The organism is Streptomyces rishiriensis, from assembly GCF_003112535.1.
Lineage (GTDB): Bacteria > Actinomycetota > Actinomycetes > Streptomycetales > Streptomycetaceae > Streptomyces > Streptomyces rishiriensis.
The window spans coordinates 1-190,889 of record NZ_BEWA01000014.1 but is presented as its reverse complement, the minus strand read 5'-3'; the positions used below and the strand labels follow the sequence as shown (position 1 = coordinate 190,889).

The following is a 190,889-nucleotide window of genomic DNA, read 5'->3' as shown; positions in this document are numbered from 1 at the left end:
TCGGTGGGCTGTGCGAAGCGTGAGAAGTTGTGCACGCACAGCACCAGGTCGTCCTCGTGTTCGCGCAGGAAGGCGAGGACGGCGGGGTTGGAGGAGGGCAGTTCGGTGTAGGTGCCCAGGCCGAAGGCGTGGTTCTGTTTGCGGATCTCGATCATGCGGCGGGTCCAGTGCAGGAGCGAGGAGGGCGACGACATGGACGCCTCGACGTTGGTGACCTGGTAGCCGTAGACGGGGTCCATGATGGTGGGCAGGGAGAGCCGGCCGGGGTCGCAGGAGGAGAAGCCGGCGTTGCGGTCGGGGGTCCACTGCATGGGGGTGCGCACGGCGTCGCGGTCGCCGAGCCAGATGTTGTCGCCCATGCCGATCTCGTCGCCGTAGTAGAGGATCGGCGAGCCGGGCAGGGAGAGCAGCAGGGCGGTGAAGAGCTCGATCTGGTTGCGGTCGTTGTCGAGGAGGGGCGCGAGGCGGCGGCGGATGCCGATGTTGGCGCGCATACGCGGGTCTTTCGCGTATTCGGCGTACATGTAGTCGCGTTCCTCGTCGGTGACCATCTCGAGGGTGAGCTCGTCGTGGTTGCGCAGGAAGATGCCCCATTGGCAGTTCGCGGGGATCGCGGGGGTCTTGGCGAGGATCTCGGAGACGGGGTGGCGCGACTCGCGGCGGACGGCCATGAAGATGCGGGGCATGACGGGGAAGTGGAACGCCATGTGGCACTCGTCGCCGCCGGAGGCGTAGTCGCCGAAGTAGTCGACGACGTCCTCGGGCCACTGGTTGGCCTCCGCCAGGATCACCGTGTCCGGATAGTGCGCGTCGACGTCACGCCGCACCCGCTTCAGGAAGGCGTGTGTGGCCGGGAGGTTCTCGCAGTTGGTGCCCTCGGCCGCGTAGAGGTAGGGCACGGCGTCGAGGCGGAAGCCGTCGATGCCGAGGTCCAGCCAGAAGCGGAGAGCGGCCAGGATCTCCTCCTGGACGGCCGGGTTCTCGTAGTTGAGGTCCGGCTGGTGGGAGAAGAAGCGGTGGAAGAAGTACTGCTTGCGGACCGGGTCGAAGGTCCAGTTGGAGACCTCGGTGTCGACGAAGATGATGCGGGCGTCGCCGTACTGCTTGTCGTCGTCGGCCCACATGTAGTAGTCGCCGTAGGGTCCGTCGGGGTCCTTCCTCGATTCCTGGAACCACGGGTGCTGGTCGCTGGTGTGGTTCATCACGAAGTCGATGATGACGCGCATGCCGCGTTGGTGGGCGGCGTCGACGAACTCGACGAAGTCGGCCAGGTCGCCGAACTCGGGGAGGACGGCCGTGTAGTCGGACACGTCGTATCCGCCGTCGCGCAGGGGCGACTGGAAGAAGGGCGGCAGCCAGAGGCAGTCGACCCCGAGCCATTGCAGGTAGTCGAGTTTGGCGGTGATGCCCTTGAGGTCGCCGACGCCGTCGCCGTTGCTGTCCTGGAAGGAGCGGACGAGGACCTCGTAGAAGACGGCGCGCTTGAACCACTCGGGGTCGCGGTCCTTGGCGGGCGTGTCCTCGAAGGTGTCCGGAACAGGGGAGTTGACGGTCATGGCGCTCTGGAGCCTCCGATCGGCGGTGATGCGGATCACCGGACGTGGAACACGTGGGCGGGCGTCCGGCCGGGCTCCAGGCGCACGTAGTTCGTCCTGCTCCAGGCGTAGGTCTCGCCCGTCAGTTCGTCGCGCACGGACAGGGCTGCACCGTCGTCCAGGCCGAGTTGCGGCATGTCCAACGACACCGTCGCCTCCTGGGTGTGGTGGGGGTCGAGGTTGACGACCACCAGAACCGTGTTCGACCCCGCCCGCTTGCTGTACGCGATGACGGAGGGGTTGTCCGTGCCGTGGAAGCGCAGATTGCGCAGCCGGTGCAGGGCCGGATTGGCCCGCCGGATCTCGTTGAGCTTGGTGATCAGCGGGGCCAGGCTGCGGCCCTCGCGCTCGGCCGCCTCCCAGTCACGGGGCTTGAGCTGGTACTTCTCCGAGTCCAGGTACTCCTCGCCGCCCTCCCGCAAGGGGGTGTTCTCGCACAGCTCGTAGCCGCTGTACAGGCCCCAGGTGGGGGAGAGGGTCGCGGCCAGGACGGCCCGGATCTCGAAGGCGGGCCGGCCGCCGTGCTGCAGATAGGCGTGCAGGATGTCCGGGGTGTTGGCGAAGAGGTTGGGCCGCATGTACGAGGCGGCCTCCCCCGAGAGTTCGGTGAGGTAGTCGGTCAGCTCTTCCTTGGTGGTGCGCCAGGTGAAGTAGGTGTACGACTGCTGGAAGCCGATCTGGGCGAGCGTGTGCATCATCGCGGGGCGGGTGAAGGCCTCGGCCAGGAAGATCACGTCGGGGTCGGTGCGGTTGACGTCCGCGATGACCCGCTCCCAGAACACGACCGGCTTGGTGTGCGGGTTGTCCACGCGGAAGATCCGCACCCCGTAGGACATCCAGTGCCGCAGCACCCGGACGGTCTCGGCGACGAGGCCCTTCATGTCGGCGTCGAAGGCGATCGGGTAGATGTCCTGGTACTTCTTCGGCGGGTTCTCCGCGTAGGCGATCGTCCCGTCGGGCCGGTGGTGGAACCACTCGGAGTGCTTGTGCACCCAGGGGTGGTCGGGGGAGCACTGCAGGGCGAAGTCGAGGGCGATCTCCAGCCCCAGTTCGCGCGCCCGCTCCACGAAGTCGGCGAAGTCCTCCAGCGTGCCCAGATCGGGGTGGACGGCGTCGTGGCCGCCCTCCGGCGAGCCGATCGCCCACGGCACGCCCACATCGTCCGGCCCGGCGTTCAACGTGTTGTTGCGGCCCTTGCGGAACGTCGTGCCGATCGGGTGGATCGGCGGGAGGTAGACGACGTCGAAGCCCATCTTCGCGATGGCCGGCAGCCGGCGCGCGGCGGTGCGGAACGTGCCGTGCGGGCGCTCGGGAGTCCCCTCGGAACGCGGGAAGAACTCGTACCAGGACCCGTACAGGGCCCGCTCCCGCTCCACCAGCAGCGGCAGCGGATCGGAGGCCGTGACCAGCTCGCGCAGCGGCCGCCGGTCGAGCAGCGCGGTCACCTCGGGCGTCAGGGCCGCGGCGTAGCGCTCGGCCACCGGGGCCGAGTCGTCGAGCAGCTTCTTCGCCGCGTCCCGCAGCAGGGTGCGCTCCGGACCGCGCGGGGCCCGGGCGGCCGCCCGTTCGTGGAGCCGGCCCCCCTCCTCCAGCACCAGACCGACGTCGATGCCCGCCGGGATCTTCACGTCCGCCTGCCGGCGCCATGTGGCGATCGGATCGCTCCAGGCCTCCACGGTGTAGGTCCAGCGGCCCATGGCGTCCAGCGTGACGTCGGCGCCCCAGCGGTCCGTGCCGGGGGCGAGCTCGCGCATCGGCGTCCAGGGCCCGCGGTCGCCGTCCGGGTTCTTGAGGACCACGTTGGCGCCGATGGCGTCGTGGCCCTCGCGAAACACCGTCGCGGAGATCCGCACCGTCTCCCCGATCACGGCTTTCGCCGGCCGCCGTCCGCACTCCACGCGCGGTTCGACGTCCCGGACCGGGATACGGCCGATCGCCCTGGTGGACTTCACCTTTGCACCTCCGCTAGCTGAAATTGGCTTTGGCCGCCCGGAGTTGGGCGGCCGACCCGCGCTGGCGCGGGGTGCTACGTCTCCGCGGGCAGGCGCGGAAGCGACGAGGTCACCGAGAGCCGGGCGACGCCGCTCCTGCGGCCGGACCCCCTGCGCTCGCGCAGGCGGCCGTCGGCGGCGGCCCGCAGATACTGCTCGGCGGCGTCCGCCGCCTCCCGTGCGCAGCGCTTGCCCATCAGTACGCACAGGGTGTAGCCGCAGTCCTCGAAGGCGGCCCGTGCCGAGCGGTCGGCGGGATGCGCGAGCATGGCCCGCTCCCAGGCCCGGTAACCGCGCAGGGTTCTGGCGACTTCGGTCTTCGCTGGTTGCAGCATGGCGCTGTTCACCTTTCGGGAGTTCACGAGGTACGCCGCTCGAGACGAGCGGGTCGGCCCTTTCCGCAGAGGTGCGAAAACGTCCAACCTCCCGAGGCCTTCACTTATGGTGCACGGCGCATCACCCAACGTCCTGTTGGATCTTGGTTGTGGTGCCCTCGTGTTGCACGAATGGCGTAGCAGCCCCACTGTGGTTGTGACTCTGAAGCGATTACCGCTCACGCTTCGTGTCGGGGACCCCGGCCCGTCGGGCCGGGGAGGAGTGTGAGCCTCTCGCCGGTGAGGAGCGAACGACGATGAAGACCGCAGTCCCCTGCTACTACCACCTCGACGTGGACGTCAGTGCGGAACGTGTCGGACAGGTCAGGCGCATCCTGGCCGCCCACCTGACGTACTGGGACCTCGACACGCTCGTCGAGCCCGTCTGTCGCGGGGCCGAGATGCTGCTGAAGGCCATCGACGAACACGCGCAGGACAAGCACACCTCGATCGAGATGTGGTGGAACGGCCAGCATCTGATCACCGCGATCGGCGGCGACGACCGCCAGCTGCGCCCCGACCTCGACCTGCGCGCCTGTCTGGAGCGCATCGCCGCCATGAGCGACGGCTGGGGCTGCTGCGCCACCGGCACCGGCAGCAAGGTCATCTGGTTCTCCCAGCGGGCTCGCGCCGGCGAGCGCGTGCCCCGCGTGCCCACCGCGCCGTCCCCCAGCCTGCGGGAGGGGCTTCAGGTGCCCCGCACCCTCATCATGGCCGACGTGGCCGCCCAGGCGGACGAGGAGCGCGTCCTGGAGGCCGCCCGGTGAGCCAGCGCCCCAGCCGCACGCGCCGGAGCGCAGGGGTGCCCGCCTGGAGCGGGCGCCCCTACCCGCTGGGCGCCGACTTCGACGGACAGGGAACCAACTTCGCGCTGTTCAGCGAGGTCGCCGAACGTGTCGAACTCGTCCTCGTGGACGACGACGGCGCCGCCCGGACCGTCCCCCTGACCGAGGTCGACGGCTTCGTCTGGCACGCCTATCTGCCCGGGACCGGCCCCGGGCAGCGCTACGGCTTCCGGGTGCACGGACCGTGGAACCCGTCCTCCGGCGACCGCTGCAATCCCGCGAAACTGCTCCTGGACCCCTACGCGCGGGCCGTCGACGGCCAGATCGACAACCACGCCGCCCTCTTCGAACGGGCCGGCGACCGGCCCGACCCGGCGGACAGCGCCGGCCACACCCTGCTCGGCGTGGTCACCGACCCCGCCTTCGACTGGGGCGACGACGAGCCGCTGCGCCGCCCCTACGCTGACACGGTCGTCTACGAGGCCCATGTGCGGGGCCTGACCCGCACCCACCCCGACGTCCCGCCCGACCTGCGCGGCACCTACGCCGGGCTCGCCCATCCCGCGGTGACCGGGCACCTCACCTCGCTGGGCGTGACGGCGGTCGAGCTGATGCCCGTCCACCAGTACGTCCAGGACGGCGTCCTGACCGACCGGGGCCTGTCCAACTACTGGGGCTACAACACCATCGGCTTCTTCGCCCCGCACAACGGCTATGCCGCCCGGGGCGCCCGCGGTGAACAGGTGAGCGAGTTCAAGGCCATGGTGAAGGCGCTGCACGCGGCCGGCCTCGAAGTGATCCTCGACGTGGTCTACAACCACACCGCCGAGGGCAACGAGAAGGGACCGACCCTCTCCTTCCGCGGCATCGACAACGCCTCCTACTACCGGCTCGTGGACGGCGACTGGGCGCACTACTACGACACCACCGGCACCGGCAACAGCCTGCTGATGCGGCACCCCCACGTCCTGCAGCTGATCATGGACTCGCTGCGGTACTGGGTGACGGAGATGCACGTCGACGGCTTCCGCTTCGACCTCGCGGCCACCCTGGCGCGGCAGTTCCACGAGGTGGACCGGCTGTCCGCGTTCTTCGACCTCATCCAACAGGACCCGGTGATCAGCCGCGTCAAGCTGATCGCGGAGCCCTGGGACGTCGGCGAGGGCGGCTACCAGGTGGGCAACTTCCCGCCGCTGTGGTCGGAGTGGAACGGCCGCTACCGCGACGTCGTGCGCGATTTCTGGCGCGCGGAACCCGGCTCTCTCGGCGAGTTCGCCTCCCGGCTGACCGGCTCCTCCGACCTGTACGCGCACAGCAGGCGCCGCCCGCGCGCCAGCGTCAACTTCGTCACCGCGCACGACGGTTTCACCCTGCGTGACCTTGTATCGTACAACGACAAGCACAACGAGGCCAACGGGGAGGAAAACCAGGACGGCGAGAGCGACAACCGCTCGTGGAACTGCGGGGCCGAGGGCCCCACCGAGCGTCCCGCGGTCCTCGCGCTGCGGGCCCGGCAGCAGCGCAATCTGCTCGCCACCCTCCTTTTGTCGCAGGGCATCCCGATGCTGTCGCACGGCGACGAGCTCGGCCGCACCCAGCTCGGCAACAACAACGCCTACTGCCAGGACAACGAAGTGTCCTGGATCGACTGGCGGTTGACCGACGAGCAGCGCGCTCTGACCGGCTTCTGCCGCCGCCTCGTCGCCCTGCGCGCCGCTCATCCCGTGCTGCGCCGGCGTCGCTTCTTCCGGGGCGAGACCGTGACCCGCGCCGGGCAGCCGCTGCCCGACCTGGTCTGGCTGCGACCGGACGCGGGCGAGATGAAGGCCCGCGACTGGCAGCGCGCCGACGCGCACAGCGTCGGCGTCTTCCTCAACGGCGACGCCATCGCCGAGCCGGATCCCCGTGGCCGGCCCGTCGTCGACGACTCGTTTTTGCTGCTGTTCAACGGTTTCTGGGAGCCGGTCGTCTTCCGGCTGCCCGACGCGCGCCACGGCGAGCGCTGGACCGTGCGCGTCGACACCGTGGACCCTGACGGCGGCCCCGACGAGAGCGAGTACAAGGCGGGCGCGGAGGTGACCTTGGAGGCCCGGAGCCTGCTGGTGCTCTCGCGGCCCCCGCTCGGGCCGCGGTGAGACGGGCGGCCTTCAGCGCTGCCGGTGCGAGGTCACCGTGAACTGGGCGCCGTCCGGATCCCGCAGCACCGCCTCCCGGGCACTCTCCACGAGTACGCTGCCGCCGTGCTTCTCCGCCGCCCGGGCGCACGCGGTCACGTCCGCCACGGCGAAGTGGACCTGCCAGTGGGGCCGGATCGTGGGGTCGGGCGCGGCCTCCAGCGCGCCCGACTCGATCCGGGCCACCACGTCGCCCCTGCTGCGCAGCACGACCTCGCCGGCCTCGTAGTGGACCTCGCAGCCGCCGGGGCGGTCGGTCGCCCAGTCGAGGATCTCGCCGTAGAAGATGGCCGAGTCGAAGGCGTCGCGGGTGTGCAGCCTGACGAACGCGGGCGCCGCCTGCCGCCAGGCCTCCCAGTTGCCGATCAGCTCGCCCTCCCAGATGCCGAAGGTGGCGCCGTCCCGGTCTGCCAGCAGGGCCGCCCGGCCCGGCGGCAGGGAGATGGGTCCCACGGCCACCGTCCCGCCGCGCTCCCGGGCCCGGGACGCCGCCTCGTCCGCGCTGGGCACCGCGAAGTACGGCGTCCAGGCGACCGCCATCTGCCACATCGAGGCGACGGCGGCGATCCCCGCGACCGGCACGCCGTTCACCAGCGCCGTGCGGAAGTGGTCGCCGAGGGTGCCCCGCAGCCACTTCCAGCCCAGCACCGCCTGGTAGAAGTCCTGGGTGGCCTCCAGATCCCGGCTGGTCAGGCTCACCCAGCAGGGAGCGCCGAAGACGGAGTGCGTGGAGACCGTTCCCCGGCCGCCCGGGGCGGATGTCGAATGATGGTTCATGGCACTCGCGTTCCTGGTCTGTCGGCCGACGGGCGGCGGAGAGGGACTGCCACCAGTGTCCGGCCGCACCGGCCCCGGCCGCCTGCCGAGGACCCGGGTGGTTCGATGGAGGGGCGGCACGAGTACCGCGCGGGACCGCAGCCGAAACGGCCCGGAGCGACCGGGCCGTTCGGGTGACCGGGGCCCTGGGAGGGCGCCGGGCGGCGGGTGTCAGCCGATCCCCGCCTCGGCCTCGGCGCCGGGCTCGGCGGTGATCTCCTCCCGCAGCCGGGCGAAGCAGCCGCTCAGCAGCCGGGAGACGTGCATCTGCGAGATGCCCAGCTGCTCGGCGATCCGGCTCTGCGTCATGCCCGCGAAGAACCGCAGATACAGGATCGTCCGCTCGCGCTCCGGCAGGGCCCGCAGACACGGCGTCACGGCCACCCGGTCGATGACGGTGTCGTAGCCGGGGTCGGGATGCCCGAGGGCGTCCTCGAGCGCGTAGCCGTCCGTGCCGGGCAGCTCGGCCTCCAGCGACAGGGCGGTGAAGCACTCCAGCGCCTCCGCGCCGGTGCGCACCTCGTCCTCGGTGAGCTGCGCGTACGCGGCTATCTCGGCGATGGTCGGCGCCCGGCCGGGAGTCGTCTGGGCCAGTTCCTTCGCCGCGTTCCGCACCCGGTTGCGCAGGTCCTGGACCCGGCGCGGCACGTGCAGCGTCCACATGTGGTCGCGGAAGTGCCGCTTGATCTCACCGGTGATCGTCGGCACCGCGTACGCCTCGAAGGCGCGGCCGCGGTCGGGGTCGTAGTGGTCGACGGCCTTCACGAGACCGAGCGCGCCCACCTGGTAGAGGTCCTCGAGCGCCTCGCCGCGCCCGCGGAAGCGGACGGCGATCCGCTCGGCCATGGGCAGCCACAGCCGGACCAGCTCGTCCTTGAGGGCCTGGCGCTCGGGACCGGCGGGCAGCCCGGCCAGTCGCACGAAGGACTCGGTCGTGTCCGGGGCGTCGTCGTGGGAGTGCTGCTTCGTTCGGACGGTGGTACGCATCACGCGCGCCTCCCTCAGGAGGGTTGCCGATGAACGGGGGGACATCGTGGGAAACGCGCACTCGGAAGGATTCGGGGCAACACCCGGGGTCGGCCGATCGGCAGGTCCCACGGACGTGCCTCCTGTCCGAAGCACTTCCCTGCAGATGCCCGCGGAAGGGTGCCTGAAAACAGTTTTACCCGATTTGTCCCTCACCGCTCTTCGTACCGCTCTACGGTCTTCCCCGGGGAAGGCTGCTCGCGGTCGCGGTCGCGGTCGCAGTCGCCGCCGTCGTCGTCGGCTCGGCCTTCTTCTCCTGCCTGGCGATGACCATCGCGGTCATCGCCAGGCATCGCGGGCATCGCGGCGCCGTGGCCGCCGCGCCCGGCGTCGCCGCGGCCTCCTCGCTCCTGGGCCGGCCGGCCCGTTGGCGCGACCGGGGGACGTGATGTGCGGCACGCCCCGCGCAAGCCCTCTCGAGGGCCGCCGGCCGATTGTCCCTGCGCACGGCTTGATCAGCGATCAAAGGGGGTGAATTCCCTGGCCACAGCGCATTCTGCTCATTTGACAGTGCGATCGGCGCACGGATAGGAAGCAGCCGGTAGAAGTCGAGAGGTGGACTGTGCACGAGCCGAACGTGGTCGGGGACTGGCTGGAGTACGACGAGTACGCCGGTCTGCGGGTCCGCGTCCACCGACTGGAACAGAGCGAGCCGCCGCGGGGGCGTGACGACGCCGCGGAGGGGCTGACCTATTTCTGTCTGCGGGTGACCGTGGAGAACCGGGGCGCCCTGCACTCCACGATCCACCTGGAGGACGGCCAGATCGACGTACGGCTCGGACCCGACGGCGAGAGCGCGTTCATCGACTGGCGCAACTCGCAGTTCATCGAGGGCTTTGACGTCTATCCGCTGCGGCGGGCGACGGCCGTGCTGTACGCGGCGGGACCCGAGGCGTCCCTCGGCCAGGTGGACGTCCAGATCCAGCTGCGCGTCGACGACGACTGGGCCGACCGCCGGCTGTGGACGGGCGGCATCGGACTGCACGAGGGCTCCGGCGGCGCCCAGGCCGGCGCCGGACGCGACAGCCTGGCCCGTCAGGTGAGCAACTTCCTGCGCGACCAGGCCGAGGAAGGCACCGCCTGACGGGTGGCAAGGGCGCCGCCCGAAGGCTGCGGGGCCCTTGCGGGGTGTGCGGTGGACGGTCAGTGCGGGATGCCGTCGATGATCTCGCGCGCGCCCTGCCGCAGCAGTGCCACCGCCACCGAGGTGCCGAGGGTCGCCGGATCGAGGCGGCCCGCCCACTCGTGGGCGTTGAGCCGGGTCTTGCCGTCCGGGGTGAACACACAGGCGCGCAGGGACAGTTCGCCGCTGCGGTCCACGCGCGCGAAGCCCGCGATCGGGCTGTTGCAGTGGCCCTGGAGCACATGCAGGAACATGCGTTCCGCCGAGGCCTCCCGGTGAGTGGCCGGATCCCCGAGCCCGCTGACCGCGTCGATGAGGTCGGCGTCGCCCTCGCGGCACTGCAGGGCGAGGATGCCCGCACCGATCGGCGGCATCATCGTCTCCGGCGACAGCACCTCGGTGATCACGTCCCGCCGGTCGATGCGCTCCAGGCCGGACACCGCGAGCAGCAGCGCGTCCGCCTCGCCGGCCGCGAGCTTCTCCAGCCGCCGGTTGGCGTTCCCGCGGAACGGCACGCACTGCAGATGGGGGTGCGTGGCGGCGAGTTGGGCGATGCGACGGACCGAGGAGGTGCCGACGCGCGTCCCGGCCGGAAGTTCGTCCAGGGCGCGGCCGCCCGGGTGGATCAGGGCGTCACGGATGTCGTCGCGCCGCAGGAACGCGGCGAACACCGTGCCGGCGGGCAGCGGCCGGTCGGCGGGGACGTCCTTGACGCAGTGCACCGCGAGATCGGCCTCCCCGGCCAGCAGCGCCGCGTCGACCTCCTTGGTGAACGCGCCCTTGCCCTCGACCTGCGAGAGATCCCCCATCCACTTGTCGCCGGTGGTCTTCACGGGGACGACCTCGGTGCGCACACCGGGATGCAGGGCGGTCAACTCCGTGCGGACCCGCTCCACTTGGGCCAGAGCCATGGGCGAGTCACGGGAGACGATGCGGATGAGTTCCGGAACGGGCATGCGGGACACGATAGACCCCCGCGGCCCGCGGCCCGCACCGCTCACGGGTTTCGGCCCCCGTTCAGCGGCTCACGTATCCACCCGCATGCTGAAGCGCCGTTTGTCCGCTCCGAGGGCGCCGCGCCGGGCGTAGAAGCGGATCGCGCCCTCGTTCCAGACCGGGGTCTGCCACTGCACCTCGGCCAGCCCCAGGCTCCGGGCCCGGTCCGCGACGGCGTCCATCAGCAGGGCGCCCAGCCCCCTGCCACGATGGTCCGGGGCGAGGAAAAGGCAGTCCATATGGAGATACTCACGGCCCTCCCAGGTGGAGAGCGCGGGAGAGCAGGTGGCGTACCCGACGACCTCGCCCTCGGGCAGTTCGGCGACCAGGCACCCGAGGAGCGGTGACGGCACCTCGAAGAGGAGCACGGCCAGGCGCTCGGCGAGGTCGGGCACGGGCGGATCGGCGCGCTCGAACTGCGCGTGCTGCGCGGCCAGTTCCGCGACGCGCGCCAGATCGGACGGTTCGGCGGGCCGCACCCGGGCGGCGCTCACCGGACCTCGCTCCCGGCCGGGTGGGAGACCGGCGCCTTCTCCGTCGTCGGGGGCGGGAGTTCTCGAAGAAGATCCATCCGGTCATCATGCCCCGGAGACGGCCCCGGACGCCGGTTCCGGGGCCGAACCCTGCTGCGGCGCGGTCGCGCCAGGTCCCTCCACACGCCTACGCGTTGGGGTCGAAGGGGATCCCGGAGGGCTTCGCCGACGACAGGTTCCCCGCGAAGGAGGCGTCCTTCAGGCCGAAGTTGGCGCTGCCGAAGTCGTAGCCGCTCAACTTGTCCCGCAGCCCCGGCGGGTAGCCGTTCCAGCCGACCAGAGGCGGGTACTGCCAGGTGTGCTTGGCGTTCTCCGGCGGTTCGTCGTTGGAGTTGGCGATCCGGAAGCAGTGCGTGCGGATGCCGTCCTTGTGGTAGACGGCCTTGGCGTGGGTGCCCTCGAAGCGGACCGTCGACGCGGCGTGCACGGTGAACGAGCCGTGGTTGGACGTGGAGACGTACTGGACCTGGTTGTTCTGCACCCAGACCACGACGTGCTCCCAGTCGTTGCGGTGGCCGCCGATGCCGCTGCCCGCCACCGCCTGGTCCTTCTCGAAGTACAGGCTGTACATGTACGCGCACCAGCCGTTGTTGCACTTGTAGCGCGAGTAACTGTTGGTGTTGTCCAGATCGGAGGCGTCGTGGCAGTCGCCGTTCAGCGCGCCGGTGGGCTTCAGACCGCCGTTGATCGTGCCGTCGGGACCGATGGCGGGCGTGGAGTAGCACCCGTCCGTGTCGTAGTCGAACGCGGGCTGGTACGTCAGCTCCGCAGCCTCGGCGTTCTGCGGAAGCGCCCGGGGAGGGGCGGCGAAGGCGGCCGAGGGGACGGCGACGACCAGCGCGGCGGCGCCGGTGAGACCGGTGAGCCATCTCCTGCGGTGGGCCTTGAACCTGGCTGAGGACACGGGGAGTTCTCCTCGGGATGCGGGCGCAGCCGAACGGCTGTGGGGGGAATGGGAGTTCAGCTTCCACGCTTTTCACTTCCGCGCCAAGAGGCCGCAGGCGTATCGGTGATGAAGGACAGCCCAATAGTCGGCGGCCCGGCGCCGTCTCAGGCGGAAGTGTCCGGAAGGTCGGCCGCCGACTCCTCGGGCGTCAGGTCCGGCCGCAGCCGCAGCCAGGACGGCTGGCGCAACAGCCCCGCCCGGGTTCGGGTGCTGTAGCGCACCTCGCCGACCAGCCGGGGCGTCACCCAGCGCGCGCCCGGCGACCGCGGCACGGCGTCGAAGGGGCACTTCTCGGTCGCGCCGGCCCGCAGCAGCGCGGCGAGTTCGCCCCGTTCGGCCTCGCTCCAGCCGGTGCCCACGCTGCCGACGTAGCGCAGTCCCGTCGTGGCGCGCTGCCCGACGAGGACCGCGCCGGGCAGCCCGGTGAGCCGCCCCTTGCCGGGCAGCCAGCCGCCGACGAGCACGTCCGCGACCCGCATGTTGCGGATCTTGATCCAGGCCCGCGAGCGCACGCCGGGCTCGTACACCGAGTCCAGTCGCTTGCACACCAGCCCCTCCAGCCCGTGCGCGCGGGTCGCCTCCAGGGCTTCCCGGCCGTGCCCCACCAGGGCGCTCGGCGTCGACCAGCACGGCCCCTGGAGCGCCAGCGCCTCCAGCCGGGTCCTGCGCCGGGTGTAGGGCAGGGCGAGCAGAGAGCGCCCGGCGAGGTGCATCACGTCGAACAGGACGAGGTGCACGGGAGCCGCCGCGGCCAGCCGGGCTGCCTTCCCCGGAGCCTGGACCAGGCCCATGCGCGACTGCAGCGACTGGAAGTCGGCCCGGCCCTGTCGGTCCAGGGCGAGCACCTCCCCGTCCAGCACCGCCGGCGTGCCGCCGAGCGCGCCGCCGAGCGGCCGGAGCTCCGGGTAGGCGGCGGTGATGTCCTCGCCCGAGCGGGCGCGCAGGGTGACGGTCCCGTCCCCGGCGAGATACACCACGGCACGCTGCCCGTCCTGCTTGGTCTCGTACGCCCAGCGCGCGTCCTGCCCCACGGGCGGCAGGGAGCCGGGGGTGGCGAGCATGGGCGCGACGAGGGGGAGGGGCATGGGTCAGGTGTCGACACGGGGACGCCTCGCCACGCGCACGGCGCGGTCGTTTCCCCTGAACGGCGGCGACGGGCCGCCGCGCCGCAGCCCCGGTGCCCCGGTGTCCCGGCTCGGACACCGGCCGCAAAGGAGCGGGGTGACCGGCTCCCGCTGCTCGACGGTGTCGGCCGGGCCGAGCGCCGGGTCGCCGTCGAGGAGCGGGTCGGGCAGCCATGCGCCGGCGGTGCGTTCGCGGCGGGCATGTGCGGACCGGAGCCGGTCGAGGCACAGGTTGGTGACGACCTTGGTGAGCCATGCCTGCGGCACCTTGATCCGCTGCCGGTCGGCGGCCTGCCAGTGCAGGAAGGCGTCCTGTACGGCGTCTTCGGCGTCGGTGGCGGAGCCCGACAGCCGGTACGCCGACGAGGTCAGCCGGTTCCGGCCGGCCTCGAACCGGCCGGTGTCGAACGGATCAGTGGCGGTGCTGTCCACGCGGATCACCTCAGGCCACCTCCGGGCGGCTACGCGACGGCCTTCTCGGCGGACGCGTGCGGCGCGGCGGCCAGGCGGCGCTTGCGCCGGGGCAGGCCGAAGGTCGGGTGCGAGGTGGCCCACAGCGACATCCTGAGGATGTCGGCCTTGATCCGCGCGGCCTTCCGGCCGCCCACGTACTTCGGCTTCGGCCGCCCTTCGTCATCGACCGTCTGCAGGATCCCGTCCCGTCGGCCGAGACTGATGTGGTTGCCCAGGTACTCCAGCCTGGTGTTCGCGATCTTGCGGTCGGTCAGGCTGCCCACGATGGCGGCTGTGGCCCGCATGCCGGTGTAGCCGGCCGAAGCGCAGGACATCGGCAGCGGCCGGCCGTTGTCGCCGATGGCGTAGGCGCAGTCGCCGACGGCGTAGACGTTGGGGTGCGAGACCGACCGCATGGTGCGATCGACGACGATCCGGCCGTTCTCGGTGACCTCCAGTCCGCCCGCGGCGGCGACGGGGCCGACCGCGAACCCGGCCGTCCACACGGTGGCGTCGGACGCCAGGGAGGAGCCGTCGGCGCACAGCACCCGCGCCGCTTCGACCTCGGTGTGCTCCACGACGGTGATGCCCAGCCGGTCGCAGGCCTGACGCAGGTGGCCGCGGGCCCCGGCGGAGAGTCGGGCGCCCAGCTCGCCGCGGGCGACCAGCGCCACCGACAGGCGGGGCCGGCCCTCGGCGATCTCGGTGGCGGTCTCGATGCCGCACGGCCCGGGGGGATGGGCAGGGAAGGCGAGGAAACGGGCAGGGAAGGCGGTGGAGCCCGCCCGCTGTCCACGGCCGGCCTTGCGGCTGGTGTCCGGACCGCGGCGTCGGGGCGCGGTGGAGGCGCCCGGTGGGCCCGGCAGGCGGTGCGAGCCTGCCGGGGCCCGGCCGTCGAGCCGATGGCCCGGCGGCATACCGAGCAGTATGGGCTGCTGTCCGCCATCCCGGTACCGGAATGGCGTCCCCCTGGGCCGCGCCGCGGTGGCCCTGCCGCGCCAGGCGGCCGGCACCGAGCCGCCGCGGCCGGGGGAGCCGGCCCGGCACCCGGGTGGGGAGGCATCCCAGGTGACCCGCACGGTGCAGCAGTCGCAGCAGAGGAGATACGTCACCCGCGTCCCGACCCCGAGGGGCCGGTGGCCGGCCCGGGACCCCGCCGGACGGCCTGCTCCTACCCTCCAGTAATCTCGGGCGCCAGGTCATCTGAGGAGGAACCGTTGCCCCGGTCCGAACGCTCACCCCTGCTGCTGGCCGGCCTGCTGGCCGCCTCGGGCGCGGCCCACTTCGCCGTGCCGCGTCCGTTCGACGCGATCGTCCCGCGCGCACTGCCCGGCTCGCCCAGGAACTGGACGTACGTCAGCGGCGTCGCCGAACTGGCGCTCGCCGCGGGAGTGGCTCTGCCCCGGACCCGGAAGGCGGCCGCCCTGGCCACCGCCGCGCTCTTCGTCGGCGTGTTCCCCGCGAACGTCAAGATGGCGTGGGACTGGCGTCACCGCCCGGCCCCGCTCAAGGCCGCCGCCATCGGCCGTCTCCCCCTGCAGGCGCCCCTCGTGCTGTGGGCCCGCAGTGTCGCCGCGGGAGCCGGCGCCGCCCGGACGACGGAGGGACGGGCATGACCAAGGCACTGGAGGTCGGCGACCTCGTGGAGGACTTCGCGCTGCCGGACGAGACGGGCACGGTCCGCACACTGACCGGCCTGCTCGCCGACGGGCCGGTGGTCCTCTTCTTCTACCCCGCCGCCCTCACCCCGGGCTGCACCGCGGAGGCCTGCCACTTCCGCGACCTGGCCGCCGAGTTCGCCGCCGTGGGCGCCCGGCCCGTCGGCGTCAGCGGAGACTCCGTCGACCGTCAGCAGGAGTTCGCCGGCCGGCACACACTCGGCATGCCGCTGCTGTCCGACGAGGACGGCTCGGTGCGGGAGCGCTTCGGTGTGAAGCGCGGCTTCTCCCTGGCCCCCACCAAGCGGGTCACCTACGTCATCGGGCGCGACCGCACCGTCCTGGAGGTCGTGCGCAGCGAGCTGCGCATGAACACCCACGCCGACCGCGCCCTGGACGTGCTGCGCGCCCAGCGTCCCTGAGGGGCGCGGACGGCCGGAGCGGGCCGCGGAGCCCACGGCCGCCGCGCCCCGTGTCCCGACCGGCCCGTCGCGGTTGATGCACCGGGCTCGAGGGACCATTCTGGACGACATGGAGCAAGTCGTCGCTGCTGCCGTCATCGATGCGCACGGCATCGTGACGGGCTGGAGCGAGGGCGCCCGCCTGCTGACCGGCCATCCGGCCGAGGAGGCCGTGGGCCGGACGGCGGCCGACCTGCTCGCCGAGAAGCTGCCGCACGGCGCGGACGGCGAGTGGACCGGCCCCGTCGTCGTGCGTCATCGCGACGGCCGCCCCGTCACGCTCACCGTGTCGGCCTGCCCGGTGCTCGGCCCCGACGGGCGGCGCACCGGGTACACGGTCAGCGCCCAGCGGCCCCCCGTCATCGAGCCGACCCTGGCCGGACGCGCCTTCCAGCAGGCCTCGATGTCGATGTCCGTCTTCGACCCCCAGCAGCACTATCTGCGGCTGAACGAGGTCGCCTGCAAGGTCATGGGCGTCTCGGAGGACGTCCTGCTCGGCCGCCACTTCCCGGACACCGTCGGCGAGGGTGAGGCCCACCAGGGATTCAACTGGCACCTGCGCCAGGTCGCCGAGACCGGCCGCCCGATCCGCTACGAGAGCTTCACCGGCGCCCCCGCCCTCAACCGCGAGCACGCCTGGACCACCGAGATGTGGCCCGTGCGGGATGCCGCCGGCGAGGTCACCGGGGTCGCCCTGGCCGCGTTCGACAGCACCGAGCAGTACCTGGCCCGCCAGCGGCTGACCCTGCTGAACGAGGCCGCGGCCTCCATCGGGACCACCCTCGACGTGGTGCGCACCACCGAGGAGGTCGTCGAGCTCCTCGTCCCGCGGTTCGCCGACTTCCTCAGCGTCGACCTCCTGGACTGGGTGCTGGGCGCCGAGGAGCCGCCACCCGTCCCTTCCGGCGAGGTCGTGCTGCGCCGGGTCGCCCACGGCTCCGCCCACGAGGGCACCCCCGAGGCGGCCGTCCGCCTCGGCGAGGCCGACGTCCATCCGCCGTTCAGCCCGCCGGCCCGAGCCCTGCGGGAGGGGCGTGCCATCCGCATCCAGGCGGGCGAGCCCGACTTCATGAGCTGGCTCGCCGAACGCAACGCGCGCGCTCCCGAGGGCCGTCCCTTCCGCACCGGCGTCCACTCGGTGATCTCGGTGCCTCTCAAGGCCCGCGGCACCACCCTGGGCGTCCTGGTCGGCGTCCGTATCGCCCACTCCGACGACTACGAGGCCGACGACGCCGTCTTCGCCGAGGAACTCGCCAGCCGGGCCGCCGTCTGCATCGACAACGCCCGCCGCTTCGCCCGTGAACGCACCACCGCTCTCGCCCTGCAGAGCAGCCTGCTGCCGCGCGGCCTGTCCGGACAGGCCGCCGTCGAGGTGGCCCACCGCTATCTGCCGAGCGGCTCCACGGCGGGCATCGGGGGCGACTGGTTCGACGTCATCCCGCTGTCCGGCAGCCGGGTCGCCCTCGTCGTCGGCGACGTCGTCGGACACGGCATCCCCTCCTCGGCGACCATGGGGCGCCTGTGCATGGCTGTGCGCACCCTCGCCGACGTGGACCTGCCGCCGGATGAACTGCTCACCCATCTGGACGACCTCGTCACCCACCTGGCGGCCTACGACGAGGGCGGCGAGGACGTCGCCGAACTCGGCGCCACCTGCCTGTACGCCGTCTACGATCCCGTCAGCCGCCGTCTGATCGCCGCCGCCGCGGGCCATCCCGCACCGGCCCTGGTACGGCCCGACGGCACCGTGCAGCTGATCGGCATGACTCCCGGGCCGCCGCTGGGCGTCGGGGGGCTGCCCTTCGAGGCCGTCGAGCTGGAACTGCCCGAGGAGTCGGTCCTCGCCCTCTTCACGGACGGCCTGATCGAGGACCGCGACCGCGACGTCGACCGCGCCGTCGGCGAACTGTGCAACGCCCTCACCGCGCCCGCCGCCACACTCGACGCCCTCTGCGACAGCGTCCTCAAGGCCGTTCTGCCGGAGGCGCCGGGCGACGACGTCGCGCTGCTGCTCGCCCGGACCCGTGCCCTGGGCGCGGACCGGGTCGCCACCTGGGACGTCGACCCCGACCCGGCCCAGGTGGCCGCCACCCGGCAGGCCGTCACCGAGCAACTCGCCGCGTGGGGCATGGAGGAAGCGGCGTTCGTGACCGAACTCGTCGTGAGCGAGCTCGTCACCAACGCCATCCGCTACGGCGCGCCGCCCATCCAGCTGCGCCTGATCCGCGACCGCAGCCTCATCTGCGAGGTCTCCGACGGCAGCTCCACCTCCCCTCATCTGCGCCGGGCCCACGCCTTCGACGAGGGCGGGCGCGGCCTGCTGCTCGTCGCGCAGCTCACCCAGCGCTGGGGGAGCCGGCAGACGGGCCGCGGAAAGACGATCTGGGCGGAGCAGTCGCTCGAGTTCTAGCGATCACCCGAAGGGTCGGCCGGGTTCGGCGCGTCCTCGTCTGCCGATCTGCTGTCGGTCTCCTGTCCGTCGACCGGCTGCCCGCCGGTGCGGGCGGCCGGGAAGACGCACCGGGGGACCGGAGCCCTCGCGGCGCTCAGAACTCCTCGTGCACCTCGGGGTCGCCGCCCAGGCGCCGGTGCACCCGGTGCGTGATCGCCGCCATCTGCGCCGGGCCGAGTGCAAAGCCGAAGACGTCGAGGTTGGCGCGTTGCCGCTGCGGGCTGGAGGACTTCGGGACGGGGACCGCGCCGAGCTGGACGTGCCAGCGCAGCACGATCTGGCCGGGGGTCACGCCCAGCGCCTCCGCGACCGACACGACGGCCGGGTCGTCCAGGATCGCCGAGCCGCGCCCCAGCGGACTCCAGCTCTCCGTGCGGACGCCCTTGGCCTCGTGGAAGGCGCGCAGCTCCTCCTGAGGGAAGAGCGGGTGCAGCTCGATCTGGTTGACGGACGGCAGGACGCCGGTCTCCTTCTCCAGCCGGCCGATGTGGTCGGCGGTGAAGTTGGAGACGCCGATCGACCGGACCAGGCCGTCCTCGCGGAGCTTGATCATGGCCCGCCACGAGTCCACGAACCTGTCGACGCGGGGGAGCGGCCAGTGGATCAGGTAGAGGTCCACGTAGTCGACGCCGAGCCGCCGACGGGACTCCTCGAAGGAGGCGAGGGTCTCCTCGTACCCGTGGTGGCGGCCGGGCAGCTTCGTGGTGAGCACGATCTCCTCGCGGGGAGCGCCGGACCGGGCCACGCCCCGGCCGACCCCGGTCTCGTTGCCGTAGTTGGCCGCCGTGTCGACGAGCCGGAAGCCCAGGCCGAGCGCCCCGGCCACCGCCTCCTCCGCCTCCGCGTCGTCCATCGGCCAGGTGCCCAGGCCCAGGGCGGGGAGCTTCGTGCCGTCGTTCAGAGTGTGCTGCGGGATGTCGATCACGATGGAGCCTTCCCTCGACGGTGTCGTCCTCCCAGCCTCGGCGAGGAGCGGGGGATCGACCAAACGGACACCCGGGCGTGGGAGGGGAAAGGGATCGCGGTGTCGCCAGGCCGCCGATCCGCTGTCACGATCTTCCTGTTGCCGTGACCCACGACCACGACGCGTGGCCGTGACCCACGACCACGCCTGGGAAGAACCGTGAAGACGAGCGGAGAGCGCATGACGACGGACAGCCGACCGGGCGGTCTCGACGACGCGGCGGCCGACGAGGCCGCGCGGGCGGCCGGAGTGCGGGTGCAGCCGGTCGCCGGGCACATCGGCGCGGAGATCGGCGGCGTCGACCTGGCCGCCGGCCTCGACGACGCCCAGGTCGACGCGATCAGGAGGGCGGTACAGCGCTGGAAGGTGGTGTTCTTCCGCGGTCAGCGCCTCGACCACGCCGGACATGTGGCGTTCGCGCGGCGGTTCGGCGAACCCGTCGTCCTGCGCAGCCGCGGCGGCGCCTCGCCGCCGGACTTCCCCGAGATCGAGACGACGGCCGACCGGCTCGAACTGGGCGGGAAGTTCGGCATGGAGCACGAGGAGTGGCTGCGCCGGCGCCGCCACACCCTGCTGCGGGGCTGGCACTGCGACCACGGCGCCCGCATCGACCCGCCGGCCGCGACGATCCTGCGCGCCGAGACCGTGCCGCCCTACGGCGGGGACACGACCTGGTCCAACCTGGCCGCCGCCCATGCCGGACTCTCCGCGCCGGTGAGGGAGTTCGTGTCCGGGCTGCGCGCCGAGCACCGCCTCGGCGTGGGCTACCAGCCCCGCCCCGGGGACGACGCGTACGTCCGCCACCTCCTCGACCGCCAGGTCGCCTCGGTGCATCCGCTGGTGCGCGTCCACCCCGAGACGGGCGAGCGTCTGCTGTACGTCAACGGTTACTACGTCGAGCAGATCACCGATCTCTCGCGGGCGGAGAGCCGGGCGATCCTGGACATGCTGCTCGACGAGGCGACCCGCGCCGAGTACACGGTCCGCTTCCGCTGGGAACCCGGCAGCGTGGCCTTCTGGGACAACCGCGCCACCATCCATCTCGCGCCGAGCGACAACGCGCACCTGGGCTTCCCGCGCACCATGCACCGGGTGATGCTCGCCGGCGAGGTCCCCGTCGGGGTGGACGGCAGGCCGTCCGAGGCGCTGACGGGGACCGAGCCGGGCCGCTGGTGAGGAGCCTCAGGCTCCCGCGCCGGGCCGCCATCCCAGCGCCGGGCCGAGCTTCGTCGCCATGTCGGTGAGGATCTGCACGTAGTCCTCGTGCTCGAAGGAGAACGGCAGGGCGAAGGCCACCTCGTCGATCTCGCGGAACGCGACGTGGGCGTGCAGACGTTCGGCGATCTCGTCCGAGGAGCCCACCAGGTCCGGGGCGAAGAGCAGACGGGCCGGGCCCTGCGGCGAGGCCGTGCGGGGAAGGCGCTCGGCCGCGAACTTCTCGTACCGCGCGCGCTGTTCGGGCGAGGCGGAGTCGGTGGGGACGACCACGAGGCCCTGGGAGACGCGCGCCGAGTCCCCGTCGGGGTGGGCGGCCCGGAAGGCGCGGACGTGGGAGAGCTGGATCTCGGCGAAGTCCCGTGCGCCGTCGGGTCCTTCGGCCTTGACGACGCTGCTGGTGAGGAAGTTCATGCCGTGTTCCCCGGCCCAGCGTGCCGAACTCAGGCTGCCGCCGCCGTACCACATCCGGCGGCCCAGGCCGGGGGAGTGCGGCTGGACCCGGTCGGAGAAGACTTCGAAGCCCTCGGTCCCGCTGAAGTCGGTGGCGGACTCGCCCCGCACGAGGTCCAGCAGCCTGCGCACCCGTTCGTAGCCGAAGTCCTCGGCGCCGGCCGTGTCCGGGTACAGGGCCTCCTTCACCCGGTCGTAGTGCATCGGCGGGCCGACGCTCACGCCCGGATTGAGCCGGCCCGCCGACAGGACGTCGACCGTCGCCAGGTCCTCCGCGAGGCGCAGGGGGTTCTCCCAGCCGAGCGGGATCACGGCGGTGCCGAGCTCGATGCGGCGGGTGCGCTGCGACGCGGCCGCCAGGACGGCGACGGGGGAGGAGATGCCGTACTGCAGGTGCCGGTGGCGCACCCAGGCGCTGTCGAAGCCGAGCCGCTCGCCCAGCTCGATGATCTCCAGCGTGCTCTCGTGGCCCGGTCCCGGGTCGTCCCCGTCGAACAGTCCGATGGTGAGGAAGCCCAGCTTGCGCAGGGGGCGTGAGGTCGGGGACACAGCTCCTCCGTCGTTCTCGGCGTGCACGCGCGTGCGATGGTCCTGGCCGTATGGTCGCAGGCGGGCTCAGACCAGCGGGATGGTGACCTCGTCCTCGACCGGCGGGTTCAGCTCCTGCGCCAGGTTGCCGGTGGCCGCGTGGCAGCGCAGCCGGACCGCCTCGGGTGAGACGTCCAGGCGCAGGAAGCACTTGAAGAACGGCGGGCTGTAGGTGGCCGAGCCGGGCGAGAACAGCTGGGTGTAGATCTTGCGCACGGGCAGCCGGAAGCGGTTGCGGCGCTCGGGCCGGTTGCCCGCGCCCAGCAGGGAGGCGATCAGCCGGATCCGCCGCGTCACGCGCACCTGCGGTCCCGGCGCGCGGGTGGGCGGGATGCCGAGCCGCTCGGCGACGACCGCCTGGGCCTCCTCCTCGCTGAGGGCGAAGAAGCGGCGCAGCCGCAGCCGGCGCCCGTAGAGCCGGCTGTAGAAGGCCAGGGAGTCGCCGCGCAGCGGATAACAGCGGAAGTCGCCTTCCGTGACGCCCGCGACGGACACCCGGGGGATGGTGTGCGTGGCGTGCATGAAGGCGCCCCCGCCGCCCGCGACGACGTACTGCAGGGTCCGGCCGTCCGCGAGGCGCACCGGGTAACGCTGGTAGTTGTGGATGTCGCCGCCTATCGCCGCCACATAGCGGTGTGCGGGCGCGCTGACGATGTCGTCGACGGTGCCGCCGCCCTCGATGGGGCACGGGCGGTGCTCTCCGTCGACGTACAGGGGCGAGCCCGTGATCAGGATCTTCGGGCGGGGCCCCTGGGACACCTCGCGCAGCCATGCGCCCTGTTCGGCGTCCAGGACGCCGAGGAGCCCGGTGTCGATCCCGATGATCCGGACCGGGCCGGCGTCGATCGCCCAGTACGGTCCTGGCTGCACGGCCTGTTGGACGGGGTCGCCGCGCAACGCCCGTGCCTGCGTGAGGCGTCGGCCGTCGCCCGGGCGCGGGCGGTGCCACAGCAGCGAGCGCAGCCAGGCGCGGCTCGGGGGGCGCGGCGCGGGCTCAGGGGGAAGGGGCGGGGCGTCGTCGCAGAAGACCCGCATGAACGCGCCGAGGTCCTCGTACCAGTCGTGGTTGCCCGGTATCGCGTAGATGGGGGCCCGGTAGTCGCGGTACGGACGGAAGAACTTGGTCTCGTAGTCGTCGGCGCTGCCGACGGGGTAGATGACATCGCTGGCCAGGACGGTGAAGGACGTTCCCTGACTGACCCTCAGGAAGCCTGGCACCACCGCGTATTGCGGGTCGTCGCCCTCACCGGTGTCGCCGATCACCATGAAGGAGAACTCGTCCGGGTCGGTGCGCCGGACGATCTTGTCGGCCGGTGCGCCGGCGGCCGCCCGCTGTGCCACCAGGCGGCCCCGGGTGCGTCCCGTGGGATCGCCGAACCAGGAGGCGAGCACTCCGTTGCGGGCGGCCCACAGGAGCCGGGGGTTCAGCCACGAGATCTTCTCGACCCCGCCGGGCATGAGCTGTCGGTACGCGCCACGTTCGGCGTCGCCCCAGCCGGCGCCCGCGGCGGTATCGCGTGAGGAGTCAGACACGGGTGCACCGTAGCAATGATCCACAAGGCGGGCGGGAGTCGGGTGACCGGCGACGGCGTGGTGCGCGGCGGGAGTGCGCCCCGTCGCCGGACAGCGGACGCACAGGCCGTTCACAGCCGGGCCGGGCGGCGAGGCGGCGATGGCGTCCGGAACCGAGGGATAACCCTTGAAGCATCCCGGGCGGGCTGACATGCCACCGACAAGCCTGTCATCCTCCCACCCAACTGCCGCACACCGGCGGCACGGTGCCCCACGTGTTCACGGTCCCGCACCGCTCAGCTCGTCCCGGACAGCACACCCGTCTGCCCGGTCTGTCACCGGCCGATCCCACCGGCCGCAGCAGTAGGAGAACGAGTGAGACCCAACCCCCGCAAGCGGACCGCGGTCGGAGCAGCCCTGCTCTCCACCGCCGCCCTCCTGGCCCTCGGAGTCCAGTCGGTTCCGGCGACCGCGGCGTCCGCAGCCCCCCACCCCACGCCCCTGCGCACCGGCGGCCTGCCCGCCCACCTCACGCCCGCCCAGCACGCGACCCTGATCAGGAGCGCCGAGGCGAAGACGGCGCAGACGGCGCAGACCCTGGGCCTGGGCGCCCAGGAGAAACTGGTCGTCAAGGACGTCGTGAAGGACAACGACGGTACCGTGCACACGCGTTACGAGCGCACCTACGCCGGACTGCCCGTCCTGGGCGGCGACCTCGTCGTGCACACGCCCCCGGCCTCGCTGGCCGCCGGCACGGTGAGCACGACGTTCAACAACAACCGCCGTACCGTCTCGGTCAGGTCCACGACCGCCACGTACAGCAAGGCGGCCGCCGAGACCAAGGCGCTCAAGGCCGCCGAGGCCCTCGACGCCAAGGACCCGGCCGCCAGGAGTGCCCGCAAGGTGATCTGGGCGGGCACGGGCGCCCCGAAGCTCGCCTGGGAGACCGTGGTCAGCGGTCTGCAGGACGACGGCACGCCGAGCAAACTCCACGTCATCACCGACGCCGTCACCGGCGCCGAACTCTCCCGGTACGAGGGCATCGAGACCGGCACCGGCAACACCCAGTACAGCGGCTCGGTCAGCCTGTCCACCACGCTGTCCGGGTCGACCTACCAGCTGTACGACACCACGCGCGGCGGCCACAAGACGTACAGCCTCAACAACGGCACGTCCGGCACCGGCACGCTGATGACGGACGCGGACGACGTGTGGGGCACGGGCTCCGGCTCCAACACCCAGACGGCCGGCGCGGACGCCGCCTACGGCGCCCAGACCACCTGGGACTTCTACAAGAACACCTTCGGCCGCAGCGGCATCAAGAACGACGGCGTCGCCGCCTACTCGCGCGTCCACTACAGCTCGGCGTACGTCAACGCGTTCTGGGACGACAGCTGCTTCTGCATGACGTACGGCGACGGCACCGGCAACACCCACGCGCTGACCTCGCTGGACGTGGCCGGCCACGAGATGAGCCACGGCGTCACCTCCAACACCGCGGGCCTCGACTACACCGGTGAGTCGGGCGGCCTGAACGAGGCCACCTCCGACATCTTCGGCACCGGCGTGGAGTTCTACGCCAACAACTCCTCCGACGTGGGCGACTACCTCATCGGCGAGAAGATCGACATCAACGGCGACGGCAGCCCGCTGCGGTACATGGACAAGCCCAGCAAGGACGGCGGCTCCGCCGACAGCTGGTACTCCGGCGTCGGCAACCTCGACGTGCACTACTCCTCGGGCCCGGCGAACCACATGTTCTACCTGCTCTCCGAGGGCAGCGGCACCAAGACCATCAACGGCGTCACCTACAACAGCACGACCTCCGACGGCGTGGCCGTCGCGGGCATCGGCCGGGCCGCCGCGCTGCAGATCTGGTACAAGGCGCTGACGACGTACATGACGTCCAGCACCAACTACGCGGGCGCTCGCACCGCGGCCCTGAACGCGGCCGCGGCGCTGTACGGCTCCGGCTCCGCCCAGTACGCGGGTGTCGGCAACGCGTTCGCCGGCATCAACGTCGGCGGTCACATCACGGTCCCCTCGACGGGCGTCACGGTCACCAACCCGGGCAGCCAGACCTCGAAGGTCGGCACCGCGGTGAGCCTGCAGGTCTCGGCGAGCAGCACGAACGGCGGCTCGCTCACGTACGCGGCGACGGGACTGCCCGCCGGCCTGTCGATCAACTCCTCCACCGGCCTGATCTCCGGCACGCCGACCACGGCCGGATCCTCCAGCACCACCGTGACGGTGACCGACTCGACCGGCGCGACCGGCACCGCGGCCTTCACCTGGACGGTCAACTCCACCGGCGGCGGCACCTGCACGGCCACACAGCTCCTGGGCAACGCGGGCTTCGAGTCGGGCAGCACCGCCTGGACCGCCTCCAGCGGCGTCATCACCAACTCCGGCAGCCAGGCGGCCCGCACCGGCTCCTACAAGGCGTGGCTCGACGGCTACGGGTCGACCCACACCGACACGCTCTCGCAGTCGGTGACGATCCCGAGCGGCTGCACCAACACCACGTTCACGTTCTACCTGCACGTCGACACGGCCGAGACCACCACCAGCAGCCAGTACGACAAGCTGACGGTCACCGCCGGGTCGACCACACTGGCCACGTACTCCAACCTGAACGCGGCCTCCGGCTACGTGCAGAAGTCCCTCAGCCTCGGGTCCTTCGCGGGCTCCACGGTGACCCTGAAGTTCTCCGGCGTCGAGGACTCCTCTCTGCAGACCAGCTTCGTCGTGGACGACACGGCCGTCACCACCGGCTGATCCGCTCCCTCCGACGACGACGTCCCGCCCACGGGTCCCTCCGTGGGCGGGACGTCGCCTGTCCGCTCAGCTCAGCGGGTCGAGCGTCAGGTACGCCTGACGCGGAGAGCCGTCGTGGACGAGCGACTCCTGGTGGCCCACGTCGTCGAACGCGAACGCGTACGCCTTCCCGTCGGCCATCTGCGCGTGGATCTTGCGCGCGTAGTGGTTGGTCACCGGATCCTGGTAGAAGTCCGTCGTCGTGGTGTCCGGCTGCGCGGGGTTCACCAGCAGCGTGGAGCGGTTGAAGCCCGCGCACAGGGTCCTCGAGATCGGCCCGCGCACGGCGTCGTTCGGGGCGTCCAGCAGCCGGTGACAGCCGAACACGCTGGCCGCGTCCGGCTTCTGGAAGCTGGTGACGACGGCTCCGGAGGCGTTGGTGAAGTTCATGACCCCGCCCGAGACCCGGCCGTAGTACTTCGTGCCCGGCTGGTCGGCGAACGGTGTCACGGTCAGCGTCGTCGTCGCGTACTTCTGCCACACGCGGTTGACGTAGTCGTCCATGACGCCGGCCGGGAGCACCCCGGTCTCCACCCCGTACAGGGGGGAGAGCGCGCGCAGCACGGTGCCGTCGGAGCGGGTCTGGATCAGGTTCGCCCAGCCGCCGGGCTGGCCGCGCAGGGCGTTGAAGAAGCCGGTGTAGCCACCTGGCCTGAGATGCCCGGTGCTGACGGTGACCCCGTCGGAGCGCTGCACCCCGACCGCGTAGGGCGCGGAGAACATGTCGACCTGGGTGCTGTTGAGCCACAGCCCGGCGTCGTCGAGCGTGTACTCCGACCAGTTGAACAGGATCGCGCGGTTGGGGTCGCTCGGGTTCTGCACGGCCGGCTGCACCAGCCCGCCGGTGGTGAGCCGGAAGTCGAGCTTCTGCCCGTACGAGAAGTAGATCCGGCCGGAGAACCTGGGCATCCGGATGGTGGTCGACTGTCCGGCGGCCGGTCCGGTGATCGACGCGTCCGGCGCGGGGGTGGGCGGGTTGCCGCCGGCGGGCCACGCGTGGAAGCCGCCGTTCGCGTCCGCCCAGCCCTGACGGCCCGACGACAGCTGGGTGCCGAGGTTGTACACGTAGACGGGTTCGCCGCGGCCCGAGTTGTTGGTGATCTTCAGTGGGACGGTGTCCGGGACGGCGGCCCGGGCGACCGGCGGGGGTCCCATGGTGAGCAGTGCGCCGACGAGGGCGACCGCTCCCAGCAGTCTGAAGGCGTTCCTGGTGAGCACTCTCCACCTCCGTGCGGGTAGGCCTGTGGGGTTGGTCCGTACCTTCTTGAGAGCGCTCTCAACGTCGCATCGGGTAGTGCCCATGTCAACGACTTCAGCAAAAGACGACGCCCGCGGCCCTTCCGGGCCACGGGCGTTCCGTACGGGCCGCGCGCGGCCCATGATCCGGCGGACGGTTCAGAAGGTCCGCTTCAGCAGGTCCAGCAGCGCGGTCCAGTGCCGCTCCGCGGCCGCCTCGTCGTACGCGGAGGTGTCGGCCTGCGTGTAACCGTGCTCGGCGCCGGCGTAGACCTCGCAGGTGTGCCGTACGCCGGCGGCCGTGAGGGCCTCCTCGAAGCGCGCGATCTGCTCCGGCGGCAGGCCCGGGTCGTTGTCGGCGTGACCGAAGTACACCTCGCACCTGATGTGCTCGGCGGCCAGGTGCGGGCTGTCCGGCGCGTCGGTGACGAGACGGCTGCCGTGGAAACCGGCCGCCGCCGCGACCCGGTCCGGATGGGCGCCGGCGGTGGCCAGGGTGAGCCGGGCGCCCATGCAGTATCCGGTCACCGCGACCGGACCGTCCGCGACCAGAGGGCTCTCCTGTATCCACCGCAGATACGCGTCGGCGTCCCGGACGATCAGCTCGGGGGTGAGCGCCAGCACGTACGGGTACAGCGTCTCGAAGATCTCCGGGCGCGCCGCCGGGTCGATGAACTCGGGCAACTCCATCACGGGGGCGCGTCCGTGACGGTAGAACAGGTTGGGGACGAGCACCGCGTAGCCGGCTTCGGCCAGCCGGTCGGCCATCGCCCGCAGATGCGGCCGCAGTCCGAAGGCGTCCTGGTAGAGCAGCACGCCCGGGCGGGGCGCGCCGTCGGCGGGACGGGCGAGATAGGCGTCGGCGACGCCGTCCCCGGTGGGGATGTCCACTGCTGTTCCCTGTACGGCGGTCATGGGGGGAGCCTCTCTGCGCGGTGCACGGCGACGAGCGGTCGACGGTCCCGGCCGGGCCGGGGCCGGTGACACCGGCTCATCGTTGCACGCACCGATCATCCGGCCGCGAGGGGCCCCGGCGCAGGTCCCGCTGCTTCCCTGCGCAGGTCCCGCTACTCGAACCGCGAGGGGTCGCCCGCCCCGTACCGCACGATCTGCGCCTCGCCCTCGGAGAAGTCGATCACCGTCGTCGGCTCGGTCCCGCATTCCCCGGAGTCGAGCACGCCGTCCACCACGTGGTCGAGCCTGTCCTTGATCTCCCAGCCCTGGGTCATCGGCTCGTCCTCGCCGGGCAGCAACAGAGTGCTGGACAGCAGCGGTTCGCCGAGCTCGGCCAGCAGGGCCTGGGTGACCACGTGGTCCGGGATGCGCACGCCCACCGTCTTCTTCTTCGGGTGCTGGAGCATGCGCGGCACCTCCTTCGTCGCCGGGAGGATGAAGGTGTAACTGCCGGGCGTCGACGCCTTGACCGCGCGGAACACGTCCTTGTCGACCCGGACGAACTGGCCGAGCTGCGCGAAGTCCTGGCAGACCAGCGTGAAGTGGTGCCGGTCGTCGAGCTCGCGGATGGACCGGATGCGGTCGATGCCGTCCTTGCTGCCCAGCCGGCAGCCCAGGGCGTAGCAGGAATCCGTCGGATACGCGATCAGCGCGTCCGCCCGGATGGCGGCCGCGACCTGGGAGATGGTGCGTGGCTGGGGGTTGTCGGGGTGCACGTCGTAGTACTTCGCCATTGACTGAGCTTATGCCGTGCCGAGGGGCGGGACCGCGCGGGCCCGCCCCGCGGACGCCGACAGGCCCGCCCCGCGGACGCCGACGGGCCCGGCGCGGGACCCGAGGGCAGCGCTGTGGCCGCCCCGCGCCTCGGGCCGCCCCCTGGGCCACCCACTGCTCGTGCGCCGCCGTGCGGCCGCCAGCCGACGCGCTCGGCCGGGCGGGGCCGCACGGGGGCCGGGCGGCGGTCCGGCGGTGGCCCGGCGACGGCTGCCGCCCCTGCTCCGTCGTCTGCGGCGGCGAGGCTCCGGCGCGTGGCGGTCGCCTCCGGCAGCCACCTCTCCCAGGTGAGGCGCGAAATCCGGTCACCAGGAGTCATCGGCACCCACCTGGAGTCATCGGCGCGGCCGGGACTCATCCGTGCGCAGGTGAGTCCTGCGGACCCCGAGCGGGCACCGGCACGACGCGCACGCCGATGGCACGACGCGCACGGCGGAGGCGCGGACATGGCGTCGGGGAACCCCGGGGGGCGATCGCCGGAGGAGGAGCGGTCGCGCCCTCGCGTCCGGTCAGCCGCGCAGCCTGACCGGGATCTCCCGCCAGCCGCACGCGATGAACGAGGGAACCTGCTGCAACTCCCCGGCCGCGGTGTCCAGCCGCAGTCCGGGGAACCGCTCGAACAGGGCCGGAAGCGCCGTGAGCGCCTCCATACGGGCCAGGGGCGCCCCGATGCACCGGTGCACGCCGATCCCGAAGGCCAGATGGTCCTCCGCCCCGCGGGCCGCGTCGAACTCCTCGGCGTCCGGCCCGTAATGAGCCGGGTCCGCGTTCGCCGCCGCGTAGGTCGTGATGATGGCGTCGCCGGCCGGGATCGTCACGTCGCCGACCTTCAGATCGCTCACGGCGAAGCGCAGCGGCAGCGTGGCGATCGACGGATACAGCCGCAGCGTCTCGTCCACGACGGCGTCCCAGCCGATCTCGCCCCGGCGCACGGCCGCCAGCTGCTCGGGCCGGCGCAGCAGCGCCACCGCCGCGTTCCCGACGAGGTTCACGGTCGTCTCGAAGCCGGCCCCGATGACCAGCAGCAACGTGTACAGCAGCTCCTCGTCGCTCAGCCGGTCGCCCTCCTCGTCACGCACCCGGATCAGCTCGGTCGTCAGGTCGTCGCCGGGCTGCCCGCTCTTGTGGGCGATGAGCGAGCCCAGCACCGTGCCGATCTGCTCCTGCACGAACGCGGCGTGCTCCGCACTCGGATCGGAGGTGTCCATGATCGCCGCGATGAGCCGACCGGTGGCGGGCCTCAACTCCTCCGGGACGCCGAAGAGTTCGCAGATGATCCGCATCGGCAGCGGGTGGGCGAACGCGGCCTTCAAGTCCACCGCCGACCCGCCGTCGGCGTCCCGGGCGAGGGCGTCGAGCAGTTCGGTGGTGATCGCCTCCACGCGCTCGCGCAGCGCCTCGGTGCGCCGGTGGGTGAAGCTCGGCGCCACCAGCCGGCGCAGCCGCGCGTGGTCGGCGCCGTAGGTGGAGAGCATGTTGATCACGCCGACCCAGCCCAGGATCCAGCCCCAGGAGGGGTGTTCGGCCAGCTCCGGCCAGTGCCGCCAGTGCCGTCGGGGATCCTTGCTGACCTGCGGGTCCAGGATCAGTGCCTTGAGGGTGTCGTACCCGGTGGGCGCCCAGGCCGGAATGCCGCCCGGCAGTTCGACGGGCACGATCGGGCCGAGCGCGCGCAGCCGGGCGCTCTCGGCGTGCACATCGGCGCCGAACGGGTCGAGGGCGATGCGGTCGGTCACGGTCACGGACGGGCTCCTTGCGAGGGGGAGGAGGCGGCGGAGGCGGTGGCGGGGGAGCGGGGGCTGAAACGGACGGGCAGCGCGCTCAGCGAGCGGTGGAACGGGCCCGGCCGCCAGGCCAGCCGTTCGCGGGGCAGCACGGGGTCCAGGTCGGGCAGCCACTGGGTGAGTTGCTCGATCGCCTCGGTGACGAGCAGCAGTGTGTGCTGCTTGGCCGGACAGGCGTGCGCCCCGGCGCCCCACGACAGATGCGAGGCGTCGGCGGGATGCCGGCCGGCGACGTCCTCCCGCTCGGCGAACCGCCCGAGCGCCCCGTACGAGACCACGACCGGCACCGCCTCCCTCAGCCACACCCCGTGGAAGGAGACGGGCCTGCGGACGTAGTAGACGCCGTAGTTCGCCAGCGGAGTCTCGTGGTGCAGCACCTCCACCACCGCGTCCATGACCGGACGGGCGCCGCTGGTGAGCGTGGAGTAGTACGCCGGGTTGCCCAGGATCCTGGACAGGGTGTTCGACAGCAGGTTGGCGGTCGGCTCGTAGCCGGCGCCGAGGGTGAGGAACACCTGCCAGGTGACCTCCTCCCGGGTCAGTCCGGCCGGGTGGTCCAGCAGATGGCTGGGCAGGTCGTCGCCGCGCCGGGCGGCCTTGGCCGCGATGAGCTCCAGCACGTACTGGGCGTACTGCGCCTCGCCCTCGGCGGCCTGCGCCCCGCCCTCCATCATCTTGCCCAGGCCCTCGTTGAGCCGGTCGCCCTGGCTGTCGGGCAGCCCGAACAGGTCGTTGAGCACCAGGGCGATCACCGGCCGCGCGAAGTCCGCTACCAGGTCGGCCTCGCCGCGCGGACCGATGCGGCCGGCCAGCAGCCGTACCGCCCGGTGCACGCGCCCGCGCAGGTCGTGCGGTTCGACCAGGTCGAAGACGTCGATGAGGGTGGTCCGGTAGCGCAGGTGCTCCGCACCGTCGGCGAAGAGGGCGTTGGGCCGCCACCGCATCATCCCCAGCACCGGCGAGTCCGCGGGCACGGTGGCCTCCCAGGCCCGTGGATCGTGCGAGAACGTCTCGGTGTCGTGCAGCACGTCCAGCGCCGCCCGCCGCTCGGTGACCACGTACGCGGGCACCCCGGGCGCCAACTCGGCCCACCCGACGACTCCTTGGGAGCGCAGCGCGGCGTAGTAGCGGTGCGGGTCCGACGCGAAGCCGTCCTCCCACAGCCGTACGGGCGCGGTCCGGGTGAAGGCGCGCCGGTCGGCGGGACAGGCGTTCACCGGGCCTCCGCCGGGAAGCGCCCGACGAGATGGTCGACCAGTGCGAGCAGCGCGTCGACCGAGGAGTTCGTGTCGCGGGCGTCGCAGGTCACCATCGGCGTCCCCGGCTCCAGGTCCAGCGCCCGGCGCAGCCGTTCCTCGCCGTAGTGGCGCGGTGCGTCGGGGAAGGCGTTGAAGGCCACCGCGTACGGCAGTCCGCTCTCCTCGACCAGCCCCAGCACGTCGAACGACGCGTCGAGCCGGCGGCTGTCGACCAGGACGAGGGCCCCCAGCGCGCCGTGCGCGATGTCGTCCCACAGCGCCCGGAAGCGCTCCTGGCCGGGCGTGCCGAACAGGTACAGCACGACGCCGCCGGGCAGGCTGATGCGGCCGAAGTCGATGGCGACGGTCGTCGTGGACTTCTCCCGCACGCCGGCCACGTCGTCCACGCCCGCGGACGCCTCGGACAGGGGTTCCTCGGTGTGCAGCGGCCGGATCTCCGACACCGAGTCGATGAGGGTCGTCTTGCCCACCCCGAACGGCCCCGCGACCAGGATCTTCACCAGGTCGCGGTCGGTGTCGGGCAGGTGGACGGCGCCGGTCGCGCCGGCGCTACGGGCGGAGCTTGAGGGCGCGGAGGCCATCGGCCACTCTTTTCAGCAGGTCGGGGTCGTACCGTTCGGCGGGCGGAATCGGCGCGCGGGCGAGGACCAGGTCCCGGTCGACGAGGTCGGCCGCCAGCACCCGCACGGCGGAGACCGGCAGCCGGAGCAGCGCGGCCGCCTCCACCACGGCGAGCGAGCCGCCCTCCAGACTGTCCAGCAGGGCGAGTTCGGCGGCGGGGAGCCCCGCGGGCGGCGGCTCGCCGCTGCGGGCGAGCACCGAAAGCCGCTCCAGGTGCGGGCGGCTGGGCCGGGTCACGCCGCCGGTCGACAGGTAGGCGGGAACCAGGGGCCGGCCGGCCGGGCGGCCGGTCATGCCGGAGGGTTGTCGTCGGCTCCTCGGGCCGCGGCCGCCATGGCCTTCTCGCCCAGTCGCGCCACCTGCGAGTGCAGCCGGTGGGCCAGCAGGTCCAGCCGCACCTCCGCGTCGCCGTAAGCGGCCACGCAGGTGCCGTGGTCGGTCGGCACGATCAGCACGTACCCGTGGTCGGACTCGATGACGATCTGCCGTACCTCGGCGCGCTCCCGGTCCGCGAACGCGGCCGCCGCCGTACGACAGGCGCCCTGCACGGTGCTGGTGATGGCGGCCACCCGCTCCGCCGAGGGCTGGGACAGGGCGTCGGTGTACCCCGTCACGAGACCGTCCCGGGTCAGCATGACGGCGGCCAGCACGTGCGGCACCTGCAGGATCGGCTCCAGCACCCATGCCGTGTCGCCCGTGTTGCGGCTGGTCATCTGGCCGCGCCCCCTTCGTCGTCGATGTGGTCGATGTGGTCGATGTCGTTGTTCCGGTCGGTGTGGTCGGCTGCGGCGTGCGGGCGGGGGCTGTCGCCGGGGTCCCCGGCGGCGGCGCGCGCCGCGGCGGTGCCGGACTGCAGCGCGCCGAGGGCGGCCGCGGCGTCCTCCGGGCGGCGCGCGGGACTGCGCGCCGGCGCCGCCGCCGGTGCCGGGGCCGCGGTCCTGGTGCGACGCCGGCGCTGCGGCAGTCCGTCGCCCTCGTCGTCCTGCGGTTCCCGGTGCCCGGGCGGCGCCTCCGGAGCGCCGGCCTCCGTCCCGTAGGCGTGGGCGGGGGTGGGGGCGGCGGCCCGGTCGGGGGCCGTCCTGCGCGTCGTGCGCGTCGTGCGCGGTGCGCTCGCGGCCGGTGGCCGGTCGGCCGGGTCGAGGCGGCTGAGGAGATGGCTGTCGACCCGCAGCACCGCGCGCACGCCGCCGTAGGGGGAGGCCGAGGAGAGGTCGACACTCAGGTCGAACTGCCTGGTCAGCCGTCCGATCGCGGCGAGGCCCATGCGCGGCGGGTCGCCGAGGTCGGTGAGCAGGATGGGATCGTCGCCGGCCACCAGCCGCTGGGCGCGCTCCCGTTCGTCGTGCGTCATGCCCAGGCCCGCGTCGTCGACGGTGACGCACACCCCGTGATGGACGTGCTCCAGGCTGACCACGACGTCGGTGTCGGGGGCGGAGTGCCGGAGCGCGTTGTCGAGCAGCTCGGCGACGATGACGGCCACCGGCTCCACGGCGTGCGAGACCAGGGCCGTTCCGGGTTCGAGGTGGTTGTGGACCTGGACCCGCTGATAGCCCGCGAGCCGCGCCTGGCCGCCGGTCACCGCGTCCACCAGGTGCGACTCCTCGCGTGCCAGCCCGACCCAGGCGCCGCACACCACGGCCGCGACCTGCGCGCGGCGCAGCGACTGCTCGTTCTCGTGGTCCAGCCGGAACAGGGTCTGCGCCAGCTCCGGATCGTCGTAACGCTGTTGGAGACCGCGCAGCGCGTCCTGCAGCCGGTACAGGGCGGCCTGGATCTCCCGGACGGCGCCCCGCATGCCGGCCTGCGCCGCGGCGTCGATCCGGGTGCGCTGGGCGGCAGCCTCGGACTGCAGCGCCAGCACCGCGTTCTCCAGGGCGATGCCCAGCGGGGTGCCGGCGGTGAGCGGCTGGAGGGGCCCGGGCACGGCCAGGTGCGGGTGGGCCACCTGGCGCGCGGCGGCCGGCACGCGCTGCGTCGCCAGATGCTCGACCTCGGCCGTGAACGCCCGTGCGGTGCCGTCGAGTCGGGTGCGCAGCGCGGCGATCTCCGCGAGCTGCCGGTTCTGTCGCCGCCGTGAACGCGCCAGCCCGCCGCCGAGGGCGAACGCGGACAGTGTGCCGGCGGCCAGGGCGCCGGCCACGAGGTCCGGTAATTCGATCATGGATTCGGTTCCAGTGGAGGTCGGGCGGCGTCGCGGCGTTCAGGGCAGAGGTGGGTCCGACGGGCTCGGACCGGGCACTCGCAGCACAGTACACACCGTCATCGATCGATCCCGCACGGTCGAGCGAGACTTGGCTCGGAAAGTGCCCGGTATCTGTTCACTTCTGCGCCGACTGTCGGAATTGCCTTACGCCGCAAGCGAATTGGGCGACAGCGCGGACACCCGGTTCAGGAGGTCCGGTCCGTCGCCACCCCCTCTGCGCCGACCGGCACCGGCCACGCCCTGCCCCTCGCGCTCGCGCTCGCGCGACCGCTCTACGGGGGCGAAGGCCGGCGCGCCTGACGGGTCACACCTCGATCGTCGGCGAGAGCACGGCCAGCGTGCCGTTGGCCTGTCTCAACGCCAGTTCCAGCCTTCCGGGCGCGTGCAGGGAGCCCGTCCCGTCCGGCGGCACCAGCCACTCCACGAAGCGGGCGGCCCGGTACGGGGGAGGCACCGCCACCCATGAACCGCGGCTCGCTCGCCGCAGTCCGGCCCCGATCCACCGGCTGGCGGGATCGGGCGGCAGGAAGAAGCCCACCCGGTGCGCGGCGGTGTCGACCAGCGTCGGCCCCGGCGCGGGACAGGGGGCCTGCCACAGCAGGTCCAGAGCGAGCAGTCCCAGCCGGTCCGGTACGCTGAGCACGTCCCAGTAGCGGCCCGCCTCCAGCAGCGCCACCCCGTCGCCCTGGTCCCACTCCCGCTTGCACAGCCGAGGGTCCGTCGCGGCGGCGGAGAGCCACTCCACTCCGCGCATCCACATCGCATCGCTCATGTCGGCTCCGTGTGACGTCCCCGGTGGCCGCATGCCGACCGGGCATATGCATGCTGGTAGATATTTCTACGTGGCGGAAGGGGTGGCGAACCCTGGCGTTTCGGTGTGTTTCGTTCGAGGCCCGCGCCGCTGTTCGGCTCGGCTCACCGCCCGCCCCGGCGCACGACCGCACGGGCTCCCGGCTCCGCACGGAGCTGCCGCGCGCCCGTCCCGGCGGCGGCTGTCCGCGGCAGCCCGAAGGGCCCGGACGGTACGCACGATCGCGACAGCCGGGCCCTTCGTGTGCCTTCGCATGCCATTCCGTGCGCCGCCGCACGCGCCATTCCGTGCGCGGCTGTGCACGGAATTCCGCGCGCCGCCGCACGCGCCGCTCCGTGCGCTGCTGTGCACGCCCCTGCGGGTCCCTGGGCGGGCGTCCCGCCCGCGGGCTTGCGTCAGCTCGGCCCCGCGCTGCGCTGCGGCACCGGCACCGGCGGCTCGGCCTGACGCAGTTCGGCCAGCAACTCGTTCTGGCCCGCCAGGAGTTCGGTGAGGATGCGGCGGGCGGCGCGCAGCAGCTCGGCCACGTCACCGCCTGCCAGCGCGTAGCTGACCGTCGAGCCCTCCCGGATCGAGACGACGATCCCGGAGCGTCTCAACACGGCCAACTGCTGCGACAGGCTGGAGGGTTCGATCTCGATCTCGGTGAGCAGGTCCCGCACGGCGACGGGGCCGCCCTGCAGCAGTTCGAGGACCCGGATGCGCACCGGGTGCCCGAGCATGCGGAAGAACTCGGCCTTGGCCTGGTAGAGGGGAACCTGCATGGTCGATCGCTCGCTCCCTGCCGCGTTCGGTGCTTGATCCTCGCTGGCACGGCGGCCCGCCCCGCCGGCCGTACGCCGCCGCGCGCGAGTGCTTCGTCCCGATCCTGACGGCTGCCGGCTCCGCACACCCGTGTGATGCGCTGATCTGGATGTGTCGAGATGAAGAAATCTTCACATCCAGGGCGTGCGCAGTCCAGGACCGTCAGGTCCCCTACACCTCGAGTTCGGACTCGATCCGCTTCAGCTGGTGGCGGGCCATGGCCAGGTTGGACCGGCCGCGGTCCAGCACCAGGTAGATGAACAGCCCGCTGCCGGTCCGGCCCTTGAGCAGCCGGATCAGGTGGTACTGGGTCGCCAGCGTGATCAGGATGTCCTCGATCTCCCCCTTCAGGCCCAGGTGTTCCATGGTGCGGACCTTGGCGCGGATCACATCGGTGTTGCCGGCCGCGGCGACGTTCAGGTCGAGGTCCTTGCCGCCGCCGAGCGTGCCGAGTGCCATTCCGCTGGTGTAGTCCACGACGGCGACCCCCAGCGCCCCCTCCACCGCGGTCATCGTCTCTTTCATGGAGATCTCCACATTCGCCATGGCGCTGCTCCCGCCGGTTGCGCGGGCCCGGTCTTCCCCGGCCCCGCTGGTTCCCCGACCGTACGGAGCACGTCCCCCGGGAGGGTGACGTGCTCCGGGACTGGCGCAAGGAACTCTGGAACGCGGAGATCTGCGCTCCTTTTTGATCGTGCGGGTGCGAGATCTGAGCAGATCGCCGCTCCGTGGCCTAGCGGACGAGCGTCCAGTCCTGTGAGCCGTCCGTGAGCGCGTTCTCCAAGGTCAGCTGCGCGCCGGCGGACGCGCCGGTCAGGTACAGACTCGTGTTCCTGGCGGCCTGGAGCCGGTAGAACCCGTCGGCGGTCCTGACGAGGTTCCAGCTGCCGGTGGTGCTGTCGTCGACCCACTGGCCGATCTTCTGGCCCGCGGTGGCGTGGCCGGTCCAGACGGCCGCCGCGCGGCCGCCCGACTTGTTCAGCAGGGTCACTCCGCCGTTCGGCTCGGTCGTCACGTGCCAGTACTGGGTGCTCGCGACCGCCGCCGCGCCAAAGTCCTCCAGGACCACGTCGGGCACGTCCGCGTTGCCGAGGTTCGCGTCGTTGGTCCTGTTGCCGGTGCCGATCACCTGGCCGGTCCTGCGGTTCACCAGCCGGTAGTAGGCGCCGCGCGAGTCGCCGAGGTCGACCTCCGCGTAGGCGATCGTGGACGTGTCCTGGTTGTTGAGGATCGCGACGCGCCCGGTCGCGTCGACATACTGCAGGTTGCGGCTGTACCCGGCGCGCGAAGTGGTCTGATACTCCTTCCACACGCCGTCGCCGCGTCCGCTCTCGTCGACCCAGACGTCGCCGCTGCCGGCCGCGTTGTAGACCAGGCGCCCGTCGGGAAGCGCGATGACGACCGGGCTGCCGCCGGTCGCGAGGGGCCGGGAGCCCGCGACGACCGGCAGCGAGGTGACGGCCATGCCCGTGGCGGAGCCGCGGAAGAACGCCAGCGGGTCGTCCGCGAGCAGGTACCGGGTGTCGGCGCCTCCGCCCCAGTACTCGAAGGTGAGCAGCCACCGGCCGTCCGTCGTCCGCACGACGTTCGTCATGCCCGGCCTGCCGCCGCCGATCTCCTTCTTCCCGCCGCCCATGTCCTGGACCGAGCCGGCGACGTCGACGACCGGCGAGCTCCAGTCCCTGCTCTTCCCGTTCCAGGTCCTGTGCACGAGGATCTGGCCGTGCGAGTCCGCGGCGGTGTCGTCGGCGGGGTCCGGGGCCGGCACGCCGGTGACCGGGTCGAAGCCCGTGTAGTCGTGCTCGTCGGAGTAATAGCAGACGAGTTCGTCCTTGTAGACCATCAGGTACGGCTCCCAGAGGGGATCGACCTGCCTGCCGGTGTTGGCGGCGGCGACGTTCCGGCCGATCGCGCCCGCGCTGCCGCCCTGCCAGCCGCCGGTGGCGACGACGTTGACGACCTGCCAGGTCCTGCCGTCGTCGACGCTGGAGTACAGGGCGATGGCCAGATCCCTGCGGTCGCCGTCGTTGTCCGGCGTCCACCCGGGGTCGGCCGCCTTGTGCTCCTTGTAGTAGTAGTCGTCCCCCGACACCACGCTCGCCAGCAGCAGGGTGCCCTTCCTGAGCGCACCGACCTTCTTCGGAAGCACGTAGAGGTACGGGTTGGTCCAGTTGCTCGTGTACTTCGCGTAGCGGGGGTCCTCGGAAAGGTACGCCGGCGCCTTGACCTCCGACAGCGGCTGCCACGACGTGCCGTCGTCGTCGCTCTTGTAGACGGGCAGGGTCTGTCCGTCGGCGCTGCCCGTCGCGGGGACGACCGTGGACTTCTCGAACGACGCGACCAGCCGCCCGCTCGGCAGCTCCGCCGACTTCGGGTAGACGGCGCAGTTGCCCCGGCCCTTCAGACACGGTTCGCTGCCGAGCCGGTAGACGGTTCCGCCCGTCGGGTCGTACGCCTGCGCGCCGGTCATGGGGATCGCCAGCATGGCGGACGCCGCGACGGCGGTTCCCAGCGTGCGGCTCAGTGTTCGGCTGTGCACAGCCCCTCCTCGGGGGACGGCCACGCTGATGTCCGTGGCGGTGGGGGTCAGGCGACGAGGACGCGTACGTCCCAGGGGCCCAGGTCGAGTGCGCCGCCGGCGGGGACGGCGGCGCCGGTCAGCACGTCGGAGAGGTCCACCGGGGCGGCGACGCCCACCGGCTCCCCGTTCCAGTTGTGGACGACGTGCACACGGCGCCCGTCCGGGGCGGTCCCGGTCGTCACGGTGACCGAGGCGGGGAGATTCCGCCAGGAGTGCCGCGCCGCCGGCGCCAGCCACTGCGCCAGCGCGCGGGCGAGGTCGCGCCCGGGCGCGGTGCCCACGTACGTGACCCGGCCCGCGCCGTGGCGACGGGTGGTGACCGCGGGCCAGCGCCCGAAGTGCGGGTGGTCGTACGTGACGAGCACCTCGGCGTCGGTGACGGTCAGGCCGTCGGCCCAGCGGGTGGCCGTCGCGCCCTCCGGCACGTCGAGCGGACTCCCGGACGCCGACCGCACGGGTACCTCGACGGCGAGATTGCTGAACTCGTCGTAGTGCACGCCCGCGACCCCGCTCAGTCGGCCGGGCGCCGCCTCGTGCCGGGCCCGCGCCTCGTGGTCGGCGTAGCCGGTGCGCGGGCCGAGGACGAGATGGCCGCCGGCCTCGGCGTAGGCCGCGAACCAGTCGAGGGCCGAGTCGGCGGCGAGGTACAACGCCGGCACCACGAGCACGGGATGGCGGCGGACGGCTTCCTCCGGTGGGAGCCCCTCCCTTTCCCCGCGCGGATCGTGCAGCTGACGGGCGTGCACGATGCGCACCTGGCGGCCGGCGTCGAACGCGCCCCGGTAGAAGGGGTCGAAGAAGCGGTGGTAGGCGGCCGGGTCGGGTCCGCCTTCCGGCCCGGCCAGCGGCGGGTGCTTCTCCATCAGCCACTTGCTCGGCGTCGAGTACACCATCGTCAGGTCCGCGTCCGGTTCGAGCCCGGCGACCAGCTCCCCCGCCGTCTCGAACTCAGCTCCGAGCAGGGCGAGTTCGCGATAGACGCGACCCGGCCGGCCGGTGTGCGGGAGGACGCCGCCCCAGTAGGTCTCGGCGCCGAAGTGCAGGGTGTTCCAGTGCCAGTACTCGATCATGCGGGCCCCGCGTGCCACGAGCGCCCAGGCCGCCTGTCGCCACTGGCCGTCGTAGGCGGGCCGGTTGTCCCAGGGGAAGCCGATGGAGCCCGCGTTGGTCTCGGTGACCAGGAACGGCTGCTGGCGCGAGGAGAACATCCGGTCGGCGGTCTGGTACAGCGACCACACACCCGTCGTCTGCCACTGCTGCTCATGGCCGTCGGGCGTGGGGTCGGGCAGCAGCAGCGCGTCCTGCATGCCGTAGTACGGGTTGCCGGAGGCGATGTCGAGGCAGTCGGTCAGCTCGTCGTCCTCCACGGCGGGCCGGGTGTAGGAGATACACGTGGTGACGAACTGCTCGGGCCCGGCGTACTCGCGGACGATGTCGGCCTGCCAGCCGATGAACTCCGTGACCTGACGGGCCTGGAACGCACGCCAGGCCACGTCGTACTGCGGCTGCGCGTTGCCGTCCGGCGTCCACAGGTCGGCCCAGGTCGACAGCCGGTGCGACCAGTACACCAGCCCCCATGCGCGGTTGAGGGTCTCGACGTCGCCGTACCGCTCGCGCAAGTGATCCACGAAGCGCTGGAAGACGCCGTGGTTGTGCAGGAGTTCGTTGCCGGGTTCGTTGTCCACCTGGAAGCCGATCACCGCCGGGTGGCCGGCGTACCGGGCGATGATCCTGCGGATGATCCGCTCGGCGTGGAAGCGGAAGGCGGGGTGGGTGAAGTCGACCTCCTGCCGGGCGCCCCAGCCGATGCGCTCACCGGTGCGCCGCTCGCCCGCGATCTCGGGGTACTGACGGGCCAGCCAGGGCGGCACGGCGTACGTCGGCGTCCCGAGGACGACGGAGATGCCCCGCTCGTGCGCCCCGTCGAGGACCGGCTGGAGCCAGTCGAGGTCGAAGCGCCCGTTCTCCGGCTCCCAGGTGGACCACACCGACTCGCCGACCCGGATGACCGTGACCCGCGCGTCGGCCATGAGGTCGAGGTCGGTCCCGAGCCGGTCGTCGGGCTGTTCGGCGCCGTAGGGGGGCCGGTACTCGTGGTAGTACGCGGCGCCGAAGAGGACGCGGGCAGGCAGAGCCGCCATGAGGAAAACCTCCGGAGGAGCGTGGTGGTAGCGGGGGGAACGAGGAGGCGCGAGGGGCGCGGGGTCACTGCTTGACGCCGCCGGCCGCCAGGCCGCTCTGCCAGTACCGCTGGAGCAGCAGGAACGCCACGACGAGGGGCACGATCGAGAGGAGGGAGCCGGTCACGACCAGGGCGAGCATGTCGCTGCTGGCGCCCGCCCCGCCGTTCTGCGCCTGCGCGGCCCAGGAGGACAGGCCGACGGTGACGGGGTACAGATCCGGGTCGTTCAGCATGATCAGCGGCAGGAAGTAGTTGTTCCAGGTCGCCACCAGGGTGAACAGCAGGACCGTCACCAGGCCGGGCGCCAGCAGCCGCAGGGCGATCCGGAAGAAGATCCGGGCCTCGCCGGCCCCGTCGATGCGGGCGGCCTCCAGGACGCTGTCCGGGACGGCGTCCTGCGCGTAGACGCGCATCAGGTAGAGGCCGAAGGGGTTGACCAGGGAGGGCAGGATGACCGCCCAAGGGGTGTTGACCAGGCCCGCCTCGGCGAAGAGGAGATAGGTCGGGATCGCCAGCGCGGTGGTCGGGACCATGACGGCGCCGAGTACCAGGTTGAAGGCGGTCCGGTCGCCGCGGAAGCGGAACTTCGCGAAGCCGTAACCGCCGGCCGCCGCTAGCAGGGCGGCCCCGACCGCGCTGACACCCGCGTACACGACCGTGTTGAGCAGCCAGTGCACGTAGACGCCGTCGTCCTGGGCGAAGGTCTCCCGGACGTTGGTCAGCAGTTGCGGGGCGTGCGAGAACCACAGGCCGAAGCTGTCGAACAGGTCCTGGGTGCTCTTGGTCGAGGCGATGAGCAGCCAGAACAGGGGGAGGAGGAAGTACGCCAAGGCGGCCAGCATGGCGATCGTCAGCGGGGTGCTGCGGCGCCGGGAGGCCGGGCCGCGCCGTGGCGGAGCGGCGGAGGGCGGCTCCGCCGTCGGCACGGCCCTCGTGGCCGTGGGGGTCGTGGCCGTCACGGGGTCCTCCTGCGGTTCGCGGTGAGCAGGACGGCGTAGGAGGCGATCACGATGACGAGGCCGAGGAGGAAGGAGACCGTGGCCGCGTAGTTGACCTGCTGTCCGGTGAAGGCGAGCGTGTAGGCGTAGAGGTTGGCGGTGTAGGAACTGCTGATCACGTCCGGGGCGATGGCCATCAGCAGCTTCGGCTCGTTGAACAGCTGGAAGCTGCCGATCACCGAGAACAGCAGGGTGAGCATCAGCGCCGGTCGCAGGGCCGGCAGTTTGACCGACCAGGCGGTGCGCCAGGCGCCGGCCCCGTCCACCGCGGCCGCCTCGTACAGCTCTCCGGGGACGGTGCGCAGAGCGGCGTACAGGATGATCATGTTGTAGCCGACGAACTCCCAGGTCACGATGTTCGCAAGGCTGCCGAGCATCCAGCCGTCGCCGAGGAAGTCCGGGACGGGCACGCTCAGGTGCCGACTGAGCTGGGCGAAGGGTCCGAAGTCCGGGCCGTACAGATAGCCCCACATGAGCGTCGCGACCACGCTGGGAACGGCGTACGGGACGAAGATGCCGAGCCGGATCACCCGGGCGAGCCGGAGCAGTCCGCTGTCGAGAGCCAGGGCGAACGCCAGAGCCAGCAGCAGCATCACGGGCACCTGGATCACGAAGAACAGCGCGACGCGTCCGATGCCGTGCAGGAACTGCGGATCACTCAGGGCCTGCACGTAGTTGTCGAGCCCGACGAAGGCCGTGCCGCCGATGAGCCGTTCCTGGAACAGGCTGAGATAGGCGGCGTAGCCGAGCGGAGCGAGGAAGAGCAGCAGGAACAGCACCATGAACGGCGCGACGAACAGGGGTCCCGCAGCCCGGCGACGGTGTGTGGCGGCCATGTCAGCTCCCCTTGACGGTGAAGCCCTGGCCCTTGGCGTACGTGGTGAGCCGTGACTGCCAGTCGCCGAGGGCCCCGACCGTGTCGCCCTTGTCGGCGAGGGACTTGCCCACCGTCTCGGTCCAGTCGGTCGCCGCCTGGTCGAGGAACGGGGGCCACTGGAAGGAGGAGTTGACCGTGGAGCTGACGTCGGCGAAGACCTGGTTGACCTTCTGTCCGCCGTAGAACGCGGGGGCGTCCGAGACGAACGAGGCGTCCGTGAGCAGGGCCTTGGTCGCCGGGAAGAAGAACTGTTCGGTGGCGAACATCTTGGCGCCGGCCGGGTCGCTGTTGAGGAACTGCGCGAACAGCGCGGCGGCGACAGGGTTCTTGGTGCCGCGGACGACGGCGGTGGTCGAGCCGCCCCAGTTGCCCGAGCTGGGCCTGGCGGCGTCCCACTGCGGCAGCGGGGCGGCCCGCCACTTGCCCGCGGTGGCCTTGGCGGAGCCGGAGAGGAAGACCGGGCCCCAGGCCGCGGTGATCCAGGTGGCGTACTTGCCCCGGTTGAGGGCCGCGTACCAGGAGTCGGTGAAGTCGGGCTCGACTCCGATGACGCCTTCCTTCGCGAGGCCGCCCCAGTAGGCGCCGAGCTTCTTGGACACGGCGTCGTCGACGCTGATGGCGATGTCGCCCCTGCCGGAGGTGGCATACGGCTTCGCGCCCGCCTGCCAGAGCAAACCGTGCCAGGCGGCGACCTGGTTGGCCGCGAGGTTGGTGAGATAGACGTCCGGGTCGGCCTGGTGCAGCTTGCGCGCCGCCGCGGCGAACTCGTCCCACGTCGTGGGCACGTCGATGCCGTGCGCGTCGAAGATGTCCCGCCGGTACAGCATGCCCATCGGGCCGGTGTCCTGCGGGATCGCCCACACCTCGCCGTCGCCGCCGCTGACCTGGGCCCAAGTCCAGTCCACGAAGGCCGGCTTCAGCGCGGACGCGCCGTAAGGACGCAGATCCAGCAGGCTGTCGGTGATGGTGAAGGTCGGAATGGCCTGGTACTCGATCTGCACCATGTCAGGGGCGCCGCTGCCGGCCTTCAGCGCGGTGCGCAGCTTGGTGTACTGCGGGGTGCCCTGGCCCGCGTTGACGACCTTGACCTTGATCGCCGGGTACCGCTTCTCGAAGAGCGCGACCTCCTTGTCGATGTTCGGGACCCAGGTCCAGAACGTCAGCTCGGTCGGCGTCTTCATCGCCTTGTCGGTGTCGGCCCGGCTGACCGGCTCGGCGGACGCCGGGGAGCCGCCGGAGCCCCCGCCGCAGGCGGTGAGGGCGGCGCCGAGCGACAGCGCGCCCGTCGTGGTGAGGAACAGGCGCCGGCTCATCGAGGAGCGGCCGGACAAGGACGTGAAGGCGTTCTGGGGCATGGTGGACTCCCGCCGAGGCGATGGTCACGGCACGCCTGACGGGCGTGCGGGGGACATGGTGGAGGAAGGCGTGAACGCGAGGACCGGGACTGGACCGCCGATGCGGTCGAGGCGGTGAAGGGGGTTGCGGGGTCGGAGACCCGGCTCAGGGACCGCCGAGGCCGGCGGCGGCCCGGTGCGGCTCCGGCGAGAGGAGGGCGACCAGGGGCGTGGACGGTGCGGCTCTTCGTCCCGGGGGCATGTGCGCGGCCATGAGAGCGGCCGGCCGGTCGTGCTGGTCAGTGCGGTGTCGAGCGGCCTCCGTTCGCGTGCGGCGGAGTGTGCGCGGCGTTGCCGGACCGCGGTGCGGCGGGCCGTCCGCGAGCCGGGGTCGTCCGGTTCGACGGGGGCGCGGTCGAGGCGCGGACGACGAGGTCGACCGGTGGGTCGCTCGCCGGCAAGGGGGTCGCGTCCGGGTTCTCGATGGCGTGCACGAGGCGCTTGAGGCCCTCCTGCGCCACGGCGTCGAACCGCTGCGGCACCGTGGTCAGCGGAGGAGTCACATAGGCGGCGACCGGAACGTCGTCGAAGCCGACGACGCTGACGTCGTGCGGCACCCGACGTCCGGCCTCCGCCAGCGCGCGGATGAGACCGATCGCCATGTCGTCGTTGGCGGCGAACACCGCGGTCACGTCGCCGTCCGCGGCCAGCTCGCGGCCGGCCGCGTAACCGGACGCGGCCGACCAGTCGCCCTCGACGACCGACGGCACGTCCCGGCCGTGGGCGGTCAGCGCCGCCCGCCAGCCGTCCAGCCGGTCCCGGGCGGCGTACCAGGCCTGCGGGCCCGCGAGGTGATGAACCGTCGCATGGCCCAGGCCCAGCAGGTGTTCGGTGGCGACGCGGGCCATGAGGTCGGCTCCGTCGCCCGCCGTCAGCACGGTGGGCGCGGCGACGGGCGACGGGGCGCCGAGGACCAGGACGGGGACGTCGACGCGCAGGGCGACGTCTCCGCCGGCCGCCTGCTCGTCGATCGGTTCGGAGATGACGATGCCGTCCACGCCCTGGTCCAGGAGCGAGTCCACGGCGCCCGCGATGCCCGCGGGATCGCCTTCCACCGTGTTGACCACCCGCAGCGCGTATCCCGTGTCCCGCACGACCCGCTCGACGCCCATGAGCAGGGAGGCGGGACCGTACAGGGCCGTGCCGAGGGTGACCACGCCGATCGAGCGGGTGCGCCCGGAGGCCAGGGCCCGGGCGGCGTTGTTGCGCCGGTAACCGAGCTCTTCGGCGGCTTCGAGGACGCGTCGCCGCACATCGGCGGAGACGTACTGCTCGTCGTTGAAGACCCGCGACACCGTCTTCTGCGAGACGCCGGCCAGACGGGCCACGTCCACGCTGCGCGGCGCGGGGGAGTGCCCGCCCCGCCCTGTTCCTCGCGTCATGGTGTCTCCCGGTAGCCGCGCGTCCCCACGATGGTGCCAGACGTCCGTGCCGGACGTCCGTGTCAGGCCTCCTCCGCATGACTGCGCACGTCGTTCGAATGACTGCGCAGTCATGTCTGCGCTGACATGTCTACGCAGTCATAAGACGGTCGTCAAGAGGTGTGACCGCATCCGTCGCATTCGACGGGCGGGGCGCCGGCCGCTCGCGGGGTCAGCTCTTCGGCAGCCACTTCTCCAGGGCGTCGATGAGACGCTTCAGCGCCGGCGCGTCCGCGGTGCGGTCCGTCGTGACCGTGCGCCCGTGGAACTGGAGCGTGTACCGGAACTTGTCCGCGGCTCCCCCGTCCAGCGAGAACGCGGGGACGTCGGCGAGCGCCGGGTCCGCGAGCAGGGCGCGCAGCCTCGTGAACTGGGCCGTGGTCGTGCGGTGTGCTCCGGAGGCGCCCCGGTCGGTGGTGCGGACGGTGCCGTCGCCCCGCAGGATCACTTCGCGGTTCACCCCCGCGAACCCCCCGCTGATCGTCATCGTCACCAGATTCCGGCCCTGCCCGGTGACGGACGCCGAGGGGCTCGCGCCCGCCGGATCCGAGGCGCTGGGGGAGGCGGCTGCGGGTGAGGACGGGGAGGCCGAGGCGGACGTCGGCGGGGGGTCGGAGACCGTCACGCCGACGGTGGTCTCGTCCGTCGGCTGCGCCGCCTTCCCGTCGTCCCCGGCGGAGCAGCCGGCCAGCGCCAGCGCAACCGCCGCCGCCCACACCATCGCCGAGCCCCGAGTGAGCACCTCGTCCTCCCTGAGTGTCGTGTGCCTCTGAGTACCCGTCACAGGGCGCTGGCATGCCCCCGGTTCCGGGGTCGGAGTCCTGTCGCCCGTGCCGAGGCCGACGCGGCGGCCCGGGCCCGGACCGGGTGACGGCGGCGTCGCTTGCGGCCGGACCGGGGGAGCGGGCAGGGTTGCGTGCCGTGGCCACCTTGCTGATCGTTCATCACACCCCCTCGCCCCACTGCCAGGCCCTTTTCGAAGCGGTCGTCTCGGGCGCGACCGCGCCGGAGATCGAGGGCGTCCGCGTCGAGCGCCGCGCGGCCCTCGCCGCGACCGCCTCCGACGTCCTGGCCGCCGACGCCTGTCTGCTGGGCACCCCGGCCAACCTCGGCTACATGTCCGGCGCGCTCAAGCACTTCTTCGACCAGATCTACTACCCGTGCCTCGACGCCACCCGCGGCCGGCCCTTCGGCTACTACGTGCACGGCGGCAACGACGTCACGGGGGCGGTGCGCTCCATCGAGACCGTCACCACGGGCCTGGGCTGGCGGCGCGCGGCCGAGCCGGTCACCGTCACCGGGGAACCGGGCAGCGGCGACCTGGAGGCCTGCTGGGAACTGGGAGCGACCGTCGCGGCCGGGCTCATGGACTGACCCGATGGGCTCATGGACCGACCCGAGCCGGAGGGCGGGCGCCGGTGGGCGTCGGTGAGCGCCCCGTCCGGGAGGACGGGATCAGTTCCAGAGCGAATACGTCACGACCCGCCCGACGTGCGCCGGCCTGTCCTTCGGGTAGAAGAGCGTGATCCGGCTGTAGTGCTGCACGTGGGGGCGCTTCTTCCAGGGCTGCGGGCGGTCCAGCTTCACCACGACGGCGTACTGGTGGAAGCGGCCGGCCGCGCAGTACGGAACGCAGTCGTTGACGACGTTGACCCCCCGGCCACGCGCCGAGCGCGCACCCCAGCTGTTCCAGTGCAGCGACACGAGACGGCTGTTGCCGTCGCCGCAGGCCAGGATGAAGCGGCTGGGTCGCACCTGGGCGTGTCCGAAGCAGTCGACCAGGACCGGCGGCCGGGTCTGCCGTACCGCGGCCGGGCGCTGCGCGGGCGGCGACGAGGCCGGCGCGGCCGCGGCCGAGCCGACGGTCGCCGTGAGGCCCAGCGCCGCACAGATCGTGACCGCCGTTCGCGTCATCTGTCGCATCTGTCGCATGTCCGCTCCCACCCGTCCGGACAGTGGCGCGCCGTTGTGCCGCGTCCCGCCGGGATCCTCTACCGACGCTACGACCACGAGCGGAAGGCGACCACTCGAACGGACGGGTCGCGGTGCGCGCCGGCGCCCGTGACCGTCGGCCACACCCGCGCCACGCAGGGTCTCCGCGCTGACCCGCCACACGGCCGACCGGCCTCCCCGCGCCGGCGGCCGACACCGGCGGGGGCCCCGCGGCTGAAAACGTGCGCCGAGCAGGCGGAATCCGCAGCAGCTCATGGTCATTTCCAGCCGATGTCTTGGCAGTCCCATGACAAAAGTGGGCACCGAGTGCCACCCTGCTGCGGAAGTTCACCATTCCTTCACACCCGCATCATGCGGCGCACCGGCCAGCCACCCCCCACCTCCTTCCACCCGCCTGTCGTGCAGCGCTCCGGACCGGCCTCATCCCGCCGGTCTGTCCCACCCGGCCCCTCACGGGCCGACCGTCGCACAGAAGGAGAACCCGTTGTCCCGGCGACCCAGCCCCACCCTCCGGCGCAGACGCGCCACCGCCCTCGCGTTGACGGCCATCGGCACCCTGCTGGCCATGGGCGCCCCCACGGGCGCCGCCACCGCGGCCCCCGCGGATTCCGGCCCCTCGCGGATCACCGCCACACCGCGCGCCGGCGCCGCCGCGAAACCCCTGTCGCCCGCCCGCCGCGCCTCGCTGATCAAGGCGGCGCAGACCGCCGCCGGCGCCACGGCCCAGCGGCTCGCCCTCGGCACGCAGGAGAAACTGCTCGTGAAGGACGTCGTCCAGGACGCGGACGGCACTACCCACACCCGCTACGAGCGCACCTATGCCGGACTTCCGGTGCTCGGCGGCGACCTGGTCGTCCACGCCGCCGGGGGCCGGACCACCGTGTCCCGGGCCACCGGCGCCACCCTCGAGGTGCCCTCCCTCACCCCGAAGCTCGCGGCGTCGAGCGCCACCGGCAAGGCGCTGGCCGCCGCCAAGGGCGCCGACGTCACCGGCGCCGCGACCGAGCGCGCGCCGCGTCTGGTCATATGGGCCGCGGCGGGCAAGCCCGTCCTGGCCTGGGAGACCGTCGTCCACGGCGTCCAGGACGACGGCACGCCCAGCGAGCTCCAGGTGGTCACCGACGCGACCACGGGCAAGCCGATCCTCGCCGCCGAGAAGGTCCACACCGGCACCGGCACCGGCCAGTACGTCGGCACGGTTCCCGTCGGCAGCACCCAGTCGGGGTCGACGTACCAGCTCACCGACCCCGACCGCGCCGGTCACAAGACCTACGACCTGAACCAGGGCACCTCGGGCACCGGGACCCTCTTCACGGACGACAACGATGTCTGGGGCAACGGTCTGCCCGCGAACCGCCAGACGGCCGGCGTCGACGTGGCCTTCGGCGCCGCGGCGACCTGGGACTACTACAAGGAGGAGTTCGGCCGCAACGGCATCCGCAACGACGGGGTCGCCGCCTACAGCCGAGCCCACTACGGCAACAACTACGTCAACGCCTTCTGGCAGGACAGCTGCTTCTGCATGACCTACGGCGACGGCTCGGGCAACACGCACCCGCTGACCGCCCTCGACGTCGCGGCCCACGAGATGAGCCACGGAGTCACCGCCGCCACCGCCAACCTGAACTACTCCGGCGAGTCCGGCGGCCTCAACGAGGCGACCTCCGACATCTTCGCCGCCGCCGTCGAGTTCCACGCGCACCTCGCCGCCGACCCCGGCGACTACCTCGTCGGCGAGAAGATCGACATCAACGGCGACGGCACCCCCCTGCGCTACATGGACAAGCCCTCCAGGGACGGCTCCTCGCGCGACAGCTGGAGCTCCTCCCTGGGCGGCCTCGACGTCCACTACTCCTCGGGCCCCGCGAACCACTTCTTCTATCTGCTCTCCGAGGGCAGCGGCGCCAAGACCGTGAACGGCGTCGCCTACGACAGCCCCACCTCCGACGGCCGTCCCGTCACCGGCGTCGGCATCGAGAACGCCGCCGCCATCTGGTACCGGGCGCTGACGACGTACATGACCTCGTCGACCGACTACGCCGGCGCGCGCACCGCGACCCTCCAGGCGACGAGCGACCTGTTCGGGGCGTACAGCCCCACCTACCTCGCCGTCGCCGACGCGTGGGCCGCCATCAACGTCGGCAACCGCATAGCCCTCGGCGTCAACCTCGCCCCGATCGCCGACCAGACCAGCGGCATCGGCCAGGCGGTGAGCCTCCAGGTGGACGCGTACACCACCAACTCCGGGGCGGGCCTGACCTATGAGGCGACCGGACTGCCCGACGGACTGAGCATCAGCCCGAGCGGACTGATCTCCGGAACGCCGACGTCGCTCGGCGACAGCGACGTCTCCGTCAAGGTGACCGACGCCACCGGCGCGTCCGTCACGGACACCTTCGCCTGGCGGATCGCGTACATCTACGCCAACGGCACCCGCGTCGACATCCCGGACAACGGGGCCGCCGTGGAGTCCCCCGTCACCATCACGGGCCGCGACGGCAACGCCTCCGCCACCACCTCCGTCTACGTCAACATCGTCCACACCTACCGCGGTGACCTGACCGTCGACCTCGTCGGTCCGAACGGCACCGTCTACTCCCTGCTCAACCGCAGCGGCGGCTCCGCCGACAACGTCGACCAGACCTTCACCGTCGACGCCTCCGCACAGCCCCTCGACGGGACCTGGAAACTGCGCGTCCAGGACCGCGCGTCGATCGACGTCGGCTACATCCAGCGCTGGCAGCTCACCCCCTGACCGACACGGACCACGCCGCCGCCCGGGTCTTCCGAGGACCCGGGCGGCGGTGCGTGTCGGGGCCTGGCCCGGACACCGGCCGACTCGTGGCCGAGCCGCGTTTGTTAGGCTCCCAGGGCCTCCCGCGGGGGAAGTCCGGTGAGAGTCCGGCGCTGACCCGCAACGGTGTGCGCGACGCCCTGACGGCCCGTCGCGTGAGCCCGATCGCCTGTGGTGGGCATGCGACCCGTTCGACTGCTCGCCGCGGACTGCGAGAGGGGGACCGCGCGGCCGCGGGGCCACACGGACTGTCTCGACGTTCTTCCGGCAGCCCCGGAAGAAGGACCGCCCCCGACCGTGCGCCCACGACCGACGACGAGCCGCAGCCGCGTCCCGCTCACCCCCCTGGCCGCCGCCCTGGCCCTCCTGCTGGGCGCGTCCCTGGTGTGCGGTGTCACGCTCGGCGCGGCCGGCCTCGGACAGGCCGAGGCGCTGCGGCTGCTATGGGCGGGACTGACCGGCGGCACGGTCGCGGCCCCGGACGCCGCCGCGTACACGATCGTCTGGGAGATCAGGCTCCCGCGCGTGGTGCTGGGCGCCGTGGTCGGCGCGGGCCTGGCCTCGGTCGGCGTGGCGGTGCAGGCGATGGTCCGCAACGCGCTCGCCGATCCGTTCGTCCTCGGCATCTCCTCGGGCGCGGCGGTCGGCGCCAACGCCGTCATCCTGCTCGGCGCGTTCGCGGGTCTGGGCGTGTGGGCGCTGTCGGTGTCCGCGTTCGGATCGGCGCTCGCGGCGATGGCCCTGGTGTACGCCGTGGCCCGCTCCCCGCGCGGACTCACGCCGTTGCGACTCGTGCTCACCGGGACGGCGCTCGCCTACGGCTTCGAGGCCGTGACCACCGTGATGGTGTTCGGCGCGGCCCGCGGCGAGGCGGCGCGCTCGGCCATGATGTGGCTGCTCGGCAGCCTCGGCGGGGCGACCTGGGCCCAGGTGCCGATCGCCGCCGTCACGGTCGTCGCCGGATGGGCGTGGCTGCGCCGGCGCGCGGAGGCGCTCAACGCACTCGCCATGGGCGACGAGACGTCCGCCGCGCTCGGCGTCCGGCCCGCGCGGCTGCGGCGGGAGTTGTTCCTCGTCACCGCCGCCGTGACGGGAACGGTCGTGGCGGTCAGCGGGGCCATCGGGTTCGTCGGGCTGATGGTGCCCCATCTGGTGCGGATGACGGTCGGCGCCGACCATCGCCGGGTGCTCGTCCTGGCGCCCGTGGCCGGCGCGGTCCTGCTGGTGTGGGCGGACCTGCTCTCCCGACTCCTGCTCGCACCCGCCGAGTTGCCCGTCGGTGTGATCACCGCCGTGGTCGGCGTGCCGGTCTTCCTGTTGCTGATGCGGCGTGGCGCGCACCCGCTCGCAGGCTCCTGACCATGTCCCGCTCCGGAGGAAACCATGCGTCTTGACCTCGACGGCGTCACGGTCGAGGCGGCCGGCGACCGCCTCGTCGACGACGTCCGACTCACCGTCCCCGACGGCGCGTTCGTGGGACTCGTCGGTCCCAACGGCAGCGGCAAGTCGACACTCCTGCGCTGCGTGTACCGCGCCCTGCGTCCCGACGCGGGCGCGGTGCTCCTCGACGGGGACCACGTGCACACCATGCCGCCCCGGGCCGTGGCCCGGGTGCTGGCGGCCCTGCCGCAGGAGTCGTCCGCCGAGTTCGACTTCACCGTGACCGAGGTGGTGGCCATGGGACGCCTGCCCCATCGTGACCGCACCGCACGCTCCGACCGGGAGATCTGCGCGCGGGCCATGACCGCGACCGGTGTCGCCCACCTCGCCGACCGCGGCTTCCTGTCCCTGTCCGGAGGCGAGAAGCAACGGGTGCTCATCGCCCGCGCACTGGCCCAGCAGCCCAAGGTGCTCGTGCTGGACGAACCCACCAACCACCTCGACATCGCGCACCAGTTGGAAGTCCTCTCGCTGGTGCGCGCGAGCGGTCTCGGCGTGCTCGCCGCCCTGCACGACCTCAACCTCGCCGCCGCCCACTGCGACCTGCTCCATGTGATCGCCGGCGGCCGGATCGTCGCCACCGGCACTCCTCACGACGTGCTGCGGCCCGAGTTGCTCGCCGAGGTGTTCGGCGTCCACGCGCATCCCGTACGGCATCCCGTCACCGGGGCCGTACAGCTCCTCTTCGACCTTCTCCCGACCGCCCTGTGAGGAACCCCGTGCCCGCTCTGCGCCCCTTCGCCGCCGCCGTCGCCCTCGCTCTGACCGTCACCGGCTGCGGCGCCTCGGTCGAGTCGACGGCGACGGACGCCTCCCAGCCCGTCACCCTCACCAACTGCGGCCGGACGGTGACCTACGACAAGGTGCCCGAACGCGTCGTCACCAACGACGTGGGCATCACCGAGCTGATGTTCGCCCTCGGGCTGGAGGACCGCATGGCCGGGTTCGCCATGCCGGACGACAAGGGGGATCTGACCGGCGTCCCCTGGAAGGACGGCTACGACAAGGTGAAGTGGCTGTCGAAGGACCAGCTCACCAAGGAGAACGTCCTCGACGCCCGGGCCGACCTCGTCTTCGCCGGCTGGAACTACGGATTCCGGGAGGACGGCGGTTTCACCCCCGAAGCCCTGGACAAGCTCGGCATTCCCTCGTACATCCTCACCGAGTCCTGCCGCAACGGCCGCACGGACAGCTCACGCGGCATCGTGCCGCCCCTGGACGCCCTGTACACCGATCTCGCCAACCTCGGCGTGCTCTTCGGCGTCGAGCGGCGCGCGGCGAAGCTCATCGCCGACTTCAGGCGGCAGACGGCCGAGGTCAGGGCGAAGATCCCGGCCGGCGCCGAGCGGCCCGGGGTCTTCCTCTACGACAGCGGACAGGACCAGCCCTTCACCTCCGGCCGTTTCGCCGCGCCCGACCAGATCATCAGCGAGGCGGGGGGCGTCAACGTCATGCACGACGTGCGGGACTCCTGGACCACCGTCGGCTGGGAGAGCGTGGTCGCGCGCGACCCGGACGTCATCGTGATCTGCGACTACGGGGACGTGAGCGCTCGGCGGAAGAGGGACTTCCTGCTCGCCTACGCCCCGCTGCGGAACGTGTCGGCGGTGAAGAACCGCCGCGTCTTCGTCCTCGACTACGTCGACCTCGTGGAGAGCCCCCGCAACCCGTCGGCCGTCGCCCGCCTCGGCGCGTATCTGCGAACGGTCGGGCGCTAGCTTCGGGCCGGTCGCGTCCCGCTGTCGGTGGACATCCCCGTAAGTCAGCGGGCATTGAGCGAGTGTCAGGTCCATCATGCCTGATCGGAGGCGGTTTTCGGTAGGACGCAGCGCACGTCCGTTCGACCTTGTGGCAGCTTGTGCCCCGCGTCAGACTCATCGTCATCCACTCTCCGGCCACCGTGTCGGCAACCGTTCTCGGCTGTCGGCGCGCTCGCCGTGCTGTCTCGCCGTGTGACGTGCACCGGCCGGGGGGTGGGCCGCGACGAAGGGGATCGATGGATCAGGACATGGTTGTGCTGGCGAGGGTCAGACTGCTGAGTGCCAACCGGCGGGTGGTGCGCGGCGCCGAGGGGCTGTGGATCTACCGCCTTCTGACACAGGTCGAGCCGGAGGCCTACGGGTCGAAGCTGGCGTACGTCCTGGTGGAGGCGAGCGCGTCGCCCTTGGTCCGGGACATGCCGGAGCGGCGGTTGGCCCTGCTGGACGAGGCCGTGGAAGTGGCGAAGGCCCTCGGCGCATCGAATGTCTACCGGACGAAGGTGCTGGCGAGGGCCCTGGCTGCCCGGCAGCGGGAACGGGAGAGTCGCCCCCCGGAGCCGCTCGCGTCCCAGGAGCGGGAGCCTCGGGCGGCCGTTCGGTAAGGGGGTCCGCCGGCTCGCGCCCGGGCGGGTCGGCGGGACGGACGGCGGGTCTCACGTGCGCCGGGGCGCGGGAACGGCGCCGGCCACGAGCTGCGCCAGGGGCGTCCCGCACGCCCACAGCCGCAGCCGAGGACCGTCGATCAGATACGTGTGGCCCTCTCGTGCCGCCCACACCTCGTCCCGGTGCGTGAACGTGCCCCGGTGCACGACCAGTCGCAGCGGCGGACCGTTGCGCCCCCGTGACCGCGGCCGCGCCCGGCAGGAGCAGGCCTCCTCGTCGGGCAGCGGTTCGGCCACGGGACGGAACGCCACGTCGAGCAGCCGCCCCCGGTCGTCGCGGGCGGCGAGGTGGAGGGCGTCGTGCCGAGCGGGCGACGACACCCGCCAGCCGTCCCGCCGGAGCATCCTGGCGACGGCGAGCACCAGGGCGGGCATGTCCAGCTCCGCCAACTCCTGCGCCGTGTAGTGCCCGGCCCGCAGCCGGGCGGGCCTACGGGAGCGACGGCGCAGGACGGCGCCCACGACCGCGAGCGGCGCCAGGGCCAGCGCACCGGCGGGCCAGCCGAACGCACGGCAGACCAGGGCCAGTCCCGCCAGACCCGCGCCGGAAAGCGCGAGCAGCGCGGCCAGGGCGGGCAGCACCTCGCGCAGCCGGGGGCCGTAGCGGCCCGACGCACGCAGCTCACGCACGGTCCGACGGCGGCGCGCGCACGCCGACTCACCGGCCCGCGCCCGTTCCCGTCCACGTGCCATCAGGGTCGGCCCCCCACCCCCACACACAACGACGTGTACGGGGTGGATACCCGGCTCGCCGGGGGATTGCGCCCGAAAGTCCCTTTTCCGCCACGTCTTGGCCGAAGAGTGTCCAGTCGTCCGCCGCCGTCCAGTCGTCCGCCGTCCGCCGTCCGCCGTCCGCCGTCCCTCCGGCCCCTGGGCGACGGGCCGTTGTCAGTGGTGGGTGACAAACTGCCGGTCATGGACGAGGTTGAGTTCTTGCGGGGCCGGGTCTACGGAGCCGACCACGAGGACGCGGGCCCCCGCCCGGAGCGGGTGTATGCGCATCTGGTGGGCGGCCCGCTGGACGGGCTGCTGCTCGACGTCACGGACCTCTCGCAACGGGAGCTGCGCGAGGTGGCGCTGACCACGGAGATAGGCCGCTACGGGCCGGGCGGCCGCGCCCTGTACGCGCTGCGGGAAAGTGACGGCAGCCGTCTCGACTGGCGGGGCGACGCCCCGGGCGTCCCGTGAGGCGAGCGCCGATGCCGGGATCCCCTCACCGGAACGATGTCTTCCATCGCGCGTGGATGATCAAATGTGCGAATGTCGACAGGATCCACCTCGGCCCCGCTCGCGACCGTCGCACCGACGACCCGTCACGGCTGGCACAAGCTCCTCATCGCGCTCTTCCTGCTCGGGCGCGTGACGCGCGTCCCCGCCGCGGTCGACGCCCCCACGGGAGCCACCCCGTCCGGCTGGTGGCTCGTCGTGTGGGAGGTGCTCGCTCTGGTGGTGGCCGCCTTCGCCGTGAGCGAGTGGGAGATCCTCGCGGCGTCGTCCTGGCGCATGTCCGTGTCGCAGTGGATCTGGCTGGTCCTCTTCCATGTCGGTCTCGTCGGGTTCCTGGGCTCGATCCTGTTCCAGCTGCTCCGGTAGAACTGCTCCGGTAGAGCCGCTCCGCTCCGGCCGCTCCGGCGGGGGCGGGGGTGGCGGGGGTGGCCGGAATGACGGCGGATCATTCGTTCGATCGTACGAACATGGCTTCGGTGGGGTTACTTCCATGCCCTGCGCTTGATAGGAAACTTTCCTGTCAGTCGCACACAGGCACATCCCACCCCCCACTCCTCACCTGGAGCCACCGTGGTGCACGTATCCCGACCGGCCGACGGCCCCGCGCCGGCCTCCCGCCGCCTCTTCCTCGCCCTCGCCGGCGCCGTGGCGGCCGCCCCCCTCCTCGGCGCCCCGCAGGCGGCGGCGGCCCCCGCCGCGAAGGGCCTCGACGACCCGGCGAAGAAGGAGATCGCCATGAAGCTGGTGTCGAGCGCGGAGAACTCCTCGCTCGACTGGAAGGCCCAGTACAAGTACATCGAGGACATCGGCGACGGACGCGGCTACACCGCCGGCATCATCGGCTTCTGCTCCGGCACCGGCGACATGCTCGACCTCGTGGAGCTGTACACCGACCGCAAGCCCGGCAACGTCCTCGCCAAGTACCTGCCCGCCCTGCGAGCGGTCGACGGCAGCGACTCGCACGCGGGCCTCGACCCGAACTACCCGAAGGACTGGCGCAAGGCCGCCCAGGACGGCGCGTTCCAGCAGGCCCAGAACGACGAACGCGACCGGGTCTACTTCGACCCGGCGGTCCGCCAGGGCAAGACCGACGGTCTGCGCGCCCTGGGCCAGTTCGCCTACTACGACGCCATCGTCATGCACGGCGACGGCAGCGACCCCACCAGCTTCCGCAACATCCGCAAGCGTGCTCTCGCCAAGGCGAAGCCGCCGGCGCAGGGCGGCGACGAGACGGCGTACCTGAACGCCTTCCTCGACGCCCGGGTCTGGGCCATGAAGCAGGAGGAGGCGCACAGCGACACCAGCCGCGTCGACACCGCCCAGCGTGTCTTCCTGCGCAAGGGCAACCTCGACCTCGAACCGCCGCTGGACTGGAAGGTGTACGGCGACAGCTACCACCTCGGCTGACGGCGAGCGGCGCCGGAACCACCTCCGTGCCCCGGTCCGGCCGCCGCCCCGGCCGCCGCGCACCCGCTGCGCCGGCCGGCCGGGGCGGCGGATGCGCGGCGGCCGGGGACGACCGCGTGAGTGAGGCCGCTGGGGCGTAGGTGGTGGGTTAGCGGGTAGCCGCGCGGATATGAACGGGGTAGCAACGAAGGCGGTCCGGATGGCACCTGTCCCGCCCGATCAGGGCTTCTCCTCGCCCGAGGGGATCCCGGCCGAGACGACGGTGGCCCTGGACGGCAAGGACGGCTGCATCGCCCGGGCGCGGCAGCTGACGGGCGAGTTCCTCACCCGCGTCCAGCGCCGGGAGGGCCTGACCGTGTCCGCCCGGGCCATGGATCTCTCCCAGCTCGTGGTGAGCGAGCTGGTGACCAACGCCCTCAGATACGCGCCGGGGCCGGTCCTGCTGCAGTTGCGCATCGCCGGGGCCGCCGTGGAGATCGCCGTGTGGGACAGCGACCCGGTGCTGCCCACCCCGCACGCGCCGGACCCGACGCGGGTCGGCCAGCACGGCCTGGAGATCGTCAGAGCCGTGGCCGAGGGCTTCGCCGTGACGCGGGAGCCGATCGGCAAGCGCATCGTCGCCCGCCTGGGCCTGGCCGAGGGACGATGAACGCGACCCGCCGGCCGCCTAACCGGTGAGGGTGGCCTTCGGGCGGACCACGCAGAACTCGTTGCCCTCCGGGTCGGTGAGGACCGTCCACGACTCCTCGCCGCTCTGACCGACGTCGGCCCGGCGGGCGCCGAGCGCGAGAAGGCGCTCGATCTCGCTCTCCCGGTCCTGTGCGCCGCAGGTCAGGTCGAGGTGCAGCCGGTTCTTGACCGCCTTGCGGTCCGTCACCGGCATGAAGCAGATGCCCACGGGCGCGGACTCGTCCGGTCCGATCACGACCTCCCTCTCCCGCTCGGAGAGGATCCGCCAGCCCAGCGCCCCGGCCCAGAAACGGGCCAGTCCGGGCAGATCGTGCGCGTCGATGACGATGTGATGGAGGGAGACCGGCATGCAGCCCAGTGTGCCCCGGCACGACCGGGGCGGCGTCACTCCCGGAGAGGAAAGGCGTCGACGACGCTGAAGCCCGTCCTGCCGAGGACGAGCACCCCGTCGGACAGCGGCGTGCAGCGCACGCCCCCTTTTCCGCGCAAGGCGCGCTGCGCGCCGGGCCCGACGGTGACGTCCATCCAGGCACACGGGCGTGCCGGGCGGTTCACCGCGAAGGCCACCGGGCCCGCCGGACCGTCGAGCACGATCGTCGACCCCACGCAGGAGTCGATGTCGACACCGCGCAGCAGGATGTTGCGGCGGGTGTGGCGCAGACCGACGGCCGGGTCGATGTGCCGTGGCAGGTGCTCCGCGGCCATCAAGGTCACCGAGGCGTCCTTGTGGGCCGGGTGGCCGTAGTACCGGTCGCCGACCAGCCCGAGGCCGCGACGCACCTGCACGGCCTGCGTCGACTCGTCCTGCGGGCCGTCCGCCGGACCGTCCGCCGGGCGCCCCGCGAGCCGGTGCGACGCCGAGACCAGCAGCTCCACGATCTCGACCTCGGTCATGGACGCACTCTAGTCCCGGCGCCGGTTTCACCGGTTGACTCGTGTCAGGGCCGCAGGGCGAGCGTGGAGCAGTTGGACGTGGCGGGCTCGCCGTCGAGCCGGTCGGCCAGCCACGAGATCGCCTCGCCCTGGTCCACGAGCAGCGGCGTGACGTGGTTGATCAGCGACCGGCCCGCACCGGGCAGGATCACCGGCTTGTACGTGACGTCGGCGCCCTTGGCACACCAGGCGACGGCCAGGGCCCGCGCCTGCGCGTGCGGCACCAGGTCGTCGGCGGTGCCGGTGGCCACCCGCACCGGCGAGGCCGGCTCGCGGGTCCCGATGCGCTGGTCGGCCAGGAACGCCTTGAGCGCCGGTTCCGAGGCGACGACGTCGCTGATGGACCGCCCGTCCGTGGTCCAGGCCGTGCTGCGGGCCGAGTTGTAGGCGAGCAGGGCGTCGCCCACGCACATCGTCGACAGGTCCTTGAGGGCGGCCCGGCCGGCCGCGTTGAGGTGGGCTTCGGCGATGGGCTTGAGGGCGGGGTCGGACTCCAGGAAGCCGTTCACCGACCAGCCGAGCGCACCGGCCAGGTCGCTGCCGTCGATGGCCTTGGTGACGGCGACCAGGTCGGCGGGCGGGGCCCCGGCGTAGGTGCCGGCGAGCACGACGTCGGGAGCGTAGGAGGGCTGCAGTTCGGCGGCGGCCGCGGTGGCCCCGCCGCCCTGGCTGTAGCCGAACAGCGCCACCCGGGACCCGGCGGTGAGCGAGGTGCCGTCCAGGGCGCGGGCCGCGCGGACGGCGTCCAGGACGGCATGGGCCTCGTCGACCCGGTTGACGTAGGTGTGCAGCCGGTCCGTCGAGCCGAGGCCCGTGTAGTCGGTGACCACGACGGCGACGCCCCGGGCGAGGAGACGGTAGACGGCCAGGTCCTCGTAACCGACGGCCAGGGTCTGTCCGTTGATCACGAGCGGGTGTTCGAGGCCGAGGGAGGCGGCGCACTGATCGCCCTGCCCCATCGTGCCGGGCGCCACGGCGACCAGCGGTCGCGGCCCTCTGCCCCTCCAGCGGGCCGACGGTTCGATGTAGGCGCCGGTGACCGCCATGGGCCGGCCGGCGGAGTCGGTGGACTTGTACATCAGGCGGGTCGCGGTGCCGGGCAGCGGCCCGTCGACGCCCGGCAGGCTCAACGCGAGGGCCAGCGGTTCGGAGCGCACCAGGGCGCCGTCGGCCGTGGGCAGCGAGGCGGGCGGGTTGTAGAACGTGGGGATGGTGACGCCGCGCGACACCACGGCGTCCGACGTGAGCGACGCGTGGGCGGGTACGGCGGTGACGCCGAGGCAGGCGGCAGCGGTGACGGCTGCGGCCAGCAGGCGGGTGGGGGCGGGCATGGCGGACCTCCGGGAAGGGGAGGGCCGAGCCTTCGTCTGCGGCTCGGGCGGCGGACGGCCCGGTGGGGTGCGGGCCGTGACGACCGAGCGGTACGAGGCCTCGGTCGTCCACCGTTGCCCGTACCGCTCTTAGACGAACTGTCAGGACCGTAGCGAGGGTCGGGTTACCCGGGGTAGCCGTCGACAGGTTACGTTTCGGTAATATGACTGTCCGGTAGCAAGACCGAACCCTTCGCCGCGACGATCACCTTGTCGCTCGGGGTGTTCAACAGCGGACCATTAGCGGCAGTTCCCGCCAAAACAAGACCCCGTGGTTGCCTGTCGCTAGCGTCCCGAGCCATGAACACCGACCGCACGCGCGGCGCGCAACTCGGCGACCCCGCCCCACAGAGCCACCCCTACGTGCCGCCGCCCGGCACCCACCACTCACCGACCCAGACGGTGACCGCGGGCGACAACAGCAAGATCACGCAGAAGAACACCTCGCTGAAGTTCTCGATCCCGGTCGTCGGACCCCTGCTCAGCCTGGCGTACACCCATCCGCTGGCGGCCGGTCTCATGGCCGTCGTGCTCGTCGGGGGAGGGGGCGCGGCGGTGAGCGCGGCCCTGCCCGACTCCTCGCCCGCGCCGTCGACCTCGCTCGTGCGCGGCTTCGTCATGGAACGCTCGGACGGCGGGAAGGGCGCCGTCGGCTACGACTTCACGCACTCGCCGCCCGTGGTCGCCGACTCCGGCACGGACGCCCTCTATGTCCAGAGCGGGTTCCTGATGTCCACCAACGGCAAGCTGGCCTCGTGGAGTTCGTCCGAGGTGCCCACGGCCGAGGGCTGCCGCAAGGCCGTCGCGGAGCACCCGACGCGTGAGGCCGCCGTGTCCGTCACGTACGTGATGTGCTACCTCGACCGCAACGGCGACCCCGGCTACATCTCCGTCACCGGCGCCGACGACAAGTCGGTCACGATCGACACCGCCCACCTGGGCTGATCCGGGCGAAGGGGCCGGCCCCCCTCGCCCGGGCCGACCGGCCCACCGCCCGACGGACACGTCCACGGGTGTGGTTGACTGCCTCCGTGCTGCACGAGTCGGACTTCCGCACCACGGACCTGCCGGTGGGCGCCCGGTTCGAGGCGTGGACGGAGCGCATGGGCCGGACCCACGCCCCTATGCGCCTCGACAGCGACCGCACCGCGGACTACCGGGGCCACCAACGCGTGATCGGGCTGGGCGACGTGACCCTGTGGCCGGCGACCTTCGACCAACTGGTCTTCCGCAGGACGCCGAAGCTCATCCGCCAGTCCGACCCCGAGTCCTACCACCTCTCCCTCCTGCTGAAGGGTGAGGGAGCCGCCGACTGGGGCAGGCAGCGCAGCGCCTACCGGGTCCATGACTTCCACACCAACTCCTCTTCGCGGGCAGGGGAGATATTCACCGGCTCCGACCCCGTCACCATCGTGGGCGTCGAGGTTCCCCGCGCCCTCGTGGCCGTGCCCGCGGGCCGCGCGGACCGTGTCCTGGGCAGCCTCATCTCGGGGCGGGAGGGAATCGGCGCCCTGCTGGCGCAGTTCCTTCTGCAGGTGGTCTCGGACACCACCGTCTACGAGCCCTCCGACGCGCCCCGGCTGGGCACGGTCGTCACGGACCTGGTCACGGCCGCCTTCGCGCACGCCGTCGACGCCGACCTCAGGCTCCCGCCGGAGACGCACAGCCGCACGCTCACCCTCCGCGTCAAGGCGTTCATCCGCCGCCATCTCGACGACCCCGATCTCACCCCCGCCGGTATCGCCGCCGCGCACCACATCTCCCGCAGCTACCTGTACCGCCTGTTCCAGACCGAAGGCCTCACGGTCGCCTCCTACATCCGCGACCAGCGACTGGCCAACGCCCGTCGCGAACTCCTCGATCCCCGCCTGCGCGCCCTGCCGATCCGCGCCGTCGCCGCCCGCTGGGGCTTCCCGCGCGCCGCCGAGTTCACCCGGGCCTTCCGCACCGCCTACGGCCTGCCGCCGAGCGAACTGCGCGAACAGGCACTCGTCGAGACCCACGACGCCGCCTCGCCCCGCGGCACGGTGGACGCTGTGCCAAGCGGTCGTGGACGTTCCGCCAACGACACACCGGGCGTCTCTCCCGCATCCTGGTGATCACCGCGGCATCCGCCCGCGCCGTCTCGCCGTGCCAGGACCACAGGGGAGTCCTGGCACGGCACGGGCAGAGCGTCGCCCCTGTCGCACACCGTCGGCCGGCCCTCGTCGCCCGCCCGGTCGTCCGCGGATTGATCGAGTGGTGACGGTTCGGCGGCGGGCGTACCGTCGAACGGTGGACCCGACCGTGGACGGAACCGTTCACCGACCTCTCCCCAGGGCCCGCCTCCGCGCGGGCGACATGTCATGAGCAGCGTTCCGCAGCCCACCTCAGCACCCCGGACCACCGCCCGACAGGACGGCGGGGGAAAGGCGATGGCGCTGCTGGTGATCGCCTCGTGTCAGCTGATGGTGGTCCTGGACATCACCATCGTGAACATCGCCCTGCCGGACATCCAGCGCTCCCTGGACTTCTCCACCACGAGCCTGGCCTGGGTGGTCAACGCCTACACGCTCACCTTCGGCGGACTGCTGCTGCTCGGCGGCCGAACCGGCGACATCCTGGGCCGGCGGCGGATGTTCGTCTGCGGAGTGCTGCTCTTCGTGCTCGCCTCCCTGCTCGGCGGACTCGCCCAGAACGAAGGCCAACTCCTCGCCGCACGCGCCCTGCAGGGCGTCGGCGGCGCCATCGCGTCCCCTACCGCGCTCTCCCTGGTCAGCACGACATTCCGTGAAGGCCCCGAACGCAACCGCGCCTTCGGGGTGTTCGCGGCCGTCTCGGCAGGCGGCGGCGCGATCGGGCTGCTCGCGGGCGGCATCCTCGTCGAGTATCTGAACTGGCGCTGGGTGCTCTTCGTCAACGTCCCCATCGGGCTGCTCATCGCGCTGGCGACACCGCGCTACATCAAGGAGTCCGAACGCCACCCCGGCCACTTCGACATCGCCGGCGCGCTGACCTCCACCGTGGGCATGGTGCTGCTGGTGTACGGGTTCATCAGAGCGGCCCAGGAGGGGTGGCGGGACCCCTTGACCGTCGCGTCGTTCGCCGCGGCGGTCGTCGTCCTCGCACTGTTCGTCCTGGTGGAGCGGCGTTCCAGGCAACCGATCACGCCGCTGCACATGTTCGCCGACCGCAACCGGGCGGGCACGTACGGCATCATGCTGTGTCTGGCCGCCGCGATCTTCGGCATGTTCTTCTTCCTCACGCTCTTCGTGCAGAACGTGCTCGGCTTCAGTCCGCTCGCCGCCGGGTTCGCCTTCCTGCCGGTCAGCGCGGTGATCGCGGTCGGCGCCGGGCTGGCCTCACGGTTTCTGCCCAGGTTCGGACCCAAGCCCTTCATGGTGGGGGGCGCGGTCCTGGCGGCGGGCGGCCTGTCCTGGCTGACCCTGACGGACGTGGACTCCACCTACGCGGGCAGCGTCCTCGGGCCGATGCTCGTCTTCAGCCTCGGCATGGGCATGGAGTTCGTCTCCCTCACTCTGATGGCGCTCTCCAACGTCTCCTCCCGGGAGACCGGTGCGGCGTCCGGACTCCTCAACGCCACCCAGCAGGTGGGCGGTTCGCTCGGTCTGTCCATCCTGGTCACCATGTACGGCACGGCCAGCCGCAACGAGGCGGACAAGCAGATCCCCGACTTCCTGGCGCAGGCGACCCCCGCCGAGCGTCTGCGCTTCCGGCGCACAGGCCTGCTCCCCGCGCCCTGGTCCGACGAGATCCTCACCGCGGGCGTCACGGCGGCCTTCGTCATGGCGGCCATCTTCACCGTGCTGGCCGCGCTGATCGCGGTCCTGGTGATCCAGGTCCGCCCCTCGGACCTGGAACGCCTCAAGGGCGGCTCGCCCCCCGGCGGCGTCTGACCGCCGGTCCGCGCGCTCACCCGCCGGTCGTCCGCCTGCCCCGCCGGGCCTACTCGCGCCGCCGCAGGGGTTTGCCGCCGGAGTGAGGGGCAACGCGATGTCCATGACTGAACCGAACAGGAAGACGAACGAAGAGTCCGAAGCGAAGCAGGCGACCGCCGCCAAGGCCCGCCGCTCCGCTGCCAAGGCCACCGCCCCGGCCTCCCAGGCCGCGAAGAGCGCCGCCACCAGCACGACCGGCGCCGCCTCCGCCGCCAAGAACGGAGTCGAGCGTTCGGCCGAGGCGACGAGCGGCGCCGTGCAGAGCGCGGCACAGGGCGCCGTGCGGGGCGTCGAGGCGAGCCGCCAGGCGATCGTCGCGACCTCGGGTCAGGTCGCCGCGACCGCCAAGACGGCGTGGACGGTCATCGCCCACCGGAAGCTGGTCGCCGCCGGCGCGGCCGCCGGCCTCTCCGCGCTGACCGCCGCCTCGTACGCCGTGGGTCGCCGTTCCGGCCGTCACCCGCACGGACCGATCACCCGGCTCACCGGCGGCCGGATCTGACCCTGCGGTCGCCTCGGCAGGACGGCCCCCGGCGCACCCGCGTCGGGGGCCGGGCCGTGCCGGGCGCCGTGGCGTGCCGACAGGCGTGCCGCGCCCGCAGCGCTCGCCCCACCGCCGATTCACCGCGAGGCGTCGCGTCCCTCGACCGCTCGTCCAACACGCTTGTGCCAACGGCGTTCTGACGATCTTTCATCCGGTGCGAGGGTGAGGGCGGCACGCGGGCACGCCGTCTTTCGGGCCGGGCGGGCTGCCGAAACGACTGCCGGGCCTGCCCTCGCGTCCACTTTCGCCGCGACGATCCAGACCATCGGCCGACTGTGCCCCCGCCCCCGTCCCGGCACCGTGGAGGCATGGAGGCAACCGATCGGATCACTCGGGCCGGGTTCCTGGCCGCGATGGCGGCGGTGGGCGCCACGGGCGTACTCGGACCGGCGGGGCGGGCACACGCCGAGGGCCGCCGGCGCGGGCTGCGGCACCGCGGCGTCGTCTACACCGTAGGGGAGGGCGAGACCCCGGCCACGGGCTGGAACGCCCACCGGATGCGGGCGGACATCCGCGCCATCCGCCACCGGCTGCACGCCGACACCGTCGACGTCACCGGCGACGGAGTCGAACGCCTGACGGCGACCGCGGCGGAGGCGGCCGAACAGGGCCTGCACGTGTGGCTGCAGCCCACGCTCGGGGACGTCCCGGCGCGCGACATCCTCGAACACCTCGCGGAGACCGGCCGGTTCGCGCAACGGCTGCGCAGACAGGGCGCGAGCGTCGACCTCAGCGTGGGCTGCGAGTTCTGGCTGTTCGTGCCCGGCATCGTGCCGGGGGACACGGTGCTGGAGCGGGTGCGCAACCTGATGAACGGGCACTATGACCCCGTGGTCTTCCAGCGCCGCCTCAAGGAGTTCACGGCCCGCGCGGCCAGGACCGCCCGGTCCGTCTTCGACGGCCGGCTCGGCTACGCCGCCGCGCAGGACGACGAGGTCGACTGGTCGCTCTTCGACATCGTCGGCATCGACTACTACTCCTTCTTCCACCGCCCCGCCGATCACAGGACGGAACTGCGCAGGTACCTGCGCCGGGGCAAGCCCCTCGCCATCACCGAGTTCGGCACCTGCGCCTACCTGGGCGCGCCGGAGACCGCGGGAATGGGCTGGGACGTGGTCGACCACGACAAGGACCCCGAGGAGATCAAGGGCCACCTGGTGCGCAGCGAGCGCACCCAGGCCGACTACATCAGCGCGCTCCTGAACGTCTTCGAGTCGATGGGGCTGTACGCGGCGATGGCCTTCGAGTTCGTCACCCCGGACGCCCCGCACCGCCCCGGCGATCCCCGGCACGACCTCGACCTGGCTTCCTACGCCGTCACCAGGACCATCCAGAAACACCCGGGCCATCCGGAGTCCGGCTGGCACTGGGAACCCAAGCAGGCCTTCCACGCCCTGGCCCGCCACTACGCCGGCCACGCGGCGGACCGGCGCCCCGGGTGACGGGGGCTCGGCGGACGGCGGACGGCCGGAGCGGCCGGACGGGCTGAACAGGACGCCGGGCCGGGGTGGTTGTCCGGCGGACACGGCGGTCGCCACCTTGCCGAAGTGGATCACTTCGCACGCTCGTGGACAGCGTTGCGCACGGCGGTCGGCGAACTCTGCGACGAGGACGGGGAAAGGCCGTCCGGGTGTGCCGGCCGGCTGGTGCGGGACCCGGTGTGCCACCTGGTCATCGACGCCCAGGACGTCCTGATCACGCTGGTCACCCCCGTCGACGCCGAACCGACGGTGGACTGTGTCACCTACTGGAACCTCGTCGAGCCGCCCACCGGGGAGGATCCGCTGGACGCGCTGATCCCCGGCTGGCCGCAGCCTACGGGCAACCCGGCTTGCTCCGCTTCCACTTCGACGACGTCGGCGCCGCCGCCGACCGCGCCGCCGAACTCGCCGACCGGGGCACGCGGGTCGGCACCCGCGACGACGTCCTGACCGCGGGGGACCACCTGTCGGCGTACGTCATGGAAGGGACGCTCCACCACCTCGACCTGATCGCGCACCTGCCCGCCGCGGCGGAACCGCCCGCCGAGACGCTCGCGGCCGCCCGCGCCTCGCTGGAGCGGATCGCCGGGGCGCGGATCCCGGCGTCGTCCTCCGACGCGGACGCCCTGCGCGTCGGGACCGGACGACGCGCTCCGACGGACGCCGAGCAGGCCGCGCTGGGGGAACTCGCCGCGGGAATCCTCTTCCTGCTCGGCTGAGCACGGGTCACGGCGGCGCAGGGGCATGGGGCGGCCCGTTGCGGTTACTCCGATGACATGGCACCGAGAGCGAATTCCCACGACGGCCGCGCCCCTGCTCCGGCGTCCGGCCGGGAGCAGACGGCGGGACCGGACGAGCAGGTGGAACGGCAGGAGCCGGACGAGCCGGCACAGTTGCCGAGGCGGTCCTGGTGGGCCGTCCTGAAGGGCACCGTACGGGAGTTCCAGGACGACGAGCTCACGGACCGCGCCGCGGCACTGACGTACTACGGCGTCCTGTCGCTGTTCCCGGCCCTGCTGGTCCTGGTGTCCCTGCTGGGCGTGGCGGGCAAGTCGGCGACCGACGAGGTCCTGGACAACCTCCGCAAGGTGACGCCGGGGTCCGCCCGGGACGTCATCAGCGACGCCGTGCAGCAGTTGCAGGGCCGGGGCGGCGTCGGCTCCGTGATGGCGGTCGTCGGACTCGTGCTCGCGGTGTGGTCGGCCTCCGGCTACACCGCCGCCTTCATCCGCAGCGCCAACGCGGTGTACGACATTGCGGAGGGACGGCCGGTGTGGAAGGTGCTGCCGATCCGCGTGGGCGTGACGGTGGTGCTGCTGGTGCTCGCGGTCGTCAGCGCGCTGATCGTGGTCTTCACGGGTGGACTGGCCCGTCAGGCGGGCGCCGCGCTCGGCGTCGGGGACACGGCGCTGACCGTGTGGTCGATCGCCAAGTGGCCGGTCCTGGTCGTGCTGGTCACGATCATGATCGGCATCCTGTACTGGGCGGCGCCGAACGTACGCGGCCGGGGGTTCCGGTGGATCACCCCCGGCAGCGTCGTGGCGCTGTTCATCTGGCTGGTCGCGTCGGCCGGTTTCGCGTTCTACGTGGCCAACTTCGCCTCGTACAACAAGACCTACGGCGCGGTCGCCGGCGTGATCGTGTTCCTGGTGTGGCTGTGGATCAGCAACATCGCGATCCTGCTGGGCCTGGAGTTCGACGCCGAGATGGCCCGGCAGCGCGCCGTGGCGGGGGGCCTTCCGGAGGGCGAGGAACCCTACGTCCGGCCACGGGACACCCGCGCGTGGAGCGAGGAGGACAGGCGCCGGGCGGAGGAGACGCCGACCGGCGCGGGCGGCGGCGCTCAGCGCACCGGGAAGCCGAACGAGTAGCCCTGCTGCTTCAGCCACGGAAGGATCTCGCGCAGGGCGGCCACGGTCTCGGACCGGTCGCCGCCCGCGTCGTGGAAGAGGATGGTCGGACCGTTGCCGACCTCGCGCTTGACGGTGGCGACTATGGCGGCGGAGCCCGGCTTCTCGAAATCCTTGGTGTCGACGTTCCAGCCGAGCGGTCGCATCCCGCGGGAGGCGGCGAGATCGCGGCTGTAGGGGGTGAAGGCACCGCCCGGCGCCCGGTAGTACACCGGCCGGACGCCTCCGGAGGCCTCGGTGATCATGCGCTCGGCGTCCAGGATCTGCTGGGACTGGTACGCCTCGGGCTTCTTGTCCATCCCGGTGTCGTGCGACACGGTGTGGTCGCACAGCCGGTGTCCGTCCGCCACCACCGCCTTGACCAGGTCCGGGTGGGCCTCGGCCTGCGTGCCCACCATACAGAACGTCGCCTTCACGCCGTTCTCCCGCAGCACCTTCAGCACCTGAGGCGTCCACGTGGGGTCCGGTCCGTCGTCCACGGTGATGTTGACGCCCCGGGCGCCGTGGTCGGAGGCGTGGGCGATGTCCACCGACACCTTCGCCGCGGCCGAGCCGGGGCTGCCCGGGGACGGGCTCGCCGACACGCCCGCTCCTGCCTGCGCGCCGGAGGCGGGACCGGCCTGCGCGGTCCACACCGAGGTGACGGCCGCCACTGTCGTCACCCCGATCGCCGCCGCGAATACCCGGCCGTACCAACCCCGCCCGCCATGCCGCGCCATGTCTGCCCTGTCCTCGTCGTGTCCGTGTGTCCCGTGCAGTTGTCAGGACGGCGAAAGGACGCGGCGGGATCCGCCTGTTACCGATTGCGGACACTTCCGCGGGAGTTCAGGGACGTACGAGGGGCGTACGGCGACGCGGCGGCGCGGGACGTCGCCCCGACGAGGCCCGATGTCGAGGTGTGAACGCGCCGCCGCGTCCCGGGGGTCGGCCCCTTTCCGGACGTCACCAGGTGTGCGCGACGTCCACCACGAGGTGGTCGGCCTGGCGCAGCACCCTGAAGGGCAGACGTGCGCGCACGCCGAGCCCGAACTGCGTGACGCCCTCGAAGCTTCCGCCGTAGCGGGTGTCCCGGAAGGTGCGGTACCCGGTGAGGTTCACCCCCGGCAGGGGCTGGGCGACCCGTCCCGGGTAGGTGGAGGCGCCGGTGTCGACGTCGTAGGCGGGGGCGTCGACCCGGACCTCCAGGATCGCGCCGCCGCCGACGGGGATGGGGCGGCCCGAGCCGTCCTGGTAGAGCTGGTCGACGTAGCCGACGGAGAAGCCGAGCCGGTCGGCGCTCGCGCCGGGCACGTCGATGACGAACCGGTCGTAGCAGTCGTGGCGGCCGGTGCGCACGTTCGTCACCGGCCTGGTGGTGGAGGCGAGGTACGTCTCGCCCAGGCTGCCCCAGCCGGTGGGGCAGACGACGGCGGCGGTGCGTGCGGCGGCGGTGGGCGCGGCCACGGCGGGAGCCACGGACGCGCCGAGCGTTGCGGTGAGAAGGGCGGTGGTGGCCCAGACGGTTCTGCTGCGCATCATGGTCTCCCCCGAGGGGTGTGCGTGTCGGACATCTACTGAGACAACCGGAACGCCCCGTAGGTTGCACGGCTTTTCGCCTCGGGGGGCCCGAACGTGTCCGTGCCCCCGGCCGCCGACATCGGCCGGGGACACGGACGTCCGGGGGTCAGCGCGCGGTCAGCTTCCAGAGGTGGTCCGCTGTGCCGTTGTCGGTCCACTGCAGGACCTGCGCGCCGGACGAGGTGCTCATGCCGTTGACGCCCAGCAGGAGCCCGCTGTTGTAGTTGGCGATCTTGTAGTAGCCGTCGCGGGCCGGGACGACCTGCCAGAGGTGGTCGGCGGTGTTGTTGTCGCCCCAGATCAGTGCGGCGCCGCCGGCGGCGGTGCTCATCCTGTCGATGCCCAGGAGCAGTCCGCTCTTCTGGTTGACGATCTTGTACAGGCCCGAACCGGCGGCCGTCAGCGTCCAGTTCTGGTCCGTGCCGGTGGTGGAGGCCGACTGGACGACCGCGGTGCCCTGGGCGGTGCCCGCGTTCTGCGTGTCCAGCGCGAGGCCGCTGTTCCTGTTGGTGATCTGGTAGCGGCCGGCCAGGGAGGTGCTCGTGCCGGTCGGGGTGATCACCAGGTGGTAGCCGTCGGAGGCGTTCATGGTGACGGGCACGGTGATCGAGCCGTTGCTCACGGTGTAGTCGGCGTCGGAGACGGTGATCGGGCCGGGGGAGGCGGTGGTGCGGCCGGTGTGCGGGCTGTACTCCAGCTTCACGTGGACGGCGCCGCCGAACGCCGCAAGCGCGGAGAGGCCGTTCACGGTCACGGCGCAGGAGCCGGTGCAGCCGCCGGCGACGACGCTGATCTGGTTGCCGGCGCCGTTCAGGGAGGCGAGACCGTCGATGCCGGTCTGGGCGGGAGGCGTGGTGACGAGCATGTTCCCCGTCATGTCGCCGTACCACTTGTACGTGAACCAGGCGCCGTTGGGGGAGCCGCCGGTGTCGACGAGGGTGTCGCCGAGAGTGCCGTAGTGGTTCCAGAAGGCGAGCTCCGCATCGCGCACCCCGGCCCGCTCGAACTTGGCGGCGTAGCCGATGAGGGCTCCGGAGTCGCCCATCTCGTCAGGGGTGCCGTACTCCTCGATCGCGATCGGGCGCGGGCTGATGCCGAGGCTCGACTCCAGCGAGCGGTATGCGGCGACATGGGCGGCGATGCCGGCACTGCCCTGCAGCTCGTGCCAGGCGATGACGTCGGGGACCGTGCCGCTCGCCTTGGCGGCGGTGAGGAAGGAGCTCATCGAGGACTGGTTCCAGGAGGAGTGGCTGGGTCCCTGGATGGGCGTCCTGCCGTCCTTGGCGCGGACCTCCTTGTAGGTGCGCGCCCAACCGGCGTCGAACGCACCGGCCTTCGCGGTGTCCCAGGTCCAGTCGGGCTCGTTCCACAGCTCGTACGCGCTGACGTTCGCGGTGCCCGAGGACTGCACGGAGGCGACCTGCCTGTCGACGGCGGCCAGCCAGTCGGTCCAGCTCACCCACTTGTAGGGGAAGTTCGGGTACCAGTCCGGCATCCGTACGACGACCTTGGCGCCGGCGCGGGCCGCCTTCGGCGCGACGACCAGGGCGTCCCCGGCCGGCCTGGGCTCGCCGTTGGGCAGCTGGGAACCGCCCGGGGCCATCTGCACGAAGGTGTTCGGCTTGAGGGCGCTGACCCGGCTGTCGGCGGGGGTGGCGTCGTCCGCGAGGCCGTAGAGGCTGCCGGTGGCGACATGGGTGACCGGACGCAGGGTCCGGCCGGCGTCGACCACCAGCGTGGTGGCGGCGGTGGGCGCCGCCTGGGCCGGGGCGGCGGTGGTCAGCGCGGCGGCGGACAGCGCGGCCACGGCGACGGTGACGGTGAGGCGTGCGGGCAGGGGCGCTCTGGTGCGGCTCATGGAGGGAGTTCTCCTCACGGAGGGAGGGAAGGGGGAGGTGGTGTCAGTCCTTGACCGCGCCGGCGGTGACGCCCGCGGCCACGTAACGCTGGGCCAGGACCAGCAGGACCGCTGCGGGGACGGATGCGACGACGGCGGTGGCCATGATCGCGTTCCACTCCTGGTTGTTGTTGCCGATGTACTTGTAGATGCCGAGGGTGATCGGCCTGAGGTCGCCGCCGCCGTCCAGGGTCGTGGCGAAGACGAAGTCGGACCAGGCCCACAGGAACGAGAAGAGCGAGACGGTGACGACGGCGTTGCGGCTGACCGGCAGCACCACCGACCAGAAGGTGCGCAGGGACCCGGCCCCGTCGATGCGCGCGGCGGAGAGGAGTTCGCCGGGGATGCCCGACATGAACGCGGTGAAGATCATGACGCCGAACGGCACGGCGATGGTCGAGTCCGCGATGATCAGTCCCCACCAGGAGTCGAGCAGACCGAGGTCGAGGAAGACGCCGTAGAACCCCATCGCCATCACGATGCCGGGGATCATCTGCGCGACGAGCAGGAACAGACCGAGGGCCCCGCCGCCGGGCGGCCGCAGCTTCGCCAGCGCGTAGCCGGCCGGGGCGGCGAGCACCAGGGTGAGGACGACCGTGCCCAGGCCGATGAGGAGACTGGTGCCCAGATAGGGAAGCTGGTCGTCGAGGACGGCGCGGTAGCCCTCGAAGGTGGGGTGCAGCGGGAACAGGTCGGGCGGGGTCCTGCGCATGTCCTGCTGCGGGGTGAGGGACACGTTCAGCATCCAGTACACCGGGAACAGCATCACCGCGGTCAGGACCAGCCCGATGACGGTGTGACGGCGGGACGATCGGGGGGAGGTCACGCTTCCTGCCTCCTCTGGACACGGATGTACAGCAGTCCGAAGACGAGCGCGATGAGGATGAGGATGTTCCCGACCGCGGCGCCGGGCCCGAACCTGGGCAGCAGGGTGCCGAAGCCCAGTCGGTACGACCAGGTCGCCAGCGTCGAGGAGGCGTCTCCCGGCCCGCCCTTGGACATGATCCAGATCAGGTCGAACACCTTGAGGGTGTAGACCAGCCCGAGGAGCAGCGTGATCGCCGACACCGGCCGCAGCAGCGGGAAGGTGATGCGGCGGAACTGCTGCCAGGCGCCCGCCCCGTCCAGCGCCGCCGCCTCGTAGAGCTCGGCCGGGACGTTCTGCAGCCCGCTGTAGAGGATGACCAGGTTGAAGGGGATGCCGATCCAGATGTTGGCGACGATCACCGAGGTCAGCGCCCAGTCGGGCGAGGTGAGCCAGCCCACCGGGTCCACGCCGACCACGTGCAGGGCGTAGTCGACGACGCCCGACTCGCTGTTGAACATCCACGACCAGGTCGACGCCGACACGATCAGCGGCAGCAGCCAGGGGATCAGGAACAGGGCCCGCAGGGTCGGGGCCAGGCGGAAGTGCCGGTTGAAGAAGACGGCGAGGGCGAGCCCGACGACGTACTGGAAGGCGATCGAGACGAACGTGAACACCAGGGTGTGGCGCAGCGCCGGGCCGAAGGTGGGGTCGTCGAGCACCGTGCGGAAGTTGTCCCAGCCGGTGAAGGGCGCGTCGCCGGAGACGAAGGAGCGGACCGTGTAGTCGCGCAGGCTCAGATCGAGGTTGCGGTACAGCGGATACAGGTAGAAGGCGGCGAGATAGGCGATCAGCGGGGCGACGAAGGCGAGCGCCGTCAGCCGGCTGCGTCGCCGGCGGCGACGTCGCAGCGGCAGGGCGTCGAGGGCGGCCGCCTTCGCCGCCGCCGCCCGCCGTGGGCGGTCGACACGGGCCAGGGTCATGTCGGCCTAGCCCTTCTGCGCGCCGGCCTGGGCCGTGTCGAGAGCGGACTGCGCGCTCTTGCCGCCGGAGAGCGCGGCCTGGACGGCGGTCCACAGCGGCTGAGAGATGGTCGGGTACTTGGTTCCCAGTCCGCCGCTGGTGCGGCCGCGCGCCGCCGCGACGGCGGCCACCCACGGCTTCAGCTTCGGGTTCTGCTTCACCTGCTCGGCCTGGACGGCGGCCACGGGCGCCACGTACGTGAGCGTGGTGTCGCTGGCCAGCAGGTTCGCGTCGCTGGTCAGACAGGCGACGATCTTCTTGGTGACGTCGTAGCGCGCGGTGTCCTTCTGCACGGGCACCGTGACGAACTCGCCCCCTGTCGGCACCGGCGCCGAACCGCCGTTCTGCGCCGGGATGCTGATGACGCCGTAGTCGAAGCCCGCCTTGTCGGCGTTGCCGAGCTGCCAGGTGCCGTTCTCGCCGAAGGCGTAGTCACCGGTGGCGAACTCCTGCCAGCTGGTGGTCTGGGTGTTCTGCAGCACGTCCTTGGGAGCCAGTCCGTCGTCCACCCACTGCTTCCACAGCGACAGCGCGGCCACGCCCTTCGCCGAGTTCAGCTCGGTGAGGTCGCCGCCCGCTCCCCAGAACCAGGGCAGGAACTGGAAACTGCCCTCCTCCGTACCGATCGCGGAGAAGGTGATGCCCTTCTTGCCGGCCGACTTCACCTTCTGCAGGGCCGCGGTGAGCGAGCTCCAGTCCTTGACGGAGGCCGGGTCGACGCCGGCGGCGGACAGGACCTTCTTGTTGTAGTAGAGGCCGAGGGTGTTGGCGCCGATCGGGACGCCGTACGCGGCGCCGTCGACGGCCCCGGCTCCGATGATGTTCTGCTGGATCGACTTGGTGTCGAGACCGAGGTCGCTCGTCTTGTTGAGGATTCCCGCCTCCACGAGTGTGGAGACCACCGGGTTGTCCACCAGCATCACATCGGGCGCGTTGCCCTGCTGAGCGGCCAGCAGCGCCTTGTTGCCGAGATCGGTGGTGTCGTAGGCGGTCCGCTTGAGGGTGACGCCGGTCTCGGTCCCGCACCGGCTGACGCGCTTGCCCCACGCGGAGGCGGCGTCGAACTGCGGGTAGGGGTCCCAGAAGGCGTAGGTCCCGCCGGCGGCGCCGGAGGCGGCCGAGCCCCCTGCGCAGGCGGTGAGCGAGGCGAGCGTGCCGACGGCGGCGAGCGCGGCGAGGAGGGTGCGGCGGGTCGGTATCACGGGGTGACCTCGTTGTCGTAGTGGGGCGTCGTCGTGCGTGGGCGTCGGTAGGTTGTCCTGGGCTTCGGGGAGGCGGCGCGGAGGACGGGTCAGGAGAGGGGCAGCCAGACGCGCATGGCGCCGTCCTCGCGGTTGGCCCAGGCGTAGTAGGGAACGGCGGTCAGCTCGACGGGGTCGCCGTCGTCCGTTCCGGGGGACCCGACGGCGTCCGTGGGGACGTAGGGCCACCAGCCCCGGTCGGGGACGACGCGCCGGCGGCCGGCCGCCACCACCGTGGTGACGCCGCCGAGCAGGTCGGGGCGCTGCTTCACGGCGAGCGGGCGGGTCGGGTCGAGGACGATGTCGTCCAGGCCGCCGCCGGGGTGGTCGACCCCTTCCAGGCAGTACACGAGCGGTCCGCGTTCGATCGCGACACAGCCGCGCACCGCGTCCACCCGGGGGTCGGCGGCGGTCAGCCGGGGTTCCAGCGGCAGCTCCAGGACCACTTCGTCGCCGGGCGACCAGGTCCGCTCCAGACGCAGCCAGCCCTCGGACGCGAGCGCGCCGTACGGCTCTCCCGCGCAGTGGACGCGGAACTCGCGGGACCACTGCGGGATGCGCAGGGAGAGCGTCCAGGGCAGGTCGGCGGGAGTCTCCTCCACGGTGAGGCGGATCGTGGCGTCCCAGGGGTAGTCCGTCTCGGCGCGCACGGCGATGCCCTCGGCCGTGTAGCGGCCGGTGACGTACTGGTGGATCTGCAGGCCGTCCGCGTCGCCGCTGGCCACATAGTGCTCCAGGCTGGCCAGCAGTCGCATGACGTTGGGCGGGCAGCAGGCGCAGCGGAACCAGCGGGTGCGGCGGGCCGACTGGTCGCCCCCGGGGTCGGTGTGGCCGTCGCGGACCTGGAGCGGGTTGACGTACAGCCAGCGCTCGCCGTCCAGGGAGACGCCGGCCAGGAAGCCGTTGTAGAGGGTGCGTTCGATCAGGTCGCCGTAGCGGGCCTCGCCGGTGAGCAGGGCCATGCGCCAGCTCCACTGGACGGAGGCGATGGCGGCGCAGGTCTCGCAGTAGGCGCGCTCGTTGGGCAGTTCGTACGGGTCGCCGAAGTCCTCCTCGTCGTGGTGGGCGCCGAGTCCGCCGGTCAGGTGGGTCTTGGTGGCGGTCATGGCCCGCCACAACCGCTCGCCCGCCGTGCGCAGTTCCTCGTCCCCGGTCTCGACGGCCACGTCGGTGGCGCCGGCCAGCAGGTACAACTGCCGTACGGCGTGGCCTTCCACGTTCGTCGCCTCGCGCAACGGCACGCGGTCCTGGCAGTACGCCTCGCCGCCGAGCGCGCCGTGGCCGAAGCGGTCGACGAAGTAGCCGGCGAGCTCCAGGTAGCGGCGCTCCCCGGTCTCCCGGTACAGCTCGACCAGGGCGGTCTCGACCTCGGGGTGGCCGTCCACGCCGTCGATGGGCCTGCCGCTGCCGGGCGGCCCGAAGACGGAGTCGATGTGATCGGCGAACCGGACGGCGACGTCGAGGAGTTCGGTCCCGCCGGTGGCCCGGTGGTGGGCCACCGCTGCCTGGATGAGATGGCCCGCGCTGTACAGCTCGTGGCCCCAGCGCAGGTCCTGGTAGCGCCGGCCGCCCTTGACCAGCTGGAACCAGGTGTTGAGGTAGCCGTCGGGCTGCTGCGCGGCGGCGACCAGGGCCACGATCCGGGCCACCTGAGCGGCGAGTGCGGCGTCCGGGGCCTGGGCGAGCTGCCAGGCGGCAGCCTCCAGCCACTTGTACACGTCGGTGTCGACGAAGGGATAGGCGCCCTGGAACTCGCCCTCGTCCGCGCCGGCCGCCAGCCGCAGGTTGCGCAGGTTCCCCGCGGACTCCAGCAGCTCCGGTCCCTGGGGGATGGAGACCTGGGCGTTGGTCGCGCGGCGGGCCTGCCAGAAGCCCGAGGTGATGCCGGCCGCCGTGGGGCGCAGCGCGGCACGGGCGTGCGGGCCGAGGCGGACCGGCCCCGGTGCGGGAAGGCTGGAGCGTGTGCGGGGCATGACTCTCCGGGGGTGAGGGCGCAGAGGAGGAGGGGCTCGTCTGAGCCTGACGCGGACCTGTTTGGGAAACCGTTTTCTCGTCGTGAAAGTAGAGGGCAGCCCACCTACCCGGTCAAGAGCTGTGGCAGGGATTTCTTCTTCTCTCCCCTGGGCTGGCGCATCCCGCCGCGGCCTGCCACCATGTCGGGCGTCCGCATCAGTGAGGAAAAGGGTTGCTCGTGACCTCAGCTCCAGGCTCTCCCTCCGACGGCCGGGCCCGGCTGACCGACGTCGCCGCCCTCGCCGGCGTCAGCGTCGGCACGGCGTCGAAAGCACTGAACGGCGGGGGGCGGATGCGTCCCGAGACGCGCCAACGCGTGATGGACGCGGTCGCGGAGCTCGGATTCAGGCCGAACCAGCACGCGCAGAGCCTGCACAGCGGACGCAGCTGGACGGTGGGCCTGATGACGACGGACGGCATCGGCCGCTTCAGCACCCCGGTGCTGCTGGGCGCCGAGGACGCGCTCGGCGCGGGGAAGATCTCCGTCCTGCTGTGCGACACCCGGGGCGACTCCATCCGCGAGCAGCACCATCTGCGCAACCTCATGGACCGCCGGGTGGACGGCATCATCGTCGCCGGACGCCGTACCGACCCGCGGCCGCCGCTCCCGGGCGTGGAGTCCGTCCCCGTCGTCTACGCGCTCTCCCCGTCCACCGATCCGTCCGACACCTCCGTGGTCACCGACGACCGCGGGGGCGTGCGGCTGGCCATCGAGCATCTGGTGTCCACCGGGCGCACCCGCATCGCGCACGTCACCGGCCCCGAACACCATGCCGCCGCCCGCGAACGGGCGCGGTACGCGGTCGAGGAACTGGCGAAGTCCTCGCTGGAGCCGTCCACGGGACGGATCCACTTCGGCGAGTGGAGCGAGGCGTGGGGCCGTCGAGCGGCCGACGCGGTGCTGCGCACGGCCCCCGGCACGGACGCCTTCTTCTGCGGCAACGACCAGATCGCCCGGGGGGTGGCGGACGCGCTGCGCGAGCGCGGGGTGGCGGTGCCCGCGGACGTCGCCGTCGTGGGCTACGACAACTGGGACACCATGGCGCTGGCCAGCCGTCCGCCGCTCACCACCCTCGACACCAACCTCGCCGAGATCGGCCGGATCGCGGCCCTGGAGCTGCTGCGGGCCATCGACGCCGAGCCCCGGCCCGGCGTGCACACCGTGCCGTGCCGGCTGGTCGTCCGGGAGTCCAGCTGAGCGTGGCCGCCGGGGTGCGGTCGCCGGCAGCGGGTCCTCGACCCGACCACCGGTCACACCTCAGAACCGGACGCCATGGGCGCACGCGACTGCCCGGTCTGCGGTGCGCCTGGGATGGGCGGTGTGCCCGGCCTGTGTGGTGCGCACGGGATGGGCGGTGCGCACGGTCTGCGCGGTGTCCACGGCATGGGCGGGACGGACGGACGGGTGGGGGCGGCGGCGGCAGGTGATGACCCGACCGGTCGGTTCCGCCACGGGACGCGGCGGCCCGCACGGCGGTCGCACGCGCCGTGGGGCCCTCGTCCGGAAGGTGCGCCGTGCTCAGCGGTGGCAGGTCGTGACGCCCGGCCGCCAGGGGCAGGCGAGCGCGGCGAAGCCGCCGCCGGCGACCACGTCGACGGTGAGCGTCGCGCCGCCGCGCAGCACCTGCCGGTCCTGGACGAGGCCGTCGGCGCCGTCCCGGACCGTCTCGACCAGCCACTTGCCGGGTCCGAGGGCCAGCGGCACCCCGGCCGTCCGGGCCGCGCCCGCGTACACGCCGCCCAGGAACCACCGGTCCCCGCTGCGGCGGGCGAGCACGGCTTCCTGTCCGGGCCGTCCGGCGAGCAGCCGGGTGTCGTCCCAGGCCGCGGGGACCTGGTCCATGAAGGCGCGGGCGAGCGGCCGTGCGTCGTAGGACTCCGGGGTGCCCGCGAACATCTGCAGGCCCGACTCGTAGGCGACGGTCAGTCCGAGCTCGGCGGCGTCGGAGTCGGGACGCATGCCGACGCGCTGGAAGCCGCCCGGGGTGAAGTCCATGGACCCGATGACGTTGCGGGTGAAGGGCAGGGTCGTGAGATGGGCGGCGGTGTTGGTGCGCTTCTCCTCGCCGCCGACGCCCTCCAGGGTCATCACCTGCGGCCAGGTCCGCTGGATGCCCTTGGGGATCGTCGAGCCGTGGAAGTCGACCATGAGGTGATGGGCGGCGGTCTCGGGGAGAATCGCGTCGTACCACCGGAGCATGGACTGCGCCTCGGAGTTCATGAAGTCGATCTTGACGCCCTTGACGCCCCACCGCTCCAGTGCGGGCAGCCACTGGGCGCGTTCCTCGGGCGTGTCCAGGTCGCGCTGGTGAATCCACACGATGATCCCGACGCCCTTGGCGCGTGCGTACGCGGCGAGTTCCGGCATCCAGCTGTCGGTCTGCCAGTCCGGGTCGGTGACGTCCCACTCGTCCTTCTTGAAGTACCAGCCCGAGTCGACCGCCTCGTAGGGCCAGCCCCGCTCGGCGGCGTAGTCGACGTACGCCTTCTGCGCCGCCAGGCTCCGGCCGGCCGTGCGCCCTCCGGCGAGCCAGGTCCACAGCACGGTGCCGGGCCGGATCCAGGAGCGGTCGGCGACCTTGGAGGCCGGAGCGAGGTCGTCGGTGAAGGTGGACCGGGTGACCGTCGCGAGGTCACCGGCGACCACCGCCCGCCATGCGGTGGCGAGCGGGCCGTCCGCGGCGACCCGTTCGTCGGCGAGCTGGACGCGGTAGGCGCCGCTGCCCTGGGTGTGGGCGAGCCGGGCGCCCGAGTAGCCGCCGGTGAGGTCGGACTCGGCGAGCAGGGCGTAGCCGCCGGGGGTGGCGAAGAGCGCCTGTTCGGAGTAGGTCCCGGTGGGGGCCGTGGCGGCGGTGTACTGCGCGAACTGGCCCTCGTTGTCGACCCGGTAGGTGCTCAGCCAGGCGTCCGCGTCGTCCGGCAGGCGGAACGCGGAGGTCTCGCCGAGCACGTCGCCGTGCCCGGCGGGCAGGACGTAGCGGTAGGCGACGCCGTCGGCGGAGGCGCGGACGACGAGGTCGAGGCGGGCGCCGGCGGCGCCGGCGAACGACAGCCGGGTCTCCCGCATGTGCACCGTGCGGTTCAGGCGTTTGCCGGACTCGGTCCGGTAGTGCTCGTCCACGCTGCGGTCCTGACGGTGTACGAAGCGCAACCCCTGCGAGAGATCGGCCCCTTCGGTGACGATGCCGAGGGGCGACGGCTCCAGGACCGTGCGGCCGTCACGGGACACCGTGAGGTCGAGCGTGCCGGTGGCGTCGTCCAGAGCCACCTGCGCGCGGGGTGCGTGCGGGGCCGAGTCGGGCGCGTAGACGGCCCATGCCCGCTCGTGCAGGGGAGGCTGCCCGGCCTGCGCGGGCACCGTCGTGAGAAGTGCGGTCACCAGCCCTGCGCAGAGCGCGGAGCACGCGGTTCTGATCGGAACAGCCATGAGAACCCTTCCGGTTGTCGGGGGTGCGGGGCATGCGCGCGGGCGGCCGCCGGTTACGGGAGTCCCCAGGCGGCGCCGGGCTCGCCGACGGCGACGGGCGCGATGACGAGGTCGGGGCGGGAGCCGGAGTGGATCAGCACCTCGCGGCTCCGGGGCAGGTCGATCGAGAGCACGCCGTCGCCCAGGTCGTGGGTGCGCGCCGGGCTGCCGTCGTCGAGGAGCACGGTGAGCCGGCCGCTCAGCCCGTGCTTCACCTTGAGCGGTGCGCCCGCCAGGCTCCGGATCCGGACGAACCGGGTTCTGCCCGCCGTGCGCACCGCGCTGACCAGGAACGCGCCCTGGGTGCGGAAGTCGTGCAGGGTGAGGTCGGCCCAGGCGGAGGGGACGGCCGGGAAGACGCGTACGACGCCGCCCCAGCTCTGGCAGAACATGTCGTGCAGCGACTGCGACGCGGACAGCGGCGTCTCGATGACGGGGCCGGCCTCGGTGTAGTGGGTGTTGGCCTGGCAGGGGTAGCGGGTCGCGGGGTCGAAGAACTTCCGCAGATACGACACGGCGGTGTCGCCGTCGCCGGTCATCGCGTAGAGGGAGGCCGCGCCGGTGTAGCTGTAGCCGCGGTGGGCGCCCGTCAGCGCGTGCCAGTGCTCGACGGACCTGGTGATCAGCTCGCGGTTCTCGGGCTGGTCCCAGTTGACCAGGTACAGCGGATACACCATCAGCAGGTGCGAGTAGTGCCGGTGGGACTGGGCGTACGGGGTGTCGGCGCCGATCATGAAGCCGTCGGCGTCGACGGGGTAGGGGGTGAGCCTGGCCAGAACGTCCCGCCAGCGGGGCGCCGACTCGTCGTCCACGCCCAGCAGTTCGGCGGACTCCAGGAGCGTCTGGCATCCCCAGCGGATGAGGGCCAGGTCGTAGTTGGTGTCCTGCGGGGGCACGACCGGGTACTCCGGGGACAGCGTGCTGGGCAGGTGCAGTCTGCCGTCGCTGCCCGGAGCGAGGAAGTGCAGGTAGTAGTTGATCGCCCGGCGCAGCACCGGGTAGACCGTGTCGCGCAGCAGGCCCTCGTCCATGGAGTGGCGGTAGGACAGCCACACGTTGTGCAGCGCCCAGGTGAGGTCGCCGGTCTCGGCGCCGGTGCCCGGCCGGCCCACGTCGCGGGTGGCGAACATGTCCGAGCTGCGGCCCACGCCGGAGCTGTCCGAGCGGTAGGCGGCGGGCACGTTGGCGATCAGCTGTTCCTGGTTCTGCCGCAGCGTGCTGGCCAGCGAGTCGAGCTCCGGGTGGTTGAACCCATGGATGAGCCAGTACTCCAGCTGGACGTTGAGGTTCCACCAGACCGCGGGCCAGGGCGTGGGCTCCAGCCACGGCCCCGTGGTGGCCATGACGGGGCCGCCGGCGCGGCTGGCGGAGGCGACCTTGTAGAGCTGGATCCAGTGGAAGCTCTGCAGTCGCTGGTCGGGGAACGAGACGAAGCTCTTCGGGTAGAGCGCGTGCCACCAGCCGACGTGGCGGCGGCGCAGGGCGTCGTAGGACTTCGCCCGGCGCAGGTTGCGCAGCGAGTCGGTCTCGGCGGCGGTGGTGGAGGGCGCGCTGTGTCCGACGCTGAGCAGCAGCTCCGCGCCGGTGCGGCGGTAGGCGGTGGCGGTCTGGCCGCCGGTGAGCGGCTGCAGCACCTGCTCGACGCCGTCGGCGGCGGTCTTCGCGGTCCAGGGCGGGTTGGGCGTGTAACCGGCGGGCGGCGCCTCCTGGACGCGGCGGGGGCTGACGGCCTCCTCGGGATGGAAGGTCCAGACGACGCGCTCGCCGCCGTCGGCCGTGACCCGGACCGCCAGGACCTCGTCGTGGATGAGCGCGGCGAGGGTGAGCGTGCCGGCGCTGGTGGTGACGGTGCCGGTGAGCTCGGCGTTCCACAGGCTCAGTCGCCAGTCGACGGCGGTGATCGTGCCGACCGGTTCGAGGGTGAGGTGTCCGACGGGCAGCCGGCAGGTGCCCCAGCCGCTGCCGAACTCGGGCCGGTGGTCCTGCACCCGCCCGTGCTGGACGGTGAAGCGGATCCGGTTCGCGCCCGGCTCCTGGTAGACCATGCTGCCGAGCAGCCCGTCCCCGAGGAAGGGGCCCTCGTACCAGCGGGTGGGCAGCCTGCTCCAGAGAAGATCCTGACCGCGCAGAAAGTCTGCCCAGGCGCGGTCGGAGGTCATCGTGTCGCGGAGTTTCCACGGGCGTTTCGCGCTCGTCGTCGACGGGGCCGCCTCGGCGGAACGCGCCGCGGACAGCGGCTGTGGTCCGGCGTGGGCCGTCCCGGGCAGGGCTGCCGCGGCCGCTCCGCCGAGTGCGGTGCCGATCACGGCTCGGCGGCACAGGGGTGGGTTCTCTCCCGACTGCGGATTCATCGTCGTCCTCCAGACAGACATGACGGATCGTCAAGACATCGGGTGTATCGGCGAACCTAGAGATTGTCTGTGTACCTGTCAATGATGTGAGCGGCGAAGGAATCCGAGGGAATCGCGCCGAAAACGACGGTAAGGCGGGCGGATGCGGACGTCGTGCCCACATCGACGCTCCTTGTTCGACTCCTTGACTCCTCCGATGTATTCGGGTTGCCTGCACCCGCAACCCCCACTCGCTCACCGGAAGGACACGCGATGGACAGGAGATCAGCCTTACGCACCGGTGCCGGCCTGCTGGCCGCCGGCGCCGCGCTCACCGTGCCGCCGGCCGTGCGCGCGACGGCCGCCACGACGGCGAAGACCACGGCGGCGAAGGCCATGACGGCTGAGGTCACTGCAGCGAAGGCCGCGACGGCACCCGGTCCCACCGACGGCTGGACGCAGACCTCGTTCTCCGTCGGCTGGCAGAAGCCCTGGAACCTCGACCTGGCGAAGCGGCACAGTTACGCCGACGGCGTCCACCGCATGTGGGTCTACAGCACCGACGAGCCGTTCGAGGAGGGCAGCGCCACGGACCCGCGCACCGAGATGCGCTGGAAGGTCGACTACACGACGGGCGACCACATGTGGGACGCCGACGTCTACCTGCCGTCCGGCGCCGACGGCGCGTCCTTCGTCCAGATCCTGCGGTCCGTCCACCCGCCGGGCACCCCGGCCACCGACATCATGCTCAACGTCTACGACACCGACGGCGGCACCGTGCGCCGCTACGACGGCACCGTGCTCAGGACCGGCGCGTACGACACCTGGTTCAACGTGAAGATCGCCCATCGGGCGAACAGCGGAACCGGGACCGTCGAGGTCTACTTCGACGACACCCGCGTCCTGCGGGTCGCCGACCGGGGGCCCGCCACCCGTTACTTCAAGAACGGCGTCTACCAGCACGGATCCGGCCGCGCCGAGGCCCGCTTCCGCGGTCTGCGCTACTGGACGCGGTGACCGGGGACGAACGGTGACCGGGGACGAACACACGGCGCGGCCGGGGCCGTCGCTCAGACGTTGCGGCGGTACTGGCCTCCCACCTCGAAGAAGGCGTCGGTGATCTGCTGGAGGGAGCAGACCCGGGCGGCGTCCATGAGGACGGCGAAGACGTTGCGGTCGTTGACCGCCGCGTCCTTGAGGGCGGCCAGCGCCTCGTGCGCCTCGTCACGGTGCCCCGCCTGGAAGGCGCGCACGCGCTCCAGCTGCGAGACCTTCTCCTGCTCGGTCGCCCGCGCCAGTTCGATGACGCCGGGCTCGACGTCGCCGGCGTGCGGGTTGCGGAAGGTGTTGACGCCGATGATGGGCAGCGTGCCGTCGTGCTTGCGCTGCTCGTAGAGCATCGACTCGTCCTGGATGCGGCCGCGCTGGTAACCGGTCTCCATCGCGCCGAGCACGCCGCCGCGCTCGCTGATCCGGTCGAACTCCTGCAGGACCGCCTCCTCGACCAGGTCGGTGAGCTCGTCGATGACGAACGACCCCTGCAGGGGGTTCTCGTTCATCGCCAGGCCCCACTCCCGGTTGATGATCAACTGGATGGCCAGGGCCCGGCGCACCGACTCCTCGGTGGGCGTGGTCACCGCCTCGTCGTAGGCGTTGGTGTGCAGGCTGTTGCAGTTGTCGTAGATCGCGATGAGCGCCTGCAGACTGGTGCGGATGTCGTTGAAGTCCATCTCCTGGGCGTGCAGGGAGCGTCCGGAGGTCTGGACGTGGTACTTCAGCTTCTGGCTGCGCTCGTTCGCGCCGTACTTCTCCTTCATGGCGACGGCCCAGATGCGGCGGGCCACCCGGCCGAGCACCGAGTACTCCGGGTCCATGCCGTTGGAGAAGAAGAACGACAGGTTGGGCGCGAAGTCGTCGATGTGCATGCCCCGCGCGAGGTAGGCCTCCACGTAGGTGAAGCCGTTGGCCAGGGTGAAGGCGAGCTGGCTGATGGGGTTCGCGCCGGCCTCGGCGATGTGGTAGCCGGAGATCGACACCGAGTAGAAGTTGCGGACCTTCTGCGCGATGAACCACTCCTGGATGTCGGCCATCATCCGCAGGCTGAACTCGGTGGAGAACAGGCAGGTGTTCTGGCCCTGGTCCTCCTTGAGGATGTCGGCCTGGACGGTGCCGCGCACGCTCGCCAGCGCGCGCGCCCTCAGCTCGCCCGCCTCCTCGGGGGAGGGCTCGCGGCCCTCGGCGGCGCGGAAGGCGTCCATCTGCTGGTCGACGGCGGTGTTCAGGAAGAACGCCAGGACCGTCGGGGCGGGTCCGTTGATCGTCATGGACACGGAGGTGGTGGGCGCGACGAGGTCGAAACCGTCGTACAGCGCCTTCATGTCGTCCAGCGTGGCCACGGACACACCGGAGGTGCCGACCTTGCCGTAGATGTCGGGTCGTTCGTCGGGGTCGCGGCCGTAGAGGGTGACCGAGTCGAACGCGGTGGACAGGCGGGTGGCGGGCTGGCCCTCGGAGAGCAGCTTGAAGCGCCGGTTGGTGCGGAACGGGTCGCCCTCGCCGGCGAACATGCGCGCCGGGTCCTCGCCGTCGCGCTTGAACGGGAACACCCCGGCGGTGAAGGGGAAGCGGCCGGGGAGGTTCTCCCGGCGCCAGAACCGCACCAGCTCCCCGTGGTCGGTGAAGCGGGGGAGCGCGACGCGCGGGATCTTGTTCCCCGACAGGGACTCGCGGGTCAGCTTGGTGCGGATCTCCTTGTCCCGGATCCGCACCACCTGCTCGTCCCCGGAGTAGGAGGCCATGACGGCCGGCCACCCGCGGAGCTGCTCGGCGATCGGGTGCGGGAGGTTCCCGCGGGCCGTCTCCAGGAGTTCCCGCACGTTCGCGGCGTCGGAACCGGCCTCGGCGAGCTCGTCGACGACCGTCTCCAGGCGCTGCACCCGTCGCGCCGCCTCGGTCAGTCGGTCGGTCTCGGCGTGATAGGCGCGGATGCTTTCGGTGATCTCGGCGAGGTAGCGCACGCGGTCCGCGGGGACCACCTGGCGGATTCCGGAGGAATGGCGCACGTCGACCGGCGCCAGCCCGCCCTCGGACAGCGGCAGGCCCTTCTCCGCCAGGGCGGCCTTGAGGTGCTGGTGGAGCGCGGTGACCCCGTCGTCGTTGAAGGTGGCCGCCGAGGTGCCGAACACCGGCATGTCCTCGGGCCGCATGCCGAACGCCTCGCGGTTGCGCACCAGTTGACGGCCCACGTCACGCATCGCGTCCTTGGCGCCGCGCCGTTCGAACTTGTTGATGGCCACGACGTCGGCGAAGTCGAGCATGTCGATCTTCTCCAGCTGCGAGGCGGCGCCGAACTCCGGCGTCATCACGTACAGCGAGGTGTCGACGAACGGCACGATCGCGGCGTCGCCCTGGCCGATGCCCGGCGTCTCCACGATCACCAGGTCGAACCCGGCCGCCTTGACCACGTCGATCACGTCGGACAGGTGCTCCGGCAGTTCGTGGCTGCCGCGGGTGGCCAGGCTGCGGAAGAACACCCGGTTGCCGTCCAGCGAGTTCATCCGGATCCGGTCGCCGAGCAGCGCGCCGCCGCCGCGCCGGCGGGTCGGGTCGACCGCGATCACCGCGATCCGCAGCTTGTCCTGCTGGTCCACCCGGAACCGGCGCACCAGTTCGTCCGTCAGCGACGACTTGCCCGAGCCGCCGGTGCCCGTGATGCCCAGCACCGGGGTGCTCCGCCCCGCCGCCGTGGCCCGCACCTGGTCCACGAACTCCCGCGGCAGCTTGCCGAGTTCCGCGCCGGTGATCGCGCGGGCGACGGCGAACCGGTCGCCGGCGAGCACACCGGCCGCGTCGGCGGGCTTGGCGTCCCACAGGTCGAAGTCGCAGTCCCGGACCACCGAGTTGACCATCCCGGCCAGGCCCATCCGCTGCCCGTCCTCCGGCGAGAAGATCGTCACCCCGCCGGCGCGCAGCCGGGCGATCTCCTCGGGGACGATGACGCCTCCGCCGCCGCCCACCACCCGGACGTGCTCCGCACCCCGCGCGTGCAGCGACTCGACCAGGTACTCGAAGTACTCCACGTGTCCGCCCTGGTACGAGGAGACGGCCACGCCGTGCGCGTCCTCCTCCAGCGCCGCGTCCACGACCTCCTGGACGGAGCGGTTGTGTCCGAGGTGGATCACCTCCGCGCCCTGGGACTGGAAGATCCGCCGCATGATGTTGATCGATGCGTCATGACCGTCGAACAGGGCCGAAGCCGTGACCAGACGGACGGGGTGCACGGGACGGTGCAGATCGCTCATGGGGCCTTCCCAGACAGATCAGGGTGAACGCCTATGGAGAAAATAGTAGGACGTCCTAGTAAATGAGGCGAGTGCTGTGACCAGAAGCACAGGGCGGGCAGCGGGGAGGCGGTGCGGGGAGGGCGCGGCGGGGCGAACGGAGCGACGCGTCCGCAGGGGGCTGCCGGGGGCCGCCGGGGGCTGCCGGGGGCGGTCGAACGCGCCCCCGGCTCCGGTCTCGGCCGGCCGGGGCGGCGGCCCCGCCGGCCGAGGACCGGCCCGGCGCTCGGATCAGAGCTGGCCGGACGCCGAGATGGTGATCTTCGCCGAGGTGTCGCCGCTACGGGAGCCGAGCGCCTCGATCTTCCTGACGAGGGCCATGCTGTCGTCGTCGGCGACCTCGCCGAACACCACGTGCTTGCCGTCGAGCCAGTCGGTCACGACCGTCGTGATGAAGAACTGCGAGCCGTTGGAGTTCGGGCCCGCGTTGGCCATGGACAGCAGGCCGGGACGGTCGTGCTTGAGCTGGAAGTTCTCGTCGGCGAACTTCTCGCCGTAGATGCTCTTGCCGCCGGTGCCGTTGCCCCGGGTGAAGTCGCCGCCCTGGAGCATGAACGCGGGGATGACCCGGTGGAAGGAGGAGCCGGCGTAGCCGTAGCCCTTCTCGCCGGTGGCGAGCGCGCGGAAGTTCTCCGCCGTCCTGGGCACGACGTCCTCGAAGAGGTTGAAGTTGATGCGGCCCGCGGGCTGGTCGTTGATGGTGATGTCGAAGTAAACCTTTATCGTCATACCTCTATCCTGCACGGTCCTGACCGTGCTGGTGCACCGCGGGGTCCGGTGCAGCCGGCCGGCGGCCTCGCAAAGGCCCCGCCTCCACGACGCCGTGCGGACCGGAGGCCGCGCTGATCTGCGAAGACGTCGCGCGCAGGGTCAGTCGACCGGCCAGGTGTGCGCCGGGGCGTTGAGATGCATGTAGTCGATGTACTGCCGCGTCATCCGTCGCAGCGCCTCATGCCGGCCGGCGTGGGCGGCGGCGGTGATGCGATGGAACGTCTCCTTCTGCCAGACGGCCCCGTTGCGGCCGGTGACACAGCGCTGCTCGATGATGCCGAGCAGCGGCTCCCGCCAGGCGGCGTCCATGCCGGAGCGCTCCAGGCCCCGGTGGGCCAGCGGCAGCAGACGCCGCAGGACGAGCTCGGGCACCGGCACCTCGCCCATGCCGGGCCAGTAGAGCCGGGCCTCGATACCGTGCCGGGCCGCCGCGTGCAGGTTGTCCTCGGCGGCCTGGAAGGACATGCGCGACCACACCGGCCGCTCCTCCTCCACGAGGGCACGGGTGATCCCGTAGTAGAACGCGCCGTTGGCGAGGGTGTCGGCGACGGTCGGGCCGGCCGGCAGACAGCGGTTCTCCACTCTGACGTGCGGCCGGTCGTTCGCGACCGCGTACACCGGGCGGTTCCAGCGGTAGATCGTTCCGTTGTGCAGGGTCAGCTCGGCGAGTTCGGGAACGTCCCCCGCGGCCAGCGTCTCGCGCGGATCCTGCTCGTCGCACAGCGGAAGCAGCGCCGGGAAGTAGCGCAGGTTCTCCTCGAAGAGGTCGAAGACGCCGGTGATCCACCGTTCGCCGAACCACACCCGGGGGCGTACGCCCTGCACCTTGATCTCCTGCGGGCGGGTGTCGGTGGCCTGCTCGAAGAGCGGGATCCGGGTCTCGTGCCACAGCTCCCGGCCGAACAGGAACGGTGAGTTCGCCGCCAGCCCCACCTGCACGCCGGCGATCGCCTGCGCCGCGTTCCAGTACGGGGCGAACTCGTCGGGGGAGACCTGGAGATGGAACTGGGTGCTGGTGCACGCGGCCTCGGGGGTGATCGTGTCGGCGTAGGCGCGCAGCCGGTCCACGCCGTCCAGCTCGATGCGCAGGTCCTCGCCCCGCGCGGCGAAGACCTGGTCGTTGAGCAGCCGGTAGCGGGCGTTCTCCGACAGCGCCCCCTCGCCGACGTCCTGCTGCCGCAGCGTGGGCAGGATCCCGACCATGATCAGATGCGCGCCGACCGAGCCGGCGCGTTCCTCGGCGTGATTGAGCGCGGCACGGATCTCGGACTCCCAGGCGTCCGGTCCGCCCTGGGTCAGCCGGCGGGGCGGGACGTTGATCTCCAGATTGAAGCGGCCCAGCTCGGTGGACCAGGCCGGGTCCGCGATCGCCTCCAGGACGTCGTTGTTGCGCATCGCGGGCTCGGCCTCGTCGTCGACGAGGTTCAGCTCGATCTCCAGCCCCACCTGCGGCCGCTCGGACTCGAACCGCGACTCGCGCAGCATCTGCGCGAACACGTCGAGGTTCTCCTGCATCTTGATCCGGTACCGGCGGCGGTCCTCGCGGGTGAAGACCAGCGCCGGGACGTCTCGTCCCATCGGCCCTCCCGGTTCGCCCGGTGGCGGACGGCTCGTGCCTCCAGCGTCGCACCACGGACCGCCCCGCACCACGCGGGACGGACGGTCACGCCCGGGGTCCGCCCGAGGCCGGGAGGGTCCCGTTCGGGGCGTCTCAGCCGGGGCCGGACGGCGGGCCGGTCAGGCGGCGCAGTCTCCGGTCGGCGTCCCGGGCCTCGCGCTCCGCTCGGGTCATGGCGTCCGTGACCGCCCGGCACCGTTCGTCGGCCGTCCGGCGCTCCTGCTCCGTCCGGCGGAGGTCCTCCTCTGACGCGTGCAGGTCCTGCTCCGCCCGGTGCAGCCGCTGCTCGGCGTCGGCCTGCTGCCGAAGCGCCTGATCGTGGTGATCCCGTGCGCGCCGCAGTTCCTGCTCGGCGTCCGCGTGCGCCGCCCGCAGATCGCCGAGCCGACGTCCGGCGGCCTCGGCCGCCCGGCGGGCCTCGTCCTCCTGCTCCTGCCGAAGACGTCGCCGTTCGGCGAGCTCGTCCTTCGCCCGTGACCGCGCTCGCGAGGACTGCGACCGCGACGGCTGCGACGGTTGCGTCGGCTGGGATGACCGGGACGGCCGGGACGATTTCGGGTGCTGCGGCGCAGCCGCCGCTCCGGCCCGTCCACCGGACGTCGCGCCTGCGCCGGAGGGGAAGTCCGCCGGCGGGGTCAGGGCGCTCTCCAGGCGGCCCGCGGCCCACCGGTCCGCCGCGTCCTGGTCGGCGAGGACGGCGCGCAGAGTCGCTTCGACGTCCTGCCGAGTCGCGTCCGAGAGCCGGTGCCCGGCCTCGTCGGCCAGCTCGGCAGCCTGCCGGGACAGCGCGGAGACGATGCTCCGGCGCTGCGCGGACAGCTCCTTGATCCCCTCGGCGTCCAGGTTCCCGTAGGCCTCGCGCAGCGCCCGGCCCAGCTCCAGGAACCGCCGGCTCTCCTGCCGCCGCCTGTGCAGCAGCAGGTTCGCCGCCCACGCCGCGAGCGTGGGGCGGCGGGCTGCATGGATGCGTCGGGCGTCCTGCGGACGTCCGTCGGTCCTGGCCTCGGCGGCCCGTTGCTCACGAAGGGGGACGAAGCCGGACGGCGGCGTGGCGTAGAGCTCGTCGAGGACTTCCTCCACGTCGTGCGTCCGGCCGGGCCGCACTCCCTTGCGCACCATGATCGTCAGCTTCCACCCGCCCGGAGCGACACGCACGTCGGGCGGTCGCCTCGCCCGCGGCGCCGCGGCCGGGCCTCGGAGGGCGCGGGGCGCCGGCGTCGGCCGGAGCGGGCGTTCCCCGTGAGACGGGGCGAGCGGCGGGCACTCGGTACTCGCCGAGCGCACGGGCTGCGGCGGACCCCCGAGGCGGAGGAGCACGATCATGGTGGACACGGACGCGTTCATCGACCGGCTGAACCCCGACATGTGCGTCGTGACGGCCGCCGCGGGAGGCGAGCGGGCGGGCTGTCTCGTGGGGTTCGCCTCGCAGTGCTCGATGCGACCGGTGCGGTTCGTGGTGTGGCTGTCCAAGGTGAACCGGACCTACCAGGTGGCCCGTGAGGCCGAGTTCCTCGCCGTGCATCTGCTGACGACCCGACAGCGGCGGCTGGCCGCCCTGTTCGGCGGGGAGACCGGCGACGAGGTGGACAAGTTCGCCCACACCCGCTGGACGGAGGGGCATGGCGGGGCCGTCGTCCTGCCGGACGCGTGCGCGTGGCTCGTCGGCAGGATCGAGCAGCGGGTCGACGGGGGCGATCACGTCGGCTTCGTCCTGACCCCGGTGCAGGCGGGCGGACAGGAGCCCGACACGGACGGTACGGACGACACGGAGGGCACGGACGAAACGGACGGCACGGGTGAGGCGGACGGCGCGGACCAGGCGGACGGCGCAGCGTTGCTGCGGCTCTCCGACGCCGTCACGATCGAACCGGGCCATCCGGTGGCCTGACCCGGCTGACCGGGCTCGCCGGGCTGACCTGGGGCGACGTTCCTCGGCTCGCGGCCGCCGCTCACCGCATGGACTTCGCCGAGGCCAACCAGCGGGTGTTCTACGCGATGGCCGTCGCCCTGGGCGTCGGTCACCTGTGCGCGGTCCGGCATCCCGGCGGCAGGGGGATCACCGACGAGGCGTCGGAGGAACGGCCCGCCCGCCGCTGGGGGGAGGGGCCGGGTGCGGCGGCCGCAGGGCCGCAGGACGCGGGAGACCGCGGGGCCGGGCCGTCTGCCGGGCCCCGGGCCGTGTGCCGGACCGCCCCGAGTTCGGCCGTGTGCCCGGCCCCGCGCCGGGCCGGGGAAGCGGGAAGGCCGCCCCGGCCCGTGCGTCAGCGGCTGCGCAGGGCGCTGGTGGTGAAGAATCCCGTGGCTGCGGCGCTGACCAGAGCGCAGACGGCCAGGAGGGCGGTACGTCGCATCGAAGGGCCTTTCCGGTGATGACGAGTGGGTCCTGCCCAACGCCGGTCGGCCCCCTCTCGGTTCGCCGGCGGCCCGAAGCCACTCGTACGGACGCGGCCAAGCGGGTGCCGGCCGGCCCCGGGCGGACACTTCGGCGCGCCGGGGGTCGAGCCGCCGGCGCCTGCCGGACACGGCCCCCCCCGTCCGCGCCCACCGCTCGCCCCCGGGCTCACGCCCTCGCCGGCAACGGCCGCCGGAACAGGTAGGCGGCCGCGGTCGAGACGAGGACGGCCATGCACGCGATGAACACCAGCCCGGCGCCCTCCAGGCCGAGCGGGTCCGTCAGCAGACCCACGCCGATGACCGGCACCGAGATGCCCGCGTACGCCACCACGAAGAGCGCCGAGATCACCGCGGCCCGCCGCTCCGGCGGAGACGCCTCGGCCACGGCGGACAGCGCCGCGCGGAACGCCAGCCCCTGACCGGCCCCGCCGACGAGCGCGCTCAAGACCACCAGCGTCAGCGAGTCCCAGTGCAGCGCGCCCGCGAGCAGCGCCAGCCCGGCCAGCAGCGCCGCGCAGCCCAGGGGCAGCGAACGCCCCGCTCCGACCCGGCCGACGGCCGACTGCCCGGCCGTCGAGGCGAAGAACGCCAGCGCGACGACCAGACCGCTGACGGCGTGGTTGCGCACGTCGAGGGACTCGGCGAGGAACGCGGGGCTGACCGAGGTGAACACGCCGAACAGGGCGAACCCCACGAACGAGGCGGTCGCCGCCGGTCCGAACACCGGGCGCACCTGCGCGGGCAGGGCCGGTCGCTGCGGCCGTACGCTGCTCGCCGGTCTGCGGTCGCGCACCGTCTCGGGAAGGCGTGCCACGACGGCAACCGAGCAGGCCACCAGGGCGAGGTGCACGGCGAACGGCAGATACAGCGGCCAGGGGGCGTACTGCGCGAGCAGCCCGGCGAGCAGCGGGCCGCAGCCCAGTCCGCCCATGTTGGCGGCCGTCGCCACGAGGGTGGCCCGGGAGGCCCCGCCCCGGGGGGCCAGGTCCATCACGTAGGCCGTGGCGGCCCCGGTGAACAGTCCGGCCGACAGCCCCGACAGCAGCCGCCCCGCGTACAGCCAGCCCAGCCCGGTGGCGCACAGGAAGCAGACGGCGCTCGCCGCCGCGCAGCCCAGGCCCCACAGCAGCACGGTCCGCCGGCCCACCGTGTCCGAGGCGTTGCCCGCCAGCAGCAGCACGCCGATGACGCCGAAGGCGTACACCGCGTACACGACGGTGACCGTCAGCTCCGAGAAGCCGAACTTGTCCTGGTACAGGCCGTACAGGGGGGTGGGCAAGGTGGTGCCGGCCATGCACACGGCGAACACCGCTCCCCCGAGCAGACAGGGGAGCCATCCTCGGCCGTCGCGGTCCATGCGGGCGACAGTAGCGCCGTGCCCGCCGCGACGCGGGCCCGCACCGACGGCGAGTCGCCGCGCCATGGCCGGCGATCCGTTCAGCGGGCGTGCACCTTGCCGTGCCTGACGACGTAGTGCGCCGGCTCGGAGCAGCCCAGGGACGGGGTGAGCAGCAGGCTCACCGTGATCGGCGCGGGCTCGGTGCCGGCGGTCGAGAACCGGCAGACGGCGCCGCTGCCGGTGAGCGGATACCAGAACCAGCCGTTCACGGCGCCCACGGTCACACGGTCCGACTCCTTCCAGGCGCCGCCGGAGTGCCTGTACACCTGCATCCGCACCGACGCGGCGTAGGCGTCGCCGGTCGAACGCAGGGCGGTGAGGGTGACCTTGTAGTCGGCGCCGAGGGTGGACGAGGCGATCTGGCGGGTCTGCGGAGCCGCGGCCCGCCGTGCGGTCGAGGCTCCGGCGTCGGCTGCGCCGAGGGTGCTCGCCGCCAGGGCGAGGAGTGCCGCGGCCGCCAGGACGCCGCGGGTTCGGATGCGATCGGGACTCATGGGTTCCCCCGTCGGAACGAGTCGGGACGGATGACGTCAATCATCCGCTTTCAGTGACAAAGACACGCGACATGGCGCACCGGTTGCACGGGATCGCACCGGAACGCCGGGATGTGACCGCCTCCATTGCACCGAGGGGCGTCGGGCGGTCAGTCTCTGTCCTCGCACGTTTTTCCGAAGAACTGTTATCCGTCGCTCCCCTGGAGATCCCCGATGCGACGGACAGCATCGTTCGGATTCGACGACAGGGAAGCTGCAATGGGTGAACGGCACACGGTGGAGGCGACGGCGCTGGTGACCGCCGCGCGAGCGGGCGACCAGAACGCCCAGGAGGCGCTCGTCGGCGCATACCTCCCGCTCGTCTACAACATCGTGGGCCGGGCGCTGAACGGCTCGGTGGACGTGGACGACGTCGTCCAGGACACCATGCTGCGCGCCCTGGACTCGCTCGGCGCGCTGCGCGATCCGGAGAGCTTCCGCTCCTGGCTGGTCGCGATCGCCATGAACCAGGTCCGGGCGCACTGGAACCGGCAGCAGCCGGCCCGGGCCGCCGTGGAGGAGGCCGACGAAGTGGCCGATCCGGGCGCCGACTTCGTCGACCTGACCATCGTCCGACTGCAGCTGTCCGGTCAGCGGCAGGAGACCGCGCGCGCCACGCGCTGGCTGGAGCCGGACGACCGGGGGCTGCTGTCCCTGTGGTGGCTGGAGTGCGCCGGTGAACTGACCCGGGCCGAGATCGCCGAGGCGCTCGCCCTGACGCCGCAGCACACGGCGGTCCGCGTCCAGCGGATGAAGGCTCAGCTGGAGGCGGCCCGCGTGGTCGTGCGGGCCGTGGACGCACAGCCTCCGTGCCAGGAACTGCGCGGTGAGCTCGCGGGCTGGGACGGCCGGCCCTCGGCGCTGTGGCGCAAGCGCATAGCCCGGCACGCCCGCGAGTGCGCGCAGTGCTCCGGTCTGTGGAGCGGGCTGGTGCCCGCGGAGGGACTGCTGGCCGGTCTCGCGCTGGTCGCGGCGTCGTCCGCGCTGCTCGCGCGGACGTGCGCCGCCGCCGACGCCGTCGCCCTGGCCGGGTCGGCGTCCTCCCTCCCCGAGGGCGGACCGGACGTCACCGTCCGGTCGGGCTCGCGCCGCTCGGCGGCCGGACGGACCGCCTCCCGTACCGCGACCCGGCGCAGGCGGCGCACCCGGCGACGCGCGGTCGGCGGCGCGGTCGTCGCGGCGTGCGTGGCGGGCGGCGGTTTCCTCTACTTCGGCCTGCGGCCGGAGGGCGGGACGCAGGACAGCACCGCCGTGCGGCCCGTGGACGACGCGCTGGTCTCCGGCCGGCCCACGTCCGACATCGGCGGCGGGACCTCGCCGTCACCGTCCCCTTCCCCGACGGCGTCCGCGTCGACCTCGGCGTCGGCGAGTGCGAGCGCCTCGCCGAGTCCCCGCAAGAGCGTTGCCGCGTCCGCGCCGCCCGCTGCGAAGCCGGCCCGGTCCCGTCCGCCCGTCTCTCCGAAGACGACCGTGCGGTCCGGGTCGTCCGACCGCTCGGCCCAGGTGATCGCCCTCGTCAACCAGGAGCGGACGACGGCCGGCTGCGGGCCCCTCACCGAGGACCCCCTGCTGCGCAAGGCCGCACAGGGACACTCCGACGACATGGCCGCGCGCGGCTTCTTCGACCACACCAACCCCGACGGCGCCGACCCCGGGAAGCGCATCACGGCCGCGGGCTACCGCTGGTCCACGTACGGGGAGAACATCGCGATGGGGCAGCAGACGGCGCAGTCGGTGATGACGTCCTGGATGAACAGCCCCGGCCACCGCGCCAACATCCTCAACTGCGACTTCAAGAACATCGGCGTGGGCATCCACGACGGGCCGGGCGGCCCGTGGTGGACGCAGAACTTCGGGGCCAAGCTGTGACCCCGCCGACCCGCCGATCGCGCTGACGCCGTCAACCACCCCGCCGACCACGCCGACCCCGCCGACCACGCCGGCCGCTCGGACCGCGCGCCGTGAATGAGGGACCGCGGTGCCACGACCGGTGGCGCGCTCGGCCCTGACGGCCAATCACCCGCCAGGCGCCAGACGTGCTCCCGGGTCCGTCAGACGTCCGGCGTTCGCCGGGTCGGCCAGCAGGCGTCGCACGGCGGGCGCGGGCATGCGGACGACCACCGGCTGCGGCGGCGTCACCTCCTGCACGGCCGTCGCGCCCCGCCCCGACACCCGGTCGGGCCTCGTCCGCGCGCAGGCTGATCCAGACCCGCATGGAGTGGTGCGCCGTGCGGCCGCCGCCCCGCGCCCGGGTCAGGGGCGAGCTGGGACCGCTGCCCTCGACGGTGAACAGGACCGTGCCCAGATAGAGCACCTTCTCGCCGCGCACCTCGGCGCCCTGCCGGCTGGACACCGTCTGCTCGGCGACGGTGAACCGCGTCTGACGCGCGCCGACGACCGGCATGACGGTGCCGCGCACGGCAGCCGCGTTGCCGAGGACGCCGAACCCCGCCGCCGGGCCGACGCCGAAGGCCCCGCCACGGCCCTTGCCCGCGGTGTCCGTGACCGAGTGCTGGGTCTGCTGGTGGGTGCGCAACTGCGTCCGGCCGGTGCTCCAGCCCGGGCCCAGGTCGGTGATCGCGGCGCGCATCCGGTAGGTGCCCGTGGTACTGCAGTCCCGGCTGGTCAGATCCTCGCCGACCACCCCGTCGCGCAGCAGCCGGGGCAGGTCCTCCAGCACCGTCGCGGTGGCGGTGGCCTCGTACAGCCGGGCCCGGCCGGGAGCGCCGGGCCAGGTCAGCGACGGGTGCAGCGCCGAGGCGACCGCGTCGAAGAGCCCGCCGCCGCCCTGGTGCGGAGCGGCGGTGTCCGCGACGGCGACCGGGGCCATCGAGTCGGCCAGCGACACCGCCCGTGCGGTCGCCGCCGCCACCGGACGCGGCGGCGCGGACGCCCCGGCGACGACCGGCGTCAGATGCTCCACCGGCACGCGCATGGTGAGGGCGCCGATCCCGCCGAAGCGCTGCGCCGCGCGCCCGCCGTCCTTGCTGACGCGCACGCCGTAGCGCACTCGGCGCGGTACCTCGACGGATCCCTGGTCGCTGCGCAGCACCCGGGGTTCGGCGACCGCGCGCTGGGTGCGGGAGTCCCGGGAGGACTGGAACGGCTGGGCGTTGACGGTGGCCGCCGCTCCGGCCCAGACGGCGGGCGCCACCGGGGCCAGCCCGAACGCGGTGAACGACAAGCCCTTGGAGGCGGAGGACCCCGCGCTGTGGGCCACGGCGGCCGCGGTCTGGTGCTGCACGTCCACCTTGGTGGCCGCGCCCTCCGCGTCGGGGCGCGCGAGGGAGAAGACACGGGCCGGTCGTCGTCGGCGGGGGAGAGGGTCACCGTGACGTCGTAGCGGTCCGTGCCCCGGGCTCCGGTGACCGCGAACGCCCGGCCGTGCCCGTAGAACGACTCGGGCCGCCCGGCGAGTTCCGCGCCGATCCGGGCGACGACGCCGTCGCGGCGGCCCATGCGGGCGGCGAGGGTGTCCGTGACGAACTCGTGGCCGGTGAGACCGTACGCCGTAGACAGCCCGGCCGCCTCCATGTACCGCAGATACGGCGGGAGTTCGATGGCGTCGTCGTCCACCTCGGAGACGGCGTCCAGTGTCGGCGGGGCCCCGCGGCCGGCGGCGGTCCGAGCCGCCCGCCCGGCCGGACCGGGCCCCTTCAGGGCGGCGACGGTGGCCGCGTTGCCCGCCGTCTGCTGCAGCCCCAGCAGAGGATTCGGACCACGGCCGGGTGCGGCCGCCCGGGGCCCGCGGGTCGCCAGGGGGGACCGCTCCCGCGCACTGCCGTGACGGTCGTCGCCCGCCTGCTGTCGCTCTCGCACGCGCGCCAGCGTAGGGACGGCACGACGGATCGACGGGCGGCGCGCGAAGTGTTCAACTTCCGTACGCCCCGGCGTCGTCGCCCCCTCCGTGACGACGCCGGGGCCCGTCAGCGGAAGGTGATGTCGGCCGGCTCGAACACGCAGTTCACGCCGTCCGCCGTCGCGTCGAGCTTCGCGGGCTCGCCGCCGGTGACACCCCGGAACTTCTGGCAGGGCACGATCTTCCGGTCGGGGTCGCCCAGCACGGTGATGCCGCTCAGCCGGGCGGTGTCGCCGAAGTCGGCGTTGATCCCGGCCAGTTCGCCGCCGGGGGCGGTGGCCGTGACGTTCTCCAGCACCACGTCGCGCCGGAACTGCTGCGCGCAGTCGCCGCAGGAGCGGACCAGCTTGCCGAAGTCGGCCACCTGGAAGTTCCGCACGGTCAGCGTGCCGGCGCCGTTGAACTGGAACACCTTGTCCGCGGCCCCGGCCGCGCCACCGCCGGTGACGACGTACCTGGCGTCGGCGGACTTGCCGAGGAAGGTCGCGGCGTCCTCGCCGACGTCCTCCCAGAACACGTTCTCCAAGGTGCAACTGCCCAGACAGTGGACGCCGTCCGCGGCGGGGGAGCCCAGGACGACGTTCTTCAGGACGGCGCCGTCGGCGAGTTCGAACAGCGGGTCCTGGCCCTCCTTCTGACCGTCCCCGGCCAGCGCGCCCGCTCCCGTGAACCGGGTCCGCGCCCCGTCGAACACGCCGGTGACCCGCCGGGTCGCGGTGAGCCGCTCCTCGCCGGCCACCTGCGGCACGGTGAGCATGCGCACCCCTGCCGCCGTCCCGCCGGTCCTGGTCCCGGCCCCGGTCTCGGTCGCGAGAGCGGCCTGCGCCGCGATCGCGAGGCTGAGGACGCCGGCCGCGACCGCCGCGATCAGCGGGGTTCTGTTCTGAGACCTGCGGTGCCCGGAGTGGGGAGAGCGAGCTGTCACGTGTTCACCGCGCCTTTCCGAAAGCAGTCAGGACTGCACAGGACTCCATACGGGCGCGGCGCCGCGGGTGTTCACAGGCGGGGGCGGGGGCGAGGGCGGGGCGGGGAGAGGCGGGGCGGACAGGACAGCGGGACTGGGCAGGGGACTGAGGTAGGGGACTGGGGTAGGGGTGGCCGCGCCTGGCATGCGGCCACCCCCGCCCCTCGGAGCCGGGCGCCCCGGGCCCCGGGGGGTGTCCTCGGGGAGGAGGGCCGGGGCCGTCCCGGACGTGTGCGCCGCCGGGCGTCCGTGGCGTGATGAGGGTGTCTCGCACGGGGCGGGGCGGCGGTTCGCGGTCAGTAGGTGTGCAGGGTGAGTCCGTAACGGCCGAGGATCTCGTTGACCGGCTGGAACCAGGTCTCGCCGCCGGAGGAGCAGTTGCCCCAGCCGCCGGAGGTGACGCCCTGTGCCTGGTCCCCGCTGATGAACGAGCCGCCGGAGTCGCCTCCTTCGGCGCAGACGCTCGTCTTCGTCATCTGGTGCACCGCGCCCTGGCTGTAGTTGACGGTCTCGTTCTTCGCGAGCACCGTCCCGCAGTGCCAGTGGGTGGTCGACCCGGAGCGGCAGACCGAGGAGCCCACGGGCGCCTCGGCGGAACCGCGTACCAGCTGGTCGGGGATCGTCCCCCAGCCGAGGACGACCGGCACCGTCCACCAGCCGCTGCCCACGCTGACCCAGGCGTAGTCGTTGTCGGGGAACGAGGAGCCCTGGAACTCGCCGACGTATGAGCCGTCCCAGCCCCGGACGCCCGCTCCGGCGCCGCCGCAGTGGCCTGCGGTGACGAACCCGCCGTAGACCGAGAAGCCGATGGAGCAGCGGACGTTGCCGGTGTAGTAGGGGTCGCCGCCGACCGTGCCGGCCGCGAAGGTGCGCGGGGTCGCGGCGACCGTCTCGACGGTGACGGGGGCGGTGGCGCGGGCCTGTGCGAGGAAGCGCCGGACATCGTTGTCGTCGCGCCGGTCGCGGACGACCGTGATCACGACGCTGTTCGCCGCCGGGTCGACGTGCCAGCTCGCCACGGAGGCGGGGGCGGAGAGCCGGTCGATGCGTGACTTGGCCGCGTCCAGCGTCCGCGCGCTGTGCTCGACGACGCGGACGACCGCCCCTCCGGAGGCGATCGCCGCGCGTGTGGCCTGGGACGCCCGCGCGGTGACGGCCACCGCCAGGCGGCCGTCCACGGCGTCGAACCACGACCCGGCATACGCGGAGCCCGCCGTGCGGCGCGCTCCCGGTTCGCGCGCGGCGGCGTCCCGCTCGGCCCGCAACCGGGCGTTCGCCTGGCGCTCGGTGAGCCCGAACTGCTGCCGCATGGCCCGCAGGAGGCCCGCGGAGGCGCGAGCGGGGTCTTGGGCGGCAGTACCGGACGCGTGCGAGGTGGAGTCCGCAGCGGCCGGGACCGTGGCCTCACCGCTCGCCGACGCGGGGGAGATGCCCGCGCCGACGAGCCCGCCCAGGGTCAGCAGTGCGGCCAGACAGAGGGGGGCGAGCCTTGTGCGTCTCATGGGAGTTGCCCTTCGTCGTTCCAGGAGTGGGGGTGGAACAGCGGCGGAACAGAGCGGAACAGAGCGGAACGGGGCGGAGCGGGGCAGTGCAGGGCGAAGCAAGGGGTGGCGCGGATGCGTGAGAGCGCTCTCAGAGTGTGTGGCGCGGCAGAGCCTAATCCTTACCGTGTGTCAGGTCTATGCCAATGCGGTGCCGGGTTTCGGGCGCGGTCCGCCGGCTCGTGGCTGCCTGCGCTGCTTCTGCCGCATCCCTCCCGCACCCGCCCCGTACCCTTTCCGGGTGTCGTCCTCCCGCCTGCAACGTGTCGCCGTCCTCGTGCTCGAAGGAGCGAAGCCGCTCGACGTCGGCATCCCCGCGCAGGTGTTCGCCACTCGCGCGAGCATGCCGTACGAGGTGCGGGTGTGCGGCGCGGCGCCGGGCCTGGTGACCGGCGGCGACGGTCTGTCGTACCACGTCGCCCACGGGCTGGAGGCGCTCGCCTGGGCCGACGTCGTCTTCATCCCCGGCTACCGCCACCCCGACCGCGACGACCCTCCGCAGGCGGTCGTCGACGCGCTGCGCGCCGCACACGAGCGGGGCGCGCGGCTGGCCGCCATCTCGACCGGGGCCTTCGCCCTCGCCGCCACGGGTCTGCTCGACGGCCGACGCGCCACGACCCACTGGCACTACACCCGGGCGCTGGCGGCCAGGCACCCGCACGTCCGCGTCGACGAGAACGTCCTGTTCGTCGACGAGGGCACGGTGCTGACCTCGGCCGGCGCCGCCTCCGGCATCGACCTGTGCCTGCACGTCCTGCGCCGCGACCTGGGCGTGGCCGCCTCCAACCACGCCGCCCGGCGGCTGGTCGCGGCCCCCTACCGCAGCGGCGGCCAGGCGCAGTACGTGCCGCGCAGCGTGCCGGAGCCGCTCGGCGAGCGCTTCGCCGCCACCCGCGAGTGGGCCCTGCACCACCTCGGCGAGCCCCTCACCCTGGACACCCTGGCCCGGCACGCGGCCGTCTCGGAGCGGACCTTGTCCCGGCGTTTCGTCGAGGACACCGGATACACGCCGATGCAGTGGGTGATGCGCGCCCGCATCGACCGGGCACGCGAGCTGCTGGAGCGCTCCGAGCGCGGCGTCGAGCAGATCGCGGGCGACGTCGGCCTCGGCACCGGCGCGAACCTGAGGCTGCACTTCCAGCAGATCCTCGGCACCACGCCCAGCGAGTACCGGCGCACCTTCACCCGGGGCGAGTGACCGCGACGGGCGGTTGGCGAGATCCTTGCGAACCATGGCGCTCACGCCCGGGCCATGGGCGGACGCCGCGCGCGAGGCTGGTGGCGAAACGAAGGGACATCACTCATGACTCGCATCGCCATCAACGGATTCGGCCGCATCGGACGCAACGTGCTGCGCGCGCTCCTGGAGCGCGACAGCGACCTGGAGATCGTCGCCGTCAACGACCTGACCGAGCCGACCGCCCTGGCCCGGCTGCTCGCCTTCGACTCGACCTCCGGGCGGTTGGGCCGCCCGGTCGGCGTCGAAGGCGACGTCCTCGTCGTCGACGGCCGCCGGATCAAGGTCCTGGCCGAGCGCGAGCCGGCGCAGCTGCCCTGGGCGGCGCTGGAGGTCGACATCGTGCTGGAGGCGACCGGCCGGTTCACGTCGGCCAAGGCCGCCCGCGCCCACCTCGACGCGGGCGCGCGCAAGGTGCTCGTCAGCGCGCCCTCGGACGGCGCCGACGTCACGCTGGCGTACGGCGTCAACACCGACGCCTACGACCCCGAGCTGCACACGATCGTCTCGAACGCGTCCTGCACCACCAACGCGCTCGCCCCGCTGGCCGCCGTCCTGGACGACCTCGCCGGCATCGAGCACGGCTTCATGACGACCGTGCACGCCTACACGCAGGAGCAGAACCTGCAGGACGGGCCGCACCGCGACCCGCGCCGCGCCCGCGCCGCCGGCGTCAACATCGTGCCGACCACGACCGGCGCCGCCAAGGCGATCGGCCTCGTGCTGCCCGGCCTCGACGGCAAGCTGTCCGGCGACTCGATCCGGGTGCCGGTCCCGGTGGGCTCGATCGTGGAGCTCAACACGACCGTCGCCCGCGACGTGACCCGCGAGGACGTGCTGGCGGCGTACCGCACGGCCGCCGAGGGCCCGCTGTCCGGCGTCCTCGAGTACTCGGAGGACCCGCTGGTGTCGTCCGACATCACCGGCAACCCGGCCTCGTCGATCTTCGACTCGGCGCTCACCCGTGTCGAGGGCCGCCACGTCAAGGTCGTCGCCTGGTACGACAACGAGTGGGGCTTCTCCCACCGGGTGATCGACACACTCGAACTCCTCGCCGCCCGCTGACCCGGGCGTCTCATGAGGGTTGGACGGCTGCCGCGGGGGCGGTCGGCCGGGCCGGCCGGTGGGCGGCGCCGACCCGCAGCTCCGCGGCGAGGGCCTCGAGCCACACCTCCATGTCGCTCAGGAGGGACAGGACGGCCGGCGGGGCCGTGGGCGTGAGGGGCGGTGGCGGCCTGAGCCGGACCCGGACGCCGCCCGGCGGGAAGCCGGCCGCCCGTACGGTGGCCGCCTCCACCTCCGCGGTGACTTCCCGGAGCCAGCGCCGGGCCGGGCCGGGCAGGTCGTGCACCTGGTCCGTCCGGGGCAGCCAGTGGGCGCCGACCAGGACCCGGGAGCCGAAGTTGAGAGCGGCGAGGTAGTCGGGCTCGGTCCCGGACGCGGTCGCCGAAGGCTCGGTGCGGTACTGCGCGTAGGCGCCTTCCGCCATGCGGAGCCGGTGCCGGGTCAGCCGGAGGGCCGGTCCGCCCGCGTCGCTGTCCCGGCCGGGGGCGCCGCGCCCGGTGGCGGCGTCGGCGGTGACCCGTACGAGGGGCGCGGCGGCGCACAGCAGGGCGGCCATGCTGCGCCGCGTCTCGGCGCGGGCGCCGAACGGCCAGGCCAGGACCCCGCACAGCAGCCCGACGGCGCTGCCGGTCAGCACGTCGACGACCCGCATCTCCGCGAGCCGCCAGGTCACGGGCGCGATCTGCGCGAACGCCACCGACACGACCAGGGTGAACAGCCCCTGTGCCCAGGCCGGTCCCTCCAGCGGGCCCACGGTGAAGGCGACCAGCATCATCGGCACGAGCAGACAGGCGTACACCTCGGTGCCGCCGGCCGCCTCTACGAGCAGCAGACCGGCCGCGAGGGCGCCGGCCAGCGTGCCGAGGACGGCCGCGCGGACGGTCGACCAGGTCGCGCCTGCCGTGGTGCGCCCCAGGGTGAGCACGGCCAGCAGCACCCAGAAGCCGTGCGAGAGGTCCAGCGAGCCGGCCACCAGCCGGGCGAAGGAGAGGCCGAGAGCGGTGCGCGTCGCGTTCTGGAAGACGACGGAGCGTCGCGTCAGATTGCCGGAGAGGCGGACGGCGAAGAGACGGACCGTCGAGAGCCGTGCGTACCAGAACTGTTCCCGGGGCAGCCCGTGCACCGGCCGACGGCCGCCGTACGCCAAGGCGACGGCCGTGCGCACGGTCACCGCGGACACGGCGACCGTCAGCACCGTCGACTGCCGGCGCAGCAGCTCGTGCGGACGGCCGGTGCGCCCGGCCGGGGCCGCGTCGCGCGAGACGAGGAACTGGGCGATCATCTCCTCGATCAGCTCGGGCCCGGCCGTGCGGCGCCTGCGGCGCAGCGAACGGGCTGTCTCGCCGCAGGCGGCGGCGACGCCCCGGAGCAGGTCGTACGAGGCGGTGTCCGCGGCGCTGCGCGGCATCTCGCAGAGGGCCGCCAGCTGATCCACGAGACGCCGGGTCGCGGAACCCGCCTGGGCCAGGGCGCGGTCCCTGCGTCCCGCGCCGGTCGGGCGCGCCCCGGCAGGCAGCCGGGAGAACCGCAGCTCCACTCCGGCCTCGCGCAGCCGCCCGCCCGCCCCGGGCTCCGTGCCCCCGGTGCGGGTCAGCGCCGTGGCGGAGCGCGCCGCGAGATCCAGGACGCCGGCGATCCGGCCCCGGTACGAGGGCTCCGGGGGGTCCGGGAACACGGCCAGCTCGCACAGCGCGAGCAGCAGCCCGCCCACGGCGATTCCGGCCAGCCGCTGCGGCAGGGTCTGCGGGGCGAAGGGCGGGAAGCAGGCCAGGATGTAGAACAGCTGCAGTCCGGGCGCGGTCCCGGCCGGGCGCGGGCCGCACACCGCGCCGAAGGTCAGCCCGAACCCGACGAGCAGCATGCCCGCCACGGCCGGCCAGGTTCCCACGGCGAGAGCGGTGCCCAGGGCGGCGAGGGCGGCGGCGGCCGGCAGGGCCCCCAGCACGGTGACGGCGCGCCCGCGTCCGGAGCCCGGCAGCGGCGACAGGACGCCCAGCGCGATGGGTGTGAACAGGGCGTACACCGCGGCCACGGGCTGATCGAGCAGGTACGCGGCCGGGTAGAACCCGGCGGCCGCGGAGACCGTCACCCGTACGGCACGGCGGCCCGCTCCGACGGATGCGGCGAGCGAGGGCCGTGGGGCCATCGGCGTTCCTTCCCGCGCGCCACCCGAGGTCGTCAGCACTCCCAGTGTCGCGCGGCTCCCACGCCCACGCAGGCGGAGCCACTCCCCGCGGGGCGGGAGTCCTCGTCATACGCCGGCCGGTGACGCGAGCCCTGTCCCACGGGGCGTGACCGGCGCGCGTGGGGTGCGCGGGTCGGTCGTCCCAGCCGGCTCGGTCGTCTCAACCGCCCGAGCCGCCCGGGCCGTCGGAGCCGTCTCGGTCGTCTCAGCCGTCGAGGAGGGTCTGGCGTGGGGTGCGCAGGTAGACCTCGCGGTAGAGCGCGGCGAAGCGGCCGGGGTGGAAGAAGCCCCAGCGGGCCGCGACCTCGGTGACCGTCGTCCCGGCGTGCGGGTCGGCGGCCTGCAGCTCCCGGTGGGCGTGGGAGAGCCGCACGAGGCGGAGATGGGCGAGCGGCGTGCTGTCCAGGTGCCGGCGGAAGGCGTACTGGAGCGCGCGGACGGTGACATGCGCCGCCCCCGCGATGTCGGCGACGGTGATCGGCTGGTCGGCGTGGTCGTCGATGTAGGCCAGCGCCCGGCGCAGCGCGTCCGGATGCGCGTCGCGGCGGTCGGCCGGCGTGGGGTCCGTCAGCGCCGTGTTGGGGAACGTGCTCAGCACCGTCGCGGCCAGGTGCTGGGCGGCGGTCGACACCACCAGCGGCTGGTCCGTCATGGCGGGCTCGGTCAGCACGTGGTCGCGGACGTAGGTGATCGCCTGCCGCAGCTGCTCGGCCGCGGCCTGCGAGTGCGGCCGGTGTCCGGTCAGCCGCACCGGGTCGGTCGCGGTGGGGGCCGCGGTGGCGGCCACCTGGTCGAGCAGGGCGGGGTCCAGCATGGTGATGTTGTAGCGGGCGCTGCATACCCGGCCGGCGTAGGACAGGGTCGGGGGTGCGAAGGACACCACGTCCCCGGGGCCGAAGGAGTCCTCGACGCCTTGGTAGACGTGGTCCTGGATGGTGCCCTCGTGGACCACGCAGAGGCAGATCCGGTTCAGCGGGGTGACGGCGTAGCTCATGTCGAAGTCGAGGTCGAGCTCGTCGACGGTGATCGGGCCCAGTCCGCTGCGACTGATCCGCGCTCGGCTCGTCTCGGGGGTGCTGCTGCCGATCCGCATCTTCGCGTAGGCACGGCTGAGGAAGTCCTCGGTCCGGTCCAGGTCGTCGCTGTCGAAGGTCAGCGTGTGCATGCCCCCGGATCTCCTCGTCCTGGATCGGTGTACGGCGATTCACGCTACGTCTGCCCCACATTTCCTCCACGAAGCCCGCGCAGTCCGTAGGCGACCGGATCTTCTTTCGTTGTGCGGCCGGCCGACCCCGGTTCTTTTCGTTTCCGGGATCGCGGCGTGCGACCCGGGCGCGCAGAGTGGAGCAGGACTGCGCCGTGCGCTGCCGCGTACCGGCTTTCCCGGGGGCGTGAGGAGGAGAAGCGACCTCGCATGTCGGACAACCGCATGTCGGACAACGACGAACTCGTACAGAAGGTCGCCGCCCTCGAACAAGAGGTGGAACAGCTGCGCCAGGCGCTGGCCTCGCGTGCCGAGATCGACCAGGCGATGGGCGTGGTGGCGGCGGTGTGCCGGCTGAGCCCGGAGAACAGCTGGGAGGTGCTCAGGCAGGTCTCCCAGCACACCAACATCAAGCTGCGCGAAGTCGCCCAGCACGTCATGCGCTGGGTGGTGAGCGGCCGTCTGCCCGACGAGATCCGCCCCGCGATGCGCGCCGCGGTGCTGCGGACCCGCCACCGGGCCCGTCACGGCGCGCGCGGCCCCGGCGCCGACCTCGACCGTGGCGCCGACCTCGACCGTGGCGCCCTCGACCGTGGCGCCGAGAGCGGTCGCGGCCCGGAATCCGCCGTCCAGCCGCCCGCCCCCCAGGAGGCGTGAGCCCGCGTCCGCGGCGACCCGCCCTGCTGAGGCGCGGTCGTGCGGGGACGGCCCGTCTTTGACATCCTCGACGCCTCGGCCGATACCGTCGTCCGACGGACCGGACCCGGGCCGGGGCGGACAGCGGGCGAGGAGAGCGGGGGAGCAGTGGGCGAAGGAGAGGCCGTCACCGCGGCCGGGACCGCCTTGGTGGTGCGGCGCCGGCCGGCTGCGCCGGCGGGGGCCGCCGTCCTGGTCCTGCACGGCGGCCGCGAACAGGGCCGTGCGCGGTCCCGGCCCTGGCATCCGGCAGCCCTGCGGATGCGTCCCGTCCTGCGTGCGGCTCTCGCCGCGACGGACCGCCGGGACGTGCTGCTCGGCGAGGTCCGCTACCGCTTCCAGGGATGGAACGCGACGGCCGACCCGGTGGTCGACACCGCACGCGCCCTCGACGAGCTGCGCGCGTCGACGGGCGAGCTGCCGGTGATCCTGGTGGGGCACTCCATGGGGGCCCGGGCGGCGCTGCGGGCGGCCGCCGACCCCTCGGTGCACGCGGTGCTGGCCCTGGCGCCGTGGTGTCCGCCCGGCGAGCCCGTCGACCGTCTCGCCGGGACGAACCTCGTCCTCCTGCACGGCGACCGGGACCGGGTGACCGACCCCGGGGAGTCCGCCCGCTACGTGCGCCGGGCCCGGCGGGCGGGCGCGCGAGCCGGCCTCGTCCTCGTGCGCGGCGGCGACCACGCGATGCTGCGCCGCGGCGGCGACTGGCATCGTGCCATCGCTTCGGTCGTCGCCCAACTGCTCGGACCCGAGCCGGGGTTGACCGGGCTCGCCGGTGAAGCCTGTGCGGCGGAGGACCCGTTGCGATGGTGAGCCGGACCGCGCCCGGCCGCGCCGCAAGGCCGTTCGCGGGCCCCTCGGTGTCGGCGCTCACCGCTCCATCGGGGACAATACGATGATGTCGTCGCCCGAGGCTGTCGTGCCGAGCCGTCAGGCGACGTCCCGCAAGCGCCGGTTCGCCCCCTCGGATCGTCGGCCGTGTCCCCTGTCCGTCCTGCCGCGTCGGCCCGCCCGACCGCCCACGAAAGCAGAGCCTCTCCGGTGATTTCCGCCTTCGACGACACCCCCATCTACCACCGTCTCGTCACCGAACGCGGCGACGTGCCCGCCGATGTGCGCGGCGAGGCCGAACGCATCAAGCGCGACCTGGACCGCGTCATGAGCGCGCCGTCCTCCTTCGCCCAGGGCGGGCTGCCCGCGCAGCGGTCGTTCTTCTCCTGAGGCCGAGGCCGCGACCGGGCGCCCCGTGCCGCTCACTCCGCGGCGGCGACGCCCACGCCGACGGCGATGAACAGCCATCCCGTGGTGCGTTCCCAGCGAAGCCGCCAGGCAGGCCGTGACAGCAGCGACCGCAGCCGCGCGGCGACCCGCACGAGCAGCAGCCAGTAGACGACGCCGACGGCGATGTCGAGACCGCCGAGCAGGAAGACCTCCTCGGCGGGCGAGCCGCCGTGCCGGGTGAACTGCGGCAGGACGCTGAGGAAGAACAGCGCCGCCTTGGGGTTGAGGACGTTCGTCATGAACCCCTGGACGAAGCTGTCGCGGCGACTGCCCGGGGCGGCGTCCGCCGGCGCGTCGGCGTCCCGGCCGGGCTCGTGGGCGTCCTCCGCCGCCGCGGCCGACGCGTCGTGGCCGCCGCCCCCGCGCCGGCCGTCGAGGAGCACCCGCACGCCCAGATACGCGAGGTAGGCCGCTCCCGCCAGTCTGACGGCGGTGAAGGCGAGCGCCGACCCCGCGGCGAGCGCCGACAGTCCCAGGGCCGCGGCGCACATGTGCACGCACAGCCCTGTCTGCGCGCCCAGCGCGGCCGCCCGGCCCAGGGTGGCGCGCCGCGCCGCCGCCCTGACGATCACCAGGAAGTCGGGGCCGGGCACGAGGTAGGCGAGCAGCGCCACGCCGAGGAAACCCGTCAGATCGACCGACACCGGCCCACTCCGTCCTGTGCGCCCTCACGGGCCCACTGTCTGTCTGCCGGTTCCGTCCCGGCGCCGAGTCATGTCTGCGGTCCGGTCTCCGTGTCCGGAGCCTCACCGCCCGCTCGGCCCCTCGTCCGGGTGACTCGCCGTGCCGTCGGCTCGTCCGCCCGCGCCGAGCAGCCCGGTGGGCCGGAACGGCTCGGCCGCCTCCAGCCGGGGCAGCTCGCGCCGGGACACGCGCAGGACCAGGGGCGGCAGCGCGGCACGCGTCCCCTGCACCAGGCGCAGCCAGGCGGGCACGTAGACGGCGGTGCGCCGGCGTTCGACGGCCGTGGCGAGCCGCCGCGCGACGAACTCGGGCGGATACACGCGCCGGGCGGGCGCCGGCATATGGGCGCGCAGCTCGCGCAGCACCGCATGACGGTCGGCGTCCCGGATCATGTCCGTGTCGGCCCAGTTCAGGTAGGCGACGCCGACGGCCACGCCGTGCTGGGCGACCTCGGCCCGCAGGGAGTGCGCGAAGGCCTCCACACCGGCCTTCGAGGCGCAGTACGCGCTCATCAGGGGAGCGGCGCCCATCGAGGCCAGGGAGGCGATCTGCAGGTAGTACCCGGCCGTCTCCACCAGGTCCGGCAGGAACGTGCGCGCCGTCAGGGCGCTGCCCACCACGTTGACGTCGATGACCCGCCGCCAGGACGCCATGTCCGCCTCGGCGAAGGGTCCGCCCTCGGCGATGCCCGCGTTGGCGACGACCACGGAGGGCGGCCCCAGCCGCGCCCGCACGGCCGCCGCCGCCCGCTGGAGGGCGTCGGCGTCGGTGACGTCGGCCTCCAGGGCCAGCGCGGGGCCGGGCAGCGACGCGGCCAACTCCCGCAACGCCTCCCCTTCGTGACCGATCAGCGCCGGCCGCGCACCGCGCCGGGCGAACTCCCGCGCCTGCGCCGCCCCCAGTCCTCGGGCGGCTCCCGTGATCACGACGGTGCGGTCTCGCAGGGGACTCTCGTGCACGGGCTGCTCCCTTCCTCGACGGCGGTGAAGCCGTTCAGCCGGTGGACGGCCGCTTCGCACCGGTGCGGTCGCGGCGGGCCAGGACCCGCTGCACGTACGTCCGGCCGGGCGGGACATGGCGGCGCAGCGCCGCGCGCGCCGCGTTCGCCCCCGGCGCCCCGTGCACGCCGCCCCCGGGGTGGGCGCCTGCGGAGGCCAGGAACAGCCCGCGCACGGCCGTCTCCGGGCGCCCGCTGCCGGCCAGCGGGCGGAAGAAGAGCTGCTGGTGGAGGGCGGTCGTACCGCCGTTGATCGCGCCGCCGTGCAGGTTGGCGTCGAGGGCCTGCAGCGTGGGCGGGGCCAGGACGCGCCGGGCCCGGATCAGGGACCGGAAACCGGGGGCGAACCGCTCCACCTGGCGTTCGACGCGGTCGGCCATCAGCTCCCGCTCCTTCGCGTCCCAGACGCCCGTCAGTCCTTCGTCGCCGGCGTCGCCCGTGATCTCCTGCGGGACGTGGGTGTAGGCCCAGGCGGCCTCGGTGCCGGCGGGGGAGCGCACGGGGTCGGTCGTCGTCATCTGGCCGAACAGCGCGAACGGACGGTCCGGGACCTGGTGCATGGCGATCTGGGCGGCGAAGCGGGTGAGCTCGTCGACTCCGTCCGCCAGGTGCACGGTCCCGGCCCGCCGGGCCGCCTCCGCCTGCCAGGGCACGGGCCCGTCAAGCGCCCAGTCGACCTTGAAGGTCGCGAAGTCCCACTGGAACCGCTTCAGGTCGGCCGACACCTGGGCCGGCAGGTGTTCCGGCTCCAGGAGCGATCCGTACAGCGCCGGGACCGACACGTCGGCCAGCACGGCGCGCCGTGCGGCGACCGGGTCGCCGTCCGCGGTGCGCACCCCGACCGCCCGCCCGTCGCGGACCACGATCCGCTCCACCCGCTGCCCGCAGCGCAGCACACCGCCGCGTGAGCGCAGCCGCCGGACCAGGGCGTCCGTCAGGGCGCCGGAGCCGCCGGTGGGCGCGGGAAAGCCGTAGCTCTGTCCGAGCATCGACATCAGCCAGCCGAATCCGCCGCTGCCCGCGGCCTCCGGGGCGAGGTCGGCGTGCAGCGCGTTGCCGGCCAGCAACAGCCGGCCGCCTTCGCCCGCGAACTCCTCCTCGCCCAGCCGGCGCACCGGCAGGACGAGCGTGCGGGCCATGCGCAGTCCGCCCGCGCCGCGCAGCCGGGCCGCGAGCCGGGCCGTGGCCCGCAGCGGCGGGAACGGCGTGAACAGGGCGTCGAGGATGTCCGGGCCCACCCGCTCCCAGACCTCGTGCAGCCGACGCCAGGCGTCCCCGTCACCGGGCTGGAAGGCGTCCAGGGACTCCGCGGTGACGGCGATCCTGCGGTCGAGGAGCGCGCAGCGGCCGTCGGCGAGGGGGTGGGCCAGCACGCTGGGCGCGTGGCTCCAGCGCAGGCCGTGCTCGTGCAGCCGCAGCCCGGCCAGCACCGGGGAGGAGACGGCCAGCGGGTAGAACGAGCTGAACAGGTCGTTGACGAACGCGGGGTCGACCTCCCGGTCGTGCCGCACCGCGCCACCGGGCTCGGGCTGCTCTTCGACGACCTCCACACTCCAGCCGGCGTCCGCCAGGAGGTTCGCCGCGACCAGTCCGTTCGGTCCGGCGCCGATCACCACCGCGTCAGGCATCGCCGCCTCCCCGGTCGTGCGGGAGCGCCGCGTCACCCGGGGACGCTCCGGCCGGTCGATGCCGGACCAGTCGATGCGGAACAGCCACGCGTGCCTCCTGCGCTCGCCGCGGACGAGGTGCGCCGAGTGCCCCTATCGGCAGGTGTTGAACCCTGTCGCGGTGTGCGGGGCGCCCTCCGGGGCAGGAGGGATCCCCGTGGGGAGGTCGCGGGAGGTCGCGTTGTCAGTGCAGTGATGAAGGATGCCCCAGGTGAGATCAACTCCGGCTCAGCCGGGTAGGCGGTCTCATGTCCCCGCCCAGGAAAGGTCACCGACGATGCCGCTCACCGCCGACCAGCTGCAGGTCCTCGACGTACGTTCCGCGCGCCGCCCGATGCGTGCGGAGTGGACGGCGCCCGTCACGCCGGGCCCCGTCGTCGCGGTCGTGGCCGGCGTGCCCCGCCCCCGGGAGGCGCCGGGTCCCACCCGGCGCGCCGCCGCACCGCGCCCCGCCGCCGCACCGCGCCCCGCCGCCGCACCGCGCCCCGCCGTCTCGGCGGGCCGTGCGGGGAGCGACGTGCTGCGCGTCGTCTCCGATCCGCGTACGCCCGTGTTCGTCACCGAGCACGCCAATGGACGCCGGGTGTACGGGTACTGGCGGCCGCTGGACGCCGAGGGCGGGCGCGGGGGCTGCTATGTGGCGCTGCCGGCCGCCGAGTGCGACGAGTTGTACGCGGCCGGCCGGATCACACTCGGCGAGCCGGTCACGGACCCGTCCAAGACGACCTACCGGGTCCTGCCCACGCGCACCCCGGCCGCGTCCGCTCGCCAGGCGTCCGCGCCCGTCGCGCCGACCGGGCTGCGGCGACGCTCGGCGCGAGCGGCCTGATCGGCCCGTTCCGGGGTAGCCGGACGCCCAGAAGCGGTCGTCGCACCGGCGGAACCCCAGCCGTACACCACAGACGGACACCACAGACGGACCGCGCAGACGGACCAGGGGAGGAGAACGATGAGCGTCATCCAGCGCATCAAGGACTTCAGCAGGAGCCCCCAGGGGCGGCGCACGATCGAGCAGGTGCGCCGTACCGCGGCCGACCCGCGCCGTCGTGCCCAGGCACGCGGGCTGCTGGCACGGCTGCGCACCCGACGCTGACCGAGTGACCGACCCTCGCGACAGCACGACCGGCATCACGGCCAACCCGCCCACCGTCCTCCCGACGGTGGGCGGTCGGCTGTGAGCGGTGGGCTGCGGCCGGTCGGCCCAGTGAGCTGTCGTCCGGCTCGGCGAGTCACACCCTGCCTTCGATGTCATGCCAATGCCCGTGACGCCGAAGGCTCTTGAAGGCCGACGTCTCTTCACCGTCGCCCCGCACGGCGGCGCGCTGCAGTGGACCGGCTGCGAGGCCGAGGCGCCGGCCGGCGTCCTCGGCGAAATCGCGGCCGTCGCCGACTGCTCGGCTTGCTCCGGCGAGCACGAGGCAGGCAACCTGTACCTGGGCGGCAAGCTCACCTTCACCGACGTAGTCGTCGACGAACCCGGCGTCTACCAGACCAGGGTCCTACACCAGCGGCGACGCCCGCACGGCCGAGGTGTCCGCCGACGGCGGCGGCGCCACCCGCCCCACGTTCCCCGCCACCGGCGACCGGGGGAACCGTCGCCGACGTCCACGTGCCGGTGACGCTCAAGGCAGGCGCCGACACGATCACCGCCGACAGCGGTGCGGGCCACGCACCGGACATCGACCGGATCGACCTACCGAAGTCCTCCGGACGACACCCGGGGGGCCGGTTCCGCATCCGGGCCCCCGACCTCCGGAGCCGCCATGGACCCCCGCCCGACGGACCCCGCCAGACGCGCCCTCCTCACCTCGGGCCTCCCCGCGGCGGCCCTCACCGGCCCGCACCCCTTCACCGCCTCCGCCCCCGACGACACGGTGGACGCCGACGGTCAGTTCCCCTACGAGGACAACCCGCGTCGGCGGTTGCGCAGCGTCGGCGGCCGGACCACGACCGTGATGTACGCGCAGCAGACCCTGACGGTCGGCCTGCGGCCGGGGCGGGCCGTCACCCTGACGGGCTCCGCCCGATGACGGCCGGGCACGCCCCGCTGCGCGCGATCCAGGCCGTCCTGTTCGCCCTCGCGACGCTCCTGGCCGTACCGGCCGACGCCCGCGCCACGTCGCCCCGGCCGGACGTCGTCACCTGGGGCGCTTCGGCGGGCCGCCTGGGCGAGGGCGTCGCCGACCGCGGCTACCGTCTCGTCGTGCGCACCAGCGCCGGAGGGGCCGGACTGCGGATCCGGTTGACCAACGCCTTCGGCGACCGTCCGGTGACCTTCGACAGCGTCTACGCGGGCATCCGGCAGGAGGGCGCGGCACTCGCGCCCGGCAGCAACCGGCGGCTCGGGTTCGGCGGCGCGGACTCCGTGACGATTCCTGCCGGCCGAACGGCGCTGAGCGACGTCCTGGCGGCCCCGCTGCCCGCCGGCGCCGATCTGGTGGTCAGCCTGCACTCGCCGGACGCGGCCGGACCGGCGACCGGCCACGGCCTGGCCATGCAGACGTCGTACACCACTCAGGGCGACCACACCGCCGAGGAGGGCGCCGCACACTGGAGCCGGACGACCGGCGCGTGGTTCTACCTCGACGCCGTCATGGTCCGCACGAACGCGTCGACGGGGGCGGTGGTCGCGCTCGGCGACTCGATCACGGACGGCTGGCAGTCCACCTCCGGCCTGGACCGCCGCTGGCCCGACTACCTCGCCCGCCGGCTGCGGCGCGCCGGTACCGCGATCCAGGGCGTGGCCGACGAGGGCGTCTCCGGGAACAGGGTCCTGACGGACGCCGCCGGCCAGAGCGCGCTGAACCGCCTCCAGCGGGACGTGCTCTCCCTGCCGGGCGTGCGCACGGTCGTCCTTTTCGAGGGCGTCAACGACATCAAGGCCCACATGGGGGTGACCGCCCAGGAGCTGATCGCCGGGTACCGGGAGATCGTGCGCCGCGTCCACGCGGCGGGCAAGTGCGTCGTCGGCGCGACCGTCGCCCCCTTCAAGGGCTGGCCCGAGTGGGACCCGGCCGCCGAAGCCGTACGCCGGGACGTCAACGCGTTCATCCGCGACGGCGGTGAGTTCGACGCCGTCGCCGACTTCGACCGCACCCTGCGCAGCCCCCACGACCCCGAGCGGATCCTGCCGTTCTTCGACGGCGGCGACCACCTGCATCCCGACGACGAGGGCATGCGGGCGATGGCCGACGCGGTGGACCTCACGGCGCTCGACTGCGCCTGACGGCCGCCCCTCGCGCCGGCGGCCGGGTCAGGAACCGGCCGGCTGCGGGCTGAAGCAGGCCGTGATGGTCTTGCCGTGGGGGCACGGGTGCGCCTCCCAGCTGTCGGCCAGCGCGTCGACGAGGAACATGCCCCGCCCTCCGGTCCGGTCGATGCTGGGGCTCCGGGGAGCGGGCAGCTCGGCCGACGAGTCGTGGACCGCGATGTGCAGACAGCGGCTGTCCCAGGTCATCACGAGCTGTGCGTCGCTGTGCGCGTGTCGGTGGGCGTTGGTCACCAGTTCGGAGACGGTCAGCAGCACGGCGTCGACCGTCTCCGGTGCGGTGGTGGCCCAGCCCAGCGTGTCGAGGTGGTGGCGGGCCCAGTCGCGGGCCGCCTTCACCGTGGACTCCAGGGGCAGAGAGCGGGCCCATCCGACTGCCCGCAACGCTGATCGATCCATGGGTGATCCCTCCGAGTAACCGTCCACCGGCCCTCCGTCTACCCCGGGACGCCGAGGTGACGCCGCGCCCGCGGCGGTCCACCCGCAGACCGGAAGCACACCTCCCGCCCGCCCCCCGGCCGAGGTGTCCGCTCGCCGTCTTCCCGGGCATGGTGGAGAGGGGTGCGGTCACTCCGGATGGGCCACGGCGTCCTTCTGCAGCTTCACCGCCGCCAGCAGGCTCAGCTGCTTCTCCGCCTGGCGCAGCGCCCTCACCGCCGCGACCGAGGAGACGTCGCCCGTGAAACCGACGGCGGCCAGCCGGGAGCGGACCCAGTCGGCGCGCAGCCGGGCCTCGGTGGCCGCCGCGGTGGCCCCGACCAGTGCGACGGCGCGCTCCAGACCCGGGCGCTCCTCGGGGGAGGCCGCGGCCAGCGCGTCGCGCAACGCCGCCTCGACCACGTCCGAGTCCCGGACGACCAGAACGAAGTCGTGCTTCTTGTTGAATCCCGTGATTCCTGTCATGTAGATCATCGTGGCCCCGAGTCCCGTGCCAGCCAAGCGACTTGAGGAGCATCAGAGCCTCCGTCCGGTTCGGGGGCGAGCCGGGCGCGGGGCGGGGTAGGCGGGAGGGAGCAGAGATCGACGAAGGGAACGTCATGACGACCTACGTGATCACCGTGCCCGGCACGTTCACGGCCGGGATCGACGACGAGGCGCGCACGCGGCTGAGTCAGGCCCTGCGCCCCGCCGATCCGCACCACACGCGGATGGGCGACGCGCAGGACCTCGACCCTCTCACCGTGAACGAGGACGACACGTTCACCATCCGGCTCGCCGTCGAGGCGGACAGCGTTCCCCATGCGGAGGAGGACGCCCGCAGGCTCGCGGACTCCGCCCTGCAGGCCGCGGGTCTCGACGACAGCGAGGCGCCGCTGGGGCCGGCGGTGGTCACCGGCATCGACTCGGAGGTGTGAGCCGCTCCCGTGAGCGGCCGGCCGCGAGCCGCGGGCCGCACGTCCCCGGGCCGCGGCCCGGGGTCAGCGGCCGCCCCGCCCGTGCGTCAGGCGCTGCCACACCGCGCCCGCCATCGCCTCCTCGCCCTTGGCGTTGGGGTGGGCGGGGGCGGCGGGCGACGCGGGCTGCAGCGGCTCGATCCACCGGACCTCGGGGGGCGTGCACATGTCGTGGCCGACGGTCGGACCGTAGGTGTCGACGTACTCCGCACGGTTCCAGCGGGCCACCAGACGGAGCATCAGGTTGAGGCGCTTGCCGGTGTCCCTCAGGTAGGGGAAGTCGCCCGCCGCGAACGGCACCGAGGGCGCGCAGCCGCTGCCGTCGTCGGGCAGGAGGTCGGGGTATCCGACCAGGAGGACCCGGGCCCGCGGAGCTCGCTCGTGCACGGCCCGCAGCACCCGTGCGATCTTGGGCGCGGTCTTGGCGATCGTCGCGGTGAGCTCGTCGAACCCCGAGGCGCCGTAGTGGCGCCGGCACGGATCGCCGGCCGGGTCCTGCGCGGCCACCTGCGCACAGGTGGCGATGATGGATCCGAAGCCGATGTCGTTGCCGCCGATCTGGACGGTCACGAGGTCGCTGTCGTGGTTCACCGCGTCCAGCTGGGGCCCGTTGGCCCCCTGCGGCTTCCACATGTTCTCGGTGGTCGCCCCGCCGCAGCTGACGTCCTTGAAGGTGGTGGCGCGCAGCCGCGCGGCCATGAGGGACGGGTAGTTGTGGTCGGACCGGGCGCAACCGACGTCCACCTGGCGGGGGATGAAGGGCCCGGAGGTGTAGGAGTCGCCGAGCGCCGCGTAACGGACCGTGCCGCCCGTTCCGTGGGCCGCTGCCGGCGTCGCGGAGGCGGCCACGAGAGCACAACCCCCCAGCGCCGAAAGAAGGGTGACGCCTCGTCGGCGCCGACCGGCCGGTCTTCCCGTGCCTGTTTCGCGTTGCATCGAGTCTCTTCCCCTCGCAGCCCGTGGCCCGCCGGCGACACCGTCCCGTACGGCGGTCGTGACGGTTCGACTGGGCTTGTATACCGCCCGGTCGGTCGCCGGTGCCAGACTCCGGAGCGAACCTGTTCGCCCCGTGGAATTCGCCCCGTGGAAGGGGAAAGGGAACCGGTATGCCCGAGGGATGGCAGTGGGACAAGCCCCTGTTCGCCGGAAGCGCGCCCTACTACGAGCGCGGCCGGCTTCCGTACGCTCCGGGCTTCACCGAGGCGCCGGCCGCCGCACTCGGTCCGGACGGCCGGGGCCGGCTCCTGGACGTGGGCTGCGGCCCGGGCGTCGTCCTGCTGCCCATGGCGCGCGTGGCCGGGCCGGCCGGCGGCACGGCGCCCGCCGTCGTCCGTGAGGCGTTCTCCCACAAAGACCCGCACGACGTGGACGCCCGTCCGCCCGACCGGAATGCACACCCCCGGGGCGCCCCCGGCCGTAATCCGCTTGACCCGGCCGAGGAGCGACGCTGCACTGTGCGGGGCGCACGCGTCGTGGCGCCCGTGTCCCGGGGAGGCAGCGCCAGCCATGGAGATCCGTTCCACGACCGACCAGGACCTCGGCGTCTTCGTCGACACGCTCCATGCCGCGTTCGGGCGCTTCCCGGAAACCCCGGCCGGCGGCGGCGGGGCGTGGTGGTCGGCATGGGAGATGGACCGCGGGCTGCTCGCCCGCACCGAGGACGGGCGGCCCGTCGGCACCGCCGCCGCGTGTTCCTTCGAGCTCACCCTGCCCGGCGAGACCGTCGCCCCCTGCGCCGGAGTGACCGCCGTCGGCGTCCTGCCCACGCACCGGCGCCGTGGCGTGCTCAGCGCCATGATGCGGCATCAGCTCGCCGAGCTGCGGGCGCGGGGGGAGTTCCTCTCCGTGCTGCTGGCCACCGAGGCCCTGATCTACCGCAGGTTCGGCTACGGGCCGGCGACCTACACCCAGCGGCTGACGGTCCCGCGCCACCGGGGCGCGCTCGCCCTGCCCCGGCACGCGGCGGCCGGCGCGGACACCGGCGCCGTCGAGCTGCTGAGGCGGGCCGAGTGCGGCGAGATCCTGGAAGAGGTCTACGACCGGTACCGGCGCGCCCAGCCCGGCGCGCTGTCCCGGCCGCACCGCTGGTGGGCCGTGGGCGCGGGGCAGCCCCCCGTCTCCGCGGCGCCGCGCTACGTCGCGGTCCACCGTGACGCCGACGGCGTTCCCGACGGGTACGCCTCGTACGCGGTCGGCGAGTCCGCGACCCTCACCGTGGACGAGACCGTCGCCGCCGACGACGCGGTCTTCACGGACCTGGTCCGGTTCGTCCTCGGACACGACCTGGTCGACGAGGTCGTGATCAAGCACTTCCCGCCCGGGCATCCGCTGCGCTGGCAGTTCGCGGACTTCCGCGCCGCGGAGGTGAGCGGCGACACCGACTGGCTCTGGGTGCGGCTGCTGGACGTCCCGCGGGCGCTGACCGCACGCGGCTGGTTCACGGACGGCGAGCTGGTCCTCGACGTCGACGACCCGTTCCTCGACGAGCGCGGCCGCTACCTGCTGACCGTCCGGGACGGCAAGGCCGACTGCGTCCAGACGGACCGGGAACCCGACCTTTCCCTGGACGTGAGCGATCTGGGCTCCGTCTACCTCGGGGGCACCGCCCCGAGCACGCTCGTGCGCGCCGGGCGCGTGCAGGCCCACCGCCCGGACGCGGCCGCCCTCGCCGACGCCCTCTTCCGCTCCGACCGCTCCCCGCACTGCCTGCACTGGTTCTGACGGCGGCGCGCGCCCGTCCGGCGGCAGGCCTGCGCCGACGCCGCGGCGCGGGTCAGGGGAGGCGGGGCAGGACGTCCCGGGCGGAGTGGCTGAGGAGGCGAAGATTCTGCGTGAAGCGTTCGAGGTCCTCGCCGGGCAGCGGTGCGACGAAATACCGTTCGATGTTCCGCAGGTGCACCTGAGCGGCGCGGACGGTCGTCTCCTCGCCCAGCGGGGTGAGCCGCACCAGCTTCGCGCGCCGGTCGTCGGGGGAGTCCGCGCGGGTCACGAGCCCGGCCGCCGACATGCGGTCCACGAGCCGGGTGGCGCCGCCCGTGGTCAGGACCTGCTCCTGGGCGATGGCCCGCATCGAAAGGCCCGGCGCGCCCGCCCGGCCGAGGATCAACAGCACCTCGAACATCAGATGGCTGATCCCGCACTCCTCTTCCAGGGCCCGCCCCAGGATGTACTCCAGCCGGTTGGCCGCCCCCTGCAGACGTCCGAAGGCCAGAATCAGCTCGTGGTCGGCGGCCTCCTTCGCCGTTCCGATCTCCGCCTGCTCGCTCACGGTCTCGCCGCCCCTCTCGCCGTCCCGGGTATCACCGTACCGATCATGCCCGGCTGACGTGGGGGGACGGCGGGGAGGGCCTCGCGGTCGGGCCGGGCGGGTGTGCGGCCTCGGACCGGGCTTCCAGGGCGCGCAGGACGGCCGCCATGTCCTCGCCGCCGTGTCCCAGGGCGACCGTCTCGCCGTACAGGGCGTGGCAGACGTCGAGGAGCGGGGAGGCCAGGCCCGCCCCGCGGGCGGCCTCCGCGATGAGCCGGTTGTTCTTCAGGACGTCCGCGGCGGCCGCCTGCACGCTGAAGTCGCGCTCCAGCAGCTTGGGCCCCTTGACCCGGGAGACGGCGCTGGCCATCTGGCCCGCGTCCAGCACGTCGCGCAGCAGCCGCCGGTCCAGCCCGTGCCGCTCCGCGAAATGGAACGCCTCGGCCAGCCCGGTCACCAGGGTGATCAGGAACAGGTTCACCGAGAACTTCATCAGCAGCGCGCCCGGCACCGAACCGCAGTCGAAGGTATCCCGGCACAGGGGGGCGAGCAGGGGCCGTACGGCCGCCACGGCGTCGTCGTCGCCCGAGAGCATCCCGACCAGTTCACCCCGCTCGGCCGGGACGCGGGACCCGGAGACCGGGGCCTCGACGTAGCGCCCGCCCGCCGCCCGGACGTCCGTCTGCAGACCGGCCGAGTACTCGGCGGACGTGGTGCCCATGTGGACGACGGTGTGCCCGGCGACGCGGGAGGCGAAGGCGGGGGCGCCGCGCCCGAGCACGTCGTCGATCGCCGTCTCGTCCGCCAGCATCAGGATCACGGTCCCGGCCCGGTCGAAGACCTCGGCGGGGCTCGCCGCGACCTCGGCTCCCAGGGCGCGCAGCGGCTCGCACCGGCCGGGGGTGCGGTTCCCCACGACGAGCGGCGTTCCGGCACGGGCGAGGTTGCCGGCCATGGGCTGTCCCATGACCCCGAGTCCGATGAATCCGACGTGCACGAGCACCGTCCTTCCCGTCTCACGCGCTTTTCCGGCCCATGCCGGACGGCCCAGCCGTCGCGGTCGTCGACCGGAACGGACTATGACCGCGGTCATAGTAGTCCACTCTATGACCGCCGTCATAGAGTGGACCGGGTCCGAAGCAGTCCCGCGACGGCCGGTGGAGGTCGACGATGGCGGTGTCCGAGCGGGGACCGCGCGAGCGGATGGTGTTCAGCGCCGCCCAGCTGATCCGGCGCGAGGGGGTCGCCGCCACCGGCATGCGCGAGGTCGCCGCCCACGCGGGCGCGCCGCGCGGATCGCTGCAGCACTACTTTCCCGGCGGCAAGGAACAGCTGGTCAACGAGGCGGTGGGCTGGGCGGGCCGGTACGCGGGCGACCGCGTCGCCCGCTTCCTGGCCGCACTGTCCGAGCCGACGCCGGCCGCGCTGTTCGCCGAGATGGTGCGGCAGTGGACCGACGAGTACGAGGCCGCCGGCTTCGCGGGCGGCTGCCCGGTGGCCGCCGCCACGGTGGACTGCGCGCAGTCCACCGTCTCCACGCGGGAGGCGACGGCCGCCGCCTTCGCCGCCTGGACCGCGCCGGTGGCCCGCGCGCTGACGGACCTGGGGGTGCCCGAGGAGCGGGCCGGCGCGCTGGCCACGCTCATGATCAGCGCTCTGGAGGGGGCGATCCTGATCGCCCGCGCCGAGCGCGACGTCCGCGCCCTGACGACGGTGGCCCACGAACTGGGCCCGCTCCTCGACGCGGCGGTGGTCGAGCGCCCCGGGCAGGCCCGCACCCGGGGGGCCGAGCCCGACCGGCCGGCCTAGAGCGCGGCCACGAACTTCCCCAGCCGGGCGATCCCCTCGCGCAGTTCGTCGGCCGACGCCGCGTACGACAGACGGACGTGCGTCTGCGCGGAGTGCACGCCGAAGTCCCGGCCCGGAGTCAGGGCGACGTGCGCCTCCTGCAGGGCTCGTTCGCAGAACTGCCACGAGGTGAGCCCGGTGCCGCTGACGTCGAAGTAGACGTAGAAGGCGCCGTCGGGCGGGACGGGCACCGGCAGACCGATCCGGGCCAGGCCGTCGAGGACGAGCGCCCGGCGCTGCGCGAACTCGGCGCGGCGGGCCTCGCACACCGCGAGGGACTCCGCCGAGAAGCAGGCCAGAGCGGCCTGCTGGGCGGGCGCGGACGCGCAGAGGAAGTAGTTCTGCGCCAGGCGCTCCATCGCGGGCACGAGCCCCTCGGGGACGACGCACCAGCCCAGCCGCCAGCCCGTCATGCCGAAGTACTTCGAGAAGCTGTTGACGACGACGGCGTCCGGGTCGAACGACAGGGCGCTGCGCGGGGGCCGGCCCCGGGTGTCGTGGTCGGCGAGCTCCAGGTAGATCTCGTCGACGATGCGCCACCCGTCGCGCTCCCGGGCGACGTCGCAGATCGCCGCGAGTTCACCGGCCGGAACCGAGGTGCCCGTGGGGTTGGACGGGGTGGCGACCATGACACCGCGCGTGTCCTCCGTCCAACTCGCCCGCACCGAAGCGGCGTCCAGCTGGAACCGGCTCTCGGCCGTGGCGGGCACCAGGGTGACGCGCGCGCCGAAGCTCTCCGCGATCTGCCGGTTGCAGGGATACGACGGGTCGGCGATGAGCACCTCGTCGCCGGGATCGACCAGCGCGGCGGCGGTCAGCACCAGCGCGGCCGAGGCCCCCGCCGTCACCACGATCCGGGCCGGGTCGACCTCGACCTCGTGCCGCTCCATGTAGAACCGGGCGATCGCCCTGCGCAGCGCGGGCAGCCCGAGGGCCTCGGTGTAGGCCATCGGCCGCCCGTCCATGGCCTCGCGCATCGCGCTCAGAACGGCGGGCGGCGCGCCGAAGTCGGGTTCGCCGAGGCTGAGTTTGACGACATGACGGCCCTGCGCCTCCAGCGCGGCGGCCTGCTTGCCGAACTCCATGGCGTAGAACGGAGCGACGCCCCGGGCACGTCGTGAGATCCGTGGGGTGCTCATGCCGCGGCCTCCGGCTGTGTTCCCTGCTGCGTCAGGTCTCGCACGGCTCTCCTTCGGCTCGGGCCTGTGGCTCAGCCGATTATCGACCGTGGGGCCCAGCCGTCGTCACCGGGCCCGGCTCGTCACCAGCCCCGGGCCGGCCCGCCGTCTCCTTCCGGGCCGTCGCCCTCCGGGGCGGGCGGGATGTTCTGGTTGGCGTGGAAGAAGTTCTCCGGGTCGTAGGCGCGTTTGACCTCCGCCAGCCGGTCGTAGTGTCCGCGATAGGTGGTCCGGACCCGCTCCGGGGTCTCCTGCGCGCCCAGGAAGTTGACGTAGGAACCGCCCATGGAGTGCCCGTGCAGGTCGGCCCAGTAGTCGACGCACCACTGCCGGATCAGGTCGGCGTTGGCCGGGTCGGGGTCGATCCCCGCGATCACGCAGGACCACACGGCGTCCCGGTAGGCCCAGGCCGTGTCGTCACGCCCGACCCGGTGCGCCGCCCCGTCGACCGGGTACATGTGCATCGTCGACAGGTCGGTGGGAAGCCCCTCGCCGTACCGTCCGTGCACCTCGATCGCCCCGTCGGAGACCGCGTCGAAGAAGTCCCCGCGCCAGTACCACTGCAGTCCCGCGGGGAGCAGCGCGTCGAACATGCTCTGGAGCGCCGGGTAGGGCATCGGCGCGGTGAAGTGGAAGGCCGGGGGCGCCGGATCGTTCACCACGCCGAGGACCTCCTCCAGCCGTCCGGCCGCCAGGTCGCCGGTGTAGCACCACACGACGGCGCACATCCTGTGCCCGTGGATCGGCTCCGGGAACGGCGGCCCGGGAGGCACCGCCAGCACCGCGAAGAAGCCGCTGAGTTCCTCGGGCGCGGCGGGCAGGAACTCCCGGTACCAGCGCAGCACCTCCGCGGTGCGGTCGACCGGCCACAGCGTCACCGCGACGCCCACCGCGTCCACGGGGTGCAGCTGGAACGTGAACGACGTGACCACGCCGAAGTTGCCGCCGCCGCCGCGCAGCGCCCAGAAGAGATCGGGGTGCTCCTTCTCGGAGGCGGTGACGAACGTGCCGTCGGCGAGGACGACGTCGGCCGACAGCAGGCTGTCGATGGTCAGTCCGTGCCTGCGGGTCAGATGGCCGTGGCCGCCGCCCAGCGTCAGACCGCCGACCCCGGTGGTCGACATGATGCCGGCCGGCACGGCCAGACCGAACGCGTGTGCGGCATGGTCGAGGTCCCCCAGCTGGCTGCCGCCTCCCACCTGCGCGGTCCTGGTCGCCGGGTCGACGCGCACCCAGCGCATCGGCGACAGGTCCAGCATGATCCCGTCGTCGACCAGGCACAGGCCCGGCCCGCTGTGTCCGCCGCCGCGCACCGCGAGCTCCGTGCCGGTGTCCCGCGCGAAGGACAGCGTGGCCCGCACGTCCCCGGCGTCGACGCACCGGGCCACGGCGGCCGGACGCCGGTCGATCATGGCGTTGTAGACGGCGCGAGCCTCGTCGTACCCCGCGTCCCCGGGTGCGAGGACCGGCCCTCGCAGTGCCTCACGCAGATCTTCCAGCGCCGCTCCGTTGTCGCCGCCCATGTCGAACACCCCTGTGACGATGGTGGTCGCGCACGGACGAACGCGCGATGTCCGGGAGGGTCTCGGCGAGCGGCGCGGGCATCCATGCGCACCTCGGACTGTTGCCGACGGCCGAGGCCGGGGCCTTCGCCGCCAGTTTCAGTGTCCGTCCGGCCTGCGGCACCCGCATGTCGGTGAGCGGTCCGGCGGTGCGGCCGGTCAGGGGGCGTCGGCGGGGTCGAGACACAGCACCGGCACCCGCTGGACGACGTTGTTGGCGAACCCGCCCCGGTTCCAGGGCTGTTCCAGCGGCTGGGTGTTCCCCGCCCCGTCACGGGCGCGGACGCTCAGCACATGCGCACCGGGGGCCGCGGACCACGCGAAGGTCCACCGACGCCAGGCCCAGCGCCGGCCGTGATCCGGTTCGAGTCCGGCCGGGTCCCAGGTCAGCCCGTCGTCCGTGCTGACGTCGACCGACGTCACCGGGGCGCGCCCCGACCAGGCCCGGCCCGCCAGCAGCACCGGTCCCGCCGCCACCACCCGGGTGCGGGACATGAAGTCGGGGAAGCCCGGCGGAATCAGCAGCGCCCGGGGAGCGATCAGGGTGACGGGCTCGCCCGCCTCCTCGGGCGTCTGCCTGATCCGGTACGCGACGGACTGCTGGAAGCCGGTGAAGGGGGAGTCGACCACCTCGACGTCCCGCAGCCACTTGACCTGCGCCATGCCGTACCAGCCGGGCACGACCAGGCGCAGCGGGCTGCCGTGCTGCGGCGGCAGCGGCGCGCCGTTCATCGCGTAGGCCACCAGGATCTCCGGATCGTCGCCCAGGGCCACGTCGAGCGGCAGGGCGCGCCGGTAGTCCTGCTCGACACCGCGCTCCACGCCGTGGTCCGCTCCCGTGAACACGACGTCGACGGCGTCGGGCCCGACCCCGGCGTCGTCGAGGAGCAGACGCAGCGGAACCCCCGTCCAGTCCGCGGTGCCGACCGCCTCGACCAGCCACGGCTGACTCACCGGCCGCGGCGACAGCAGGGCCCTGCCGTTGCCCGCGCACTCCATCGTCGTACGGACCACGACCGCGGGAAGGGCGCGCAGTCGCCCGGGGGAGAAGCGGAGCGTGCGGCGTACCCGGCCGCTCACCGTCAGCCGCCAGGCGTCGTCGCCCGGCACGGCGGGGATGTCGTAGTGCGTCAGCACATAGTGCAGGCCGGGCGGTGTGACGTCGTAGCGCAGGGCCTCCAGCGGCAGAGCGTGATTGCGCGCGGCGAGCGCCAGCTCGTCCGGCCCGAGGCCTTCGCCCGCCGCGGCCAGCCGGGCGGGCCCGCTCACGTCGGCGAGTCGACGCCTCATGCGCCGATTCTCCTCCTCACCGCGACACCCTGCACCGGGCCGGCCGACGGCGGTCCGCGGCGGCCCGCGCCTCAGAGGAGGGTCGCCGCGTGGTCGGGGACGTAGGTCTGCAGATCCCGGGGCGGGCGCTCGTAGCCGGTCGACGCCGGACGCTCCGGGAGTTCCAGCACGGGCGGCGGCACCTCGCGGTACGGCACGGACGACAGCAGATGCGCGATCATGTTCAGCCGCGCCCGGCGCTTGTCGTCGCTCTCGACGACGTGCCAGGGCGCCTCGGAGATGTCGGTGTGCACCATCATCTCGTCCTTGGCCCGGGAGTACGCCTCCCAGTGGGTGATCGACTCCAGGTCCATCGGCGAGAGCTTCCAGCGCCGCAGCGGGTCCTCCAGCCTGCGCCGGAAGCGGTCCTGCTGCTCGGTGTCGCTCACCGAGAACCAGTACTTGCGCAGCAGCACCCCGTCCTCGACCAGCATGCGTTCGAAGATCGGGCACTGACGCAGGAAGCGCTGGTGCTCCTCCTTGGTGCAGAAGCCCATCACGTGCTCGACGCCGGCGCGGTTGTACCAGGACCGGTCGAACAGCACGATCTCCCCGGCCGCCGGCAGGTGCTCGACGTACCGCTGGAAATACCACTGGGTGCGCTCGCGCTCGGTCGGCTTCGGCAGCGCCGCGATCCGTGCCACACGAGGGTTGAGGTGCTCGGCGACGCGCTTGATGGTGCCGCCCTTGCCGGCCGCGTCCCGCCCCTCGAACACGATCACCAACCGGGTGCCCGACGCCCGCACCCACTCCTGCAGCTGCACCAACTCCGTCTGCAACCGCAGCAGTTCCTGCTCGTAGCTCTTGCGCGGCAGAGTCGCCGCCTTCTTGCCGGCCATGCCGCCTCCACCGCCCGATGACCCTTACGCCGCCCACTCGCGGAGTCCGCGCCCCGGTCCGGGCTCGAACACCAGGACGCCACCGTACTGAGCGCCGACGAGCCGCGCACCCCGACGCGCAGCGGGACCGGTCCCCGCCCTTGCGCTCACGTGCGGCGGGTGTGGGTCGGCGGGGTCATGACCCAGCGGATGGCCCGGGTCAGGACCTGCCCGGTGGGGCGCACGGCGAGGCCTTCGACGACCGGCACCCGGGGCAGCCACAGCATGCCGCGGGCCCAGGGCGGAAGCAGGGCGACGGCGTTCGCGGCCAGCCCGCCGTAGAAGGGCCGCACGGCAAGCGGCACAGGGGGCCGGAGCAGCAGGAAACGGGCGGCGGACCGCGCCTCGGGGGTGGCGCGGAGTTCGGGCCGGTAGGCCGTCAGGCGCTCGGCCAGCTCGCGGCGGTCGCGCGGCGGATCGCTCACTCCCAGCGCCTCGGCGACCCTCGCGGTGTCGCCGACATAGGCGTCGTAGCCGGCGGCGTCCAGCGGAGCGGCTCCGAAGCGCTCGTGGGCGCGCAGAAAGCTGTCCGTCTCGGCGGCGTGCACCCAGCCGAGCAGACGGGGATCGGCCGCGTGGTACGGCACGCCCTCGGCCGTCGTCCCGCGGATCCGGTGGTGGATGGCGCGGACGTGGTCGACCGCGCGTTGGGCGTCCTCGGCCGTGCCGTACGTCGTCACGGCCAGGAAGGTGCTGGTGCGCTGGAGCCGCCCCCACGGGTCGCCCCGGAAACCGGAGTGCCCCGCGACCGCCGCCATGGCCAGCGGATGCAGGGACTGCAGCAGCAGCGCGCTCAGGCCGCCGATGAACATCGAGGCGTCGCCGTGGACGACACGGACGGGGCGGTCCGGTCCGAACCAGCGCGGGCCCGGGGTGTCGTGGATGCGGGCGCGGTTCGCCGGCCCGTCGGGCCCGGCGACACGCTGGAACAGGGCCTGTCCCAGCTGGTCACGGACGGTGGTCAGCACGGTCGGCCTCCCCTCTCCTGCTGTCGGGCCTCCGCTGTCCAGTGTCCTCGATGCCCGCCGGGATCCGGCGGCCCGGAGGCGAGTTCAGGAGCCCGGCCGCCGGGAACCTCGCCGCTGGTCGCCGCTGTCGCGGCGGAGCGCCTCGGTGTGGCGGGCGACGTCGTCGACGCGGGCCGCGAGGTCGGGGTGGCCGGACGCGAGATACGTCCGCGCGCCCGTCAGGGGACCGACCAGGGCCGCGGCGTCGTCGTCGGCGAGGGCCGTGCTGAGCTCGCCCAGCGGGGTCCGGGCGGCGGCGGGGAGGTCGGGGAGCGCGGTGATCTGGCCGGCCAGCCGGCGCAGGTCCGCCGCGTTGGCGCGGGCCCAGGCGGTGACGGTGCGGTCGGCGGCACGGCGGTCACGGGTGGCCTGCACCCGTTGTTCGCTGGTGGATCCGGGGTTTCCGGGGCGTACGCGCAGGTAGCGGCGTTCGGCGGCCTGCCGGCTGGAGACGCCGAGCGGCTGGGCGAGGTCCGCCCAGCTGGCCCCCGCCTCCCGCGCCTCCTCGATCAGCCCCGGTTCCCATGCGGCGAGCTGGTCGCGCACCTCGCGCAGCATCAGCAGCGCGGCGAGCGCCTGCTCCGAGCCGGTCCGGGCGGCGTCCCGCGGCTGCGTGCCCGGCTGTTCGCCCTCCGCCGACGTCCGGGCGGTGCTCAGGGCCTCGTGGATCGTGTGGAGCGCCGCGGCCGCCAGGAAGGACGTCGGGGTGAGATCGCGGGCGCGGGCGACGGGCTGATCGTCGGTGGTCATGGGGCCTCCAGCGCACTGTCGTCGTGTCGTCGTCGTGTCGATGACATTCGACTTGTCATCACTTCGATGACATGTTACAACGATGGCAGGTGAACCGCATTGGCAGTTACGTGCCTGACCCGAAACACTGGAGGTGTCTCCCGATGTTGATGCGCACCGACCCGTTCCGTGAGCTCGACCGACTCACCCAGCAGCTCCTGCACACGCCCGGCACCTGGTCGCGGCCGTCGGCGATGCCGATGGACGCCTACCGCGAGGGCGAGGAGTACGTCATCGCCCTCGACCTGCCCGGCGTCTCGCCGGACGCGATCGACGTCGACGTCGAGCGGAACATGCTGACCGTCAAGGCCGAGCGGCGGCCCGTCACCAAGGCGGACGACGTGCAGATGGAGCTCTCCGAGCGGCCCCTGGGCGTCTTCTCCCGGCAGGTCGTGCTCGCCGACACCCTGGACACCGAGCGCATCAAGGCGGACTACGACGCCGGTGTGCTCACCCTGCGCATCCCGATCGCCGAGCGCGCCAAGCCCCGCAAGGTCGCCATCGGCGGCGGCTCCGCGCACAAGGAGATCAGCGGCTGAGCGGATCCCGCAGCAGCGCAGCTCCCACCCTCACCCCTCACCCCTCACCACGAGCGACGTCGGCGGTCGGCGGGCGAGCCCCGGCCGCCGACGCGCGCACCGAGACGAGAAAGGCGACCGCGTCACCGATGTTTTCGCTGCAGGAACGCCCGTCCGCTGTCGGCATGACGTTCGAGCAGATGCTGGAAAGAGTGCGGTACGAGGGCGCGTACCCGACCCGCGCCCGGGCCGAGGAGTCCGTGCACGCCGTACTGGCCGCCCTCGGACGCCAGATCACCGGCGACGAGCGCGTGGAACTCGCGGCGCGCCTGCCGCAGCAGGCCGCCCGCGTCTTCACCGCCGAGATCCCCGCCACGGAGAGCCTCACCGGGTGGGGCTTCGTCAAGGACCTCGCGTCCCGCACCGGCGGCACGGCCGCGACCACCCGCTGGGACGCGGGCACCGTCCTGCGCGTCGTGGCCCAGCTCGCCGGCGAGGAGCTCCTCGGCCGGATCCTCGCCCGGCTCCCCTCCGGATACGCCCTGCTGTTCGGCCGCGCCGAGCTCGTCCAGGCGGCCTGACGCGCGAGGGAGGCGGTGGCACGAGGAGTGATGCGGCGAGGGCGGCGCCTGCTCCCTGACCTTCTGGCCCCTGCCCCCTTGCGATGAACCGGCGGGCGGCCAGGTCACGTCGGGCGACGTCAGCGGGCGGCCTCCCTGCGCTGCCGGAAGCGTTCCGACCGCGCGAAACGGTCCTGCTCCTCGCAGACCCGGGCGAGCCGGGCCAGCATCGCGCGGTGCCGCAGCTGGATCACGGCCTCGGCGCCCGCGTTGTGGAGCCGCCCGCCGGCGCCCTGCAACGGGTGCTCGTCGACGATCACCAGACAGTGTTCGCCCCAGGGGCGCAGCTCGATGGCGATCCGCGCCGTGCCCAGCACGCCCGCGTGCGCCTCCAGCTCCAGTTCGGAGCCCTCCTCGCAGTGCCGGACGACCGTCTCGTTGGTCAGCCGGAGCGGGCCGAGGCGCACCTCGTAGCCGATCGCCGCGCCGACCTGCGGCCACTGTCCCCGCACCGGCTCGGAGGACGACGTCCCCACCACCCAGTCCGCATAGCGACTGCCGTCCGAGAGGACGGTCCACACGGTCCGCGGACTCACCTTGATCAGTCGATGCCGTACCGCCACATCACACCTCCAGGACACCGGGACTCGGGCTCGGTCCACTGCCAAGTTCCCGGCCCGGCGAAGACCAACCGGGACACGGCGGACCGGGACGCGGCGGACCGGTCCCCCCGGGCCGGGGATGGCACCCGGACGACGCGCGGTGGTGCTGGCACCACTCACAGTGGGGAGCTGGCAGGAGTGAGTCGCGGACCCGGGTCCCCTGGCGTCACACCGCATGGGACTTCTGCATCATCGGCGTACGGCGACGGTGACGGCGACGGCCACCCTGGCCGCCGCGCTGGCGCTGGCGGCGGCGGTCGCCCCGGCCTCGGCACGGCCCCGCCCCGCGCCCGTCAGCCTCGGGACCGGCCTTACCGGGCTGCGGCTCGCACACCGCCCTGCATCGGACACCGCGCACGCTGACCGAGGACGACGGCCTCGCCGGGGCAGCCGTCGACGTCACCGATCCGGTCTGCGGCCGCTGGAGCGACGCGACCGGAACGGCCGATCTCGGCACCGGCCGCCCCATGAACGCCCGGGACCGGCTCCGCGCCGGCAGCGTCACCAAGACGTTCACCGCGACGGTCGTCCTCCAGCTGGCCGCCGAGCACCGCGTCGATCTCGACGCGCCCGTGGCCCGCTATCTGCCCGGGCTGATCGCGAGCAACGGCTACGACGGCCGGAGGATCACCGTGCGCCGCCGCGACATGGACGTCGTCCGCGCGGCCCTCGGCGAGCGCCGCATCTCCTACCTCGGCTACTCGTACGGCACGTACCTCGGCGAGGTCTACGCGACGGTGTTCCCCGGCCGCACCGACCGCATGGCCCTCGACGGCGTGATCGCCCCGGCCCGCTACAGCCCCCGGCTCCTCGTCGGCACCGAGGACGCCAACGAGCGGGCGCTGCGCCACTGGGCCGCCTGGGCCGCCGAACGGGACGCCGAGTACGGGCTAGGCGCGACCCGGGAAGCGGTCCTGGCCACCGTCGACCGCGTCCGGCGCACGGCTGCCGAGCAGCCCCTGGTGATCGGCGGCGGTTCGTCGCCGACGTACCGACTCGACGTGCACACCGTGCCGTTCATCGTCTTCAACGGCCTGTCGGACGACACGGACGAGGCGCGACGGTCGTTCGCGTCCGCCGTCCGCACCCTGCACCGGGCCGCTCAGGGGCGGCACGCCGAACCGGACGCCGACTTCGCGAGCGGCCTGGACTTCCTGCTCGACGGCGGCGACGGCGGGTCCGCCTACGGCAGCGTGCAGACCGCGATCCTCTGCGGTGACGTGGCCGCTCCACGCGACCCCGAGGTCTACTGGCGGGACGTCCGGCGCAGCCGTGAAACGGCACCCGCTGATGGGGCCGTTCACCCACGACATCACCCCGTGCGCCTTCTGGGACCGGCCCCGCGAACGCCCCACCGCCGTACGGCGCGACTTCCCCGCGCTGATGGTCAACGCCACGGGCGACCCCCGCACCATCTACGCCGGCGCGAGCGCGATGCACGCTGCCTGGCCCGGATCGCGTCTGGTGACCGTCACCGGTTCCGACCGGCACGGCCTCTACGGCGCGTACGGCGACGACTGCGTCGACAGCACGGTCAACGCCTACCTGCGCACGGGCAGACTGCCGTCCGCGGACGTCACCTGTTCGGGCCCCCGGTCCGGACGGTAATTCCGCCGCGGCGGGGTAAAGGGACGTCGACCGGCCGCCTCCCGCGCGGCCGCTCTCCCCGGAGAAGGAGTGAGCATGACCGACGACGCCTACCTGTTCCTGCTCGACGACGCGACCATGGCGCTCGGCGTCTCTCCGGCCGCGGTCGGCGAGCTCGCGTGCATGGACACTCCCGCCGTGCAGGCGTGGCTCGCCGCTCAGGGAAGCACGGCGACGTCGCCGCACCTGCGCCTTCTGCCGCCGGAGGAGAGGGAGGCCGTCCCGGAGGGAGCGGAACGGCTGCCGGTCCCGCTGAGTGAGGAGGAGTTGTCGCGTGTGCGCGGTCGGACGGCCCCGGCGGCGCTCGCGGACCTGGAGGAGGAGCTCCTCGCCTACCGGGACTGCGCCGACGGCCGGGACGGTCTGATCGGGCGAGCGCTGGCCGCCGGTGTGCCGCCGCACCGCGTCGTGGAACTGACCGGCGTGGATCCCACGACGGTGACGGCGGCCGCCGGGCGATGACCCCGACGCGCATGTGACCCCGAAGCGCCGATGGCATCGACGCGCCCTGACCTCGACTCCCGGTCGGCACCCCCGGCGTCCCGGCGTCCCGGCGCGTCGACCGGAGGGGGCCCGGGTCGCCGGCCGTCACGGCCGGTGAGGGGCATCAGCAGCAGCGGCTCACGGCGGACTGCTCCTCCGAGGCGGATCCGGCCTCGACCACGACCTCGGCCTCGGCCGGACCGGCGCAGCATCCGCCGCCCGGCCGTCCGGCGTCCGTCGGCTCGTCGAACAGACCCGCGCCGCCGCACACGCCTGTCTCCGGGAGGGTGAGCTCGACGCGCTCGGCGGCCTCCCGGTCGCCCGCGATGGCGGCGGCGACGGAGCGGACCTGCTCGTGGCCGGTCATCGCGAGGAACGTCGGGGCACGCCCGTAGGACTTCATGCCGACCAGGTAGACGCCCTGCTCGGGGTGGGAGAGCGGGGCGGCGCCGTGCGGGCGGACGGTGCCGCAGGAGTGCACGTTGGGGTCGATGAGCGGGGCCAGGGCGGCCGGGGCCTGCAGGCGCTCGTCGAGGCCGAGCCGGAGCTCGGAGAGGAAGGAGAGGTCGGGCCGGAACCCGGTGAGGACGACGACCTCGTCCACGGGTCGAGGCGGCGGCCGTCCTGCGCGACCAGGACGAGTCGGTCACCCTCGCGTTCCACGGCCTGCGTACGGAATCCCGTGACCGCGCTCGCGTGTCCGGCCGCGACGGCCGCCTCGGCGCGCAGACCCAGCGCGCCCCGGGAGGGGAGCCGGTCGGCGTCGCCGCCGCCATAGGTGTGCGCGCCGATGCCGCGTCGCAGGACCCACACCGCGTGGGTTCGGGCCTCCTCCTTCGCGAGGTCGGCGAGGAGCGCGAGGGCCGTGAACGCGGAGGCGCCGGAGCCGACCACGGCGGTGCGCCTGCCCGCGTGTCGGGCGCGGACAGCCGGGTCGCCGAGGTCGGGGACGCGGTAGGCGAGACGGCCGGCGGCCGCCCTCTCACCGAGGGCGGGCAGGCCGTCCGCGCCGAGGGGAGCGGGTGCGGACCAGGTGCCGGAGGCGTCGACGACGGCGCGGGCGGTGATCCGCTCCTCGTGTCCGTCCGCGAACCGGACGTGCACGGTGAAGGGCTGCTCGTCGCGACCGAGGTCGACGAGCCGGTCCCGGCCGGCGCGGGCGACGCCGGTCACCGTGGCGCCGTAGCGGACCCGGTCGCCGAGGACGTCGGCGAGGGGCTGGAGGTAGCGCTCGGCCCAGTCGCCGCCGGTCGGGTAGGCGGCGGCGTCGGGACGGACCCAGCCGGTCGGAGCGAGGAGCTTCTCGGCGGCCGGGTCGACGACCTCGCCCCAGGTCGAGAACAGCCGGACGTGCGACCACTCGCGCACGGCGCTGCCGGCTGCCGGTCCGGCCTCCAGGACCAGGGGCTCGAGACCGCGTGCGGCCAGGTGGGCGGCGGCGGCCAGGCCGACGGGCCCCGCGCCGATGACCACGACGGGCCGGTCGTCGCCGGTCGACGCGCTGTCCGGGGTTGCAGTCACGGGATTCCCCTTCGCTTCCTGTTTCGACGTCTGTCGATCTCCTGGCCGCCAGCATGTGCCTTGTATCGATGGCTGTCAATATAGACATTCGTCGAAACCGTGTGCCACCATGCGGGAATGCCGAACACGAAGGTGCTGCCGCTGCTCGATCCGGCCTCCGACGGGAGCGTCGCGCCGTGCTGCCCGCCGCTGACCGAGCGCCCGTTCACGGCGGAGGAGGCGGAGGCGGCCGCGCGGATGTTCAAGGCGCTCGGTGATCCCGTGCGACTGCGGCTGTTCTCGGCGGTGGCCTCCCACGAGGGCGGCGAGGCCTGCGTGTGCGACATCCCCGACGTCGGGGTCTCCCAGCCGACCGTCTCCCATCACCTGAAGAAACTCAGGGAGGCCGGGCTGCTCGCGTCCGAGCGGCGCGGCACCTGGGTGTACTACCGGGTCGAGCCGTCGGTGCCGGCCGCCATGGGCAGGCTGCTGACGAATGCCTCCTCCGTCGTGTGAGCCTCACGGCTGCGCCGGTAGCCTCGGCGACCATGACCGTCGCGCGTTCCCTCGCCTTGTTCGTCGTCGCCGCCCTGTTCGAGATCGGCGGGGCCTGGCTGATGTGGCAGGGCATCCGTGAGCACAAGGGATGGGCGTGGATCGGCGCCGGCGTGATCGCCCTGGGCCTCTACGGCGCCGTCGCCACGCTGCAGTCCGACGACGCCTTCGGACGCGTCCTCGCCGCCTACGGCGGGATCTTCGTGGCGGGGTCGATCGCCTGGGGCGTGATCGCCGACGGGTACCGCCCGGACCGCTGGGACGTGATCGGTGCGCTGATCTGCCTCGCCGGCATGGCTGTCATCATGTACGCGCCCCGCAGTCGCTGACGCCCTGGCGTCCGCTCTCCGGGAGTCGCGGACCTCTGTCGGGCCCCGTACGCCCACCGATGCGAAGGAAGCACCCATGCCCTCCAGCCCGCTCGCCTCCGTGCTGTTCGTCTGCGTCCACAACGCCGGCCGCTCGCAGATGGCCGCCGGGTTCCTCGGCCGGCTCGCGGGCGACCGGGTCGAGGTGCGCTCCGCCGGGTCCCTGCCGGGCGACCGGGTCAACCCCTCCGCCGTCGAGGCCATGAGGGAGGTCGGCGTCGACATCGCCGACGCCCGGCCGAAGATCCTCACCCCCGAGGCCGTCCAGGCGTCCGACTACGTCATCACCATGGGCTGCGGCGACGCCTGTCCCGTCTTCCCCGGCAGGAAGTACCTCGACTGGGCCCTGGAGGACCCGGCGGGCCAGGGCGTCGAGGCCGTCCGCCCCATCCGGGACGCGATCAGGGCCCGCGTCGAGGCGCTGATCGCCGAGATCGACGCCGCCCGAGGCGTGGCCCGGGAGGTGTGACCCGGGCGTCCGGGCCTGGGGCGGGAGCCCGGATCAGGCCCGCGGAACGCCTGAGCCGAGAGACGGGCGGGGCGGCCTCTGACACGCCTCTCGGCCCGGCGCGTCCTAGTTGTTGCGGATGAACGTCCGGGCCAGTTGGTCGCCGAGGCTCACCGCCGCGCTGTGGCTCTCGATGGGGGACGCCTTGGAGTTCTTGAAGAGGATGTAGGTGACGCCGGAGTCGGCGCCGCCGTTCTCCGGGTCGGGATCGATGCCGAGCGCCTTGGCCGTCGCGTACGAGGCCTCGCCGATGATCTTCGTGGGCCCGGTGTCGCCGACGACCGCGTACTCCACCTTGTTCTGGTAGATGACGGCGACGACCCCGCCGCCCTTGATGCCGGCGGACCCGTAGTTCCAGAGAGAGCTGGAACTGGGCACGACGACGTAGGGCAGGGTGTCGGCGCGCAGCGGCTTGCCGTCCGACTGGTGGAACGCCGTGTCGTCCTGGTACCAGGGGTCGGTGTTCTCGTTGCACTTGGACGTCCGCTGCCCGTCGCAGTCGACGTCCATGTCCGCCTTCCAGAAGACCGCGCCGTTCTTGCCGCACACCGGGACGGTGGCCGAGGTCTCGTCGTCGGTCTTGTACTTGCCGCTCGATATCTGCGAGCAGGACGTCACCTTGGCGAGCAGGTCGGCCGCGCTGACCGAGCCCTCCTGCGCCGAGGCGGGACCAGCGGCGTCCCGGCCGGAGCCGACGGCGAGACCGGACGCGTTCGCCGGGAGGGCGGCGCCGGCGAGCAGCGCTGCGCCGACAGCCGCGGTGAGGGTCAGTGTTCGAGAGCGCACGGTGGGAGACCCTTCTGTTAGGAAAGTTTCCTTACGGGGTGCCACACAAAGTGGCCCCACCCCTCCGGCGTCGTCAAGCCCCTTGCGTCAATTGGAGTTTGGCGGGAAATGGATCCGACCTTATCGGTCCGGACCATTGACCCGGTCGGGTTCGGCCGGGACTCTGTTCCACGCCACCAACCCTCTGCATGAACCTGATGCATGGATGTGAACGTTCGGCGCCCGCCCGGGGTACTCCCTGCACTCCGCGCGCCCACAGTCCCGGAAAGCGAGCACGCCTCATGAGCGAGCAGTCCTTAGGAACCCGCCAATCGGAACGGAGCGTTCGGGAAACATCGGAGGACAGAGCCTCAGAAGCCCCGGGGGCGGGACAGGCATGAGATGTCTCCGGGCCCTCCCCGCGATGGGAGCACTCGTCGCCGCGGGGCTGCTGACGGTCTCGGCCGCGGCCCCGCCGACCGTCCGGCACCACCCGCGCCCTCTGTCGGCCTCCCGCGCGGCCGCCGCCACCGACTGGTCCGTGGCCATGGTCGACTCGACCACGGCCCGGTTCACGCCGAGCGCCATCGGCGGCTGGTCGTACCCCGTCGGCCTGTATCTCTACGGCCAGTACCTCACCTACCGGCGCACCCACGAGCCGCGCTACCTGTCGTACATCAAGAGCTATGTCGACCGCTTCGTGCACGACGACGGAACCATCGACCAGAAGTTCAACAGCCTCGACAGCATGCAGGCCGGCCGGCTGCTGGTGATCTTGCACCACGAGACGGGCCAGGACCGCTACCGCAAGGCGGCCCGGAAGATCCGCGACCGGCTGAGCAGTTACCCGCGCACCTCCGACGGCGGCTTCTGGCACGCGGACACCGGCAGCCGCGACCACCAGCTCTGGTCGGACGGCGTCTACATGGTGAACCCCTTCCTGGTCGAGTACGGCAGGGAGTTCGGCGACTCGGCCTACGCGAACGACGAGGCGGCCGGACAACTCGCCGTGTACGGACGTCATCTGCAGCAGCCGAGCGGGCTGTTGCGGCACGCCTTCGACGAGTCGAAGACCGCGGGCTGGGCCGATCCGGCGACCGGGCTCGCCCCCGAGTCCTGGTGCCGGGCGGTCGGCTGGTACGCGATGGCGATCGTCGACGTGCTCGACGCGCTCCCCGCACGGCACGTCCGCCGTCCCGGACTCCTCGGCGTCCTCGGCCGGCTGGCCGCCGCCCTGGAGCGCTACCAGGACCCGGCGAGCGGGCGATGGTTCCAGGTGATCGACAAGGGCGCCCGCAGCGACGACTGGACCGAGACGTCCTGCTCCAGCATGTTCGCCTACGCCCTCTCGCGCGGCGCCCAGCAGGGATACATCGACGCGCACTACCAGTCCGTCGCGCGGCGCGGCTACGAGGGCGTCCTCGCCCGGATCTCGCTGGACGCCGACGGCCGCACCGTCCTCACCGACGTCTCCGTCGGCACCAACGTCGGCGACTACGACTTCTACGTCGCACGCCCCCGCGCCACCAACGACTTCCACGGCCTCGGGGCCTTCCTGATCATGAACGAGCAGCTCAGGACGGTACGGCAGCCCGGGCGCGGATGACCTGGCGGCCGGGTTCCCACGGCTTCCCCCTACGCCCCGATCGCGCATACCCCGCACGCCCCGATCGCGCATCCCCCTGCGCCCCCACCGCTCGTCCCACCCGTGCCCCCGCCGGCCGTCCACCCGCCGGGAGCGCGGCACCCCCCGCAGAACGAGGTGAGTCAGCCATGAGCACATCCCGCAGGACCCTGCTCGGCGCGGCGCTCGGCGGCGCCGCGGCGACCACGGTCGCCGGCCTGCCCGGCACCGCGCACGCCGCGTCCTGGCAGCAGAAATGGGCGCCGTCGGCGAGCCGCGACGGCCTCGGCGCCTTCGAGACCGTCGAGGACGACCGTGCGAACTCCCACCCGTCGGGCGGGCCGCACATCTTCGCCACCGGGAACAACTGGCGCTTCAACATGCACACGGTCGACCGGGACACCTCGACCGACCGCCAGCGCCAGGAGGTCACCGGACTGCGCAACGGCAGCGGCGGCGACTACCTGAAATGGACTTCGGGCCAGACCTGGCGGGTCGCCTACTCGATGTACATCCCCGGCTCGCTGAAGGCGACCACGACCTTCACCCACATCATGCAGATGAAGCAGCCCGGCAACGGCACCTCCCCGATCGTCGTGCAGTCGCTGCGGCGGGTGAACGGCAAGCAGACCATCGAGCTGAAGCTCGCCGTCGACGACATCCTCGTCGGCCGCACCGACCTGGACCCGCTGCACGACAGATGGACCGACGTCGACTTCCAGATCAAGATCGGCAACGGCTCGGCCGGATCGGTCCGCTGGATCCTCAGGAGCGGCGGCTCGACCGTCGTCGACGCGTCGAAGACCGGGGTCGACACCTTCCTCGCCGACCGGGTGCGCCCCAAGTGGGGCATCTACCGATCCCTCGGCGACACCTCGGGCTCCCTGCAGGACACCTACCTCCTGCTCAGCAACCTCCGCGGATACCAACTGACCTGAGGTGCCGTCACCTTGAAATCCCCCACAGCCCCACGCTCCCGAGCGGCGGCGATCGTCCTCTTCGTCGTCGCCGTCCTCCTCGGTCTCAGCCACCCGGCGGCCCCTGCCGCCCCGCAGGACCCGTCCCGAGCCGCCGCCGTCTTCGACGTACGCGACTACGGCGCCAAGGGAGACGGTTCCGCCAACGACACGCTCGCCGTCAACAAGGCGATCACCGCGGCGAGTTCGGCGGCGGGCGGCGGAGTCGTCCATTTCCCGCCCGGCGACTACAAGTCGAAGAACACCATCCACATGAGAAGTCATGTGACGCTCAGTCTCGACAAGGGCGCCACCCTCCAGGCCTCCAGCGCCGACACCTACGACAAGGCCGAGTCCAATCCGTACGACGCCTACCAGGACTACGGGCACAGCCACTTCCGCGACGCGATGATCCACGGGGACGGGCTGACCGACATCGGCTTCGTCGGTCAGGGCGTCATCGACGGCATGGGCAACCTGGTCACCGGCAACCCGAAGTCCGGCGAGGCCGACAAGATCATCTCCCTGACCCGGTGCGACGGGCTCACGATCGGCGACGGCCTCACCCTCCGCCGCGGCGGCCACTTCGCGGCGCTCGTCAACGGCTGCAAGAACGTGACGTCGGATCATCTGACCATCGACACCGCGAGCGACCGCGACGGCTGGAACATCATCTCCACGACGAACGTCACGGTGACGAACGCGAACATCCGGGCCAACGACGACGCTCTGGTCTTCAAGAGCGACTACGCCCTCGGCGCCAAGCTCCCGAACGGCCACGTCCGCGTCAACGACAGTTTCCTGTCCGCCCGTTGCTGCAACGCCCTCATGTTCGGCTCGGAAACCTGCGGCGACTTCTCGGACTACCGGTTCGAGAACATCCGCATCGACGGCGCCGACAAATCGGGCCTCGGCATGGTGTCGATGGACGGCGCGAAGATCTCCGACGTCCACTACCGCGACATCACGATGACGAACGTCCACTCGCCGATCATGCTGAAGATCGGCACCCGAAAGCGGTGCGGCAACGGCCCCGGCGTCGGATCGATCAGCGACATCACGTACGACACCATCACGGCCACCGGCAGCAGCCCGTCCTTCAGCCCGACCCTGTGGGGCGAGACCGGCCACCGCATCAAGGGCGTGACCTTCGACCACGTCGACATCACGGTCCCGGGCGGCAACGGCACCATGTCCACCGGTCTGCCGGGCAACGACCCGAACGACTACAACCCCAAGGCCATCGGGACCCGGCCGGCCTACGGCTGGTACCTCCACAACGCCGACGACATCCGCTTCACCGACAGTTCGGTGAAGTTCGCCGCGGACGACGGCCGCCCGGCGTTCCTCGCGAACGCGGCGGACGGCGTCAGGCTCATCCGGTTCACCGCGCAGAAGGGCGGCGGTTCCCCGTTCGACGTGGGCTTCCAGGACGTGACGGGCGGCTGCCTGACGGACAGCCACACCACGTCCGGCGGCGCCCTGCGGGTCTCGGGAGGCCGGGACTGCGGTACGGCGGTCACGCCGCTGGATCTGGAGAACCCCCGCCAGGACTTCCTCCGCGCCTCGGTGGGCGGCCTGTTCCTGCACTGGGGCCTGCGCACCACGCCCGCCCACACCAGCTGCACCGCCTGGGAGGACGACGTCACCAACGGCGGCTGGAACGCCGACTACTGGGTGAAGGAGGCCCAGAAGCTGCACACCCAGTACCTCGTCCTCGCCTCTTTCCACAGCCGCCTCGGCTACGCCCGTGCCTGGCCGTCGAAGATCCCCGGCTCCTGCTCCACCAAACGGGACTTCCTCGGCGAACTGATCACCGCCGCGAAGGCCAAGGGGCTGAAGGTCATCCTCTACATGACCAACGACCCCCAGTGGCACGACGAGGGCGGCCACGAGTGGCTCGACTCGGCCGCCTACTCCGCCTACAAGGGCAAGAACGTCGACCTGACCGCCAACGACGGCTTCGGACAGTTCAGTTACGACAACTTCCTCGAGGTCATGAACCGCTACCCCGACCTCGGCGGCTTCTGGATCGACAACGACAACGCCTACTGGGAGAACCACGACCTCTACCGGCAGATCTACGAGAAGCGCCCGAACTACACGCTCAGCAACAACAACGAAGACACGCCAATCATGGACATGATCAGCAATGAGCAGAAGACGGGCATGACCCCGGGCTACGACTACCCGCAGGCCGTCTACACCGCCCAACCCCGCCTCACCGAGGCCGACTTCAAGCTGCCCTCCACCGGCCCCTGGTGGTACGGCGGCACCGACCCGTCGGTCGACAAGATGCTCACCCTCGGCCGTCTCGTCACCAACGTCGGCTCGTCCGTCAAGGCGCTGATGGCCGAGACCGCCCAGGTCAACGGCAAGTTCCCGGCCAACCAGGCCGACTTCAACAACTTCGCGAACTCCTATCTCGACCCCATCTGGGAGTCCCTGCACGGCACGGAGGGCGGCGGCTACCTGTACGGCGGGCTCAAGCCGGGCTTCTGGAACGACGGCGCCCACGGCGTGACCACGATCAGCAAGACCGACCCCGACCGCCAGTACATCCACGTCCTGACCCCGCCCAGCACCACCACCCTGCGCGTCCGCGACAACGGCTACCGCGTCGCGTCGGTCACCAACCTCCGTACGGGCGCGGCGGTTTCGTGGTCGCAGTCGGGAGGCGTACTCACCCTCACCGGCCTCGGTGCCTGGGACCCGTACGACACGGTGTTCAAGGTCACCACGGCCGGCCGGCAGGGCATCCTCACCGGCGTCAAGGTGAGCGCGAGCGCCTCGGCGAGCGGTCACCCGGGCTCGGCCGCCGGTGACGGTGACTACCGCACCTACTGGGACAGCGACAAGACCCTCCCGGTGAACCTCACCTTCGACCTCGGCAGTTCGAAGAAGGTCCAGTACCTCGGGCTCAACCAGCGCGAGGACTCCGTCGCGTACGCCCGCTCGGACACCGAGCAGTCGGCGCGGATCAAGGACTACAAGGTGTATCTGAGCGCCGACGGCTCCACCTGGGGCAGCCCGGTGAAGACCGGTCAACTGCCGAGCCGCCGCGGCATCCAGGGCATCGACCTGACCGCGGGCGACGCCCGCTACGTGCGCCTCGAGGTCGGCTCCACCTGGGCCGCCTCCACCGACACGACCCGTTACCAGCGCCTGCGGATCGACGAGGCGTGGATCGGCACCTCGTACGCGACTCCCGCGAAGAGGGGACAGTCATGACAGGTATCACCCGTGTCACCCGTGTCAGATCACTGATCGTGGCCATGGTCGGGCTGCTGATCGCCTCGGCCGTCCCGCTGCTGGCCGCAGCCCGCCCGGCGGCCGCGTCCGACAACGGCCAGTCGGTCCGGCCCGCCATGGGCTGGAGCAGCTGGAGCTTCGCGCGCCGCACCCCGACCGAGGCCAAGATCAAGGCACAGGCCGACGCCCTGGTGTCCACCGGCCTCAAGGACCACGGCTTCGTGTACGTCAACCTCGACGACTTCTGGCAGAAGTGCGACGCGGACGGCTTCGTCGTGGACTCCTACGGCCGCTGGAGCGTGGACACGGCCAAGTTCCCGGGCGGCATCAAGGAACTGGCCGACTACGTCCACTCCAAGGGCCTGAAGTTCGGCTTCTACGTCACGCCCGGCATCGCCCGGAACGCCGTCACCAGGAACACCCCGATCGAGGGCACCTCCTACCACGCGAAGGACATCGCGGACACCTCGAAGCCCGAGAAGAACTACAACTGCAAGAACATGTACTCCATCGACTACGGGAAGCCCGGCGCCCAGGAGTTCGTGAACTCGTGGGCGAAGCAGTTCGCCTCCTGGGGAGTCGACTACCTGAAGATCGACGGCGTGGGCAGCGCGGACGTCCCGGACGTGCAGGCCTGGGACACGGCACTGCGGGCTACCGGACGGCCCGTCAACTACGCCCTGTCCAACAACCTGCCGATCGCGAACGCCGCCACGTGGCGTCGGCTCGCCAACAGCTGGCGCACCCAGGGCGACGTCGAGTGCTACTGCGGACCGGGCGCCAACGGCAGCGGCTATCCGCTGACCGACTGGTCGCACGTGGCGGGGCGCTTCGACTCGGCCGCCTCCTGGCAGCGGTACGCCGGACCGGGAGGCTGGAACGACCTGGACTCGCTGGAGCTCGGCAACGGCGACCAGGTGGGCCTCACCGCCGACCAACGCCGCTCCCACTTCACGTTGTGGGCGATGGCGGCCTCCCCGCTGCTGCTCGGCACCGACCTCACCCACCTCGACGCCGTCGACAGGGCGATGCTGACCAACGACCGGCTGATCGGCGTGAACCAGGACGGCGTGGCCGCCTCTCGCATCGTGAAGAGCGGGGCCGCACAGGTGTGGAGCAAGAGGGAGAGCGACGGACAGTACGTCGTGGCGCTCTTCAACACCGGTACGTCCGGCAGCACTTCGGTCGGTGTGGACTGGTCGCAGGTCGGCTTCACCGGGTCCGGTGACGTCACCGACCTGTGGTCGGGCTCGCACAAAGGCGTGATCGCGGACTCCTACGCCGCGACGCTGCGCCCCGGCGAGACCCGGCTGATCCGGGTGAAGCCGGCCGGCTCCCCGAACGCGCCCGGCTCCCGGCAGACCCGGGCCGCAGCACCCGGCATGGCCGTCGCCCCCTACGAGTACCTCGGCTGGGGCAGCCCGCCCGCCCCGGCCTCGGTGATGGCCGCGACCGGCGTCAGGTGGTTCACCCTCGCGTTCGTCCTCTCCGACGGCGGCTGCAACCCGAAGTGGGACGGCTCGCGCCCGCTGACCGGCGGCGACGACCAGTCGAAGATCAACGCGATCCGGGCGGCCGGCGGTGACGTCATGGTCTCCGTCGGCGGCTGGAGCGGCGCGAAGCTCGGCGAGAAGTGCTCCAGCGCCTCCGCGCTGGCGGGCGCCTACCAGAAGGTGATCAAGGCGTACGGCCTCAAGGCCCTCGACATCGACATCGAGAACACCGAGTGGTCCAGCGCCGCGGTCCGGCAGCGGGTCGTCGACGCGCTGAAGATCGTCAAGGCGAACAACGCCGGACTGAAGACCGTCATCACCTTCGGCGCCACGACCTCCGGTCCGGACTCCACCGGCGTGGACATGATCAAGCGGGCCGCCGACTCCGGTCTGGCGAACGACGTCTGGTGCATCATGCCGTTCGACTTCGGCGGCGGCGCCACGACCATGGGCACGCTCACCACACAGGCCATGGAGGGTCTCAAGGGCAAGGTCAGGTCGGCCTACGGCTACACCGATGCCGCCGCCTACGCCCACATCGGGCTCTCGTCGATGAACGGCAGGACCGACGACAGCGGCGAACGGGTCCGCGTCGCCGACTTCACGACGATGCTCGCCTACGCCCGGCAACACCACATCGGCCGCCTCACCTACTGGTCCGTCAACCGCGACCGGGCCTGCGGCTCCGGGACCGACGGCGACTCCTGCAGCGGCGTCGCGCAACAGCCGTACGACTTCCTGAAGGTCTTCGCCCAGTACACGGGCTGAAGGGAACAACCGTGAAACCCATCAGAGCACTGCCGTGGGGCCTCTCCCTGGTCATGGCGCTCCCGCTGGCCGGACTGGCCTCCTGGCCTGCGCACGCCGCCACCGACTACCAGGCCGAGGACGCCGTCGTCACCCAGGGCGCCGTCGCGACCAACCACACCGGGTACACCGGCACCGGGTTCGTGGACTACACCAACGTCAAGGGCTCCGCCGTGGAGTTCACGGTCGCCGCGGCCGCCGCCGGGACCGCGTCCGTCACCCTGCGCTACGCCAACGGCACGTCCGTCGACCGGCCCATGGACATCTCCGTCGGCGGGACGGTCGTCGCCGCGGGCGTCTCGTTCCCGGCGACGGCCGACTGGGACACCTGGGCGACCAGGACCGTCGACGTGCCGCTGAGCGCGGGCGCCAACAAGATCCGCGCGACCGCCACCACGGCGAACGGCGGACCCAACCTCGACCGCATCGGGGTCGGAGCGGCCGCCGACGGCCAGGCGCCCACCCGGCCGGGACAGCCGAGCTGCTCCGCGATCGGCGAGGACCGGCTCACCCTGTCCTGGGGCGCCTCGACCGACGACGTGGGCGTGACGGCGTACGACCTCTACGAACACGGCAACAAACTGGGCGAGGCCGCGGGCGACGCCACCTCGAAGACGCTGACGGGGCTGAGCCCGAACACCGTCTACGACCTGACCGTCATCGCGCGGGACGCGGCCGGCAACACCTCTCAGGCCAGCCCGGTGGTCGACTGCACGACCGCGCCCAGCTCCGACACGACCGCGCCCACCGCGCCGGGAACGCTCAGCGCCTCGGCCGTCACGGCGGACAGCGCCGGGCTGACGTGGGGCGCGTCGACCGACGACAAGGGCGTCACGGGCTACGACGTGCGCAGCGGCGACACCGTCTACAAGACGGTCACCGGCACGTCGACCAAGCTCACCGGGCTCGCCTGCGACAGCCCGTACACCCTGAACGTGGTGGCGCGGGACGCGGCCGGAAACGTGTCCCCGCCCGGCAACACGGTCACCTTCCGGACGAAGGCGTGCACGGCCGACGGCGGGGTGCCGTCCTCGATCGCCACCGTCTCCAGCGGCTGGACGATCCCGTGGGGCATCCAGTGGATGCCCGACGGACAGAGCGCGCTGGTGACCGAACGGGACGACTTCCGGGTCTGGAAGGCGACCAAGGACGGAGCCAGGACCCTGGTGGGCACGGTGCCGAACGCCGTGACCACCAACGGCGAGGGAGGACTGCTCGGCGTGGCCGTCGACCCCAGGTGGGCCTCCGACCACTACGTGTACTTCATGCACACCGCGGCCGAGGGCAACCGGGTCGTCCGCATGACGTACGACGGCAACTCGCTGACCGGCTACACGGTTCTCCTCCAGGGCATCAAGAAGAACCGCTACCACAACGGCGGACGGCTGGCCTTCGGCCCCGACGGCTACCTCTACGTCTCCACCGGCGAGGCCCAGACCCCCGACCTGGCACAGGACAAGAACTCCCTGAACGGCAAGATCCTGCGCATGACGACGGACGGCAAGGCCGCCCCCGGCAACCCGTTCGGCACCTACGTCTACAGCTACGGCCACCGCAATCCGCAGGGCCTCGCGTTCGACCGCAACGGGCGGCTGTGGGAAGCGGAGTTCGGCAACAGCTCCAAGGACGAGCTGAACCTGATCAAGCCGGGCGCCAACTACGGCTGGCCGACCTGCGAAGGCGCCTGCGACGTCTCCGGCATGACCAACCCCAAGAAGACCTGGAACGTCTCCGAGGCCTCGCCGAGCGGTATCGCCATCGTCCGCAACACCGTCTACATGGCGTCGCTGCGCGGCGAGCGGCTGTGGCGGATCCCGATCAACGGGGACACGGAGAACGTCGGCACGGCGACGGCGTACTACGTCGGCGCCTACGGCCGGCTGCGGACCGTCACCAAGGTGCCGGGAGCCGACCAGCTGTGGCTGTCGACGACCAACTGCGACAACAACGGAGGCGCGGCGGACGGATCGGACAAGATCTTCCGGGTGAGCATCGGCGACTGAGGCCGCCCCGTCGCCCCGTCGACGCGCGTCCCGCGTCCCGCGACCCCTCGGCCCGGCACCGCCTCCGCCTCGCGCGGACGCGGTGCCGGCCCGACGGGATCACAGCCCGTTTACCTTCGCGCTCGCCGACAACTCGTAGACCAGAGTGACCGTGCGCCTGCCCCCGGGAGGGAGGACGAGGTTCCAGCGGGCGATGCCGTCGGCGTCGACCGTGTCGGGGGCGGGGGAGCAGGCGTCCTCCCGCACACGCGTCTGCACCGCCGAGACCTCGGAGACCGGGATCCGCTCGCGCAGCACGACTGTCTGATCGCCGTGTTCGCCGGGGGTGGAGAACCGGGACAGGTGGAGCCGCACCGTGCGGGTGACCAGGGTCCGTTGGGTGATCGCCGAGGTGTCGCGGGTCTCCTCGGTCCGCCGGGTGACCCGGTGGTCGTCGCGGCTGCCGTAGGCCAGCTCCGCGGGGGCGCCCGGCGCGGTGAACTCCAGCGCGCCGCGGCCGCTGAACCCGCTGTGGCGGACCAGGTCGACGGGACCGGCGAGGAGCGCGTGGCCCGACAGGTTGTCGAACCGCACCACCTGGGTGACCAGCGGCGACAGCTCGGGCGCACAGGCGTACTCGATCCCGGCGGTGGTGGTGAAGGCGGACAGCGGCACCCGGTGGGCACGCCCGTCGGCCGGCACGGACACCGGTGCGGGGGCGCTCAGCACCCGGACCTCGCCGCCGTCGTCCACCCCCGGCAGGCCGAGCACCGGAGTGGGCCCGAGGTCGGCGACGTCCTCCTCGCGCAGCTCGACGTCGACCGTGCGCCGCTCCGCCGAGGAGCGGTCCTGAAGGGTCAGCCGGTCCTCGCCCAGCCGGGGCGGCCCGGTCGCCGCCGCCGAGCGCGCCGTCGACAGCGTCAGCCGGACGTCCGACCAGTCCTCGCCGGTGCGCTGCCAGACCGTCGCGTCGGTCTCCAACGTGAGGGAGTCGCCGTCGAGCACGGCCCGGTAGACGGGCCGCCACAGCGCACACGGGGTGAGGTGGCTCAGCCGCAGCCCGGCCGGACCGGCGGCCGTGGCCTCGACGGTCAGTTCGATGTGGCCGATCAGCTCGGCCGGTTCCTCCTCGGCGAGCTCCATGACCCGCCGGATCTCGGCCAGTTCGGCGTTCAGGGCGGCCGACCGGGCGTCCACGGCGCGCAGTCGCTCGTCGTGGGAGGCGCGTTCGGCGTCCACCCGGTCCAGTTCGCGATGCCAGCGGGGCCCTTCGCTCTCCCCGAAGCCGGCGCCTTCGCCGATCTCCCGCAGCAGATCGGCGGCGAGACGGCCGACCACGTCCAGGCGCGTCAGCAGTCGGTCGCGCCGACGGCCCAGGTCCTCCAGCTCGGTTTCGAGTTCCTTCAGCCGGCGTCGCAGGGCGGAGTCGTCGTCGCAGGGCCGCGGCCCGCGCGGCCGCATGCTGCGCACGATCCGCACGTCGAGCACGGTCGCCGCGTGCGGGGCGGTCAGTTCGGCGTGCAGCGTACGGTCGACGGCCAGCGCGCTGACCGGGCCCAGGCGCAGCCGCTGGACCCCCGCCTCCAGGGCGAGCTCGGCGGTGCGTTCGACGTGGGCGCGGTCCTCCAGACAGGTGACGGCGGTGACGGGGAGAGGGATCGGCTCCGGTGCCGTGGACATGGGCTGTGTCAGCTCCTGCGGTTGCCGCCGGCCAGGGCCTTGGCGGACGGGATGCGGATCTCGTAGCCGCCGTCGAGGGCGGTGACGCCGCCGGCGGGCAGGTCCACCCGCCAGACGCGGGCGCCGGGGGCGTGGTGCTCGGCGTCGGCGTCGTCGTGGGGGACCGACCAGTCGGCCCTTTCCTCGATGCGCACGTCGGCGTCGGACGTGACGGGGACCCGCTCGCGGACCTCCACGGTGACCGGTCCGGCCAGGCGGTTGGCCAGCTCCACGTGGACGCGGTGATCGAGCACCGTGGTGGAGTTGCGCAGCCCCGAGGTCGACTCGTGCACCGTGGTGCGGCGGGTGACCCGGATGCCCTCGGCCGGGCCGAGCCCCACCCGGCACACACCGCCCGGCGCGAGCGTGGGCAGCGCGGCGGTCAGCAGGAACTCGTCCCCGACGACGACCTCCACGGGGCCGGCCAGCAGCGCCTGGTCGGTGGAGTGGGAGAGCACCAGCGTGCCGTACACCGTCTGTTCCACGGACGGCACGCACAGGTACTCGGTGCGCAGTCCGACCGGGATCTCGCCGACGGTGACGGTGTGCCAGGCGCCGTCCGAGGGGATGTCGGCGCGGGCGACGGCGTCGAAGCGGTGGTCGAAGGAGCCGGCCGACACGCGGGGCGGCACCGCGTGGCCGGGCAGCGGCAGCGCGGTCACCGCCTCGGCGCGGCGACGGTACTCGGCCGCCACCGGGTCGTGGGGAGCGTCGGGGAACAGCCTGCCGCGGCGGGCCCCCTGGTCGTCGGGGCCGCTCAGGACGAGCGCCGGGTAGTCGAGCTCGGCGCCGCTCGGCTGCGGCGGACCGGCCGCCGGCGCCGCCCTCTTCGGGGCGGCCGAGCCGGGGGCCGCGGGCGCGGGGGGCGGTGGCGCCGCCGCCCGGCCGGAGGGCGCCGAGGCCATGGCGGCGGGGGCCGCCGGCGGCATGCCGCCGGTCCGCTCACGTGCTCCGCCGCCCGGCCCCGGGCGGGAGCGGGGCGGCGCCGCGAGATCGGCCGAGCCGCCGCCGAAGGCCTCCGGGTAGGCGCTGCCGGGCAGCGGCACGGAGGGGGGAGCGCCGTAACCCGTCGGCGCGCCGGCCGCGACCGGCCGGCCCTGGCCCACCGCCATGGAGCCGCCGGGCGCGGCGGCGCGGGCCGGGTCGGTACGGGTGTCTGCCCCGTCGTAGCCGGCGAACAGGTCGGCCAGACCCGTCGGCGGCTCGCGCCAGCCGGACGGCGCGGGGGAGGGCTGACGGCGTCCGATGCGCATCGAGCGAAGTCTGGGCAGATCGGTACGGCGCCGCAGGTCGGCGGTGGCCAGGGCGATGCGCACGCCGGTCCAGTCCTCGCCGGTGCGCTGGGCGACGGAGGCCCGCAGCACCAGGCGGCCGCCGCCGTCGCCCGGACGCCGGCCGAGCCGGTAGGCCGGCGCCCACACGGCGCCCGGCACCGTGTACTCGACCTCCACCTCCACCTCCACCTCGGCTCCTGCCTCCACCTCGGCTCCTGCCTCTGCCTCGGTCCCTGTCCCCGTCTCGGCTTCCGCGGCCGTCGTCGGACCGGAGGAGACGTCGAACGTCAGGACCGCCGAGACCGTCGTCCGCACCTGCGCGGGCGGTGCGTCGGTGGAAGCGCGGTCGAGCCGGTCGGAGGCGAGCAGGAACGCGTGCTCGGCGCGCTCCAGCGCCTCCTCCAGTTCGACGAGACGGGCGTGCAGGCGGGTCAGCCGCTCGTCGACGAACTCGGCGAGCCCCAGCCAGGCGTCCACGGGGGTGCGGCGGTGCGGGTCCTCCCGTCTGCGCGCGGGCGGGACCGGGCGCAGAGCCCCGACCTCCTCGATCAGACCCAGCTGGCGGTCCCGGCGACCCTGCGCCGCCGTCCACTCCTCGCGCAGCCGCTCCACCTCGCGTCGCAACGCGTTCGACCCGGCGTCGTCGAGCGGCTCGGCCTCGACCTCCACGCGCGCCTCGACCACGCGTGCCGCGCGGGCGCCCGTGACCCGGGCCCGAAGGGATCCCGGGTCCAGCGAACGCGGCAGGCCCGTCACCCGGACCCGGCCGTCCGGCGGCACGCTGCCCCGGGCCAGCCGGCGGCAGAGCGCCCCCTGCGCGTACACCACGACCGCGTCGAGTGCCGACCCCCACCGCTGTGCCGTCTCAGCCGTCATGTGCTCCGTCCCCCGTCACGCCGGTTGGAGGTGAAGCCTACTTGCGGGCCGCCGGCCGCGCGGCACGCGCAAGGAAGAAGGAAGTACGCGGTGGCGGCTGACGGCGGAGCGCTCAGCCGGCGCGCAGGCCCCGGTCGGTGAAGGCGATCAGCCACTCGAAGCTCTCGTCGACGTCGGCGCTCCACTGGAAGCCGTTGGCCGACTGCAGCGTGGCGAAGCCGTGGCAGAGGCTGCGGAGCATGCGCAGGGCGTGGTCCACGTCGGACCCGGCGATCTCGTAGCCGCGCAGGACCGCGGTGAACGCGTCCAGCAGCCGCCGGCCCTCGGCGGCCAGCGGATCGTCGGGTCCGGACGGTTCCACGCCGATCGTGGCGGCATACCGGCCGGGGTGCTCCACGACGAAGGCGCGGAAGGCGCGCGCCGCGGCCGCCAGGGCGTCACGGCCCGCGCGCCCTTGGACCGCGACGCCGACGGCGTCGGCGGCCTCGCCCAGGGCCAGGACCGCGATACCGCGGTTGAGGTCTTCCTGGCCGCCCACGTGCTTGTACAGGGACGGGGTGCGCACGCCGACGCGCTCGGCCAGCAGCCCCATCGTCAGCCGGTCGAGGCCCACCTCGTCGGCCAGGGCGGCGCCTGCCGTGACCACGGCGGCCCGGTCCAGGCCGGCCCTAGGCACGAGCGGCGTCCGACCGGAGGAAGGCGAGGACCAGCGAAGCCACCTGGTCGGGCAGCTGGTGGTGGGGGTAGTGCCCCGCGCCCTCGATCATCTCGAGCCTGCCGAGGCCGGACGGCAGCGCGTCGACGATCGCCGAACCCTCGGCGTGCGGGTCGGCCCAGTCGGGGTCGAGCGTGCCCATCACGACCAGGACCGGGCAGCGGACGGCGCCGAGCCGCGCGCCCGCGTCGGTGGGGGCGCTGCGGCCCATCGCCTGCATGGCCTTCATCCGGCCCGGCTCACGCAGCCGGGATTCGATGAGGCCGAGCCGCTCGGCCCAGTCCGCCGGCTTCACACCGGGGTAGGCCATGTCGAGATACGAGCGCCAGAGCGGCACGCTGCCGAACACGCCGGCGCCGAGCAGCCGCAGCAGGCTCTGCCGGAAACGCTTCACCCGAAGGTCGCCGAGACGCAGCGACTGCTTGCGGGTGAAGGGCGCCAACTCGACGACGGCGGTGATCAGGGAGGGGTCCTGCGCCGCGGCGATGGTGGCGGCGCCGCCGGACACGGAGTGGCCGACGAGGACGGCCGGGCCGCCCAGATGGCGGACGACGGCGAGCAGATCACCGGCGATGGCGGTGCGGCTCCAGTCCGGCCAGTCGACGCTCGACTCGCCGCAGCCGCGCAGGTCGACGGCGGCGACCCGGTACCCCGCCGCGAGGAGCGGGGGCACGACGCCCCGGTAGGCGGCGCGGCTGTCGCCCATGCCGTGCGCGAGCACGATCAGGGGCCCGGACCCCGCCACCTCGTAAGCGATGGTGCCGTCGGCTACGGCCAGGTACTCGGTCATGGCATCCCCTGATGTTAGGCTAATTCCGTTAGCCAAAAGCTAATCACATTAGCCACGCTTGTCAACGGCGAAGTTCCCGGCGGGTGTTGGCCGGGCTTCCGCGGGGCGGCGGACGCCTCTCGGCAGGGTGGCGCCCGCGCTCCGGCCGGGTGATCGCCATGGAGAAAATCTGTAGTGGCCGGAGTAGACATGGGCTCGCTGCAGAGCTAGAGTTTTTTGGCGTACTCGGAAAGTCGAAAGAAGAGGACGCGGCCGATACGAACCTGCCGCGTATGCATGACCAGCAGGACTCGGCCCCATGCGGGTCGTGAGCAGTATCCGCGGTATCCAGCAGTGCAACCGATCAACCGAAGGTAAGGAGCGCACGCCATCAGGATCGCCCGGGCGAGGAAGCAGTCCGCCCGGGTACCGCAGGCCCCGGATTGGAAGGTGGTCCCCGGTCACGCATCCGCGATCCCCGCAGCCGCACCCTCCCGGGTGCACCCTGCGGAACAAAATACCGGCGAAGTCGGCCGGCAGATGGTGTTGAAGGCTCGGGGCCCGGGTGCCGGCATGGCACCCGGGCCCCCCGACGCGTCTTTTGGAAGAAGAGGTCTATGCCCCCTCGCAGTACCCCATCCGTCGCCCCCATCGACGACGACGACTATCCCGCCTACACCATGGGCCGGGCCGCCGAGATGCTCGGCACCACCCCCGCCTTCCTGCGAGCCCTCGGCGAACACCGACTGATCACCCCCCTGCGCTCCGAAGGCGGACACCGCCGCTACTCCCGCTACCAACTGCGCGTCGCGGGCCGGGCCCGCGAACTCGTCGACCAGGGCACCCCGATCGAGGCGGCCTGCCGCATCGTCATCCTCGAGGACCAGCTCGAAGAGGCCCAGCGCATCAACGACCAGCTGCGCGCCCAGGACGGCGGACCGCATTCCGCAGTCTCGACGTCCTCCACCTCGCCCTGATCCGCCGGCGGGCGCCGGTCCCGGTGCCCGGCCTCGTCCCACCGTGTGCGCCGCGGCGGCGCGGGTATCCGCTTCGCACACTGCGAGTTTCGGGGACCGGCCCCGAACCCCGACCGGGAGAGGTGCCCATGTCCGCGTCCCTTGTGGAGACCGTCGATGTCGAAGCCCCCGTCAGCGTCGCCTGGGGGCTGTGGAGCGATGTGACACGGTGGCCGTCCTTCCTGAGCCATGTACGTCTGGTGGAGCGGTTGGACGGCCGCCGTTTCGCCTGGCAGCTGCAACTGCCCGGCGCGGACAAGAACTTCGTGGCCGAACTGACCGAGGTCGTCCCACAGGACCGCATCGCCTGGCACACCGTGGAGGGCGTCGAGCACGCGGGCGTGGTCACCTTCCACCGGCTGAGCGACACCGCGAGCCGCGTGACGGTGCAGATCGAATACGACCCGAAGGGGTTCGTCGAGCATCTCGGCGCGCTCACCCATCTCGACTCGGTGCTCGCCAACTACGACCTCGGCGAGTTCCAGAAACTGGCCGAGAAGAGCGCGGCGTCCTGACTCCGGAAAGCGCCGAGCGCTCCGAGGCGGGGCCTCCGGCGGCGGGATTGCCGCACGGGCACCGGCGTCGCCTCGGCCCACACAGGGGGCGCCGGGGCGAGGGCGCCCTGGCGCCCTGAACGACATGGGACCGCGGCGGGCGTGACAGGCGGTCAGGGGCTGTGCCGCGGTCACCGCCCGGCTGTCGGGTTGTTCGCTCCGTACGCGCCGCGGGCTACTCGCTGTGCACCAGCTGGATCAGGTTGCCGCAGGTGTCGTCCAGGATCGCGGTGGTGACCGGGCCCATCTCCAGCGGCTCCTGGGTGAAGCGCACCCCGAGCCCGCGCAGCCGGTCGTACTCCGCCCGCACGTCGTCCACGGCGAAGGAGGTGGCGGGGATGCCGTCCTCGACCAGCGCCGTCTTGTACGGACGTACCGCGGGATGGCCGGAGGGCTCGAGCAGCAGTTCGGTGCCGCCGGGATCCTCCGGCGACACCACGGTCAGCCATCGGTGCTCGCCGAGGGGGACGTCGTGCTTCTTCACGAAGCCCAGCACGTCCGTGTAGAAACGCAGCGCCGCCTCCTGGTCGTCGACGAAGACGCTGGAAAGGTGGATCCTCATGGGGTGCTCTCCCGTGGGTCGGGCCTGAGCCACCGGGTCGCGATGCGCTCAAGGGGTTCGGTGTCCGGATCGTGGAACCTGTAGCGGACCTCGCGCCGGGAGACCGTCAGGCCCGCCCGTCCCAGGACGGCCAGGAGCCGGCGGGCGGGGTCGGCCGACGGCGTGAAGACGTCCTCCGCCGTGGCGCCCATGGTAGGCAAGTGCTCACTCGCCCACCAAGCGGCGCCGCCGTCGGACGGAGCGCGCATGCCCCGACGTCGTCGAGCCCGCGGCATCTCCGTCCCGGACGTGAGGCACGCGTGTCCGAGGGAAGGAGAGTCCGTGACCCAGGAGGAGACAGTGACACGTGACCGAATCGGACTCGCAGAGGTGCTCGCCGCCGCGGAGGACGCCGCGCCGGTAGGCTCCCTCGACGTCGTGGCGCGCAATCTGCGCGACCGGTTCGGCGCGCGTTACGTGTCGTTCCTCTTCCTCGACGTCGTCGGCCGGCGCCTGCTGCGGGTCAGCGACAAGACGGCCGGACGGGACGGGCACCGCACCGGTCAGGTCCCTCTCGCCGGCAGCGGCGTCTACGACGACGTCCTGCGCACCCAGAAGCTGGTGCGGGCGCCGCAGAGCGACCAGGGGCAGCGGGTGCTCGCCCCCGTCACGAACCGCGGCGACGCCATCGGCGTCCTGGAGCTGTTCCTCACCGAGGTCACGGAGGACGTCCTGGAGCAGGTGGAGGAGGTGGCGCACGCGCTGGCGTACATCATCGTCACCGACCGCCGGTTCACCGACCTCTACCACTGGGGCAACCGCACCACCTCGGTGAGCCTGGCCGCCGAGATCCAACGTCAGCTGCTGCCCTCGGCGCCCTCCTGCGAGGCCGCCGAGTTCACCCTCGCCGGGGCCCTGGTCCCGGCCTCCGACATCGCCGGCGACACCTACGACTACTCCCTCGACCAGGAAGCCCTGCACCTCTCCATCACGGACGCCATGGGCCATGACGTCGACGCCTCGCTCATGGCCACCCTCCTGGTGAACGCCTCGCGCGGCGCCCGGCGCGCCGGGGTGGACCTCGCCGAACAGGCCCGCCAGACCCACCAGGCACTCCTCGACCACGGCCGGCGGACCTTCGCCACCGGGCAGTTGCTGCGCATCGCGCTGGACGGCACCGGCGCACAGCTCGTCAACGCCGGCCACCCCTGGCCGCTGCGGATGCGCGACGGCACGGTGGAGGCACTGCGCCTGACCGTGAACCTGCCCTTCGGCGTCGTCGGGCAGGGTCCGTACCTGATGCAGGACGTCGACCTGCGCCCCGGCGACCGACTCCTGCTCTACACCGACGGCATGCAGGAACGCCAGGCGGAAGCGGTCGATCTGGCCGCGCTCCTGCGCGACACGGCGTCCGAGCATCCGCGCGAGGTGGTGCGCACACTGGTCCAGGAGGTCTCCCTGGCCTGCCGCGGCCACGTGAGAGACGACGCCACCGTCCTCTGTCTGGACTGGCACGGCCCCGACCACGGTGGCCCCGTGGTGAACGCCGGAGCCGACGCCTGACCGGCGTTCACGTCCTCCGCGCCGCCGGCTGCGCGCCGCGCCCGGTCTCGACGCCGAGGCCCGCGAGGACGCCGTGTACCTCACCGTCCGCGCGGGGACGGCACTCGACCTCGCGCATCCGGCAGCGGCTCGGCGCGAACCCGCCCGCCTGAGGGCGCTGGCCTGCCGCTGCGGCCTGGAGCCCTGAGCGGTTCGGACCCGCGGTTCCGCTGACGGTGCCCGGCCGGCGTGCGGCAGGCCGCGACGGCCCGCTCTCACCGGCTCTCCCGCGGTCTGCGTCCCCAGGCGGTGAGCATGCCGGCGGACAGCGCGGCGCAGTCGTCGGAGCCCAGGTACCGGACCGCCGCGTCGACGGCTGCGTCGTCGACCAGCCCGGTGGCGAGCATCGCCGCCCTGCTGCGCTCCCAGGTGTCCGCCCAGAAGCGGCTGAGGGGACTGCCCGGCGTCAGCGGCGGCACACGGATCTCGGCGGCGACGGAGACGAGCCCCGCCCCGCGCAGCAGCCGCGGATACGACGGCACCCAGGAGACGTCGGTGCCGATGGTGTCCCGCAGCCCCTGCCACATCGCGCGCATCGCCGTGCTGTACGGCGTGCCGGGCGTCAGGTCGCTCGTCAGGTCGACCGCGTCGCTGAGCATCAACAGGCCGCCGGGCGCGACGAGTTCGGTCAGAGTGCCGAGCACGCGGTCACGCGCCGGCAGATGCATCAGCACGAAACGGGCGTGGACGAGCGAGAACCGGCCCGGCACGGACTGCGGGTCGGTGATGTCGGCCTCCAGCACGTCGAGCCCCGGCGTAGGCCGAGCGTCCAGGAAGCGGGTGTCACGGTCCACGGCGAGCACGCTCGCCACCCCGGCCTCCTCCAGCAGCCGCCGGGAGACCGTGCCGGTGCCGGCCCCCACGTCGAGGCAGTGCCAGCCCGGCCCGACCCCGAGCGCCCGCAGCCGCGCCATGGTGATGTCGTCGTAGGCGAGCGCGCCGAAGTCGACGCGTTCGCCCTCGCCCGCCTGCTCCGGCCGGAAGACGGCCTCGCCGTATCGGCCGTCGCCGACCGCGTCCCCGTGCCGAGCGGCGGTCATGGCGCGGTCCGCGGACCGCCGTCGGTCCTGACCTGCCCGCCGATCCTGACGGGTCCGCGGGACCGGCCGGCGAGGGGCGCCGACGGCGGGTCGTCGAAGCGGGGATCGCCGCAGCGGGGATCGCCGCAGCGGGGGTCGTCGAACGGCGGGGCGCCGAACGGTCTCATGGCGGACCTCTTCACTCGGTGGGGCGGTACCGGGCGGAGCCCCTCCCGGGCCGCCGCCCGGCGATCCTCCACCAGCGGCCGCCCGGACGCCCGAGGCGCGCCGGGTCCGCGCCGATCGGCCCTGCGGCCTTCCGGCCGACGGCACGGCCTCCGGGCGTCCGCCGGCGACCCGCGGGCCGGGCGCAGCCCCGGGGCGGTGGCCTCAGCAGGTGGGGACGTCGGAGAGCCAGGCCGGGCCCTTGAGGTAGATGTTGGTCAGCCAGGAACCGTCCGTCAGCTTCGACCAGGCGTCGTTGGTGTAGCCCTCGGCCGTCACCTCCTGGGCGTGTGCCTGGCACACCACGTTGACGGTGGTCGGCTGCGCGAAGTAGTCGACGACCGCGGCGTTGACGTTGGGCTCGCCGTGGGTGCGCACCCCCGTGCCCCAGGTCTGGTGCGCCGTGCTGCCACCGGTCGGCGGCGGGGTGCTGCTGCCGCCGCAGTCCGGGATGCCGGGCAGCTCGGCCGGCCCCTTGATGTAGATGTTGGTCAGCCACGAGCCGTCATCCAGCTTGGACCAGATGTCGTTCGTGTAGCCCTCGGCGGACACGGTCTCCGCGTGCTCCTGGCACTGCACCGACACCTGCGTCGGCCCGGCGAAGGTGTCCACGACCGAGGAGCGCACGCTCGGCGTGGAGTGGGTGCGCACCCCCGTGCCCCAGGTCTCGAAGGTCGTGCCGCCGTCCGCGGGCGGCGGGGTCGGGGTGCCCGACCCGTTGATCCGGATCGCGCCGGCGTAGTCACCTCCGGTGCGGACCGGCGCGACCCGGATGTGCGTGCCCGACTCGTACGCCTCGACCATCTGCCCGCCGCCCAGATACATGGCCACGTGGTGGACGTGCCCGGTTCCCCAGAACATCAGGTCGCCCGGCAGCAACGGCGCGGTGCCCTGCGCGGCGGAGAAGCGGGCGGAGGCCTGAGAGCTGTGGAACTGGTCGTCGGCCGTGCCGTTGAGCAGGTCCTTGCCGGTCGCCTGGTAGTACGCGTAGCGCATCAGGCCGGAGCAGTCGAAGCCCTTGCGTTCGTTGTCGTGCGCGCTGTCGGGGTCCGAGCCGTCGTAGTAGCCGTAGGTGGCGCCCGGCGTGGCGCCGTGGCCGCCGCCCCAGCTGTACCAGACACCGATCTGGGAACAGGCCGCGGACACGGCGGCCTGGGCGGTGGCCGTCGCGCCCGGCGCGAGGACGCCGCAGGAGGCGTCGGGCGCGGCGTGGGCCGGGGCGGAGAAGAACGCGGAGAGGGCCAGAACCGAGGCGCCCAGGATCGCGCCGCTGGTCCGGCGGCGCGTGCTGGTGATCTTCAAGGAACTCTTCCTTCGTCGACGTGACGTCACCGGCGTCTGCGGTGACGGCGGGGAGAAAGGGCGTGTCGCACCCACCCCCGTGGGATGCGACACGCGGCTGGCGGACGAGTGCGGCTAGCGGACGAGCGCTGCGCGCATCTTGGCGAGGCCGCGCATGCGGTTGCGCTGGACCGTGCCGCGGTGCGTGCCGAGCCGCTCTGCGGCAGTGTCGTGGCTGAGGCCTTCCAGATCCACGAGAATCACCGCGGCGGCCTCCTTCTCGGACAGCACGCGCAGCAGCGCGAGCGCCGTCGCGGACGCCTCGTAGACGCCGAGTCCGCCGTCCCAGCCGGACTCGGGCAGCCGGTCCGTGGTGTGCTCGCGCCGGGAGGGCCGGGTCCAGGAGTCGCGCAGCAGGTTGGCCGCGACGGCGCACAGGTAGGCGTACGGATGCTGCTGCTGGGTCAGGTTCTGGGCTCGGGCTCGCCGGGAGAGCCGCACATACGTCTCCTGGAGCAGGTCGTCGGCGTCGTGCGGATTGCCCGTCAGCGCCAGGAGCCGTCTGCGCAGCCGCGGCATGTCGGCCGTGAAGGAGGCGTCGAACTCTCCCGGACTCATGTGCTCGTGGTCCGCGCACGGTGGCGGCGGACAGGACGCGTTGCTGATCTCCACTTCTTCTCCCCCTCGGTCGGATGTGTCGTGCGCCGTGCCGTGCCGTGCCCGAGGTGGTCAGGCCGTCGGGCGGGGCGGGGCGGCGGGGCCGTAGCGGGCGGCCGGGGCGCGGAGCAGCAGGGCCCAGTACCGGTCGCCGTAGGACCAGTGCCACCATTCGGTCGGGTAGTTGACGAACCCGGACGCCGTCAGAGCCCGTGCCATCAGCGCCCGGTTCGCCCGCGCCTCGGCCGCGATGCCGGGAGCTTCGGTGCGACAGGCGCCCGCGCTCTCCTCCGGGGTCGCGTTGACATCGGTGCCCAGCGGCAGCTCGCGGCCGTCCCGGTCGCACAGCGTCAGGTCGACCGCTCCGCCGCTGACGTGCGGTGCGACCTCCGGAGGGGAGATGTAGGCGCTCGCCAGCTCCCGTATCCGCTCGGGCGCCGCGCCGGGATGCGCCCGTCGCATCGTCGCCGCGTACTGCTCGAAGTAGCGCCGCTGGAGGTCCGGCGGCCGGTACCCCTCCACCACCAGGAACCGGACGCCGGCCGGCAGCATGCGCTGCGCCAGGACGAGCCGCCGCAGCGCGCCCGACCTCAGATGGGCGTAGCTGCCGTCGTCGTCGGCCTGCCGGTGGTCGAGCCGCAGGCCGCCGCCGGCGCGCAGGTCGACGAGCGGCTCACCGCATTCGTCCTGCGCGACGGCGGCGACCCGAGGGTCGGAGAGCGTGATGATGTCGGTCACGAGAGAAGCGTCCCCCGGGCCGCTGCAAATGCTCTGCAGGTTGCCTGCAAGCACTCGACCAGGTCTTTTGCGGCGGCGCCGGACTACTGCGCGTCGACGGCCCGCTCCCGCGCCTCACGGCAGTCCAGCTCCCGGAAGACCGTGATCGCCTCGGACCGGGCCGCCCGCGCGCGGGCCTCGTCGCCGTCCGCCGACCACACCTGCGCCAGGTCCCAGACCGTGCGGGCCCGCCACAGCGGCAGCCGCAGCGCCTCCCAGCCCGCCAGCGACCGCTCCAACGGCTCCCGGGCGCGGTCGGGTTCGGCCGCCGCCAGATGCCGTTCGCCCAGGGTGCGCAGGACCAGCGCCTCGCCGAACCGGTCCTGTCGCTCGTGCGCCACCTCGAGGCACCGGCCCAGCCGGACGGCCGCCTCCTCCAGCCGGCCCTGCCGCACCTCCACCTTGGCCAGCGACTGTTCGGCGTACATGACGCCGAACGTGTCCCGCAGGCCCGTGAAGATCCGCAGCGCGTCGTGCAGCAGCGGCTCGGCCTGTTCCAGCGCGCCCTCCGCCCGGTGACACAGGGCCAGCGACCGCAGCGTGAGCGCCTCGCCGTGCCGGTCGGCCTGTGCGCGGTACAGCTCCAGCGCCCGGGTCAGGGCCTCCCAGGCCTGCGGACCGTTTCCCTGTTCCCGGTGCACGTACCCGATGCCGTACAGCACGCGGGCCCGGGCACCGCGCGCGGCGTCCGGCCCGTACCGGTCGAGCGCCGCGTCGAGCAACCGGAGCGCCTCGGCGTACCGGGCCTGCTCACGCCGGGCCGTGCCCATTCCCGCGAGCGCCACCGCCGCGCCCTGCGACGGACCCCCGTGCTCCTCGAACAAGCGCAGGGCGTCGCTGAACCGGGCGTACGAATCCTCGAACTCGTCCTGCTCGTAACAGAGTTGGCCCAGGCCGTTGAGCAGCCATGCCTCGCCCTCGCCGTCCTCGCTGCGGCGCACCGCCGCGATGGCCGCGGTGTGCGAGCGGGACCAGGCGTCGAACTGGTTGTACAGCGCGGCCGAACTCGCGATCAGCGCCCCGGCCAGGTCCCGGGCCGGCCGGTCCAGCCGGTGGCCGGCGCAGTACTCCACCGCCGCCAACAGCGAGGCCTGTTCGGCGGCGAACCAGGCCGCGGGCCGCTCCAGCAACGACTCCTCGGTGTCCGCGTCGAGGGGGTGCACGGTCGCCGGCTGCGGGAAGTACCGGACCGCGCCGCCCGGGCCGCGCGCCGCCGCCTTCTTGGCGAGCCCCAGCCAGCAGCCCACCAGGCGCAGCACGGCCGCCTCGCGCTGCTCCGCGCTCTCCTCGGACAGACAGCGCTCACGGGCGTGTTCACGGGCCAGGTCGTGGATGCGGTAGCGGTTGCGGCCCGTGTCGTCCACGCCGATGACGTCGATGAAGTGGCAGTCCACCAGCCGCTCCACCGCCTCCTCGGCGTCCTCGGTGTCGATGTCCAGCAGGGGAGCGGCGATCCAGCCCGCGAAGTCGGGCAGGTCGAGCAGGGCGAGCCGGCGCAGCGCCCGGCGCTCCTGCGGGTCGAGGTCGGCATAGCCGAGCTCCAGGCTGGTGCGCAACTCCAGGTCCCCGGCGCGCAGTTCGTTCAGCCGGCGACGTTCGTCGCGCAGCCGTCCGGCGAGCTGCCCCGGCGCCCAGTGCGGGCGGGCGGCCAGCCGGGCTCCGGCGATGCGCACGGCCAGCGGCAGCCGTCCGCACAGCGCGACGATCTCGGCCGCCCGCTCGGGTTGCGCGCCGGTCCGCTCCCGGCCCGCCACGCGCCGCAGGAGTTCCAGCGCCTCCTCCCCGTCCGGCACGGTCAGGTCCAGGTGGGCCGCGCCCTCCAGGGCCACCAGCCTGCGGCGGCTGGTCACGAGCACCGCCGAGCCGGGGCCCGGCGGCAGCAGGGGCCGTACGTGCGCCTCGCCGGCGGCGTTGTCGAGGAGCAGCAGGATCCGCCGGTGCCCGATGTGGGTGCGGTACAGGCCCGTGAGCTCCTCGGCGGATCCGGGCAGCGTCTTGGGGTCGGCGCCCACGGCCCGCAGCAGCCGGGCGAGCGCGTCGGTGGGCTGCAGCGGCGCGGTGTCGGCGGCCCGCAGGTCTATGAACAGCCGTCCGTCGGGGAAGAGTTCGGCGGCGCGGTGACCGACGTGCACGGCCAGCGCGGTCTTGCCGGTACCGGAGCGTCCGGAGATCACGCCGATCGGCGGCGCGGTGCGCTCGGCGTCGTCGACACCGCGCAACAGCGCGTCGGCCCACTGGATCTGCCGCGTGCGACCGACGAAGTCGGCGATGTCGGGCGGGAGATGGGAGGGAGCGGGCGCCGGGCGCGCGGCCTGCCCGGGAGACGGCACGGGAGGACCGACCGCCTGCCGCGCCTTCGCGAGCCCGGCCGGCTGCGGGGCGGGCGACGCGGCGTCCGCGCCCAGCAGAGCGGTGTCGTTGGTCAGTACCGCCTTGTGCAGGGCCCGTAGTTCAGGACCGGCGTCGATGCCCAGTTCCTCGCGCAGTGCCGCACGGCCCTCCTGGTACGTGCGCAGCGCGTCGGAGACCCTGCCGGTGCGGAACAACGCCGTCATCAACTGGCCGCGCGGCCGCTCCCTGAGGGGGTGGGCGGCCACGTGCGCGAGGAGCGGTGCGATCGTCCGGTCCGCGCGTCCGAGCGTCAGCTGCAGTCCGAAGGACTCCTCCTGCGCGACGAGGCGCAGTTCCGCCAGCCGTGCCGCCTCGATCCGGGCGAACGACTGGCCGAGGCCTTCGAGGGCCTCCTGTCCCCGCCAGAGTCCCAGCGCCGAGGCCAGCAGGTCGGCTGCCTCGCCGGGGCGACCGCCCGCGGCCGACGCCCGGCCCGCCGTGAGCAGGTGCTCGAACCGGCGGGCGTCGACCTGGGAGGGGTCGAGTTCGGCGAGATAGCCGGGCGGCCGGGTCCGGATCGCCTCGGCCCCGCCGACACGGGCCAGCGCGCGGCGGACCGCGGAGACATGGGTGGCGACGAGGGCGCCGGCCGTCGCGGGAGCCTGCTCGTCCCAGACGAAGTCCACGAGCCGTTCGGTGGAGAGCACCTGCCCGAGGTGGACGACGAGCGCGGACAGCACGGCCAGCGGCCTGACCCCACCGAGCGGGGCCCGCCGGTTGCCTTCCCACACCTCGACCGGACCGAGTAGACGTACCTCGAGCATGAGTCCCCGATCGCTGTACCGTTCCCGCACCGCGGAGCGCGCCAACGATATCGGCGGGCGTCGTTCGGAGGACGCCGGGCGCCGGGCCGCCTGGCCGGATCCGGCCGGTGCGCCGCAGCGGGCACGCCCTCGCGCGGGCCGGGCGCCGGGGCGGACACGGCGGCCCGTCGGTTCCCGCCCGCGGCGGCACTTGGCCGGATTAGATGCGCGCCGCACGGGTGGCTCGTCCGAGAGACGGTGCGGGCGAGGCGTTCGTATGAGCCCGGCGGCCCGGAAAGACCGTTCGGATCAGCTGACCCGCGTCCGCGCCCGGTCCGTCGGCCTCGCGCCCGCGCGCCGGGCGGACGGTCCCGCGGGGGAGGGCCGTCCGTCCGGCGTCAGCGGCCCTTGCGCACCCGGGCCGCGGCCCGGGCCTCCGCCGCCTTGCGGGCCTCCGCGGCCTTGCGGGACTCCTTGGCGGGGCGGCCGGGACGGGTGCCGAGGCCGCGGAAGGGGGCGTTGCCGCCACCGGTCTTCGTCCCGGCCGGCGGGCGCTTCGCCCCCGTGATGGCCGTCAGCGTCTCCTCGCCGGAGCGCACCTGCGTGGTCGTGGGCCGGATGCCGGCCTCGGACATCATCCGGTTCACGTCGCGCCGCTGGCCGGGGGTGACCAGGGTGACCACGCGCCCGGACTCCCCGGCGCGCGCGGTGCGCCCGCCACGGTGCAGATAGTCCTTGGCGTCGGCCGGCGGGTCGACGTTGACGACGAGGTCGAGCGCCTCGATGTGGATGCCCCGCGCCGCGACGTTCGTGGCCACCAGCACGGTGATCTCGCCCTCCTTGAACCGGGCGAGGGTGTGCGTGCGCTGCGGCTGCGACTTCCCGCTGTGCAGGGCGGCGGCTCGGACGCCGGCCGCGCGCAGGTGGCGGGTGAACTGGTCCACGCCGGCCTTGGTGTCCAGGAACATCAGGACCCTGCCGTCCCGCGCGGCGATCTCGGTGGCGGTGGCGTACTTGTCGGCGGCGTGGACGTTCAGGACGTGGTGGTCCATCGTGGCGACCGAGCCCGCGATCCGGTCGACCGACACGACGACCGGGTCGTGCAGGTGGTCCTGCACCAGCTGGTCGACATTGCGGTCGAGCGTGGCCGAGAACAGCAGCCGCTGCCCGTCGGCGGGGATCTGCTCCAGAAGGTCCGAGACCTGCGGCAGGAACCCCAGGTCGCACATCTGGTCGGCCTCGTCCAGGACCGTGATCCGCACGTGGTTCAGCTGGCAGTCGCGCCGGGAGACCAGGTCCGTCAGCCGCCCCGGGGTGGCGATGACCACCTCGACGCCGGCCCGCAGCTGCGCCTGCTGACGGTTGATGGACAGGCCGCCGACCACCGTCGCCAGCCGCACCTTCAGCGTCTGCGCGTACGGCTCCAGCGCTTCGCCGACCTGCTGTGCGAGTTCCCGGGTGGGCACCAGCACCAGGGCGAGCGGCCGCTTCGCCTCCGCCCGCACGCCCGCCGTCCGCGCGAGCAGCGCCAGACCGAAGGCGAGCGTCTTGCCGGAGCCGGTCCGCGCCCGTCCGAGGACGTCACGCCCGGCCAGCGCGTTGGGGAGGGTGGCAGCCTGGACCGGGAAGGGCTCCGTCACGCCCAGGCCGTTCATCGTCTCCACCAGAGCCGGGGGCAGCCCGAGCGCGTCGAAGGACGCGGCCGGCGGCAAGCCGGGGGACACCGCGTCCGGCGTGGACGGATCGTCGTCCGGAGCCGTCGCCCGGCGGAGCCTGCCGGCCTGCGGGAGCTCGGGTTCCGGCAGCTGCGCGTTCATGGGGGAGCCTTCCTGGTCTGACGCCCGGAACGCGCCGGGGCCCGTACCCCTCGGTACGGGCCCCGGCGGTGTCGAAGCGTGCCCCCAGTTTACCAGCGGCCGGCGCGCGGGCGGCCGGCGAGCAGGCGTCCGGGCGTCCGCGGAGCCGGGAAGCGCCGGTCAGAAGCTGCCGTAGTTGACCTGCCAGGTCGGCAGCCCCATCCGGCGCCACACGGCGACGACGCGGTCGCGGTCGTCGAGGGAGACCCGCACCGCGAAGCGGTGGCGCACATGACGGTCGAAGAGCTCGGCCTTCACCACGTCGTCGCGGCGGCCGTCACCGGCGGCACGCATCCACAGCTCGTCGTAGGGGACGTCGTGCGCACGCAGCCACGCCTCCGTGCGGCCGCGGTGCTCCTCGCCGCGGCCCGAGAGCAGCACGACGACGTCGCCGTCGGCGCTGCGGAAGGAACGCAGCGCGCCGCGCACCGACTCGTTGAGCAGGTCCTCCTCGCAGCGGGTGAAGTCGAAGGGACCCCGGTCGCCCCGCAGGGCGAGCGTGCCGTCGATGTCGCACATGACCGCCGCGGGCAGCGCCGGGTCGGCGAGGTACGGCTCGACGCGGGGCTGGTCGTTCATCCACTCCGCGGTGAGCCGCCAGCCGCCTCGCCTGGCCTTGGCGTGCTTGTCGGCGAGGAGGCGGATGATCTCCTCGCCGACCGCTCTGTCCCGCTCGGCGTCGCGCCGTACGCACTCCTCCACCGGAACGTCGGTGAAGTCGTGCACGACGAAGGTGGCCAGTCCCGCCACCGCGGCCTTGAGCCGCTTCGGCACGTGCGGCGTCATGTGCGTGTTGTCCACCACGACGTCGAAACCGTCGTCGACGGCCGCCCGCACCGCCGCGTCCTGGATCGCCAGCACCGTCTGCTCGTGCGCGTGCGACCGCCCCCGCTCGGGAGCGGGGACGTCGAGCATCGCCCGCAGGTCGTCGAGGTTGACGCGGCGCATCCGGCCCTCGGACTCCGCCTGCATCCTGCGCGCGGCGGTCGTCTTCCCCGAGGCCGGCAGGCCTGTCATGACGTGTACTACGGGCACGGTCAGTTCTCCTCGTCGGTCTGGAACGGGTCGGACGCCTCCGGCCGGACGGAACGGTAGGTCACGAGCTCGGTCGGACGCCCGTCCAGGCGCAGGAACATGGCGGGGCGCAGGGCCGGATCGGGCAGCGCCGCCACGGCGCGGGCGAACGCTCCCCGGTCGCCCGTGAGCGGCTCCAGGGAACGGAACGCGTCGTCGATCGCCCGTTCACGGTCGGCCACCTGCTTCTCGATGCCCGCGACGATGCCGCGCACCCACGCGTCGAACTCGTCGGGCACCCGCTCCAGCAGCGCGTCCAGGGGACGGCCGCCGGACGCCTCGACGTCATCGGGCGAGCAGCCCAGCGCCTGAGCCACCTGCTTGGCGGGCAGACCCGCGAACCGCTGGACGCCGTGACCGCGCCAGACGTCCCGCTCGCTCACGCCGGTGAGGACCTTGTGGAGCCGGACGTACTCGGCGAGCTTCGCCTTGGCCCGGACACCCGAGGCGAAGCGCAGCACGAACCCCTCGGCCTCGGTGCCGGTGGCCGTCCTGCCCCCGGGCAGCCGGTTGGCCTCGGCCAGTGCCAGCAGCTCGGACAGCGGCATGGCGGGCCACACCGTGACGACCGACCCGATGCCACGCCAGTGCGGCGCGGCGTCGGCCAGGGCGACTTCCGTGCCGTCCTTGGCGATCGCGGCCAGCAGCACCAGGTCGCGACGCTCGCCGTAGTCGACGACGATCCGGTTCTGCGGGTAGAGGATCTCGGCGAGGTAGGTCACACCGGGGACGAGAGCGGAGGTGTCCTTGCCGTCGAGCAGCCGCTGCGCCCAGGCGGCCTGGACGCTGATGAACGAGCCCTTGGACGCGACGCGCCACCGGCCGGCGTAGTGGAAGACCACGGCCAGGCTGCCGTCGACCTTGTCGTACACCTCGAACGGCTCGTCGGGCAGGCCGGGCGCGTAGGGCTGACCGGCTTCGTGCTCACCGACGTTGAAGAACTTGGGCAGCGGCAGCGCGACGATCTCCCCGGTGCCGTCGTCGGCCACCAGCCCGCGGCAACGGGTGGTCACCCGGTTCCACACTCTCTCGTACTGGCACGTCCGCGTGTACGTGTAGATCGACAGGGGCAGTTCCGGGTGCGCCTTGCGCGTGACGTGTCCCGCGTCGAGCGCCGCCGCCAGCTCCTGCGGCGGCAGCAGCTCATGAAGAGTCAGGTGGTCCTGGCTCATGGTGTTCCTCCCCTTGCCGGTGCCTGATTGTCACGTGCGGGGAGGGCGGCAGGACACCGAATTATCCGGCGGGCGCCGGGGAGACACAGGCCTCTCGAAGACCCGCAGTGATGCCGCCCGGCAGGAGTTCCCGGCGCCCTTGTCGGCGGCTGCGCCCGTCGTCAGCCCGCCGGCACGGCCTGTGGCGGGGACTCGGGCTCCGTGGCGGGGGCGGCGGGGCGGCGTTCGTTGCGCCAGGACGCCGCCAAGGCGAGCAGCGCCCCTCCCACGGCGTACGCGCCGAGCACCCAGAGCGCGGGTGAGACGGCGTGGCCCGAGAAGTAGACCGTGTTGCGGACCAGGGTCGTCCCGGCCCCCGGCGGAAGGAGCTGGCCGATCGCGCTCCAGAACGACGGGAGCAGCGGCGCCGGGTACACGCCGCCGGAACTCGGGTTGCCGAGCACCACGAAGAGCAGGATCACCAAGCCGGTGCCCAGGAGGCCGAGCAGGGTCTGCAGGGCGAGCGCGGTCGCCGCCGAGGCGAGGACGACCAGGGCGCCGATGCCGCTCAGGGCCCAGAAGTGACCGTCGAGCGCGTCGAACAACGGCCCCACGACGGCCGCTCCGGCGACGCCCGACACGGCCGCGTACAGCGCGAGCACGGCCAGGCGGATCACGGTGCGCCGGCGGTTGGCGGGACGGGAACCGGCCGCCATGCCCATGATCGTCGCGGTCAGGTAGCCGCCGATCACCCAGCCCAGCACCAGATAGAAGGAGGTCATGCCGCGCCCGTCCCCGGCGTTCGGGGGCCGGATGTCGGTGACGGTGATCTGCCGTTTCTGCGCCGCCTCGATCTTCTGCGCGATCTGGGTGGCGGTCTGCGACACCGACGGCCCGCCCGCGGAAGCGACCAGCAGGGTGTCCTTCGCGCCGGTGGCGTCGAAGAGGAAGGCGGCGTCCGCCTTCCTTGTGAGGACCCACTGCCGGGCCGCCGCGGCGTTCGGCGCCGCCGTCGCGTCGACCGGGGCGCCGGCGAGGGCGTCGAGCTGGGCGACGATTTTCGCGGACGCCTGCTGCGGCGCGACGACCGCGACCGGTATCCGGTGCGGTACGGGGGAGTGGAAGGCCCCGACGTAGGACACGACGAAGGCGAGCTGGACGAGCAGGCCCCCGAGTACGAGCCCGAAGGCCCGTAGCGTGACCGCGTCCTTGAACTCGGCGGCGAAACCGGGCGACTTGGCGTCACCCTCGGCTGAAGACACGCCCGAAGACGGGCTGGAAGGTGCGTTCACGGGCGAATGATCGCACAGACCGGTGAATGGGACGCTCCGCTTCGCTCGGCGCCGGCGGGGGCCCATGAGGAGCAAGACGTCGAGGGCGCCGGGGCGGAGGGCCGTTCACGGCGGCGGCTCCCGCCCTGCGAACAGGGGGGAGCCGACCGGATGCCCGAAAGTGTGTGACGTCAGCGCGTCACGCGTGGCGGTGCGAGTGCCGGTTGCCGGTGACGAGGCGGTAGAGGGCGAGGAGGATGAAGGAGCCGACGATCGCGGCGATCCAGGTGGAGAGGTCGAAGAACCCGTCGATGGAGTCGACGCCGAAGATCACCTTGCCGAGCCAGCCGCCGAGGAGACCGCCCGCGATGCCGATGAGCATGGTGATGATGATGCCGCCGGGGTCCTTGCCCGGCATCAAGGCCTTGGCGATGGCGCCGGCGAGCAGGCCGATGATGATCCACGCGATGATGCCCATGATGCGTCTCCGCTTCGTCTTGTAAGAACGGTGTTAGCTCTCGTGTGCACCATCCGCGCCCGTACAAACGTCTCTTTCGTTGAGTCGTTGACCGGACGGCGGAAGATTCCCCGGCCGCGCGGGGCGAACGGCCGTCATCCCGGCGCGTCGGTGGGACCGCGCAGCGCCTGGTACACGGACCAGGCCACGGCCACCAGCGGGACGGCGACCACGGCGCCGATGACCCCGGCCGCGACCGCTCCGCCGACGACGGCCAGCGCGACCACCACCGGGTGCAACCGGACCGCCCAGCTCATCACGAGGGGGTGCAGGAGGTGGCCCTCGATCTGGCCGATGACCACGATCAGGACCACGACCAGCAGGGCGATGAACACCCCCTTGGCCGCGAGGGCTACCACGGCCGCCACCGCCAGCGCGATCGGCGAGCCGATGAGGGGGATGAAGGCGGCCAGGAACTCCAGCAACGCGAGCGGGACGGCGAGCGGCACCCCGAGGACGAACAGGGCGACGCCCACGAGGAGCGCGTTGGTCGCCGCCACCAGCAGGATGCCGCGCGTGTATCCGGTGAAGGTCCGCCAGGCGGCCCGGCCCGCCACCGTGAAGCGCCGCCGTCCCGCGGCGGGGAGCTGATCGCACAGCCACTGCCACTGCCGGTCCCCGGAGTGCGTGAAGAAGACCGAGCAGAAGACGGACAGGGCGAACACGGTCAGCACCTCGACCAGCCGGCTCGCACCGCTGATCGCCGTGCTGAACAGGGCGGAGCGGTGGCTCGAGAGGAGGTCGCCGATCCGGGACTGGAGATCGTCGAACGCGTGCGGCGGGAGCCGGAAGGGAGGCCCTTCGAGCTGACGCTGGATCCGGTCGATGCCCGTCACGAACTCCTTCGCCAGCCCGCTGCGCTGACGTGCCGCGGACTCGCCCACCAGCGTCAGCACGCCCACGACCAGGACGACGCCGCCGACGAGCGCGGCGGCCACCGCGAGCGGACGGGGCATCAGCCGGGCGAGGAGGTCGGCCACGGGGCGCAGCACCGCGGTGATGACCAGGCCCAGGAAGACGGCGACGGCGATCTGGTGGAACTGCCCGAGCACCGAGAAGACGACCCGGACGACGATGCCGACGGCGATGATCCGCCACGCGTACGCGGCCGCCGTCCGCAGCGGCCCCGGCACGCGCGGATCCCCGCCGCTTCGGCGTCCGGGCGGCGAGGCGGGCTGATCCGGGGGTGTGGACACCCCATGCCCGTACCACCGGCCGGCGCTTCGATCGCGGGGGCGACGCGGAGTTCCCCCGAAGGCCGGTACCGGTCGGGTGAAGGCGGGCGGCCGTCCCGTGCGACGGACGAACGCCGGGGACGGCCAGGAGCCGTCCGCGGCGTTCGCCGGCGCCCGGCTCAGCGGGTGAGCAGGTCGAGGAGTTCGCTGCCCCGCTGCGTGCGACGGACCACGACGTGCTGACCCTGCCGACGGCGGTGGATGAGACCGGCGTTCTCGAGCCGGGCGCAGTGGTGGGACAGCGTGCCGGGCGCGTAGCCCAGCGCCGACGACAGGTTTCCCATGTGCGTGGCCGCGCTGGTCGCCCGGAGTATGGCGGCTCTCGCGTCGCCCAGGATGAGCTGCGCGGGATCCTGGCGGGCCGGCCGGGGCTCCGGCGGCCGGCCGGACCAGAGCGCGTCGAGGCCGGGCAGCGGGTAGCCCACCCAGACGGTGTCCGGCCCGTCGAAGGCGAACAGCGAGGCGTCGCTGCCGGAGGCGACGGGCACCAGGAGCAGCCGGCGGCCGAGGAGGGCGAAGTCCTCCGGGTGCTCGTCCGGCAGCTGCAGCACCGTGCCGTCCAGGCGGTAGCGCGGGCTCAGAGCGGACAGCGCCAGTTCGGGACGGCCGTACACCAGCGAGCCGCCCACGCGCTCGGCCTCCCGGCCCAGCGCTCCGCCCGCCGCCGTCCACACCGGTCGCACGGTCTTCCACGCACACCGCATGACCTGGGCATAGGCGTGCAGCCACTGCTTCGGGCGCTCGATCACGTGGCGCCACTGCGGCGGGACGTCGGCGCCGAAGTCGGCCTCCAGATCCGCCAGCAACGTGTCACCCGACAAGTCCTGCAGGTGTTCCAGGTGGTGGGCCGCGTCCTCGTAGGACATGGTGCCCGTCGGCGTCAGGCAGTCCGGGATCGCCGGGTGTTCGGGAGCGAAGAGCGGGCGCAGCGTTGCTTCGGCATGCGCCGGAGCGGCTGCGCGAACGGCCCTGCGCGCCGAGTGCGGGACCGCGTGCCGCCGTTCGCCGAACGTGTCCGCGACGAGCGAGAGCAGACTCGCCCCCGGGTGCGGGACGACATGGACGTGGAGATCGGAAAGAGTTCCCAGCTCCAGTTTTGAATAGGTGGTCATTTCTGTCCCCCGGTTCACGCCACGCGTCCCCGTCGCGCGCGGCTGTTCTCAGCTTACGCCTTGTCATGCGGCTCCCGCCCAAACGCTTTTCGAAGATCATCGAAAAGCTTGATCCGGCATCTCGTCGACCCGCAGAGTCGAGACATGCCGGATGCGGAGATAGCAGAATTCATTCGTCGGGCGGGATACGGGGAGTTCCTGCCGGACACCGTGGTGTCCTTCCCGGGACGCAACCAGAACGTCGCCGGTACGACGACCGGCGGGGCCGACGTGTTCGCCAAGCGGATACGTGGCACGGGCCAGGTCAGAGCGGGTCTGCGCCGGGCGGTGCGCTTCGAGCGGCTGGCCGCCGAGCAGCCTTTGAAGCATCTTCGCTGGCCGGCTCCGCTGGCCGGCGACCCGCATCGCGGTATCCATGTCACACGTTGGCTGAAAAACTGTCATACGGCAGCGGAAGAGGTCGCCGACGGTGCTTTCGGGCCCGAGCCGGCCCGCGAACTGGGATGCGCGCTCGGCGAACTGCATTCGATGTCCGCACCGGCCGAATTGCTGCCCCGGGAGTCATTGCCGCTGCCGAACCACCGCATCCTCTCCGCCCTGTCCGTGAGCCAGTATGTGGAGAGCAGCGCGGGATTGATCGCCTTATGGCGCATCGTCCAGCGGGACTCCGCGATGGCGGAGGCCGTGCGGCGTCTGAGGGAGGACGAGAGCTTCGCGGCGGCTGTCCCGATCCACGCCGATCTGAGGCTGGACCAGGTCCTCGTCGATCGGGGCGAGTTGCTCCTTTGCGACTGGGAGGAGTTCCGCCGCGGCGACGCCGCCCGTGACGTGGGCGCCGTGGTCGGCGAGTTCCTCTTCCGAAGCGTCGTGGGCATCGCCGACGAGGAGTTCCCGCCGGCCGACGGCGACACCGACGGCACACCTGACGCGGCGCGGGCCCACGAGGAGATCATGACCAGGGGAGTCGGGAGACTGGGAGCGGCGCTGCCCACGCTGACCGCGTTCGCCGACGGGTACCGGTCCGTGCGCACCGCCCCCGACCCGGGGCTCGCCGTACGCGCGGTCGCCTTCGCCGGATGGCACCTCTTCGACCGGGTGCTCGCCGCCGCCGCCTTCCGCTCCGACCTCTCACCGGTGCACCGGGCCGCGGCGGGAGTGGGACGCACGGCTCTGGTGACACCGGCCGCCTTCGTCGCCGTCCTCGGTCTGGAGGCGGTGTGACTCCCGGACTGGCCGAGATCGCCGAGGTGACCACGGTCCACGCGGACCGCCTGACGGCGCGTGTCGCGGCGGCCGAGATCCGCGCCGACACCCTGCGCGCACTGCGTGAGCGCCTCGCGGACACCCTCTACCGCACACTGCACCAGGGCGCGGGCGACACGGCGTCCCACCCGCGCGACCTGTCCGACGACGCCTTCGTCGAGGATCTGAAGCAGGCGGTCCCGCACTCCGTGTGCCGGGTTCCGGCCCGGCGGGCGGTCGCCGCCGTGCAGGGCGACGACGAGGTGACCGTCGTCCTGCACGGGGTACGGGTCGCCGTCCCTCGCGCGCTGGTGACCACCGGGTCGCCCGAGGACGCCCCGGCCGGCGCCGACGTCACCGTGGACCTGCCGCCGTGTCGCCCCGCTCTGTCCCCTGGCTTCCTGGCCGTGCTGGGCACGCGGCAACCGCGCGACCACGCCTCGCCGATGCTGCGGGTCTACCTGCACCTCGCCCGCTCCGAGGCGGCGTGCGCCGTCTGGGGGACGGCACTGCGCCTCCTGGAGGATCTCCGGGTCCCCTACCAGGCGAAGGTGCTCGCGCACCCGGCCCGGTATCCGCGCAAGGACGCGATGGTCGTCTACCTGGGCGGCCGCACCGGGACCGCCCTGGCCGCCCTGGCCGACATGGCCGCGAACACCCCGGGCGACGACCTGGCCCACCCCGTCTCCCCGTTCGCCCGCCGGATCGCTCCCGGCGTCGCGATCGCCTGGGAGCCGCACCCGGACACCCGGGCCGTCCGGCGGCTCAGCTTCGGCCAGCACCGCGCCCGCGCCTACGCCGACGGCCTCATCGAGCACTCCCAGCACGGCACACCGCTCGCGCAGGCCGTCGCCCGGGCCCTTCGCGCGGCGGGGGCCGACCCCGCTCGTCCGTACCGCAATCTCGACAGCCCGCCTGTCGCCCCATGACTCTCCGCCCCGCCGACGCCGGTCACGGTCGACGCGGGACGGAGGAACCAGAAGAAAACCCGGATGAACCGATGAAAACAGGAGGAATCATGAAGATCGAGAACCCCGCAGAGGCCCTGGTCGGCGGCTACCGCACCTACACCGACGGCGACCAGGTCGCCCAGGTGGCCGGCGCCGAGGGCCCGGAGGCCACGGCCTCCATCACGACCGCGACGCCGGTCATCACCACCACCACGCTGATCTTCGACTGCTGATTCCGGTCGAAGCGCCGCCCCGGAAGGCCCTGCACAGGGCCTTCCGGGGCCTCACCGAAAGGCCGTGAGGTGGCATCCCCGACAGACGAGCCCGCCGTCGTCTCCTACGGCACACGCGCGTCGACGACCCACGTCGTACGCCGTGGCCCGCATCTCTTCCACTGGCGCCGGACACCGGGCGAGAGCGCGGTCAGGGCAGCCGACCTGCCTCCGCTCCCCGTACTGCGGCTCCTCGGGGAACAGCCCGCCGGGAGCGCCGTCCGCTTCGCCGTGCCCCGCGCGGTGGAGCAGCCGTCGCGGCGCCCGGAGCCGCGTCCGGCGGAGCGGCGCGAACTGGTCTACGAACTTCCCGACAGCGTCAGCATCGGATGGCACCTGCTGGCCGGCGCCGCCGTGCCGCGGCAGTACACCGACGTCGTGCTGCGGGTCGGCGCAGCGGTCCGGACGCTCCATCACAGCCCGGCGCCCACCGCGCCGCACCGGCCCGTCCCGTGGCTCGGCGGCCTGCGCGACTGGCTGTCCGGCCGGCCCGACGCGCTCTCGGAGCGTCTCGTCCGCCGCATCGGCGGCGACCGCTGCGCGCGCCTCGCCCGGTGGGCCGAGGACGCGGCGGCCGTCACGGGCAGCGTCGTGCTGGGCACGCTGTCGCCCGGAGTGATCGTGGTGGACGGCCGCGATCGCACCGCGCACGTCCTGGTCGGCGCGGAGGCGGGGCACGGCGCACCCGAACTCGACCTCGGGGCCTTCGCGGAGGCGCTGTCCACCTCGGTCGACGTCGCCCTGGCGGGCGCGCACCACGGTCCCGACGAGCTCGACTACCCGTCTCTGTGGCAGGCCTTCGTCACGGGGTACGGCCCCGGCCGCCCCGGCGACGCGCCGGTGCGGCGCGCGGCGGTGCTCCGACGGGTCCACCGGCTGCGCTCCATGAGCAGCCACATCGGCGACAACGCCTTCCTCCAGGACCAGGTCGACCGGCTGCCCGAACTCATCGACCACGAGGGCCGGCCCCTCATCCCCGCACAAGGACACGGAGCGACTGCATGGGAACGCTGAACGGCCGGACGGCCATGGTCACCGGTGGCTCCCGCGGCGTCGGAAGGGCCGTGGTCGGGCGGCTGGCCGCCGAGGGCGCGGCGGTGGTGTTCGGGTACCACCGGGACACGGCAGCCGCCGAAGCCTGCGCGGCTCAGGTCCGCGGCGCGGGCGGGACGGCCCATGCCGTCCAGGCCGATCTCGCCGACCTCGGCGAGGTCCGGCGCCTCGTCGACACCGCGGACAGTCTGCTGCAGGGGCTGGACATCGTCGTCAACAACGCCGCCGAGCCCGAGCAGTTCGGCATCGCCGAGGCCACGCACAGCCACTACGACCGGCTCATGGCGGTGAACGCCAGAGCCCCCTTCTTCGTCATGCAGTACGCCCTGGGCGCGCTGCGGGACGGCGGTCGCATCATCAACGTCTCCAGCATCGCGGCCGCCATGGCGGCTCCCGGCGCCGCCGTGTACGCGGGCGGCAAGGCCGCCCTGGAACGGTTCACCACGACCGCCGCGCAGGAATTCGGCCCCCGGGGCATCACCGTCAACGCCGTCGCCCCCGGCACCGTGGACACCGACATGCTCCGCGATCTGCACGACGAACGCTCCCGCCAGGCCCTCGCGGCGGTGACGCCGCTGCGCCGCCTGGGCCGCGGATCCGACGTCGCCGGGGTCGTGGCGTTCCTGGCCGGCCCGGACGCGGCGTTCGTCACCGGGCAGGTCATCCCCGTCAACGGCGGCCTGCGCTGAGCCGAACCCGCCCCCTTGTCACATCCCCGTGCGGGCCCCGTCACAGGCCTTCGCCGAACGCCGTGCGGGCCGCGACCGCGCCCGGCCCGCCGTGGCACCATGCTGCCTCACGCTCCACGTCCAGGGGGGACACATCATGCGCACCCGCGCCACCATCGCCACCGCGGCGCTGCTCCTCGCCGCGCTCACCGCCTGCTCCTCGTCGTCCGCGTCCGACGGCGACGCCGCCCCGGCCGCCAACGACTCGGGCGCCCCGGCGGCCGAACCGACCGTCAGCGTCCCCGCCGCCCACCAGGGCGACGACCTCCAGGCCGCCGTCGCCGTCTACACCGCCGCCTACTTCGCCGGCGACGCGGACACCGCCTACAGCATGCTGTCCGCCCGCTGCGCGAAGAAGGTCGCCAAGGGCTCGTACGCCGACGTCGTCAAGCGGGCCTCGGCCGACTACGGAGACGACCACGCGGTGAGCGACGTGCAGGCGGAGGTGTCCGGCACGACGGGCCGCGCCACCTACAAGGTGACGGGACTGCCGAAGTTCGACCAGCGGTCGCAGCCGTGGACGCTGGAGGGCGACGCCTGGAAGTACGACGCCTGCTGACCCGGTACGACGCCTGCCGGACCGCGGGGTCAGCGGCGTGCGGTCTGCGCGGCGAAGGCGTCGAGCAGGGCGAAGGTCCGCTCCGGCTGTTCGAGATGGGGCAGGTGGCCCGCTTCCGGGACGGTGGCGAAGCGGGCGTCGGCGAACGAGGCCGCGTACTCCTTGCCGTACGCCGGGGTCGCGATGCCGTCGCTCTCGCCCCACACGACGAGGGTCGGGACGGTGACGTCCGCGAGCCGGGGGCGGAGCGTGGGGTCGCTCATGGCGGGGCCGCCGGAGAAGACGCGCAGGGCCGCCATGTTGGCCTGGATGCCGGCGATCCGCTCCGCCGGGAAGGTCGCCGGGTCCACGTAGAAGCGCTCGGAGTCGTGGTAGGCGTGCTCGGCGACGCCCCGCGCGTCGAGACTGAAGAAGTCCCGTACCGGTTCCCCGTCGACCTCGATGCCGACCGCGTTCACCAGGACGAGCCCGCTGATCAGGCCCTCCGTGTCGGCTGCGGCCAACTCGGCCCCGATCCAGCCGCCGAGGGAGGAGCCGACCACCAGGACGTCGGACAGCCGGCGTTCGCGCAGGAGGCGGAGGTAGCCGGCGGCGAGGCCGCCCACGGTCGTGAGGCCGGCGGGCCGGGGAGTGCCGTTCCAGCCCGGATGAGTGGGCAGCAGGGCGTGTGCGGTCGCTGCGAAGTGCTCGGCGATGGGGGCGACGGTGAAGGGACCGCCGCCGCCGTGCAGGACGAGGACGGGGCGGCCGGCGGCGGGGCCGGATTCAGTGAGCGTCAGTTCCGAAGTCATGACCCGACACTAACTAAGGATATTTAGATAAGCAAGTTTAGTCCGAGTGCTAACCTGGTGGACATGGCCGTTGAACCGCAGATCCTCGGAAGGGCCGTGAAGGCCGCCCAGCACCGTCAGCACCGGGCCCTCGACAGCCGTCTCGCGTCGATCGGCAGCACGCTCGCCCAGTGGGACGCCCTCAGGGCGATCGGCCGCACGCCGGGGGCCAGCGCGCGCCAGCTGGCGGCGGCGACGTTCCAGAGCGAGCAGGCGTTCGGCACGCTCGCGGGACGGCTGGTGGCACAGGGACTGGTGGACCGGCGTCCCGGACACGGCCGCCGCATCGAGCACCACCTCACCGCCGAGGGGGAGCGGGTGCTGCACGCGGGCCACGACGTGGCGGACTCGGTGCTCCGGGAGTGCTTCGAGGGCCTGACGGAGCCGGAGCGCCAGACGCTGCTGGGTCTGCTGCGCAAGATCGAGGACTCGCGGCCCGAAGCCCCGGCGGGCTGACCGCGCGCCTGGGCCCGGGATGACGGGCCGGCGCGCCGCGGGGACGCCGTCGACCGGCCAGGACGGGCAGATCAGGTGACGTTGCGGAGATCCGGGGAAGAAGTTGCGGCAGCCGATGGGAGGTTGTCGTGGAGGGTGGAGATCTGGAACTGGGCGAATTGCTGGCCGCCGCGGAGGCGGCCCCGCCCGGTGAGTCCGTCGACGTCGTGGCGCACGATCTGCAGAAGCGGTTCGGCGCCGAACGCGTGTCCTTTCTGTTCGCCGATCTCGTCGGCCGGCGGCTGGTGCGGCTGGCCGCGGCCGGTGACGACGTCGCCGACGATGCCGGGCCGGTCGACCTCAGGGGCAGCGTCTACGAGGAGGTCCTGCGCAGCCAGCGCCAGCACGTCGAGGACGACGGCCAGGGCGGACAGTGCGTCATCACGCCGGTCACCAACCGCGGTGACCGCATCGGCGTGCTGGAGGTGACCCTGCAGTCGGTGCACGACACCGTGCTGCGGCAGGTCCGTGACGCGGCCCACGCGCTGGCGTACATCATCGTCACCGACCGCCGCTTCACCGATCTGTACCACCTGGGCCGCCGCACCACCGAGACGAGCCTGGCCGCGGAGATCCAGCACCAGTTGCTGCCCTCGGCCTCTTGCTGCGAGGCGGAACAGTTCACGCTCGCCGCCGGGCTGATCCCCGCCGACGACATCGGCGGCGACACCTACGACTACACCCTCGACCGCGACACCCTGCACCTGTCCATCACCGACGCCATGGGCCACGACACGAACTCGGCCCTGCTGGCCACCCTGTTGGTCGGCGCGCTGCGGCGAGCCCGCCGCAGCGGCTGTGACGCGCTCAAGCAGGCCCAGCACGCCCACCAGGCCCTGCTGAGCCACAGTCGCGGCCTGGCCACCGGGCAGTTGTTCTGCGTCGATCTGGACACCGGCCTGTGCAACCTGGTCAACGCCGGTCACCCCTGGCCGCTGCGGCTGCGCGACGGCGTCGTCGAGGAGGTCAGACTCGCCGTCAACCTGCCGTTCGGCGTGGCGGCGCCCACCGCCTACCGCGTACAGGAACTGCAACTGCTCCCCGGCGACCGGCTGATCCTGCTCACCGACGGCATGCAGGAGCGCGGCGCCGCGGCCGCCGACCTGGCCTCGATCGTCCACGACACGCGCGCGCTGCATCCGCGCGAAGCCGTCCAGAGTCTGACCGCCGCCGTGATCGAGGCCTGCCACGGCAGCCTCAGGGACGACGCCACGGTCGTGATACTGGACTGGCACGGCAACCGTCGCAGACCCGACGGAACCGGACCGGATCCGAGACGGTGACCGCGAGCGCGCCGCACGGGCGGGCCCGCCGAGGACCGTCACCCGCGCAGGGCCTCCTCGACGGTGGGACGGCAGGGGATGAGCATGTCGATGCCGACCAGATGCAGCACACGCGAGACAGGCGCCCGCGCGCCGGCGATGCGCAGCCACCCCTGAGCGTCGCTCGCCCGCTGGTGGGCGGCGAGCAGGAGGTTGATCCCGCTGGAGTCCATGAAGGTCACCCCGCTGAGATCCGCCACGATCCGGGGCGGCGTCGCGCCGTCCTCGGAGATCAGCGCCCGGCCGAGGACATCCGTGACGTCGTGGTCGATCTCGCCGCGCACCCGCACGACCCGGACGCCGTCCACCACTTCGGGCCGGACGGAGAGCCGTTCCGGCCGGTCCATTTGCTGGTTGTCGGTCACTGTCCCCTCGACTGCGCTTAGGCTGGCCCCCGGAAAACGGGCGTGCGCGGAATTCTGCCCCGATGCCACGGCGGCATGCACCCGGGCGACTGCGCTGAACAACACCCCTGGCATGAACGACGCCGTTGTGGGTACCGGCGCACGTGAACGGGGGAGTGAGGGCGAACGCGTGGAAACCCATGCCGAGGACGACGGCTGCAGCGGTCCGGACGAGTACCTGATGCGGGCCGGCTACGCACTGGGAGCGGACGACGGCTGCATCGCCGACGCCCGCCACCACGCCGTGGCCTTCCTCGACCGCGCCCGCTCCGAGCTTCGCCTCCCGCTGCCGGCACGTGTGAGGGACCTCACGCAGCTGGTGGTCAGCGAGCTCGTCACCAACGCCCGCAAGTACGCCCCCGGACCCGTGCTGATGGAACTGCGCATCACCGCAGGCCGGGTGGACGTCGTCGTATGGGACAGCGACCCCACGGTTCCCGCGGCCCGGGCCGCCAACCCCGGACGCATCGGCCAGCACGGCCTGGAGATCGTCAAGGCCGTCGCCGAGGACCTCTTCGTCGAGCAGGAGGCGGTCGGCAAGCGCATCACGGCACGCATCGCCCTGGCCGAGGCGCCCGGCAGCGGCGCCCCGGCGGCCCGCGCCCTGACGTAGCGCCGCGGCCACTACGTCAGCCGGAGCCGGAGCCGGAGCCGGAGCCTGAGCGCCAGGCGCGGGGCATTCCGCGTCACCCAGGCGCTGCCCAGCCCGACGGCGGCGCCGGCGACGGCATCGGTCGGGTAGTGGGCGCCGCTCTGCACCCGCTCGACGGCGACCAGCGCGGCCGGGATCGCGCACAACGCGCCGGCCAGCGGCAGGGAGGGAGCGACCGCCGCCGTGAAGGCGACGGCGGCGGCGGTGTGCCCGGAAGGGAAGGACGACGACTCGGGCCGGTCCTCCACCTCGTCGTGCGGGATCCACTCCTTGGGCGGCCGGGGCCGGTCGGCGAGCTGCTTGCACAGCCCGTTGGCCGCGAACTGCGCGACGGCGAGCGCCGTCAGTCCCGTGGCGGCGGCCTTCCGCCCCCGCCACCCGCCGCACGTCGCCATCAGCACGGCGGCGCCGCACCACAGCTTCGAGCTCTCCGCGCTCTCCTCCACAGCCGACAGCACCTTGCCGAAACCGGGCGGAATACGGGAGGCCGCCCGCCGCGTCAGCTGCCCGTCCGCTTCCCGCAGGGTTCTCGTCACGCTCATGATCTGCGGGTAACCCTGACGACGCGATGTCACACCGGCGAAAGGGCTCGCGCCCTCCCGTACCGGCTGTCGCCGACCGAAGTGGGAGGAGCGTCCGACCGGTTGCGCGGCCGAGCCTGACGTCTCCGGTGTCCTTGTGTCGACGTCACGTGTCCCCGCATCACGGGTCTGCGGCCTCCTGGGTCGATGAGGCGCTCGCCCCGGCTGGTTGACGGCCCTTCTGGTCGGCGGGCGCGCCGTTCCGCTTCGTCACGATCATCAGGGCCACCAGACCGGACAGCGACGCCGCGTCCTCGCCCGCCCGGTCGTCCGTGTGCGCCGAGGCGACGCGCAGCACGCCCAGCCGCTCGGTGCCGTCCATCAGCGGCAGCCACCACTGCGACCCGTCCGGCGCCGCGGCGATGACCTGCCCGTACTGGTAGGAGCGTCCGGGCACGGTGCCCTCCACGCGCAGCTCCCGCTCGTGGCACGCGCCGGAGAGGCCCTCGCCCGTCACCAGCCGCAGCACCTGCCCCCGCAGATCCCCGAGATAGATCAGAACCTCCGGGAACCCGGCGTCGGCGGCGCGCTCCGCCACCGCGCCGGGCAGCTCCTCCATGGACATCAGATGGCCGGCGGCGATCAGATCGCCGAGCATCCGGCGCCCGCCCGCGTCCCGCCCGTGGTCGGTCACATGCTCACCCCAGCTCGTCGGCGTGGTGCCCTCCGGGTACCCGCCTGCGGACTCCGACCGCAGCACCGGCCCGCGTTTCCTCGGCCCGACCTCAGGAGGCGGCAGACCGTCCCAGCGTGACGGGAACTGAACAGCTCCCGCGTCCGACCCGTAAGGAGGAGGCGGGTTCAAACCACGGGGTACGGGGGCGGCGGTGAGCGTGCGCAGGCGCGGGGAGAGGTCCCCCGCAGGCATGACACCATCTGCCGACATGAGTGCGTCCATGGCGGTGCGGAGCCTGCGCGCGGCCGTGTTCGCCGTTCTCTGCGTGCTGCTCGCTGCGGGCGGCCACGCGCTGGCCACCGGTGTGGCGCCCGCGGCGTGGGTGCAGCTCGTCGGGGCGGTGCCGGTCTTCGCCGGTGCGTGTCTGCTGGGCGGCCGGGAGCGGTCCCTCGTCGGCATCGGCGCGGGGACGCTGGGGTCGCAGGGCGCGCTGCACCTCGCGTTCCACGCCGTCCGGCCGCACTCCGCGATGGTCATGCCCGGTATGCGGATGTCTCCTTCCTCCGTGCACGCCCTCGGCCCGCACGCCCTGAGTGCCCATGCCGTGGGTCCGCACGCGCTGACCCCGCACGCCACCGCCGCCCACGTCGTCGCCGCCCTGGCGCTGACCTGGTGGCTGCGGCGCGGTGAGGCCGCGCTGTGGTCGCTGCTGCGGTGGGCGGTCGCCTTCGTGCCGGGGCTCGCCGCGTGGTGGCGCCTGGTCAGGGGTTTCCGTGGCGGGCCGGGGACGTCCGGTCGGGTGCGTTTCGCGACCGACGGGACGCGCCCGCTGCGCACGGCGAGGCTGCGGCACGCCGTGCACCGACGGGGACCGCCGGCGAGGACGTCGTACGCGATCTGACATCAGACGTCCCCCGTCCCTCGTCCTCAGTACGGAGACCTACTCAGTCATGTCCACGGCTCGCACCACACCCATGCGCCGCACCACCCCCCTGCGCCACTCCACCACCCTGCGCCGTGCCGGCGCCGTCGTCGCCGTCGCCGCCGTCGCGGTGCTCGCCGCGGCCGGCGCCGCCTCCGCGCACGTCACCGTGCACCCGGAGAGCTACGCCAAGGGCGCCACGGACGGCGTGCTGACCTTCCGCGTCCCCAACGAGGACAGCGCGGCCGCCACCACGAAGGTGCAGGTCTTCCTGCCGACCGACCACCCCGTGCTCGGCGTGCTCGTCTCGCCGCGGGACGGCTGGACCGCCAAGGTCACGAACACGAAGCTCAAGACGCCGGTCAAGACGGACGACGGCACCATCACCGACGCCGTCTCCGAGATCACCTGGACCGGCGGGAAGATCGGCGCCGGGCAGTTCGAGGACTTCGACGTGGCCTTCGGTCAGCTGCCCGACAACGTCGACGAACTCGCCTTCAAGACCCTGCAGACGTACTCCGACGGCAAGACCGTCCGCTGGATCGAGGAGGCGGAGTCGGGCGGCGAGGAGCCGGAGAACCCGGCCCCGGTGCTCGAACTCACCGCGAAGGCCGCCAAGGGGACGACGGAGGGCGCGACGGAGGGGACGACGCAGAACGGCGCTGCCGCCCCGGCTGCCTCGGCGGGCACGAAGAGCTCCGGCAGCTCCACGGCCACCGCGTCCGCCGACGACTCGACCGCCCGCGGGCTCGGTGTCGCCGGACTGGTGGTGGGCGTGCTGGGACTGGCGGCCGCGGCCTTCGCCGTCGTCCGCGGCCGCTCCGCCGGATCCCGGCCGGAGTAGTCCGGTCGTCCGCCCTGCCGTCGGACACCTGACGGCAGGGCGGACCGCTCTCCTCCGCACCTCCGCTCCTCCGGAGGCCGGGGCTGCCGGGGCGGCACCGGGTACCCGAGCGCCACCGCCGGGGGAGCCTGTGTCCTGGATCACTCCCCGCGAAGTGAGTGAGGGGAGTGGGTGCCGCGCGTACCCACCCGTGACGGGCGGTGGCCGGATGCGAGGATGAGGCGGTCATGACTGCTGGGCGGGGTGCGCGCACGGTACGGGCCGCGGTGTTCGCGGCCGTCTGTGTGCTGCTCGCCGCCCTGGGGCACGTCCTGATGTCGGGCTCCACCGTGCCGTGGTGGACGATGTCCGCCGGTTTCGCCGCCACGAGCGCCGTCGGCTGGACCCTTGCGGGCCGTGAGCGCGGGCTCCCGACGGTCGTGTCCGTCGTGGTCGCCGCACAGGGGGCGCTTCACTCGGCCTTCTCCTGGAGCGGGTCGCCGGCGCCCGGCACGGGCCTCCCGGCGCAGAGCATGAACGGCATGTCCACGGGCTCGATGCCCATGGACGCGATGCCCATGGACGCGGTGGACCGGGGCCTCATGGGCTCGATGAGTTCCATGGGGTCCGGAGGCTCCATGGGTTCCGGGGGCTCCATGGACATGGGGCAGGCAGCGCACCTCGTGCCTGCCGGGCACCTCGGCCACATGGCCCACGGCGGCGGCATGTCGTCGTCCGGCATGCTCGCCGCCCACACGCTGGCCGCCCTGCTGACCGGTCTGTGGCTGGCGTACGGCGAGCGGGCCGCGTTCCGTCTTCTCCGGGCCGTCGCCGGATGGCTGGCCGCTCCGCTGCGGCTGCCCCTCGCCGCTGTGACCGTGCCGGCGCGCCGGCACGGGCTGCGGCCGACGCGCGAACGCGCCGGCCGGCTCCCCCGGCTGACGCTCACGCACACGATCATCTCTCGGGGCCCTCCGGCCGGGACCGCTGTCATCTGAGACAGCCGGTTTCCCGAAGCCGCTCTTCCGGCGCCGCACAGGTCGGCTCCAAGGCTTCGGGCGCGGGACGTGCACGGCGCACGCCCCTCCCACTCCCGTCCCGGGACCCTCCGCGACGGCGCCTCTCACGCCCGGCGTGCACTTCGGGTCCGGCGTGTCGGGCAGCCGCTCGCGTGCATGCCGCGCCGCGCGGGCTCGGTCCCGGACCATCCGAGAAGGACATCAGGTGATCACTCCTGTCCTCCCCCTGCCGTCCGAGAAGCACGCCCCGGGGTGTGTGACGGCGGACCGGCGCGACGCGACGACGCCGACCGACGATCCGGCGACCGCCTGGGCCCTGGCGGCTCGCACCGGCGACCCCGACGCGGTCGACCGCTTCGTGCGCGCACTGCATCCGGACGTCGTCCGCTACGTCACCTACCTCTCCGCCGACCGCCAGCTGGCCGACGACCTCGCCCAGGACACGTTCCTGCGGGCGCTCGGCAGCCTGCACCGGTTCGAGGGGCGCTCTTCCGCCCGGACCTGGCTGCTGTCCATCGCACGCCGCACGGTCGTCGACAGCCTGCGGTACGCCGCCGTCCGCCCGCGGCCGGCCGACGTGGACGACTGGACGTCCTGGGCGGAGCGTGCCCAGCCCGGTGGTCTGCCCGGATTCGACGACGGCGTGGCGCTGCTCGATCTGCTGGACGCGCTGCCGGCCGAGCGCCGCGAGGCGTTCGTCCTCACCCAGTTGACGGGGCTGCCCTATGAGGAGGCGGCGGAAGCCAGCGGCTGCCCGGTCGGGACGATCCGCTCACGGGTCGCACGGGCCCGCGCGGCCCTCGTCGTGCTGCTCGACGAGGCCGAGGGACTCGGCGCTCCGGGCACCGCCGCCTGAGGAGACGAGCGCCGGCGCCCCTTTGAGCGGGGCCGCCGGCGCTCTTCGCTGCGGTACAGGTCAGCGCCTCTCGAGGAGCGCCTTCTCCGGTGCCGCTCCACGGCGTCGTTCGGGCATCCGCGCCTTCCGGTGGACGGTGGCCTTCACCGCCGTCGCCGTCCCGCTGTGCCTGACGCCGCCCGGACGCCCAGGGCCCCTGACGTCCTCTGCCGACTGAGCGGAGCTGCGACCTGCGGTGACAGCGCCCCGGACGAGCGGTGCCGGGGGTCTGCCGGGGCTGTCGTCGGTGGTCTGCCGGGACTGTCGGTCCGATGTCGGCGACCTGTCGGCGGGCTCTGGAACCTTGCAGGAGATCCCGCCGGCGTCCGTCCGGCGGGCGGGCGACCCGTGAGGAATCACCATGACCACTGACGTCACCATCGTCGGCGCCGGACTCGGAGGGCTGATCCTCGCCCGCGTCCTGCACGTCCACGGCATCGCGGCCACCGTCTACGAGGCGGAGACCTCACCGACGGCCCGTGCGCAGGGCGGGATGCTCGACATCCACGACCACAACGGTCAGCTCGCTCTGCGGGCAGCGGGCCTCACGGACCGCTTCCGCAGCCTCGTCCTGCCCGGCCGCCAGGCCCTGCGCCTCCTCGACCGCGACGGAACCGTCCTGTTCGAGGAGCCCGACGACGGCACCGGCGGACGCCCCGAGGTGCAGCGCGGCGAGTTGCGGCGGATGCTGCTCGACTCCCTCCCGGCGGGCGCCGTCCGGTGGGGCCGCAAGGCGACCGGCGTGCGTTCCCTCGGCGAGGGGCACCACGAGGTGACCTTCGCCGACGGCGCCACCGCCGTGACGAGTCTGCTGGTCGGCGCGGACGGCGCGTGGTCGCGCGTCCGCCCGCTGCTCTCCACCGCCACACCCCGGTACTTCGGCCGGTCGTTCGTGGAGACCTACCTGTTCGACTGCGACACGCGGCACCCTGCCGCCGCGAAGGCCGTCGGCGGGGGATCGATGCTCGCGCTCGCCCCCGGCAAGGGGATCCAGGCCCACCGCGAGAGCGGCGGCACCCTGCACACCTATGTGGCGCTCACCGAACCGCAGGACTGGTTCGCGGCCGTCGACTTCACCGACCCCGCCGCGGCGATCGCACGCATCGCGCAGGAGTTCGACGGCTGGGCGCCGGAGCTCACCGCGCTGATCACCGACAGCGACACCCCGCCCGTCCTGCGGCCCCTCAACGCGCTGCCCGCCGGGCACCGCTGGGACCGGGTGCCCGGGGCGACCCTGCTGGGCGACGCCGCCCACGTCTCGGCCCCCGACGGCGAAGGCGCCAATCTGGCCATGTACGACGGCGCCGAACTCGGCGAGGCCATCGCCGCCCACCCCGACGACGTCGAGGCGGCGCTCACCGCCTACGAGCGGGCCATGTTCCGCCGGAGCGCCGAGACCGCCGCCGACGGCGCCCGCCTGCACGAGCTCATGTTCGGCGCCGACGCACCGCACGGCCTGATCACCGCGTTCACCGGAGACGAACAGACCGCGTGAGCGGGGGGCGTGGGGGGGAGTGCAGGGCGGTGACCTGGGCCGTGCGGGCGGCCCGGCGAACTTCTTGACCATTTCATGAGCCGTTCGGGTGGCGGCGAGGTGCATGGGAAACGGCTGGCGGGCAAGGTGCGAAAGGTGACACGCGTCGGAATCGTTCTGTTGACATTGCTCGTCGCTCTCGTGGCCGTGGCGGCGGCGGTCGGGATCTCGCTCTACTGGCTGTTCGCCGCGGTCCCGCTGCTGCTTCTGGGGCTCCTGGGAGCCTGGGACCTGCTGCAGCGCCGCCACTCGGTGCTGCGCAACTATCCCGTCCTGGGACATGCCCGCTACCTCATGGAGCGGATCCGCCCGGAACTCCAGCAGTACTTCATCGAGCGGAACTACGACGGCCGCCCCTTCGACCGGGATGTGCGCAGCATCGTCTACGAACGGGCGAAGGGCACCGCCGCCGAGGAGCCGTACGGCACCGAACGTGATGTGTACCTGCCGGGCTACGAGTTCCTGGTGCCGTCGATGGCGCCGCGGGAGGTGCCGAAGACGCCGCCGCGCGTGCACATCGGCGGCCCCGACTGCACACGCCCCTACGACATGGCCCTGCTCAACGTGTCGGCCATGAGCTTCGGCTCGCTGTCGGCCAACGCGATCCTCGCGCTCAACGGCGGCGCCGCGGCCGGAGGCTTCGCCCATGACACCGGAGAGGGCGGGCTCTCCGAGTACCACCTGCGTCCCGGGGGCGACATCGTCTGGGAGATCGGCACCGGGTACTTCGGCTGCCGCACCCGGGACGGCGACTTCGACCCGTCGGAGTTCGCCGACAAGGCCGCGCACGACCACGTCAAGTGCGTGTCGCTGAAGCTGTCGCAGGGCGCCAAGCCGGGGATCGGAGGGGTCCTGCCGGGAGCGAAGGTCAACGCCGAGATCGCCCGGGTCCGGGACGTGCCCCAAGGGCAGACGGTCGTCTCGCCGCCCTACCACAAGGTCTTCTCCACCCCGCGCGAACTCGTCCGCTTCATCGCTCACATGCGGGAGCTCGCCGACGGCAAGCCGACCGGGTTCAAGCTGTGCGTCGGGTCGCGCCGGCAGTTCCTCGCCGTGTGCAAGGCCATGCTGGAAGAGGGCGTCACTCCCGACTTCATCATCGTGGACGGCGCCGAGGGCGGCACCGGCGCGGCGCCGCTGGAGTTCGCCGACCACGTCGGCACCCCGCTCACCGAAGGACTCCTCACGGTGCACAACGCCCTGGTCGGAACGGGCCTGCGGGACCTGATCAAGGTCGGCGCGAGCGGGAAGATCGCCACCGGCACCGATCTGGTCAAACGCCTGGTCCAGGGCGCCGACTACGGCAACGCCGCGCGAGCGATGATGTTCGCCGTCGGCTGCATCCAGGCCCAGCGATGCCACACGAACACCTGCCCCACCGGCGTCACGACCCAGGACCCCCGGCGCGCCCGCGCCCTGGACGTCCGCGACAAGACGCCCCGCGTCCACCGCTTCCAGGAAGCGACGGTGGCCAGCGCCCTGCAGATCATGGCGTCCATGGGCGTCACCGATCCGGCCCAGCTGCGTCCGCACATGCTCCGACGACGCATCGACCCCTACACCGAACGCTCCTACGCGGAGCTGTACGAGTGGCTCGAGCCGGGGCAGCTGCTCGCCGAGCCTCCTCTGTCCTGGGCGGCCGACTGGAAGACCGCCGACCCTGACCGATTCACCGTCTGAACTGGAGCACCAAGTGGCCCGTACCGTTGCCCGTGTCATCGTGGACGCACTGAGCGAACTCGGCGTACGCCAGGTCTTCGGCGTCGTGGGAGACGCGCTCAACCCCGTGACCGACGCCATCCGCACCACCGAGGGCCTGGAGTGGGTGAGCTGTCGACACGAGGAGGCGGCCGCGTTCGCCGCGAGCGCCCAGTCGCAGCTCAGCGACACGCTCGGCGTCTGCATGGGCACCGTCGGACCCGGTTCCGTCCACCTGCTCAACGGGCTGTACGACGCGGCGAAGAGCCGTACCCCGGTGCTGGCGATCGCCGGCCAGGTGCCCCTCGCGGAACTGGGCAGCGACTACTTCCAGGAGGTCGACAACGACGCCCTCTTCAGCGACGTGGCCGTCTTCCGCGCCACCATCACCTCCCCCGACCAGCTGCCGCAGATGCTGGAGACGGCGGTGCGCAACGCCCTGGGCCGCAAGGGGGTCGCCGTCCTGACCGTGCCCGGCGACCTGGGGGATCAGGAACTGACCGCCGACCGCCCGGCCCGCTTCTCCCTGAACCCGCCCCTGAGCCGCCCCGACGAGGCCGCCGTGGGCAGGGCCGTGGAACTCCTCGACAGCGCCGAACGGGTCACGCTGCTCGTCGGACAGGGCGCGCGCGGCGCGCGCGCGGACGTGCTCGCGCTGGCCGACCGCCTGGCCGCGCCGATGGTGCTCACCCTGAAGGCCAAGGCGGGCTTCGAGGGCGACGCCAACCCCTTCCAGGTCGGTCAGACGGGCCTGATCGGCAACCCGGCGGCCGCATCGGCGCTCAAGGACGCGGACACCCTTCTGCTGCTCGGCACCGACTTCCCCTACCGGGACTGGTATCCGGAGGGCCGGACGGTCATCCAGGTGGACACGGAGGCCGCGCACATCGGGCGCCGGGTGCCCGTGGAGGTCGGGCTCGTCGGCGACACCGGAGCGACGGTGCGGGACATCCTGGCCCGGCTCGACGCCGCGCCCGCCGGGACCGGGGGCGCGCGCGACCGCTCGCACCTGGAGAAGGCCCGCGAACGCTTCGACAAGTGGCGCGCCGGACAGGCCCGGCTGGCCGACCCGTCGCACGACAAGGGCCTTGTGGGCCGCGTCCGCTCCGCTCTGGACAACCGCGGTCACGACATCCGCCCGGAGGCCCTGGCCGCCCTCGTCGACCGGGTCGCCGACGACGACGCCGTCTTCACCTCCGACACGGGCATGGCCACGGTATGGCTCTCCCGCTTCGTCGAGATGCGCGGTGGACGGCGGCTGATCGGCTCCTACAACCTCGGCTCCATGGCCAACGCCATGCCCCAGGCCCTGGGCGCCCAGTGCCTGGACCGTGAGCGCCAGGTCGTGGCGTTCTGCGGCGACGGCGGGCTCAGCATGCTCCTCGGCGACCTGATGACGCTCAAGACGCACCGCCTCCCCGTCAAGCTCGTCGTCTTCGACAACCGCCGCCTCGGCATGGTGAAGCTGGAGCAGGAACAGGCCGGTCTCCCCGAGTTCGGCACCGTGCTGGACAACCCCGACTTCGCGGCCGTCGCCGAGGCCATGGGCATCAAGGGCATCCGGGTGACCGACGCGGCCCACCTGGAGGACGCCGTGCGCCGGGCCTTCGACACCCCCGGCCCCGTGCTCCTGGACGTCCTCACCAACCCCGACGAGATCGCCGTCCCGGCCAAGCCGACCGTGGAGCAGGGCTGGGGATTCGCCGTCGCCAAGGTGAAGGAAGTCGTGCGCAGCCAGGGAGACGGCAGCGACGACTGAGAGGGCGGGGGAGCGGACCGCGGCCCCGGCACGGCGCGGGAACGCAGGCCGGCATCGCATGCTCCGGAGCCCCTGCTCCAGGCCGCCTGCTCCAGGGCCCCGGAAATCCGTTCGCAAGACGCAGGCATGTACGCCGGAACGCGGGGTAAGCGCGTCCTTGCCGGAGCAGTGACCGGCGAGAACGATGCTGATCGACAGGGAGGGGCACATCATGTTGACGACGACCGCGCCGGCTGCTGGGCGGACCGTGGAGGTTCCGGAGATCGCGGATCCTTCCAAGGTGGCGCCGAAGGACGCGCGGGAGTTGTCGAAGGTGTTCTTCGACCAGCTCACGGTGCTGGAGGAGGGGACGCCCGAATACCAGTACGCCCGCAACACGCTGATCGAGATGAACATGTCCCTGGTCCGCTACGCCGCCGGCCGCTTCCGCAGCCGCGGACCGGAGGAGATGGAGGACATCGTCCAGGTCGGCATGATCGGCCTGATCAAGGCGATCGACCGGTTCGAGCTCACCCGCGAGGTCGAGTTCACCTCCTTCGCCGTGCCGTACATCGTGGGCGAGATCAAGCGGTTCTTCCGCGACACCTCCTGGGCCGTGCACGTGCCGCGCCGGCTGCAGGAAGCGCGCGTCCAGCTGGCCCGCGCCAACGAGGAACTGCGCAGCCGACTGGGCCGGACGCCGACCACCAGGGAACTCTCCGAGCTGATGAGCCTGCCGGAGGAGGAGGTCGTCGACGCGCAGCTGGCCTCCAACGGCTACCGGTCCGCCTCCCTGGACGCGGCGATCAGCGGCAACGAGGACGGCGAGGCCGCGTTGGCGGACTTCATCGGCGACGAGGACGCCGCTCTGGGGCTGGTCGAGGACTTCCACGCCCTCGCGCCGATGATCGCCGAACTCGACGAGCGGGACCGCCAGATCATTCACTGGCGCTTCGTGGAGGAGCTGACCCAGAAGGAGATCGGTGAGCGTCTGGGCGTCTCCCAGATGCACGTCTCCCGCCTGATCACCCGCATGCTGACCCGCCTGCGGGAAGGAATGCTCACCACCCAGTGACGGACCGCGACGCCGCCGCTCCAAGGCGTGGCGACCGCGTATCGCCGGGACGGACTGCCCCCGTCGGCGACGGATCGACCGATCCGTCGCCGACGGGGGCAGTCGTCGTGCTCGGGGTGGGGTGTCAGGGCAACTCCCTTACCCGTCTTGGCCCTTCACCGACTTCTACAGTGATGTAGATTTCAGGTCCGGGCCGCGACGGCCCGGACCTGTCGCATCGACGAAGGAGTTCACCGTGGGAGTTTCCCTGTCCAAGGGCGGCAACGTATCGCTCAACAAGGAGGCGCCCGGCCTGACGGCAGTTCTCGTCGGCCTGGGCTGGGACGTGCGCACCACGACGGGCACCGACTACGACCTCGACGCCTCGGCCCTGCTCCTGGACACGTCCGGCAAGGTCCTGTCCGACCGGCACTTCGTCTTCTACAACAACCTGACCAGCCCCGACGGTTCGGTCGAGCACACCGGCGACAACCTGACCGGTGAGGGCGAGGGCGACGACGAGTCCGTCAAGGTGAACCTCGCGGCCGTGCCCGCCGAGGTCGACCGGATCGTCTTCCCGGTGTCCATCCACGACGCCGAGAGCCGCGGCCAGAGCTTCGGCCAGGTCCGCAACGCCTTCATCCGGGTCGTCAACCAGGCCGGTGGGGCCGAGATCGCCCGCTACGACCTGTCCGAGGACGCCTCGACGGAGACGGCCATGGTGTTCGGCGAGCTCTACCGCAACGGCGGCGAGTGGAAGTTCCGCGCAGTCGGCCAGGGGTACGCCTCCGGACTGGCGGGCATCGCCGCGGACTTCGGCGTCAACGTCTGACCCGACCTCGCTCGCGTCCGGGCCGCGAGCGCCGGGACGGCGACGGCCCGCGGGCCGTCGCCGTGTGTTCGGGGGCGGGGCGGGTCAGCGCTTGGTGTACAGGAGACCGAGTTTGTCCAGCTCGTCGGCGGCGCGGCCGTGGAATCCGGCGAGCTGCCATCCCGAGGGCGCGGTGCGCGTCACGCAGTCGGAGGTGACGGTCCCGCCGGCCAGGCTGCGGCCGAGGCTGGTGGTGAACTTGGCGTAGAAGATCCGGGTCAGGCCGTCCTTCTGGCCTTGGCAGAGCTGCGCGGAGGTGACGTACTCCCCGCTGCCGAGGGTCAGGGTGGACGCGGTCCCGCCGGCGCCGCCGTGGGCGAGGACCTGACCGTTGGCGAGGGTCAGGCCGACGCCGTCGACGCGGGCGCCGCTGCGCAGCGTGAGGCTGACAGGGCGGGCCCCGGCCGGTACGGCGTCGATGTCGTTGTAGTAGTCGCCGTGGGGGCCGCCGAACTGGTCGCTGAGCTGGTAGTCGGGGTTGCGGGTCCAGGTGAAGCCGACGGTGACGGGGTCGTGGTCGGAGAGCATGAGGCCGGTGTCGGTGAGGAACTTGGCGTGCTCGTTGTTGTAGGCGGTGGCGTCGAGGGTGACGAGTCTGCTGCCGCGGTAGAGGACTTTGTCGACGACTTCGCAGGTGTTGGGGACGGTGGGGCCGCTCTGGTCGCAGACGAGGGCGTCGGCGCCCTTGGCGGGCGGGGTGCCGCCGCGGACGAGTTCGACCCAGGCGTCGGTGAGGCCGTTGGCGGCGCCGAACTCGGCGATGGTGTCGCCGCTGCGGGTGTAGCGGGTGTTGGTGTCGCCCATGACGACGACGGCGTTGCCGGCGGAGTGGCTTTTGATGAAGGCGGTGAGCTGGTTGAGGTTGTCGGCGCGGGAGGCGAGGTCGCCGGGGTTGGTGCCGGCGTTGGTGTGCAGGTTGTAGAAGTCGACGTAGACGCCTTCGGCGAGGCGTTCGCGGAGGAAGGTGAAGCCCTTGGGGGTGAGGCAGTCGCCGGAGTCGATCTGGCAGGAGTTCCAGTGGACGCGCTCGAAGTCGTCGGCGTCGTAGGGGAGTTTGGAGAGGGTGTTGAGGCCGCTGCCGATGCCTGCGCCGCCGCTGGTGGGGGTGCGGTAGGGGTGTGCGGTGTCGCCGGCGTAGAGGTAGGAGTGGTAGTTGAAGTCCTCCTCCACGTGCACGATGTCGTACGGGGCGATGCGTTGGCCGATGGCCGTGGTGCTGGTGTCGCGCGGCGTCGAGGCGCTGGA

Annotated in this window: 168 protein-coding genes and 8 pseudogenes; 78 read left to right on the top strand and 98 right to left on the bottom strand. The window is 72.8% G+C overall.

Annotation, left to right across the window (positions count from 1 at the left end; genetic code table 11):
• From treS to Sri02f_RS25500, 3 genes are all read right to left on the bottom strand, one after another.
• The coding region (gene treS / locus Sri02f_RS25510; RefSeq protein ID WP_109003651.1) for a maltose alpha-D-glucosyltransferase at positions 1 to 1,556 on the bottom strand (1,556 nt) is incomplete at its 3' end.
• Between the two features lie 35 nt (positions 1,557 to 1,591).
• A complete protein-coding gene (locus Sri02f_RS25505) occupies positions 1,592 to 3,547 on the bottom strand; it encodes an alpha-1,4-glucan--maltose-1-phosphate maltosyltransferase (RefSeq protein WP_109003630.1) in 1,956 nt (651 codons plus the stop codon).
• Positions 3,548 to 3,621: 74 nt separating this feature from the next.
• Positions 3,622 to 3,921, bottom strand: a complete 300-nt coding sequence (locus Sri02f_RS25500) for a DUF5133 domain-containing protein (RefSeq protein ID WP_109003629.1) — start codon at positions 3,919 to 3,921, stop codon at positions 3,622 to 3,624.
• A 296-nt stretch (positions 3,922 to 4,217) separates the two neighbouring features.
• Between Sri02f_RS25500 and Sri02f_RS25495 the strand changes: the two genes are divergently transcribed.
• A complete protein-coding gene (locus Sri02f_RS25495; protein WP_109003628.1) occupies positions 4,218 to 4,727 on the top strand; it encodes a pep a2 in 510 nt (169 codons plus the stop codon).
• A gap of 35 nt (positions 4,728 to 4,762) precedes the next feature.
• Positions 4,763 to 6,880: a glycogen debranching protein GlgX gene (gene glgX, locus Sri02f_RS25490; protein ID WP_167467615.1), complete on the top strand. Its 2,118-nt coding sequence runs from the start codon at positions 4,763 to 4,765 to the stop codon at positions 6,878 to 6,880.
• A 12-nt stretch (positions 6,881 to 6,892) separates the two neighbouring features.
• On the opposite strand, the gene Sri02f_RS25485 is transcribed toward glgX, so the two are convergent.
• Together Sri02f_RS25485 and Sri02f_RS25480 are read right to left on the bottom strand one after the other, a co-directional pair.
• Positions 6,893 to 7,696 carry a VOC family protein gene (locus Sri02f_RS25485; protein WP_109003626.1) on the bottom strand — a complete coding sequence of 268 codons (804 nt, stop codon included), beginning with the start codon at positions 7,694 to 7,696 and terminating at the stop codon, positions 6,893 to 6,895.
• Between the two features lie 210 nt (positions 7,697 to 7,906).
• Positions 7,907 to 8,722, bottom strand: coding sequence for a SigB/SigF/SigG family RNA polymerase sigma factor (locus tag Sri02f_RS25480; protein ID WP_109003625.1), 816 nt, complete (start codon positions 8,720 to 8,722; stop codon positions 7,907 to 7,909).
• Positions 8,723 to 9,027: 305 nt separating this feature from the next.
• Between Sri02f_RS25480 and Sri02f_RS43670 the strand changes: the two genes are divergently transcribed.
• Both Sri02f_RS43670 and Sri02f_RS25475 read left to right on the top strand, forming a co-directional pair.
• Entirely contained in the window at positions 9,028 to 9,150 is a 123-nt protein-coding gene (locus Sri02f_RS43670; RefSeq protein WP_281261905.1) for a hypothetical protein, read from the top strand.
• Between the two features lie 173 nt (positions 9,151 to 9,323).
• A complete protein-coding gene (locus tag Sri02f_RS25475) occupies positions 9,324 to 9,845 on the top strand; it encodes a hypothetical protein (RefSeq protein ID WP_109003624.1) in 522 nt (173 codons plus the stop codon).
• A gap of 59 nt (positions 9,846 to 9,904) precedes the next feature.
• On the opposite strand, the gene hemC is transcribed toward Sri02f_RS25475, so the two are convergent.
• The 6 genes and pseudogenes from hemC to Sri02f_RS25445 all read right to left on the bottom strand — a co-directional run.
• Positions 9,905 to 10,840: a hydroxymethylbilane synthase gene (hemC, locus tag Sri02f_RS25470; protein WP_109003623.1), complete on the bottom strand. Its 936-nt coding sequence runs from the start codon at positions 10,838 to 10,840 to the stop codon at positions 9,905 to 9,907.
• A 69-nt stretch (positions 10,841 to 10,909) separates the two neighbouring features.
• Positions 10,910 to 11,374, bottom strand: a complete 465-nt coding sequence (locus Sri02f_RS25465) for a GNAT family N-acetyltransferase (RefSeq protein ID WP_109003622.1) — start codon at positions 11,372 to 11,374, stop codon at positions 10,910 to 10,912.
• Positions 11,375 to 11,540: 166 nt separating this feature from the next.
• Complete coding sequence (locus Sri02f_RS25460; RefSeq protein ID WP_109003621.1) at positions 11,541 to 12,317, bottom strand: NPP1 family protein; 777 nt, start codon at positions 12,315 to 12,317, stop codon at positions 11,541 to 11,543.
• A 146-nt stretch (positions 12,318 to 12,463) separates the two neighbouring features.
• Entirely contained in the window at positions 12,464 to 13,444 is a 981-nt protein-coding gene (gene ligD, locus Sri02f_RS25455) for a non-homologous end-joining DNA ligase (RefSeq protein WP_109003620.1), read from the bottom strand.
• Positions 13,445 to 13,579: 135 nt separating this feature from the next.
• Positions 13,580 to 13,915 (bottom strand): annotated as a pseudogene (locus Sri02f_RS25450) (sigma factor); the annotation flags it as partial.
• A gap of 29 nt (positions 13,916 to 13,944) precedes the next feature.
• Positions 13,945 to 14,667: pseudogene (locus Sri02f_RS25445) on the bottom strand (FAD-dependent oxidoreductase); the annotation flags it as partial.
• Between the two features lie 486 nt (positions 14,668 to 15,153).
• Between Sri02f_RS25445 and Sri02f_RS25435 the strand changes: the two are divergent.
• The 3 genes from Sri02f_RS25435 (at position 15,154) to Sri02f_RS25425 (ending at position 18,465) form a co-directional block, all read left to right on the top strand.
• The gene (locus Sri02f_RS25435; RefSeq protein ID WP_109003619.1) at positions 15,154 to 15,552 is read left to right on the top strand and encodes a DoxX family protein; all 399 of its coding nucleotides are present in this window, start codon (positions 15,154 to 15,156) and stop codon (positions 15,550 to 15,552) included.
• Positions 15,549 to 16,016, top strand: a complete 468-nt coding sequence (locus Sri02f_RS25430; protein ID WP_109003618.1) for a peroxiredoxin — start codon at positions 15,549 to 15,551, stop codon at positions 16,014 to 16,016. Before Sri02f_RS25435 ends, Sri02f_RS25430 begins: the two co-directional genes overlap by 4 nt.
• A 109-nt stretch (positions 16,017 to 16,125) precedes the next feature.
• Positions 16,126 to 18,465: a SpoIIE family protein phosphatase gene (locus tag Sri02f_RS25425; RefSeq protein WP_109003617.1), complete on the top strand. Its 2,340-nt coding sequence runs from the start codon at positions 16,126 to 16,128 to the stop codon at positions 18,463 to 18,465.
• Between the two features lie 136 nt (positions 18,466 to 18,601).
• Here Sri02f_RS25425 and Sri02f_RS25420 read toward each other — a convergent pair whose 3' ends face one another.
• On the bottom strand, positions 18,602 to 19,432 hold the full coding sequence (locus Sri02f_RS25420; RefSeq protein WP_109003616.1) for an aldo/keto reductase: 831 nt from the start codon (positions 19,430 to 19,432) through the stop codon (positions 18,602 to 18,604).
• 219 nt (positions 19,433 to 19,651) lie between these two features.
• On the opposite strand from Sri02f_RS25420, the gene Sri02f_RS25415 reads away from it, so the two are divergent.
• Positions 19,652 to 20,647, top strand: coding sequence for a TauD/TfdA dioxygenase family protein (locus Sri02f_RS25415; RefSeq protein WP_109003615.1), 996 nt, complete (start codon positions 19,652 to 19,654; stop codon positions 20,645 to 20,647).
• A gap of 6 nt (positions 20,648 to 20,653) precedes the next feature.
• On the opposite strand, the gene Sri02f_RS25410 is transcribed toward Sri02f_RS25415, so the two are convergent.
• Together Sri02f_RS25410 and Sri02f_RS25405 are read right to left on the bottom strand one after the other, a co-directional pair.
• Positions 20,654 to 21,688: an LLM class flavin-dependent oxidoreductase gene (locus Sri02f_RS25410; protein WP_109003650.1), complete on the bottom strand. Its 1,035-nt coding sequence runs from the start codon at positions 21,686 to 21,688 to the stop codon at positions 20,654 to 20,656.
• A gap of 66 nt (positions 21,689 to 21,754) precedes the next feature.
• Positions 21,755 to 23,260, bottom strand: coding sequence for a metallophosphoesterase family protein (locus Sri02f_RS25405; RefSeq protein WP_109003614.1), 1,506 nt, complete (start codon positions 23,258 to 23,260; stop codon positions 21,755 to 21,757).
• 354 nt (positions 23,261 to 23,614) lie between these two features.
• Here Sri02f_RS25405 and Sri02f_RS25400 point away from each other — a divergent pair, with 354 nt between their 5' ends.
• A complete protein-coding gene (locus Sri02f_RS25400; RefSeq protein ID WP_109003613.1) occupies positions 23,615 to 26,017 on the top strand; it encodes a M4 family metallopeptidase in 2,403 nt (800 codons plus the stop codon).
• 66 nt (positions 26,018 to 26,083) lie between these two features.
• Here Sri02f_RS25400 and Sri02f_RS25395 read toward each other — a convergent pair whose 3' ends face one another.
• The 19 genes from Sri02f_RS25395 to Sri02f_RS25305 all read right to left on the bottom strand — a co-directional run bounded on the left by Sri02f_RS25395 (position 26,084) and on the right by Sri02f_RS25305 (position 46,697).
• Positions 26,084 to 27,211, bottom strand: coding sequence for a glycoside hydrolase family 64 protein (locus Sri02f_RS25395; protein WP_245970791.1), 1,128 nt, complete (start codon positions 27,209 to 27,211; stop codon positions 26,084 to 26,086).
• Between the two features lie 240 nt (positions 27,212 to 27,451).
• Positions 27,452 to 28,207 (bottom strand): dienelactone hydrolase family protein, encoded by a 756-nt coding sequence (locus tag Sri02f_RS25390; RefSeq protein WP_109003611.1) that lies wholly within the window; start codon positions 28,205 to 28,207, stop codon positions 27,452 to 27,454.
• A gap of 152 nt (positions 28,208 to 28,359) precedes the next feature.
• The gene (locus Sri02f_RS25385; protein ID WP_167467612.1) at positions 28,360 to 28,980 is read right to left on the bottom strand and encodes an L-threonylcarbamoyladenylate synthase; all 621 of its coding nucleotides are present in this window, start codon (positions 28,978 to 28,980) and stop codon (positions 28,360 to 28,362) included.
• A 549-nt stretch (positions 28,981 to 29,529) separates the two neighbouring features.
• A complete protein-coding gene (locus Sri02f_RS25380; protein WP_109003610.1) occupies positions 29,530 to 30,762 on the bottom strand; it encodes a cytochrome P450 family protein in 1,233 nt (410 codons plus the stop codon).
• Positions 30,759 to 32,021, bottom strand: a complete 1,263-nt coding sequence (locus tag Sri02f_RS25375) for a cytochrome P450 family protein (RefSeq protein WP_109003609.1) — start codon at positions 32,019 to 32,021, stop codon at positions 30,759 to 30,761. The genes Sri02f_RS25380 and Sri02f_RS25375 overlap by 4 nt, the downstream gene beginning before the upstream one ends.
• A complete protein-coding gene (locus Sri02f_RS25370) occupies positions 32,018 to 32,644 on the bottom strand; it encodes a GTP-binding protein (protein ID WP_109003608.1) in 627 nt (208 codons plus the stop codon). Before Sri02f_RS25370 ends, Sri02f_RS25375 begins: the two co-directional genes overlap by 4 nt.
• The gene (locus tag Sri02f_RS25365; protein ID WP_109003607.1) at positions 32,613 to 32,978 is read right to left on the bottom strand and encodes a DUF742 domain-containing protein; all 366 of its coding nucleotides are present in this window, start codon (positions 32,976 to 32,978) and stop codon (positions 32,613 to 32,615) included. The genes Sri02f_RS25370 and Sri02f_RS25365 overlap by 32 nt, the downstream gene beginning before the upstream one ends.
• Positions 32,975 to 33,397 (bottom strand): roadblock/LC7 domain-containing protein, encoded by a 423-nt coding sequence (locus tag Sri02f_RS25360; RefSeq protein WP_069770261.1) that lies wholly within the window; start codon positions 33,395 to 33,397, stop codon positions 32,975 to 32,977. Before Sri02f_RS25360 ends, Sri02f_RS25365 begins: the two co-directional genes overlap by 4 nt.
• Positions 33,394 to 34,845 carry an ATP-binding protein gene (locus Sri02f_RS25355; protein ID WP_109003606.1) on the bottom strand — a complete coding sequence of 484 codons (1,452 nt, stop codon included), beginning with the start codon at positions 34,843 to 34,845 and terminating at the stop codon, positions 33,394 to 33,396. Before Sri02f_RS25355 ends, Sri02f_RS25360 begins: the two co-directional genes overlap by 4 nt.
• Before the next feature lie 346 nt (positions 34,846 to 35,191).
• Positions 35,192 to 35,659 (bottom strand): hypothetical protein, encoded by a 468-nt coding sequence (locus tag Sri02f_RS25350; RefSeq protein WP_109003605.1) that lies wholly within the window; start codon positions 35,657 to 35,659, stop codon positions 35,192 to 35,194.
• A gap of 434 nt (positions 35,660 to 36,093) precedes the next feature.
• Positions 36,094 to 36,462 (bottom strand): ArsR/SmtB family transcription factor, encoded by a 369-nt coding sequence (locus Sri02f_RS25345; protein ID WP_109003604.1) that lies wholly within the window; start codon positions 36,460 to 36,462, stop codon positions 36,094 to 36,096.
• 211 nt (positions 36,463 to 36,673) lie between these two features.
• Positions 36,674 to 37,048: a hypothetical protein gene (locus Sri02f_RS25340; protein WP_109003603.1), complete on the bottom strand. Its 375-nt coding sequence runs from the start codon at positions 37,046 to 37,048 to the stop codon at positions 36,674 to 36,676.
• Positions 37,049 to 37,235: 187 nt separating this feature from the next.
• Positions 37,236 to 38,972: an RICIN domain-containing protein gene (locus Sri02f_RS25335; RefSeq protein WP_373865125.1), complete on the bottom strand. Its 1,737-nt coding sequence runs from the start codon at positions 38,970 to 38,972 to the stop codon at positions 37,236 to 37,238.
• 116 nt (positions 38,973 to 39,088) lie between these two features.
• Positions 39,089 to 41,224, bottom strand: coding sequence for a beta-galactosidase (locus Sri02f_RS25330; RefSeq protein WP_109003602.1), 2,136 nt, complete (start codon positions 41,222 to 41,224; stop codon positions 39,089 to 39,091).
• A 64-nt stretch (positions 41,225 to 41,288) separates the two neighbouring features.
• Positions 41,289 to 42,224, bottom strand: a complete 936-nt coding sequence (locus Sri02f_RS25325) for a carbohydrate ABC transporter permease (protein ID WP_109003601.1) — start codon at positions 42,222 to 42,224, stop codon at positions 41,289 to 41,291.
• Positions 42,221 to 43,099, bottom strand: coding sequence for a carbohydrate ABC transporter permease (locus Sri02f_RS25320; protein WP_109003600.1), 879 nt, complete (start codon positions 43,097 to 43,099; stop codon positions 42,221 to 42,223). The genes Sri02f_RS25325 and Sri02f_RS25320 overlap by 4 nt, the downstream gene beginning before the upstream one ends.
• 1 nt (position 43,100) lies before the next feature.
• The gene (locus Sri02f_RS25315) at positions 43,101 to 44,495 is read right to left on the bottom strand and encodes an ABC transporter substrate-binding protein (protein WP_109003599.1); all 1,395 of its coding nucleotides are present in this window, start codon (positions 44,493 to 44,495) and stop codon (positions 43,101 to 43,103) included.
• A 278-nt stretch (positions 44,496 to 44,773) separates the two neighbouring features.
• On the bottom strand, positions 44,774 to 45,916 hold the full coding sequence (locus tag Sri02f_RS25310; RefSeq protein WP_109003598.1) for a LacI family DNA-binding transcriptional regulator: 1,143 nt from the start codon (positions 45,914 to 45,916) through the stop codon (positions 44,774 to 44,776).
• A 211-nt stretch (positions 45,917 to 46,127) separates the two neighbouring features.
• Complete coding sequence (locus Sri02f_RS25305; RefSeq protein ID WP_245970788.1) at positions 46,128 to 46,697, bottom strand: hypothetical protein; 570 nt, start codon at positions 46,695 to 46,697, stop codon at positions 46,128 to 46,130.
• A 179-nt stretch (positions 46,698 to 46,876) separates the two neighbouring features.
• Between Sri02f_RS25305 and Sri02f_RS25300 the strand changes: the two genes are divergently transcribed.
• Positions 46,877 to 47,329: a flavodoxin family protein gene (locus tag Sri02f_RS25300; protein WP_109003596.1), complete on the top strand. Its 453-nt coding sequence runs from the start codon at positions 46,877 to 46,879 to the stop codon at positions 47,327 to 47,329.
• Positions 47,330 to 47,410: 81 nt separating this feature from the next.
• Here Sri02f_RS25300 and Sri02f_RS25295 read toward each other — a convergent pair whose 3' ends face one another.
• Positions 47,411 to 47,878 carry a hypothetical protein gene (locus Sri02f_RS25295; protein WP_109003595.1) on the bottom strand — a complete coding sequence of 156 codons (468 nt, stop codon included), beginning with the start codon at positions 47,876 to 47,878 and terminating at the stop codon, positions 47,411 to 47,413.
• 514 nt (positions 47,879 to 48,392) lie between these two features.
• Here Sri02f_RS25295 and Sri02f_RS25290 point away from each other — a divergent pair.
• The 5 genes from Sri02f_RS25290 to Sri02f_RS25270 all read left to right on the top strand — a co-directional run bounded on the left by Sri02f_RS25290 (position 48,393) and on the right by Sri02f_RS25270 (position 54,504).
• Positions 48,393 to 50,663 carry a M4 family metallopeptidase gene (locus Sri02f_RS25290; RefSeq protein WP_245970787.1) on the top strand — a complete coding sequence of 757 codons (2,271 nt, stop codon included), beginning with the start codon at positions 48,393 to 48,395 and terminating at the stop codon, positions 50,661 to 50,663.
• A gap of 405 nt (positions 50,664 to 51,068) precedes the next feature.
• The gene (locus Sri02f_RS25285) at positions 51,069 to 52,061 is read left to right on the top strand and encodes a FecCD family ABC transporter permease (protein WP_373865124.1); all 993 of its coding nucleotides are present in this window, start codon (positions 51,069 to 51,071) and stop codon (positions 52,059 to 52,061) included.
• A gap of 24 nt (positions 52,062 to 52,085) precedes the next feature.
• Positions 52,086 to 52,853: an ABC transporter ATP-binding protein gene (locus Sri02f_RS25280; protein WP_109003594.1), complete on the top strand. Its 768-nt coding sequence runs from the start codon at positions 52,086 to 52,088 to the stop codon at positions 52,851 to 52,853.
• An 8-nt stretch (positions 52,854 to 52,861) separates the two neighbouring features.
• Entirely contained in the window at positions 52,862 to 53,860 is a 999-nt protein-coding gene (locus Sri02f_RS25275; RefSeq protein WP_174855704.1) for an ABC transporter substrate-binding protein, read from the top strand.
• Positions 53,861 to 54,150: 290 nt separating this feature from the next.
• Positions 54,151 to 54,504, top strand: a complete 354-nt coding sequence (locus Sri02f_RS25270; protein WP_245970786.1) for a hypothetical protein — start codon at positions 54,151 to 54,153, stop codon at positions 54,502 to 54,504.
• A 51-nt stretch (positions 54,505 to 54,555) separates the two neighbouring features.
• Here the strand turns inward: Sri02f_RS25270 and Sri02f_RS25265 are convergent, their stop codons facing one another.
• Positions 54,556 to 55,194, bottom strand: coding sequence for a hypothetical protein (locus Sri02f_RS25265; RefSeq protein ID WP_109003592.1), 639 nt, complete (start codon positions 55,192 to 55,194; stop codon positions 54,556 to 54,558).
• A 285-nt stretch (positions 55,195 to 55,479) separates the two neighbouring features.
• Between Sri02f_RS25265 and Sri02f_RS25260 the strand changes: the two genes are divergently transcribed.
• From Sri02f_RS25260 to Sri02f_RS25245, 4 genes are all read left to right on the top strand, one after another.
• Positions 55,480 to 55,752, top strand: coding sequence for a hypothetical protein (locus Sri02f_RS25260; protein ID WP_109003644.1), 273 nt, complete (start codon positions 55,480 to 55,482; stop codon positions 55,750 to 55,752).
• A gap of 72 nt (positions 55,753 to 55,824) precedes the next feature.
• Complete coding sequence (locus tag Sri02f_RS25255; protein ID WP_109003591.1) at positions 55,825 to 56,157, top strand: hypothetical protein; 333 nt, start codon at positions 55,825 to 55,827, stop codon at positions 56,155 to 56,157.
• A 204-nt stretch (positions 56,158 to 56,361) separates the two neighbouring features.
• Positions 56,362 to 57,198, top strand: coding sequence for a chitosanase (locus Sri02f_RS25250; RefSeq protein WP_109003590.1), 837 nt, complete (start codon positions 56,362 to 56,364; stop codon positions 57,196 to 57,198).
• A gap of 199 nt (positions 57,199 to 57,397) precedes the next feature.
• The gene (locus Sri02f_RS25245; protein WP_245970785.1) at positions 57,398 to 57,847 is read left to right on the top strand and encodes an ATP-binding protein; all 450 of its coding nucleotides are present in this window, start codon (positions 57,398 to 57,400) and stop codon (positions 57,845 to 57,847) included.
• A gap of 18 nt (positions 57,848 to 57,865) precedes the next feature.
• Here the strand turns inward: Sri02f_RS25245 and Sri02f_RS25240 are convergent, their stop codons facing one another.
• From Sri02f_RS25240 to Sri02f_RS25230, 3 genes are read right to left on the bottom strand one after another with little or no spacing between them, the layout of a single operon-like run.
• Positions 57,866 to 58,237, bottom strand: coding sequence for a VOC family protein (locus Sri02f_RS25240; RefSeq protein ID WP_109003588.1), 372 nt, complete (start codon positions 58,235 to 58,237; stop codon positions 57,866 to 57,868).
• Between the two features lie 35 nt (positions 58,238 to 58,272).
• On the bottom strand, positions 58,273 to 58,782 hold the full coding sequence (locus Sri02f_RS25235) for a molybdenum cofactor biosysynthesis protein (RefSeq protein WP_109003587.1): 510 nt from the start codon (positions 58,780 to 58,782) through the stop codon (positions 58,273 to 58,275).
• Between the two features lie 44 nt (positions 58,783 to 58,826).
• The gene (locus Sri02f_RS25230) at positions 58,827 to 60,152 is read right to left on the bottom strand and encodes an alpha/beta fold hydrolase (protein WP_109003586.1); all 1,326 of its coding nucleotides are present in this window, start codon (positions 60,150 to 60,152) and stop codon (positions 58,827 to 58,829) included.
• A 339-nt stretch (positions 60,153 to 60,491) separates the two neighbouring features.
• On the opposite strand from Sri02f_RS25230, the gene Sri02f_RS25225 reads away from it, so the two are divergent.
• The 7 genes and pseudogenes from Sri02f_RS25225 to Sri02f_RS25195 all read left to right on the top strand — a co-directional run bounded on the left by Sri02f_RS25225 (position 60,492) and on the right by Sri02f_RS25195 (position 68,025).
• Positions 60,492 to 61,136, top strand: coding sequence for a hypothetical protein (locus tag Sri02f_RS25225; RefSeq protein WP_109003585.1), 645 nt, complete (start codon positions 60,492 to 60,494; stop codon positions 61,134 to 61,136).
• A gap of 86 nt (positions 61,137 to 61,222) precedes the next feature.
• Complete coding sequence (locus tag Sri02f_RS25220) at positions 61,223 to 62,290, top strand: helix-turn-helix domain-containing protein (protein WP_109003584.1); 1,068 nt, start codon at positions 61,223 to 61,225, stop codon at positions 62,288 to 62,290.
• Between the two features lie 246 nt (positions 62,291 to 62,536).
• A complete protein-coding gene (locus Sri02f_RS25215) occupies positions 62,537 to 64,087 on the top strand; it encodes an MFS transporter (RefSeq protein WP_245970784.1) in 1,551 nt (516 codons plus the stop codon).
• A 97-nt stretch (positions 64,088 to 64,184) separates the two neighbouring features.
• Positions 64,185 to 64,631 carry a hypothetical protein gene (locus Sri02f_RS25210; protein WP_109003582.1) on the top strand — a complete coding sequence of 149 codons (447 nt, stop codon included), beginning with the start codon at positions 64,185 to 64,187 and terminating at the stop codon, positions 64,629 to 64,631.
• A 350-nt stretch (positions 64,632 to 64,981) separates the two neighbouring features.
• Complete coding sequence (locus Sri02f_RS25205) at positions 64,982 to 66,115, top strand: glycoside hydrolase family 113 protein (protein ID WP_109003581.1); 1,134 nt, start codon at positions 64,982 to 64,984, stop codon at positions 66,113 to 66,115.
• A 105-nt stretch (positions 66,116 to 66,220) separates the two neighbouring features.
• Positions 66,221 to 66,873, top strand: a pseudogene (locus Sri02f_RS25200) (maleylpyruvate isomerase N-terminal domain-containing protein).
• A gap of 57 nt (positions 66,874 to 66,930) precedes the next feature.
• The gene (locus Sri02f_RS25195; protein WP_109003580.1) at positions 66,931 to 68,025 is read left to right on the top strand and encodes a YihY/virulence factor BrkB family protein; all 1,095 of its coding nucleotides are present in this window, start codon (positions 66,931 to 66,933) and stop codon (positions 68,023 to 68,025) included.
• Here the strand turns inward: Sri02f_RS25195 and Sri02f_RS25190 are convergent.
• The 7 genes from Sri02f_RS25190 to Sri02f_RS25160 all read right to left on the bottom strand — a co-directional run bounded on the left by Sri02f_RS25190 (position 67,998) and on the right by Sri02f_RS25160 (position 76,560).
• Positions 67,998 to 68,783 carry a polysaccharide deacetylase family protein gene (locus Sri02f_RS25190; RefSeq protein WP_109003579.1) on the bottom strand — a complete coding sequence of 262 codons (786 nt, stop codon included), beginning with the start codon at positions 68,781 to 68,783 and terminating at the stop codon, positions 67,998 to 68,000. The genes Sri02f_RS25195 and Sri02f_RS25190 overlap by 28 nt on opposite strands.
• 223 nt (positions 68,784 to 69,006) lie before the next feature.
• A complete protein-coding gene (locus tag Sri02f_RS25185) occupies positions 69,007 to 69,582 on the bottom strand; it encodes an AMIN-like domain-containing (lipo)protein (RefSeq protein WP_109003578.1) in 576 nt (191 codons plus the stop codon).
• Between the two features lie 145 nt (positions 69,583 to 69,727).
• Positions 69,728 to 71,479, bottom strand: a complete 1,752-nt coding sequence (locus Sri02f_RS25180) for an RICIN domain-containing protein (protein ID WP_109003577.1) — start codon at positions 71,477 to 71,479, stop codon at positions 69,728 to 69,730.
• A 43-nt stretch (positions 71,480 to 71,522) separates the two neighbouring features.
• Positions 71,523 to 72,284, bottom strand: a complete 762-nt coding sequence (locus tag Sri02f_RS25175) for a carbohydrate ABC transporter permease (RefSeq protein WP_109003643.1) — start codon at positions 72,282 to 72,284, stop codon at positions 71,523 to 71,525.
• A 56-nt stretch (positions 72,285 to 72,340) separates the two neighbouring features.
• Positions 72,341 to 73,306 (bottom strand): carbohydrate ABC transporter permease, encoded by a 966-nt coding sequence (locus Sri02f_RS25170; protein WP_109003576.1) that lies wholly within the window; start codon positions 73,304 to 73,306, stop codon positions 72,341 to 72,343.
• Between the two features lie 6 nt (positions 73,307 to 73,312).
• Positions 73,313 to 74,548, bottom strand: a complete 1,236-nt coding sequence (locus tag Sri02f_RS25165) for a sugar ABC transporter substrate-binding protein (RefSeq protein ID WP_109003575.1) — start codon at positions 74,546 to 74,548, stop codon at positions 73,313 to 73,315.
• Positions 74,549 to 74,637: 89 nt separating this feature from the next.
• Positions 74,638 to 76,560 carry a glycoside hydrolase family 127 protein gene (locus tag Sri02f_RS25160; RefSeq protein ID WP_109003574.1) on the bottom strand — a complete coding sequence of 641 codons (1,923 nt, stop codon included), beginning with the start codon at positions 76,558 to 76,560 and terminating at the stop codon, positions 74,638 to 74,640.
• A gap of 218 nt (positions 76,561 to 76,778) precedes the next feature.
• On the opposite strand from Sri02f_RS25160, the gene Sri02f_RS25155 reads away from it, so the two are divergent.
• On the top strand, positions 76,779 to 77,798 hold the full coding sequence (locus tag Sri02f_RS25155) for a LacI family DNA-binding transcriptional regulator (protein ID WP_109003642.1): 1,020 nt from the start codon (positions 76,779 to 76,781) through the stop codon (positions 77,796 to 77,798).
• A gap of 321 nt (positions 77,799 to 78,119) precedes the next feature.
• Here Sri02f_RS25155 and Sri02f_RS25150 read toward each other — a convergent pair whose 3' ends face one another.
• Both Sri02f_RS25150 and Sri02f_RS25145 read right to left on the bottom strand, forming a co-directional pair.
• Positions 78,120 to 80,027 (bottom strand): glycoside hydrolase family 97 protein, encoded by a 1,908-nt coding sequence (locus Sri02f_RS25150; RefSeq protein ID WP_174855703.1) that lies wholly within the window; start codon positions 80,025 to 80,027, stop codon positions 78,120 to 78,122.
• Positions 80,028 to 80,080: 53 nt separating this feature from the next.
• Positions 80,081 to 82,417 carry a glycosyl hydrolase family 95 catalytic domain-containing protein gene (locus Sri02f_RS25145; protein WP_174855702.1) on the bottom strand — a complete coding sequence of 779 codons (2,337 nt, stop codon included), beginning with the start codon at positions 82,415 to 82,417 and terminating at the stop codon, positions 80,081 to 80,083.
• 252 nt (positions 82,418 to 82,669) lie between these two features.
• Between Sri02f_RS25145 and Sri02f_RS25140 the strand changes: the two genes are divergently transcribed.
• Complete coding sequence (locus tag Sri02f_RS25140) at positions 82,670 to 83,413, top strand: polysaccharide lyase family 7 protein (protein WP_109003572.1); 744 nt, start codon at positions 82,670 to 82,672, stop codon at positions 83,411 to 83,413.
• Positions 83,414 to 83,466: 53 nt separating this feature from the next.
• Here Sri02f_RS25140 and icmF read toward each other — a convergent pair whose 3' ends face one another.
• The 4 genes from icmF to Sri02f_RS25120 all read right to left on the bottom strand — a co-directional run bounded on the left by icmF (position 83,467) and on the right by Sri02f_RS25120 (position 90,244).
• Positions 83,467 to 86,697, bottom strand: coding sequence for a fused isobutyryl-CoA mutase/GTPase IcmF (gene icmF, locus Sri02f_RS25135; protein WP_109003571.1), 3,231 nt, complete (start codon positions 86,695 to 86,697; stop codon positions 83,467 to 83,469).
• A gap of 270 nt (positions 86,698 to 86,967) precedes the next feature.
• On the bottom strand, positions 86,968 to 87,465 hold the full coding sequence (locus tag Sri02f_RS25130) for a peptidylprolyl isomerase (protein ID WP_109003570.1): 498 nt from the start codon (positions 87,463 to 87,465) through the stop codon (positions 86,968 to 86,970).
• Between the two features lie 141 nt (positions 87,466 to 87,606).
• Positions 87,607 to 89,085 carry a glutamate-cysteine ligase family protein gene (locus Sri02f_RS25125; RefSeq protein ID WP_109003569.1) on the bottom strand — a complete coding sequence of 493 codons (1,479 nt, stop codon included), beginning with the start codon at positions 89,083 to 89,085 and terminating at the stop codon, positions 87,607 to 87,609.
• Between the two features lie 133 nt (positions 89,086 to 89,218).
• Positions 89,219 to 90,244: a hypothetical protein gene (locus Sri02f_RS25120; protein ID WP_109003568.1), complete on the bottom strand. Its 1,026-nt coding sequence runs from the start codon at positions 90,242 to 90,244 to the stop codon at positions 89,219 to 89,221.
• Between the two features lie 202 nt (positions 90,245 to 90,446).
• Between Sri02f_RS25120 and Sri02f_RS25115 the strand changes: the two genes are divergently transcribed.
• Entirely contained in the window at positions 90,447 to 91,013 is a 567-nt protein-coding gene (locus Sri02f_RS25115) for a flavin reductase family protein (RefSeq protein WP_109003567.1), read from the top strand.
• 68 nt (positions 91,014 to 91,081) lie between these two features.
• Positions 91,082 to 91,495, top strand: coding sequence for a hypothetical protein (locus Sri02f_RS25110; protein WP_109003566.1), 414 nt, complete (start codon positions 91,082 to 91,084; stop codon positions 91,493 to 91,495).
• A gap of 190 nt (positions 91,496 to 91,685) precedes the next feature.
• On the opposite strand, the gene Sri02f_RS25105 is transcribed toward Sri02f_RS25110, so the two are convergent.
• The gene (locus Sri02f_RS25105) at positions 91,686 to 92,876 is read right to left on the bottom strand and encodes an MFS transporter (protein WP_109003565.1); all 1,191 of its coding nucleotides are present in this window, start codon (positions 92,874 to 92,876) and stop codon (positions 91,686 to 91,688) included.
• A gap of 80 nt (positions 92,877 to 92,956) precedes the next feature.
• Complete coding sequence (locus Sri02f_RS25100) at positions 92,957 to 93,412, bottom strand: hypothetical protein (RefSeq protein WP_109003564.1); 456 nt, start codon at positions 93,410 to 93,412, stop codon at positions 92,957 to 92,959.
• Between the two features lie 258 nt (positions 93,413 to 93,670).
• Between Sri02f_RS25100 and Sri02f_RS25095 the strand changes: the two genes are divergently transcribed.
• Positions 93,671 to 95,320 carry a sigma-70 family RNA polymerase sigma factor gene (locus tag Sri02f_RS25095; protein WP_109003563.1) on the top strand — a complete coding sequence of 550 codons (1,650 nt, stop codon included), beginning with the start codon at positions 93,671 to 93,673 and terminating at the stop codon, positions 95,318 to 95,320.
• Between the two features lie 31 nt (positions 95,321 to 95,351).
• Here the strand turns inward: Sri02f_RS25095 and Sri02f_RS25090 are convergent, their stop codons facing one another.
• The 3 genes from Sri02f_RS25090 to Sri02f_RS25080 form a co-directional block, all read right to left on the bottom strand.
• On the bottom strand, positions 95,352 to 96,695 hold the full coding sequence (locus Sri02f_RS25090) for an NADH-quinone oxidoreductase subunit E (RefSeq protein ID WP_159106780.1): 1,344 nt from the start codon (positions 96,693 to 96,695) through the stop codon (positions 95,352 to 95,354).
• A gap of 682 nt (positions 96,696 to 97,377) precedes the next feature.
• Complete coding sequence (locus Sri02f_RS25085; RefSeq protein WP_109003561.1) at positions 97,378 to 98,235, bottom strand: pectate lyase; 858 nt, start codon at positions 98,233 to 98,235, stop codon at positions 97,378 to 97,380.
• A gap of 335 nt (positions 98,236 to 98,570) precedes the next feature.
• Complete coding sequence (locus Sri02f_RS25080; RefSeq protein ID WP_109003560.1) at positions 98,571 to 99,776, bottom strand: alpha-lytic protease prodomain-containing protein; 1,206 nt, start codon at positions 99,774 to 99,776, stop codon at positions 98,571 to 98,573.
• 280 nt (positions 99,777 to 100,056) lie between these two features.
• On the opposite strand from Sri02f_RS25080, the gene Sri02f_RS25075 reads away from it, so the two are divergent.
• Both Sri02f_RS25075 and gap read left to right on the top strand, forming a co-directional pair.
• Positions 100,057 to 101,013 carry a GlxA family transcriptional regulator gene (locus Sri02f_RS25075; RefSeq protein ID WP_109003559.1) on the top strand — a complete coding sequence of 319 codons (957 nt, stop codon included), beginning with the start codon at positions 100,057 to 100,059 and terminating at the stop codon, positions 101,011 to 101,013.
• A gap of 105 nt (positions 101,014 to 101,118) precedes the next feature.
• A complete protein-coding gene (gene gap / locus Sri02f_RS25070) occupies positions 101,119 to 102,117 on the top strand; it encodes a type I glyceraldehyde-3-phosphate dehydrogenase (RefSeq protein WP_109003558.1) in 999 nt (332 codons plus the stop codon).
• Between the two features lie 10 nt (positions 102,118 to 102,127).
• Here the strand turns inward: gap and Sri02f_RS25065 are convergent, their stop codons facing one another.
• Together Sri02f_RS25065 and Sri02f_RS25060 are read right to left on the bottom strand one after the other, a co-directional pair.
• Positions 102,128 to 104,263, bottom strand: a complete 2,136-nt coding sequence (locus Sri02f_RS25065; RefSeq protein WP_109003557.1) for an FUSC family protein — start codon at positions 104,261 to 104,263, stop codon at positions 102,128 to 102,130.
• Positions 104,264 to 104,507: 244 nt separating this feature from the next.
• Positions 104,508 to 105,467 (bottom strand): AraC family transcriptional regulator, encoded by a 960-nt coding sequence (locus Sri02f_RS25060; protein WP_109003556.1) that lies wholly within the window; start codon positions 105,465 to 105,467, stop codon positions 104,508 to 104,510.
• A gap of 249 nt (positions 105,468 to 105,716) precedes the next feature.
• Between Sri02f_RS25060 and Sri02f_RS25055 the strand changes: the two genes are divergently transcribed.
• The 3 genes from Sri02f_RS25055 (at position 105,717) to Sri02f_RS25045 (ending at position 107,423) form a co-directional block, all read left to right on the top strand.
• A complete protein-coding gene (locus tag Sri02f_RS25055; protein ID WP_245970783.1) occupies positions 105,717 to 106,163 on the top strand; it encodes an ANTAR domain-containing protein in 447 nt (148 codons plus the stop codon).
• A gap of 147 nt (positions 106,164 to 106,310) precedes the next feature.
• Positions 106,311 to 107,015 (top strand): alpha/beta fold hydrolase, encoded by a 705-nt coding sequence (locus Sri02f_RS25050; RefSeq protein WP_245970782.1) that lies wholly within the window; start codon positions 106,311 to 106,313, stop codon positions 107,013 to 107,015.
• Positions 107,016 to 107,243: 228 nt separating this feature from the next.
• Positions 107,244 to 107,423 carry a hypothetical protein gene (locus tag Sri02f_RS25045; RefSeq protein ID WP_069770309.1) on the top strand — a complete coding sequence of 60 codons (180 nt, stop codon included), beginning with the start codon at positions 107,244 to 107,246 and terminating at the stop codon, positions 107,421 to 107,423.
• A 32-nt stretch (positions 107,424 to 107,455) separates the two neighbouring features.
• Here Sri02f_RS25045 and Sri02f_RS25040 read toward each other — a convergent pair whose 3' ends face one another.
• The 3 genes from Sri02f_RS25040 to Sri02f_RS25030 all read right to left on the bottom strand — a co-directional run bounded on the left by Sri02f_RS25040 (position 107,456) and on the right by Sri02f_RS25030 (position 110,792).
• The gene (locus Sri02f_RS25040) at positions 107,456 to 108,127 is read right to left on the bottom strand and encodes a LysE family translocator (protein WP_109003555.1); all 672 of its coding nucleotides are present in this window, start codon (positions 108,125 to 108,127) and stop codon (positions 107,456 to 107,458) included.
• 102 nt (positions 108,128 to 108,229) lie between these two features.
• Complete coding sequence (locus tag Sri02f_RS25035; RefSeq protein WP_109003554.1) at positions 108,230 to 109,126, bottom strand: SDR family oxidoreductase; 897 nt, start codon at positions 109,124 to 109,126, stop codon at positions 108,230 to 108,232.
• A gap of 34 nt (positions 109,127 to 109,160) precedes the next feature.
• On the bottom strand, positions 109,161 to 110,792 hold the full coding sequence (locus tag Sri02f_RS25030) for a phytoene desaturase family protein (protein ID WP_109003639.1): 1,632 nt from the start codon (positions 110,790 to 110,792) through the stop codon (positions 109,161 to 109,163).
• A gap of 316 nt (positions 110,793 to 111,108) precedes the next feature.
• On the opposite strand from Sri02f_RS25030, the gene Sri02f_RS42085 reads away from it, so the two are divergent.
• The 5 genes and pseudogenes from Sri02f_RS42085 (at position 111,109) to Sri02f_RS25015 (ending at position 114,057) form a co-directional block, all read left to right on the top strand.
• Positions 111,109 to 111,660 (top strand): hypothetical protein, encoded by a 552-nt coding sequence (locus Sri02f_RS42085; protein WP_174855701.1) that lies wholly within the window; start codon positions 111,109 to 111,111, stop codon positions 111,658 to 111,660.
• 120 nt (positions 111,661 to 111,780) lie between these two features.
• Entirely contained in the window at positions 111,781 to 111,924 is a 144-nt protein-coding gene (locus Sri02f_RS41800) for a hypothetical protein (RefSeq protein ID WP_167467611.1), read from the top strand.
• 190 nt (positions 111,925 to 112,114) lie between these two features.
• Positions 112,115 to 112,536, top strand: a pseudogene (locus tag Sri02f_RS25020) (alpha-galactosidase D); the annotation flags it as partial.
• 58 nt (positions 112,537 to 112,594) lie between these two features.
• Positions 112,595 to 112,861: a hypothetical protein gene (locus Sri02f_RS41795; RefSeq protein ID WP_167467608.1), complete on the top strand. Its 267-nt coding sequence runs from the start codon at positions 112,595 to 112,597 to the stop codon at positions 112,859 to 112,861.
• Entirely contained in the window at positions 112,858 to 114,057 is a 1,200-nt protein-coding gene (locus Sri02f_RS25015; RefSeq protein ID WP_109003638.1) for an SGNH/GDSL hydrolase family protein, read from the top strand. The genes Sri02f_RS41795 and Sri02f_RS25015 overlap by 4 nt, the downstream gene beginning before the upstream one ends.
• 27 nt (positions 114,058 to 114,084) lie before the next feature.
• On the opposite strand, the gene Sri02f_RS25010 is transcribed toward Sri02f_RS25015, so the two are convergent.
• Both Sri02f_RS25010 and Sri02f_RS25005 read right to left on the bottom strand, forming a co-directional pair.
• A complete protein-coding gene (locus Sri02f_RS25010) occupies positions 114,085 to 114,498 on the bottom strand; it encodes an ATP-binding protein (RefSeq protein ID WP_109003553.1) in 414 nt (137 codons plus the stop codon).
• Between the two features lie 168 nt (positions 114,499 to 114,666).
• Positions 114,667 to 115,002, bottom strand: coding sequence for a hypothetical protein (locus tag Sri02f_RS25005; protein ID WP_109003637.1), 336 nt, complete (start codon positions 115,000 to 115,002; stop codon positions 114,667 to 114,669).
• A gap of 134 nt (positions 115,003 to 115,136) precedes the next feature.
• Between Sri02f_RS25005 and Sri02f_RS25000 the strand changes: the two genes are divergently transcribed.
• Entirely contained in the window at positions 115,137 to 115,454 is a 318-nt protein-coding gene (locus Sri02f_RS25000) for a hypothetical protein (protein WP_109003552.1), read from the top strand.
• 63 nt (positions 115,455 to 115,517) lie between these two features.
• On the opposite strand, the gene Sri02f_RS24995 is transcribed toward Sri02f_RS25000, so the two are convergent.
• A complete protein-coding gene (locus Sri02f_RS24995; protein WP_109003551.1) occupies positions 115,518 to 116,429 on the bottom strand; it encodes an SGNH/GDSL hydrolase family protein in 912 nt (303 codons plus the stop codon).
• A gap of 570 nt (positions 116,430 to 116,999) precedes the next feature.
• Between Sri02f_RS24995 and Sri02f_RS24985 the strand changes: the two genes are divergently transcribed.
• Entirely contained in the window at positions 117,000 to 118,214 is a 1,215-nt protein-coding gene (locus Sri02f_RS24985) for a GNAT family N-acetyltransferase (protein WP_109003550.1), read from the top strand.
• A gap of 52 nt (positions 118,215 to 118,266) precedes the next feature.
• Here Sri02f_RS24985 and Sri02f_RS24980 read toward each other — a convergent pair whose 3' ends face one another.
• Together Sri02f_RS24980 and Sri02f_RS24975 are read right to left on the bottom strand one after the other, a co-directional pair.
• Entirely contained in the window at positions 118,267 to 118,761 is a 495-nt protein-coding gene (locus Sri02f_RS24980) for a MarR family winged helix-turn-helix transcriptional regulator (protein WP_109003549.1), read from the bottom strand.
• 43 nt (positions 118,762 to 118,804) lie between these two features.
• Complete coding sequence (locus Sri02f_RS24975; protein WP_109003548.1) at positions 118,805 to 119,737, bottom strand: NAD(P)-dependent oxidoreductase; 933 nt, start codon at positions 119,735 to 119,737, stop codon at positions 118,805 to 118,807.
• A 173-nt stretch (positions 119,738 to 119,910) separates the two neighbouring features.
• On the opposite strand from Sri02f_RS24975, the gene Sri02f_RS24970 reads away from it, so the two are divergent.
• Entirely contained in the window at positions 119,911 to 120,549 is a 639-nt protein-coding gene (locus Sri02f_RS24970) for a TetR/AcrR family transcriptional regulator (protein WP_109003547.1), read from the top strand.
• On the opposite strand, the gene Sri02f_RS24965 is transcribed toward Sri02f_RS24970, so the two are convergent.
• The 6 genes from Sri02f_RS24965 to Sri02f_RS24940 all read right to left on the bottom strand — a co-directional run bounded on the left by Sri02f_RS24965 (position 120,546) and on the right by Sri02f_RS24940 (position 127,292).
• The gene (locus Sri02f_RS24965; RefSeq protein ID WP_109003546.1) at positions 120,546 to 121,727 is read right to left on the bottom strand and encodes a pyridoxal phosphate-dependent aminotransferase; all 1,182 of its coding nucleotides are present in this window, start codon (positions 121,725 to 121,727) and stop codon (positions 120,546 to 120,548) included. The two genes, Sri02f_RS24970 and Sri02f_RS24965, sit on opposite strands and share 4 nt — an antisense overlap.
• Before the next feature lie 122 nt (positions 121,728 to 121,849).
• Entirely contained in the window at positions 121,850 to 123,289 is a 1,440-nt protein-coding gene (locus tag Sri02f_RS24960; RefSeq protein WP_109003636.1) for an FAD-binding oxidoreductase, read from the bottom strand.
• Between the two features lie 198 nt (positions 123,290 to 123,487).
• Entirely contained in the window at positions 123,488 to 124,618 is a 1,131-nt protein-coding gene (locus tag Sri02f_RS24955; RefSeq protein WP_109003545.1) for a sulfite oxidase, read from the bottom strand.
• 71 nt (positions 124,619 to 124,689) lie between these two features.
• Positions 124,690 to 125,496 carry a polyphosphate kinase 2 gene (gene ppk2, locus Sri02f_RS24950; RefSeq protein WP_109003544.1) on the bottom strand — a complete coding sequence of 269 codons (807 nt, stop codon included), beginning with the start codon at positions 125,494 to 125,496 and terminating at the stop codon, positions 124,690 to 124,692.
• 146 nt (positions 125,497 to 125,642) lie between these two features.
• Complete coding sequence (locus Sri02f_RS24945; RefSeq protein WP_109003543.1) at positions 125,643 to 126,503, bottom strand: oxygenase MpaB family protein; 861 nt, start codon at positions 126,501 to 126,503, stop codon at positions 125,643 to 125,645.
• Positions 126,504 to 126,587: 84 nt separating this feature from the next.
• On the bottom strand, positions 126,588 to 127,292 hold the full coding sequence (locus Sri02f_RS24940) for a type III effector protein (RefSeq protein WP_109003542.1): 705 nt from the start codon (positions 127,290 to 127,292) through the stop codon (positions 126,588 to 126,590).
• 143 nt (positions 127,293 to 127,435) lie between these two features.
• Between Sri02f_RS24940 and Sri02f_RS24935 the strand changes: the two genes are divergently transcribed.
• Both Sri02f_RS24935 and Sri02f_RS24930 read left to right on the top strand, forming a co-directional pair.
• On the top strand, positions 127,436 to 127,870 hold the full coding sequence (locus Sri02f_RS24935) for an Hsp20/alpha crystallin family protein (protein ID WP_109003541.1): 435 nt from the start codon (positions 127,436 to 127,438) through the stop codon (positions 127,868 to 127,870).
• 164 nt (positions 127,871 to 128,034) lie between these two features.
• Positions 128,035 to 128,430, top strand: coding sequence for a DUF2267 domain-containing protein (locus Sri02f_RS24930; protein WP_109003540.1), 396 nt, complete (start codon positions 128,035 to 128,037; stop codon positions 128,428 to 128,430).
• A 119-nt stretch (positions 128,431 to 128,549) separates the two neighbouring features.
• Here the strand turns inward: Sri02f_RS24930 and Sri02f_RS24925 are convergent, their stop codons facing one another.
• Positions 128,550 to 129,032: an SRPBCC family protein gene (locus tag Sri02f_RS24925; RefSeq protein WP_109003539.1), complete on the bottom strand. Its 483-nt coding sequence runs from the start codon at positions 129,030 to 129,032 to the stop codon at positions 128,550 to 128,552.
• 377 nt (positions 129,033 to 129,409) lie between these two features.
• Here Sri02f_RS24925 and Sri02f_RS43015 point away from each other — a divergent pair.
• The 3 genes and pseudogenes from Sri02f_RS43015 to Sri02f_RS24915 all read left to right on the top strand — a co-directional run.
• Positions 129,410 to 129,649, top strand: a pseudogene (locus tag Sri02f_RS43015) (serine hydrolase); the annotation flags it as partial.
• A gap of 63 nt (positions 129,650 to 129,712) precedes the next feature.
• Positions 129,713 to 130,679, top strand: a pseudogene (locus Sri02f_RS44355) (alpha/beta hydrolase); the annotation flags it as partial.
• 75 nt (positions 130,680 to 130,754) lie between these two features.
• Positions 130,755 to 131,180 (top strand): DUF6003 family protein, encoded by a 426-nt coding sequence (locus tag Sri02f_RS24915; RefSeq protein WP_109003538.1) that lies wholly within the window; start codon positions 130,755 to 130,757, stop codon positions 131,178 to 131,180.
• A gap of 145 nt (positions 131,181 to 131,325) precedes the next feature.
• On the opposite strand, the pseudogene Sri02f_RS24910 reads toward Sri02f_RS24915, so the two are convergent.
• Positions 131,326 to 132,722 (bottom strand): annotated as a pseudogene (locus tag Sri02f_RS24910) (FAD-dependent oxidoreductase).
• 117 nt (positions 132,723 to 132,839) lie between these two features.
• Between Sri02f_RS24910 and Sri02f_RS24905 the strand changes: the two are divergent.
• From Sri02f_RS24905 to Sri02f_RS24895, 3 genes are all read left to right on the top strand, one after another.
• Positions 132,840 to 133,217: an ArsR/SmtB family transcription factor gene (locus tag Sri02f_RS24905; protein ID WP_109003537.1), complete on the top strand. Its 378-nt coding sequence runs from the start codon at positions 132,840 to 132,842 to the stop codon at positions 133,215 to 133,217.
• A 32-nt stretch (positions 133,218 to 133,249) separates the two neighbouring features.
• Positions 133,250 to 133,585, top strand: a complete 336-nt coding sequence (locus Sri02f_RS24900; protein ID WP_109003536.1) for a YnfA family protein — start codon at positions 133,250 to 133,252, stop codon at positions 133,583 to 133,585.
• 76 nt (positions 133,586 to 133,661) lie between these two features.
• Positions 133,662 to 134,093, top strand: coding sequence for an arsenate reductase ArsC (locus tag Sri02f_RS24895; protein ID WP_109003535.1), 432 nt, complete (start codon positions 133,662 to 133,664; stop codon positions 134,091 to 134,093).
• 105 nt (positions 134,094 to 134,198) lie between these two features.
• Here the strand turns inward: Sri02f_RS24895 and Sri02f_RS24890 are convergent, their stop codons facing one another.
• A complete protein-coding gene (locus tag Sri02f_RS24890) occupies positions 134,199 to 134,918 on the bottom strand; it encodes a glycoside hydrolase family 75 protein (RefSeq protein ID WP_109003534.1) in 720 nt (239 codons plus the stop codon).
• Positions 134,919 to 135,321: 403 nt separating this feature from the next.
• On the opposite strand from Sri02f_RS24890, the gene Sri02f_RS24885 reads away from it, so the two are divergent.
• The 5 genes from Sri02f_RS24885 (at position 135,322) to Sri02f_RS24865 (ending at position 145,032) form a co-directional block, all read left to right on the top strand.
• Positions 135,322 to 136,503: a glycoside hydrolase family 88/105 protein gene (locus Sri02f_RS24885; protein ID WP_174855699.1), complete on the top strand. Its 1,182-nt coding sequence runs from the start codon at positions 135,322 to 135,324 to the stop codon at positions 136,501 to 136,503.
• Positions 136,504 to 136,670: 167 nt separating this feature from the next.
• A complete protein-coding gene (locus tag Sri02f_RS24880; RefSeq protein WP_109003532.1) occupies positions 136,671 to 137,459 on the top strand; it encodes a polysaccharide lyase family protein in 789 nt (262 codons plus the stop codon).
• 12 nt (positions 137,460 to 137,471) lie between these two features.
• Positions 137,472 to 140,708, top strand: a complete 3,237-nt coding sequence (locus Sri02f_RS24875; protein WP_245970781.1) for a glycosyl hydrolase family 28 protein — start codon at positions 137,472 to 137,474, stop codon at positions 140,706 to 140,708.
• Positions 140,705 to 142,990: an alpha-galactosidase gene (locus tag Sri02f_RS24870; RefSeq protein ID WP_109003531.1), complete on the top strand. Its 2,286-nt coding sequence runs from the start codon at positions 140,705 to 140,707 to the stop codon at positions 142,988 to 142,990. The genes Sri02f_RS24875 and Sri02f_RS24870 overlap by 4 nt, the downstream gene beginning before the upstream one ends.
• Positions 142,991 to 143,001: 11 nt before the next feature.
• Entirely contained in the window at positions 143,002 to 145,032 is a 2,031-nt protein-coding gene (locus Sri02f_RS24865) for a PQQ-dependent sugar dehydrogenase (RefSeq protein WP_109003530.1), read from the top strand.
• 99 nt (positions 145,033 to 145,131) lie between these two features.
• Here Sri02f_RS24865 and Sri02f_RS24860 read toward each other — a convergent pair whose 3' ends face one another.
• The 4 genes from Sri02f_RS24860 to Sri02f_RS24845 form a co-directional block, all read right to left on the bottom strand.
• Positions 145,132 to 146,691, bottom strand: a complete 1,560-nt coding sequence (locus tag Sri02f_RS24860) for a mucoidy inhibitor MuiA family protein (RefSeq protein ID WP_109003529.1) — start codon at positions 146,689 to 146,691, stop codon at positions 145,132 to 145,134.
• Positions 146,692 to 146,699: 8 nt separating this feature from the next.
• The gene (locus Sri02f_RS24855) at positions 146,700 to 148,880 is read right to left on the bottom strand and encodes a DUF4139 domain-containing protein (protein WP_109003528.1); all 2,181 of its coding nucleotides are present in this window, start codon (positions 148,878 to 148,880) and stop codon (positions 146,700 to 146,702) included.
• A 112-nt stretch (positions 148,881 to 148,992) separates the two neighbouring features.
• On the bottom strand, positions 148,993 to 149,526 hold the full coding sequence (locus Sri02f_RS24850) for a TetR/AcrR family transcriptional regulator (protein ID WP_109003527.1): 534 nt from the start codon (positions 149,524 to 149,526) through the stop codon (positions 148,993 to 148,995).
• Positions 149,527 to 149,548: 22 nt separating this feature from the next.
• Positions 149,549 to 150,385 (bottom strand): alpha/beta fold hydrolase, encoded by an 837-nt coding sequence (locus tag Sri02f_RS24845; RefSeq protein ID WP_109003526.1) that lies wholly within the window; start codon positions 150,383 to 150,385, stop codon positions 149,549 to 149,551.
• 596 nt (positions 150,386 to 150,981) lie between these two features.
• On the opposite strand from Sri02f_RS24845, the gene Sri02f_RS24840 reads away from it, so the two are divergent.
• The gene (locus Sri02f_RS24840; RefSeq protein WP_109003525.1) at positions 150,982 to 151,341 is read left to right on the top strand and encodes a MerR family transcriptional regulator; all 360 of its coding nucleotides are present in this window, start codon (positions 150,982 to 150,984) and stop codon (positions 151,339 to 151,341) included.
• 128 nt (positions 151,342 to 151,469) lie between these two features.
• Positions 151,470 to 151,895: an SRPBCC family protein gene (locus Sri02f_RS24835; RefSeq protein WP_109003524.1), complete on the top strand. Its 426-nt coding sequence runs from the start codon at positions 151,470 to 151,472 to the stop codon at positions 151,893 to 151,895.
• 214 nt (positions 151,896 to 152,109) lie between these two features.
• Here the strand turns inward: Sri02f_RS24835 and Sri02f_RS24830 are convergent, their stop codons facing one another.
• On the bottom strand, positions 152,110 to 152,496 hold the full coding sequence (locus tag Sri02f_RS24830) for a VOC family protein (protein WP_109003523.1): 387 nt from the start codon (positions 152,494 to 152,496) through the stop codon (positions 152,110 to 152,112).
• Positions 152,493 to 152,630 (bottom strand): annotated as a pseudogene (locus tag Sri02f_RS24825) (transcriptional regulator); the annotation flags it as partial. The gene Sri02f_RS24830 and the pseudogene Sri02f_RS24825, both read right to left, overlap by 4 nt.
• Before the next feature lie 205 nt (positions 152,631 to 152,835).
• Between Sri02f_RS24825 and Sri02f_RS24820 the strand changes: the two are divergent.
• Positions 152,836 to 154,038 (top strand): PP2C family protein-serine/threonine phosphatase, encoded by a 1,203-nt coding sequence (locus tag Sri02f_RS24820; RefSeq protein ID WP_109003633.1) that lies wholly within the window; start codon positions 152,836 to 152,838, stop codon positions 154,036 to 154,038.
• 254 nt (positions 154,039 to 154,292) lie between these two features.
• Here the strand turns inward: Sri02f_RS24820 and Sri02f_RS24815 are convergent, their stop codons facing one another.
• The 12 genes from Sri02f_RS24815 to Sri02f_RS24760 form a co-directional block, all read right to left on the bottom strand.
• A complete protein-coding gene (locus Sri02f_RS24815) occupies positions 154,293 to 155,117 on the bottom strand; it encodes a class I SAM-dependent methyltransferase (protein ID WP_109003522.1) in 825 nt (274 codons plus the stop codon).
• Positions 155,118 to 155,486: 369 nt separating this feature from the next.
• Positions 155,487 to 156,623, bottom strand: coding sequence for a C40 family peptidase (locus Sri02f_RS24810; RefSeq protein WP_109003521.1), 1,137 nt, complete (start codon positions 156,621 to 156,623; stop codon positions 155,487 to 155,489).
• Between the two features lie 114 nt (positions 156,624 to 156,737).
• The gene (locus Sri02f_RS24805; RefSeq protein ID WP_245970780.1) at positions 156,738 to 157,220 is read right to left on the bottom strand and encodes an RNA polymerase sigma factor; all 483 of its coding nucleotides are present in this window, start codon (positions 157,218 to 157,220) and stop codon (positions 156,738 to 156,740) included.
• Positions 157,221 to 157,331: 111 nt separating this feature from the next.
• On the bottom strand, positions 157,332 to 157,997 hold the full coding sequence (locus Sri02f_RS24800; protein WP_109003519.1) for a M15 family metallopeptidase: 666 nt from the start codon (positions 157,995 to 157,997) through the stop codon (positions 157,332 to 157,334).
• A gap of 83 nt (positions 157,998 to 158,080) precedes the next feature.
• Positions 158,081 to 161,191, bottom strand: a complete 3,111-nt coding sequence (locus Sri02f_RS24795; RefSeq protein ID WP_109003518.1) for an AfsR/SARP family transcriptional regulator — start codon at positions 161,189 to 161,191, stop codon at positions 158,081 to 158,083.
• Positions 161,192 to 161,568: 377 nt separating this feature from the next.
• Positions 161,569 to 162,987 (bottom strand): DEAD/DEAH box helicase, encoded by a 1,419-nt coding sequence (locus tag Sri02f_RS24790; protein ID WP_109003517.1) that lies wholly within the window; start codon positions 162,985 to 162,987, stop codon positions 161,569 to 161,571.
• Between the two features lie 159 nt (positions 162,988 to 163,146).
• Positions 163,147 to 164,061 (bottom strand): phosphatase domain-containing protein, encoded by a 915-nt coding sequence (locus Sri02f_RS24785; RefSeq protein WP_245970779.1) that lies wholly within the window; start codon positions 164,059 to 164,061, stop codon positions 163,147 to 163,149.
• A gap of 2 nt (positions 164,062 to 164,063) precedes the next feature.
• Complete coding sequence (locus Sri02f_RS24780) at positions 164,064 to 165,272, bottom strand: RNA ligase (RefSeq protein ID WP_109003515.1); 1,209 nt, start codon at positions 165,270 to 165,272, stop codon at positions 164,064 to 164,066.
• A 161-nt stretch (positions 165,273 to 165,433) separates the two neighbouring features.
• On the bottom strand, positions 165,434 to 166,513 hold the full coding sequence (locus tag Sri02f_RS24775; RefSeq protein ID WP_245970778.1) for an ABC-2 transporter permease: 1,080 nt from the start codon (positions 166,511 to 166,513) through the stop codon (positions 165,434 to 165,436).
• A 208-nt stretch (positions 166,514 to 166,721) separates the two neighbouring features.
• Positions 166,722 to 167,000 (bottom strand): GlsB/YeaQ/YmgE family stress response membrane protein, encoded by a 279-nt coding sequence (locus tag Sri02f_RS24770; protein ID WP_069773456.1) that lies wholly within the window; start codon positions 166,998 to 167,000, stop codon positions 166,722 to 166,724.
• 134 nt (positions 167,001 to 167,134) lie between these two features.
• Positions 167,135 to 168,172, bottom strand: a complete 1,038-nt coding sequence (locus Sri02f_RS24765) for an AI-2E family transporter (protein ID WP_245970777.1) — start codon at positions 168,170 to 168,172, stop codon at positions 167,135 to 167,137.
• Between the two features lie 221 nt (positions 168,173 to 168,393).
• On the bottom strand, positions 168,394 to 169,386 hold the full coding sequence (locus Sri02f_RS24760) for an ArsR/SmtB family transcription factor (RefSeq protein WP_109003512.1): 993 nt from the start codon (positions 169,384 to 169,386) through the stop codon (positions 168,394 to 168,396).
• 144 nt (positions 169,387 to 169,530) lie between these two features.
• On the opposite strand from Sri02f_RS24760, the gene lxmK reads away from it, so the two are divergent.
• From lxmK to Sri02f_RS24735, 6 genes are all read left to right on the top strand, one after another.
• Positions 169,531 to 170,607, top strand: a complete 1,077-nt coding sequence (gene lxmK / locus Sri02f_RS24755) for a class V lanthionine synthetase subunit LxmK (protein ID WP_159106779.1) — start codon at positions 169,531 to 169,533, stop codon at positions 170,605 to 170,607.
• Positions 170,604 to 171,557: a T3SS effector HopA1 family protein gene (locus Sri02f_RS24750; RefSeq protein WP_109003510.1), complete on the top strand. Its 954-nt coding sequence runs from the start codon at positions 170,604 to 170,606 to the stop codon at positions 171,555 to 171,557. Before lxmK ends, Sri02f_RS24750 begins: the two co-directional genes overlap by 4 nt.
• Positions 171,558 to 171,646: 89 nt before the next feature.
• Positions 171,647 to 171,811 carry a hypothetical protein gene (locus tag Sri02f_RS41350; protein WP_159106778.1) on the top strand — a complete coding sequence of 55 codons (165 nt, stop codon included), beginning with the start codon at positions 171,647 to 171,649 and terminating at the stop codon, positions 171,809 to 171,811.
• Positions 171,812 to 171,880: 69 nt separating this feature from the next.
• The gene (locus tag Sri02f_RS24745) at positions 171,881 to 172,864 is read left to right on the top strand and encodes a hypothetical protein (protein WP_109003509.1); all 984 of its coding nucleotides are present in this window, start codon (positions 171,881 to 171,883) and stop codon (positions 172,862 to 172,864) included.
• Positions 172,852 to 173,592: an SDR family oxidoreductase gene (locus Sri02f_RS24740; RefSeq protein ID WP_109003508.1), complete on the top strand. Its 741-nt coding sequence runs from the start codon at positions 172,852 to 172,854 to the stop codon at positions 173,590 to 173,592. Before Sri02f_RS24745 ends, Sri02f_RS24740 begins: the two co-directional genes overlap by 13 nt.
• A 136-nt stretch (positions 173,593 to 173,728) precedes the next feature.
• The gene (locus Sri02f_RS24735) at positions 173,729 to 174,190 is read left to right on the top strand and encodes a hypothetical protein (protein WP_109003507.1); all 462 of its coding nucleotides are present in this window, start codon (positions 173,729 to 173,731) and stop codon (positions 174,188 to 174,190) included.
• A 29-nt stretch (positions 174,191 to 174,219) separates the two neighbouring features.
• On the opposite strand, the gene Sri02f_RS24730 is transcribed toward Sri02f_RS24735, so the two are convergent.
• Entirely contained in the window at positions 174,220 to 174,981 is a 762-nt protein-coding gene (locus Sri02f_RS24730; RefSeq protein ID WP_109003506.1) for an alpha/beta fold hydrolase, read from the bottom strand.
• Between the two features lie 63 nt (positions 174,982 to 175,044).
• On the opposite strand from Sri02f_RS24730, the gene Sri02f_RS24725 reads away from it, so the two are divergent.
• Positions 175,045 to 175,476 (top strand): MarR family winged helix-turn-helix transcriptional regulator, encoded by a 432-nt coding sequence (locus Sri02f_RS24725; protein ID WP_109003505.1) that lies wholly within the window; start codon positions 175,045 to 175,047, stop codon positions 175,474 to 175,476.
• 128 nt (positions 175,477 to 175,604) lie between these two features.
• Entirely contained in the window at positions 175,605 to 176,798 is a 1,194-nt protein-coding gene (locus Sri02f_RS24720) for a PP2C family protein-serine/threonine phosphatase (protein WP_109003504.1), read from the top strand.
• Between the two features lie 38 nt (positions 176,799 to 176,836).
• Here Sri02f_RS24720 and Sri02f_RS24715 read toward each other — a convergent pair whose 3' ends face one another.
• Positions 176,837 to 177,184, bottom strand: coding sequence for an STAS domain-containing protein (locus Sri02f_RS24715; protein WP_109003503.1), 348 nt, complete (start codon positions 177,182 to 177,184; stop codon positions 176,837 to 176,839).
• Positions 177,185 to 177,371: 187 nt separating this feature from the next.
• Between Sri02f_RS24715 and Sri02f_RS24710 the strand changes: the two genes are divergently transcribed.
• Complete coding sequence (locus Sri02f_RS24710) at positions 177,372 to 177,854, top strand: ATP-binding protein (RefSeq protein ID WP_109003502.1); 483 nt, start codon at positions 177,372 to 177,374, stop codon at positions 177,852 to 177,854.
• Between the two features lie 11 nt (positions 177,855 to 177,865).
• Here Sri02f_RS24710 and Sri02f_RS24705 read toward each other — a convergent pair whose 3' ends face one another.
• Both Sri02f_RS24705 and Sri02f_RS24700 read right to left on the bottom strand, forming a co-directional pair.
• Positions 177,866 to 178,435 (bottom strand): phosphatase PAP2 family protein, encoded by a 570-nt coding sequence (locus tag Sri02f_RS24705; protein WP_109003501.1) that lies wholly within the window; start codon positions 178,433 to 178,435, stop codon positions 177,866 to 177,868.
• A gap of 160 nt (positions 178,436 to 178,595) precedes the next feature.
• Positions 178,596 to 179,174 (bottom strand): hypothetical protein, encoded by a 579-nt coding sequence (locus Sri02f_RS24700; protein ID WP_109003500.1) that lies wholly within the window; start codon positions 179,172 to 179,174, stop codon positions 178,596 to 178,598.
• A gap of 184 nt (positions 179,175 to 179,358) precedes the next feature.
• Here Sri02f_RS24700 and Sri02f_RS24695 point away from each other — a divergent pair, with 184 nt between their 5' ends.
• The 9 genes from Sri02f_RS24695 to Sri02f_RS24655 all read left to right on the top strand — a co-directional run bounded on the left by Sri02f_RS24695 (position 179,359) and on the right by Sri02f_RS24655 (position 189,605).
• Positions 179,359 to 179,991: a hypothetical protein gene (locus tag Sri02f_RS24695; RefSeq protein WP_167467610.1), complete on the top strand. Its 633-nt coding sequence runs from the start codon at positions 179,359 to 179,361 to the stop codon at positions 179,989 to 179,991.
• Between the two features lie 49 nt (positions 179,992 to 180,040).
• A complete protein-coding gene (locus Sri02f_RS24690; RefSeq protein ID WP_109003499.1) occupies positions 180,041 to 180,856 on the top strand; it encodes a YcnI family protein in 816 nt (271 codons plus the stop codon).
• A gap of 227 nt (positions 180,857 to 181,083) precedes the next feature.
• Entirely contained in the window at positions 181,084 to 181,833 is a 750-nt protein-coding gene (locus tag Sri02f_RS24685) for a hypothetical protein (protein WP_109003498.1), read from the top strand.
• 226 nt (positions 181,834 to 182,059) lie between these two features.
• Positions 182,060 to 182,710 carry a sigma-70 family RNA polymerase sigma factor gene (locus Sri02f_RS24680; RefSeq protein ID WP_174855698.1) on the top strand — a complete coding sequence of 217 codons (651 nt, stop codon included), beginning with the start codon at positions 182,060 to 182,062 and terminating at the stop codon, positions 182,708 to 182,710.
• 400 nt (positions 182,711 to 183,110) lie between these two features.
• Positions 183,111 to 184,244, top strand: a complete 1,134-nt coding sequence (locus tag Sri02f_RS24675; RefSeq protein WP_109003497.1) for an FAD-dependent oxidoreductase — start codon at positions 183,111 to 183,113, stop codon at positions 184,242 to 184,244.
• A 135-nt stretch (positions 184,245 to 184,379) separates the two neighbouring features.
• On the top strand, positions 184,380 to 185,963 hold the full coding sequence (locus Sri02f_RS24670) for an FMN-binding glutamate synthase family protein (RefSeq protein WP_167467609.1): 1,584 nt from the start codon (positions 184,380 to 184,382) through the stop codon (positions 185,961 to 185,963).
• A 13-nt stretch (positions 185,964 to 185,976) separates the two neighbouring features.
• On the top strand, positions 185,977 to 187,740 hold the full coding sequence (locus tag Sri02f_RS24665) for a thiamine pyrophosphate-dependent enzyme (protein WP_109003495.1): 1,764 nt from the start codon (positions 185,977 to 185,979) through the stop codon (positions 187,738 to 187,740).
• 211 nt (positions 187,741 to 187,951) lie between these two features.
• Positions 187,952 to 188,794, top strand: a complete 843-nt coding sequence (locus tag Sri02f_RS24660; RefSeq protein ID WP_069773476.1) for an RNA polymerase sigma factor SigF — start codon at positions 187,952 to 187,954, stop codon at positions 188,792 to 188,794.
• A gap of 235 nt (positions 188,795 to 189,029) precedes the next feature.
• Complete coding sequence (locus tag Sri02f_RS24655; RefSeq protein WP_109003494.1) at positions 189,030 to 189,605, top strand: TerD family protein; 576 nt, start codon at positions 189,030 to 189,032, stop codon at positions 189,603 to 189,605.
• Positions 189,606 to 189,689: 84 nt separating this feature from the next.
• On the opposite strand, the gene Sri02f_RS24650 is transcribed toward Sri02f_RS24655, so the two are convergent.
• On the bottom strand, positions 189,690 to 190,889 hold a 1,200-nt coding region (locus Sri02f_RS24650), incomplete at its 5' end, for a jacalin-like lectin (RefSeq protein WP_109003493.1).

What these genes read in the sequence shown, in the direction of transcription:
- Sri02f_RS25500 (WP_109003629.1), bottom strand. Translation starts at nt 3,921, where the DNA reads ATGCTGCAACCAGCGAAGACCGAAGTCGCCAGAACCCTGCGCGGTTAC.
- Sri02f_RS25495 (WP_109003628.1), top strand. Translation starts at nt 4,218, where the DNA reads ATGAAGACCGCAGTCCCCTGCTACTACCACCTCGACGTGGACGTCAGT.
- Sri02f_RS25485 (WP_109003626.1), bottom strand. Translation starts at nt 7,696, where the DNA reads ATGAACCATCATTCGACATCCGCCCCGGGCGGCCGGGGAACGGTCTCC.
- Sri02f_RS25480 (WP_109003625.1), bottom strand. Translation starts at nt 8,722, where the DNA reads ATGCGTACCACCGTCCGAACGAAGCAGCACTCCCACGACGACGCCCCG.
- Sri02f_RS43670 (WP_281261905.1), top strand. Translation starts at nt 9,028, where the DNA reads ATGACCATCGCGGTCATCGCCAGGCATCGCGGGCATCGCGGCGCCGTG.
- hemC (WP_109003623.1), bottom strand. Translation starts at nt 10,840, where the DNA reads ATGCCCGTTCCGGAACTCATCCGCATCGTCTCCCGTGACTCGCCCATG.
- ligD (WP_109003620.1), bottom strand. Translation starts at nt 13,444, where the DNA reads ATGCCCCTCCCCCTCGTCGCGCCCATGCTCGCCACCCCCGGCTCCCTG.
- Sri02f_RS25430 (WP_109003618.1), top strand. Translation starts at nt 15,549, where the DNA reads ATGACCAAGGCACTGGAGGTCGGCGACCTCGTGGAGGACTTCGCGCTG.
- Sri02f_RS25425 (WP_109003617.1), top strand. Translation starts at nt 16,126, where the DNA reads ATGGAGCAAGTCGTCGCTGCTGCCGTCATCGATGCGCACGGCATCGTG.
- Sri02f_RS25415 (WP_109003615.1), top strand. Translation starts at nt 19,652, where the DNA reads ATGACGACGGACAGCCGACCGGGCGGTCTCGACGACGCGGCGGCCGAC.
- Sri02f_RS25395 (WP_245970791.1), bottom strand. Translation starts at nt 27,211, where the DNA reads ATGGGACCCCCGCCGGTCGCCCGGGCCGCCGTCCCGGACACCGTCCCA.
- Sri02f_RS25390 (WP_109003611.1), bottom strand. Translation starts at nt 28,207, where the DNA reads ATGACCGCCGTACAGGGAACAGCAGTGGACATCCCCACCGGGGACGGC.
- Sri02f_RS25385 (WP_167467612.1), bottom strand. Translation starts at nt 28,980, where the DNA reads ATGGCGAAGTACTACGACGTGCACCCCGACAACCCCCAGCCACGCACC.
- Sri02f_RS25370 (WP_109003608.1), bottom strand. Translation starts at nt 32,644, where the DNA reads ATGGCCTCCGCGCCCTCAAGCTCCGCCCGTAGCGCCGGCGCGACCGGC.
- Sri02f_RS25365 (WP_109003607.1), bottom strand. Translation starts at nt 32,978, where the DNA reads ATGACCGGCCGCCCGGCCGGCCGGCCCCTGGTTCCCGCCTACCTGTCG.
- Sri02f_RS25360 (WP_069770261.1), bottom strand. Translation starts at nt 33,397, where the DNA reads ATGACCAGCCGCAACACGGGCGACACGGCATGGGTGCTGGAGCCGATC.
- Sri02f_RS25355 (WP_109003606.1), bottom strand. Translation starts at nt 34,845, where the DNA reads ATGATCGAATTACCGGACCTCGTGGCCGGCGCCCTGGCCGCCGGCACA.
- Sri02f_RS25350 (WP_109003605.1), bottom strand. Translation starts at nt 35,659, where the DNA reads ATGAGCGATGCGATGTGGATGCGCGGAGTGGAGTGGCTCTCCGCCGCC.
- Sri02f_RS25345 (WP_109003604.1), bottom strand. Translation starts at nt 36,462, where the DNA reads ATGCAGGTTCCCCTCTACCAGGCCAAGGCCGAGTTCTTCCGCATGCTC.
- Sri02f_RS25340 (WP_109003603.1), bottom strand. Translation starts at nt 37,048, where the DNA reads ATGGCGAATGTGGAGATCTCCATGAAAGAGACGATGACCGCGGTGGAG.
- Sri02f_RS25335 (WP_373865125.1), bottom strand. Translation starts at nt 38,972, where the DNA reads ATGACCGGCGCGCAGGCGTACGACCCGACGGGCGGAACCGTCTACCGG.
- Sri02f_RS25330 (WP_109003602.1), bottom strand. Translation starts at nt 41,224, where the DNA reads ATGGCGGCTCTGCCTGCCCGCGTCCTCTTCGGCGCCGCGTACTACCAC.
- Sri02f_RS25320 (WP_109003600.1), bottom strand. Translation starts at nt 43,099, where the DNA reads ATGGCCGCCACACACCGTCGCCGGGCTGCGGGACCCCTGTTCGTCGCG.
- Sri02f_RS25315 (WP_109003599.1), bottom strand. Translation starts at nt 44,495, where the DNA reads ATGCCCCAGAACGCCTTCACGTCCTTGTCCGGCCGCTCCTCGATGAGC.
- Sri02f_RS25310 (WP_109003598.1), bottom strand. Translation starts at nt 45,916, where the DNA reads ATGACGCGAGGAACAGGGCGGGGCGGGCACTCCCCCGCGCCGCGCAGC.
- Sri02f_RS25295 (WP_109003595.1), bottom strand. Translation starts at nt 47,878, where the DNA reads ATGCGACAGATGACGCGAACGGCGGTCACGATCTGTGCGGCGCTGGGC.
- Sri02f_RS25280 (WP_109003594.1), top strand. Translation starts at nt 52,086, where the DNA reads ATGCGTCTTGACCTCGACGGCGTCACGGTCGAGGCGGCCGGCGACCGC.
- Sri02f_RS25270 (WP_245970786.1), top strand. Translation starts at nt 54,151, where the DNA reads ATGGTTGTGCTGGCGAGGGTCAGACTGCTGAGTGCCAACCGGCGGGTG.
- Sri02f_RS25260 (WP_109003644.1), top strand. Translation starts at nt 55,480, where the DNA reads ATGGACGAGGTTGAGTTCTTGCGGGGCCGGGTCTACGGAGCCGACCAC.
- Sri02f_RS25255 (WP_109003591.1), top strand. Translation starts at nt 55,825, where the DNA reads ATGTCGACAGGATCCACCTCGGCCCCGCTCGCGACCGTCGCACCGACG.
- Sri02f_RS25245 (WP_245970785.1), top strand. Translation starts at nt 57,398, where the DNA reads ATGGCACCTGTCCCGCCCGATCAGGGCTTCTCCTCGCCCGAGGGGATC.
- Sri02f_RS25240 (WP_109003588.1), bottom strand. Translation starts at nt 58,237, where the DNA reads ATGCCGGTCTCCCTCCATCACATCGTCATCGACGCGCACGATCTGCCC.
- Sri02f_RS25235 (WP_109003587.1), bottom strand. Translation starts at nt 58,782, where the DNA reads ATGACCGAGGTCGAGATCGTGGAGCTGCTGGTCTCGGCGTCGCACCGG.
- Sri02f_RS25230 (WP_109003586.1), bottom strand. Translation starts at nt 60,152, where the DNA reads ATGCCCGCCCCCACCCGCCTGCTGGCCGCAGCCGTCACCGCTGCCGCC.
- Sri02f_RS25225 (WP_109003585.1), top strand. Translation starts at nt 60,492, where the DNA reads ATGAACACCGACCGCACGCGCGGCGCGCAACTCGGCGACCCCGCCCCA.
- Sri02f_RS25215 (WP_245970784.1), top strand. Translation starts at nt 62,537, where the DNA reads ATGAGCAGCGTTCCGCAGCCCACCTCAGCACCCCGGACCACCGCCCGA.
- Sri02f_RS25210 (WP_109003582.1), top strand. Translation starts at nt 64,185, where the DNA reads ATGTCCATGACTGAACCGAACAGGAAGACGAACGAAGAGTCCGAAGCG.
- Sri02f_RS25205 (WP_109003581.1), top strand. Translation starts at nt 64,982, where the DNA reads ATGGAGGCAACCGATCGGATCACTCGGGCCGGGTTCCTGGCCGCGATG.
- Sri02f_RS25195 (WP_109003580.1), top strand. Translation starts at nt 66,931, where the DNA reads ATGGCACCGAGAGCGAATTCCCACGACGGCCGCGCCCCTGCTCCGGCG.
- Sri02f_RS25190 (WP_109003579.1), bottom strand. Translation starts at nt 68,783, where the DNA reads ATGGCGCGGCATGGCGGGCGGGGTTGGTACGGCCGGGTATTCGCGGCG.
- Sri02f_RS25185 (WP_109003578.1), bottom strand. Translation starts at nt 69,582, where the DNA reads ATGATGCGCAGCAGAACCGTCTGGGCCACCACCGCCCTTCTCACCGCA.
- Sri02f_RS25180 (WP_109003577.1), bottom strand. Translation starts at nt 71,479, where the DNA reads ATGAGCCGCACCAGAGCGCCCCTGCCCGCACGCCTCACCGTCACCGTC.
- Sri02f_RS25175 (WP_109003643.1), bottom strand. Translation starts at nt 72,284, where the DNA reads ATGCTGTTCCCGGTGTACTGGATGCTGAACGTGTCCCTCACCCCGCAG.
- Sri02f_RS25170 (WP_109003576.1), bottom strand. Translation starts at nt 73,306, where the DNA reads ATGACCCTGGCCCGTGTCGACCGCCCACGGCGGGCGGCGGCGGCGAAG.
- Sri02f_RS25160 (WP_109003574.1), bottom strand. Translation starts at nt 76,560, where the DNA reads ATGCCCCGCACACGCTCCAGCCTTCCCGCACCGGGGCCGGTCCGCCTC.
- Sri02f_RS25150 (WP_174855703.1), bottom strand. Translation starts at nt 80,027, where the DNA reads ATGGCTGTTCCGATCAGAACCGCGTGCTCCGCGCTCTGCGCAGGGCTG.
- Sri02f_RS25145 (WP_174855702.1), bottom strand. Translation starts at nt 82,417, where the DNA reads ATGAATCCGCAGTCGGGAGAGAACCCACCCCTGTGCCGCCGAGCCGTG.
- Sri02f_RS25140 (WP_109003572.1), top strand. Translation starts at nt 82,670, where the DNA reads ATGGACAGGAGATCAGCCTTACGCACCGGTGCCGGCCTGCTGGCCGCC.
- icmF (WP_109003571.1), bottom strand. Translation starts at nt 86,697, where the DNA reads ATGAGCGATCTGCACCGTCCCGTGCACCCCGTCCGTCTGGTCACGGCT.
- Sri02f_RS25130 (WP_109003570.1), bottom strand. Translation starts at nt 87,465, where the DNA reads ATGACGATAAAGGTTTACTTCGACATCACCATCAACGACCAGCCCGCG.
- Sri02f_RS25125 (WP_109003569.1), bottom strand. Translation starts at nt 89,085, where the DNA reads ATGGGACGAGACGTCCCGGCGCTGGTCTTCACCCGCGAGGACCGCCGC.
- Sri02f_RS25120 (WP_109003568.1), bottom strand. Translation starts at nt 90,244, where the DNA reads ATGGTGCGCAAGGGAGTGCGGCCCGGCCGGACGCACGACGTGGAGGAA.
- Sri02f_RS25115 (WP_109003567.1), top strand. Translation starts at nt 90,447, where the DNA reads ATGGTGGACACGGACGCGTTCATCGACCGGCTGAACCCCGACATGTGC.
- Sri02f_RS25110 (WP_109003566.1), top strand. Translation starts at nt 91,082, where the DNA reads ATGGACTTCGCCGAGGCCAACCAGCGGGTGTTCTACGCGATGGCCGTC.
- Sri02f_RS25105 (WP_109003565.1), bottom strand. Translation starts at nt 92,876, where the DNA reads ATGGACCGCGACGGCCGAGGATGGCTCCCCTGTCTGCTCGGGGGAGCG.
- Sri02f_RS25100 (WP_109003564.1), bottom strand. Translation starts at nt 93,412, where the DNA reads ATGAGTCCCGATCGCATCCGAACCCGCGGCGTCCTGGCGGCCGCGGCA.
- Sri02f_RS25095 (WP_109003563.1), top strand. Translation starts at nt 93,671, where the DNA reads ATGGGTGAACGGCACACGGTGGAGGCGACGGCGCTGGTGACCGCCGCG.
- Sri02f_RS25080 (WP_109003560.1), bottom strand. Translation starts at nt 99,776, where the DNA reads ATGAGACGCACAAGGCTCGCCCCCCTCTGTCTGGCCGCACTGCTGACC.
- gap (WP_109003558.1), top strand. Translation starts at nt 101,119, where the DNA reads ATGACTCGCATCGCCATCAACGGATTCGGCCGCATCGGACGCAACGTG.
- Sri02f_RS25065 (WP_109003557.1), bottom strand. Translation starts at nt 104,263, where the DNA reads ATGGCCCCACGGCCCTCGCTCGCCGCATCCGTCGGAGCGGGCCGCCGT.
- Sri02f_RS25060 (WP_109003556.1), bottom strand. Translation starts at nt 105,467, where the DNA reads ATGCACACGCTGACCTTCGACAGCGACGACCTGGACCGGACCGAGGAC.
- Sri02f_RS25055 (WP_245970783.1), top strand. Translation starts at nt 105,717, where the DNA reads ATGTCGGACAACCGCATGTCGGACAACGACGAACTCGTACAGAAGGTC.
- Sri02f_RS25030 (WP_109003639.1), bottom strand. Translation starts at nt 110,792, where the DNA reads ATGCCTGACGCGGTGGTGATCGGCGCCGGACCGAACGGACTGGTCGCG.
- Sri02f_RS42085 (WP_174855701.1), top strand. Translation starts at nt 111,109, where the DNA reads ATGCCGCTCACCGCCGACCAGCTGCAGGTCCTCGACGTACGTTCCGCG.
- Sri02f_RS41800 (WP_167467611.1), top strand. Translation starts at nt 111,781, where the DNA reads ATGAGCGTCATCCAGCGCATCAAGGACTTCAGCAGGAGCCCCCAGGGG.
- Sri02f_RS41795 (WP_167467608.1), top strand. Translation starts at nt 112,595, where the DNA reads ATGGACCCCCGCCCGACGGACCCCGCCAGACGCGCCCTCCTCACCTCG.
- Sri02f_RS25015 (WP_109003638.1), top strand. Translation starts at nt 112,858, where the DNA reads ATGACGGCCGGGCACGCCCCGCTGCGCGCGATCCAGGCCGTCCTGTTC.
- Sri02f_RS25010 (WP_109003553.1), bottom strand. Translation starts at nt 114,498, where the DNA reads ATGGATCGATCAGCGTTGCGGGCAGTCGGATGGGCCCGCTCTCTGCCC.
- Sri02f_RS25005 (WP_109003637.1), bottom strand. Translation starts at nt 115,002, where the DNA reads ATGACAGGAATCACGGGATTCAACAAGAAGCACGACTTCGTTCTGGTC.
- Sri02f_RS25000 (WP_109003552.1), top strand. Translation starts at nt 115,137, where the DNA reads ATGACGACCTACGTGATCACCGTGCCCGGCACGTTCACGGCCGGGATC.
- Sri02f_RS24995 (WP_109003551.1), bottom strand. Translation starts at nt 116,429, where the DNA reads ATGCAACGCGAAACAGGCACGGGAAGACCGGCCGGTCGGCGCCGACGA.
- Sri02f_RS24985 (WP_109003550.1), top strand. Translation starts at nt 117,000, where the DNA reads ATGGAGATCCGTTCCACGACCGACCAGGACCTCGGCGTCTTCGTCGAC.
- Sri02f_RS24970 (WP_109003547.1), top strand. Translation starts at nt 119,911, where the DNA reads ATGGCGGTGTCCGAGCGGGGACCGCGCGAGCGGATGGTGTTCAGCGCC.
- Sri02f_RS24965 (WP_109003546.1), bottom strand. Translation starts at nt 121,727, where the DNA reads ATGAGCACCCCACGGATCTCACGACGTGCCCGGGGCGTCGCTCCGTTC.
- Sri02f_RS24960 (WP_109003636.1), bottom strand. Translation starts at nt 123,289, where the DNA reads ATGGGCGGCGACAACGGAGCGGCGCTGGAAGATCTGCGTGAGGCACTG.
- Sri02f_RS24955 (WP_109003545.1), bottom strand. Translation starts at nt 124,618, where the DNA reads ATGAGGCGTCGACTCGCCGACGTGAGCGGGCCCGCCCGGCTGGCCGCG.
- ppk2 (WP_109003544.1), bottom strand. Translation starts at nt 125,496, where the DNA reads ATGGCCGGCAAGAAGGCGGCGACTCTGCCGCGCAAGAGCTACGAGCAG.
- Sri02f_RS24940 (WP_109003542.1), bottom strand. Translation starts at nt 127,292, where the DNA reads ATGACCACCGACGATCAGCCCGTCGCCCGCGCCCGCGATCTCACCCCG.
- Sri02f_RS24935 (WP_109003541.1), top strand. Translation starts at nt 127,436, where the DNA reads ATGTTGATGCGCACCGACCCGTTCCGTGAGCTCGACCGACTCACCCAG.
- Sri02f_RS24930 (WP_109003540.1), top strand. Translation starts at nt 128,035, where the DNA reads ATGACGTTCGAGCAGATGCTGGAAAGAGTGCGGTACGAGGGCGCGTAC.
- Sri02f_RS24915 (WP_109003538.1), top strand. Translation starts at nt 130,755, where the DNA reads ATGACCGACGACGCCTACCTGTTCCTGCTCGACGACGCGACCATGGCG.
- Sri02f_RS24905 (WP_109003537.1), top strand. Translation starts at nt 132,840, where the DNA reads ATGCCGAACACGAAGGTGCTGCCGCTGCTCGATCCGGCCTCCGACGGG.
- Sri02f_RS24900 (WP_109003536.1), top strand. Translation starts at nt 133,250, where the DNA reads ATGACCGTCGCGCGTTCCCTCGCCTTGTTCGTCGTCGCCGCCCTGTTC.
- Sri02f_RS24895 (WP_109003535.1), top strand. Translation starts at nt 133,662, where the DNA reads ATGCCCTCCAGCCCGCTCGCCTCCGTGCTGTTCGTCTGCGTCCACAAC.
- Sri02f_RS24885 (WP_174855699.1), top strand. Translation starts at nt 135,322, where the DNA reads ATGGGAGCACTCGTCGCCGCGGGGCTGCTGACGGTCTCGGCCGCGGCC.
- Sri02f_RS24880 (WP_109003532.1), top strand. Translation starts at nt 136,671, where the DNA reads ATGAGCACATCCCGCAGGACCCTGCTCGGCGCGGCGCTCGGCGGCGCC.
- Sri02f_RS24870 (WP_109003531.1), top strand. Translation starts at nt 140,705, where the DNA reads ATGACAGGTATCACCCGTGTCACCCGTGTCAGATCACTGATCGTGGCC.
- Sri02f_RS24860 (WP_109003529.1), bottom strand. Translation starts at nt 146,691, where the DNA reads ATGTCCACGGCACCGGAGCCGATCCCTCTCCCCGTCACCGCCGTCACC.
- Sri02f_RS24855 (WP_109003528.1), bottom strand. Translation starts at nt 148,880, where the DNA reads ATGACGGCTGAGACGGCACAGCGGTGGGGGTCGGCACTCGACGCGGTC.
- Sri02f_RS24845 (WP_109003526.1), bottom strand. Translation starts at nt 150,385, where the DNA reads ATGACCGAGTACCTGGCCGTAGCCGACGGCACCATCGCTTACGAGGTG.
- Sri02f_RS24840 (WP_109003525.1), top strand. Translation starts at nt 150,982, where the DNA reads ATGCCCCCTCGCAGTACCCCATCCGTCGCCCCCATCGACGACGACGAC.
- Sri02f_RS24835 (WP_109003524.1), top strand. Translation starts at nt 151,470, where the DNA reads ATGTCCGCGTCCCTTGTGGAGACCGTCGATGTCGAAGCCCCCGTCAGC.
- Sri02f_RS24830 (WP_109003523.1), bottom strand. Translation starts at nt 152,496, where the DNA reads ATGAGGATCCACCTTTCCAGCGTCTTCGTCGACGACCAGGAGGCGGCG.
- Sri02f_RS24815 (WP_109003522.1), bottom strand. Translation starts at nt 155,117, where the DNA reads ATGACCGCCGCTCGGCACGGGGACGCGGTCGGCGACGGCCGATACGGC.
- Sri02f_RS24805 (WP_245970780.1), bottom strand. Translation starts at nt 157,220, where the DNA reads ATGAGTCCGGGAGAGTTCGACGCCTCCTTCACGGCCGACATGCCGCGG.
- Sri02f_RS24795 (WP_109003518.1), bottom strand. Translation starts at nt 161,191, where the DNA reads ATGCTCGAGGTACGTCTACTCGGTCCGGTCGAGGTGTGGGAAGGCAAC.
- Sri02f_RS24790 (WP_109003517.1), bottom strand. Translation starts at nt 162,987, where the DNA reads ATGAACGCGCAGCTGCCGGAACCCGAGCTCCCGCAGGCCGGCAGGCTC.
- Sri02f_RS24780 (WP_109003515.1), bottom strand. Translation starts at nt 165,272, where the DNA reads ATGAGCCAGGACCACCTGACTCTTCATGAGCTGCTGCCGCCGCAGGAG.
- Sri02f_RS24770 (WP_069773456.1), bottom strand. Translation starts at nt 167,000, where the DNA reads ATGGGCATCATCGCGTGGATCATCATCGGCCTGCTCGCCGGCGCCATC.
- Sri02f_RS24760 (WP_109003512.1), bottom strand. Translation starts at nt 169,386, where the DNA reads ATGACCACCTATTCAAAACTGGAGCTGGGAACTCTTTCCGATCTCCAC.
- lxmK (WP_159106779.1), top strand. Translation starts at nt 169,531, where the DNA reads ATGCCGGATGCGGAGATAGCAGAATTCATTCGTCGGGCGGGATACGGG.
- Sri02f_RS41350 (WP_159106778.1), top strand. Translation starts at nt 171,647, where the DNA reads ATGAAGATCGAGAACCCCGCAGAGGCCCTGGTCGGCGGCTACCGCACC.
- Sri02f_RS24740 (WP_109003508.1), top strand. Translation starts at nt 172,852, where the DNA reads ATGGGAACGCTGAACGGCCGGACGGCCATGGTCACCGGTGGCTCCCGC.
- Sri02f_RS24735 (WP_109003507.1), top strand. Translation starts at nt 173,729, where the DNA reads ATGCGCACCCGCGCCACCATCGCCACCGCGGCGCTGCTCCTCGCCGCG.
- Sri02f_RS24730 (WP_109003506.1), bottom strand. Translation starts at nt 174,981, where the DNA reads ATGACTTCGGAACTGACGCTCACTGAATCCGGCCCCGCCGCCGGCCGC.
- Sri02f_RS24725 (WP_109003505.1), top strand. Translation starts at nt 175,045, where the DNA reads ATGGCCGTTGAACCGCAGATCCTCGGAAGGGCCGTGAAGGCCGCCCAG.
- Sri02f_RS24715 (WP_109003503.1), bottom strand. Translation starts at nt 177,184, where the DNA reads ATGGACCGGCCGGAACGGCTCTCCGTCCGGCCCGAAGTGGTGGACGGC.
- Sri02f_RS24705 (WP_109003501.1), bottom strand. Translation starts at nt 178,435, where the DNA reads ATGAGCGTGACGAGAACCCTGCGGGAAGCGGACGGGCAGCTGACGCGG.
- Sri02f_RS24695 (WP_167467610.1), top strand. Translation starts at nt 179,359, where the DNA reads ATGAGTGCGTCCATGGCGGTGCGGAGCCTGCGCGCGGCCGTGTTCGCC.
- Sri02f_RS24690 (WP_109003499.1), top strand. Translation starts at nt 180,041, where the DNA reads ATGTCCACGGCTCGCACCACACCCATGCGCCGCACCACCCCCCTGCGC.
- Sri02f_RS24685 (WP_109003498.1), top strand. Translation starts at nt 181,084, where the DNA reads ATGACTGCTGGGCGGGGTGCGCGCACGGTACGGGCCGCGGTGTTCGCG.
- Sri02f_RS24675 (WP_109003497.1), top strand. Translation starts at nt 183,111, where the DNA reads ATGACCACTGACGTCACCATCGTCGGCGCCGGACTCGGAGGGCTGATC.
- Sri02f_RS24660 (WP_069773476.1), top strand. Translation starts at nt 187,952, where the DNA reads ATGTTGACGACGACCGCGCCGGCTGCTGGGCGGACCGTGGAGGTTCCG.